The following is a 230,686-nucleotide window of genomic DNA, read 5'->3' as shown; positions in this document are numbered from 1 at the left end:
GTCGGTCGGTGTCCAGTCCCCAAGGATGTAGACCTCCGCGGCGATACCTCGGCTGGGCCTGCGAGTCAGGGAGCAGGAGGGTGACTCGCCTCCCTCCGGACCGTAGAACGAGAGCGTGTCGCCGCTGACGCTGAACCTGCCCGAGCCCTCCTCGCTCGTGTCGGCTCTGGTCAGGGTGATCGTCTCGCCGTCGATGCGGTAGCCGATATCGTGCGAGTCGCGGGCGACGGCATATTTCTCGACAGCGTGACCGTCCGGAAGGAACGCCATCACAACGTCGTTTCCGTTGCAGGTCCCAGCCCATTTACCGACGATGGCCGAGGCCGCGCTGTCCGGGGATTTCCGGCCTCCGGACTTGTCGCCCGGCGCCGCTTCGCCGCACGCGACGACGGTCATCATGATCGCCGTGATCAGGCAGGCCGAGGTGGACAATATCGGCAGCAGCTTGCGATTCTCTGATTCCATGGCCGCACCGCCGGGTGCATTAGACCGGTTCACAATGGAAAAATCAGCCTACGTGCGACCTTTCGACGACACAAGCGAAGTCCACCGTACGATGTACTTGCCAATTGCGGAAACCCGCGTGCCTCGTCCATATCGGATATACGAGGATGAGTGCGTGGATGAAGAACACCGCCTGCCCGGCGGGAATACCGGCGGAGCGGTCCGGATCGGCGACACTGTACGGCGCGCGCCCGGCGAATGGACACCATCCGTGCACGCGGTGCTCCGGCACCTCGAAGCTGTCGGCTTCGACCGCGCGCCTCGCGCGTTGGGATTCGACGACCGAGGCCGAGAGGTGCTTTCGTTCCTTCCAGGCGACGTGGTCGGGGTCACGCGACCATGGCCGGGCTGGGTTCACAGCGACGAGGCGCTTCGCCAGGTCGCCGGCTGGCTCCGCGACTTCCACGCCGCAATGGCGGGCTTCGTGCCCGCGCCTGAGGCGGTCTGGCGGGAAGGCGGAGCATGGCGACCTGGCCTGGTCATCGGCCACAATGACGCCGCACCCTACAACGCGGCCTGGGCCGACGGGCGCCTGGCCGGTTTTTTCGACTGGGACTTCGCTGCGCCGGTCACCACTGAATGGGACCTGGCCTTCACCGCCTTCGCCTGGGTGCCGCTCCATGCTCGACATGTCGTGGCTGCGGAAGGATTCACGGCGTTCGCGGACAGGCCACGCCGATTGCGGCTGTTCCTCGACGCCTACGGATGGACGGGACCTTCAGAAGTCTTCGTCGAGGTCGTGCGTCAACGCGTGAGCGCCTCAGCCCAAGGCATCCGACGCACGGCTGCGGCCGGCGATCCGGCCTACCTGCGGATGATCGAGTCTGGAATTGATCTGGCGCTGGAGGCGGCCGTGAATGAACTGGCGGACTTTCCGGCGGGATGACCGCCGCGCTTCGCCACCTGACCCATCGCAGCACTGATCGGCCGCGCCGCGGGCGCTCAAGAACCTCGACCTACACCCCAACTACGTCCTCGCCGCCTACATGGCTAGGGCGCCGGCATGTACAGCCCGTCAGCTGTCCTCTCGGATCTGCCTCGCCACCGTGGCGCGGAGTGTCGTGCCGAACTGGTCCGGCGCTTCCAGCCATGGATGGTGCCCCGCGCCATGCTGCCACCGTGCGTGAGCGGCGTGCAGGCCGACTCGGGCGTTGCGAGTCCAGTCGAGGGGTGGCGCCCAAACTCGCGAGCTTCGAGATTGGTGAGATTTCGCGGGTGCCGAAGTTCAAGGGCCGGCCGGCAGCCGGACCTCGACGCGCAGGCCCGGCGGCGGGGAGGCGCCGCGCAGTGCCACCGTCCCGCCGTGGCGGCGGACCAGTTCGCGGACTATCGCCAGGCCCAGTCCCGAGCCGCCCGCGTCGCGGGCCCGCGCGTCGTCCAGGCGGGTGAACCGGTCGAACACCCGCTCGCGGTCCGCCGCCGGGATGCCCGGCCCGTCGTCCGAGACCGCGATCATCTGGTACGCACCGTCCGCACCGACTGCCAGCCGCACCGACGAGTTCGCGTGCCGGACGGCGTTGTCCAGCAGGTTCGCCACCACCCGGCCGATCGCGTCGCGTTCGCCGACGGTGCGTAGCGGCACCGCCGGCCGCTCATACTCCACCGTCGGGTAGCGGCCGGCGACCTCCGCGAGCAGCTGGCCCAGCTCGACCTCCTCGGGCCGGCGCTGGAGCGCCCGGGTCGTCTCGTCGTCGGCGCGGGCCAGCAGCAGCAGGTCGTCGACCAGGCGGCTGAGCCGGTCCACGTCGGTGAGCAGGTCACCGGCGAGCGCCGGCCAGTCCGTGGTGTCCGGCAGGCGCTGCGCGACCTCCAGCTCGGTGCGCATGTTGGTGAGCGGGCTGCGCAGCTCGTGCGCCGCGTCGGCGACGAAGGCGCGCTGCCGGCCCCGGGCCGCGTCCAGCCGGTGCAGCATGCCGTTCAGGGTGACGGCCAGGCGGTGGATCTCGTCGCGCGAGTCCGGCACCGGCAGCCGGCCCGGGCGGGCCCCGCCGGTGATCTCCTCGGCGCCCGCCCGCAGCGCCTCCACCGGGCGCAGGGTCGCCCCGGTCACCCGCCAGGCCACCAGCGCCAGCAGCGCGACAAGCGGCGGGAACGTGATCAGCAGCGTGCCGCGCAGCAGGCGCAGGCCCTGGGTCAGGTCGGCGGTGGGGCGGGCGACCAGCACCCGCATCGGATCCTGCGCGGTACCCGCGTTCACCGCGACCACGCGGACCCGCCCGTCCAGCCCGATCCGGTTGCCGGGGATGAAACGGCCCTCGCGGTCGGCCAGGGCGTCCAGCTCCGCCGGATAGAGGATCGGCACGAGCCGGTCGGCGCCCGCGGACACCGCGCGCACCCGGTCCCGGGCGTCGACGACCTGCACGCGTACGCCCGGAGCGGCCGGCAGCGGATCGCTGACCGTGCCCGCGTCCACCAGGCCGGCCACGGCGTCGGCCGTGGCGAGGGCCTCGTTGTGCGCGGTGCGCAGCAGGGCGAAGTTCATCGTCGCGACCAGCACCACGCCGCCGGCGGCCAGGCCCGCGAAGAGCACCACCACGGAGACGATCAGCAGCCGGGCCCGCAGGCTGAGCCGGCGCAGCCAGGCCACGCTCACTCCCCGTCGACCGCGGCCAGCCGGTAGCCGGCGCCGCGGACGGTCTCCAGCCGGTCCCGGCCGAGCTTGCGGCGCAGGTAGCCGACGTAGACCTCGACCGCGTTGGCCGCCGTGTCGAGCGCCGCGTCCCAGACGTGGTCGAGCAGCTCGGTCTTCGAGACGACCTCGCCGGGGCGGCGCAGCAGGTACTCCAGCAGCGCGAACTCGCGGGCGGTGAGGACCACCGGGGCGCCGGCGACGGTGACCTTGCGCTGCGCCGGGTCCAGCTCCAGGTCGCCGTGGCGCAGCACCGCGGGCCGCTCCGGAGTGCCCCGGCGCAGCAGCGCCCGCAGCCGGGCCAGCAGCACCACGTACGAGAAGGGCTTGGTCAGGTAGTCGTCCGCGCCGCAGTCGAGGCCGTCGGCCTGGTCGTACTCGCCGTCCTTGGCCGAGAGCATCAGCACCGGCAGCCAGTGCTCCTCCGCCCGCAGCTGCCGCACCACCCGGTAACCGGACAGCCGCGGCAGCATGACGTCGAGGATCATCGCGTCGTAGTCGCCGTGCCGGGCCAGCTCCAGCCCGTCCTGGCCGTCGCCGGTCACGTCCACCGCGAAACCCTCGGCCTGAAGCCCCCGTTGCAGGGCGGCCGCCAGCCGCGCCTCGTCCTCCACCACCAGCACCCGCACACCACTACCTTGGCACGCCGGGGGCAACCCCTAGGGGTTCTTCTCAGCGGCGTCACAGGCCGCCCGGCGCACGATGGCAGCAGTCAAGGGGGAGGTACACATCGTGAGTGTGTTCAGGTCAAGGCCCGCGCTGCGCTGGCTGGTTCCGGCCGCCGCGGCCGCCGTGGTCATCGGCGGCGGCGCGGCAGCCGGCACGATCGTCGCCAACGCGGAGCCGTCGCTGCCCGAGCGCAGCGCCGCCCAGCTGCTGGTGGACGTGCAGAACGCGAAGGTCGACGGGCTGTCGGGCACGGTCGTGCAGACCGCCGACCTGGGCCTGCCGTCGCTGCCGGGCCTGTCCGGCGGGGCGGGCGGCACCGAGATCATGAAGCTCGTCGCGGGCAGCAACACCGCGCGGGTCTGGTACGCCGGCGAGGACAAGGCGCGCCTCGCCCTCATGGGCACGCTCGGCGAGACCGACGTGATCCGCAACGGCTCCGACGTCTGGCTCTGGCGCAGCGCCGACAGCTCGGCCACGCACTTCACGCTGCCGGCCGACGCCAAGGACGCCAAGCCGGCCCCGCTGCCGACGGGCGTGCCGTCGTCGCCGCAGGAGGCCGCCGACGCGGCGCTCGCCGCGATCGACCCCAGCACCGCGGTCTCCACCACCGGCGCCGCCAAGGTCGCCGGCCGCAACGCCTACGAGCTGGTGCTGACGCCGCGGGACACCGCCTCGCTGGTGGGTCAGGTGCGCCTGGCCATCGACGCGGAGCACCACGTCCCGCTGGGCGTCGACGTCTACGCCAAGGGCGCCAACGACCCGGCCTTCCGGGTGGCGTTCCAGCAGGTCACCTTCGAGGTGCCGGACGCCGAGCAGTTCACCTTCAACCCGCCGCCGGGCACCAAGGTCAACACGCCCAGCAAGGCCGACCTGGCGAAGAAGCGCGCGGAGGCCGAGCGCGGCGCGGCGCACAAGCCGGAGGCACCCGAGGGCACCAAGGTCGTCGGCGAGGGCTGGACGTCCGTGCTGGTGGCGAAGCTGCCGGCCGGCGGCGAGCGCAGCCAGCTCGACGCGGTCACCGGGGCACTGCCGAAGGTCAGCGGCACCTGGGGCAGCGGACACCTGCTCTCCAGCGCCCTGTTCAGCGCGCTGGTGACCGACGACGGCCGGGTCCTGGTCGGCGCGGTCGCACCGGAGAAGTTGTACGAGGCAGCCGGAAAGTGACCGACCTCGCGGTCGCCACACAGGGGCTGACCAAGCGGTTCGGCAGCCAGGTCGCGGTGGACACCGTCGACCTGGCTGTCCCCCGCGGCGCCGTGTACGGCTTCCTCGGCCCCAACGGCTCCGGCAAGACCACGACGATCCGGATGCTGCTCGGCCTGATCAGCCCCACCGCGGGCGGGCACGAGCTGCTCGGCGCGGCGATGCCGGACCACTCCGCCGACGTGCTGCCCCGCGTCGGCGCGCTCGTCGAGGGCCCCGGCTTCCACCCGTACCTGTCGGGGCGCGACAACCTGCGCCGCCTCGACGCCGCGGACCGCACCGCCGAGGCCCGGACCGCTCCCGCCAGGATCGCCGCGGCGCTGGACCGGGTCGGGCTGTCCGCCGCGGCGGCCAAGCGCTACCGCACCTACTCGCTCGGCATGAAGCAGCGGCTGGCCATCGCGGCCGCCCTGCTCCTGCCCCGCGACCTGCTGATCCTGGACGAACCGACGAACGGCCTCGACCCGCAGGGCACCCGCGAGGTACGCGCCCTGATCGGCACGCTCGCCGCCGAGGGCGCGACCGTGCTGCTCAGCACGCACCTGCTGGCCGAGGTCGAGCAGGTCTGCACCCACGTCGGCGTCATGCACCGGGGCCGGCTGGTCGCACAGCAGCCGCTGGCGCAGCTGCGCTCGGACGCGGCGCCGCGGGCCCGGGTGCTCACCGACCAGAGCGCGCAGGCGGCCCGGGTGCTGCGCACGCTGGGCCTGACCGAGATCGCCGAGACCGCGGCCGAGGCCTCCGGGCAGCTCGGCCCGGTCGCGCCCGAGAAGGTCGTCGCGGCCCTGGTGCACGACGGCGTCGCCGTACGCGGCTTCGCGGTCGAGGCGCCCAGCCTCGAGGACGTGTTCGTCTCCCTGACCGGAAGGGGCTTCGATGTCAGCGGCTGAGACGACCGCGGCACCGGTACGCCGCTTCTCGTCCCGCTTCCTGCGCTCCGAGCTGCGGCTGATCGTCGTGCGACGGCGCAACCAGGTCGGGCTCGCCGCGCTGGCGACCATCCCGATCGTGCTCGCTATCGCGATCAAGCTCGCTGCGCCGGACACCTCCGACGGCGCGCCGGACTTCGTCGCGCAGATCACCGGCAACGGCTTCTTCGTGGCGCTGGCCGCGCTCAGCGCCGAGCTGACGCTCTTCCTGCCGATAGCGATCGCGATGGTGTCCGGCGACGCCGTGGCCGGCGAGGCCGACCAGGGCACGCTGCGCTACCTGCTGACCGTGCCGGTCGGCCGGGTCCGGCTGCTCGCGGTCAAGTACGCCGGCATCGTGGCCGGCGCGTTCCTGGCCCCGCTGGTGGTGGCCGCCTCCGGCCTGACCATCGGCCTGATCCTTTTCGGCGGCGGCGAGGTCACCCTGCTCTCGGGCACCCAGGCCGGCTTCGGCGAGGCCCTGCTGCGGCTGCTCGGCGTCTGCCTCTACCTCGGCGTGTGCCTGTCCGCGCTGGGCGCCGTCGGGCTGTTCCTGTCGACGCTGACGGTGCAGCCGATGGGCGCGACGATCGCGCTGACCATGCTCAGCGTGGCGAGCGTCGTGCTGGGGCAGATACCGCAGCTCGACTGGCTGCACCCGTACCTGCTGACCCGGCACTGGCAGGACTTCGGCGAGCTGCTGCGCGATCCGGTGTCGTTCGACGCGCTGACGCCGGGGCTGCTGTCGGCGCTGGCCTACATCGTGGTCTTCTTGACGGCGGCGTGGGCACGCTTCGCCGGCCGCGACGTCACCACCTGAGCGGCCCGGTCATCGGGAGGGACAAACAGCAATGGCGTACGTAACCTGTGACATCGCCGTCTCCGTCGACGGTTTCGTTGCCGGACCCGACCAGACGCTCGAACAGCCGCTCGGTGGCCGTGGTGCCGAGCGGCTGCTGCACGGCTGGATGTTCGACACCCCCGAGGAGAACACGGCGGAGCTGGCGGCGATCACCGCCGCCGACGCGTTCATCATGGGGCGCAACATGTTCGGCCCGGGCCGCGGCGACTGGGATCCGGAGTGGACCGGCTGGTGGGGCGAGGACCCGCCGTACCACAAGCCGGTCTTCGTGCTGACACACCACCCGCGCGAGGACGTGCCGATGCTGGGCGGGACCACGTTCTCTTTCGTCACCGGCGGCGTGCACGAGGCGTTCAAGCGGGCACAGGAGGCGACCGGCGACGGCCGGATCGCGATCGCCGGCGGCGCCTCGACGGTCAACCAGTTCCTGACCGCCGGGCTCATCGACGAGCTGCGCCTGCACATCGCGCCGGTCACGCTCGGCGCCGGCGAGCGCCTGTTCGACGGGGTGCCGCCGCTGCGGCTCGAACAGGTCTCCGGACGCTCGGCCTCCCTGGTCACCCACGTCACCTACCGGGTCGGCCGGTAGTCCGAACGCGGTCGAGCCGCCCGGCGGATGCCGGGCGGCTCGTGGGGAAGTGCGATCGTGCGGGTTAGCCGATCTTGACGTTGAAGATCGGGTTGGCGGCGAGCTTCTTGAACGCGGCCAGGTTGTTCTTGGTCGAGTCGATGCTGATGTCGCGGTCGCCTTCGTCGTCGTTCTTGGTGTCGAAGTAGACGATGGCCTTGATCCCGGGCCGCTTGGCCAGCTCCGGCAGCACCGAGTTGTAGCCGGCGGTCTTGTCGACCGGCTTACCGATGCGGTGGTACACGCCCCACTCGGCGATCATCAGCGGCTTGCTCGCGTGCTTCTTGGTGGCCCAGTCGTAGAACGTCGGACCGTTGGGCGCCTTACGGTCGAGCAGGTCCGCGAACTGACCGTAGTGGTAGGCACCCTTCTCGGCCGAAACGTACGAGTCCAGGCCGATCCAGTCGACGACGTCGTCGCCGGGGTACAGGTCGGCCCACCAGGACTGGGCCATCCACTTCTCGTTACCCATGTACGCCATCACGTTGATCGCATTGTCCACACCCTTGGACTCCAGGCGCTTGATGGTGTGGCGGTACATCGCGGCGAAGTCCTTGGCCTCCCAGCCGGAGCCCTTCTTGGCGATCACATCGTTCTCCGGCTCGTGGTTGAGCACCAGGAAGAACTTCTTGTCGCCGTAGTCCTTCTTGATCCGGGCGGCGAACGCGTCGATGCGCTTGTCCTGCTCACCCTTGGCAACCTTCGCCCACGACGAGCCGTAAGCGATCTTCCAGTTCGTCAGCAGCACCCGCGGGTTCGCCGGATCCGACGTCATGTCGATCTCGGCCTGGGTCGGGAACGCCTCGTCACCCTTGTGGTAGGTGTGGAAAATACTCGCGGTCCGGCCGGAGGTCTTCTCCCACTTCTTCAGCTCGGCATCACGCGGGGCGGTGGTGAAACCACCCGCGGCGGCACCCCACAACACGCCACAGGACGGCACCAGGTTCTTGTCGGTGACACACGGCTTGGCCGGCGCGGCGGTCGCGGCGGTGGTACCCGCCATCGCGGTACCGGCGCCCAGGGCCATGGCAGTCAGAACGGTCAACGACTTCGCAAACTTGATACGCATTTCTTGGCTTCCCCCCGCATGTTCCGGCCGTTTATCGGCCGGGCATGGGGAGAACAATCCGGTCCGGCCGGTGCGCGGCCCGGTCCCGAACAGGTGCCGCACGGTTGCGACCGGCCCGATCGGTGTGACTTGAGGATTTCCGCGCTGGAAAACCTCGCCAGACGGGTAATACCGGACACAACACCGGGCCTCATCGAGAGGTCTGCGTCAGCACGTCGTCCATGACGGCGGCGAAGCGGTCGGGTCTTTCGAACATCACGCGGTGGCCGGCGTCCGCCACCACGGTCAGGCTCTTCGCGGGGGCCTGGAGCAGGGCGTACCACTGCTCGAACAGCACCGCGAGGCCGCGCATCTCGTGGCCGCCCTGCACGAAGTAGACCGGCACCCGCAGCCGCGGCGCGTCCCGCCGAAGGTCGACATCCTGCATCCGGGGGTAGAGCGCATTCCAGGTGTCCACCAGGGCGTTGATGGTGTGCGCCTTCTCCAGCAGCGTGAACTCCTCGACGTCCAGGTTCTCGAAGGCGTCGCCCTCGTCCAGGCCGCTGCGGTCGTAGTCGTACGCCTGGTTCTGATAGAGCATGAGCGGCTCGTACGAGTACACGTCGGGGTACGGCGGCGGCCCGAGCGCGGTGAGCCGGCGGGCGAGGTCGTCGCGGCCGGTGACCCCGGCCCAGGCCAGCACGTCGGCGTAGCCGATCCCGTCGCTGGCGCGCACGTCGACGCCCTGGCCGGTGCCGATGTATGCCCGGTACAGCTCGGGCCGGCGCACCGCGGCGAGCACCCCGAGGATCGAGCCGCCGGAGTGCCCGAGGAGGTAGATCTTCTCCTGGCCGAAGCGGCGGCGCAGGTGCTCGCTGACGCCGATGATGTCGTCGACCTCGCCGCCGGGCGTGACCGTCGCGGTCGGGTCCAGCGCCGGATAGGACGAGCCGCCGCCGCGCCGGTCCAGGGTGACCACCACGAAGCGGCGTTCGAGGGCCGCCAGGTGCCGGCGCACCCCACCGAACTCGGAGCCGCCGGGCGCGCCGGGGACGAAGAGCAGGACCGGCGCGGACACGTCGGCGCCGCGGATCATCAGGCCCAGCCGGTGGCCGCCCACCTCGACGTGGGTCAGTTCGGCAACGCTGTGCGCGCCCGGTATCGGCGCGGTCCGGGCGGGCACGGCCACCGCCACCGTCGCCGCCACGACCGCCGCCGCCACGACCGCGGTGAGCGCCCGGCGCACGTACCGGGAGATCCGGCCGCCCGGGGTGCCGCGCCGGGCCAGGCCCGCGCCGTACGCGGCGCCCAGCGCCATCGGCAGCGCCGTCAGCAGGGCCTGCACGCCCCGGCCCGCGACCAGCACGATGAAGCCGAACACGCTTGCGTGCGGCGCGTCCGCCGACGGGCCGTCCACCCGCAGCCGGAGCAGCTCGAGGGCGACCAGGAACACCGCCGGCGCGACGAGCATCGACCAGCGCGAGCGGCTCGCCCAGCCCGCCAGGCCGCCGACCGCCGCGCTCAGCGCGACCGACCACAGCGCCTCGGCGCCGGTCAGCGGGCCGCGCGGCATCCACGCGCCCGCGGCGATCCCCCAGAGCGCCGCCGGCGCCCACCACATTCTTCTCAGCATGGCCGGAGCATGGCCGCGGCCGCCGCCCGCGCGCATCGGCCCGCGGATCCGGTACGGGCACCTACTTCGGTATGGGGTCACGCCGACCTCCGGCGGTGCCCGCCCGCGCGCGCGGCCCGTAGGCTCGGCGGCATGTCCGCGTTGCTGTTCGCGCTGCTCGTGCCCGGGCCCGCCGGCGAACCCCGCGCGGCGGCGCGCAACCGGCTGGCCGACGGCATCGCCGTGACGCTCGCCTTCGGGTACGGCGCCCTGATGCTGCGGCTCGGCGACGCGTCCCGCGCGGGCGCGCCGCTGCCCTGGTACGCCGACGCCGCGCTCGGCACGCTCGGCTGCCTCGCCCTGCTCCGGCGCCGCCGCCGGCCGGTCGCGGTCGCCGCGGCGCTGCTGCCGCTGACGGCGGTCTCGGTCATGGCGACCGGCGCCATGCTCGTCGCGCTGTTCACCGTAGCGATCCGCCGCCGGGGCACGGTCGCCCTGCTGCTGGCCGCCGCCTACGTGGCGCTCGTCCCGGTGTACTACCTGCTGCACGACGACCCGGAGTTCCCGCTCTGGGTCGACCTCGTGGTGCGGGCCTGCACCGCGGCGGGCGCGCTCGGCTGGGGCATGTTCGTCGGCGCGTACCGCAGGCTGACGGAGTCGCTGCGCGAGCACGCCGCCCGGCTGGAGGCCGAGCAGCAGCTCCGCGTCGACCAGGCCCGGCTGACCGAGCGGGCGCGGATCGCGCGCGAGATGCACGACGTGCTCGCGCACCGGATGTCGATGGTCAGCCTGCACGCCGGCGCGCTGGAGGTGCGCACCGACGCCCGCCCGGAGGAGATCGCGATCGCGGCGGGCGCGATCCGGACCAGCGCGCACGAGGCGCTCCAGGAGCTGCGCGGGGTCATCGGGGTACTGCGTGACGGCGCCGCGGGCCGGCCCGAGCCGCCGCAGCCGGGGCTTGCCGACGTGCCGGACCTGGTGGCCGGCGCCCGGGCGATGGGCCTGACCGTCGGCTACCGGTGCGAGCCGGTGGCGGCCGGGCCGCCGGTCCTGCTGGGCCGCACGGCGTACCGGATCGTGCAGGAGGGTCTGACCAACGCGCGCAAGCACTCGCCGGGCGAGCGGGTCGACGTGCTGCTCGCCGGCGCGGCCGGCGACGGGCTGCGGATCCGCATCACCAACCCGTGCGGCCCGGCGGCGGGCCCGCCCGAGGTGCCGGGCGCGGGTGCGGGCCTGATCGGCGTCGGCGAGCGGGTGGCCCTGGCCGGCGGCCGCGTCGAGTACGGCCGGCGCGGCGACGCGTTCCGCCTGGAGGCCTGGCTGCCATGGCCGGCCTGACCGAGCGCCCCATCCGGCTGGCCATCGTGGACGACGACCCGCTGGTCCGGGCCGGGCTGCGGATCCTGCTCGGCGGCTCGCCCGACATCGAGGTCGTCGCCGAGGCCGGCGACGGCGCGGACGCCACCGCCATGGCCGACGCGCACTGGCCCGACGTCGTGCTGATGGACATCCGGATGCCGAAGGTCGACGGCCTGATCGCCACCCGGCGCCTCCGGTCGCGGCCGTCGCCGCCCCAGGTCATCGTGCTGACCACGTTCAACGCCGACGAGCACGTGCTGGACGCGCTGCGCGCCGGCGCCAGCGGCTTCCTGCTCAAGGACACCCCGCCGCGCGACATCATCGAGGCGGTCCGCACCGTGGCCGCCGGCGCCGCCACCCTGTCCCCCACCGTCATCCGCCAGCTCATCGACCACGTCGCGGACCCCGCCGCCGGCCCGCGCCGCGACCGCGCCCGGACCAGCCTGTCCCGGCTCACCGACCGCGAACGCGCGGTAGCCGTCACCCTGGGCCGGGGCTGGTCTAACGCGGAGATCGCCGCCGAGCTCACCATGAGCGTGCCGACGGTGAAGGGCCACGTATCCCGGCTGCTGTCCAAGCTCGGCCTGAACAACCGCGTCCAGGTCGCGCTCCTGGTGCACGACGCGGAACTGGTCTAAAAGCTCCTGACACGATCTGCTGCCCGTCACGCTCCTCTTGCAAATTTTGCGAAGGTTGAGCCGCCGCCACCGCTCGCTCGGTCTCCGGAGCCGGCAGGTCGCGAGACCGGCCACCCTTAAAGTTCTATAACTCTCGCCGTCGTTATGGCACACTGCCACAAGAGTTATAGAACTTTGGAGGCGAGACGATGACCGTTGTGATGGATCGGCCCGGGGTCGGCGGGCGGTTCGGGGAGTTCGGCGGCCGGTACGTACCGGAGTCCCTGATCCCGGCCTGCGCCGCCGTCGAGGAGGCGTTCAGGGCCGCCTGGGCCGACCCGGAGTTCCACCGCGAGCTGGACGGCTACCGGACCACCTACGCCGGGCGGCCCACACCGCTGACCCCGGCCCGCAACCTCTCCGCGGAGCTCGGCATCACCCTGCTGCTCAAGCGCGAGGACCTCGCACACACCGGCTCCCACAAGATCAATAACGTGCTGGGGCAGGCGCTGCTCGCCCGCCGGATGGGCCGTAGCCGGCTGATCGCGGAGACCGGCGCCGGCCAGCACGGCGTGGCGACCGCGACGGCCGCGGCGCTCTTCGGCCTGCGGGCCACCGTCTTCATGGGCGAACGCGACATCGAACGCCAGCGGCTCAACGTGTTCCGGATGTCCATGCTCGGCGCCGAGGTGGTGCCGGTGACCAGCGGCAGCCGCACCCTCAAGGACGCCACCAACGAGGCCATGCGGCACTGGGTCGCGGCCGTCGACGACGCGCACTTCTGCCTGGGGTCGGTCGCCGGCCCGCACCCGTACCCGTGGATGGTCCGGGAATTTCAGCGGGTGATCGGTGACGAGGCGCGCGGGCAGTGCCCGGACCCGGACGTGGTGGTCGCCTGCGTCGGCGGCGGCTCCAACGCGGCGGGCACGTTCGCGGGCTTCGTGGACACGCCCGCCCGCCTCGTCGGCGTGGAGGCCGCGGGCGGCGCGGCGATGTCGTCGGGCGAGCCGGGCGTGCTGCACGGCTCGCGGTCGCTGCTGCTCCAGGACGAGCACGGCCAGGTCGCGGAGGCGCAGTCGATCGCGGCGGGCCTGGACTACCCGGGCGTCGGCCCGGAGCACGCGCACCTCGGCGCGTCAGGCCGGGCCCGGTACGTGACCGTCACCGACGAGGAGGTGGTCCGCGCGGTGCGCCGGCTCGCCGAGCGGGAGGGAATCATCTGCGCGCTCGAATCCGCGCACGCCGTCGCGTGGGTGCTCCGCGCGGCCGGCACGCCGGAACTGCCGACCGGCTCGACGGTGCTGCTGACCCTGTCGGGCCGCGGCGACAAGGACGTCTCACAGCTGATGGAGGGCCCGCGATGAACAACGACCACCACCCGACGACAGACCAGACCGCGACGGACCGGACCGCGACGGACCGGACCGCGCCGGACCCGACCCACCGAGCCGCGGGCGACAAGACCGCAACCAGCCAGGCCGCGACCGACCCGACCCCGACCGACCCGACCCACCGAGCCGCGGGCGACAAGACCGCAACCAGCCAGGCCGCGACCGGCCGGACCGCGGCGGACCGGAGCGTGACCGGCGGGATCACGGCGGACCCGACCAGCCGAGGCGTGGGTGACAAGGCCGCGGCCGGCACCACCGTGGTCGGCGGGCGGCGTGGGCTCGGTGCGTCGTTGCGGGCGGCCGGGCGGCCGTTGCTCGTGCCCTACGTGACCGGTGGCATCACCGCGGACTGGACCGAATACCTGCTCGCCTACCAGGACGCCGGCGCCGACGCGATCGAGGTCGGGCTGCCGTTCTCCGACCCGATGCTCGACGGCGCGACCATTCAGCAGGCCTCCGACACCGCGCTCGCCCGCGGCGCCACCATGGACTCGATCCTCGCCGACCTGCGGGACACGCCGCTGCGCGTGCCGATCGTCGTCATGACGTACACGAATCTGATCCTGCGTGACGGAATCGCCCGGCTCGCCGCCGCCGGGGTCTCCGGGCTGATCGTGCCCGACCTGCCGCTGGAGGAGTCCGCGCCGTTCGAGGCCGCCGCGGCCGCCGCCGGCATCGACCTCGTCCTGCTGGCCGCGCCCGCCACCCCCGACGAGCGGCTGCGCGAGATCTGCGCACGCAGCCGCGGATTCGTGTACGCCATAAGCGTCATGGACACCACCGGCGAGCGCGGCACCCTGGCCGGCGGCGCGACGGCGCTGGCGGCCCGGGTCAAGGCGGCAACCGACCTGCCGGTACTCGTCGGCTTCGGGATCTCCACGCCCGCGCAGGCGGCCGAGGCGGGACGCGCCGGGGACGGTGCCGTCGTGGCGTCGGCGCTCATGCGTAGGGTTCTCGACGGAGCCACGCCCGCCGACCTCGCACACGCGGTCGCGGCCCTCCGCGCCGCACTCGACCTGGGGGTGTCTCCTGGAACGCCGCACGCCGAAATATCAGGTCATCGCGGCTGACCTCACCGCGAAGATCCGCGGCGGTGAGCTGCCGCCGGGCTCCGCGCTGCCGCCGCAGCGCGAGCTCAGCTCCGCGTACGGGGTGACGCTGGTGACGCTGCGCCAGGCCCTGCGGCAGCTGGAGGACGACGGCCTGCTCTCGCAGCAGCCGGGCCGCGGCACGTTCGTGGCCGAGCCGAAGGCGACCTACCGCCTGGACTCGCTGCGCGGGCTGGCCGAGGACCTGCGCGCGCAGGGCCGCACGGTCAGCACCGAGATCCTGGGCCAGACGCTGCGCCGCCCGCCCGCCTGGGTGGCGGCGTGGCTCGGCACCGACCGGGCGCTGCGGCTGGAGCGACTGCGCCTGCTGGCCGGCCGCCCCGCCGTGCATCAGCTCTCCTGGGTCCGCGCGCCCGCCGGCGCCGCCCTGCGCGACACGGACCTGAGCGCGACCTCCCTGTACGCGGCGCTCGCCGGTCACGGCGTGGTCGTGCACCGGGCCTCGGAGGTGCTGCGCCCGGAGCTGCTGTCCGCCCCGGTGGCGGACCTGCTGCGGCAGCAGGCGGGCACCCCGGTGTTCGTCTCGGACCGGATCACCTACGGCCTGGACGACCAGCCGATCGTCGTCGACCGGGCGACGATCCTGGGCACGGTCATGGAGGTACGCACCGAGCGCGCCGCTACCGGCCTGTCGATGCGGTGGACGTCGTCCTCCTGAACGCCACCAGGGTGTACACCGGGTCGGGGCGCCGCCGGTCCTGATCCGGCAGCGCGGCCAGGTCCAGCTCCCGCAGCCAGCCGGCCGGCGCCCCGCGCAGTTCACGCGGGGAGCGCCCCTGCCCGACGCCGACGAACGTCGTCTCCCCGGCGGGCACCAGCCCGGACGCGGCGGCCAGCGCCGTGACGCGCTCCCGGGCGTCGGCGGCCGCCGGGCCGTGCTCGCGCCGCGGCACCGCCGCCAGGTCGGCGAGATCGCTCGGGCTGACCAGGCGCGACTGTTCCTTGTCGACGGTGGTGATCAGTACCCCGCCCGGGCGCAGCACCCGCGCGGCCTCCGCTACGACCGGGGCGGCGTCGCTCAGCAGGTGCAGCAGCCAGACCGAGACGACCGCGTCGGCCCGGCCCGGCCGCAGCGGGAGCCGGGTGGCGTCGCCGCGCACGACGCGCCCGCCGAGGCGCCCGGCGGCGCGGGTGAGCATCCCGGACGACCGGTCGACCGCGACGACGACCCGCCCCGGTCGCCGCAGCCGGGTGCTGACGATCCCGGTACCGGCGCCGACGTCGATCACCGTGCCGGCGCCGGAGGGCAGCAGGCGCTCGACGGCCCGGGCCGCCTCGTCGGCCCGCGCCTCTCCCCCGCGCGAGTCGTCATAGCGGTCGGCTTCCCGGTCGTAGTCGAGCACGACACGAACCTACCGCCGCGCGCAGGTTCCCGACCGTCCGGCGCTGCGCGCGTACCGGCCGCCGATTCGAGGGTTCTCTACACAGGTGGCGCGACGCGACAATGCTTTCCGTGGAGGCGGTCGAGGTCGCGTGTGACGAGTCCGGATACGAGGGCGAGAAGCTCATCGACACCACCACCGACGTGTTCGCACATGCGGCCGTGCGCCTGTCCGCGGACACCGCGCGGGCCTGCCTCACGGAGCTGCGCGGCCGGATCCGCGCACCGGCGGCCCAGCACCGGGCCGGCCACCTGTTGGAGCTGCCCCGGTCGGTGCTGGTCTGGCTGCTCGGGCCGTCCAGCCCGCTGTTCCGGCGCGCGCACGTCTACGTCATCGACAAGGTCTACTTCGTCCTCGGCAAGCTCACCGACCTGCTGCTCGCCGACCCGACCACCGCCGGCCTGTCCGCCGACCGCCCGGCCCGGGCCCTGTCCGATCAGCTGTTCGCCGGCCGCCCCGGCCACGACTACCTGGTGGCCGCCAACCGCCTGCTGTGCGGCCGGCACCGCCAGGACGTCCGCGGCCCGGTCGAGACCTTCTACCGGCTGGCCGGCGAGCTCGGCGGCCGGGCGCGCGCCGAGGCGTTCCGGGTCCGGCTGCGCGACGAACCCTCGCTCTGCGTGCTCGATCCGCTGATCCCCGCGGTGGTACGCACGGTCGGGCGCTGGGGCGCCGACGGTACGCCGGTGTCGATCCTGCACGACAAGGTGATGATGCCGCCGGACGGGCGCTTCAGCCGCATCGGTCCGCTGCTGGCGCCGCCGCTGCGGCTGGCCGGGCTACGGCTCACGCCGGCGGAGGCCGAGCCCCGGATCCAGCTCGCCGACATCCTCGCCGGCACCGTCCGCAAGATCGCCCAGGCCGAGCTGCGCGGCGTCGGCGACGCGGAGCTGACCACTCTGGTCCGGCCCTACCTCGACCCGTACTCGATCTGGGGTGATCGCCGCAGCTGGGCGCTGCTCAGCGCCTGACGGGCTCGTACAGGTGAAACCGGCGCGGTGAACTTTACAATGAAAACCGTTCCCAACAAGATGGGTTTGTCGCCGGCGCGCCGCCGGCGACGTCCCCGTACCGGAAGGAACGTCATGTCCCTGAACGTCTCCCCCGACCTGCTCTCCGTCGCCGAGCGCGGCGAGGTCTCCGACGCCGAGTTCGTCGACTGCGTCCGCACCTCGCTGCCCTACGCGTGGGAGGTCGTCAGCTCGGTGATGAGCGACCTGAAGGACGGCACGGAGTTCGCCGACCACGAGATCCCGCCGCCGTCCGAGGTGGAGCGCGGCCAGCTCCTGCGCGCCCTGGCCAGCGACGCGATCCGGGGCGGCCTCGAGCGCCACTTCGGCGCGAAGCTCGCGTTCCAGAACTGCCACCGGGTCGCGGCCTTCCGCTTCAGCGCGGTCGGCGGCGAGCGCTACCAGGCGTTCGTCTCGGCGCGGGGCCAGCTGCTCAACCAGTCCCCCGAGCTGCGCAACTGCTGAGAACGCGGGCGGGCCGGTCGTGCCGGCCCGCCCCGCTCACACCGGAAAGGCCACCGGTTCGACCCCACCGCCAGGGCCACCGCAGGTCGATCAACCGATGAGCGCCTCCGCGACCTGCCGGGTGGTCTGTGCGGCCACCCGCGCATCGGTGGCGGCGTACGAGCGATAGGCATTCAGGCCGGTGGCGAGTGCCCATCCACGACTTCTGGCCCACGTTGCGTCGTCCACGCCGAGCTCGGAGCGGAAGACCGTACGCGTGGTGCGCGACAGGAGAGTGAACGCGATGGTCATGTCCCGTGCCGGATCACCCACGCCGAGCCCGCCGAAGTCGATCACGGCGCTGACCTGGCCGTTCATGGTCAGGACGTTGCCGGTATGAAAGTCGCCGTGGAACCATACCGGCGGGCGACTCCACCCCGGTGCTCTCAGCGCCGCCTCCCACACCGAGGTCAGGGCGACCGCGTCGAAGACCCCGGCAACCTGCGTGATCGCAGCACGTGTGACGCGATCGGTACCGGGATGGCCAGCGGCAGGTGTGGGGCCAGTCGTGGCAGCCACCGATGCTCCTTCTCGGCCTGACCGATGGCGCCGGCGTGCCGCGGCAACCGGACCGCGAGCTCGTCGCCGAGCCGATGAATGACGTGGTCCGATCCGCCCGGCACGGCCACTCGCAGCGGCAGACCGGCCCATTGCGGGAACTGCGTTTCGAGCAGTTTTCTCACAAGCGTGCCGTCGATTCGGGGTCGGGCATTCACCACGAGCCACTCGTACCCGCCCGCACCCGCTCGAGCAAGGTGGCGTGACGTAGTGCCTGGCGCGGCCGGGGATCTGTTCGCAGGCTTCGGCTCACATCGCTGATGTTCGACGGCCGAACCATGTGCAGCAACCTGTTTCTTGCAGGCCTCATGGTGAATCCCCGGGCTTTCGGGCTTCAGTTCAGTTCGCCCGGACCGGCCGGCCCGGCACCAGCCGCGGATCAGGCCGCCCGGGCGTTGACGTGCAGGCCGACCGCGTCGTGAGGTCCGACGGTGATGGTCGCCCGTCGTGCACCGTCGACCGTGACGGTGGGGCCCGTGCAGCCGCTCCCGGCGCGTTCGCCGTGCACCACGTCGCAGTAGACGCCGGGCGCCAGCCCGGTCTGGAAGGTACGCGTCAGCGAGCCGCCCTCGTGGTTGATGACCACGAAACCGCGGTCGCCCCGCCCGAAGGCGATCTGGTCGTTGCCGTTGCTCCACCAGTCGTTGACGCCGGTGCCCTTGACGGTGTTGTGGAACGCCACCATGTTGCCGATCTCGGGCCAGCGGTGCTCACACTTCCACTGGCCGTTGAAGCACGTCACGTCCTTGATGCGGCCGTCGGAGCCCTGCGGCGCACCTTGATCGTTGTTGCCGAACTCGAAACCGGACATCACCGACGGCGACCCGTACGGCCACGCGAGCATGAAGACGTTCGCCAGGGTGTAGGTGGCGCCGTCGCGGTAGGTCAGTGTCGAGCCGTTGCGCTGGGTGTCATGGTTGTCGACGAAGGGAACCGCGACGGTGCCGTTGAGGTGGCCCCAGGCCTCGCCGAAGTTCTGCAGGTAGGAGAGCCGCTCCTGCTGGAAGACCCGCTTGAGGTCGCGGCCGTACCGGAACTCGTGCACCTCGCCCGCCGATGTGTACTCCTGCGGCTGGATCACCTCGCCGTCGCCCTGGATCATCTCCTGCACGACGTACGCGGATCGGCTGAGTTTGCCCCGCACCGCCGCGATGTCGGCGGGCGTCATGTGCTTCGCCGCGTCGACGCGGAAGCCGTCCACGCCGAGGCTGAGCAGGTCGTTGAAGTAGCCGGCGAGCCGGTTGCGAACGGCGTCGCTCTCGGTCTTGAGGTCGGGCAGCCGGACGAGGTCGCAGTTGCGCACCCGCCACGCGTCCGTGCGGTAGTCGGCCTCGTTGATCAGGCAACCGTCGTGGAAGTCCCAGCTCGCGTAGGTGCCGGGAAAATCGCGGTTCGTGTACGAGCTACCCGCCCAGCCGGTACCCGAGCCCTCGGCCATGTGGTTGACGACCGCGTCGGCGATCACCTTCACCCCGGCGTTGTGACAGTCCCGCACCATGTCCGCGAACTGGCCGCGGGTGCCCTTGTTGGATTCGATCTTGTAGCTGACCGGCTGGTAGGCGACCCACCACTGGCCGCCGCGGCGGTGCTCCTGCGGCGGCGACACCTGCACGTAGCCGTAACCCTTGGGCCCGATGTAGTCGCGGCACTCGCGGGCCACCGAGTTCCAGTTCCACTCGAAGAGGGTGACGATGACATCCTTCGCTCCCGGCGCCGCCTGGGCGGGCGACTGCCCTCCCAGCGCGCCGGCGGCGGTCGCGACCAAGGCGGCCATCACTGTTCCAGCCGCCGTCCACCGTCTCCTGGCCATGACTGCTCCTCATCGTTGGCCGCGCACCGGCCGTAACCCCCATGAAACAATTCATGAAAGTTGATGCAAGAACTTACAGTTCCTGTAATCGCCCGTCAATGCTTCGCCGGACCACACTCCGGGCGTCAGACCGGCCTGAGCGCCGTTCTAACGGTCGTTTCAGGTTCGCTCGGTATGAATGGCCTCGCCGGCATGGCCGAACGCGCCGCGCTCTACGGCGGCACGGTCAGCGTCGGCCCCCACAGGACGGCGACCGGATCGTCCATCCGACCCTGAAAGGCGGCCATTCATGATCTCTGTGTTCGTGGTGGACGCCCAGCCGCTGCAACGCTTCGGGTTTCGCGTGCTGCTGGAGAGCACCCCCGACACCGAGATCGTCGGCGAGGCCGAGAACGGCGCCGAGGCCGTTCGGCGGATCACCGAGCTGCGTCCCGACGTGGTGCTGATGGACATCCGCATGCCGGGCGTCGACGGGATCGAGGCCACCCGGCGCGTCGTCGCGGCCGGTGGGCGTTCGCGGATCCTGGTGCTGACGACGTTCGACGTGGAGCGGTACGCGTTCGCCGCGCTGCGGGCCGGGGCGAGCGGTTTCCTGCTCAAGGACATCCGCCCGGAGGAGTTGCTCGCCGGCATCCGGGCCGTCGCCGCCGGGGACGCGGTGATCGCGCCGGCGCTGACCCGGCGGCTGCTCGACGCGTTCGCCGACCGGCTCGACGATGACCTCTGCGGGCCCGTGCGGGAGGATCCTCGGCTGAACTTCCTGACCGGCCGTGAGCGTCAGGTCCTCGTCGCCATCGGCCATGGCCTCACCAACGGCGAGATCGCGCAACGGTTCACGCTGTCGGAGTCGACGGTGAAGACCCACGTCGGGCGGGTCCTCGCCAAGATCGGCGCACGGGACCGGATCCAGGCCGTCATCCTCGCCTATGACCTGAGACTCGCCCGGCCGGTTTAGCACTTCATCTCGGGTCCGCCTGCACGCCCACAGCCCGTTCCGTGTCGACGTGTGTGAGCTCAAAGCTGAGCTCACACACGTTCGACGCTTCCTCAGGACTTGCGGAGGGAGACCGTCATGATGCCCGTACACATCTCGTCGCTGGTGCCGTCGCCCCACACCACGTAGCGGGGCGGCAGCTTCCTCAGCTGCGGCAGCAGTTTGCGCAGCCCTACGTCGTGCGTACACGTCACCCGCAGGGTGTCCCCCGGACCGACCTCCACCGGCGACGGCAGCTTCACCAGCCGCTGGTTGTCGAAGTTGAACTGCGGCACGTCCAGGACGACCTTGGCGTTCGGCGTGCCCGGGTTGAGTTCGACCTTCAAGGCCCGTCCGAGCATGTGCATGTGGCCGAAACCGGCGAACAGCGTCATCGGCGCCTCCACCTCGTGGTCGCAGGTCTGGGTGTCACCGGGCTTCGGCACGCCCCGGCCGCACTCCTCCACCTGACGGTCCGCCATTTCGCCGACGTCCGGCCCGAACCGCTTCGTCACGTCCGCGATCGAGGCCGCCCGGTTACAGAGCGGACCCGACTCGTCGGCGGCGCAGGGCAGGTCGGTCGGCGCGTCGACCGACCACGTTTCGAGTTCCCGGGTCTGCGGCGTGCCGTCCGTCAGCCGCAGCCGCACCGCCGAGCGGTCCGACCCGGTCGGCTTGCCGTCGGTCGCGAGCAGGTTGTAGTGGATCTGGAGGACGAGCAGGCTGCCTGGCTCCAGCTTGTAGCCGGCGTCCTGGTCGAGCAGCGTCTCCGTGGCGCCCGGCGCCCAGGTGTCCACCCACGCCGCGTCCCCCTCTTCGACCTCGGCGCCGGCCACGCCGGTCCCGCCGAAACACTGCCAGCCCAGACCAGGGGTCTTCGCGTCCTGTTCGCGCACCGCGGCGGCGCCGCCCGGCGGCACCGCGTACACGATGGCGTGGTGCGCGATGGCGACGTTCTCCGGTGCGAATTGGGTCCCGGTCAGGAACGCCGTCCTGGTCAGGCCCGGATCGATCGCCTGGCACCGGTACTCGTCCGAGCCGCCGCCCTCCGGCGGCGCGGGCGTGTAGGCCTCGGCCATCCTCAGGTCGACGAACCGCTCGCCGGCGCGCAGCGGCTTCGGTGGAGCTGACGACCCGCCCGCGTGCGCGCTGTGCGGGCCGGACGCGGCGGGCGCCGCTTTGTCGTCGGCGTCCGACCCGCAGGCGGCGACGACAGCGAACGCCGTCACCAGCGCCATGGTGCCCGCCCCGAATTTCCACAGTGGGCTATCAGGTTTCGTCATGGCTCGAAAGCTAGGCCCGATTCCGTCCCGTTTCGTCGTACCGCGGTCGTCACTCTCGGGAGATGGGCGGTACCGCGGTACTGCTCTCCGGAGCGCCGTTCTAACGGTCGTCTCAGATTCGCTCGGTACGAATTCGGCCTCAGATGAGCGACGTAACGCGAACGCAGGAGGCTATTGATGGCAGTCAACGCAGTGCCGTCCAGGGAGGCGCCGCCCGGTCGGCTGGCAGGCCGGTGGGTGCCGTGGCTGGTGATCGGCTTGTGGGTGGCGCTGGCGGCGGTCATGGTGCCGTTGAGCGGAAAGTTGAGTTCGGTCACCACCGACAGGGCCGTGGACACCCTGCCGGCCAGTGCCGAGTCGACCAAGGTGGCGGTGCTGGAGGACAGTCTCCCGGGCGGTGAGGACAACACGTTCGTCTTCGTGTACCACCGCGCCGGCGGCATGACCGACGCCGACCGCGCGACGGTCGAGCGCCACTACAACACCCTTACCAAGCGGTACCCGCCGAAGGCTGTGGCCGGCGAGGACGACGAGGGCCCGTCGACGAGGCTCTCCACCGACGGCAAGGCGATGATGTTCACCCTCGACGTGAGCACGACCTACGGCGGACCGGAGGCCGTCGTCGGCCCGTTGCGTGACGCCGCGAAGGACCGCCCCGCGGGCCTGCAACTCGACGTGACCGGTCCGGCCGCGGTCGACGGCGACATGGACGCCGTCTTCGACGGCATCGACCTGCAGGTCTTCCTCACCACTGTCGTCGTCGTCACGGTCCTGCTCATCCTCACCTACCGCAGCCCGGTGCTGTGGCTCATCCCGCTCATGGCCGTCGGCGCGGCGGCACTGACCGCGATGGCAACCGTCTACCTGCTCGTCAAGGGCTTCGGCATCGTGGTCAACGACCAGAACTCGGCGCTGCTGACGATCCTGGTGTTCGGCGTCGGCACGGACTACGCGCTGTTGCTCATCGCTCGATATCGGGAAACACTGCACCACCACGAGAACGTCCGGGTCGCGATGGTGCACGCGCTACGCGGCGCGGCGCCGGCCATCGTCGCGTCCGCGGCCACCGTGGTCGCCGGCCTGCTCTGCCTGCTGGCCGCGGACCTGAACAGCACCAGCGGACTGGGCCCGATCGGTGCGGCCGGCATCCTGTGCGCGCTGGTGGCCATGCTGACGCTGTTCCCGGCGGTGCTCGTGGTGCTCGGCAGGCGGATCTTCTGGCCGGCCATCCCGCGGTTCGGTACGGCCGTGGAGAAGAAGCCGGGGCTGTGGGGACGGCTTGGCACCACCATCAGCCGCCGCCGGTGGGTGGCGACGCTCGGCTCGTTCGGAATCCTCGGCGTGCTCGCCGTCGGGCTGGCGGGCAACACCGGCGCCCTGCGGGTGCAGGACCAGTTCCTGTCCGCGCCGGAGTCGGTCACCGGCTTCACCGTTCTCCGCCGGCACTTCCCGGAGCTCGGCGGCCAGCCGATGACGGTCTTCACCCGGCCGGCGTACCAGGAACGGGTACTCGACATCGTCAAGGGCACTCACGGCGTGGCCGTGGCCGTCCCGGGCCGGACCAGCGGTGGCTGGGCCGACATCTCCGTGTTCCCGACGGACGCGCCGGACACCGTCGCGGAGTACGACACGATCAAGCGGGTACGCGCCGCCGTGCACGCGGTGAGCGGGGCGGAGGCGATCGTCGGCGGGCCGAGCGCGGAGAACCTCGACACCGAGGTGACCACCAGCAGCGACGAGAAGTTGGTGATCCCGCTGGTGCTCGCCGTCGTCCTGATCGTCCTCGGGTTGCTGCTGCGCGCGATCGTGGCCCCGCTGGTCCTGATGGCCACCGTGATCGTCTCATTCGCCGCGGCCTTCGGCGGCAGCGTGTTCATCTTCGACACGATCCTCGGGTTCAAGGGCATCGACTATTCGGTGCCGCTGCTGGCATTCCTGTTCCTGGTGGCGCTCGGCGTCGACTACAACATCTTCCTGGCCAGCCGGGCCCGGGAGGAGACCGTGCGTCTCGGCACCAGCGAGGGCATGCTCAAAGCCCTCTCGGCCACCGGTGGCGTCATCACCTCGGCAGGCTTGGTCCTGGCGGCCACGTTCGCGGTCCTCACCACGCTTCCGCTGGTGATGCTGATCGAGGTCGGGTTCCTGGTCGCCTTCGGCGTGCTGCTCGACGCCCTGTTGGTGCGGTCGGTCCTGGTGCCCGCCCTGACCCTGCTGATCGGCCGGCGGATCTGGTGGCCGGGTCGGCTGTCCCGGCCGACGGCGGAGCCGCCGAACGGGCCACGGTCGCTCGCCGGCGAAGAGGAGCTCGCGCTGCAACGGTGAGCGCGGCGGCGACCGTCCCGGATCTTTCACGGGCCGGACGGTCGCCGCCCTTGTTCCTGCGCCGTGCGGCCGAGGTGGGTCAGCGCACCGCGGTGTCTCCCTCGGCGGTGAGCCGCGCGATCGGGGCGGTCGGGGCCGCCGCCGGAAGGACGACCCGAAGCAGCGCGCCACCGCGTGCGGAGCGGGCGACGGTGACCCGGCCGCCGTGGGCGTGGACGACCCGCTGCACGATCGACAGCCCAAGACCGGATCCCGGCAACGCCCGGGCGCTGTCGGCACGGTAGAACCGGTCGAACACCCGCGGTACGTCGGCGGCGTCGATGCCCGGCCCGGCGTCGTCGACCTCGAGCACCGCCGACGCGCCCTCCGCACGGAGCCGGACCTGGACCGGCTGGTCCGCGGGGGACCATTTGCCGGCGTTGTCGATGAGGTTGAGGACCGCTCGCCGGAGCGCGGCGGGACGCCCGCTCACCCACACGGAGGTCACGTCGAACGCGACCTCGAGGTCGGGCACCCGGGAACGGGCCTGGGTCGCGGCGGCCACCACCACGTCGGCGAGGTCGAGCAGTTCGGTGCTCTCGTCGCTGACGTCACCGCGCGCCAGGTCGGTCAGCTCGGCGGCAAGGGTGCTCAACTCGGCCACCTGGGCGCCGAGATCGTTGAGCAGCCGGGTCCGGCTCTCCGCCGAGAGGGCGGTGTCGAGGGTGCCGCGCCGGTCGAGCCGGACCAGCAGCTCGATATTGAGGCGCAGGCTGGTGAGCGGGGTCTTGAGTTCGTGGGCGGCGTCCTCGGCGAGCAGCCGCTGGGCCCGCCGGGAGTCCCGGAGCGCGGCGAGCATGTCGTTGATCGCCCGGATCAGCCGCCGGATCTCCCCACCACCCTCATCCGGGATGTCGGCGTCGAGATCCTGGGTGTGCGCGACACGTACCGCGGCGGCGGTCAGCCGGTCGATCGGTGCCAGCCCGGTCCGCGCAACGGTCCGCCCGACAAGGGCGCCGCCGACCACGCAGAGCAGCCCGATCAGCAGCATGCCCAACCCGAACTGGTTGATCGGGCTGTCGTCGGCGACGCCGGCCACCTGGACCGCGCCGTCACCCGCCCGCAGCGTGTAGACGTGGTAGCCGTCGTCGTCGCCGTCCTTCGACTCCATCAGGTCGGCTGACGCGCCCTGCGCCACGCGCCCGGCGTGCTCGCTGACGGGGGGCAGCGCGGGTTGGCCGGCCGGCGTCCGGGTCGAGCCGTCGGGCAGGATGACCCGCACCAGCCGACCTGATCCGGGATACGGCGGTAGCTGAACCTGCGCCAGACCGGCGCGCTCCGCGTTCGTCGCCAGGACGCGGGAGTCGGCGCGTAGCTGATTCTCGGCGGTGTCCCGCAGCTGCCAGTCCAGTAGCTCGCTGGCCACCTGGAAGGCCACGAACACGCTGACCGCGATGGCCGTCGCCGCGATCACCGTCATCCTGGTCCGCAGGGACCGCCGGCGCCACCATCGGGTCAGCCGGCGCGGTTCCCGGCGGGCGTGCATGCTCACGGAGGCGTCTCCCGCAGCGTGTATCCCAGGCCGCGCAGCGTGTAGATCAATCGCGGCTCGCCCTCGGCCTCCATCTTGCGGCGCAGGTAGCTCACGTATACCTGGAGGTTGTTGGCGGTGGTGCTCATGTCGAAGCCCCATATCGCCTCGAACAGCGCGTCGCGGGTCAAGACCCGGGTCGCGTTGCGCACGAGAACCTGCAGGAGGGAGAACTCGGTCCGGGTCAGGCGCAGCGGCCGCCCGCCACGCCACGCCTCGAACCTGTCGGGATCGAGGCGGACATCGGCGTACGACAGGATCTGCGACTCCTCGTCGGCCGGCGTGCGCCGGCGCAGCAGGGCTCGCACCCGGGCCAGCAACTCCTCGGTGGCGAACGGCTTCGGCAGGTAGTCGTCGGCGCCCGCGTCCAGCCCCGTGACCCGGTCGGAGACCTGGTCACGGGCGGTCAGCATCAGGACCGGCAGATCCCGACCCGCGGCCCGCAACCGTCGGCAGGTCTCCAACCCGCCGAGGCGCGGCATCATCACGTCGAGGATCAGCAGATCCAGCGTGTCACCGTCGGCCCCACCGACCCCGTCGAGCACGGCGAGACCGTTGGAGACGGTGCTGGTGTCGTAACCCTCGACCTGGAGCACCCGCTCCAGCGACTCACGGATGGCCGCGTCATCATCCGCGATCAGGATCCGCACTCCGGCCCGCCCCCTTCCAGTCGATGCTTTTGCCGCTCATTCTCCCCGGTCAACCTGAAGCCAGGATTAGAACCGTCGCCTCTGTGGCGCCGGTGGGCCGTGCTCTTGGGTGTGACAAGGCGCGCCAGCCCGAGCAAAGTTCGGTCGCCGCGTTGACCGGATGACCATCGGCACGAGCATGGCCCACCCCTTCGCGCCGCCAAGTCACGCAGCGTGACAGCGGGGTTCGAGTAGCTCATGACCTTGCCGCTGGGGCGCGGAAATCGCCGCGCGCCGAGCTGGCCGGCACCGCGTTCTCGATCAGCGACAGTGATCAGCGAGCGGGCCCGGCGGCTCAGCTCGGGGCGATCCCAGACGTCTCCGAACAGCATTTCGTCGGTCAGTTCGGCGAGCTTGGGTGCGATGTCGCATCGTTTACTCCAGACGGACGACTTCAGCGTTCGATCAGCTTCATCTGGTCGTCGGTGTGGTGGCCGCCCTCCGCCGGAGGTAGCGCGGTCAGCGCGGCGACCTGCTCGGCCGTGAGCCTGACGGCGTCGGCGGCGGTGTTCTCCTCGACGCGGCTGACCCGTTTGGTGCCGGGGATCGGGACGATGTCGTCGCCTTGAGCGAGGACCCAGGCCAGGGCCACTTGGGCCGGGGTCGCGCCGATCTGGTCGGCGATCTGCTGCACCTGGTCGGCGATGCGCAGGTTGCGCTGGAAGTTCTCGCCGGTGAAACGCGGGTGGTTCTTGCGGAAGTCGCTGTCGTCGAGCTTCTCCAGGTCGGCTGGTGTGCGCAGGGCGCCGGTGAGGAAGCCGCGGCCGAGCGGAGAGTACGGGACCAGGCCGATGCCCAGTTCGCGCAGCACGGGCAGAAGCTCGTCCTGGTCACGGGTCCAGATCGAGTATTCCGACTGCAGCGCGGTGACCGGGTGCACGGCGTGGGCGCGCCGGATGGTGCCGGCCCAGGCTTCGGACAGTCCGACGTAGCGGATCTTGCCTTGCTGGACGAGGTCGGCGAGGGCGCCCATGGTGTCCTCGATCGGGGTGTCTGGGTCGACGCGGTGCTGGTAGTAGAGGTCGATGTGGTCGGTGCCGAGCCGCTTGAGCGACCCCTCCACCGCGGTACGGATGCTGTCCGGGCTGCTGTCGGGCCGGCCCGCGCCCCGGCCGGTGTGCGAGATCAGACCGAACTTGGTGGCCAGCACGACCTGGTCGCGGCGGCCAGGCAGGGCGCGGCCGACCAGTTCCTCGTTGACGTACGGGCCGTAGACCTCGGCGGTGTCGATGAGCGTGACGCCGAGGTCGACGGCCCGGTGGATGGTACGGATGGACTCGTTGTCGTCGCTGCCGCCGCCGTAGCCGTGCGACATACCCATCGCGCCGAGGCCGATCCGGCCGACGTCGAGCTTGCCGAGTTTCGCGGTACGCATGGTGTGCTCCAGGTTGATCAGGCTTCGGGGATCGGACGGCCGAAGGTTTCCAGGGTGATGTCGGCGGGCTCGGGGCCGCCGCGCTTGCCGGTGTCCAGGCCGTCGATCGCGGCGAGCTGCTCGGCGGTGAGCTCGAAGTCGAACACGTCGGAGTTCTCGACGATCCGCGCCGGCTTGGTCGACTTCGGGATGGCCGAGCGACCCTGCTGCACGTGCCAGCGCAGCATCACCTGGGCCGGGCTCTTGCCGTGCGCCTGCGCGATCTCGCCGAGGACCGGGTCTTCGAGGGTGCTGTGGTGGCCGCTGTCGCGGTAGAAGGTGATGCCGCCGATGGGCGCCCACGCCTGGGCGAGGATGCCGTGCTGCGCGCCGAAAGCCCGCACCTCGCGCTGCTGGAAGTACGGGTGGACCTCGATCTGATTGACCGCGGGAACGACGGTGGCGGTGTCGAGCAGCCGGGTGAGGTGGTCGACCATGAAATTGCTGACGCCGATGGCGCGAACCTTGCCGTCGGCCAGCAGCGTCTGCAGGGCCCGGTAGGCGTCCAGGGTCCTGTCGAACTCCGTGGGCAGCGCCTGGTGCAGGATCAGCAGGTCGATCTGGTCGACACCGAGCTTCCTGGCGCTCTTCTCGAAACCGTGCAGCGTCTGGTCGTACCCGTAATCGCTGATCCAGATCTTGGTCTCGACGAAGACCTCGTTGCGGTCGATGCCGGACTTCGCGATGGCCTCGCCGACCTCGCGCTCGTTGCCGTACGCGGCAGCGGTGTCGATGTGCCGGTAACCGGCCGACAACGCGGCCTCGACGGCGGAGCGGGTCTCGTCCGGCGGGGTCTGGAAGACGCCGAAGCCGATGGCGGGCATCTGAACGCCGTTGTTGAGCGTCAAGTGCGGGATGGTGGGCATGACGGTCCTCTCAGGGCCGAGGGAGCAGGCGGATCGTGACCGCCGCCGCTTGCTTCCCCACGACGGCACCCACGATGGCGGGTCCGTACAGGGTGGCGCGCATGGCGGTTATGCCTTTCCGTGGTGATGGCCGCGCAGCGCGAGGCCGGCCTACCCATGGAAACCCACACCGGACCGGGGAGGGAGTCACCGCTCAAAGGGGTACCGGCAGGGACCCCCTCAAGCCGTCCAGGCTGCCTAACCTGAGGGCATGGACAACCGTAGCGAAGTCCGCGCGTTCCTCGGCTCCCGCCGGGCAAAGATCAGCCCGGAACAGGCGGGCATCCCCGCCCACGGCAGCCGCCGCGTCGCCGGACTGCGCCGAGGAGAGGTCGCCGCCCTCGCCGGAGTCAGCGTCGAGTACTACACCCGCCTCGAACGTGGCAACCTCGCCGGTGCCTCCGACAGCGTCCTCGACGCGCTCGCCCGCGCCCTGCAACTCGACGACACCGAGACCGCGCACCTGCACCACCTCGCCCGCGCGGCCGGCAGCACCCCGGCCCGCGCCCGCACGCGGACAAGTGCCCCCGAGATCCGGCCCGCCATCCGCCAAGTCCTGGACTCCATGGTCGGCGTGCCTGCCTTCCTGCGCACGCACCGCTTCGACATCCTGGCCGCCAACCCGATGGGCCAGGCGCTGTACGCGCCCCTGTTCCATTCCGCTGCCCGGCCGGTGAACTCGATGCGGTTCGCGTTCCTCGACCCGCACGCCCAGGCGTTCTACCCGGACTGGCAGAAGATCGCCCGCGAATCAGTCGGCGCGCTGCGCCTGGCCGCCGCCGCGAATCCGTACGACCAGCAACTGATGAGTCTGATCGGCGAGCTGTCCATGCACAGCGAGCCCTTCCGCGGCTGGTGGGCCGCCCAGGACGTCTACGTGCACCGCCACGGCGTCAAGCGATTCCGCCACCCCGCCATCGGCCTGCTGGAACTCGCCCACGAAGCCCTCGAACTGCCCGGCGACGACACACCGCTGACCATCGTCACCTACACCGCCATCCCTGGCACCCCATCCGGCGACGGCCTTGAACTGCTCGCGAGCTGGGCCGCCACCGACGAAAGCCATCTACGCGCCACCCAGCAGGCGTGACAGACACCCGTCAACGGAAGAGCAAGCCGATACGGCGCAGTCAGGCCGCGACATCGGCGCGGCGACGTCCTCACTGCGGACGGCGAAACCCGCCTCGGGCCGCGCACCCGGGGCACCAAGCGGCATAGTCCCGCCCGGGGGCACTACGGCTGAACACCGCACCGTTCGTTCTGGCGTGCCTCACGGTCAGCATCGCCGCAACGCGGGCAGGCCTCGCCGGTCGCTCCGGGATTGGCGGTCAGCGGCGCTGGCGCTGGATGACGATGAGTTCGTTGAGCCGCTCGACCTGATCGCTGATGCCCGCCGCCGCCGTACGGACGGTCTCGGCCGCCTGCGCGGACGCCTGCACCGAGTCCGCGACAGAGCGCACCCCACCGGACATCTGCGCGGTGGTGACGGTCTGCTCCTCCACCGCGCCGGCGATCAGAATCTGCTGCTCGGCCACCCGGTCGATCAGCTCCACGATCCCGGCGATCGCGCCGTCGACCTGTGAGCTCTCGCCCTGGATGGCTTCCGCCATCGCGATGATCTGCTGAGTCGCCTCGGCGGTGCGCGCCGCGAGGTCCTTGACCTCGCCGGCGACGACGGCGAAGCCCTTGCCGCTCTCCCCGGCCCGGGCCGCCTCGATGGTCGCGTTGAGCGCCAGCAGCTTGGTCTGGTCGGCGATGGAGGTGATCAGCTTGGTGACCTCGCTGATCTGCCGGCTGGACTCCTGCAGCCGGACCATCGTCTGCGCCGCGTCCCGGGCCGAGGCCACGGCCGCGCCGGTGTCCGCGGACGCGGCGACGACCCGGTCGGAGATCTCACTGATGCTCGCGGTCATCTCGGCCGAGCCCCGCGAGATCAGCTGGGCCTGGTCGGCGGCGTCGCTGGCGGTGCTCGCCAGCTCGTCGCCGAGGCCGTTGAGCGAGTGCACCGCCGAGTCGAGGTCCGCGGCCAGCTCACCCGCGACCTCCGTGGAGGCCACCCGGGCGGTCACATCCGCCCAGGTCGCGACGAACCCGCCGCCGGGGATGCGGTTGATGACGGTCTCGGCGTAGACCTCGTTGCCTCCCTCTCCGCCTTCGACCTTGCGGGCCAGGGTGTACGGGTACTCCGTGACGGTGGCAGCGATCTCCTTGAACGTGTCCCGCAGCGCCTGCAGCGCGGCCGGTCCCCGCTCGGCGACGACCCGAGCGACCATGGCAGTGCCGGCCTCGTTACGCCAGACGACATCGCCCTGGTCGTCCACCACGATGATCACGACCGGGAGAGCCGCCATCACGACCCGCAGCGCCTCGGCGGTGTCCACCAACGGGTGCACCGACTCGGCCTTGCCGAAAAATCCCAACCGTGCCACAGCGGCTCCCGTCTCGTATCAATCGAGTAAGTCGATCGACAGGGCCGGGTCACTGCTGAGGAATCCCGCCTGCTGAGTTCTCGTTCGCACCGGGCAGGTAGAGGTCGGTTACCGAGATTCGTCGGCGCGGACGCTACCGCCGGACGCCCGGCGGGCGGCGCGGCGGGTGGGCCGGGGTGTGCGCGGCCGGCTCGGCCACGCACAGTCGGTTTCGGCCCTGCTCCTTGGCGCGGTAAAGCGCTGCGTCCGCGGCCGCGATGAGGCCGTCCGCCGGCGCGCTGCCGGCCGGTACGTGTGTCGCGACGCCGACGCTGAGCGTGACTACCTTGGCCTCGGTGTGCTCGTGCGGCAGCGCGAGCGCCTCTACTGCGGCCCGGGCCCGTTCGGCGACGGCGGCGGCTCGGGTCTGGTCCGCGCCGGTGAAGACGATCGCGAACTCCTCGCCGCCGTAACGGCAGACGATGTCGGTGCCCTGACGGACGATTTCGGCGAGCTCCGCGGCGACCCGGCGCAGGCACTCGTCGCCGGCCTGGTGGCCGTAGGCGTCGTTGTACCCCTTGAAGTGGTCGATATCGATCATGGCAAGCGCGACCGTCGTGCCGGCCTGGCGTGCCCGCGTCCAGGTGGCCTCGAGGGCGTCGTCGAAGCGGCGTCGGTTGGCCAGCCCGGTCAGCGGGTCGGTCAGGCTCAGCGCCGCGAGCTGCTCGTTGGCGTCCTGCAGGGCGCTGGTGCGCTCGGCGACCCTGGCCTCCAGCCGCCGGTACAACAGGGCGTTGTCGAGGGAGACGGCGAGTTGCGCGGCGAGCAGCGTGACGGCATCGAGCCGGTCGGTGGTGAAGGCGTCGACGCTGAGCCGGTTCTCCAACACCAGCCCCGCCCGCAGCGCGCCCTGCTGCAGGACGGGTACGACGAGCAGCGAACGGCCCGGCACGTCCGCCAGGTACGGGTCATTGGCGAATCGGTCGTCGGCGGCGGTGTCGGCGACGAGGAGCGGCTCGTGGGTGCGCTCGACGTAGTGCAGCGCCCGCAGCGGCACCAGTCGTTCGGTTCCCGGCGTCGAGACGGGCACCGGGGGGTCCCCGGGCCGGTCCGGGTCGGGCAGCACCCAGCCGCCCGCGTCGGTGTCGAACAGGGCGAGCCGGATATCGGTGGCCCCGGCGAGGGCGCCCACCTGCTCCACGACGCTGGCCTGCAGCCGGTCGAGGTCGGTCTCCGAGCTCAGCGCCTGCGACGCACGCAGGACGGCCAGCAGATCGATGTCGTCGGCGCGGACGCTGCGGCCGGACGCCGGGCGGGCCGGCGCGGACGACGCGGCGGGTAGGCCGGGGTGGGCACGCTCGAGCTGGCGGACCTTGCCCGCTGCGCCCCAGCTCCGGTAGTGCTCGCGGGCCTCAGCCAGCAGGCCGCGGCCGGCGCGCGGCAGCCCGTGCTCCAGGTGGAACAGGCCGGCCCGCTCGGCGATCAACGCCCGGTGCCACGGCCGTTGACGCGGCTCGACGTCGCGCAGGGCAGCGTCGAACGCGGTTGCCGCGGCGCGGAAGTCGTCGACCGCCCAGGCCCGTTCGGCCGCTACCAGCCGCTCCAGGTGGCGGAAGTTCTCGGGCGCGTCCACGGCGCGTTCGGCCAGGAAGTCCCGGCAGTCGTCCAGGGCCGCCAGCAGGGCGGGTCGCTGCTCGGGTTCGGCGTCACGCAACCGCCGGGCCAGCGCCAGCGCCTGCAGCAGTTGCGTCAGGGCGTACGGGTAGCAGGCTTGCAGCATCGGGGCCAGTCGCACTGCCTGTTCGGTGTGGCGAACCAGGACCTCGACGTCGTCGAAGATGACGGCGGACAGCGCCCGGTAGGTGAAGTAGTGCAGCGCAACCCGCTTGTTGACCTCGAGGTGCCGGTGTTCGTCGAACGTGTCGTCGCTGAATCCGCCGGGCGTGCCGGTCTCGCCGCGCAGGGCGCGCACGAACTGCCGGTAGAGGATCTGGATGGCGGCGGCGTTGTCGTTGCCGGTGCGGGCGGCGAAGGTGAGGGCGGCGTTCGCCTCGGCGTCGAGGTGGTCGAGGGTCGGCCCGGTGTCGACCAGTGCGAACAGCGACGGCCAGTAGGCGAGGCACACCGAGTGCAGGTCGCCGCCGCGCAGCAGGCCCTCACGGGCCGAGCGGGCCTGCTGCACCTCGTCCTCGAGCGGCTGGAACCAGTGCAGGGCGCCGGCGGCGTGCACGTACCTGGCGTGGGCGGTCTCGGTCTCGTAGCCGCGCGCGGTGCCCACGGCGAGGGCGTGCTGGACGAGGCGTTCGGCGACGCCGTGCTTCCCGCCGGTCATGATGGTGGCGAAGCCGGCGCTGGCGACGGTGGGTACGAGTGCGGCGCAGGCGCCGTGCCGGGTCCACAGTCGGTGTGCCTCGGTGACCGCCCAGGGCAGGGCGGTCGGGTCGGCGAGGAAGCCGAAGAACGCCGCGGGGGTGAGTCGTTGCAGCACGCGCGCCGCGGCGAGCGCTCGGGGGTCGGTCGGCTCCGGGCGGGCCAGGTCGTCGGTCACCGAGGCGGTCTCGATCCACCGGTACATCGCGTCCATGCGGTGCCGCACCTCGGCCGCGGCGTCCTGGCCCGGATGGGGGTAGCCGAGCCGGTCGAGCAGGGCGAAGCCGAGGGCGATCGCGTCGGCGTGCCGGTACCGGTTACTCAGGCTGGAGATCTGGTTGCAGGCCGCCTCCACCAGCGCGAGTGGCTCGGGCGCGGTGCCCTCCAGCGAGTGATACACCTCGTCGGCGTCGCCCAGCCGGCCGAGGCTGTAGAGGGCGGCGTGCCGCTGCGTCTCCCACCCGATCGGCACGGGGTCGTCGTCGGCGGCGCCGAGGGTCGCCCAGAGCGCGAGTGCCGCGGTGAGATAGCGCTCGGCGGTGGCGTGGTTGCTGATCATCCGCGCGGCCGCGGCGGCCGCGCCGAACAGCTCCGCCGCGGTACGCCGTTCCGCCGGTTCGACGTCGCGCAACAGTGGCCCGGCGGCGAGGTACTGTTCGGCGGCCACGGCGCGGAAGGCGTCCTCCCTGGCCAGGCGGCGGGCGATCGCGAGGTGGGTGGCGGGCAGGTCGGCCGGGTCGAGGTCGAGGCGGGCCGCCTCGTGTACCCGGTCGTGACGGAAGCGCAGCGCGGACGTGCCGCCACCGCCGTCGTCCATGACCAGCAGCGCGTCCTCCAAGGCGGCGGCCAGGTGCTCGCGGGCGGTCTGCTCGCGGTACCCGCCGGCGCGGGCGAGCAGGTCGAGCCGCACCTCACCGCCGAGGCAGGCCATTACCCGCAACAGCTCGCGGTCGTCCTCGGCCAACCGGCCGATACGCTCGGTGAGCAGGTCGACGACGTCGCCCGATCCGACATGGCGACGGATCGCCGAGGAGTCCCAGCGCCACCCCGCCGCACCCAGTTCCAGGGTGCCGTCCGCGCGCAGCGCGTTGATCAGCTCCACCGTGTCGTAGGGGTTGCCGCCGGTCCGCTCGCTCAGCACGCCGGCGAGTTCGGTCGCGGGGGCGGCGGGCAGTCGCAGCATCTGTCCGACGAGGGCACCCAGGTCGGCCGGGCCGAGGTTGTCCAGGCGCAGCCGCCCGGGCGCGGTGCCCAGCCGCTGCCACCGGTCGAACAGCGCGGTGAGCGGGTGCGCCGCGTCGACCTCCCGCTCGCGGTACACCCCGACCAGTAGCAGCCCGGGGAGTTGACCGTTGGTCTGGATGGCATCGACGATGCCGAGCGCCGACGGGCTGGCCCACTGCAGGTCATCGAGGACGATCACCAGCGGCCGCTGCGGCGACGCGGTCACGCGCAGCAGGGCGAGCGCCGCCTGCCCGAGCCGCGCCTGCTGCTCCACCGGGTCGTCCGCCCCGACCACCTCGTGGTGACCCAGCAGCGAGGCGAACTCCGGCGCGGCCACGGCGATGAGGCCGGCGTTGGGTCCGAGCGCCGCGAGGATCCGCTCGCGCTGCTTCGCCAGTTCCTCCTCCGGTTCGGCCAGCAGCAGCCGGCCGATGCCCAGCAGCGCCTGCGTGACGACCCCCGACGCGGTGTCGTGGCGGTACGGGTCGGCCTTGCCGGTGGCGAACCAGCCCCCGTACGCGGTGACCATGGGCCGGAGCTGGGAGATCAGGGCCGACTTACCCACTCCGGGCGCGCCGGTGATCAGCAGGCCGGCCGCACGGCCGTGGACCGCCCGGTCGAACGCCGACCGCAGCGCGGCGGTCTCGGCGTCACGCCCCACCACCGTCGACGGCGGCGACAGCCGGCTCGGGAAGTCTTGTTCCCCCAGCCGCAGGGACGCCTGCGGCGCGGCGATCAGCCGGGTCAGATCGTGCACCAGCCCTTCGGCGCTCTGGTACCGCCGTGCCGGTTCCTTCTCCAGCAGCCGGGCCACGATGTCGGACAAGCCCCGGGACACGCCTGGCACGACCTCCGCCAGCGGCCGCGGCGGGCAGGCGAGGATGTCGCGAACCAGCTGCAGCGGGTCGCCGTCGCCGAACGGGGGCTGCCCGACGGCCAACTCGTACATGGTCGCCCCGAGCCCGTACAGGTCGGCGCGGGAGTCGACGGGCAGCCCGGTCCGCCCGGTCTGCTCCGGCGCCAGGTACGGCAGCCGGCCGACGATCTCGCGGTGGTGGGTGAAGGCAGGACGAACCTCGGCGAACGTGGTCGCCAGGTCGAAGTCGATCAAGACCGGCCGGCCTTCGTCGTCCAGCACAACGTTGCCGGGGTTGATGTCGCGGTGCACCACCGCGGCCCGGTGCACCGAGACGAGGATGCGCGCGAGCGCCAGCGCGAACGTCGGCAGGTCGGCGTTACCCATCCGCTCGGTCGGCGGCAACTCCGCCAGCGTCCGGCCAGGTACGTCGACGAGGGTCAACACGTGTCCGTCGGCGGACGCATCGTCGCCCGCGAGCTGGCGCACGCCATCAACGCCGGCCAGCCGAGACAGGATCGTCCGCTCGTGGCCCGCCCGCGCCGCCGCGTTCGCCCCGAGCGACTCCTTACGGACGACCGTACCGCCGTCCGGCGTCGGCGTTCTGGTGACCCGGGTTCGGTCGCTGTCGTACAGCACGCCGGCCGGGTACCGGCCCGCCCGGGGCGAACCCCCGAGGGGCGCTACCACTGACATGATGCTTCGCTCCCGTTTACCGACGCTCTCCGACACGTCCCGCCCCGCCGATGCCACTATCGGAATACACGGTCCTCCCGGTTCCGGTCGGTCGCGACCGGCCCAAACTGAGGGTTCCCCGGTCATCCGGGCCGATCTTCGGCCGACGGATTCCCCACCCGCCACCCTTGACGCCTTCCGCACGACGGGCGGCCGGCTGCTCGCCAAGCGCGGCGCGCAGTTCCAGGGAGTGACGATGTCCGCCTGCGCGCGAGTGGTCACCAGCGCGGCCTCCTCCCAGCCCCTCTGTCCAGCCGCCTCGCGGCAGCATGAGTCACTTCAGCGCCAGGAGTCACCGGTGGAGCGTTCGTCGCAGCGTGATACGCACAGTGGCTGATAAGCGATGGCAGATTTCGATGTGCAAGGGGCCTCAGCTCGACCGAGTGCCGCATAGGAGACTTCGAATGGTGGAGCTGCAGGCAGCGGCTGCCGTGTTCGACGAGCGGCGGCTGACCACGTGGAGAGCGGCGATCGAGGCGGCTACGGCGCGGGCGTTGCCTGACATGTTCGGTGTCACGGTGGTCGCCGAAAATCTCGACGATCTCCTGGACAAGTTACTGAACGCGGTGGCGTCGTTCGCCGACGACGGGGGCATCGCCGACCTTTGACGCGATTGGTGAGAGCATCGGTTCTCCGCCGAGGGCATCCTTCGCCGCCCCAACGAAGCCGAGAGAGCCGCCCACGAACACGCCCCCGGTCGTAGCATCTCCGGCCGGTAGGGTCGCGGGGTGACGACGAGCGCGGGTCCCGAGGCTGACCGTCCGCCGGGGCAGCGGCGGTGGACCTGGGAGCATCCGATCGGCCCGCGCTGGCTGCTCCTTGGCGACGTCGGCTTCGAGGGCTCCTACGAGGACGACATCCCGCTGGCGCTGTGCGCGGAGATCCAAGGACTGTTCGTCGACCTGCCGCCTCGGCTGCGGGAGCGGTTCACGCTTGTCGGCTGCACCCCGGACAGTGCGCTTGCCGACCTGCTCGATCGGCTGCCCGCCGAGGCACTCGGCACCGAACGGGCCTGGCTGGGTGACATCTCGATAATGGCGCCTCCGCCACACTCGCCGCCGTCCTGGTGGGGCGAGGACCTCGGCGACGTCGTCGTGCTCGCTCAACGGCCGAACACCACGATGCCGGAAGCCGTGGACATCGATCTCGACGGTTTCGTCCACGTCTACGACCGCACGGACGCGGTGGTACGTCCCGGCGACGTCAACGAGTTCGTCCTTCTGGGCCGAAACGAGGTGCGATACGGCACGTGCCGGAACGTCACCGGCGTGTTCCGTGAGCAGGCCGCACCGCCGGTGCCGCAGGTTCGGCTGCTCGGTTGCCGACCGGAAGCGCCATTGCTGACCGCGCTCGGCGCGGTCGGGCAGTCGACCAAGGCCGCCCAGCGTCGCCGCCGGATCCGCGCCGAGGTGTACGTGGTGGCCGCGGATGGTTCGGTCAGCCAGGTGATCGACGCCGTGGTGTCCGGAACGGTCGATGCGGGCGAGCCGTCGCGGCTCGGTGCCGGACTCCTCGACGTGACCATCGACAGCGACCCGCGGGAACCGCTGCCGCTGGGGATCGTCGGCATCCTGGAGCATTGGTACACCGGACGGCCCGGCGAGAAGAACTTGTGGGCCGGCTACGACCGAGAGCTGCGCCACCACTGGGCCGGAGTGGCGCTCGCCCATCGGTCCGATGCGCCCGACCGGCCGGCCGGCACCACGTACGACCTCGACGGCCTGTCCGTAACCGACATCGAAGGGTTCTACTGCGCGATCGGCGAAGCGATCAACGGCCCGGGAGGATACTTCGGCTGGAACCTCGACGCGCTCGACGACTGTCTCGCCGGGAGGTTCGGCGCGGTGGCACCGTTTCGGCTGGTGTGGCACGACTCGGCCGTCGCCCGCGAGCACCTCGTCGCCGGCTACGACCCGCGTCGGCTGGGTCCGGCGATCACCTTGGATTACCTGCTGGACATGCTCGAGGCGCACCATGTGAAGATCGACTTGCGCTGAGTCGTGAGCCGACTGCGACTACGTCAGCCGGTCGAACCCGACGAAGGACCGGAATCAGGCGGTGGAGCCGCCAGTCCACCGATCCTCCATGATCGGGGGCCCGCTCATAGCCGCTGACAGAGCTCGCGAGTCCGACGCTGGCGAAGATCCGATTCATGGCTTCAGCGCCCGTGAGCGGCACGTGCCGCCGCACGCCGCGCGGGCGGCACGCCGAGCGCTGCGGTCCGGCGCCGGTCACTCGCCTGTGTGTGCCGGCGGGCTGACCGGTTCGGCGTGGTCGTACGGCGGGTTCAGCGGCGCGTCGCCCGGCATGTCGGCGAAGTGCTCGTTGAGGTGGGCGTACGGGTTCCACTGTGGGTCGCGGGCGGCGCGAGCCAGGCGGCGCTCCTGCCGCCGCAGCGCCACGGCGAGTCGCAGGGCCGGCCACAGCCGCAGCCGGTGCGATGAGTCGAGGGCCGCCAGCACCTCGGCCAGAGCTTCCCGCTCCCGGTCGGGAACGCAGGTCAGCACGATGAGCAGGGGAAGGACGGCCGACACGATCTCGCTGATGAGGAACAGGAACACCAGCAGAGCGACGATCCCGGCCAGCACGGTGATGGTCATCGACGTTCTCCTGTCCGAAACGGGGATGAGGTTCCGCCCGGCTCGCGCCGGGCGGCTCGGAGAGGGCGACCCACTCAGGGGGCGCTGACCGCCGCGGCGACCACCAGAACGAGTGCGAGCACGACGGCCGCGGTGACCACAGCCGTCGCGGCGACCGCGTGGACCAGGGCCCAGAACGGCGGGAAGGCCCGGCGCAGATCACCCATCATCCGCAGGGCACTCAGCAGAGCCAGGGCGGCTAGCAGCAGATACACGGCGGTCGGAACGTCGCGCATCGCGTCGAGGGGGTTGTTCGCCGACGAGGTGGGAACGGAAGAGAACATGATCGACCTCCGAGTCAGGTCGCACGGCACCACCGAGGGCCAGACCTCATCGTCGGGAGAGTTCCGTCATCTCTTCGTGACCCTATCTATGAATATCCATGGCTATGCAGCATCTGGCAAGGACGATCCAAGGACATGAAAAAGTTCCCCACGCTTGAGGAGAGTCGCGCCCACTCGGCCTGCATCTGGTCTACATTTGTGTTTCGCGTGTTCTATGCACGCACCCGCATAGAGTCGTATAGTGCCGAGGTGACAAATCTACCTTTAACGGTCGTTCAGGACTCGGACGCGGCACCCCAGCTGAAGATCATCAAGCAGCTATGCACCGGGGGCAGCTGTCCAACGGTCTATCTGACCGACCGCGACACATATGTCGTTCAGGGATACACCGTTCCCGCCGAGACCGCCGGGCTCGACGTTCCCGCCGGTGAGCAGCTGGTGGAAATTCCCGCCGCGTTGCTCGCCGAGGCGCTCAAGGCGGTGGGCTGACCACGACGCACATCGAGGGGAGGCGAGTCTCGTGACCGACGGCGACTCGCCCGACCTGCCCGTCGGCAATGAACTGGCGCGCTGGCGCAAGCGGAAGAAGATCTCCGGTCAGCTGCTCGGCGACCGGGTGGGCATGAGTCAGGCGAAGATCAGCCGGCTTGAGAACGGCGTCTCCAACCCCGACCCGCAAGACGTCCGCAGCATCGCCGAGGCACTCGAGCTGCCGCCCCAGGAGGTCGAGCGTCTGGTCGCCTTGGCGGACCGGCCGTATGACCGGTTCGTCGACTGGCATTCCACTGAGCCAGGTCTGCCCGAGCGTCAGCAGTTCCTGCGACAGCTCGAGGGCTCGACTCGCGAGATCCGCACGTTTCAGCCCGCGGTCGTGGTCGGATTGCTGCAGACCAGTGAATATGCACGCGCGCTGCTGACCGGCTATCGAACCGAACTGGACGACGACAACACCGCCGCCTCGCCGCTCGCCGTCTCCGAGGCCGTAGCGGCCCGTATCCAGCGCAGTCAGGTGCTCTACGAACCACGCAGGAAGTTCTCTTTTCTGATGATCGAGGCGGCGCTGGCCAATCGGGTGTGCGGCCCGGCCGACATGCTCGCCCAGATCGGGCGGCTACGCGAGGTCTCCGCACTGCCCAATGTCGACGTCCGGATAATTCCGCAGGACGCTGATCTGCCCCTTCCACCCGCACACGGCTTCGAAATCATGGGCGACAAGGTGGTCTTCGTCGATCTCTTCAACACCAGCCTGTTGTCACGGGACCGCCGCACCGTCCGGCACTATCAGAAGGTCTTCGACACGCTCGCCTCGGTCGCGACCTCGCAGATCGGTGGGCTGCTTGACAAGTATCAGGCGCGATACGTGCGGATGCTTCCGGGCTCGGCGGCCTGACTAGTTGTTACCGACCGGTCTCCGTCCGTACCTTGGTTTCATGACGACCCACAAGGATCCCGTCACCACCACCGGGGCAGCCGCGGTCACCAGCCGCCCGCCTCTCGAATTTCTCGCCGGCCAGTGCACGGGCGGTACCTGCCCGGCCGTCTACCGGAGAGACGCGCACAGCGTCGTGGTCCAGGGCTATGCGCTCACCGGCAACGCCGCCGGCGTCGATCTGCCGGACGGCGAACACCTCGTTGAGATTCCCGTCGACGTGTTGCTCGCCGCCGCTGACAAGATCCGCAATCAGGGCTGACTACAGGCCACCGCGACGGTTCAGTCGAGGCCCGTGCGGCCCTCGGCCCAGTACGCCTTGCCCTTGATCTGGCGGGGTTTTCGCTCCCAGCCCCGGCTGTCTCGCCGGACGGCGTGTACCGTCGCCGCGTCGCCGGTGACGAGTAGGGTGTACGGCGCCCGCATGGCGCCGTGGCGGGCCTGGCGGAGCAGCTCGTCGCGGTCGGTGGACTTCGTGGCCACGGCGACTCGTTCGGTGATCCTCAACTGGGCCAGCACATCGGTGAGCCCGGCAGGGTCGCGGGCCTCGAAGACATACGCCACGTCACTGGCGACTGTACGCAGCGCGCAGGCGAGCGCCACGCTGGACTCGTCGCCGATGAAGAGCACCGGACCGGTGGCCTCGCGCAGGTCGATCGAGCGGCGTGGCCCGAACACCTCACATGTCCGGCCTGGCGTCACCCGCTCGAACCAGTGCGCCGCCGGGCCGGTTCCGTGCGTGTACGCGATCAGCTCGGTCACGCCCCGTGCGGCATCCCAGCTCGTCGGTGTGTAGGTGCGCAGGCTCATCGAGCCGCGCCGCGGCCGGAACTGAAGTTTCGCTCCCGGAACCCACGTCGCCTTCCGGAACTCCTGGGCGGTCAGCTCCACCCGGACGAACTCGGGCGAGAGGCGGCTGCACCCGGTGACGTAGGCGTTGTCCAGCATTGCGCCGCTGGCAAGGTCGGCCAGGCGTTCGGCGATTCCGGTCATCGTTGCGCACTCCAGGTTCTGTTTCGAGCGCCCGCACAGGCGAGGCGGACCGGCGGCGGATAGTCCTTCAGGGACAGATCCTGGACCATGGTTCCGAAGTCGGTGAAGTCGCCGGGGCCGGGCTGAGCGTCGTCGCTCCGGTTCTGATCGTTGAGGTTTCGCGCGGCCGCCTGGTTGCGCAGCACATACTCACGGAGTTCGTCCTCGTAGCGGGTGATGCCTGCCGCCAGGTCCGTACCCGAGGCTGCGATCTCGCCGGCCAGGACGTAGGCGCCGACCATCGCCATCGACGCACCTTGACCGGTGGTGAGCGACACCGCGTAGCCGGCATCGCCGACCAGTGCGACCCGTCCCCTCGTCCAGTGCTCCATGATCACCTGGATGCGGGCGTCGAAGTGGAACCCCGAAGCGTTGTCCCTCATATGGTCGAGGAGCTGCGGGACCACCCAGCCCAGCCCGGCGGACCGCTCGGCCAGCAGCTTCTTCTGGGCGTTCTCGTCGCGGTGGTCGTACTCGATCGGTTCCTCGCTCTCGAAGCCCAGGTACGCGCGGGCCGTGCCGCTGCCGCCCAGGCCGGATCCGCCATCACCTTCGACCCGGCGACCTGTCCGATCGCCTGGTCGCGGCCCACCGGCGTCTCCGGCGGGTCGCTGCTGCGTGAGCTGATCACGTATCTCTACCGGAGCGACCCGCGGGATCCGGACCGGTTTCACGCCGAGGCCCTCATGTTCAGCCAGCTCACCCCGCTGCGCCCGTACGACATTCACGTCACGATGCCGACCGACCCACGCATCCGGGTCATCGCCGAACGGCTCATCACCGACCCCGCGGACTCCCGCGAGCTCAGCGCGTGGGCCGACTACACACACGCCGGTCTGCGAACCCTGACTCGGCTCTTCCAGAACGAGACCGGTCTCAGCTTCGCCCGCTGGCGCACCCAGGTGCGAGTGCGCGCCGCCATCTCGATGCTGGCCGCGGGAGCGACCGTCGACTCGGTGGCCCGACGCGTCGGGTACCGGAAGACGGGCGCCTTCATCGCGGCTTTCCGCCGCGTCACCGGCCAGACCCCGGGCACCTACCTACGGGCCTGACGCGCCAGAACTCAGCGATTCTTCCGGACCGCTTGCCACACCGCGCCGAGCAACGCGAGTATCCGGTAGAGCGCGTATGCCGCCCACGCGGTGGCCAGAAGCACGCTGAGGAGGATCACCGCGCCGCCCAGGTAGCGGGTGCTCTCCAGCATCCAGCCGCCGGCCAGAAACACGGAGCCAACGACGACGGCCCAGGCCAGGACGCGGCCGGTCTTGGTCAGCGACATCCACAGGTGGGCGCTTCCGGCGCCGCCCGGCTCCGTCGCGTCGCCGGCCTGGGACTGCACGGCGAGGCTGTCGACGTCCCGCGCGGCGGCCCGGTCGGCCTCATGTGGTGACTCGCGCAGCACCGCCGACAGGGCGCGCAGGTGGTCGTGGTCGCGAAGCCGTCCGGTCCGCGGATCGCCGAGCAGCGCCACGGCCTGCGGGAAGCCGAGCAGCCACGCCTTGCCGTAGCCCCGTTTCGCCCCCGGCGGGTGCACGACGGCTTTGCCGTCGTGCATGTCGTCGCGGTTGGCGCGGTTGCCGATCGCCCACACCTCTGTGCCGGAGATCGCCAACTCGGCGACGACAAGGTCGGTGGCGCGGCTGAACAGCGTGACGAACCGGGCGTACGCGGAGACGACCGCCAGCAGGCCCAGCACCGCGACCGCGGCGCCGAGCAGCTCGTGCGACCGGGCCGCGAAGCCGGTGAGCAACAGTGCGGGGACGACGGCGAAGAGGTACCAGCCGACGAACAAAGGAAAGCGCCGCCGGTTCAGCCAGCGCTGCGTCCGCATGCCCGCCGCGCCGGGCGGGAACGCGGGGAGAGTTCTCCAGCCGTTCGGCCGTTCCCTGGCAACGTCGTTCAGCCGTTCCCGGGCATCCTCGCTCAGCAGCACCAGGCTGAGGCGGTAGACCCGGACCTCCAGGCGGTCACCGGCCAGGCTCGCGAGGTCGCGGACGAACTGCTTCTCCTCGATCTTCGGTTCTTCCAGGTCGAACAGCCGCACCGCCGGCCGTCCCTCCACGGTGGCCCGCAGGTCGCGCGGAGCGTCCAGGCTGACGCCCGGTTCGGGCACGAGGTAGAGCGCGGGAACCACCCGGCGGCCCCGCCCCTGGGTCACCCGGTTCTCGATCACCACCGCCGAGATCTCGGCCCATGGCAGGTCACGCCGGTACCGGCCGATCCGTACCGTCCAGCCGTCCCGGTCGACGCCGACCTGAAACCGCTCCGAGGCGTACCAGAGAAGGCCGGCCGCCATGAGCAGGAAGGCCAGCGAGACCGCCCCGATGTAGAGCCGCCCGGACACCGAGGCGATGGCGGTGAACTGCAAACTCATCAGATAAACGGCGGATCCAGCCATCAACGCCGCGAAAACCATCAAGAGCACCCGCGAGCTGAGCGGACGGCGCAGATTCACCCATTCATCATGATCCAACCGTGCAACGGCGCGTCGGTTGACAGCACGGCCACCGGCAGATCCGATGACTTTGTGAAAGCCATCGTCTACACCCGCTACGGAGGGCCGGACGTCCTGCATCTGGCGGATCTGCCGGAGCCGGCCGCGGGCGACCGGCAGGTTCTGATCAGGGTGCGGGCGGCCGAGGCGACCAAGTCCGACTGCGAGCTCAGGAGCTTCCGGTACGCCGTGAGGTGGTTCTGGCTGCCGCTGCGGATCGCGGTCGGCATCCGGCGGCCGAGGCGCCGCGTCCTGGGCGGCTACTTCGCCGGTGAGGTCGTGTCGGTGGGCGCTCGGGTCACCTCCTTCGCCCCGGGCGATCAGGTGTACGGGTCCGCCGGCCTGAGGCTGGGCGCCTACGGCGAGTATCTCGTCGTCGGCGAGGACGCCACCATCGCGCCGAAGCCACGGAACATGACATTCGCCGAGGCCGCCGCCGTCCCGCTCGGCGGGCTCAACGCCCTGCACTTCATGCGGCGCGCGAGCATCAAGCCCGGGGACCAGGTGCTGATCAACGGGGCCGGCGGCAGCATCGGCGCTCATGCCGTCCAGATCGCCCACTCGATGGGCGCGCGGGTCACCGCGGTCGACCAAGCGATCAAGGAGGAACTCGTCCGGCGCCTCGGGGCAGACGACTTCATCGACTACACCACGGAGGATGTCGCGACCACCGGCCGCACGTTCGACGTCATCCTCGACATGGTCCCCGGTAGCCCGTACCGCCGTCTCATCGGGATGCTGCACCCGGGCGGGCGCTATCTCAACGGGAACCCGCGTCTGTCGGTGCTGATCCGCTCGGCGCTGACCACCCGGCTCACCGACAAGACCGTCACCGTGGCCTTCGCCGCCGAGACGAAACAGGAACTGGCGGCGATCACCGAGATGATCGAAGCCCAGGAGATCCGATCGATCGTCGACCGGACCTACCCGATGTCACAGGCGGTCGCCGCCCACCGCCGGGTCGAGACCGAGCAGCGGCTGGGCGCGGTCGTGATCATCATCGGCGAGCCGGACGAGCCGGCCGGACGCTGACGGGTACGGGCGAAAGGGCCATCCGAGTACCTTCCGCCGCGCGCACAGGGCGAGGGGGCGGCGGATCCCCGCCACGTCGGTGGTCCGCCGCGCGAACCCGCGGCCGGGCAGGTCCGCGGCCTTAGGCTCTGCGGCTGTGAAGCGAGCGATCGTAGTGTTGGCGGGGCTGGCGATGCTGGCCCTGGGCGGATGCCGCAACGATGAGCCGGCCGCGGCCGGAGGACCCGAGGCAGCCGGTGCGGCCGAGGCGGCCGGTGGGACCGAGGCGACGCCGGAGGCGGCACCGAGCCCGGAGCTGACGGGTTCGGCCGAGTTGCGGTGCCTGATCGAGGGCAGCCCGTGGCACGTGTCCAAGCCGGACCTGGAGACCCAGATGCAGGGCCTGCTGCGCGGGATCGACGTGACCGGCGTGCACATGACCGGCGATCAGACCCTGACGGTGACGCCGGCGCTCAAGGCGACCTTCACCGACGGCATCACCACGACGGTCACGGCGGACCTGAGCGGCGGGTTGACCATGAGGGTCACTCAGAAGCACACCGGGGCCGCGTCCGGCGGGTGGCAGGTCGACGGGAACGCGCTCACCCCGCAGGGTGCGTGGACCGGCGGCATCAAGATTGACAACAAGGTCACGATCAACGGGCGTTCGGCGAACGCGCCGATCGCGATGCCGGCGGACTCGCTGGGTGACGTCCCGATGACGTACACCTGCGTGGACGGCGTCCTCAATCTGCGGGCGCAGGGATCACCCTTCATCTACATGTTCCGCTGACCAGGCCATGCCGAGCTCGAAGCGGGTGCCGACGTCGTAGTGGGCCATCGCCTCGGCGATCCTGCGCTCGACGGTGCGCTGCGAGGTGCACTGCGCGGTGGCGATCGCCCGGTCGGACATGCCGAGCGCGAGCAGTCGCAGCACGTCGTGGAACTCCGGCTTCGGCGTCCGGTACTGCGCGGCGGCCTGCCAGACCGTCTCGCAGTACGCGGCGGTGAGCGCCCGGATCGCCGGATCGTGGACGATCATGATGCTCGGCGGCGGGTGCTCGCCCCAGGTCAGCGGCAGCGCGCACAGCACCTCGGGGTCGGAGTAGAGCCAGCTCTCCACCCGGCGGGCCAGCCGGACGCGCAGGCCCGTCCGGATCAGCACGTCGATCACGGCCCGGTCGTCGTCGGTGACCACGGCCGCGGCGGGCAGCACGGCGCGGGCGTGCCGCATGCCCTCGGGGTACGGGCCGACGACGTCGGCGAGGCTGGGTGCGATGACGTCGCGCAGGATGTCGAGCGACGGGTAGAGGTTGATCGGGGCGCGCGGCGGGGTCAGCGCGGCGTGCCGGGCCCAGGCACGCCACTGCTCCTCGTGGCCGTGCACGAGCTCGACGCCGACGGTGGTGCGCGGGTGGTTCTGCCACTCCCGGGTCAGGTCGGGCAGCACCGCGATCAGGCCGGCGGTCGCGTGCGCCTGCCGGGCGAGCACCGCGGCTGGCTCGTCGTAGCTGAGCCGGTCGCCCGTCTGCGTGACGAACCCGGCCCGGATCAGCTCGTCGAGCGGGCCGTCGTCGAGGCCGAGGGCGGGCAGGTCGGCGCGGCGGGCGGGGCGGGCCTGGAGGAGGGACACCAGCAGGCGCAGGGCCGGTTCGGTCACAGCGTCGGTACTTTAGCCGTTCCCACCCCGGCGCGCGAGAGTCGCCGCACGCGGCCCACGCACCCGGATCACGCCTCCCGCGCACGAGCAGGTCACCGCATTATCGCGCCGAGGGCGACGAGAGAGGCGGGACGGCCTCCACGGGGAACGTCACCCCGGTGAGGGTTTCGGAGACGGTCCACAGCCGCTGCTGGACGGCTACCTCGTACGAATCCGGGCTGGAGGTCACCAGGCGGGGCGGCCCTTGATCTCGTTGCGCCCGCTGGGGCCGTAGTACTGGCCGCCGAGCGCGGCGGGGTCGGTGGCGGCGCGCAGGGTCGGCAGGGCGCCCATCGCCGGTGCCTGGGTGATCAGCGGCGCGAGCCAGGTGAGCGGGAGCCGCAGGGCCGCGGGGGTGCTGCGGGCGAGTTCGGTGTTGGACACGCCGGGGTGCGCGGCCACCGCGATGGTGCGCTGTCGGCGTACAGCACGCCCCCGCCCAGCCTGCGGGCGGCCGACCAGGCCGAACTGGAACTGGCCCGCTTCCACCTGGAGCTGAGGGATGCCTTGAGGCTGACCCTGACCACCGCCCTGCTGGGCGCACTCCCCCGCCCCTGACCAGCCAGCCTGGCGTCACCGCCGTCGCGGACACCGGCCTGGTGACCGGCACCACCTCTGACAACTACCAGTGCTGAGAGGTGCTCGTGGGTTCGGCGACCAGGATTTGATTGCGGCCGGCCCGCTTGGCCCGGTACAACGCCTCGTCGGCGAGGCGGAGCAGGTCGTCGGGGCTGCCGCCGGCGGTCAGTTGCGCGACGCCGGCGCTGAACGTGACGTGCAGCGTGCCGAGCGGCGTCTCGACCGAGGTGGCGGCGCACTGCCGGCGCCACAGGTCGGCGCGCTCGGCCGCGGCCTGCGCGGGAACACCCGGCAGGACGACCACGAACTCCTCGCCGCCGTAGCGGGCCACCATGTCGCACTCCCGGACCGAGCCGGTCAGCTGCCGGGCCAGGTGGACGAGTACCTGGTCGCCGATCGCGTGCCCGTACCGGTCGTTGACGGCCTTGAAGTGGTCCACGTCGATCATCACGATCGACAGCGGGTGGCCCTCGGCGGCGGCGTGGGCCTGTGCCTCCAGCACGGCGTCCAGCTGCCGCCGGTTGTACACCCCGGTAAGGCCGTCGCGCACGGCCTGCTCGGTCAGCTCGGCGCGGAGCCGCTCCAGCTCCGTGATGTCCCGGGCCACCACGACGGTGCCGGTGCTGCTGCCGTCGGCGGCCTCGATCTTGACGACCCGGAAGTCGTACACCTCGCCCGAGGGGCCGGAGATGGTGGTCTGGCCCGTGTCGGCGACCATGGCGGTGAAGTGCGGGTCGGCGACCTCCTGCCACCGCTTGCCGATCACGGCGCCGCCGGCCGGGTTCACGGCGGCGAGCAGTTTGGTTGCCGCCGGGTTGACGTCGAGGAACCGGCCGTGGGGGTCCAGCACCATCACCGCGTCGCTGAGCGCCGAGATGACCTGCGCATAGGTGACCGGCACCCGTTCGGAGGTCACCCCCGAGCGGTCGGACCACCACCAGACGACGCCGGTGACCAGGAACAGCACCGGCGTCAGGTCGAGACCGCGCATGTCCACGTCGAGGAACACCGTCACCAGGTTGCCCGCCGTCGGCGCGATCGCGCCGACCAGGAACCACCGGTAGGTCCGCCGCTGGCCGCGGACGGCCCGGCGCATCGCCCGGATCACCAGCACCGTGCCGACCGCCATCAGGACGTAGCCGTAAAGGACGTGCACCCAGTACCCCGGACCGGGCTGCGCGACGACCCCGAAGCTGCCCGCCTCCACCTTCCGGTAGAAGGTGTGGTGCCACGGATCGGTGGCGATGACGGCCACCAGGAGCAAAGGCTCGATCAGTATCAGCGCGGGCCGTGGCGGCCGGTGCCCCGAGGCGACCATGGTGTGCCAGAAGAAGCCCGCGACGACCATCGCCACGCCGGGGAAGATCGCGTAATGGAAGCCGAGCGCCGGCCCGAACGTCGGCGCCACGAGGGCGCAGGCGCTGGTCAGCGACCATCCCGCCGCGCCGGCCATGACGAGGCTGAGCGGAAGGGCCAGCGGTGTCCCGGACCGCCGCCGGTACGTCAATGCGGCGTACACCAGGGCAATCAGGCCGGCTCCCGCGTACAGAGCGACGATTGCCGTCCGCATTGTTACCCCTTCCCGGAGTTGACACCCGCACAAGTCGGCGCCGGGAAGGGCGAGTTGAGCAGACGCCTGGGACATCACGTCGCCGAGGCTGGTAGCGCTACGTACATACCGGCATGGACACACTGCGACGCCGCTGGTACTAGTTGGGCGTGCTGAGGGCCATCGAGTGGGCTGTGCTGGGAATCTGTAGCGCGGCCGCCATCGTCCACGGGGTCCGCCGTCACCGGCCTGCCCGGATCGGAGCCTGGCTGCTGCTCGCCGGCGCCATCGTGGCGAGCGCCGCCGGCGACGTGCTGACCGCGTTGAACCGGCCACGGGTGGCCGATGTCTGCTTCTACGCCATGTTCGTGCTGGTCGCAGGCGGCCTGTTGCAACTGACCCGCGGCGGCGCGATTCTCGTCGACCGGGCACGGCTCCTCGACCTGCTCGCACTCGCGTGCTCGACGCTGCTGGTGGTCTGGGTGTCCGTCATCGGCGACGCGGGCCAGATCGGAGACATCTCCGGGGCGTACGTCATCGGAGCCCTGCTGCTGCTCGCGGTCGTCACCCGCGTGCTGGTCGCCGTCGGCCGGAACCTCGCGGCAATGCTGCTGGTCATCGGTGCCGTGGGTGTGCTGGTCAGTGACATCGTGCAGCCGCTGTGGCCGGGCAGGCTGAGCGAGTCCGGGTTCGTGGTGCTCTATCTGGCCTGGGGCGCCGCCGCGCTGCACCCGTCGATGGTGCGGCTCACCGAGCCGGCGACGCCGCGCCCGAGCCCGTGGCGCAGGCGCTGGGCGGCGCTGCTGGGCATCTCCGTCGTCACCCCGCCGGTCGTTCTGCTGGTCGAGGCGGTCCACGGCACGGTCGGCGATGGTGTGGTGATCGCCGTGGCCGGAGCGATCACACTTCTCCTGACCATCACGCGGCTGACCGACTCGATGACCCTGAACCGCCGGGCCTTGACGCGGGAGCGCGGATTGCGGCAGGCGAGCGCCGCCCTGGTCGCCGCCGCCGACACGTCGGCCGTAGACGAGGCCGTCCGAGCCGCGATCGCCCAGCTCATGCCGCCGGACGCTGTCCGAGGCATCGACTTCGCCACCGACGACAGTCAGCTCACGCTCGAAGCGGTGCCCGGCCTCGATGCCGGCCCACCGCACCGCAGCTGGTGGATCGAGGACGCCGAGCGCGACTACGCCACGCTGGTCTGTCCGCTGTGGCTGGAGCCGCTCGCCGTCGCCCGGCCCAGCGGCGGCGCCCTGATCCTCGCGGGTCGCCGGGACACCCTTACCGCCACCCGCGACACCCTCGAGGTGCTGGCCGGTCAGGCGGCGCTCGCGCTGGATCGCATCTCCCTGGTGGAGGCGGTCGGCCGCCGCGACAGTGACCTCTACCTGCGCGCGGTGATCCGGAACAGCGCGGACATCATGGTGGTCATCGACGAGGACCAGCGCATCCGGTACGCCAGTCCCTCGCTGCGAGAGCTGCTCGGCGTCGACGACCTCCCGCCGCTGGCCACACTCGACGATCTGGTGCATCCGGACGACCGCCACCAGCTGCGTCAGGTGTTCCGCAGCTCCGGCGACGGCGTGGTGTACTGCTCGCTGTTACGAGCCGACGACAGCCAGGCGCTGGTCGAAGCCACCTACCGCGACCTGCGCGACGACCGCCTGGTCCAGGGCTTTGTGGTGACGATGCGAAATTTTCCCCAGGGCCGTGAGCCGAACGAGCAGCCGCCCCATGGCGACAACCTGGACGAGTTGCCGGCCCGGGTGAACCGGCGCAGCGCTCGACACAAATTCCGCTACTGAGCGCCGGATAGCGGGGGGCTCCTACGCTGGTGGAGTGACGTTCGTCGTTGCGATCACGGCCTGCGTCGGGGTGGGGCTGCTGATGCTGACCCCCGTCCTCGGCTGGCTCGCCGTGAAGAACCGGCGCGACGCCCGGTGGGTCCGGCGGCATCCCGTCTCCCCCGCCGCGGCCGTGCGGCCGGGCGTCCCGCTTCCGCAGCGGTACGCCGTGTTCGGGCTGACGGCGCCGGGGCCGGCCGGGACGGTGCACACCCTGCTCGCCGGTACGCCCGCGGTGTGGTGCCGCACCATGGTCTACACGCGGCGCAGCCTCGGTGAGGACCGGGGCGAGCTGCGCGTGCTGTTCGAGCAGACGTACGGGGAGCCGTTCGGCGTAGCGGACTCGACCGGCACGGCCGCGGTCTCCGGCAGCTTCCTCGAGGCGTTCCTGTTCAACGAACATCCACCGCTCTGGGGGCGTACGCGCATCCCGGAGGGCCGGCCGGGCGAGCAACTGGTCCGCCGCGCCGTCGACGAGCTGACCGCGAAGCGGGACGAGCCGGGGCCGTACCTGCGGGCGGCGATCGCACGCGGCCTGGTCAAGCCGGGCGCGCGCCGCCGAGTCGACGAGGTGGGCGTTCTCGAGGAGTACATCGTGGCCGGTCAGCCGCTGCACGTGATCGGGAAGCCGGCCGTGCTGGACGGCGGGGTGCCGGGGCTGACGATGCCCCGCCGGGGCCGCTACCTGGTCGTGAGCCGGGAGCCGGCCGAGACCGCGGCGGAGCTGGCCGGCGACGGGCGATTCAGCCTGGGCTGCGGACTGTGGGCGCTGCTCGCCGGCGCCGTTGCCGTGGCTGTCAGCTTCGCCGCGGCGTACAGCGCGGGCTTGCTGGGGTGAGGCGCACGACCGGTGACCTCTCTGTCAGAGGTAGGTGACGCCGGTCAGTTCCTCGGCCACCGCCCAGAGCCGTCTGCCGACGGCCGGATCGGCCGCCTCCCGGCTGATCCGGGCCTCGGTGACCCGGCCCCGCGTTTCCCACAGCCGGGACGGGCCGAAGAACTGGCCGCCCCGCACACCGGGCTCGGTCGCGGCGCACAACTGTGCCAACGCGCCCTGCTCCACCGGCTGGGTGGCCGCCAGGCCGGCCCGCGCGATCCACCGCCCGAGCCGGCCGCGGTGCTCCCAGGCACGGGGAGTCAGGTTGGTGCGGGTGAGGCCGGGGTGGGCCAGCGCGCTGACGATCGGCGAGCCGGCGGCGCGCAGGCGGCGGTCCAGTTCGATGCCGAAGACCGTGGTGGCGAGCTTGGACCGGCCGTAGGCGCGCGTCGCCCGGTAGCCACGCTCGAACATGAGGTCGTCGAAATCGAGATGCGCGTTCCTGTGGGTGATCGAACTGAGACTGACCACCCGGGACTCCCGCGCCGCGGCCAGGTTGGCCAGCAGCAGGCCGGTCAGCGCGAAATGGCCCAGCATGTTGGTGGCGAGTTGCAGCTCGAAACCGTCGGCGGAGACGCGGCGCGGGCCGAGCAGCACCACGCCGGCGTTGTTGACCAGCACGTCGATCGCCGGGTGGTCGACGGCCAGCTTCGCCACGAACCCGCGTACCGAATCGAGCGAGGCCAGGTCCAGCTCACGCACCTCGACGTCGCCGCCGATCCGGCGGGCGGCGTCCTCGCCGGCCGCGGTGTTGCGGACGGCGAGCACGACGCGGGCGCCGCGGCGGGCCAGTTCGGTGGCGGTGACCAGGCCGAGGCCCGAGTTCGCGCCGGTCACGACGGCGACCCGGCCCCGCTGGTCGGGGATGCGGTCGGCGGTCCATCCGGTCATCAGCTGCTCCTGGGAGTGTCGGTGCGGTAGACCGACGACGCTAGGAGCGACGCGAGCCGGTTCGGGCGTACCCGGTTGCCTAGGAATGTGGGACCTACCTCGGGTCCCCGGCCAGGCGGCACACTTGCGGCATGACCCACCCGTACGCCCGTGAGCTCGGTGACTTCCTGCGCGCCCGGCGCAGCCGGCTGCGCCCACACGACGTCGGCCTGGAGCCGGGCGGCCGGCGCAAGGTCACCGGCCTGCGACGTGAGGAACTGGCCCTGCTCGCCGGGCTGAGCACCGACTACTACCAGCGGATGGAGCAGGGCCGGGAGGTACGCCCGTCCGACAACGTCCTGGACGCGCTCGCCGCCGCGCTCGGCCTCGACGACGACGAACGCCGGCACCTGTTCACCCTGGCCCACGCCGCCCGACGGCCGATGCCCGCCCGGATGGGCCGCGAGCCGGAACAGGTCCCCGACAGCACGCGGCGACTGCTGCGGGTGATGGACACCCCGGCGGTCGTGCTCGGCCGGCACCTCGATCTGCTCGACTGGAACCCGATGGCGCAGGCGCTGCTCGGCGACCCGGGCGACCACCCACCCGAGCGGCTCAACATGCTGCTGCTGATGTTCGACGACACGCTGACCGGCGAGCGTAGCTGCCCGGACTGGGAGCGCCAGGCCCTGGACTACATCGGCATGATGCGCACCGCCGTCGCCACAGACCCGACCCATCCGCGCGCCACCGCGATCGTCGGTGAGCTGAGCATCCGCAGCGCCGAGTTCCGGCGGCTGTGGGCCCGGCACGACGTACGCGCGTCGGTCAGCGGCACCAAGACCTTCCGGGTGCGCGAGGTCGGCGACGTCGTCCTGGACTGGGACACCTATCCGTTGCCCGGCAATCCCGGCCCGGTCATGCTGGTCTTCACCGCCGAGCCGGGCAGCGCCGACGCGGACCGGCTGCGACTCCTGGCGTCGTTGCACGCGACCCGCTTGATCAGCTGACGTTGTTGCCGACATCGACGAAGCCCGCCCTCCGTTACGTGGGAGGGCGGGCTTCGTCGATGTTCGTGGGGCCAGGCTACTTGACTTTGCCGGTCGGCGCGCTGGTCGCCGTGCCGTCCGCGTACCCGGGCATGGTGACGGTCGCGATGACCAGGATCCGCCCGCCGCGCATGCTCTTGGTGACCTTCAGGGTCTTCTTGGTGGTGGGCTTGCCGATGGGGCCGCCGTACTGGCCGAAGCCCTCGCCCCACTGGTACGTCACCTTCGCGCCCTTGGGAAGACCGGAGATGTGTGCGGTCAGGGTCGCGCCGACCTTCGCCTTACCGGTGATGGTGGGCTTGTGGGGGACCTTGTATACCGGCTCCGTGACCGCGGACGTGGTCGCGGACGCCACATGACCAGAAGGCGCGTCCGGGGAAGAGGCCAGCGCGGGTGAGCTGACTGCCATCGCGGCGATGGTGGCGGCGACGACGCCGGCGGCGAGGCTGGTGCGAATCTTCAAGGCAGCTCTTTCGGGTATGGGGTCGGCAACAGCGAAGGCCGTTACGCGGAGAAGCCATGCCAGTACGTCCCGTTACATCGGCTGCCTGATCCCTCACTGAAGTGTTCGGTCGAAACGAATATGCGCTGAGCCGGCTGTCCGCGGGGTCATGGCCGTCGCGACCGGTCACCTCCGGAAGTGCCCTCTGCGCGCATACGACCCGAACTGGCGCAGCCGCGCCCAACCTTGGTTGGTGGCGACTACTACATCAGCCTGCAGTACCGCCAGGGCGACGCCGATCTCACCCAGCCGGACCGATATCGGCGCATTACCGAGACTCGGGTCCCAGATCCGCATCGTCTCGTCGTTGCCGCTGGTGACAAGGAGTGGGCGCCCCTCAGGGCCGGTGAAGGCGACCAATGCGGTCACCGAATCGGTGTGTCCGGTGAGTGGCTCCCCGGCGGCGGTCCCGATGCCCGGGTCCCATACCCGCACTGTCCGGTCGTAGCTGCCGGTCGCGATCAGGGGACGCCCGGCCGGACCGGTGAACGCGGCCATCGCGGCCACCCCAGCGGTGTGCCCGGTCAACGGCTCCCCCACAGCGGCGCCCGTGCCCGGGTCCCACACCCGCACCGTCCGGTCGTAGCTGCCAGTGGCGAGCAGGGGACGCCCATCCGGGCCCGTGAACGCGACCAGCGCGGTCACCGCAAGCGTGTGTCCGGCCAACGGCTCCCCCACAGCGGCGCCCGTGCCCGGGTCCCAGATCCGCACCGTCCGGTCGTGGCTGCCAGTGGCGAGCAAGGGACGCCCATCCGGACCGGTGAACGCGGCCAGCGCGGCCACCCCAGCGGTGTGTCCGATGAACGGCTCCCCGACAGCGGTGCCGGTGATCGGGTCCCACACCCGCACCGTCCGATCCTCGCCGCCGGTGGCGAGCAAGGGACGCCCGCCCGGGCCCGTGAACGCGACCAACGCGGTCACCGCAAGCGGGTGTCCGGTCAACGGCTCGCCGACAGCCGTGCCCGTGTCCGGGTCCCACACCCGCACCGTCCGGTCGTTGCTGCCGGTGGCGAGCAGGGGACGTCCGGCCGGACCGGTGAACGCGGCCATCGCGGCCACCCCAGCGGTGTGCCCGGTCGAGGGCTCCCCCACAGCAGTGCCCGTGTCCGGGTCCCACACCCGCACCGTCCGATCGTCTCCACCGGTGACGAGCAGGGTACGCCCATCCCGGCCCGTGAACGCGACCAACGCGGACACCACAAGGGTGTGGCCGATGAACGGCTCCCCGACGACGGTGCCCGTGTCCGGGTCCCAGATCCGCACCGTCCGGTCGTGGCTGCCGGTCGCGAGCAGAGCACGCCCATCCGGACCTGCAAACGTGACCACCGCGGTCACCGAACCGGTGTGTCCGGTGAGTGGATCCCCGACCTGGGCGCCGGTTTCCAGATCCCAGATCCGCACCGTCCGGTCGTGGCTACCGGTCGCGAGCAGAGCACGCCCATCCGGACCTGCAAACGTGACCACCGCGGTCACCCAACCGGTGTGTCCTGTAAGTGGATCCCCGACCTGGGCGCCGGTTTCCAGATCCCAGATCCGCACCGTCCGGTCGTGGCTACCGGTCGCGAGCAGAGCACGCCCATCCGGACCTGCGAACGCGATCACCGCGGTCACCCAACCGGTGTAGCCGGTGAACGGCGTCCCGACTGCGGTCCCGGTGATCGGGTCCCACACCCGCACCGTTCCGTCGTCGCTGCCGGTGGCGAGCAGGGGACGCTCGTCCGGGCCGGTGAACGCGACCACCCAGCCGGTACGGCGGGTGAGAAGGTCCCCGACGCGGGTGCCGGTGTCCAGGCCCCACACCCGCACCGTCCGGTCGTGGCTACCGGTCGCGAGCAGAGCACGCCCATCCGGGCCGGCGAACGCCACCAACGAAGTCACCGAACTGGTGTGCCCGGCGAGTGGATCCCCGACCTGGGCGCCGGTTTCCAGATCCCACACCCGCACCATCCGGTCGTGGCTACCGGTCGCGAGCAGAGCACGCCCATCCGGACCGGCAAACGCGACCATCGCGGTCACCGCACCGATGTGACCGGTGAGCGCGCGGTGGATGGTCTCCCGCCGCTGTACAGCGGCGACCAGGGTCGGCGTGCCATCGCCGGCGATGCCTTCAGACCGCAAGGGGTGACCGAGCTTGGCCATCGCGAGTTGGCGGGGAAGGGCGCGGTCGGCGGCGGAAACGGTCGTCAGGTAGTGGGCGGCCAACACAGTGCCCTGGATCTCGGCGGGGATCCGGAATCTGCCGAATCCGTGTCGGAAGACCGCGGTCGCGACGGTGTCGGGTTCGAGCCTGTCGAGCGTTTGCACGTTCGCGGCCAGATGCTCCCATCCGGGTTGGCCGATGTCGGCGATGTGGTCGGCCAGGTGCAGCACGAGGTAGGGGTTGAGGGTCTGATCCTCGAAATTGCTGACGGCGGAGTCGAGGAGGGACCGGGCGACTGTCCGGCCCCGCTCCGCGTGGTCCGGGAGGGTTTCGTAGTGCTCGGCGAAAGTGCGGTGTGCGAGCCGGTAGACGCTTTGATCATGTTCCGCGTCGAGCATGATGTACGGCGCGGCGCTGCGGACGGCCTCGGTGAGATCGGCGTCGGTGACGGGAGCGCCGGTGAGGGACTTGGCGACGGTGAGCCACAGCCGGTCGGCGCGGGGTAGTCCGCGGCCCCGGGCGAAGGCGAGCGCGTGCAGCAACACCGGGACGGCCGGTGTGTGGCGGCCGAGGCGGTCCAGTGCGGCCACGAAGAGTGTGCGGTGGGTGCCGTCCAGCAGTGCGTCGAGGTCGGCCCGCCGCGCCGGGCTGAGCAGGGCGGGGTCGGCGCGGAGTTCGTGTACGGCGAGGCGGGCGAACAGGAACTCCCGGGTGCCGGTGGTGTCGGAGGCGATCCGGTCGATCAGGTGGTCGAGTGTTGCGGTGTCGAGGTCGGCCAGTTGCCGGCGGAGGTATTCGGCGAGGGCCTGCGGGTCCCTTGCCAGGGTCATGACCTCGGTCTGCCCGGAGGCCGCGGCGAGGGCGTCGAGCAGGTCGTGGGTGGCGGGTGCGGGCTGGTCAGGGCCCTCGAGAGTGGACGCGCGCGTGCCGACGATCATGCGGACGCCGGGCAGCGCGGCGACGGTGCCCAGCAGGCGGGCCACATCGATCGGGTCGCGTGCTTCGTCGAGCCCGTCCGCGAGCACGGTCACCGGTTGCCCGTGGTCCCGGAGCGCGGTGGCGAGGGCGTCCACGTGTGGTGTGGCCTGGCCGCCGCTGCCGGGTGGCTGAGGGATCGCGGGGAGGCCGGCCGCGTCGGCGATGCCGGCGACTACGGCGGGGATGTCCATGCCGGTCAGGTGCAGGCAGACGTCGATCTGAGGGCTCGGCGGGCCGGTGGGCGACGGGTCGTGGGGTGGCAGGAATCCGGCCTGCCGCAGGAGCCGGTGGACGGCCGGCCGGTCGTGGAGCAGGAGGTTGCCGAGCAGGGCGGACTTGCCGGTGCCGGCGGTGCCGGTGACGACGAGCAGGTCGTTGTCCTGGCGGCGCAGCCACCGGTTGACGGCGCCGAGTTCCTGTCGGCGGCCGACGAAGTTCCAGGCGAGTTCGCCGAAGTCGGCGCCCATGCCTTTGCGGGCGTAGTGCGCGCGTTCGGCGGCGGGCAGGCCGGCGAGGGCGTGTTCGAGGGCGGCGTAGACGTCCAGGGGTGCGGTGATGGTGGGTCCGGGACGGTGCAGGGTGCAGCCGGCCAGGCGCAAGGGCTGGACGTGTCCGGCGGAGATGGCGGTGTCGAGCCGGTCGGCGAGGTCGCCGAGGCGGATCGCGGTGTCGTTGACGGTGTACTGGCCGAGTACGGCGGCGAGGGTGGCGCGGGCGTTGCCGAGAACGCCGTGGCCGTAGGGTTCGCCGACGCCGACGAGCAGGATGCCGTGGATGCCGCCGATGGCCAGGAGCCGGGCGGCGGTGAGTTCGACGAAGCGTCCGGCGCCGCAGGCCTCGATGAGCACGATGACGAAGTTGCCGGGCAGGTGGTGGCGGCGGCGGTATTCGCGTTCGATCTGTTCGGCGAGGCTGTCCGGGTTGAACAGGGCATCCTCGGCCGGATGGTCGTCGCCGGGTTCGGCTCGGGCGCCGGGGACGATGAGGTGTGCGGTGCCGGTTTCGGAGGTGCCGTGGCCGACCCAGGCCAGGACGGAGCCGGCGCGGTCGCCGGGCTGGGCCCACCGTTGCAGGCGGGCGTGGACGGCGCCGGTGTCGCGTTCGCCGGCGGGCACGTGCCACGGGTTGGTGTGGCCGTCGACGTGTTCGAGCAGGACGCCGGCCAGGGCCTCGGCTTCGCCGTCGGCGTCCAGGGGCGGGTGCAGGTCGGGTTGCCGGTAGGCGCCCAGCGCCACGGTGAAGATCTCCACCGACGGTGCCCGCGCCGCACTGGTCACTGGCCGCGACCTCGCTACTCGTCGCCGACCGGGTCGGCGCAGATGAGCAGCCGGGTGACCGGGTCGGCGCCGCCGGTCTTGACGGCGATCCGGAACAGTCCGGGTTCGGGCAGCCTGACGGTGGCGGTGAGTCCGTCGCGGCCGTCGCGGTGTGCGGCGAACCGGATGCGCTGGATCTGCCGCCCGGTGGCGGTGTCCCAGACGCCGCCGTCGACGGCGGCCGGGTCGAGGGGTCCGCCGCCGGCGGTGACCCCGACGGGGAAAGGTTCGCCGGGGACCGCGAGGCCGGGGATGTCGAGTCCCAGGTCTCCGGTGCCGAGGTAGATGCCCTGGGTGCCACGACCGGTGATGATCCCGCAGACCAGGCCGAGGGTGTCGCCGGTGGCCGCGAGCGCGCCGTGCTGCTGTACGACGTGCTGCGGGTCGGCGTAGCCGGCCGGGCTGGCCGCGTACCGGTAGACGGTCCCGTCGCCTTGCAGGTCGCATTCGGTGAGCCGGCCGTAGTCGTCGCGGATCAGTTCGCCGTCGTCGTGGCGCAGGTAGTAGTGCTGTTGCACCTTCACCACGCCGCCCTCCAGGGTGAGGCTCTGCGCGGTGGGCTGGCCGGTACCGACGACGGCACGGTGATGCGGCAGGTCCTGCTCCTGCAACTCGGCCAGGCGTTGCAACGACGATCGGGCCAGGTCGGCGTCGCCGCCCAGGTCGGCGATGTCGCCTGCGGTCAGCCGGCACAGGTCCGAGCCGCCGACGACTCGGCAGCGGTAGGTGGGCAGCAGGTCGTACACGCCGGGCAGCCCGGCGACGACCTCACGGAGCCGGCGCTGCGGCATCGGCACGGGTGCACCGCTGCCGGTGTTGAGCAGCGCGGTCGTCTTCACCGACCCGTAGAACGGGGTGCCGAGGGTGATCGTGGCCCGGATCGTCGAGGTCGCCCCGTCGATCAAGGACAGTCCCCGCGTGACAAGTCCACCCATCGAGTGAGCCACGATCACCACCCGGGGCGGGCGGCCCTGGTGCAGGGCGGACGCCGCCAGTTGCTTGGGGTGCTGCCGCCAGGCGCGCAGCCTTTCGCCGATGCGGGCGGCGAGGAGCCGGCTGTTGACGGTGACCGGGAGCCGCCAGTCGTAGGGAAACGTCACGATCGCGGCCGGGTCCGCCACGACCGTGCGCAGCCGTTTGAGCAGGTTGGTGTAGGGCTCCATGCCGTCGAGGAAGGGCAACGCGGCCGGGAACTCCAACAGGCCGGTGGCGGTGACCCGCGCGGTCTGCGGGTCGTAGCAACCGTCGGCGAGCCGGTCACGTTCGGCGTCGCTGAGCGCGAGCGCGTCCAGTCCACTCTTGCTGGACCAGGCCCGGCCGTACCAGCGGAGATCCTTCAGCCCCCACACGTCACGGCCGGCGTCCCGGTCGTGCAGGGCGCTGCCCATGATCCCCGGCACGACCACCACCAGGTCGTTGGTGACATCGGGGACCGCACCGTGCCGGGGCGGCAGCCCGTCGATTCCGAGCGGCATGATCACCATCTCCGTAGTCGGCCGATGACCCTGGGCACACCGTACCGGGTCCCGGCATCCGGTTATCCTGCACGCACGGACCGTTCCGGGCAGACGCCCCGGCCACACCCGCGGAGGGCTCGACGGCCACATTGGATCCCGACCGCAACCCCGAGACACCCGCGGGGCGGCGCCGCCTGTTCCTGATCGCCGTGCGCGACTATCCCGACGAGGGCGACGACTTCCGGGCCGGCATCGACGCCCAGATCACCGCCGCATCCACCTGGTGGGCCGACAAGGACGCCCTCGGCGACCGGGCGTTCAGCATCGACGCCGCCGCGAAGATCCACAGCCGGGAGGACCTGGACGACTTCATCCGCGACACCGGCCTGCGCCGCGCCGGCGCCGGTGACGTCCTCGTCGTGCACCTCACCGGACACGGCGAACGCGGGCAATCCGGTACCCACCGCCTGATCATGCCTGGCGGCGACCCGCGCCGCCCGGACCGCGACGCCTACCCCACCGGCGACCTGATCTCCGCGGCCCTGTCCAGCGACGCCGGCCAGGTCCTGATCATCGTCAACGCCTGCTACGCCAAGGCCGTCCAGGCCGACGTCCTGCGCGTCGCCCAGGACCTCCCGCGCCACCGCCGGGAACACGCGACCCTGGCGGTGATCGCGACCGTCGACGCCGACGACCGGCCCCGCGACCGCGAATTCGCCACCCTCCTTGACCGGGTACACGCCCAGCTGTGCACCACCGCCGGGATCGCCGCCGAACACCTCACCCTCGAGGAGTTCCTCACGGAACTGACCCGCGCCGCGCTCCAGGACCCCGGCCAGCCGCTGGCCGTGCCGCACCGGGTGTGGGAGACCTGGCGCACCCGGTATCCGATGCGGAGCCTGCCCAACCCCGGCTACCGCCCGCCGGCCGACCTCGCCGGCCCGCAACGCCGGCAGGTCGCCGCCGACGCCACCGAACTGGACTACTGGCTGGACCGGGCCAGCGGGCGTCCCGACCACGACCCCGGTTGGTACTTCACCGGCCGCGCCGACCTCAACCGGGCCACCGCACGGTTCCTGACCGGCGACGGCGGCGTCCTGATCGTCACCGGCAGCGCGGGCAGCGGAAAGTCCGCCGTCATCGCTCGCGCCGTCACCCTCAGCGACCCGGACGTGCTCGCCCGGCCCAGGTACGCCCGCGCCGCCCAGGCCGCGCCGCCCGGCACCCTGCCCCCGCCCGGAGCCGTCGACGTCGCACTGCTCGCCCGCAACACCGACAGCGTGGATCTGCTGACCAGGCTGGTCACCGCCCTCGGCGAACAGCCCCGCCCGGCCCCTGACCACGGCGATCCCGGCCAGCACCTCCGCGAACAGATCACCGAGATTATCTCGGCCCGCTTCGCCGGCACCGGCCGCCCGGTCACCGTCGTCGTCGACGGCCTCGACGAAGCGACGCGGCCCACCCGCCTCGTCGCCGACCTGCTCGGGCCGCTGGCCCGCCTGGCCACACCCGCCGGCGTCCACCTGGTACGGCTGCTCGTCGGCGTACGCAGCAGCACACCACACCATGCGCTGCCGGCGGCGGAGTTCGACACCCTGCTGGACCTGCTCCAGCGCGCCACCGCGGCCCCGCCCGGGAACGTGCTGCGCACCGACACCGACGGCGTGTACGACGACCTGGCGACCTACGCCGAGACGCTGCTTGCCGCCGGTGACGGCCCCTACGCCGGCGACGACGAGGCCGTCCGGGCAGCCAGGACCGAAACGGCCGCGGTCATCGCCGCCCGCGTCCAGCCGTCGTTCCTCGACACCCGCCTGGCCGCCGGCCACCTCCGTGGCCGGCTCACCCGCCAGCCTCTCGACGACCCCGCATGGCTGGCCTCCCTCACCGACGCGACCATCGGCCAACTCCGCCTCGACCTGCGCGACAACGCCACCGACGACTACCCTGTCGCACACCTCACCGGCGTACTCCGCGCCGCCGCGTTCGCGCTCGGCGCCGGTATTCCCTGGGCCGACATCTGGCCCGCCATGACCGAAGCCGTGCTGGACACCACCCTGCCCGACGCCGACGGGCTCATCGGCCACGTGCTGTCGGGACGGCTCGGCGGCTACCTCGTCAGCGACGTGGAGGACGGGCGCACCGTGTACCGGCTGGTCCACGAACGACTCGCCGAGGTCCTGCGTCAGGATCTCCTGCCACATCGACAGGTGGAAGGGGCATGACCGTGGCCGAGCCGACATCGTCCGGACCGCCGGATCCGGAACAGGCTGTCCATGCGCGGATCGCGCGGCGGCTGGCCGCGCTCCTCCCGCGGACCGCCGCGACGCCACCGCACCCATACCTGCGCAGACACCAGGTCGGCCATGCCGCACGCGGCGGCTGCCTCGACGACCACACCGTTACCGGCGCGTTCCTGCCCTGGGACACCAGCAACTCCGTCCGGGCGGGCCTCGGCCTGCCCGTCGCTCCCTCGTCCGGCCGCCACGGCCTCGCCGCGTGGGCGGCGATCGAACCCTACCTACGTGACGCGTCACCCTCATCGCGGGCGGCCAGCCTCGGGTTCGTACGCCACGCCGTCTCCGATCCCGGCGACGTGCCGCCGCAGGTCGGCGACGTCCCCGACCTGCTCGTCCGGCCGCGCAACGTCACCTGGATGTTGACCGCCAACACTCTCGCTGTTCTGGACAGTGCTGTCGCGGCGATCACCACAGTCCGCGGCCTTGATGGGCGCCCCCTGCTCGCCACCGGAAGCAAAGACGGCACGGTGCGGATATGGGACCCGGACACCGGCAGCCAGATCGGGGAACCACTGAACGGCCACAACGGTTCGGTGACCGCGATAGCCGTATACACCGGCCCGGATGGGCGTCCCTTACTCGCCACCGGAAGCAAAGACGGCACGGTGCGGATATGGGACCCGGACACCGGCAGCCAGATCGGGGAACCACTGAACGGCCACAACGGTTCGGTGACCGCGATAGCCCTATACACCCGCCCGGACGGGCGTCCTCTGCTCGCGATCGGCAGCTACGACGGGACAGCGCAAGTGTGGGACCCGGACACCGGCACCCCGGTCGGGGAACCCTTGAACGGCCACAACGGTTCGGTGACCGCGATAGCCCTATACACCCGCCCGGACGGGCGTCCTCTGCTCGCGATCGGCAGCTACGACGGGACAGCGCAAGTGTGGGACCCGGACACCGGCACCCCGGTCGGGGAACCACTGAACGGCCACAACGGTTCGGTGACCGCGATAGCCGTATACACCCGCCCCAATGGGCGGCCCCTACTCGCCACCGGAAGCTACGACGCGACGGTGCGAGTGTGGGACCCGGACACCGGCACTCCGGTCGGGGAACCACTCACCGGCCACACCAACTGGGTGGTCGCGATCGCCGTGTTCACCGGCCAAGGCGGGCGGCCTCTGCTCGCCACCGGCAGCCACGACCGGACGGTGCGAGTGTGGGACCCGGACACCGGCACCCAGATCGGGGAACCACTCACCGGCCACACCCGTTCGGTGACCGCGATAGCCGCGTTCACCGGCCCAGGCGGGCGGCCCCTACTCGCCACCGGCAGCAACGACGCGACGGTGCGGGTATGGGACCCGAATGCCGGCGCCGCGGTCTGGGAACCAGTCACCGGCCACACCCGTTCGTTGACCCCGATCGCCGCGTTCACCGACCCAGGCGGGCAGCCTCTACTCGCCACCGGCAGCAACGACGCGACGGTGCGGGTATGGGACCCCGACACCGGCACCCAGATCGGGGAACCACTCACCGGCCACACCAACAGGTTGACCGCGATAGTCGCGTTCACCGGCCCAGGCGGGCAGCCCCTTCTCGCCACCGGTAGCAACGACCGGATGGTGCGGATCTGGGACCCGGACACCGGCACCCAGATCGGGGAACCACTCACCGGCCACACCCGTTCGGTAACCGCCATGGTCGTATTCACCAGCCCCCACGAGCGGCCCCTGCTCGCCACCGGCAGCCATGACGCGACGGTGCGGATCTGGGACCCCGAGACCGGCACCCAGATCGGGAATCCACTCTACGGCCACACCGACTGGGTGACCGCCATGGTCGTATTCATCGGTCTGGACGGGCGGCCCCTGCTCGCCACCGGCAGCAACGACCGGACGGTGCGGGTATGGAACCCCGACACCGGCACCCAGATCGGCGAACCACTCACCGGCCACACCAACTCGGTGACCGCCATCGCCGCGTTCACCGGCCCGAACGGGCAGCCCCTGCTCGCCACCGGCAGCAACGACCGGACGGTGCGGGTATGGAACCCCGACACCGGCACCCAGATCGGCGAACCACTCACCGGCCACACCAACTCGGTGACCGCCATCGCCGCGTTCACCGGCCCGAACGGGCAGCCCCTGCTCGCCACCGGCAGCACGGACACGACCGTACGGATATGGGATCCGTCGGCTGAGGGTGAAGTGTTTCGCATCGTCACCGGAGGGCCGATCGACGAGGCCCGCCTCGGCGTATCGGAAGGGGAGGATGGCCGGCCGCTGACGTTCCTGGCGATAGTCAGCGGCAGCCACCGGCGCGCAACTCTCGATCTGCCCGGATCGACACTCGGTACCTTGGCTTGACCCCGTTCAAGGTCGAGCACGCGGGCCGAAATGGTGGTGCGGGGAATCGACGGTTGTGCGCAAGATCTACCGGTGACGAATCTGGACGATGAACTGATCGAGCTCCGCCGGGAGATTCACCGTCGCCCGGAGCTGGCCGGTGAGGAGCGGGAGACGGCCGGGTTGGTCGCGGAGCAGCTGCGCGCGGCCGGGCTCGAGGTCACGACCGGTGTCGGCGGGCACGGTGTCCTCGCGGTGCTCGACGGTTCCGCGGACGGCCCGACGGTGCTGTACCGGGCGGACATGGACGCCGTCGACGCGGAACACCACGTGCTGCCCTTCCCTCTGTCGGGCAAGGCTTTCGACGAGGGCTTCGCCTCGCGCGTCCCCGGCGTCGCGCACCTGTGCGGGCACGACCTGCACACCGCGATCGGCGTCGGCGTCGCCCGGGCACTGGCGCAGGGCCCCGATCCGGTACGCGGCCGGTTGGCGTTCGTCTTCCAGCCGGCCGAGGAGCCCCTGCGCGGCGCGCGGGCGATGCTCGATACCGGGCTGGTGCAACGGCTCGCGCCGCGCGAAAGCTATGCGCTGCACTGTGCCCCGTTCCCTGTCGGCACCATCGCGGTGTCTCCGGGATACGGTCTGCCCGGGCTGGACCATATCCGGATAGTGCTGCCGGGTGGCGACGACGCGGCAGTCGCCGCCATCGCATCCGAAGTGGCGGAGCTCGGCACCGTCGGGTACCCGCGGAGCGTCGCCGACTATCACGCGCGCTTTCACGCGGTGCTGGAGCCGGAGACCGCCGCCTCGATCCAGGAATCCGTGTGCGTCGCCCAGTGGACCGAGCACACGCCCGACGCGCGGCCCGTCGCCAACATCATGCTGCGGGTCTGGCCGCAGGAGCGGTTTCCCGAGCTACGCGCCCGGGTCGAGCGGCTCGCCGCGCAGGCAGGCGGGTACGTGGACTACCCCGGCGATCCGTTCCCCGCCATGGTGAACTCGGCGGAACTCAGCACGGCGGCCGGCCGGTACCTGAGCACGGCGCTGGGGCCGGAGTCCGTCCTGTGGGCCCGGGCGTCCTGGCCGTTCAACTGCGAGGATTTCGCCCTGTTCCTCAACGAGGCGCCGGGCGCGATGCTCTACCTCGGCGTCGCGGACGCCGAGTCGGGAATGAACGGCGCGCCGCACGCCCCCGACTTCGCCGCCGACGAGCGGGCGATCGGTCACGGCGTGCGCGCCATGACCGGCCTGCTGACCGAACGGCTGGCAGCCCGGGCGGTCGCGGCCGACGGCCTCAGGTCCCGGACCTGAGACGCGGCGCGGTGATACCCGACCTGCCGATCAGCTCATCGACCAGTCACATCGCGGGCCCATGAAGGATTCGGCCGCGGTTTCACACTCACGGTCGCTCCCACCTCCACGAGAACGGCACCGATCCGGTCGGCGCTCTCGCTTGTCAGGTCATCCCACACCGGTCGTGAGGGATCATCGGCCCGCATGGCAGCGTCACCGAAATCCAGACCACCGTGCTCCCTCAAATACGCAACCACCCGATGGCGATCCCGCCCAGGGTCGGTGACGAACAACGCGGTGGCGCCCCCATGCTCTACCCGCCACGACGCCGGTTTGCCGTGCTTTACATATCGCCACCACTCCCTGGACCCCATGGCAGCGAAGATCAGAACGAAGAAGAGCCACCGCAGTGCCCCAGCCACCGCGCCCGTCGTCACGGCTGACAAGAAGACACTCACAGCGCTCAGCAGAAAAACGACGATGACGCGCGGCGCGGCACGGCGAAGCATCCCTCCGGTCGCACGGCCTGGTCGGCCGGACGGCAAGTGCTCACGCTCACCAACCACCACAGACCTCAGTCCTTCTACCAGCGCTGTCGCGCGACATCGTACGAGGGAAAGTGGCCCGCGAAGTCATCCGATATGCCGGAATATCTCTAGCCGAACTGCCAGCCATTGCCGCAGGCTCCCAGTTCTCGTGGCCGCCATGAGCCCCGAACGCGGACCGTCACCGTTCCCGTGGCAGGACCTCCTGGCAGCGCGCAATCGAAATGCCTGCAAATGGGAACGTTCGGGGCGATAAACTCACGCGGACACTCGGTGCCGAGTGAAGGGACAACGGTTGTCGTTCTTCACGCTGCTGGTCATCGCGGTGGGTGTCTCCGCCGATGCCTTCGCCGTCGCCGTCGCCAAGGGCTTGCACATGCGCCGGATCACCGTGCGCGACGCCGGTGGGCTGGCGATCGGCTTCGGACTCTTCCAGGGACTGATGCCGATCGCGGGCTGGCTGCTGGGCCGCGGCTTCCACGACTACATCACCGAGATAGATCACTGGATCGCCTTCGGCCTGCTGGTCGTCATCGGCGCCAAGATGATCCACGAGGCCTTCTCCCCGCGAGACGACGAAGCCGACTTCCAAGGCATCAGCCTGCGGGAGCTACTGGCGCTCTCGGTGGCCACCAGCATCGACGCGCTGGCCGTCGGGATCAGCTTCGCCTTCCTCGATGTGGCCATCCTGCCCGCGGCGACCCTCATCGGGGTCCTCACCGCAGTCGTCACCCTGATCGGGGTGTTCATCGGCCACCGAGCCGGCGGACGCTTCGGCCGCCCGGCCGAGATCGCCGGTGGCGTCATCCTGATCCTGATCGGCACCCGGATCCTCCTGGACCACCTCGGCGTGTTCTGAGCCGGCCGGCGACGGACGGCCGGACAGAGCGAGCCGGGCGATGATCACGCCGACCATGGTGAGGAAGCCGTAGGCGCCGATGGTAAAGCGCGCGCGGCCGCTGCGACAACCGCGTTGAACGCGACGGCAGCGACCGCGGCGAGCGGTACTCCACCTCAGCGGTGGGACTTGAGCCAGCCTTGGATCTCGGTGATGACCTGCTTGTCAGGCTCGCCGAACTCCGGGTGGAACTTCGGGGTGATGTTCATGGTGTGCGCCATGCCCGGGTAGATGACGATCTTGTGGTCCCGATGGCCGGAGAGGGCGGCGTCGGCGACGATCGCGGCGCGAGCCGGAGTCTGTAGGTCGTTCTCACCGTTGAGCAGCAGCGTCGGGCCGGAGAACTTCGGCAGCGACTGCGACACGGTCGGGAAGCGGGCGATGTCCTTCAAATAGTTGATCGTGCCCTGATCCAGGCCCGGCAGGTTCGGGTAGTCGCCGATATGGGTGACCTCGCGCAGCACGACGCCGGCCTCGGCGTCGATCGCGATCTGACCATCGTGGTTCTTGTCGGTGCCGGCCAGCACCTTCTTGCCGTCGAGCAGGACGGAGCCGAACTGGTCGGCAACCTCCTTCGGCTGACCCAGCAGGCCGTCGGTCGCCTCGACGGCCGTCAGCTGGCCGTCACCGTCGACGTCGAACTCGTCGTGCATCTGCGCCAGCAGCCGACCGTAGATCTGGAAGGTCAGCAACTGCTTGACGGGCAGGCCGACGACCCCCATCTCGACCACGCCGGCCGGCTTCGGGATGCCGAACCTGTTCGAGTCGGCGGCGAGGTTGGCGGCCACATTGGTGCCCTCGCTGTGGCCGAGGAGGAATATCTTCGACGGGTCCACCCTCGGCGACTTGGCGGCGAACCGAACCACCGAAGCGGCATCCTGCTGGATCTGGTGGTATGGGTCCTTCGGCATCAGCTGGGCCGGGTCGGTGCTCTCCACCGGCCCAATGTCGGTCACTCCACGCTTGTTGAAGCGCAAGGTCGCGAAGCCTTCCCTGCCGGCCGCCTGGGCAAGCGGGACGAAGGTCGTGCCCTTGCCCTCCGGAAGCGTCTGATTCATGTCGTTGCGCCCGCTGCCGTGCAGGAAGATGACCAGCGGCAGGCGGCCCTTCGCACCGCTCGGATAGGTGAGCTCGGCCTTGGTGACCCAGCCCTTGCCGAAGTCGATCCGCACCTGCTCGCGGGTGACACCCGCCCAGCCGGGCTGCGTGGCAGCCCTTTCGGTGTCGTCGGCGTTGGCGACTCCCACGCCCGCAGCCAGAATGGCGCCGGTAGCGATGAGGCCGATCGTCAGGTTGCGGTACTTCTTTGTCGTCTTCGTCATGCCGATGACGCTATTTTCCGAAGTGGTCACGTTCGATCCCGACAGCTACCCACTCGGGGATACAGCAGGCTGTACCCCTCACTCCTTCGTTCCCATGTGCTCCAGGGGCGGGGTGCGCAGGAGGCGGCGTACCGGCAGGACGGTGGTGACGAGCGCGAGCAGCGTGGTCCCGCCGAGGACCGCCACCCAGCCCAGCGTCGGCACGTACGGGATCGCCGTGCCGGTCAGGGAATGGACCACCGCGGCCAAGGTCGCCGCCGCGATCGCGCCGCCGATGATGAGGGCGATGCCGAGCAGGCCGGCCTGCTCCGCGTTGACCATGCGGCGCAGCTGGCGGCGGGTGCCGCCGACCAGGCGCAGCAGGGAGAGCTCGCGGCCGCGGGCCAGGGCCGCCATGACCATGGTGTTGGCGGCGGCGAGGACGGCGTACCCGACCATCACGCCGATGAGCAGCTTGTTGAGCCAGGCGCTGAGCGCGAGGTTCCGGGACAGGCCGGAGGTGATGCCGTCGGAGCTGACCAGGCCGGGTGCCTTCACCGCGGCGCCGGGCTCGGTGCGGATCAGCACGTGGCTGTCCATGTCGGCGCGGGTGTGTCCGGCGGTGGTCTCCCTGGCCAGCGTCACGTCGCCGAAGCCGAGGCCGCGCTCGTAGAGCGCCACCAGGCGCAGCTTGACCGGAGTGCCGTCGCCGAGCCAGAACTCGACGTCGTCACCGAGCTTCCAGCCCGAGTTTGCCGCCTGCAGGGTGGACACCGCCACTGTCCCCTCGCCGAGGTCGCCGAGGTTGCCGGCGCTGACCTTCAGGTCCATCGTCTCGGCGGCACCCCCGGGGTCGATGCCCTGCGCCTGCACCGGTTCCACGCTGTCGAAAATCTTGATCAAAACCGAGGTCCGGCGTACGCCCGTAGCGGCGCGAACCCCAGGCAGCTTCCGGATGTCCGCGGCGGCGGAGGCGGGTATCCCCTCCGGCGAGGTCAGTGCGAGGTCGGCGAGCAGGCCCTCCTGGCTTTGCGTGACCGTGCCGCGCTCCAGGTTGTCCTGCAGGAACCACACCGACCCGCCGAACCCGACCGCCAGCACCAGGGAGGTGAGCACCGTGGCCGCGCCCCTCGCGTTCGCCCGCAGATTCGCCGCGGCCAGGTATCCGCTGGTGCCCCAGCCGAGGCGTAGCACCGGGGTCAGCATCCGAGCGGCGACGGCGTTGATCCCGGGTGCCAGCAGCGCCACCGCGAGCACGAACAGGTAGAGCATGCCGATCGCGCCTGCCTGCGCGGACTGTCCGCTCGACCCGACCGCGAAAATGGTGGCGGAGCCGGCCGCTACGAGCGCCAGCAGCCCGGAGGCCGCGCGGAACCTGCCCAGCCCGGTGGGTTCCACGGCGATCTCGCCCAGCGCCTCGGCGGGCCGGATCGCGGTCACCCGGCGGGCGGCCAGCAGGGCCGCGGCCGCGGCGACGACGACGGTCAGGACGGTCACGACCGGCGCTGACAGGACACCGGCGACCATCGGGAAGCCGTCCGGGACGAAGCCGCGGTCGACCAGCTGAGCCTGCACCCATCTCGTGGCGAGCATCCCGGCCGGGACACCGAGCGCCGAGGCCACGACGCCGAGCGTGACGGCCTCCGCGACGATCATCCGGCGAACCTGTCCGGGGGTGGCGGCGATGGCCCGCAGCAGCGCAAGGTCCCGGCGCCGGTGCCGCACCGAGAGCCCGACCGTGCCGGCGACGACGAAGACGACGAGCATGGCGACGTATCCGCCGAACGTGCCGCCGATCTGGATCAGCAGATCCCGGCCGGCCACCGCGCCGGGCTCTTCGAGCAGCCCGCGGCCGGCGCCCGAATAGGCCTTGGCGCCCGCGTCGGCGGCCGCCTTCTCCACCGCGGCGACCATCGAGTCACGGTCGGTGCCGGGCTCGGCGGTGACGGCGATGGTGGCCAGCCGGCCGGGATAGGCGCTGGGCTCGGCGACCGTGGACGCGACACCGGGAACCCGGCGGATCTTGTCCTCGAGGGCGGCCGGGACGGTGCCGCCCTCGGGCAGGGCGGTCGTGCTGGTGACGACTTCGCCGTCGAACTCCTTGCTGGTGAGGGTGATGTCCCGGTGCGCGACGACCACGTCGGCGGTCGCGTACCTACGGGGTTCCGGCCGGTAGCTCAATCCCGACTCGACCAGCACGCCCATGCTCATGAGGATCAGGACGCCGGCGGTGAGTGCGATGAGGGTGGCGAGCGCGCTGCCCGGGCGGCTGCGCAGCATCGCGAAGGCGAGAGTCCGCATGGTTCAGACCTCCTGGGTGACGCGGGGGCCGAGGTGCGCGAGCAGCTCGGCGATGCGGGCGGCTCCGGGCTGGTGCATGTCGTCGCGGATCCGGCCGTCGGCGAGGAGCACGACCCGGTCCGCGTACGAGGCGGCCACCGGATCGTGGGTCACCATGACGACCGTCTGCCCGTGTGCGTCCACCACCGATCGCAGCAACCGCAGCACCTCGGCCGCGGTCTGCGTGTCCAGGGCACCGGTCGGCTCGTCGCAGAAGATGACGTCGGGGCGGGCGGCGAGCGCGCGGGCGATGGCCACGCGCTGCTGCTGACCGCCGGAGAGCTCGGACGGCCGGTGCTTCAGCCGGGCGCCGAGGCCGACCCGGTGTACCACCTGGGTCAGCCAGTCGCGGTCCGGGCGCACGCCCGCCAGCCGCAGCGGCAGCACGATGTTCTCCTCGACGGTCAGCGCGCCGATCAGGTTGAACGCCTGGAAGATGAAGCCGATCCGGTCGCGGCGCAGCTTGGTCAGCTTGCTCTCGGAGAGCCGGGACAACTCTGTGTCACCGATCCACACCCGACCGGAGGTCGGCCGGTCCAGCCCTGCGGCGGTCTGCAACAGGGTGCTCTTACCGGAACCGGACGGTCCCATCACGGCGGTGAAAGTGCCGCGCGAGAATGTGATGTCGATGTCGTCCAGCGCGGTGACCGCCTGGTCGCCGCCGCCGTAGGTCCGGGTGAGTCGCTCGACGCGAACAGCTTCTGTTTTCACAGGTCAGAAGCTATTGGCGGTACCGACTCGAAGCTATGCAGCCTGCGGGCGCAACGGTGGTACAGCAGGCACTACCCGGCCCGGCGCTGAATGTCCTCGAGATAGCGCAGTACCGCGATGACCCGGCGGTCCGCCCGGTCGGTGGGCGCCAGGTCGAGCTTCGCGAAGATGCTGCGGATGTGCTTGTGCACGGCGCCCTCGGTGACGAACAGCCGCTCGGCGATGGCGGTGTTCCCGAGGCCCTCGGCCATCAGGGCCAACACGTCCCGCTCGCGGGCGCTGAGCCGGTCCAGCCCGCTGTCCGGCCGGCTGCGGGTCAGCAACTGCCCGACGACCTCCGGATCGATAGCCGTGCCGCCGTCGGCGACCCGGTGCAGGGCGCCGAGGAACTCCTCGACCCGGCCCACCCGCTCCTTCAGGAGATAACCCAGCTTGGCGGCGCCACCGGCCAGCAGATCGGTGGCGAAGGCCTGTTCCACGTACGCCGAGAGCACCAGCACCGCCAGGTCGGGGTGGCGCCGGCGGGCCTCGACCGCGGCCACGATCCCTTCGTCGGTGTGGGTCGGCGGCATCCGTACGTCGACGATGGCGACATCCGGTTTATGGAAGTCGACCGCCTCCAGGAAGGGCCCCGGGCCGTCGGCCGTGGCGGCCACGTCGAGGCCCTCCGCACGCAGCAACAACGCGAGCCCTTCGCGCAGCAGTGCGTCGTCCTCGGCGATCACGATCCGCATGGCAGCTCCACCTGCATCGATGTCGGCCCTCCGGGTGGGCTGATCAGGGTCAGGCGCCCGTCGCACGCCTCGATCCGCCGCCGGATGCCGCCGAGCCCCGAACCACGGCTCTCGTCGGCACCGCCTCGCCCGTCGTCGTCCACCCGCAGCAGCAGCCGGTCACCCTCGCGGCGGACCGTGACGGCGACGGCGGCGGCTCCGCTGTGTCTCACCGCGTTGGTCAGTGCCTCGGCTACGACAAAGTACGCGGTCGCCTCCACCGAGACCGCGCAGCGTCCCGGCACCTCCACGTCCACGGTGCAGGGAACGGCGCAGCTGCCGGCCAGGCCGGTGAGCGCGCCGGAGAGACCGCGGTCGGCCAGCACCGGGGGGAGGATGCCGCGGACGACGGTACGCAATTCGGCCAGGGCCTGTTCGGCGGCGTCCTGCGCACGCTCGAGGATCTCCCCGGCGGTGTCCGGATCTCTCGTCAACGCCCGCCGGGCGGCGCCGAGCAGCACGTTCACGGCGACGAGCCGGTTCTGGGTGCCGTCGTGCAGCGACCGCTCGATGCGCCGCAACTCGACGGCGTGCGCGTCGAGGGCGGCGGCGCGGGTGGCGGTCAGCTGGGCGACCCGCAGCGACAGGTCCGTGTCGGGATCAGCGGCGAGCAGGCCCCGGCCGGGCGCGGCCTGGAGGCGGGCCAGCACCGGAGGAAGACCGAGGGCCAGGGCCGCCCAGCCGATGCCGGTCAGCCCGACCACGAGCGCGCCGAGCTCGGTGCGCACCGGAAAGCTGATGAACCCGGGACCGCCCTGCTCGGCGTCCAGCCACCGCCACCACACCGGGAACGTGAGGTACTGCACCGCGTACAGGGGAAGGGAAAAGCCGACGATCCCTATGACGAAACCGAACGTCGCGTGGGTGACCACCCACCCGGCCTCGCGCCGGACCGTGCTGTCCCGCAGCGCGGGCAGCACGCCGTCCGGGAGCGGCTCCGGGTCGATGATCTCGGGACCCCAGCGCGACAATCGGGCCCGCTCCCGGTTCGCGACGGACCGGAACGCCTGCAGGATCGTCCGCGGTGGCTCTGCTGCCTAGCGTGAGCCCCATGACTGAATCCCGCCTCCGCCCGGTCCTCTGGCTCGTCCTGATCGTCAGCCTCGCCGCCAACGCAGTGACCTCCTCCATCGGCGCCACCGTCCCCGGCATCGTCTGCGGCGTGGTGGCGGTCGCCTGCGCCGTCACCCTCGGCGTGCACCACTACCGGTCACGACGAGGCAGCGATATCCAACGTTCCCGCTCGCGCTACGGCTCAGTTCGCTCTCGCTAGCGGCGATCCGGCTAAGGGAGTTGCGTCGGCTCCGTTGTGCCTACTTGTGCAGTTGCGAAATTCTTCAAGTCGAACAGCTCACGCTTCTACTATCTCCGGCTGTCGCCTGTGGGCACCGGACAGTGTGTGCGTTCCACTTTCGCTCACCGCGGCCATCCTCGAGGCATCACGACACGGACCCTGAGGAGTCGGACATGGCAGAGATGGATGTGGCACTCAAGGACACGATGCAGATCGACGGGGCGTTGGGAGCGGCGCTCGTCGATCAGACCAGCGGCATGGCGCTGGGTACCGCCGGCGGCAGCAGGGACCTCGACCTGACGGTTGCCGCGGCGGGCAACACCGACGTGGTGCGCGCGAAGCTACGCGCCATGGAGATGCTCGGCCTCACGGAGAAGATCGAGGACGTCCTCATCACCCTGGACACCCAGTATCACCTGGTCCGCCCCTTGACCAGCCGATCAGGCAAGGGCCTGTTCCTCTACCTGGTTCTGAACAAGGACCGGGCGAACCTGGCCATGGCTCGCCATCAACTGCGCGCGATCGAAAGCGCGCTCGATCTATGAGCATGGATACCGTCACAGGGTCAGGAGCGAGGCTCGACTCGATCCTTCAACTCGGCCAGCAGTCCCTTGCTGTCGGTCAAGACCTCACCGAGAATCCGCCGGCCGGCCGCCAGTAGATCCAGCACGGCCGGCGTACTGAGCACGTACATCACCGAGCCGCCATCACGGTACGAAACCACGATGCCGGAGCGACGCAGGACGGCAAGTTGCTGCGACAGACTCGACGGCTCGATGTCGATCTCCGCAAGAAGATCACGCACCGGACGTGGCCCAGGCTGGAGCAACTCCAGGACCCGAATACGGACGGGATGCCCCAGGGTTCGGAACAACTCCGCCTTCGCCTGGTACAGGGGCACCGACACGACCGCCCCCTGCCTGACCGCACCATGCTGCTTCTGGATCGCAGAAAGTCGCCTACAGGCTATACGGCCGGCGAGACGCCCCTCGGGCGTGGTGTGTGATTGCCTGACGGTCCCGACGTCCTACTTCCGGGGGCACTGTGCATCAGGGAGCGGTCTCGGTAGGTCCCGCACTGGCCGCCGTGCTGGGAGTGCTGGTGGTCCTCGCGGCTGCGGCTGCCTACGCCGGCCGGCTCGGCGTGAGCCGGGCGGTGGTCACCGCGTCGGTGCGGGCGGTGCTGCAGTTGGCCGCCGTCTCCCTGCTGATCGCCGCCGTGGTGCGTTCGTGGTGGGCGACCGCCGGGTTCATCCTTCTGATGGTGCTGGTCGCCGCGGCCACGTCCGCGCGCCGGCTCGGGTCGTGGCGCCTGAGCCGGCTGGTGATCGCGCCGATCGCGGCCGGGGCGTTGCCGGTCGGCGCCCTGATCGTGGGCGCCGGCACGATGCCGTTGCACCAGATCGCGGTGCTGCCGGTCGCGGGAATCCTCATCGGCGGCGCGATGACCGCCACCTCGCTGGCGGGCCGTCGCGCCCTGGACGAGCTGCGTGACCGGCACGGCGAGTACGAGGCCGCGCTCGCCCTCGGTTTCCTGCCTCGTGACGCCGCTCTCGAGGTCTGCCGCCCACCGCCGGGCAGGCGCTCGTACCGGCCCTGGACCAGACGCGGACGGTCGGCCTGGTGACGCTGCCGGGCGCGTTCGTCGGGGTGCTGCTCGGCGGGGGCACGGCCGTGGAGGCGGGCGCCACCCAGCTGCTGGTCCTGGTCGCCCTGCTGGCCGTCAAGGTGATCGCCGTCGCGGTCACCGTGGAGCTGGTCGCGGCGGGGCTGTTGTACCGACCGTCAACGAATCCGGCGGGGCGTTCCGGCCGGCCGTGAGGGCGTTCCTGGGCGGCCGCGCAATGTGCGGTGGGGTCGCCCGGGGACGGCGCGGGCGCGGGTGTCTATGTGGTCCGGTGACCACTGGGGCAGCGCCCTGCCCGCGTGGGTGGCGCTCCGGTCGTGATCGGGCAGGCCGCATTCATAGCCCAGGAGCACCGCCTGCACCCGGTCACGTGCTTACGGATCGCCCGGTACGCGACGGCACGCACCGGCAGGGCAGGACTGACGTCGCCTCCATACCCCGCACTCGTTCTGGTCGGTTGTCGGGCGCGCGCCGAGGCCCCCGCCAACGTGTCACGTCGCGCCCGTTCTGTGTCCGAAACCACCCGTATGGCGAGGTTTTCCAGCGCCGAAATCCTCAAGTTTCGCCGTTCGGGTCGGTCGCAACCGGGCGGCACCTGTCCGGGACCGGGTCGCGCACCTGCCGCACCGGAATCTCTAGTCATGCCCGGCCGAACCTGGCGCCGGAACATGCGGGGGGAAACCAAAAAGTGCGTATCAAGTTTGCGAAGTCGTTGACCGTCCTGGCCGCCATGGCCGTCGGCGCCGGAACCGCGATGGCCGGCACCACCGCCGCGACCGCCGCGCCGGCCAAGCCGTGTGTCACCGACAAGAACTTGGTGCCCTCCTGCGGCGTGTTGTGGGGTGCCGCCGCGGGTGGTTTCACCACCAAGCCGCGCGACGTCGAGCTGAAGAACTGGGAGAAGCTCTCGGGCCGCACCGCTTCGATCTTCCACACCTACCACAAGGGCGACGAAGCGTTCCCCACCGCCGCCGAGATCGCGATGACCTCCGACCCGGCCAACCCCCGCGTCCTGCTGACCAACTGGAAGATCGCCTACGGCTCGAACTGGGCCAAGGTCGCCAAGGGCGAGCAGGACAAGCGCATCGACGCGTTCGCCGCCCGGATCAAGAAGACCTACGGCGACAAGAAGTTCTTCCTCGTGCTCAACCACGAGCCGGAGAACGACGTCATCGCCAAGAAGGGCTCCGGCTGGGAGGCCAAGGACTTCGCCGCCATGTACCGCCACACCATCAAGCGCCTGGAGTCCAAGGGTGTGGACAACGCGATCAATGTGATGGCGTACATGGGTAACGAGAAGTGGATGGCCCAGTCCTGGTGGGCCGACCTGTACCCCGGCGACGACGTCGTCGACTGGATCGGCCTGGACTCCTACGTCAGCGCGGAGAAGGGCTACTACCACTACGGCAAGTTCGCCGACCTGCTCGACCGTAAGGCCACCGGTAACAAGGGTCTGGGCTGGTACGACTGGGCCACCACCAAGCACGCGTCCAAGCCCATCATGATCGCCGAGTGGGGTGTCTACCACCGCATCGGCAAGCCCACCGACAAGACCGCCGGCTACAACTCGGTGCTGCCGGAGCTGGCCAAGCGGCCCGGGATCAAGGCCATCGTCTACTTCGACACCAAGAACGACGACGAAGGCAACCGCGACATCAGCATCAACTCGACCAAGAACAACCTGGCCGCGTTCAAGAAGCTCGCCGCCAACCCGATCTTCAACGTCAAGATCGGCTAACCCGCACGATCGCACTTCCCCACGAGCCGCCCGGCATCCGCCGGGCGGCTCGACCGCTTTCCGGCACGGGCCAGCCTTGGGACGACGCTCATCAACAGGAAAAAGGACATCCCACGCCTTCTCGGCCGGTTTCACTCAAACGGGGGAATGTCTGCCCGCGCACCAAGTGCAACGATTGCCTAGGACTGCACCTCACGCCACCCAGTGAGTCAATTCTGCTGGAGCTGAAAGCGGGACATTGCAATGACGTCGATCATTCACCGAAGCCGTTCCGCCTTGAGCCGTCGCGTTACCCGCCGTAGGACTTTTGCGCTCGCGTTGCTTACAACTGTGAGTATCGTTATCGGAACGGGTGCATCTGGATCCGCCGCGCTGGCAAATGCCGAGAACGTGGCCACCTGGGGTTGGCTCTGCCTCGGAGGCAAATGTGTTCCAGAAGGTGCACTCTATCAAAATGTGAGCGGGAGTCGCCTCCGGGTCGACTATACGAAGAGCTACTTCCGAGCCTACAAGTCGGTCTGCTTTTGGCACATGGACCAGGACTTCTATAAGTGGTCGGACAATAAATTAGTCCGATTTACTCACGCGCAAGGTCCGGATCACAACAGGTGTAACACATCGGGCGGGGTCGACACAGGGTCAATCAGCTTTCCGACCTCGGGCGGGAAGATTTGCACCTCTCTCTATGAGGATCACGTCAAATTGAAGGCGCGGACATGCATTAACGTCTACGGCTGACCAGCAGATGCGTCGCGTTCGAAAACCTCGTCCCGCCCATTGTGGGAGCGGGGCCCCGCCGGTGCTCGCCGCGTCAAGACGGCCTTGACGCTAGGCAGCCACGCCGGCGGGCGCCGGCGGGGGTCTGCTCGGCTTGCCCGGGCCGAGGGTGACGGGGTGCGCCGGCCACCCTGGAGCCGGAGCGCCCCCGCCGGAGGCGCAGTAACCGCCACCACTTGCCAGGCCGCGGCGCGCACGACGGCCAGGCGCGGACAGCTCGGCACCCGGGCTAGTAGGCAGTCGCAAGATCTCGCCGGACCCGTTCCACGGGTCCGGCGATCTCGTTGTCGATCCGCTCCGCCTGCTGCTCCGTCAGCGTCACGGCGGCCGCATGCCGCGGCCGGCGTTCCAGCATCCGGGCCCGCAGACCGGTCGGCGGGTGCGACGCGAACAGCGAGACCTCGTCGCGCCGGCTCAGCTGCCGGAACGCCGGTACGCCGGTAGCCAGGTTCGCCCGGGCGACGTCGGCGGCCTCGCGCCAGGCGGCGCCGGCGCGTTTGGCCCGGGCCTCCCGGCAGATCACGGTGTCGATCGCGTCCTGGAGCAGCAGCGCGTCCAGTAGGCGCACGGCGGCGGCGCTGCCGGCGGCCCGCGCCGCGATCTCGTCAGCCAGGTATTCGGCCCGCTGCGCGTCGCGCTGACCGATCCACACGACCAGCAGGTGCAGGCCAAGGACCAGCCGGTACAGCAGCCACTGGACCAGCCACTGCATCGCCGCCGCGATCATGCCGATGATGCCGGTCCACCGGGAGTCGTCGGCGGGCCGGGTCAGCACGGCGAGCCGGCCCAGCGTGCTGAGCGCCACCTGGGTCAGCGGACCCCGGCGCAGGTCTCCGTTGACGAAGTGGCCCAGCTCATGGCCGACCAGGGCCACCCGTTCCTGCGGGTCGAGCACGGACCAGAGCGGCGCGCCGAGGCAGAGCACGCGGCGGCGGCGCAGGCCGACGGTCGTCGTGTACGCGCCGAACGAGCTGTCCAGCCCGACCAGGTGCGGCACGGGCGCACCAGACGCCACCGCGACCCGGTCGACCAGCGCCCAGAGTTCGGGGGCCTCGTCCCGGTCGAGCAGGTGCAGGTCGTCGCGGACGCGCCCGAGCCGCGGGCGCAACGCCACCGCCACGCCGAGCAGGGCGACACCAGGCAGGATCGTGATGCCGGGGAAGTGGTACCCGGTCAGCCACACGCCCAGCCCCGCCACGGCGACGACGAAAAGCAGCAGGAACACCGCCACCGCCATGGTGATGACCCGTGCCGCGCTCCAGGAGCGCCGCCGCAGCGGCCCGTCCGCGAGCCGGGTGAACTGCCCGGCGGTCAACCGCCAGGCCACCCGGTGGGTGGCGCGATCCGCCCAGACCCAGCCCAGCTCAGGCCGGCGCCGGCCGGGCTCGAAGTGGCCGAGGTTCCACTCGCACGACGGGCACCAGGGTGCGGCGTCGCGAGCCGCGGTGACGGCGACGGAGCACTGGGGGCAATTCACGAGCGGTGATCATGCCGCATCCAGCGCCGTCCTGCGGGACAGGGTGGCCTGGAGCAGGGCGTCAGGCTGCGCCGGAGTGCAGGGTCAGCAGGTAATCAGTGGATCGATACGGACTGTCACCGAGCGACTTTCCCAGGTGGTCTCGACCCGCTGCATCAGCGGATCTTAGGCTGGACACCTAAGCCCGCGGCCGTGCCCTTGGCCCTGCTGAGCAGGTCCTCGTCGCGCAACAGTTCCCCAGTCACGGTCCTTAACGGGGTAAAAATGGACGAGCACGGTACGTATCACTTCGCGGCCAGCACCGAACAGCCCGACTTTTTTGGCTCGCGGTTCCCGGCACCTGGCGTCCGCGTCCAGTTCGACCCGGCGGCGCTGGCCGCTTTGGGGCCGCGTCGGTACTGGCGGAGCCCCTACCAGTCCCCCTGGACCCGGCAAGGCTTGGCCGTATTCCGAGCCGCCACAGCGGTCACGATATGGCCGTGCCGACTCTGGCGCGTTCACCACCTCGACTCGCCCGATGAAGGACGAGAACTGCTCAGCGACCAGGACATCAAGACCTTGTCTGCCCGGTGGCTCGCAGCGAGAACCTGCTGACATCCACAACGTTTGCCGCCAGGCCGTTCTGGCGTAATTGTCGTCGCGCCATGACCGGCTCACAAAGGCAAGAGGATCCACGCGTTGGGCAGCCCGGAACAAGGTGGTTCGCCCGATCGCCTGACTCTCAGCGCGAGAGATTGACTCTCCGTAGTGGTAGGTAAACGATTATACCGAACCCAGTCCGCCGGATCAGCCAGGGCGACCATGTGGAGGCCGGGAACGTGGACGCGTCGCTGGCATGCGGGAGAGGCCACGCGAATCCACACGTCACAATCTTCTGCGGCACCGCCAACTGCGGCGAATGGATCCTGTTCCGGCGCTCGGGCGGATCGCGCCTGAACGGTGCCTGCATCGCGGTACTGATCGTCTGCGGCCTTGCCGCGCTGTTCCTCTTCCGTCGCACCGACGACGTCTGGGCCCTCGATGCGTTCCTGACGCTGTGCCTACTGAACGCGTTCCTGGTGGCGTTGTCTCGCGGCCGCGCCCTCGGCGCGGCCGCCGTGTCGACCGCGCTGGTGATGATCGCGTGGTTTGTCTGGTGGGCCGCGGGCCGTGCCGATCAGGCCGGGCCGTCCGCCGCCCCGTGGTGACCCTCGGTGCTGCTCGTCGCCGCTATCGGGTACGCCTTCTTTGCGGGGAGACAGACGGTTCTGGAGACCGTTCCATCAGCCCGGGGAACCTACCTGGCGGTGATGCTCGTCGCGGTGCCGGGCCTCTGGTGGGCCATAGCCCTCGGTCTGGACGATGGCCTCGGGTACACGACCCTTGTTGATGTGGCGATCGTCGTGGGCGCGGTCGTCCCGCTGGTCTTCGTCGTGGCCGCGATCGAGAAGGGCCCGGACCGCCTCGTCGCCCAGTTGACGGCGGTGTCCGGCTACCTCGTGGTCGTACAGGCGCTCGTCACGGGTTTGCTGCACCTGTTTCTCACCATGCTGCCCGACATGCTGCAGGTGCCTCGCCCGCAAGGCACGGCGGAGCCGGGGTGGCTGGTCGTCCTGCGCTGGAAGACGGCGATCAGCTCCATCGGGTTCCTCGTCGCGTTCGTGCTGGTGCTGGCGTTCAGCGTCAGCACGGTCGCCAAACGGTTCCGCGCGCCCGACTATCCCTTTCTGCAGGCGCAGATCACCATGTCCGTGGGACGACAGCGGCAGGCGACCGACCCCTTCGCGACACTGGTCGAGCAGAGCTACCTCACCACGATCAAGCTGGCTCGGGTCGTCTACATCGCGGCGGTCTTCAGCGCTCAATCCGCACAGGAGTTCGGCCGCCACGCCCGGCAGGTGGCACTGCGGATCTGGTCCGCCGTCGGGAGCGCGGTGCGGTTCTTCTGCATACCGCTGATCGCACTGAGCGCGGTCGGGATCATCCAGCTCGCCGTGGTGCGGGAGTTGGCGGCGTACGCCGGCGGCGTTGCGGCAACCTCCGGCGCGACGGCGTTCTGGGGTGGGGTGCTGTGCGCCGCCGCCGTGATACTCGGATTGTGCGGGGCCGCATTCGGGTTCGCCGCGCTGGCTCCGCGGACGCAGCGCTTCTCGTGCAACGGCGTCGGCGTGGTGGTGCTGCTCGCCGGAGCGTTCTGGGTGCTCATCTCGCTGAGCAACCTCGCGACCTGGCCGATCTGGAACGCTCTGCGCAGCGTGGGTCTCGACGTTGACGCCCTGGCGCTGGGCGACGTGCTTTGGACCAACAATGTCACCATGCTCGTGACGGTGTTCGTGCTCATCGTCGCCGCGCTGATATCTGGCGGTGTCCGTGCCAGAGGCGGCGTCGAACGGCCTCGATTCTTCATCATGAGCCTTGGTACCTCGGCGATCCTGTTCTGCGTCACCTACGCATGGCTGGGGCTGCCGCCGCTGAGCCGGTGGGTCACGCACGCCGCCCCGCCGGCCGCGGATCTGTTCTCGGTAGCCGTGGTCGGCCATGCGAGTGATGTGAAGGGTGTGGCCCTCGACTCCACCGGCAGGATCCTGGCCACGGCGAGCGCCGACCGGACGGCGAGACTGTGGAACATCGCCGATCCGCGCCGGCCGGCGCTGCTCGCGACGCTCAACGGACACTCCGATGACGTGAACGGCGTCGCGTTCAGCCCCGATGACCACACGCTGGCCACGGCGAGCGACGACGGCACGGTCAAGGTCTGGGACATCGCCGATCCGTCGAGATCCACACTTACCGCAACCCTCGGTCCTCTCGGCGGCATCGGCGACCAGCCCTGGATACATGCGGCCGTGTTCAGCCCGGACGGGCGCACGCTGGCCGCCGCGGTCGGCGACGGGACCGCGCGACTGTGGAGTCTTTCCGCGCCGTTGCGTACCCAGCCCATCGCGACGATCGCGGGGCACCTGAATTACGTCATCGCCGTGGCGTTCACCCCGGACAGCACCAAGTTGGCGACCGGCAGCGCCGACCTGACATCGAAGTTGTGGGACGTCCGTAGTCCGGATCGGCCGTCACTCATCACCACGCTCACCGGGCACGGCCGGGTGGTGGACGGCGTCGCCTTCAACGGTGACGGCACGATCCTGGCGACAGGCAGCCTGGACAACACCGTCAGGCTGTGGCAGACCGAGGGCGCCGGGTCGGGGGTGTGCACGGCCGTGATTCCCGGTGTCGGGGCGGGTTACGCCCTGGCGTTCAGCCCTGACGGCCGCATGCTCGTGACCGACAGCGATCGGTCGCCGATGATCTGGGACCTGACCGATACGAGTCATGCCAAACTGGCGAGCAGGCTCGAAGGGCACAGCGACATCGTCGTGGGGGTCGCGTACAGCCGCAACGGACGGCTGCTGGCCACGGCGAGCAACGACGACACCGCCAGGTTGTGGATGATCAGACAGCGGGCGCTGTGACGTTGTGCGCAGCGGTCGAATCGGGTTTACCGGGTGGGGCCGGCGGAGGTTCCGGCGGCCATGGTCGTCGCGTGCCTGAGTTCTTCTGGCGGTGATCAGCAGGATGGAGGGCCGGGCGAGTCCGGCCGGTCGGGGGCGATCAGGGTGGGGTCGGTCAGCACGGCACCGGTGAGGGCATGGCGGCACTCACAGTCGCCGGACGGATCCAGGGTGGCGACCGCCTCCTCCAGCACCTCCCGCGCCGCGCGGACGTTGCGGCGCATGGTCTGCGCCACCATGTCGGCGGTCACGGTCTCCTCGTTCTCGTGCCAGCAGTCGTAGTCGGTCACCAGCGCGAGCCCGGCGTAGCAGAGCTGGGCCTCCCTGGCCAGTGCCGCCTCCGGTACCGCCGTCATGCCGATGATGTCCAGGCCCCACGAGCGGTACAGGTGGGACTCGGCCCGGGTGGAGAACTGCGGGCCCTCGATGCAGCAGTACGTCGCGCCGTCGATCACGTCGGTGTGCCCGGCGGATTTCGCCGCGGCGATGAGGTGCTCGCGCTGCCGTTGGCAGAAGGGGTCGGCCATGGACACGTGCGCCACCACGCCGCCGCCGAAGAACGTGGCGGGGCGCAGGCCCTTGGTCCGGTCGACGATCTGGTCCGGCACGACCAGGGTGCCGGGTGCGTAGCGTTCGGCGAGACCGCCCACCGCGCTGATCGCGAACACCCGGCGGACGCCGAGCTCGCACAGGGCGTAGATGTTCGCCCGGGCGGGCACCTCGCTCGGGCTGAGCCGGTGCCCGAGGCCGTGCCGGGGCAGGAAAGCCAGCCGGGTGCCGCGCAGGGTGCCGATAGTGATGCTGCCGCTCGGGCTTCCGTACGGTGTGTCCAGTTCGATCGATTCGACGTCGTCGAGCATGTCGAGGTCGTACAGTCCGCTGCCGCCGATGACGCCGATCCGCGGCCGGACCCCTCGCGCGTTGATCATGTCTTGCCTCCCGTCGCCGGGAGGAAACTAACATCGCCGGCCGTCCGGTCGAGCTGACGAAAAGGGTAGTCGGCATTCGCCTTTGGTCGCGATTCTCGTACCGCTTTGTTCGCCGATTTATTCGTCTGTGCGGCTCTGCGGCCCGCCACTAGCTTGGAAATGCCCGCGCCGGTCACCGCCGGCCCCTTTCTGCCGGGAGAGCCCATGGCATTCACTGACTTCAAGGTTGCTGATCTTTCGCTCGCCGGGTTCGGGCGTAAGGAGATCGAGCTGGCCGAGCATGAGATGCCCGGCCTGATGTCGCTGCGTGAGGAGTACGGCCCGACTCAGCCGCTGCGTGGCGCGCGGGTGACCGGTTCGCTGCACATGACCATCCAGACCGCGGTCCTGATCGAGACACTGACCGCGCTCGGCGCGGAGGTCCGCTGGGCCTCGTGCAACATCTTCTCCACTCAGGACCACGCCGCGGCGGCGATCGTCGTCGGCCCGGGCGGCACCGCCGAGGCGCCCGCGGGCGTGCCGGTCTACGCCTGGAAGGGCGAGTCGCTGGAGGAGTACTGGTGGTGCACCGAGCGGGCGCTGCTGTGGCCCGACGGTGCGGGCCCCAACATGATCCTGGACGACGGTGGCGACGCCACGCTGCTGGTGCACAAGGGTGCGGAGTTCGAGAGGCTCGGCGCGGTCCCGGCCGCGGATGCCGCCGACTCCGAGGAGTACGCGGTCATCCTGTCGGTGTTGCGGCGCGGTCTCGGCGAGGATGCCGGGCGCTGGACCCGGCTCGCCTCGGGTATCCGGGGTGTCACCGAGGAGACCACCACCGGCGTGCACCGGCTGTACGAGATGCAGCAGCAGGGCAGGTTGCTCTTCCCGGCGATCAACGTCAACGACTCGGTCACCAAGAGCAAGTTCGACAACAGGTACGGCTGCCGGCACTCGCTGATCGACGGCATCAACCGCGCCACCGACGTCCTCATCGGCGGCAAGGTTGCCGTGGTGAACGGTTACGGCGACGTGGGCAAGGGCTGCGCCGAGTCGCTGCGTGGTCAGGGTGCCCGGGTCATCGTCGCCGAGGTCGACCCGATCTGCGCGTTGCAGGCCGCGATGGACGGCTACCAGGTCGCCACCATGGACGACGTCGTGGAGACCGCGGACATCTTCATCACCGCGACCGGCTGCCTCGGCGTGATCACCAACGAGCACATGGCCCGGATGAAGCACCAGGCCATCGTCGGCAACATCGGGCACTTCGACAACGAGATCGACATGGCCGGCCTGGCGAAGCGCCCGGACGTACGGCGGATCACGATCAAGCCGCAGGTCGACGAGTGGAGGTTCGACGACGGCCACGCGGTGATCGTGTTGTCGGAGGGCCGCCTGCTGAACCTGGGCAACGCGACCGGGCACCCGTCGTTCGTGATGAGCAACAGCTTCTCGAACCAGACGATCGCCCAGATCGAGCTCTTCACCAGGACCGACGAGTACCCGGTCGGCGTCTACGTGCTGCCCAAGCACCTGGACGAGAAGGTCGCCCGGCTGCACCTCGGAGCGCTCGGCGCCAGGCTCACCGACCTGACCAAGGAGCAGGCGGCCTACCTGGGCGTCGCGGTCGAGGGTCCGTACAAGCCGGACCACTACCGCTACTGATCGGCACCGCGACGGCCCTCAGCCTCGGTTGGGGGCCGTCTCCGCATCCCGGCAACCGACATGGAGGATCACTGTGAGCTATCGGCTCTTCACCTCGGAATCCGTGACCGAGGGCCATCCGGACAAGATCGCCGACCAGATCAGCGACGCGTTGCTCGACGCCTATCTCGACGGCGACCCGCACAGCCGGGTGGCCGTCGAGACCCTCGTGACCACCGGCCAGATCATCATCGCCGGCGAGGTCGGTTCCCGCGCCGTCGTCGACCTCGCGGCCGTCGCCCGCGCCCAGGTCAACGCCATCGGGTACGACTCGTCGGCCAAGGGGTTCGACGGGCGGACCTGCGCCGTGAGCGTGTCGATCGGGAGGCAGTCCCCCGACATCGCACAGGGGGTGAGCCGCTCGTACGAGGCACGGACCGAGGGTGGCGCCGCGGGCGCCGCCCGGCAGGGCGCCGGCGACCAGGGGCTGATGTTCGGCTACGCCTGCGCGGAGACACCGGAGCTGATGCCGCTGCCCATCGCCCTCGCCCATCGGCTGGCCCGCCGTCTGTCGACGGCCCGGCGTGACGGGACGCTCGGCTATCTGCGCCCGGACGGCAAGACGCAGGTCACGATCGCGTACGAGGGATCGCGTCCGGTGTCGCTGGACACGGTGGTGGTCTCCGCCCAGCACGCGCCCGACGCGGACACCCTGCTGCCCGAGGACATCCGCAAGCACGTGGTCGAGCCGGAGCTGCACCAGCTCGACCTGCGCGTCGACGACTACCGGCTGCTCGTCAACCCGACCGGCCGGTTCGAGATCGGCGGCCCGATGGGCGACACCGGCCTGACCGGCCGGAAGATCATCATGGACTCGTACGGCGGGTCGGCGCGGCACGGCGGTGGCGCGTTCTCCGGCAAGGACCCCTCGAAGGTGGACCGCTCCGCCGCGTACGCGATGCGATGGGTGGCCAAGAACGTGGTGGCGGCCGGGCTCGCGGAGCGCTGCGAGGTGCAGGTGGCGTACGCCATCGGCAAGGCGGAGCCGGTCGGCACCTTCCTGGAGTGTTTCGGCACCGAGACGGTGCCGATCGCGCGGATCGAGGCGGCCCTCGACAATGTCTTCGATCTGCGGCCGCAGTCGATCATCCGGGAGCTGGACCTGCTGCGCCCGATCTACCTGCCGACCGCGGCCTTCGGGCACTTCGGCCGCAGCGGTCCGACGTTCACCTGGGAGCGCCTCGACCGGGTGAACGAACTCCAGGCCGCGGTCCACGGGTGAGGCGCGACCCATGACCATCATCGTGACCGGGTCGATCGCGATCGACCAGCTCAGCACCTTCCCCGGCCGGTTCGTCGAGCAGTTGGTGCCCGGCGCGCTGGACCACCTGTCGCTGTCCTTCCTGGTCGACTCCCTGCAGGTCCGCCGGGGCGGGGTGGCGGCGAACATCGCGCTCGGCCTGGCCCGGCTGGGCCTGCGCCCCGCCGTGGTCGCCGCCGCGGGACAGGATTTCGCCGGCTACCGCTCCCTGCTGGAACTCGGCGGCGTCGACGTGGCCTCGATCCGGCAGTCGGAGGAGCTGCACACCGCCCGGTTCCAGTGCATCACCGATCACGACGGCAACCAGCTCGCCTCGTTCTACGCCGGGGCCATGTCCCTGGCCCGCGGGCTCGACCTGCGGGACACCGTCGACCGGCTGGCCGGCGTGGACCAGATCGTGATCGGGCCCAACGACCCCGAGGCGATGCTCCGGCACACCGACGAGTGCCGGGCCCGGGACTACCCGTTCACGGCCGATCCGTCCCAGCAGCTCGCGGTGATGGAGCCCAAGGACATCCGCCGGCTGATCGAGGGTGCCCAGTTCCTGTTCACCAACGCCTACGAACACGCGCTGGTGCTCCAGAAGACGGAATGGACCGAGCGCGAGGTGCTGGCCCGGGTCGCTACCTGGGTCACGACCCTCGGCCCGGGCGGGGCGCGCATCGACCGGGCCGGCCGCCCGGCGGTCCAGGTACCGGCCGTACCGGTCCCCGAGCCCGTCGACCCGACCGGCGTGGGCGACGCGTTCCGGGCCGGGTTCCTCGCCGCGGCGCACGCGGGGGCCGACTACGAGCTGGCCGCCCGGCTGGGATGCACGCTGGCCGCGCTGGTCCTGCGCACGGTGGGTCCCCAGGAGTACGAGGTGGACCGCGGCCGGTTCCTCGAGGAGCTGACGGCCGCGTACGGCCGGGCCGCCGCCTCGCGTACGGCCGCCGTTCTCGGCTGGTGAACGAGCCGGGACCGGGTGCCCGCAGACACCCGGTCCCGACCCCGCCGCCCACCGTGGTCAGGTGGCGGTGCCCGCGTGCTCGCCGCCCGCGGTGACGGCCTGCGGGACCTTCGGGTCCCGCGCTCTCTCGAGGTCGGCCTGCCGCAGTGCCGTGGCCCGCCGATCCAGCCATATCCCGGCGATCAGCGAGGTCAGGACGGACAGCACCACCATCGAGGTGTAGAAGGAGCGGTTGACCACCCCGGCGGCCAGGGTCGTCGTGGCCAGCACGATCCCGGGTCCGCCGCGGGCGTTCAGGGCGATCGAGAGGTCGATCGACCAGCGCAGCCGCTCACCGGCCAGGACCGCGCCCAGCAGCACGCTGGCCGCCTTCACCACGCAGCAGAGCGCGAAGAACCAGGCGAAGAAGAGCACGTCGAAGTCCTGCACGAGGTTCAGGCCGAGCCCTACCGTGAAGAAGTAGATCGGAATGAAGAAGGCGAGCGAGAAGCGCCGGATGGTGATCCACGAGTTGGTCTGCTCGGTCGCGGTCGCCGAGCCGTCCAGTTCCTGCTCCGGTTCGGCCCGGCGGGCGCAGACCCCGGTGAGCAGCGCCCCGAAGATCGGGTTGATGCCCAGCATCGTGCAGAGGAGCACGGTGATCAGCAGCAGCACCAGCCGGTACGCCGTCGCGTTGCGCCGGGCGAGGACCCCGGGCCGGCCGTACAGCAGGTAGCGGAAGACCTGTGGGCCCCACACCATGAAGGCGGTCAGGAACACCACGGTCACGGCCGTGTGGTAGCCCACCGTCCAGCCGGTGGTGTGTATGCCGATCAGGTCCCACAGGCCGAACTCCGTCGCCGGCGCGCTCGCCAGGCTCAGCACGATGGCGAGCACCACGTACAGCGCGATGTCCTCCAGCGCCGCCACCCCGAGCACGATGCGGGCGAACGAGCCGCCGAGCAGGCCGAGGTCGAGCATGATCCGGGAGATCACCGGAATGCTGGTGACCGCGACCGCGATCGCGAAGACCAGGATCGTGGTGGTCTGTGTCCCGGCCGGGCCGGCGAGATCGCGGTGGTCGATCGCCGAGACGACCGCGACCCCGATCGAGAACGGCAACACCAGGCCGGTGACGGTGACCAGGCTGATGGTCCTGCGATCCCGGGCGACGCCGGTCAGCCGCAGTTCGCCACCGGTGATGAACATCAGCAGCAGCAGGCCGAGCTGGGCCAGCCCGGCGAGGACCGCCGCGACCGGTCCGGTCTTCGGAAACAGCAGGTGCTGGATGTCGGGCGCCACCAGTCCGAGCAGGGTGGGTCCGAAGATCAGGCCCGCGAGGATCTCGCCGACCACGACGGGCTGGCGGAAGCGGGCGAAGAGGCCACCGACCGCGTGCGAGACCAGCACGACTATCGCGATCGTGGCTATCAGTGTGGCTACCTGGTAGGAGGAGAGGCTCACGACGTCCCCTTCGTGCGAGCGGTGGGCGGCGGCCCGGCGACGACCCCGGTCCGAGAGGAGGGCCGGCACGGACGAATCCGTGCCGGCCCTCGGGCGGAGTCAGGCCTTGGTCACGGCGACGGAGATGCCGGCCTTCAGGTTGTACGGGTACGCCAGCGGCGCCGCGTTGCGCGCGAGGGCGAGATAGCCGCGGCTGTTGATGTAGATGACCGGGTCACCGATCTTTCCGGCATCCGCGAAGGTCGGCACCAGCGGCAGGTCGAAGGTCAGCACACCGTCAAGCACGAGCTTGAGCTGCGTCTGGTAACCGATGCCGGCCTTCTCGAGATCGGTACGGTGGATGTTCGTCCAGAGGTTGCCGAACGGGTGGTCGACGTTGGTGATCGTGCCGCTGAGCACCCCGCCGGAGACGGTGCTGGCCTTCGGCCGTTCGAACCGGACGATCTCGTCGTCGGAGAGTTGCCGGCCGACCTCGTTGAGGGGGAAACCGGCGGCCAGGTGCGCCGACGGGATGGCCACCATCTCCCGGCTGTAGAAGGTCGGCTCCGGCTCGGCGGGAATCACCTTGGTGTTGCTGACCTCGTACGCCTCGATGTAGCCGTGCTCCTCGATGACCGTGGTGAGTAGGCCGTTGTTGGGCGCGATGTAGATGTACGAGCCCTCGGCGCGCTCCAGGCCGGCGCCCGAGCCCGCCCATTGGCCCCGCGCGCCGCCGAGTGCCGCCTGCTTGATGCGCAGCGCCACCGACCGTGTGCCGGTCCCGGTGGCCGGATATGTCGTCGTGGCGAAGACGGTGCCCTCCGGGAAGAACCGCGGCAGGTCGACGATGTACCGGGCACCCTCCACCACATCCCACGGCGTCATCGAATGGCATACGTCGACGATCGTGACGCTGGGACAGATACTCAGCATGAGGCCCTTGCACTGCGCCACGGAATCATCCGTGGTGCCCAGGTCACTCATGAAAGCGATAATGGGCTTGCCATTCGTGGACATGGATATCCCTTTCCGTCCTTGGCTGAGCGAGGATTTCGCAGGTGTGGCGCCATCGCGTCTCCCGTCACCCGCTTCTTCAAGCTAGTCACGAATACGAGCGCCCAACAAGGCGTATGCCGGTGTCGTTCCTGCCGCACGTTCCGGCCTATCCGAATACGACTTTGGTGGTATCCGCGGCGCCCGGTACGCGAGGGCGCCGAGCCTCGGCACCGCATTCGCCGGAACGCGCGCATCAACACTTGCCGCCCAACTCGGGCATTGTCCGCAACGATTTGTCCCGAAGGCCCGCCGCCGGCGGGCGCCGATCCCGGTCGACAGCGCGTGACGGCACGCATGAACGGTCTGTCACGACCGTGCGGACACGTGCCGTGCGACGCCGCCGCCGGATCAGGATGCCGTCAGCAGGGAGACGACCGGAACCGGCGCGAGCCGCGCGCGGGCACCGAGCGCCTCGATGTCCAGCACCACGCCGAACCCGGACACCGCCGCACCCGCCTCCTCGACCAGGCGCGCGGCGGCGGCCAGGGTGCCGCCGGTGGCCAGCACGTCGTCCACCACGAGGACCTTCGCGCCGGGCGGCACCGCCGCGTGCTGGATCGTGAGCACCGCGGAGCCGTATTCCAGGGCGTACTCCGTCCGGTGCAGCGGCCCCGGCAGCTTGCCCTGCTTGCGGGCCAGGACCAGGGGGCGACCGGCCGCCATGGCCACGGCCGTACCGATCACGAAGCCGCGCGCCTCCACCGCGAGGACGACCTCGTACCCCTGGGGGAAGGACCTGGCCAGCGCCTCGCCGAGCCGCCCGAGCAGACCCGGCGTCCCGTACAGCGGAGCCAGATCTTGAAATGCGATCCCGGGTGTCGGGAAGTCCGGATAGACCCGCACCGCGGATTTCAGATCAATGTTCACTCCGGTAAACATCATCCACCGTCCTCGACATGATCGATGCCGGGCCCGATACCCGGCCACAGTGATGAAAACGCACCGGCGCCGACCTGGAAAGACCCACGTCGACCGGCCGCCGTAACACCTACCGCTACGACGTTCGTCGCAATATGGGATCCGATATCCAAGCAATCGGAAGCCTCTTTACTTACGCCCGTACCGTGCGCAATATTGAACGGACGGTCGGAGCCGGGCAGCCGCATCGGGGCGGGATCAGTGCCGGCTTCCCAGCATGTTTCGCGGCGAGCGGACCGGCAAATCAAACGGGGGACGGACATGAGGCATGTGCAGAGGTGCTCCCTGATAGGCCCTGACGTCTATAGCCATCACGGCGCCGGCGGGCCTGACCCCCGCCCGGCGCGGCGATGAAGACGCGAATCGTTACCACAAACGTGAGTAGCTCCAACGCGGGCACGGACACGGAGTAGCGAAGCCATCTCTGGGGGCTGCGTGTGATCCACGACGACGCCAACACGACCCTTGACCACCACCAACACGCCGAGTCGACGCCGCCGCCTGAGCCGGCCCGGACCGGAAAGCCACCGCCGCAGCCACCGGCCTCGCCCGCCGACCGGATCCGCATCGCACTGATCGACAAGCCGGGGTTGTTCCGGGAGGGCCTGGTCGGGCTGCTGGAGCGGCAACCCGACATCCGCGTCGTCGGTGTCACCGGCTCCGGGCCCGAGGCGATCCAGGCGCTGCGCCATCAGCTGCCGGACGTCCTGCTGGTCGGCCTCGACGCGGGCGATCTGCACGCGCTCGACGAGCTGCACCTGCTGCGCCACGCCGTACCGGGTTCCAAGCTGGTCGTCCTCGCCACCCACGACGACCCTCGCCGGGTGGAGCATCTGCTGTCCTCCGGCGCGCACGCCTACATCATGAAGAACACGACCCTGGAGGAGCTGGTGACCACCATTCGGGTGGTGGACCAGCACGACGACCGCGTCGTGCTCTCGGTGTCCCGCGAGACGATGAACCGGCTGAGGGCCAACAGCGAGCCGATCCTCTCGACCCGTGAGGTGGAGGTTCTCACGCTGGTGGCCGAGGGCATGCGCAACTCGGACATCGCCGGGAAGCTGTTCATCGCCGAGGGCACGGTCAAACGGCACCTGACGAACATCTACGCGAAGCTCGGCGCGACGTCCCGTACCGATGCGGTCCGGCGCGCCGCCAAGGCCGGGCTCGCCTGACCCGGGTTAGGCCTGTCCTGCCGATCATGGCGACGCCGAGCCGAGGTCCAGGTTTCGCGTCGCAAGTGGGCCGGACGGTCGAATACCGGTGTTGTATTCGGCCGTTCGGACCGCGCCGCGAGGCGGAAGCTGGGCCCGGCGCAGGCCGTCATGATCGGCAGGACAGGCCTAGGCGGGCCGGCCCGCCGGGCGGCGGTCGCGGGACGCTCGCGGGGCCGTGGGCTCCGGCCGCAGCTCGGCCGGCCACCGGTCCAGTTCGGCGGTGCAGTGCAGGTAGGCCGAGAGGCCGTCGTCGGGACAGCGGACCTCGACCCGCACCGGCAGCCACCCGACGCCGTCGACCGACATCGGCCGGCCCTCGGGCACGGGCGGCAGGCCGGCGTGGCCCCGGACCAGGTCGATCGCCTCGAACAGGAATCGCCGCATCGCCTCGTCGCGGTCCGGGCGCGCCGCCACCCGCCGGACCGCCCGTCGCAGTGCGCCGGCCGCGGCCCGCTGCCCGGGGCGCCGGGCCGCGAGCGCCGCGTCACCCGCGTGCCGGGCAGCCAGCTCGAGCAGGCCGTCACGCAGCACCTCGTCCGCCTGCCGGCGCGGCACGGGTGCCGCCGTGTGCTCCAGCCACGGCACCGCGGTCAGCACGGCGGCCCGGCCGGCATCGCCGAGCCGGTCGTTGACCGCCCGGCACACGGTCGCCAGCATCGGATGGACGCGCCCGGGCCGGTCGGTCCACGGCCCGCCGGTAAGGGTGCTCACCAGCTCCATGAGGCAGGCGCCCCGGCGCGGATGGGAATGGTGGCCGCGACGCACCACGGGAACCTCGATCGTCTGTGCCGCGGGCATCGCCACCTCCGTTGTCACGGAACAACGCCTACCACCCATTGTTATCGGCAAGTGACGTTCAGGTAACGCGTCGGAGGTCGTATTCAGCTACGACGTTCGATACATCCCGGCCTGCACCAGGTCAGATGGCGGCGGGGTGCAGGGCCGCGGTGACTCCCACGTTCATGGCGGGATAGGTCATCACGAGGCTGGCCTCGGCCGGACCCTCCACGACCTCGTACCGGTGCGGCACGTCGGCCTGGAAGACCAGGAAGTCCCCCGCGTGCAACTCGCTCAGGCCCTCCGCCGGACCCGCGCGGAAGACGCCCCGGCTCACCAGCAGGTATTCCACGGTGCCCGCGGCGTGCGGCGGGCTCTCCACGAAGCCGCCGGCCTGCCGGATCCGGACCCGCCAGATCTCGGTCAGGACGCCGGGTCCGATGCGCTGCAACAGCTCCTGCCGGCTGTAGTCCGGCTCCGGGGTACCGCGGTGCAGGGTGGGTGTGTTCGGCGCCGACGTCGGAATGAGGTCGCCAAGGGTGAGTCGCAGTGCGACGGCGATGGCCGCGATCGTCTCGATCGTCGGATTGCCCAGGCCGGCCTCCAGCTTGGACAGCGTGCCCTTGCTCACGCCCGCCCGGCGGGCCAGCTCGGACACCGACATCTGGCGGGCCTCCCGGAAGCGGCGGACCTCCCGGCCGACCGCCGCTCCCATCCCGGCTGCGGGCGGCCCCAAACTCTCATTCGTCACGGCGTCCATTCAACGGTGAAGTGTCGGACAGGTGTCCCGACACTACCGGGTCGTAGGTTGCGGGCCCGATCGGTTCCCGGCCCGAGGTCAGGGCCATCGGGCGGGGCGCCCCCGCCGCCCGGCCGGAGGCCTCGGCCGCGCGGCCGACCAGCGCCGAGCCGACCATCAGCACGCCGCCGAGCGCCTGGATGAAGCCCAGCGACTCGCCGGCGACGGCGATCGCGAAGATCGTGGCGAAGACGGGCTCGGTGCAGAGGATCAGCCCCACCCGGGTGGAGCTCGACAGCCGGGCGGACCGCAGCTGCATGAAGAAGGCGAAGGCCGTTCCCAGCACGCCCAGGTAGGCGATCAGCAGCCACGAGCGGCCGTCGACCTGTCCCGCCGCGGACCACACCGGATCGCCGGTGAACACGGAGGTGAGCGAGGCGAGCACGATCACCACGACGAACTCGACGACGGTGAGGTTCTGGATCGACTGGCCGTGCACGTGCCGGCCGAAGAGGGTGATCTGGGTGGCCCTGATCGCCGCGGCGGCCAGGATGATCAAGTCACCCGATCGGGGGTGCAGGCCGCCGGAGAGCAACAGCAGCCCGCAGCCGAACAGGGCGACGACCGTGGCCGCGTACACGATGAAGGGTTGGGCCTTGCGGCTGAGGATCCGCTCCAGCACGGGGACGAACACCACCGAGACCGTGATGAGGAACCCGGCGTTGGCCGCCGACGTGTGCTGCACGCCGACCGTCTCCAGGATGAGGATGCCGTAGAGCATCACGCCGAACCCGGCGCCGGCCAGCACCTCCACCCGGTTGAGCCGGCGCAGCGACGGCGCGGCCAGCAGCAACACGACCGGGAGCGCGGTGAGGAATCGCAGGGCGAGGAACGCCGCGGCCGGCACCCTGTCACCCACGTCCTGCATCACGACGTAGCTGGAACCCCAGATGACGGCGACCAGCAGGATGGAGAGGTCGGAGCGGAGCAGCGACGCGCGGCCCACGACGGGGCGGACAGGCTGCCGGGGCAGTGGAATTCTGATATCAGTTGTCGGCCGCGATCGGTCCCCCGTGGACTTGTTCATGATCCGCTATTCACCTTTCTGTGGTGCCGCCGAACCCGTAAGGCGGAAGAGCCACCGTACAATATAATGGCCGAAATTGTGTACTATGCTGAACGGCGACAGTGGACACCATGAGAGGACGCCGAATGGAATACGCGGAAACCTACGACCGGCTGATCGACCTACTGGATCGGCACGAGGCGACATACCGGCTGATCGACCACGCGGAAGAGGGACGCACGGAGATCGTCAGCGGCTACCGCGGGCACGAGGTCGCGGCCGCCGCGAAGTGCATGATCGTCATGGTCAAGCTCGGCAAGAAGGTCACGAAGTACGTGCTGGCGGTCGTGCCGGGAGACGCGCGGGTCGACCTCCAGGCGATCAAGGGCCTGCTCGGTGGCACGTACATCTCCTTCGCCAACCCGGAGATCGCTGAGCGGCTCTCGGGCTGCGTCGCCGGGACGATCCTGCCCTTCACCTTCAGCGACGAGCTGGAACTCATCGCCGACCCCGGCATCAAGGCCTTCCCCGAGCTCTTCTTCAACGCCGCACGCCTGGATCGATCGATGGCGTTGCGCACCGAGGACTACCTGCGCATCGCGGATCCCCGGTTCGAGCCCATCGCCGCGGAGAACACGCCGGCACCCTGACGCCCGCGTCCGCCGGTGCGCCCCTCAGCGAGCGGCCGCGCCGGCGACGGCGCGGCCCAGCGGCAGCACCCGCCGCTCCGTCACGACCGCGGTGATCAGGTCCGCCGGCGTCACGTCGAAGCCGGGGTTCCTCGCCCGCGTACCGGGCGGGGCGACGCGGCGCGAACCCACGAACAGCACCTCGTCCTCGTGCCGCTCCTCGATGGGTATCTCGGCCCCGGTGTACGTCGTCGCCGCGAACGTCGCCTCGGGCGCGGCCACCACGAACGGGATGCCGGCCCGTGCCGCGGCGAGCGCGTGCGCCACCGTGCCGACCTTGTTGGCCGTGTCGCCGTTGGCCGCGATCCGGTCGGCACCGACCACCACGGCGTCGACCTCCCCCGCCAGGATCAGGCCGGCCGCGGCACCGTCCACCAGGATCCGATGGGGCAGCCCGGCTTTGCCCAGTTCCCAGGCGGTCAGCCGGGAACCTTGCAGCAGCGGCCGGGTCTCCGTCGCGTACACCATGGTCAGCGGCCGGCGCCGGTGCAGCTCGGCGATCACGCCCACCGCCGTGCCGATCTCGACGGCCGCCAGCGCTCCGGTGTTGCAATGGGTCAGCACCCGCCGGGCGCCGTCCAGCAGATCCGCGCCGCGCCGGCCGATGGCCCGGTTGGCCGCGATGTCGGCGTCGCGCAACGCCAGCGCGGCGGCGACCACCGCCGCGGCGCCGTCCGGCGCGGCGGCCAGCGCCCGCTGGGCGCCCCACGCCAGGTTGATCGCGGTCGGGCGCGCGCCGGCCAGCAGGGCGCACGCGTCGGTCGCCGCGGCGAGGACGTCGGCCCCGCGTTCCCGGGCGCGTACGGCACCGAGCGCTACGCCCATGGCCCCCGCCACGCCGAGCGCCATAGCACCGCGTATCGCCAGCCGCCTGATCTCCGTGACCAACTGTGCCGGTTCGCGGACCACGACCCGGGTCGTCCGCTCCGGCAGCAGGGTCTGATCGATGATGACGACCGCGTCGTCCCGCCAGTCGATCGCGCGCATGATGGTCACCTTCCGGTCGCCCATGGGCGTCCCATGATGGTTCACAGCGCGGTCGCCCGGCATCGGAGCTAAGTCGCACCACCGGATACATCAATGGTGCACTCTTCGTTCTTCGCTCGGGCGCCCACCTGTGCGATCCGATCGCCTCCCATAGATTCGCAGGCAATATCGGCGAACGCGGGAGATCACCCATGTCCTCAGCACAGCAACCCATGACGCTCGCCCGGATAAGCCGACTGATCGAACAGGAAGAAATCGAGTCGGCCGCCGTTCTCCACCTGACCGCCAACGAGACGCTGCCGTCACCGGCGGCGCAACGGGTGCTGTCCACCCCACTCGGAAACCGGTACCTGTTGGAACACCTGGAGATGCGCGAGGACTCGCCGTCGCGGCTGAACAATTTCCTCTACCGGGGAATGAACGGCGTCAACGCGATCGAGGCGTCCGCGACGGAGGTCTGCCGGCAACTCTTCGGCGCCGATTACGCCGAGTTCCGGTGCCTCTCCGGCATCCACGCGATGCAGACGACCTTCGCCGCGCTGTCCCAGCCCGGCGAGAAGATCATGCGCATTTCCACAAAGGACGGCGGCCATTTCCTCACCGAGCTGATCTGCCGCTCCTTCGGCCGGCGCAGCTGCACGTACGCCTACCGCGACCTCTCCGAGATCGACCTGGACCGCACCCGGGAGGTCTTCGAGGCCGAACGACCCACGCTGCTGTTCCTGGACGCGATGAACTACCTGTTCCCCTTCCCCGTGCGCGAGCTGAAGGAGATGTGCGGCGACGTGCCGCTGGTCTACGACGCCTCGCACACCCTCGGGCTGATCGCCGGCGGCCAGTTCCAGAACCCGCTCGCCGAGGGCGCCGACATCCTTCAGGCCAACACCCACAAGACGATGTTCGGACCGCAGAAGGGCATCATTCTCGGCAACAGCCGGGGGCTGATGGAACGGATCAGCTACACCCTGTCCAACGGCATGGTCAGCAGCCAGCACACCGCCTCGACGCTCGCGCTGTTCATCGCCCTGCACGAGATGTACTTCCACGGCCGCGAATACGCCAGCCGGGTCGTCGAGAGCTCCCGGTATCTGGCCGCAGCCCTGCACGACCGCGGGGTACCGATGATCGCCGCCGACCGCGGCTTCACCCGCAACCACATGTCCTTCATCGACAACCGGCCGCTCGGCGCCGGCCCGGCCCTGCTGGAACGGCTGCTGCGGGCCGGGATCGCGGTCAACCGCTCCGTGGCGTTCGAGCAGACCGACACGATGCGCCTCGGCGTACAGGAGGTCGTGCGGCGCGGGTTCACGAACGCGGACTTCGATCTCGTGGCGGACTGGCTGGCGCAACTGCTGCTGCACGACGCGGACCCGGGACCGATCTCGCTGGCCGTCGCCGACCTGGTCGGCTCCCGGAATCAGATCAAGTACTGCGAGCCCGAGCACGGGCTCGTGACGGAGGCGGTGCCCAGGATCGGCGGCACCGCGGCCATCGGCCGGCCGGCGGCACCCTCCACCCCTGTCGCCGCACCGCGCTGGGCCGACATCCAGCTGCGCCGCGAGCCCATCGAGATCGATCACCGGTCGTTCGACGGTGCCCGGTCACTCGGCCGGCTCGCCGGTGTCTTCGAGCACCAGACCGACTCGGCGGGAAACATCAGCTTCCAGCGCGACGGCAGCACCTTCGTCACCGCCACCGGCGCCTACATCCGGGACCTGGGACCGGCCGACTTCGTCGAGCTGGAGGCCCGCACCGGCACCACGCTGCGGTGCCGCGGCACCGGCACGCCGTCCGCCGAGTCGTACATGCACTACCTGATGCGTACCACGGTCGACGCCGCCTTCGTCGTGCACAACCACTACATCCCCGACGACCAGGAGCTCAGCCGGTTCGACGTGCTGGTCATCCCGCCCAAGGAGTACGGCAGCGTCCAGCTCGCCGAATCCGTCGCCGAGGCGGCCCGGAAGAGCCGGCTCATCTACGTCCGGCGGCACGGCCTGGTGCTCTGGAGCGCCTCGCTGGAGGAGGGGAGCGAACTGCTCGCCACCCTGGCCAAGGCGCTGCACGCGACCGCGAACGCCTGACTCAGTGTCCCCGGAACGCCTCCTCCAGCCACCACGCGGGGCGGCCCGCGGAGACCTTCAGGTCGACCACCATCGGCACGTGGCGCGGGCCGGCCACCCAGTCCGCGACCGGGGCCAGGTCGCCGTCCCGCCGGACGGTCGCCGCTTCGCAGCCGTAGCCACGGGCGATCGCGGCCAGGTCGGTCTCGGGGAAGACGACGGTGGAGAGCGGATGCCCGGCGGGGCCGAAGTGGTGCACCTCGGCGCCGTAGGCGTCGTCGTTGTACACCACCACGAGCATTCCCAGCCCGAGCCGCCGTACGGTGTCCAGCTCGGCGATGCCCATCAGGAAGCCGCCGTCGCCGCACGCGGCCACCGGCAGCCGGTCCGGTGCGGCCAGCGCCGCACCGAGCGCGCTGGCCAGTCCCAGCCCGATGGACTGGAACGCCTGGGTGAAGCAGAAGCCGCGGTGGTCCGGCACGGACAGGAACATCGACGGGTACCCCATGAAGTTGCCGGAGTCGACCGCGACCACCCGCTCGGCGGGAAGCAGGTCGTCGAGCGCGATGCTGGCCGTGCGCGGGTCGATGTGCGAGCCGTCGCCGTCATCGGTGTACGCGACGTCCCGCCACCGCCCCTCGGCGCCCAGCCGGGCCGACACCTCCGCGGTGCGGTAGCCGGCGCTCTCCCCCGGCAGGGCGGCGCGCACCGCGAGCGCGCTGGTGCGGGCGTCGCCGACGATGCCGGCGTCGACGCGGTGGTGGGCGCCCAGCGCGGCCGGGTCGAGGTCGACCTGGACCACCGTGGCGCCGGCACCGAGCAGCGCGCCGTGCCGGGTGGTCCACATGTTCAGCGACGCGCCCCAGGCCACGACCAGGTCGGCGGCGCCGATCAGCTCGGCGGCCAGCGGTGTGGCGAAGCCGCCGGACACGTCGAGGCTCCACGGGTTGCCGGCGAACAGTCCCTTGGCCACCGCCGAGGTGGCCAGCAGCGCTCCGCAGGCCGAGGCGAGCGTCTCGAGTTCCGCCCGCGCGTCGAGGGCGCCGCGGCCGGCGATGAAGACCGGGCGCCGCGCGCGGGTGAGCAGATCGGCCAGGTCCGTGACCGCCTCGTCGGACGCGCGCGGCTGCCGCACGTCGAGCTGATCCTGGGGTACGCCCGGTTCCGCGGGCGCGCCCTGGATGTCGAGCGGGAGGTTGAGCACGACGGTCCGGCGCTGCCCCACCGCGGTACGCCAGGCCCGCACGGTGTCGGCGACCGCCGTGTCCGGCCGGTGTACCCGGTCGCTCACCGCGCCGACCGCGTGGGCCAGGGCGTCCTGGTCGACCCGGAAGTTCGACCGCAGCGCGCTGGCCGCCGGCTCGGCGGCGAGGACCAGCATCGGCGTGCGGCTCTTCGCCGCCTCGGTGATGCCGGTCATCGCGTTGGTCAGCCCGCAACCCTGGTGCACGGTGACAACGCCGACGCGCCCGCTGACCCGGGCGTACGCGTCGGCCGCCGTCGCCGCGCCGCCCTCGTGGCGGGTGGCGACGAACCGCGCGCCGTGCCGCACCAGCGCGTTGGTGACGTGGAAGTTGCCGCTACCGACGACACCGAAGACGTGGTCGGCGCCGAGGCCGGCCAGCGTCGCGCCGACCACCTCGGCGACGGTCGCCGTCATCGCTCGGCCTCGGTCATCGCTCGGCCTCGGTCATCGCTCGATGAGGGCGAGGACCCGGGTGGGGCTGCCGGAACCGCCGACGATCGGCAGGGGTGCGGTGATCAGCACGGCGCCGGTAGGCGGCAGCTCGTTGAGATTCTGTAGCTGGGTCAGCCCGTACTTGCCGGCGCCGAGCACGAACGTGTGGCACGGGAACGGCGGGTCGAACGAGTGCGCGGCACCGGCGTCCGTGCCGACCGTCTCCACGCCGACGCCGATCACCGGCGCCTCCTCGGCCAGCCACTTCGCCGCCTCGACCGAGATGCCGGGGGTGTGCGGGCCGGTCTCGTCGGCGTTGAGGAACGCCTCCTGGTCGCCGGACCGGGCGTCCCATCCGGTACGCAGCAGCAGCCAGCCGCCCTCCGGCAACGGCCCGTGCGCCGCCTCCCACCGCCGTACGTCATCGACCTCCAGCAGGAAGTCGGGATCGGCCGCGACCCGGTCCGCCACGTCGATCACCGCGGCCGGCGCGACCAGCCGCCGCGGCAGGATCTGCGAGACGTCCTCGCCGTCCTTGGCGGTGACCCAGTGCACCGGGGCGTCCAGATGGGTGCCGGTGTGCTCGCCGGTGTGGATGTTGTTCCAGTACCAGGCCGGCCCGCGGTCGTCGTACCGGCTGATCTCCTCCAGGCTGAAGGTCGCCGTGTCGGCGAACGGCTCCGGCAGCCTGAGGATCGGGGTACGGCTGGACAGCGGCGCGGTGAGGTCGACGACGGCGATGGACCCACCGCTGATCCCGGCCACGAGTGCCTGCAGAATGCTCATCGAGCCCCCACTTTGCGACGATCATCGACGACAGTGCGAGCCTATGCCATTCACGGCCGCGGTCTTGTTCGGATTCGCGACGCTCGCCCAGGTCACCCCGGCAGGGCGAGCCGGGCGTCGAGCCGCAGGAATCGGCCGTACCGTTCGGCGGCCTGGCCGAGGGCGTCGATCTGTGCGGGCGCCAGGGGCCGGTAGGGCAACAGGTCGAAGCGCACGTGGTCGGGGGTGACGGTCCGCCGCATGGCGGCGACCAGTTGAGCGTCGACCAGAGCCATCCCGATCGCGGACTCCCGGGTGCGGGGCACGGCGCCGGCGGCGTCCAGCACCCAGCGGGAGTCCTGGTAGCCGCGGTAGGTCTCGTCGAGGACCTGGAGGAGATGGCCGGCGGGCTCCTCGGGACCGTCGGGCGGATCGGCCGGGGCGTGCCAGAAGGTGCGCCCGTCGTGGTGGAACGAGTCGAGCCGGTCGCGGACCTCGTGCAGGCCGGCCCGCACGTCGGTGAGGGTGAGGGTGGCCCAGTAGGCGAGGTCGCGTTCGGTCGCGGGGCCGTGTCCGGTGAAGTAGCGCAGGGCGAGCTCGGCCAGGGCCTCGCCGCGGTCGAGCCGCCGCGGCGCCGGCACCCGCTCGGCCATGAGGGCGTAGGTGTGCTCGCCGTCGACGACCGCTCCGCTACAGATCAGCCCGTCCAGCTCGGCGTGCGCGAGGAGGATCATCAGCATCTGCCCGCTCCCCCCGACGCCGCGCCCGCCCAGCTCGTCGGCCAGCCGGGCGCGGGTGAGCTGCCGGCCCGCCAGCGCCTCGGTGACGGCGACGACCGCCCGGTCGACGGCACGCTCGTCGAGGCCGTGTACGGCGCGCAGCTGCTGCCCGGTGACCCGCCGGACACGGGGACCGGTCAGGTCGAGCAGCCAGCCGAGATCCTCGGCGCGCACGAAATGCCAGGTCGGCCGCAGCACATGCGTCCGCAGAACGACGCCCTCGTCGAGCAGCGTCGCCAGGTCCGCCCGGTCCGGGTGCCGGGTGCGCGCCGCCACGGCCCACGCCGCCTGACCCGGATTCTCCGCCTGGACCGCCAGCAGCGAACCGACAGCCTCGCCGGCCGCGGCGGCGTGCGGCGCGGCCAGGTGCTGACTACGCAGCCGCCAGCGAGCAATATCGAGGTCCCGCACCATGCCGCGCCCTGTATCGGCTATCCCCATTCCCGGCGCACCATGGGCTGTCCCGGTTCCTCATGCGCGGGCTCCGCTTCCTCCGCCTCGACCAGGTCCTCCGGCCGAACCCGGGCAGGCAGCTGACCGAACCGCTTGTGCCGCAGGGACGCCAGCTCCTCATCCGTGCCGGGCTCGGCCGGTTCACGATGCTCACTCATCGCTGACCTCCTTCGTCGGCCTCGCAGACCGGCAGGTTCCCATCGTTCCTGCCCGCTCCATCAAGGCATCCAGCGAACCGTAACGCGATCTGCTTCGCCGCGACGAGGTCGCTCTGCTCCGTGCGCTCGATGTGCCGGCGGGTCGCGCGTCAAGATCTTGTCGCCTATCCTGCCGCGGTGGCCATGTTCCCCAGCCCGCCGATCCCGTCGAGCCATGAGAGCCGGCCCTCACGCTTCGCCGGGATGCGCGCCGGGCCGATCGGCAAGATACTCATCGGTGTCGTCGCTCTGACGGTGGCGGGCCTTGTGACTTGGGACATCGTGGACACCTCCACCCGCGAAAGGCTGACGTTCACCTACGTCTCCCAGCCGGGCGACGGCATGATGGATCAGCTGTTGCTGATCGACAACGATGACGCGACCGCGGTGACGCCGACTCTCTCGTTCACCGCGCTGGACGGGTCCGGGGAACCTCTACCGGGCGTCACGGTCACGACGGCCTACGGCAGCGACCGCGGTGGATTGGTGGTACCGCCTGGCGGCGGCTACGACGTGCTCATCTTCGGCGGACAACCCGCGGGGGAAGTAGCGGACGTCAGGGTCACCGTCGACGACGCGCCCACCGTGCGATTCCCGTCCCACAGCGACGAGGTGGACGTCACGGCCCTCGACGATCAAGGGCTGTCGACCACCGGGGACGGCCGCATCGCCGCCGTCGAGCTGACAAACACCAACGGCGTGCCCGTCACGGTCCGGCTCGTATATCTGGTGTGGAGCGACTCGGAGCCCGGACAGCCTCAGCAGGCCGAGACGGTGACGCCCATCGGCGACCTGATCGAGATCTCCGGCGACGGCCGCGTCACGGTTCCGGTGACCGGCCAGGCCGACGCCGCCAACCGCGCGGCCGTAGCCGCCAACCGCTCGGCCAGCGTGAAGGCCTACTTCGCGACCACTCCCTCCGGAGCGTGAGGGCGATCTGCTCGGCAGTCGAAGTCCGGCGCCCTGGTCTCGGGTGGATACTGGGTCAATGGCAGCGACCCGCCGTCGGTTCACCTCCACGGTGCAGGCCGCGCCTCGTGGTCATGTCCTGATCCCTGTCCCCTTCGACCCTGACACCGTGTGGGGGCGCAAGGATCGTCATCTGGTGGGCGGCACGGTCAACGGTGTGCGCGTGCGCGGCGCGGTCACCACGGCACCGGACGGCTACGCACTTACCCTCGGCCCTGCCTGGCTGCGTGATTGCGACCTGGCCCCCGGGCACAAAGTCACCGTCGAGATCATGCCGGAGGGTCCTCAGCGCGCCGACCTGCCCGACGATGTCGCCGCGGCCCTGGACGCCGACCCGAAGGCCGGGGCCTTCTTCGACTCCCTCGCTCAGTTCTACCGCCGCGCCTATCTGCGATGGATCGACGCCACCAGACGCCGGCCCGAGCAACGCCCCGAGCGCATCGCCGAGATGATCCGTCTGCTGGCGACCGAGCAGAAACAGCGTCCCCGGCCACAGCCGTGAGCGCGGCGGCTCAGCCGGCGGTCGCGGCGACCAGGGTGAGCACGAACGCGGCGACGATGACGGCCACCCGCGCGTAGTGCAGGCGGTCCCAGCGCTGCTGCTGCTCACGCCAGTCGTCTGGGTGGTCGTCGGCCGTCCACGTCGCGGAGCGGTTGTTGATGGGCACGAGCAGGGCGATCGACATGACGACGCTCACGGCGAGCAGGGCGGCGGCGGCGATGGCGGCGCCGGCCGCCGGCCCGCCCCAGCCGGCGGCGGCCAAACCGGCCGTGAGGATCAGCGACGCGATGTACCAGTACGGCATGACGCGGCCGAGGACGCGCGCACCGTCGGCGCGCGCCTCGAGTGACGGGCCCGCCGGCAGTCGCAGCAGGATCGGGTTGACGAAGACCGCGGCGAGCGGCCGAGCGCCGGCAGCAGATCCTCGACGCGGCCCGGGCCGTGTCCGAGGCCGACGGCTGGGCCGCCGTCACGTCGCGGCGGCTCGCCGACGTGATCGGCTACACGCAGCCCGTGCTCTACGCGCACTTCCCCGGCGGGAAGACCGATATCATGCGCACGGTGGCGCTCTCCGGATTCACCGAGCTGGCATCGGCGACGCGAGCCGCCGTGGGGCGCAAGACCGGCGCGCGGGCCGTCACGGCGGTGGCCGGCGCATACCTCGACTTCGCGGCGGTGCATCCGTCGCTCTACGAGGCCGAGCTCGCCGCCCGCTTCGGGACCGACCGCCGGTAGGAGGAGACCGGGTCAGCCCGCGAGGGCCGCCAGGGCGCTGCGGGTCTGGCCGAGCGGGTCGGGCCCGAGCGGGCGCAGCACGATCGTCGCGACACCGGCGTCGGTCAGGGCCTGGATCTTGGCCGGGATGTCGCGTGCCGGGCCGATCAGGGTGAACAGCTCGTCCTGAGGCACCCCCAGCCAGTCCGCCTGGGCGGCCACCAGCTCGCCGGTGACCTTCGCGGCGTCCGCCGGGTCGTCGTTGACGTGCAGGTACACGAAGGTGATCAGCTCGTGGCCGTCCCCGGCGCCGCCGCGGCGGATGTGCCCCAGCGCGGCGCCGACCTGTGCCGGGCCGTTGCCCTCGGCGAGGATCGTCCCGTCCGCGACCCGGCCGGACAGCTCCAGCGAGCGCGGCCTGACCACGCCGGTGACGATCGGCGGCACCACCGACGGCGGGTGCACCAGGCTGACCCCGTCGAGGTGCACCTCGGCGCCGTCCAGGGTCACGGTCTCGCCGCGGAGCAGGCCCCGGACCGCGGTGACGCTCTCCTCCAGCAGGGCGAGCTTGGCCTTGCGCTCCGCACCGACCTGGCGCATCCACTCCGTCACCCCGTGCCCGACGCCGGCGACGACCCGGCCCGGATGCACCCGGGCCAGCGTCGCGAGCTCCATGGCGAGCAGGGCCGGGTTGCGCAGCGGTACCGGCGCGATGCCGATGCCGACGCGGATCCGGGAGGTGGCGGCCAGGGCGAGCGCGGTGGAGCCGATCGACCCGGCCCAGCCCAGGTCCTCGACCAGCCACAGGTCGTCGACGCCGAGCTCCTCCACCGCGGCGGCGTACGCCGGCAGCTCCTCGGGGGCACGGTCACGGTCGAACATCACTCCGATGCGAGGCATCAGGTGATCATAATGAGCGCTGGCGCGACGACAAGGCGCCCCAATACCATGAGTGATGGTGATCAAACGGTGGCTGCTCGGAGCCGCCCTGGTGTCCGCCGTCCTCGTGGTCGCCGGATTCCAGATCTCGCCGCCCGCGCCCGGCGACGAACTGCCGCGGACGATCACCGTCGAGGGCGTCGTCCACGAGCGTGCCCACCTCGTCACCTTCAGGTCCTACCCCGGCGAGAAGCGGGTGTCGGTGTCGGTGCCCGCCACCTCGCGGCCGATCCTGGTGCGCGCCGCCTGCCGGCTCGCGTTCCTGCACCGCCGCCGGGCGCTGTCCGCGCTCTCGGTGCAGGTGTGGTGGATGCGTGACGGCGGAAACGTGGCGGACCTGCCGGACACCGGAGGCAACGAGTACCTCTGGTGCGATCCCGGCTCGGACAACCAGCGGCTGGCGCAGACCATCGACCCGAGCTGGCTGCCCGGCGAGGACGGCCGGCGGCACCTGATCTGGCATGAGATGCCCACCGTCGCCGACACCCCGTCGGACGCGCCCGCCTCGTGGGCGCTCGCCGTCTACACCGCGAGTTAGGCGGCCCCGACCGCGGCGGCGATCGGCTCGAGCCCCGCGATCAGCTCGTCGAGTTCGTCCACGCTGAGCACCTCGTACGCCGGGGCCGCCAGCTCGTCGGTGAGCGCCTCGATCCGCCGCCTGGTCTCCCGGCCGGCGTCGGTGAACCCGCCGGCGGCGTCCACGAGGCCGCGGGCGCGCAGCCCGTCGACGACGGCGGCGAGTTGTTCCCTGGGCAGGTGGTGCACCCGGCCGAACTCCGCCGCCCGCATGCCGAGGGAGAGGGCGAGCAGCACGTGTGCCTCGGTGCCGCCGATGCCGTGGGTGAGCAGGGCCGCGTTGTGGCCGTCTCCGCGGTGCTCCCGCAGCAGCGTCGCCGCGTGCCAGAGCCGGGCCACCGGTTCCTCGGGCACGTCGAGCGCCCGGAGCCCGGCGTACAGCGCGCGGCCCTCGGTCGGCGCGCTGACCGCCGCCCGGGTGGCGAGGTCGGTGACCCGCACCAGGCCGGGTGAGGCGGCGAGGTCGCCCATCATCGTCCGCAGCGCGGCGGCGCTCCCCCGCTCGCGCACGGCGACGGCCTCCCGCGGGGTGGTCTTCCCCCAGACCCACGGGATGTGGCGCGCCACCTCGCCGTCGGCGAAGTTGTAGAAGATCGCGTGCACCACCTCGGCCGGTGCCGTCCCCAGCGGCGCGGCGCGGCCCGCGAAGTATCCGTCCCAGTAGTTGCGCATGCCGAGGGCCAGGAACTCCTCGTTCGGTATCTCGGAGAAGGTGACGGTGGCGATCGGCTCCACGAGCTCGAACATGCGGTGGACCCGGGCCTGTGTGTGCGGCATGGTCGGCGACTCCTGTGATCGTGACGGCGCCCTCGTGGCGACCGCTCACCCCGGCTACGAACGATGCTGCCCGGATCCGACAACCCGGGTCGAGGTCAACACGGGTCTGTGAGATACCGACACACCGGAACACCGGGACAGACAGCGGGCGCATGGTCGGTCTAAGGTTCCGACCCGTGAAGGTCCTTTTCCTCATCAACAACGGTTTCGGCATCGGCGGCACGATCACCACGACCTTCAATCTCGGCGGCGCCCTCGCCGAGCGGGGACATCAGGTCGAGGTGCTCAGCACCATGCGCTGGCACGATGTGCCCCAGCTGCCGCTGCACCCGGACGTGCGCCTGATGGCGCTGGTCGAGGCGCGGAAGGGCCATCCCGACTACCTCAAGGACGATCCGCAGCGCGGCCTGCCGCCGAATGTCTACCCGAAGGCCGACTACCGGTCCAGCGACTACGACCTGATGGTCGAGGAGCGGTACGAGCGATACCTGAAGGGCAGCGACGCCGACGTGGTGATCGCCACCCGGGCCGGGCTGATCGCCTATGTCGCCCGGTTCGCACCGGCCCGGATGATCAGGATCGGCCAGGAGCACCTGACCCGGCTGCACCAGCGCAAGGCGATGCGCGCGGAGCTGCCGCTGCACCTGCGCAAGCTGGACGCGTTCGTGACCAACACCGCGCGCGACGCCGAGGACTACCGGGCGCACGTGAAGCTGACGAACACCGAGCTGACGTCCATCCCGAACAGCGTGCCGGCGCCGGCCGTGCCGCGCTCGCACGGCCGGGACAAGATCGTGGTGGCGGCCGGCCGGCTGGTCGGCACCAAGCGGTACGACCTGCTGATCCGGGCCTTCGCCGCGGTGGCGGCCGAGCGCCCGGACTGGCAGCTGCGGATCTACGGCCAGGGCCAGGAGGCCGGCGACCTGCGCGCCCTGGTCGCCGAGCTGGGGCTGCACGACAACGTGCTGATGATGGGCCCGTACACGCCGATCGAGACGGAGTGGGCCAAGGGCGCGATCGCGGCCGTGACCTCCGACCGGGAGTCGTTCGGCATGACCCTGGTCGAGGCGATGCGCGCCGGGGTGCCGGTGGTCAGCACGGCCGCGCCGCACGGTCCGGCCGAGATCCTCCAGGACGGGGTGGACGGCCTGCTCACGCCGGTCGGTGACGAGGCCGCCATGGCGGCCGCGCTGCTGCGGCTGATCAACGACGACGCGGAACGGGAGGCGATGGCCGACGCCGCGCTGAAGAACTCGGAACGCTACGACCCGGCGCTGATCGCCGAGCGCTACGAGCAGCTGTTCGAACGACTCGCGGCCCGCAAGGCCCGATGGCGCTGGTGGCACCGCCTACAGCCCCGGCCGGCTCCGCAGCCGGCACTCGGCCCGGCGCTGACGTCCGCCGTGCCGACCGTCGACGCGCAGGTCACCGCGGACGGCGAGCTGGTGCTGGCGGGCGGCGCGGGCCTGGTCTGGTGCCGCGGCGAGGACAAGGTGCCGGTCGGCGGCGACCTGACGGAGGGCAACTGGCGGCTGCGCACCCAGGACGGTGCGGCGGTCCGGGCCGGCCGGCTGGACACCCGGGCCCTGATCGCCGGCACGGCCACCCGCGTCGAGCTGCCGCACCGGCTCAACGACGGCTGCCTCGGCCTGCGGGTCTGGGACCGGCCGGCGTACGCCGAGATCGCCGCCGTGCGGATCGACGGGGACGGCCTGCGGATCGAGGGGCGCCTGGTCGGCGCCGAACCCGCCGGTCCGGTGCTGGAGCTGCGGGGCGACACCGACCGGGAGCTGCCGGCCTCCGTCACCGACTCCGGTTTCGCGGTACGGATCGGCGCGCTGCCGGCGGGAACGTGGCAGCTCTGGCTGCGCCCCGCGCCGGGGCTGCCCGCGCTACGGCTCGGCCGGATCCTGGACGACGTGATCCGCAAGGACCACGCGTACGTGCTGCCGCCGATCGTCACCGGCGGCGTCACGATGCAGCCGCTCTACGACACGAACAACCAGTTCTCGATCCGCGTGACGGGCTGAACCGGGCCGGTCACCTCGGCGTCGAGTCCGGGTTGTCGTCGTTCCAGGTCTCGCGGAGCTCGCGCTTGGAGTCGCGCCACCATTGGCCGAAGTCGGCGCGCCACTGCCGCAGGTCCTGGGCGACGTCCTTCAGCGCGTGCAGGTAGCCGGGGTCGTCCATCCGCGCGCCGACCAGCTCCGCCAGGCCGAAGCACCACAGCACCGGCACGGCCGCCAGGGCGAGCACCGGCAGCCACCACCGGCCCGTCACCGCGTACCCGATGAGGAGCGCTACCTGCGCGCACACGGTGACCACCCCGCCGTGCGCGGCGCGGCGCAGCAGGGCGGGCGCGAGGCGCAGGCAGCGCCAGGGCAGGCGGCCCGCCGGGACCAGCAGGCGCAGCGCGAAGCCGGCGACCACGGCGGCGAAGAGCCCGGCCGCGATCCGGGCGAGGGTCCCGGCCGGCGGCCAGCCCGCGCCGGCCAGGGCGCCGGCCGTGACCAGCGCGATCGCCACCGAGAACCAGATGCGCAGCGAGCCGAGCAGGCCCCGGATCGGCCAGGTCATCGAGACCACGTCGGGGCGGGCCGGGTTCGCGCTCGCGACGTCGCGCAGTGCCCGCATCGACCGGCCGACCCGCAGCCGCTCCCCGTCGATCATGGCGAGCAGCCAACGCCCGTATTCGTTGTCGGGGTCGATCGCCAGCGCGGCCCGGGCCGCCTGCTCGGCCGCGTCCCGCCTGCCGGCGACGCGGGACACATCGGCGACCGTGAGCAGGGCGTCGACCGACTGCGGCGCGAGCGACCGGCCCCGGTCGGCGGCGGCGCGGGCCTCGTCGAAGCGGCGGTCCGACGCCAGCGTGCGGGCCAGCACCAGGTGGCTCGCCGGATGTTGCGGCGCGAGCCGGACGGACTCGGTCGCCGCGGCGATCGCGTCGCGGTCGCGCAGCAGGCAGAGCAGCGCCTCGGCGCGCTCGCCGTGCGCGTCGGCGAGGCCGGGCCGGGACGCGATCGCCGCGTCGCAGGCGGCCAGCGCGGACACGTAGTCGAACTGCTTGCGCAGCACGAAGCCGAGCATGGTCAGCAGGCGGGCGTCGGCCGGGTCGGTGGCCAGGGCCGCGCGCAGCGTCGACTCGGCGTCGGCGTAGCGGCCGGCCTCGGCGAGGTGCCAGGCCCTGCGGTACGCGTCCTCCCCGCTCACAGCAGCTTGCGCTTCTTCAGGTACGCGGCCAGGTCGTCGTACTCGCCGCTCTCGTTGCCGAACATGGCGACGTTGCGGGCGGAGGCGAACCACGCGCCGGTGGACGGGCGCACCTCGCCGATGGCGGCGGTCATGTCCTGCTGGGAGATCATCCGGACCTGGCCGGTGGTGATCGCGTCGCGCATCGCGAACTCGGCCGCGGTCTCGCACACGTGTGCCAGGTCGGCGCCGGAGAAGTGCTCGGTGCCGGCCGCGAGGGCGCTCAGGTCGATGTCGGCGATGGGCCGGTCGCGCAGGTGGTATTCGAGGATGGCGGCGCGGGCGGCCGCGTCGGGCGGCAGGACCAGCACGGTCCGGTCGAGGCGGCCGGGGCGGCGCAGGGCGGCGTCCACGTCCCAGGGCGCGTTCGTCGCGGCCAGCACGAAGACGCCGTCGTTGTTGCCGTCGACGCCGTCCAGCTCGGCGAGCAGCTGGTTGACCAGGGTGCGCATGGCCGAGGAGCCGAGCTGGTTGCGCTTGTGCCCGAGCGCGTCGATCTCGTCGAGGAGCAGCACGCACGGGGCGTGGGTTCGGGCGGCCGCGAACAGGTCGTGCAGGTTGCGCTCGGAGCTGCCGACCCACATGTTGAGCACGTCGACGATCGAGAGCGAGATGAAGCCGGCGCCCATCTCCCCGGCGACCGCCCGGGCGAGGAAGGTCTTGCCGCAGCCGGGCGGGCCGTAGAGCAGCAGCCCGCCGCGCAGGCTCTTGCCGAACAGGGTGCGCAGCTCCGGGTTGCGCAGCGGACCGAGGAACGCGAGCTCGAGCCGCTTCTTCACCTCGTCCATGCCGCCGACGTCGGCGAGGGTGACGGTGGCCCGCTCGACGTCGTGCGCCCGGTCGTCCGGGCCCCGGACCGGCTCGGGCTCGTCGCCGGCGGGCACGAAGCGCGGCGGCACGACACCCTGGAACTGGTCCTCCATGGCGGCCCAGTCGACGCCCGGCCGCGCCGGCGGCGCCGCGGGTGAGACCGGTGCCGCCGGGGCCGGCGGCTCGCCGCCGAGCGCGGCGGCCATCAGCCGGCGGGCCGCGTCGTCGCCGGGGTCGCGGGCCAGGACCTGCGCGGCGTGCCCGACCGCCTCGCCGGGCCGCCCGGCGGCCAGCAGCAGCTCGGCCAGGTGCCGCCGCAGCGGCAGGTCGTCCGGCCGCGCGGCGACCGCCGCGAGCAGACTGTCGATCAGGCTGTCGCTCATGAGAGGCGATTATGCCCGGCGGCCGCGAGCGGTCAGGCGGCCCAGGTCCCGAGGGTGGCGAAGAACGCGATCACGTCGGCGGCGAGCTCCTCGGGCACCTCCAGGGCGGCGAAGTGCCCGCCGCGCGGCAGCTCGGTCCAGTGGCGGATGTCGTAGGTGCGCTCGGCCAGCGGGCGCACCGACAGCAGGATGTCGTGCGGCAGCACGGCGACGCCCATCGGCACCGGGCAGGGCACGCCGTAGCCGCTCTCCTTGCCCAGCCGGGCCGACGAGCCGGCCGTGCGGGTCAGCCAGTAGATCGACACGTCGGTGAGCAGGACGTCGTCGCTGATCTTCGACGCCGGGTCGGCCCACTCGGTGAACTTCTCGGCGACCCAGGCGAGCTGGCCGACGGGCGAGTCGGTGAGGGCGTACGAGATCGTCTGCGGGCGGGTCGCCTGCAGGACCTGGTAGCCGGGCCGGTTCGCGGCGAAGGCCGCGGTCCGCTCGGCGCGCTCGGTGTCGGACTCGGACAGCCCGGCGGTCGGCCCGGTCAGCGGCAGGTAGTTGACGTGGACGCCGACCACCCGCTCGGGCGCGACCGTGCCCAGCGCCCGGGCGATGCCGGAGCCCCAGTCGCCGCCCTGCGCGCCGAACCGCGGGTAGCCGAGCCGGGTCATCAGCTCGGCGAACGCCCGGGCGATCCGGTGCTGGTCCCAGCCGCGCTCCGCGGTCGGGCCGGAGAACCCGAAGCCCGGGATCGACGGGATCACCAGGTGGAAGTGGCCGGTCAGCGGCTCGATCATGTCGAGGAAGTCCAGCACCGAGCCGGGCCAGCCGTGCACGAGCAGGAGCGGCAGCGCGTCCGGGTTCGCGGACCGCACGTGCAGGAAGTGCACCCGCTGCCCGTCGATCCGGCTGACGAACTGCGGGTACGCGTTGAGCGCCGCCTCGTGCCCGCGCCAGTCGTAGCCGGTGCGCCAGTGCTCGGCCAGGTCGCGGACCCGGGACAGCGGGATGCCGTAGTCCCAGCCCGCGCCGGGCAGCTCGTCGGGCCAGCGGGTGCGGGCGAGGCGGTCGGCGAGGTCGTCGAGGTCGGACTGCGGTACGGCTACCCGGAAGGGCTGAATATCGTTCATGCGACTAACGTTAGGCCGACTAACGTTAGGATGGCAAATGTTAGCCTGCACACATGGACGACCTCCCGAGCCGGCTGCTGACCCGGACCGCGGCGCTGGCACACCGCCTCGTCACCGAGCGTTTCGCCGAGATCGGCGCGCGCGGCTACCACTACCGGCTGCTCACGACGCTCATCGACGACGGGCCGGCCAGCCAGGCGGACCTGGGACGGCGCACGGACATCCACTTCAGCGACATGGTCGCGGCGCTCAACGAGCTGTCCGACGGCGGCTATGTCGAGCGCCGGCCGGACCCGGCCGACCGGCGCCGCAACACCGTCACGGTGACCGCGGCGGGACGCCGGCGCGCGGCGGCCCTGGCGCGGCGGGCCGCGGAGATCCAGGACGAGCTGCTCGCGCCGCTGTCGGCCGCCGAGCGCGGGGAGTTCGTGCGGCTGCTGCGCCTGGTCAGCTCAGCCGCGGCTGAAGGCTGAGCGCCACGTCGCGTGCCTGGCCGGGCGACGCGGCCGCGTCACCGGCGGACCAGACCTCCGAGAGCACGGCCTGCACGAAACCCCAGGCGACCACCCGCTCGACCGGCATGGCGAGGCCGTCCGCGAACTGCTCGACGCGCGCCGGGAGCAGGTCGAGCACGGGCTCGTCGCCGTCGAACGGGTTGTAGAGCACCGCGCCGATCTCGTAGCCGGGATCGCCGAGCACGCCGTGCGGGTCGATGGCCAGCCACGGCTCCCGGGTCCCGGCCAGCACGTTCTCGTGGTGCAGGTCGCCGTGCAGGACGACGCGGCGCGGCGCGGAGGCGCACAGCTCGCCGAAGAGCCCGGCGGCCCGCTCGACGAGGCGACGCGGAATGGGGCCGTCGCCCGGGAAACGCCGCAGGTACGCGGCGAACTCGTCCCCGTAGGTGGCGAGTTCCCGGCACGGCAGCCCGGGCGGCGCGGGCCGGTGCAGGCGCCGCATCATGGCGACGAGCACGGCCGTGGCCTGCTCGTCGTGTTCGCGGACCAGGGTGCGCAGCGTGCGCCCGGGCTCCACCCGCTCCAGCAGCAGCGCGCCGCGGTCCCGGTCGTGGTTCAGCAGCGCGGCCGCGCCCGCGCCGGCGAAGAACGACAGCGCACCGGCCTCCGACGCCAGGTCGGGCGCCGTCGGCACGCCGAGCTTGAGCACCGCCGGCGAGCCGTCGGCGGTGCGCACGGGCGCCACCCAGTTGAAGCTCAGCGGGTACGGCGCGCCGACGGTCAGCCGCCAGTCCCGGGCCACGGCGTCGATGAGCGCCGGCAGGCCGGCCAGCCAGTCGCGGCCGGCGTCGCCCCAGGCCGTGGCGACGTTGCGGGTGAAGCCCTCCGGAAACATCGGATCATTGTGGTACAGAAAAAGCCGCCACGGGTGTGGCGGCTTTCTCCGTGTGCTGCGCTGCCCAGGTCAGGCCGGCCGTCGGATGCCGGTGATGGCACCGCCGCGGTCGATCGAGGCCATGCGTACGTGGTCACCGGTGTGTGGCGCGTGAACCATGGTGTTGCCGCCAACATAGATGCCCACGTGGTGCACGGGACTGCCGTAGAAGACCAGGTCGCCCGGCTGCAGATCACTGCGGCTGACCGATCTGCCCTCCCTGATCTGGTCACCTGTGTAGTGCTCCAGGTGCACCCCGACGGCCGCCCACGCCACCTTGGTCAGGCCGGAGCAGTCGTAACCGCTCGGGCCCTCGGCGCCGAAGACGTAAGGCTTGCCGATGAGGTCGCACGCCCTCTGCGCCGCCCGGCCGCCCTTGTCGTTGGCGTAGTCGACCGGACAGGGTCCCGTCTTGAACTGACCGTCGTCGCCGCCGTTCGCGCCGTAGGCCTTGATCCGCAGCTTCTGCAGCTCGTCGACCTTCTTCTGGATTTCCTTCTTCTGCTGTCCCAGCAGCTTGTCGCGCGCCGCGACAGCATTGGTCAGGGTGTCCAGATCACGCCTGTCGGCCGAGAGCTTGTCACGCAGCTTCGACACGTCCGCGACCGACTCGCGCTGGTGCCGGCCGAGCTGGTCGAGGAACGTGAGCTTCTCGGTCAGGCCGGTCGGCGAGCCACTGACGATCATGGCCTTCAATGCGTTGGGCGAACCCTGCATGTAGGCCTGCCCCGCCATGGCGCCCACCTGCGACATGGCGAGATTGACTTGCAGCTCCAGCGGAGCGAGCCGCTTGTCGATCTTCTTGAGCTGTGCCCGGTTCTTGAGCAGCTGATTGTGCACGTTGTTGTACTGCTCGATGACCGGTTCCAGCTTGTTCCACTGCTCGTCGATCTGCTTTTCGATGCTCGACGGTGACGGCACCGCGTGTGCCACCCCGGGCGCGAGAAGAATCCCGACCGCGGCGACGGCGCACGCGACGCTGCGCAGAATTGCGGCGTGGCGCGCCTCAATCCGTTTCACGTAGGTGCAGTGTCCTTTCTTCCCTCATCCGCCGACCGGGTTAGCTGACGGGTTCGGGCGGGAAGCACGCCCGGCCACGATGGAGCTGTGGCTTGACCCCGGTTTCCTGGGTCCCCGGCTCGTGAAACACGATTAGGCGGTGGCCCGTCAGTTCGCCCGGGGGTTCGGACGAGGGGGGACTGCCGAGCCGGCACCACCGTACTCCCGATCAATGGGTAAGAGAACCCGGCATTACCAGGGCACACACCGCATAACACCCAGTGACCCTCAGTAATTAATGGAGACTTAAAGGGGCCACGCGGAGAAGGCCCGGTCCAGCCAGGGCAGCACCACGATCACTGTCGGTAACACCAGCAACCCGGCCGCCGCGCCGGCCGCCGCGACGGTCAGGCCGGCCGACCGCGGGTCGGCGCCGGCCAGCCGGTCCATCCGGCGCCGGCGCTCCGCCTCGGCCCCGCCGGCCCCGGCCGGCGCGTCCGGGCTGACCGCGTCGCCGAGCAGCGCGAGGGCCGTGCGCAGCGCGGCCGCGCCGCCGCGCCGCCGGGCCGCGTCGTCCGCGACCATCTCCAACAGCAGGTGTACGGCCTCGAGCGGCGCGCGGCTGCGCAGCGGGCGCGGCACTGCCCGGTAGAACGCGGTGAACGACTCCATCACCACGTCGTGGCGGTGCCGCAGGTGTGCCTGCTCGTGCGCGATGACGACGCCCACCTGCGCGGCGTCCAGGACCCGCAGCGCGCCACTGCTGAGCACCACCCGCGACGAGCGCCCCGGCAGGCAGTACGCGACCGGCAAGGGCCCGTGCAGCACCCGCAGCCCGTCGGGCACCTCGGCCGGCAGCTCGCCGTGCCGCTCGGCGGTGTCGAGCAGGTCGACGAGCATCCGGTGCCGGGCCCGGCGGGCCCGCGCCCGGGTGGCGACCCGGAACAGCGAGACCAGCAGCCGCAGGATGATCAGCGCGGCGACGGCGAGGGCGCCGATCAGCGCGGCCGCGCCCACCATCCGCCCCGAGCCCAGCTCGCTGACCAGCTCCTGCGGGCCGGCCAGCACCACGCCGAGCGCGCAGAGCACCCCGGCGAGGGTGACGCTCTGCCAGAGCAGCACCGCGGCGGCCGGCGCCCGGTCGGGCCAGCGTGCCGTCGCGAGGATCCCCGGAACGGCGAGGGACAGGGTCAGCCCGAGCGCGCCGAGCAGCAGCGCGGTCACCGGGCGGCGCCCGGGTCCCTCCGCGCCGCCTCGATCGCGGCGGTGAGCGCGGACGGGTCGATCCGGCCGACGAAGTGCGCGAGCGCCGCGTCGCGGACGCCGTCGGGCGCGGCGCTGAGCGCGTCGAGCATCAGGGCGGCCGTCATCTCCTCGCGGCTCTGCGCGGGCGCGTAGCGGTAGGCGCGGTCGGCGCGCTGCTGGAGCACGACGCCCTTCTTGGCGAGCCGGTCCAGCACGGTCATCACCGTCGTGTACGCCAGGTCGCGGTCGCGGCTCAGCCCGTCGTGCACCTGTCGCACGGTCAGCGGCGCGCACGCGTCCCACAACTGCGCCATGACCTCGCGCTCCAGGTCCCCCAGTGCCATGCGGCCCACTCTACTGCACAGCGTCGTACTACGACCCGTAGTATCTACTACGCATCGTCGTAGAGGGGGATCACCCATGGATGTGCTCGACCTGACCCGGCTCCAGTTCGCGGTGGTGACGATCTACCACTACTTCTTCGTGCCGCTGTCGATCAGCCTCGCCTGCGCCGCCGCCGGCCTGGAGATCGCCTGGCTGCGCACCGGCCGGGAGAACTACCTGCGGCTCACCAAGTTCGTCGGCGGGCTGCTCATCGTCACGTTCGCCGTCGGCGTCGTCACCGGGCTCGTGCAGGAGTTCCAGTTCGGCATGGCGTGGAGCAACTTCGCCCGCTTCTACGGCGACGTGTTCGGCCCGACGCTCGCCGTCGAGGGCATGCTCGCGTTCTTCCTCGAGGCCACGTTCCTGGCCCTGTGGTACTTCGGCTGGGACCGGCTGCCGCGGCGGCTGCACGCCGCGACGATCGTGGTCGTCGCCGTCGGCACGGTGCTGTCCGCGTTCATCATCCTGGCCGCGAACTCGTTCATGCAGAACCCGGTCGCCTACTCGCTGGACCCGGTCACCGGGCGGGCCCGCCTCGACGACTTCGGCGCCCTGCTGCTCAACAAGGTCAACCTGGCCGCGTTCCCGCACACCCTCGCCGGGGCGATCATGGTGGGCGGGTCGCTGCTGCTGGCCGTCGCCGTGCGGCGCACGGCGTCCGACGCCGGGTTCCACCCCCTCGCCCGCCTCGGCGCCTGGATGACCGTCGCGGGCGGCGCGCTGACCGCCCTGACCGGCGACCACCTCGGCAAGGTGATCACCGAGGTGCAGCCGATGAAGATGGCCGCCGCCGAGTCGCTGTACGAGACCACGACCGGCGCGCCGTTCTCGATCTTCGCGGTCGGCGACATCAGCGGCGGCAAGCCGTTCTTCAGCATCGAGGTGCCCTGGCTGCTCTCGATCCTGGCCAAGGGCGGCCCCGGCGCCGAGGTACAGGGCATCGACGACCTGCAGGCCCAGTACGCCGCCCAGTTCGGGCCGGGCAGCTACGTGCCGATGATCCCCGTCGCGTTCTGGACCTTCCGGCTCATGATCGGCGTCGGCATGCTGGCCATGGCGGCCGCCGCGCTCTACCTGTGGTCGACCCGCGGCGGCCGCACCCCCGGCCGCGGCCGGGCGGGCCGGCTGCTCCTGCGCCTCCTGCCGCTGATCCCGCTGCTGCCGACCGCCGCCAACACCTTCGGCTGGCTCTTCACCGAGACCGCCCGCCAGCCGTGGCTCGCGTTCGGGATCTCCCGGGTCGCCGACGGCATCTCCCCCGGCCTGACCGCCGCCGAGGTCCTGGCCTCCCTGATCGGATTCACCGCCGTGTACGGCGCGCTCGCCGTCGTCTGGCTGCGCCTGGTCCGGCAGCTCACCCGGCGGCCACTCACCCCGGCACCGGACCCGGCACCGGCCGGCGCCGCGCTCGCCGAAGCACCGGTCTACTGAGGAGCGACGAAACGATGGTGACTGTCTGGTTCGGCCTGGTGGTCCTCTGCTGGGTGCTGTTCTTCGTCCTCGAGGGCTTCGACTTCGGCGTCGGCATGCTCGGCCCGGTCGCCGGCCGCGACGACCACGAGCGCGGCGCGATCGTCCGCACCGTCGGCCCGTTCTGGGACGGCAACGAGGTCTGGCTGGTCGCCGCGATCGGCGTGACGTTCGCGGCCTTCCCCGACTGGTACGCGGCCCTGCTCTCCGGCCTGTACCTGCCGATGGTCGCGCTGCTGCTGCTGCTCGCGGTCCGCGGCGTCGCGCTGGAGTTCCGCGGCAAGGGCGACGGCGAACGCTGGCGGCGGCGCTGCGACGCGGCCCTCGCCGCCAGCTCGGCCGGGATCGTGCTGCTCTGGGGCGCGGTGCTCGGCGTACTCACCCACGGACTCGCGCTCGGCGCCGACGGCCAGGTCACCGGCGCCGGCCTGCACCGCAGCACCGCGCCGCTGCTCAGCGTTCCCGCGCTCGCCGGTGCCGCTGCGGCCCTGTTCGCGACGCTGCTGATCGGCGCGATGTTCCTCGCCCTGCGCACCACCGGCCCGGTACGCGAGCGCGCGCGGCGCCTGAGCGTCGCCCTGTCCACCGGCGGGGCGCTGGCCCTCGGCGCGGCCGGCCTCGGCACCGGGTCGCGGCCGGCCCTCGCGGCGGCGGTGCTCTGCGCGGGCCTCGCGATGCTCGCCCGCAGCGGCGCGGAGGTCCCGGCCTTCGGCGGCGCCGCCCTGGGCATCGCGGGCGCGGTGGTCGCCGTGTTCACCGCGCACGGCGACGTGGTGCTGCGCAGCACGCTCGATCCGGCGTGGTCGCTGACCATGACCGGCGCCGCGGCGACCGACTCGGCCCTGCGGCTGCTCAGCGTCGCCGGCGTGATCGTGCTACCGGGCGTGCTGGTCTACCAGGCGTACTCGTACTGGGTGTTCCGGCGCCGGGTCGCCAGCGAGCGGGTGCCGTCTTGAGCCGGGGGCCGATCGACCCGCGGCTGCTGCGGCACGCGCGCTCCGGCCGTACCGGAATCGGGGTCCTGGCCCTGCTCGGCGCCGGGCAGGCGGCGGCGACGCTCGCCGTCGCCGTCGCCCTGGCCCGCATCGTCACCGGCCGCGACGCGCTCGCGCTGCTCGCCGGTGCGTTCGCGCTGCGGGCGGCGCTGACCTGGGCCGAGCAGGTCGTCGCGCGGCGCACCGCCGCCGCGGTGACCGACGAGCTGCGGCGCTCGGCCCTCGCCGCCGCCCTGCGCCGGGGCCCCGCCTGGGTGGCCGGCTACGGCGCCGGACGGCTCTCCGCGGTGCTCTCCGGCGGCCTGGACTCGCTGCGGCCGTGGTTCTCCGGCTACCTGCCGGCGCTCGTGCTGGGCGTGGCGCTGCCGCCGCTGGTCATCGTGGCGATGGCCGTCGCGGACCCGGCGTCGGCGCTGGTCGCGCTGGTGACGCTCCCGCTGATCCCGGTGCTGGGCGCGCTGATCGGCTGGGCCACCCAGCGCAAGGCGCAGGCGGCCTGGGAGTCCGACGCCCGGCTGGCAGGGCACTTCCTCGACGTCGTACACGGGCTGCCGACCCTGCGGGTCTTCGGGCGCGCCGAGCGCCAGACCGCGGTGGTCCGCGAGATGACCGGCCGGCACCGCCGCGCGACGGTACGGGTCCTGCGGGTGGCGTTCCTGTCCTCGACCGCGCTGGACCTGGTGGCGACGCTGTCGGTCGGCCTGATAGCGGTCGAGGCCGGCCTGCGGGTGGCCGCGGGGTCGATGCCGCTCGGCCCGGCGCTGCTGGTGATCCTGCTGGCGCCGGAGGTCTACCGGCCGCTGCGCGAGATGGCGGCGCGCTACCACGCCAGCGCCGACGCCTCGGCGGTGATCTCCGACGTGGACGAGATCCTGGCCGACGAGGCCGGCTTCGTGCCCGCGGACGCGGTCATCGCCGACGGCCGGTTCGGGTCCGGCGGCCCGCGGCCCGCGGTCCTCGCGTCCCGGCTGCGGGTGCGCTACCCCGGCGCCACCGCCGACGCGCTCGCCCTGGACTCCCTCGCCGTGCGCGAGGGCGAGCTGGTCGCGCTCCGCGGCGCCTCCGGCGCGGGCAAGACGACCGCGCTGCGGGTGCTGGCCGGCCTCCAGCCCGCTCTCGGCGGCCGGATCGAGCTCTCCGGTCCCGGCCTGCTGTACCTGCCGCAGCGACCCGCACTGCCGCACGCCCGCGCGGTCGCCGACGTGTTCCCCGGCGCCGGCGAGGAGGAGATCCGGGCGGAGCTGCGCGGCGTCGGGCTGGAGATCCCGCCCGGCACGGTCCTCGGCGAGCACGGCGGCGGGGTGTCGGCCGGGCAGCGCCAGCGAATCGCCCTGGCCGCGGTGCTGCGCGCGGCCCGCCGCCGACCGGCCGTGCTGCTGCTGGACGAGCCGACCGCGCACCTGGACGCGGCCGCCGAGGACCTCGTCATCGCCCGGCTGCGGGCGGCCGCGGCCGCCGGGTGCGCGGTCCTGGTCGTCGCGCACCGGCCGGCGCTGCTGGCCGCCGCCGACCGCGTCATCGACGTCCCGCCGCCCGCGCCGGTGCCGGCGGATCCACCGCACCCTCCGCCGGCGCCCACCGCCGGGCCGTCACCGCGGGCACCGGCGGACGGCTTCCTGCCACCGTGGTTCGCCCGACGGGTCTCGCGGCCCGGTACCGCCGTCGGGCTCGGCGCCGCGTCCTGGCTCGCCGGCACGGTCCTGACCGGCGCCGCCGCCTGGCTGCTGGTGCGCGCCGCCGGCCTGCCGCCGGTGCTGACCCTCTCGGCCGCCGTCGTGCTGGTGCGGGGCAGCGCCGTCGCCCGGCCGCTGCTGCGCTACCTGGAGCGGCTGGTCTCCCACGACGTGGCCTTCGCGCGGCTCGGCGAGTGGCGCGCCCGGGTCTTCGCCAACCTCGTGCCCCGGACGCCCGGACCGCGGCTCCACCGCCGCGGCGACCTGCTCACCCGGGTCGCCGACGACGTCGACGCCCGCGTCGACGGCCTGCTGCGCGGGATTCTGCCGGCCCTGGCAGCCGCGGCGACCCTGGCCGTCGGCGCGGCGACGGCCGCGCTGATGCTGCCCGCCGCCGCGGCGCCGCTCGCCGCCGGGCTTCTGGTCAGCGCCGTGCTCGCCCCGGCCCTCGCCGCCCGGCACGCCACCCGGATCGAGGCGGCCACCGGGCGGGCCCGGGCCGAGCTGCGCGACGCCGTCGTCGAGACCGTCGACGGCATCGAGGAGCTGGCCGGCCGCGACCGCGGCGACGCCCTGGCCGTGCCGGACCGCCGGAGCCGGCGCCTCGCCCGCCTCGAGGCGCGCGCGGCCCGCTCGGCCGGCGCCGCCGCGGCCCTGAGCCACCTCGGCTGGGGCCTCGCGGTCGCCGGGACCGCCGTCGTGGCCGCCCGCGGCGGCCTGTCGCACGAGTGGGCGACCGTCCTGCTGCTCGCCGTCGTCGCGCTCGGCGAACCCGTCGCGGCGCTGCCCGGCGCGGCCGTGGCGCGGCGGCGGGCGGCCGGCGCCCGGACCCGGCTGGCCGAGATCGCCGCCCGGCGGCCGGCCGCGGCACCACGGGCCGCCGGGCCTGGCGGCGACGTGACGCTCCGGGGGCTGGTCGCGGGCTGGGACCCGGACCGGGAACCGGCGCTGCGCGACGTCGACCTCGACCTGCCCGCCGGATCGCGGATCGCCGTCCTCGGGCCCTCCGGCGGCGGGAAGTCGACCCTGGCGGCGGTGCTCGCCGGGCTGCTCGACCCGTGGGCCGGGACGGTCACCGGCGTCGGCCGGGCCGTGCTCGTCGGCGACGGGACCGACCACGTCTTCGCCTCGACCGTGCGGGAGAACCTGCGGCTGGCCCGGCCCGGCGCCACCGACGATGAGCTGCGCGCTGCCCTGGCCCGGGTCCGGCTCGACGACTGGCTGGCGCGGCAGCCGGACGGGCTCGGCACCTGGCTCGGCACCGGCGGCGGCACGATCTCCGGCGGTCAGCGGCGCCGGCTCGCCACCGCCCGGGCCCTGCTCGCCCGGCCCGACCTGCTGATCCTCGACGAGCCGACCGAGGGCATCGACGAGGCCGGCGCCGCGGCGCTGATGGACGACCTGCTCGCGGCGTCGGCCGGGCACACGGTGCTGCTGCTCACCCACCGCACCGAGGGCCTTGACCGGGTCGACGCGAGCTTCGAGCTGCGCGACGGCCGGCTCGCCGAGGCCGTCGCCGCCCGGTGATCGCCCTCAGCTCCGGAACGCGGCGCCCTTGCGCTCGCGGTTCTCGCCCTGCGGCTGGGCCAGGCAGTGGATCAGGCGCGGGCCGGCGCCACCGACCTGGATCGGCCAGGCCTCGGACACCCACTCGGCGGTGGCGGACCGGTCCCGGCTGCGCGACGTCATGAGCGCGGGCAAGCAGGCGGCGGCGACGGCGCTGTTCTGGATCAGCTCGTCCTCGCGGGTGCGGGCCGCGGACGCGGGCAGCGGGATCGCCGCGAAGGTCTCCCAGACGTGGGTCTGCGCGCAGTCCGTGGGCCAGGGCGGTGCCGCCTTGCCGCTGCTCGCGGTGAGGCCGCCCCAGCAGAGCGGCTCGACGGGGCAGAGCACGGGGCCGCACGGTGCGAAGCCCGGCGTCTCGGCCGCGGTGCTGGCACGCGGGCCGGAGGCGTCGGCCGGGCCGGGGTTCGGCGCGGCCTTGCCGAAGATCTGCCAGACGGTGACGCCGCCGACCACGACGGTCACCAGCAGGAGGGCGACAACCACCAGGCGACGGGCCGGCCGCCGGCCCGGGGCCGCCGCCGGGCGGTCCACCGCAGGTTGGCCCACCGCCGGGCGGTCCACCGCCGGCGCAACCACCGCGGAACCGGACGCGGACGCCCCGAACCCGCCCGCCCCGGAACCTGGCGTCGCATATCCGGCCGCTCCGGAACCAGGCGTCGCATAGCCAGGCGCCCCAGAACCAGGCGTCGCGTAGCCAGGCGCCCCAGAACCGGGCGTCGCATATCCGGCCGCTCCGGAACCAGGCGTCGCGTAGCCGCGCGCCCCGGAGCCGGGCGCCCCGGAGCTGGGCGTCGCGTAGCCAGGTGCCACGGAGCCGGGCGCTGCGGCGGCGGGTGGCCAGGGCTGGTGGGCCGGTGGCGGGGTTCGGCTCCACGACTGCGGTTGCGGTGGCGGTGACCATCCGGCCGGCGGGGAGGGTTGACCGGCGGGTCCGTGCAGCGCGGCGCGCGCCGCGGCCGCGAACTCCGCCGCGGAACCCCAGCGATCGGCCGGCTCGATCGCCAGCGCCCGCTCGATCACCTGCGCCACCGGCCGCGGCACGTCCCCGCCCAGCGGCGGCGGCCCGGCCTGCAACCGCTGCAACGCCACCGCGTACGGGTTCTCCCCGCTGAACGGCCGCTGCCCGGCGAGGCACTCGTACGCGGCGAGCCCGAGTGAGTACACGTCGCTGAGCCCCGTCGCCGGCCGCCCGAGCACCTGCTCCGGCGACAGGTAGGTCGGCGTGCCGAGAATCGCGCCGGAGACGGTGAGATGCGTGCCGTCCTGGGTCCGCGAGATCCCGAAGTCCGTGATCAGCAGCGAGCCGTCCCGCCGCACCAGCAGGTTGGCCGGCTTGATGTCGCGGTGCACGATCCCCCGGTCGTGCACCGCCTGTAGCCCGTCGGCGGCCTGCGCGACGAGCCGCATGGTGTCCGCGGCACCGAGCCGGCCGGCGCGGCCGAGCGCCTGCGACAGCGACTCGCCGTCGATGAACTCCATCACCAGGAACGTGATGCCGTCGCTGCGCCCGAAGTCGTGGATGGAGGCGACCGCGGCGTGGTTCACGCTCGCCATCGACTTCGCCTCGACCAGGAACCGCCGGGCGAAGTCGGGCTGGTCGGCGACCTCGGGCAGCATGGCCTTGACGGCGACCACCCGGCCGAGCACCTCGTCGAAGGCCCGCCACACCTCGCCCATGCCCCCGGCGCCGATCCGGGCGTCGAGGCGGTATCGACCGCCGAGCTTCAGCCCCGAGTGCAGCACTGCCTCACCGTCCGTGCCCGGACCGCCCCACGCGGCCGACCGTCGGGCATCATGTCACGCGCGCGACCCCGGCCGTCCGGGCGCCGCCGCGCCTCCCGCGGTGCGGCCGCGGCCGCTAAAACGGATCTTCCTCGTCGTCGCGCAACTTCGCCGCCCAGCAGAGCGCGCCGCCCCCGGCGTTGGCGAGGACCGCCATCCCGAGGAAGACCCGCCGCTCGGCGCGCCGGTCCGTCAGATACCGCTGCTCGGAGACCGGGACGACCTCGCCGTTCTTGAGCCTGACCGCATAGCCGGTGCCGGTCCTCGCCGGCGTGCCGGACGGCATGCTCACCATGCCGGCCAGAAACAGCCCGGCCCCGGCGAGTGCCACGGCGGCCGCTCCGACCCGGATCGGGCGTGACAGCCGCCTTACCAGGCCGAGCAGCCGCAGGTAGTCCGGCTGATCGGGCCGCTTACCCTCGAAGACGGCGAAGCCTCCGCCGACGAGTGCCGGCAGCGCGGCGAGCAGGACCAGGAGCAGCAGGCCGAACGGCGCCCGGGGCCCCTCGGGCACCGAGGAGTCGAATACGAAGGGCAGGCAGGCGAGCAGCCCGAGGACGGCCCAGCCGGCGGCGTACGGCATTCCGGCAGCTTAGGACCGCAGCTCCACACCCGACAGATCCGCGCGTCAGGCGAATCTGGTCGCGATCCAGTCGGCGACCAGGGTGGTCGACGCGAAGACCGCGCCGTCGTGGGTCTCGCCCTCCAGGGGTACGAACCTGACGGGCTGGCTGTAGGCGCGGAGCTGGTCGAGCAACGGGCCGGCGGTGATCTCGTACGGCACGGCCGCGTCCGCGGTCCCCTGGACGATGAGAATGGGAGCGCTCGGGGCCGATTGCGCCGGGTTGTCATATTGCGCGAGTTTCCTGACAACGGGCGGGGGCAGCGCGCCGCCGTTCAGCAGTTGCCGGGCCGTCAACGGCGCGTAGGCGGCGAGGATTTCGTTGAGGCAACCGGTCCGCAGTACCGGGACCCTTTGCTGGGCCGGCTGGGCCAGGACGGTGGATGGATTGAAGCCGGGTTCCACCGCGTTCAGGCCATAAAGGGCCATCACCAGATAACCCTGTCCGGGCGTTCCGGGAATAACCGGGGCGAGCAGGTCCACGTTGGACACGGGCGCGATGGCGGCCACCCCGCGCAGCTCGAGCACTCCGTCGTAGGCGGGCGCGAGCTGGCCGGCGAACAGCGCACCCTGTCCGCCCTGCGAGTGGCCGTCGACGGCGTACTGGGTGGTCAGCGTGCTGTCGAGATTGCGGGCCGCCTTCACGCTGTCGATCATCGCGCGGGCGGTGGTGCCGCCGATCAGGTACGGGTGCGCCGCGGGCGTGCCGAGGCCGGGGTAGTCCGCGGCCGCGACCGTCCAGCCGCGTTTGAGCAGCTCAGCGACGGCCGCGCGGGCCTCGGGCCAGAACACGTCCTGGTGGTCCGAGGGCGCGCACTGGTCCGCGAGCCCCGTGGTGCCGTGCCCCCACGCCACCGTCCGCAGCGCCTTACGTCTCGGCGTGATCACCAGGCCGGTGACCGTGACGGCCGCGCCGGTGAGGTCGGTGGAGACGTACTCGATGCGCCTGGCGGTGCCGTGCGGCGCGAGCTCGGGCGGCAGGGTGGCCACTGTGGACGAGAGCACGGTGCCGGGCACGGGCGCGGCCGCGGCCGGACGGGCGCCGACGAGGACGCCGAATATACTCAGCAGAACGGCCAGGAATACTGCCGATGATCGGTGGACATACTGCCTAACGATCGTTTTCTGCGGAATCGCACTCATGTATTCCACTCCTTCTGATGCGGCGCGAAAAACCTCGCGTGAGTCGATCCCGGATTGCGTCCTACAGGCAACCCGCTAACCCAGGTGGAATACGCACATGCTGTGCGAAGGAACCGACAATCGCCCGTTCGAATTACTTGCGCACCAGGCGTCCGCAGAGGTCGTCGAGCACCGCGACCAGCCGGTCGTCGGAGACCGGCGGCGGCAGCGGCCGTTCCGCGAGCAGCCGGGCCGTCGCCGCCGCGTGCCCCGCCACGGCGGCCGCCAGCCCTCGCACGTCCCAGAGCGCGACCACCCGCCCCGCCCGCTCCTCGGAGCGCAGGTAGTCGACCTGGTGGTCGTTGACCATCTCGCCGCGGGCGCGCTCGCGGGCGACCACGATCGGCACCGCGCCGAGCCGCTGCACGAGCCGGACGGTGCTGCCGGCGTGGGTGATGACGACGTCGGCGGCGGCGAGCCGCTCCTGCAACTCGTCAAGGGCCAGGTACGGCGCGTGCGGGCACGGCGGCCGCACCGTCGAGGCGCCGGTCTGCGCGAACACCTCGTGCACCGCGCAGAGCGGCGCGAGGGCACCGATGAGCCGGTCGAAGGGCCACCGCCCCATCCCGACGGTGACCAGGATCCGGGCCATCAGTAGAGCTCGCCGATCAACACCGCGCGCGGCCGCGTCTTGAGCAGCGCCGGCCGCTGCACCAGCACGGCGGCCGCGAGCCGGGTGCAGATCCGCGCGGCGACGCCGGCCCGGCCGGTCATGTTCAGGGTCTCCAGCCACAGGCTGGGCACGCGCAGCAGCCGGGCGGCGAGGAAGAACCCGACCGCGACACCCGTGCCGGCGGAGACAATGACGTCCGGCCGCTCGGCGCGCAGCAGGCGCAGCGCACGCCAGGTCGCCGGGACCAGCCGCAGCCGGGTGGAGGCGAACACCTCGGGGCGCCAGTGCACGCGCCGGCCCGCGAGGGCGATCTCGGTGTCCGGTGCGCGGACCGCCACCCACACCACGTCATGGCCCGACCACCAGGGGCGCAGGGCGAGCAGATCCAACAGCACGCCCCCGCTGCTGGAGACCATGAGCACTCGATAGCGCCTGCTCATAACGCGTCACGCTAGCGCACCGCAGGTGCGACGCCATCCATTGTGGAGAGCCTGTTATCCGACAAACGCCGCCCGGGCCACCCCGGCCAGGCAGGCCGCCGTGCCCGTGAAGACGATCCCCCGGATGCCCAGCGCCGCCGCGGCGTCGACGTTGGCCGGGCGGTCGTCGACGAAGACGACGTCGCCGGGCGCGGCGCCGAGGGCCTCCAGCGCCGCCGCGAAGATGGCCGGGTCCGGCTTGACCAGGGCGAGGTCCGCGCTGAACAGCAGGTGCGCGAACGGCTTGAGGTCGGCGTGCCGGCCGAGCGCGCGGGCCAGTTCCCGGGGCGCGTTGGACAACAGCGACACCGGCGTGCCCGCCTCGTGCACGGCGTCGAGCAGGCGCAGCATCCCCGGGTCGAGGTGCAGCCAGCTCGCCACGTCCAACTCGACGAGCCGGCGCAGCCGCTCGCCGCCGGGCGCCGCACCGATGACCGCGGTCCAGTACGCGAGTGCGGTGCCGCCGGCGTCGTACGCCGGCCGGTGCGCCCAGTAACGCCGGGAGAACTCGCCCACCGGCAGCCCGGCCAGGGCGGCGAGGGCGGCGACCTCGCCGGCGGGCTGAGCGAGGCTGACGACCTCACCGAAGTCGATAAGCAGGTGCGTCCCGCCGACACGGGGAAACCCCATGGACGATTACTCCTCATGGTCGAGCGATAACGCATTGTGACATCAACGCTTACCCCGACCACGATCGGAACGCACCCTGTCCCCCGTGAGAAGTCAGCCGAGCTTCTTGTAGAAGAAGCTGCAGTCCTTGAGCGCGCCCTCCGGGCCCGCCGCGTAGTCCGGGACGATGCCGTAGCGCACCCAGCCCGCGCTCTCGTAGAGGCGCTCCGCGGCGCTGGCGGTCTCCGTGTCGAGCAGCAGCAGGGTGGCGCCCGACTCGGCGGCCGCCCGCTCCGCGGCCGCCAGCAGCCGCCGGCCCAGGCCGCGGCCGCGCGCGCCGCGATGGACCGCGAGTTTCAGGACCTCGGCGCGGTGCCGGGCGTTGGGCTTTTCCGCGTACGCGAGGCTGATCGTGCCGCAGGGGCCCGCCGGGCCGGCGGCGAGCCAGACGAGCAGGGTGCCGTCGGCGACGGCCGCGGCCCGGGACCGCCACCAGGCGACGGCGGCCGCGTGGTCGAAGCCGGCGAGGAAGCCGACCGAGGCGCCGCCGGCCACCGAGTCGACCAGCAGGTCGGCGAGCTCGGGCACGGCGGCCTCGAAGGCCTCAGCGGTGAGCCGGGTGATGGTCACGGCAGCGCCACGAAGATCGCGTAGCGGACCGGGCCGGTGCCGGGGTTGCGCAGGCGGGTGGAGCCCAGCAGGCGCAGTCGCAGGCAGTCGCCCGCGTCCAGGGTGTGCGGGGTGCCGTCGTCGGTGAACTCCAGGCGGCCGTCGAGGACCCAGACGTGCTGCTCCATGCCGGCCACCGGCGGCGCGTCGTAGGCGATGTCGGCGCCCGGCTCCAGCACGCCCTCGATCAGCTCGCCGCGCAGGCCGGCGTGCGGCGGGGAGACCGAGCGGCGGGTGAACCCGGACGCCTCGTCGCGCCAGACCCGCTGGTCGGCGGCGCGGACGAGGGCCGGTGGCTCGGCGCCGGCCTCCACCTCGGCCAGCAGGCGCGACATCGTCCACCCGTACGCGGCGCAGAGCCGTCCGAGCAGGGACGCCGTCGGGCTGATCTCGGCGCGTTCGAGGCGCGACAGCGTCGAGCGGCTCACGCCGGTGCGCCCGGCCAGGTCGTCCAGGGACCAGCCGCGGGCAACCCGCAGCTCGGCGACCCGGGCGGCCAGCCGCGAGTCCAGGGTGTCTCTCATAAACGAGACGATATCCCATATTTGGCCGAACGGTCGTCGCAGAGTATGAAATCGAATGAGTGCAATCGTATTCACACCCGAGTAGCGTGCCTGTTTACCCGGAGGTCCGAGGACCGTCCGGGTTCCCCTCAGGTAAGAGGAGGCATGCGATGAGTACCCGTTCCCGGCGGGCCGCCGCCATAGCCACCGCGACCTTGCTGCTGTTCGCCGGGGCGTGCAGCTCCGGCGATGACGAGGCGGCCGAGGAACCCGTGGTTCCCGCCACGACGTCCTGCGCCGGCACCGGCGACCTCACCATGTGGGAGCGCTCGGGCGGCAACAAGCAGATGGTGGACCTGCTGGTCGAGGCGTGGAACACGAAGAACCCCACCTGCAAGATCAACCTCACCTACATCCCGCACACCGAGATGGTCGGAAAGATCGCCCAGGGCATCGCGTCCGGCGAGGTGCCCGACCTGATGGGCATGGACCTCATCTACGCGCCGCAGTTCGAGAAGGCGCAGCAGCTCGTCGACCTCACGGACCGGACCCGCGACTGGCCGGAGCTCAAGACCGCGAGCAAGGGCCACATGACCGTGGCGACCTGGGAGGACCGACTCTACGGCGTGCCGCTCTACGCCGACGTCTCGGCCCTGTTCTACAACCAGGACCTCTTCAAGCGTGCCGGGCTCGACCCGGCCAAGCCGCCGGTCAGCCTCGCCGAGATGCGGGCGTACGCCGACAAGATCACCGCGCTCGGCGGCGACGTCAAGGGCTACTACCTGCCCGGCAACTGCGCCGGCTGCAACATCTTCACCGTCGGGCCGCTGATGTGGGCCTCCGGGGCGAAGATCGAGGCCACCGGCCCGGGCGACGAGCCGCTCACCGGCGACGGCGTCAAGCAGGTCCTCCAGTTCACCAGGGACATGGTGAAGGCCGGCAACGTGCACGAGGGCGACCGGGCCGAGAACGGCGAGACGTTCCACCTCCAGTTCGGCTCCGGCAAGGTCGGCATGATGGGCACCGGCAACTTCAACATCACCCTGGCACGCCAGCAGAACCCCAAGATGAAGTTCGGGATCGCCCTGCTGCCGGGTGCGGCGCCGAACTCGTCCGCCTCGTTCATCGGCGGGGACCTCGTCGTGGTGCCCAAGGGCAGCAAGCGGGTCGCCGACGCGGTGAACTTCATGAAGTTCCTGCTCTCCGACGAGGTGCAGGTCGAGGTCTACGCCAAGGCGCTCAACCTCACCACCCGCGAGGACATGGTGAAGAACAAGTACTTCGAGGCGGAACCGCTCGTGCAGGACGTGGCACAGGCACTCACCGTCGGGCGCACGCCGTACACGACGACGTTCTTCGAGCAGATCAACTCTCCGCAGGGGCCCTGGCTGCAGATGCTGCAACGGGCGTACTACACCGACGACAACCTCGACACCGTCATCGCCGACGCCAAGAAGTCGATGAAGGACATCGCGAGTCAGGGCTAGGACCCATCGCCGGTCCACGGGAGGAGGTTCGGCGTGTACCGCGGCTGGAGACGCAGGTGGCTCGGCCTGCTGTACCTGAGCCCGGCGCTGCTGTTCGTGCTCGCCTTCACGGTGCTGCCGCTGGCGCAGATGGGCTGGATGTCGCTGCACAACTGGTCACTGATCAGCCCGCCGACCTGGGTCGGCCTGGACAACTACACCCGAGCGTTCCACGACCGGCAGTTCTGGGTCTCGTTCCGGTTCACCCTCGAATACACGCTGCTCATCACGCCGATCCTCATCATCGGCGGCTACCTGCTCGCGCTGCTCACCTCCGGCGACACCATGATGCGCCGCTTCACCCGGACGGTGCTGTTCACCCCGGTCGTCATCGGGCTCGGCGTGTCGAGCCTGCTCTGGTACTGGCTGTTCAGCACCGACTTCGGGCCGATCAACGCGCTTCTGCGGGACGCCGGCGTCATCGGCGAGCCGGTCGTCTGGCTCGGCGTCGACGCCGACCGCTCGCTGATCGCGATCACCGCGTCGGTGGTCTGGAAGGTCATCGGCTTCGGCATGGTGCTGTTCATCGGCGCCATCCAGGCGATACCGACCGAGATCACCGAGGCGAGCGTCGTCGACGGCGCCGGGTTCCGGCAACGGGTGACCCGCATCATCCTGCCGCTGACGCTGCGCACCGTGCTGCTGGTGACGCTGCTCAGCGTGGTCGGCTCGCTGCTCGCGTTCGACCAGTTCTACATCATGACCGCGGGCCAGCCGCAGAACCAGACGTCGACCTCGGTGTTCTTCGTGTACCTGAACTCGTTCCCGTACCTCAAGCTCGGCTACGGCGCGGCGTTGTCGATGGTGCTGGCGCTGACGATCCTGGCCTTCACCGTGCTGCAACTCCTGCTCGCCCGCCGGAGCCACTCATGAGACGGCGGGGCTATCTGGTCGGTGCGGTGTGTGTCGCGCTGTGCACGGTCATGCTCATGCCGCTGCTCGCCTCCGTGCTCGCCTCGGTGAAGCCGACCGAGGAGGCCGCCGCGACGCCGCCGACCTACCTGCCGCACGCGCTGAGCCTGGACAGCTACGAACGGCTGTGGAACTACCAGCAGGGGCTGCCGACGTACCTGTTCAACAGCTTCGGCACGGCGGTGCTGACGATCGTCTTCACCCTGGCGCTGACCGTGCCGGCCGCGTACGCGCTGGCCCGGTTCCGGGTGCCGGCCAAGGAACTCGTCTTCGTCGTCCTGCTGCTCGCCCTGATCGTGCCCTACCAGGCCCTGCTGACCCCGATGTTCCTGACGTTCGCCAAGGTGGGCCTCACCAACTCGCTCGTGGGCCTGGCCATCGTGCACACCGCCATCCAGCTGCCGTTCAGCGTCTACGTGCTGCGCAACAGCTTCGCCGCGGTGCCGCGCGAGCTCGAGGAGGCGGCCGTCATGGACGGCGCCAACTCGCACCAGGCGCTGCGCAGGGTCTTCCTGCCCGCCGCGTTCCCGGCCGTCGTGACGGTCGCGTTGTTCGCCTTCATCATGTCGTGGAACGAGTTCCTCGGCGCCCTGGTGATGATGAGCAAGGGCTCGAAGTTCACCCTTCCGCTCGTCCTCGCGGCCGCCCGCACCGAGACCAGCCTCGGCGGCACCGACTGGGGCATGTTGCAGGCCGGCATCACGATCTCGATCGTTCCGTGCGTGGCCGTCTACCTCCTCCTACAGCGTTACTACGTCTCGGGCCTGATGAGCGGAGCAGTGAAATGAGCCTGGAAGAGGTCACCGGCGCCCGCTGTGTGCAGCCGTCGGCGGCGGCGAAGTCCGCGCTGCGGCCGATCTCGGCGACGCGGGTGGACGTCCTCGGCGGATTCTGGGGCGAGCGGCTGCGGGCCAACCGCGAGCGCACCATCCCGCACGGCTTCGCCCAGCTCGGCCGGGCCGGGACCCTGGACAACCTGCGGCTCGCCGCCGGCGCCGCGGGCACGTACCGGGCCGACGCCGACTCCGGCGGCGCCCTGCTGCCGTTCCTCGACTCGGACGTCTACAAGTGGCTCGAGGCGGTCGGCTGGGAGCTGGGCCGCGGCGACGACCCCGGCCTGCGGGCATCGGCGGACGAGGCGATCGGGGTCCTGGCCCGGGCACAGCGCCCGGACGGCTACCTCAACAGCTTCGTCGCGGCCACCCGGGGCGGCGAGCCCTACACCGACCTGCCGTGGGGGCACGAGTTCTACTGCGCCGGGCACCTCGCGCAGGCCGCCGTGGCGTGGCACCGGGCGCTCGGCGACGACCGTCTCCTGAGGATCGCGGTCGGTGTGGTCGACCACATCGACCGCGAGTTCGGCGCCGGCGGCCGCGACGGGATCGACGGGCACCCCTGCGTCGAGATGGCCCTCGCAGAGCTCGCCCGGACCACCGGCGAGGGGCGCTACCTCGCGCTGGCCGCCCGGATGCTCGACCTGCGCGGACACGGCTCACTCGGCGACGGACGGTTCGGCCCGGCCTACTGGCAGGACCACGAGCCGGTCCGGTACGCCGCGGAGGTCGCCGGGCACAGCGTGCGCCAGCTCTACCTCGACTGCGGCGCCGTCGACGTCGCGGTCGAGCTCGGCGACGAGGAGCTGCTCTCCGCGGTGCGGCGCCGCTGGCAGGACATGGTGCGCACGCGCCGCTACCTCACCGGCGGCCTGGGCAGCCGGCACCGCGACGAGGCGTTCGGCGACCCGTACGAGCTGCCGCCCGACCGCGCGTACACGGAGACCTGCGCGGCCATCGCGAGCGTCATGCTGTCCTGGCGCCTGCTGCTGGCGACCGGCGAGCCCCGCTACGCCGACGCCATCGAGCGGGCCGTCTACAACGGCGTGCTGTCCGGGCTGTCCCGCTCGGGCACCGAGTTCTTCTACGTCAACCCGTTGCAGCGGCGCACGCACCGCACCTTCGAGTCCGACGGGCACGGCCGGCGCATGCCGTGGCAGTCCTGCGCCTGCTGCCCGCCCAACCTGATGCGGCTGCTCAGCTCGTGGCCGCAGTACCTGGCCACCGCCGACGACACCGGCGTCCAGCTGCACCAGTACGCGCCGGCGGTCATCCGCACGCCCGTCGGCGGCGGCGAGGCGGAGCTCGAGGTCCGCACCGGGTACCCCTGGGACGGCCGCGTCGAGGTCCGCGTCGCGCGCACGCCCGGGCACCCGTGGACGCTGTCGTTGCGGGTACCGCACTGGTCCGGCGCGGCGACCCTCTCGGTCGCCGGCGACGCGCCGGCACCGGTGCCGGCCGGCGTCGCCGAGCGCACGCGCGCCTGGCGGCCCGGCGACGAGGTGGTCCTGGTCCTGGACACACCCGTACGCCGGACCGAGCCGGACCCGCGCGTCGACGCCGTACGCGGATGCGTCGCCTTCGAACGCGGCCCGCTGGTGTACTGCGTCGAGTCGGCCGACCTGCCGGACGGCGCCGTCCTGGAGGACCTGCGCTGCGACCCCGCCCGCGAGCCGCTCACCTCGCCCCGCTCCGACCTCGGCGACGGCGTGATCGGGGTGGAGGTGCCGGTCGCCGGCGGCGGCACGGTGCCCGCGGTCCCCTACCACGCCTGGGCCAACCGCGGCCCCGGCGGCATGCGGGTCTGGGTGCCGCGCTGAGGTCCCGCGGCCCGGGCTCAGCGCCGCCGGGCGGGCGGCGCGGTCGAGTCCCGGACGACGAGCTCGGGCGCGAAGATCTCGATGCCCGGCTCGGGCACGGCCTCGGGGTCGCGGGCCAGCCGGACCGCCAGGTTGATCGCGTAGGAGACGATCCTGGCGGTCGGCATCCGCGACGTCGTCAGCGCGGGCACGGTGTGCCCGGAGAGCTGGATGTCGTCGAAGCCGACGACCGACAGCCATTCCGGGACCGTGGCGCCGAGGCTGTGCGCCGCGTGCAGCACCCCGACGGCGATCAGGTCCGTCGAGGTCGCCACCGCGGTCGGTGGGTCGGGCAGGGCCAGCAGCCGGCGCACGGCCGCGTCGCCGCCGGCGAGGGTGTTGGGGCAGCGCTCCAGGTATCCGTCCGGCACGCCACCGAACCGCTCGCGCATGAACTCCGCGTACGCGGTCTCGCGCACCCGGAAGCCGCCGGGCAGCTCCGCGTCGACGAACGCGATGCGGCGGTGGCCCAGCGACGCGAGGTGGTCGAGGCCGGCCCGGATGCCGGCGCGGTCGTCGGTGTCCGCGGTCGGGAACTCGAGCGGGCTGGTGCCCTGCCAGAGCGCCACCACCGGCACCCGCGAGATGCGCAGGTCGTCCAGCAGCTGCGGATGGATCCGCACGTCACCGAGCAGCACGATGGCGTCGGTGTGGCGCGTCTCGAGGACCGACGTCAGCGGGATCGCCTCGTCGAGCCGGGGATGCACGTGGCCGAGGACGACGTTGTAGCCGTGCGCCATCGACTCGGTGACCAGGGCCTCGATCGCCTCGGCGAAGAACGGGTCGCTGAAGTCGCGCACCACCGCGCCGATCAGGTTCGTCGACGCGCCCCGCAGACCGCGGGCGAGCGGGTTGGGGCGGTAGGCGAGCCGGCGCGACGCCTCGATGACCCGCTCCCGGGTCTCCGGCGCGATCGGCACCCGCGTCTCGACGCCGCTGAGCACGCGCGAGACCGTGCTCTGCGACACCTCGGCCGCGGCGGCGATGTCCCGCATGGTCGCCGCCTTGCGGCCGGGTTTCGCCGGGGCGGCGTCCTCGGGCGGGCCGTCGGCGGCCGGGACGGCCGGTGTCTCGGGCTTCGGCCGGCGCCGCCGGGACTGCGACATGCCCTGAACACTACTACGACGGTTGCGGTCATACGTATGCATGCAAGGCCGCGATGCGGTCATGGCGCGATGGGCTGGAACGGCGCCATCAGGTCCGCACCCTTCTGGACGACGCCGTAGGTCGCCTCCGGCACGGGCTGCCAGGCGCCGACGAGCTCACCCAGCGGCTCCGAGACGACGATGCGGGTCTCCGCCGAGATGTGCCGCAGCGCCTCGACCTCCGGATGCAGCTGCCGCAGCGCGGTCATGTCGGTGCTGAAGAACAGCGACCGGCTCTCGCCCTCGCTGGAGTAGCGGAAGGCCCAGAACTTCTCGCCGTCGGTGGTGCCGACGCTCATCTGGATCGGATACTCCACGCCGTACCGCCGGCCGGTCGCCTCCACGAATCCCACCATCCGCTGCACGGCCTCGACCGGGTTCTCCCGCAGGCCGAAGGTCAGCGCGAGGTAGAACATCACCTCGGAGTCGGTGGAGCCGGCGATGCTGGTGTACAGCGCCGGGTCCACCGCGAGCACCAGGTCCCGCTTGACCTTCGGGAACTCGCGGATCGCGCCGTTGTGCACCCACATCCACCGCCCGTGGCGGAACGGATGCGAGTTGGTGTGCTGCACCGGCGTGCCGGTGCTCGCCCTGATGTGCGCCAGGAACAGCGGCGAGGAGATGTGCCCGGCGAGCTCGCGCAGGTTCGGGTCGCCCCACGCCGGACCGACCCCGCGGAACAGGGCCGCGTCGAGGGTGCGGTCGACGCCGTACCAGCCGACGCCGAAGCCGTCGCCGTTCGTCGGCTCCACGCCGAGGCGCGAGTGCAGGCTCTGGTTGATCAGCGAGTACTGCGGCTTGTAGAGCAGCTCCTCCAGCAGGATCGGCGATCCCGAGTACGCCAGCCAGCGACACATGGCTCTCTCCGTTCGGAAGACGGACCAAACCCACGCATCGTCGCCCAACCCGGCGCGGAAGGCCTCACCCCATGCGGATGGCGCCCGTGTCCCGGTCGGCGGCCGGACGTCACCCGTTGCGGAGGATCACGCGCCGGATCGCCGCGCCTAACGTCGATGCGAGGTTTGTCCGACGTTTTGCGACGAGGGGACCACACACATGGGAATCTCACCCCACGGCCGGCGGCCCGGCACGGCGGTCCTCGTGGCGGTCGCGCTCGGCCTGCTGTTCGGCCCGGTGGCGTGCGGCGACGGGGAGAACCGGCCGAACCCGCCGTCGGCCCGGCCCTCGGCGCAGGAGCCGACCGAGCGGCCGACGCCGACCCGGACCGAGCGCACCCGCACCCCCGAACCGGAGGAACCGACCGACGAGGCGACCGCCCAGGAGACACCGGAACCCACCAGCCGGCCGACCAGGACGGCGACGCCGGACCGGACCACGGCCGAGGCCACCACCGAGCCGGCCACGCCGACGAAGACGCAGACGACCACCAAGGCACCGGAAACGACGGAGCCGACGAAGGAGCCGACGACCGAGGCCCCGGCGCCGACCCCGGCCTCGGCCGCGCCGGTGACCTCGACGACCTCCGCCACCGCGAGCCTCGGCCCGGTCTTCTGGTTCCTGATGATCATGCTGCTCGCCGCCGTGGTCGGCGCCCTGATGGTCTGGCGGTCGCGGCGCAAGCAGGACTGGCAGACCGGCGCCGAGGTGCTGGCGGCGGACAGCCGCGCCGTCGTCGGCGTACGGCTGCCGTCGATCCTGACCACGACGACGGCGGCCGATCGCGCGCTGGCCTGGCCGCCGGTGCGGGCGGACCTCGCCGACCTCGCGGCCCGGTGGGGGCAGCACGCCGCGGCCGCTCCCAGCGAGGAGCAGCGGCAGCGCTCCGGTCAGGTGGGCGTGCTCCTCCAGGACCTGATCTCGGGCGTCGACGCCGAGAACGAGGCGCTGGCCACCGGGCGGGAGTGGCAGCTGCTGCGGCCCCGCGTCGAGGACATCGTGCGGACGCTCTCCGCGGCGCTCGGCGGTCAGCCCCAGCCGGGATACGGCCCGCAGAGCGGACCCGGATACGGCTCGCAAGGCGGACCCCCGCAAGGCGGACCCGGATACGGCCCGCAGGGCGGACCCCCGCAGAGCGGACCCGGATACGGATATGACGACGGCCAGGGTGGTCCGGGCCCGGTGTGAGCGGGTCGCGCCGCGTGCGTGAGTGAGTGAGTGAGGCCGGGGCGAACCCGCCCCGGCCTCATTCCAGCAACCGGGCCCTCGCTCGGCGGCCGGACAGGGCCGCGGCCAGCCCACGGTAGGTGGACACGCCACAGAGGACGCCGAGCGTGATCGCGACGATCGAGGCGAGCGGCTCGATCAGGGCGTCGACGCCGGCGGCGGCCGGGTTGCCGAGGACCTCGGTGACGCCGATGAGGCCGATCGCGCCCGGAACCAGCAGCCAGAACGCGGGCAGGAAGGTGACCTGCGAGGGCGGCCCGGTGCGCAGCCGGGCGGCCAGCCGCTCCTGTGTCTCGGTGACGGCGGTGCCCGCGAGGCTCAGCATCCGCCCGAGCTCGAGCAGGAACGCCTGCTGACCGTCGGCGGGATCCGGACTCCCCTCGTACATGATCAGGTCCCGGCCGCGAGCGGGCGGCGCACGGCGGCGGCGCCGATCAGCATGCCCGATGCCGATCGCGGCCAGCAGCGCGAGCATGTCGGCGAGGCTCGCGACGCCCCGCACGGGGTGGCCGCCGATCCAGCTCTCGATCCCCCGCAGTCCGTGCGAGCCCGGGGTGAGTACGTAGAACGCGCCCAGGTACAGCACGTACGGCGGCGGAAAGCGCCGTCGGCGCCCGAGCAGCAGCGCGGCGCTGGTCATCGCGGTCGCGCCGACGAACGTGCCCACCTCGTCGCCGGCGGCGGCGCCGGCGAGGGCGGTGACGGCGGCGGTACCGAGCACGAACGACAGTGCCCACCCGAAGTCGCCGGGCGCCATCGAGAAGGTCAGCAGCACGCCGAGGGCGAAGATCACCCAGCCGAGCGCCACCACCACGGGCCCGAGGTTGCCCGCGACCCTGACGTCGAACAGGGCACCCTGCGGCACGTCGACCAGCACGGTCGCGACCAGCGCGCCGAAGCCCAGCATCAGCAGCGAGGCGATGCTGGAGGTCAGCCGGGACGCGCCGGCGGTGACCCGGCCGCCGGCCAGCTCCAGCATCGCGGCGGAGAGCGCGTCGCCGGGTATGAAGTAGAACAGCGCCGGAACGATCAGCTGGATGGGCCCGCCGTCGATCCAGCCGGCGCGGTACGCCACGAGCACGAGCGCGGACACCGCGACGGACGCGGCGAACGGCGCGACGAGCGCGAGGCGCGGCCGGCCGTCGACGGCGACGACCAGGCAGCCGACGAGCAGGCCGAGCACGGCCGACGCGACGACCTCCTGCCAGGTCGCCTGTACGGAGATGCCGAACCCGACGCTGAACAGCGCCAGCCCGAGCACCCGCCAGCCGCGCCCGAAGCGCGTGGGCAGCAGTTGCAGATCGGCCAGCCGGCGGGTCGCCTGTTCCGCGGTCAGCCGCCCCTCGTCGATCGTGGCGAGCAGCCGCTTGAGCTCCGAGACCTGGTGCAGCGGCGGGACGACCGGCGCCGCGGAGCGGGCGATGGTGTGCTCCCCGACGGTGACGACCGCGGCGTCGGCCAGGAAGACCACGTCCACATCGTCCACGCCGTACCGCCGGGCGACACGCTTGATGATGAGCTCGGCGCCGCTGGTGCCCTCGTAGCTCCACCGCAGCAACAGGTCGGTCAGCGCGTCCAGCAGTTCGACGGTGTCGGTACGGGCGTCGGGCACCACCCTGCTCCCTCCGATTCGACGCGTGCCGCGACCGGGCCGGTCTCCCTCGGCCCGGGACCGGCGTCAACGACCGCCGGAGTACCGCTGCAGGAACAGCGCCTCCGCGAGGGCCATGTCGGCGATCTCGCGGGGGTCGACGCTCTCGTTCGGGGCGTGGATCAGCGCCTGCGGCTCCTCGACCCCCATCAGGATGATCTCCGCGTCCGGGTAGGTGTCGGCGAAGACGTTGCAGAGCGGGATCGAGCCGCCCTGCCCCAGCGTGGTCATCGGCCGGCCGAAGGCCTCGTCCATGGCCGAGGACAGCGCCCGGTACGCGGGGCCGCCGGTGCGCGCCTCGAACGGCTGGCCGACGGCCTCGCTCTCCACAGTGACGTGTACGCCCCACGGCGCCGCCGCCTGGAGGTGCGCGATGAGCGCGTCCTGCGCCTTGACGGCGTCCGTGCCCGGCGGCACCCGCAGGTTGAGCCGGGCCCGGGCGCGCGGCTGGATCGCCGCCGCCGAGCCGACCACGGGCGGGCAGTCGATGCCCAGGATGGTGAGCGCCGGCCGGGCCCAGATCATGTCCGACACCGTGCCGTCGCCCAGCAGCGCCACGCCGTCGCGCGGTCCCGCGTCGGCCCGGAACCGATCGGCGGGGTACGGCTCACCGGTCCACGTCTGAGTGTGGTCCAGGCCGGTGACGGTGGTGTTGCCGGCCTGATCGCGCAGCGTCGCCAGGATGTGCACCAGCGCCGCCAGGGCGTCCGGTGCGGCGCCGCCGAACATCCCGGAGTGCAGCTCACCGGCGAGCGCCTCGACGGTCACCACGACGTTGACCATGCCGCGCAGCGTCACGGTGGCGGCCGGCAGCCCGACCGCCGCGTTCCCGGTGTCGCACACCAGGATCGTGTCGGCGCGCAGCAGGTCGGGGTGGTGCACGACGAAGTCCTCCAGCCCGCCCGTGCCCTGCTCCTCCGAACCCTCCACGACGACCTTCAGGTTCACCGGCACCGGCCCGTCGAGCGCGCGCAGCGCCGTGAGGTGCATGACGATGTTGCCCTTGCAGTCGGCGGTGCCCCGGCCGTACCAGCGGCCGCCGGCCTCGGTCAGCTCGAACGGCGGGGTGCGCCAGGCCGCAGCGTCCAGCGGCGGTTGGACGTCGTAGTGCGCGTACAGCAGGACCGTCGGCGCGTCCCGGTCGGTGCCCGGGCGCTCGCCGTAGACGGCGGAGCTGCCGTCCGCGGTCTCGTGCAGGCCCATGCCCGTGAAGCCGACGGAGGTGAACGCGTCGGCCACCCACCGGGCCGCCCGCGCGCATTCCTCCGGCGGGAACTGCCGGGGGTCGGCGACCGACGGGATCGCGACCAGCTCGGCCAGGTCGCTGCGCGCCTGGCCCATCAGGTCGGCGACGCGGCGGCGCAGCTCCACGGCGGTCACCGGGCGGCCACGTCGTCGAACTCGAGATCGTCCACGACCTGCTGGAACTCCGCGACCTTGTCCGGGCAGTAGACCTTCATGATCAGCAACTGGCCCTGTACGACCTTGCTGTCGGCGATGACCGGCCGCTGGCCCGGTCCGGCGGCGCCGTTGGTGATCTGGCTGTAGAGCACGCCGCGGCTGAGCGCCTCGCCCGCGTTCGCGCAGACCGCGCCGCCGTCGTCGCCGAGCACGCGGGCGATCTGCTCCTGCGACGGTGCGCGCGCACCGGCCGCGGTGAGCTCGCTGATCAGCTGGTCGGCCTTCGCGTCGGCCTCGCGGCTCTCCTCCGCGCTGTGGAAGGTGAGCAGGGCGATGCCGGTCAGCAGCAGGAACGCGACGCCGAAGATGAGGTAGACCGTGCGATGACTCGTGTGCGCGACAGAGGGGTTCATGCCAGCGACTCCTCATCAGTGGGCGCCATCTTCCAGGACGGCTTGCGGAACTTGTAGAACAGGAACGGCACCAGCAGGCCGAGGCCCAGCGCGCCGCCGGCGACGACCGCCAGGTAGAAGCCGACGCTTCCGGAGCCGAACTGCGACGGCGGGATGAACCCGATCAGCAGCGCGGCCAGCGACGCGGCGAAGCCGATGCCGCAGAGCGCGGTCAGCATCGGCGCGCGGTAGCCGCGCGGGTGGTCGGGCTGGCTGCGCCGCAACCGCACGGCGGCCACGAACATCAGCAGGTACATGATCAGATAGACCTGGGTGGTGATCACCGAGAAGATCCAGTACGCGCTGGAGACGTCGGGGATGAACGCGTACGCGAGCGCGATTACTGTGGTGATCGCGCCCTGGGTCACCAGGATGTTCTGCTGCACGCCGTGCTTGTTGAGCCGCTGGAGGAAGGGCGGCAGGTAGCCCTCCTGCCGGGAGATCAGCAGCAGGCCCCGCGACGGGCCGGCCAGCCAGGTGAGCATGCCGCCCAGCGAGGCGGCCACCAGCATGATCCCGAGGATCGGGGTGAGCCACTGCGTGCCGAACTCGGCGAACACCGCGTCGAAGGCCTGCATGACCCCGGCCGTGAGCGAGAGCTGCTCGGCCGGCACGACCCAGCTGATGGCCAGCGCGGGCAGGATGAAGATCAGCAGAACCAGCCCCATCGCGAGGAACATCGCCCGGGGGAACTCTCGGCCCGGGTTGCGCAGCGAGGACACGTGCACCGCGTTCATCTCCATGCCGGAGTACGACAGGAAGTTGTTGACGATCAGCACCAGGCTGGACAGTCCGGCCCAGGCCGGCAGCAGGTTGCTCGCCGTCATCGGCGCCGCCGACTCGTTGCCCTGGCCGAGGAAGGCGACACCGAGGATCACCAGGAGCGTGCCCGGTACCAGCGTGCCGATGATCAGGCCGCCGCTGGCCAGGCCGGCCACCGAGCCGGTGCCCCGCGACGAGACCCAGACGCCGGTCCAGTAGCAGACCATGATCACGATCGCGGTCCACACGCCGCTCGTGGCCAGGTCCGGGTTGATCACGTACGCCAGGGTGCTGGCCACGAAGCCGAGCAGGCTCGGGTAGTAGAAGATGGTCATGGCGAACTGGCACCAGATGGCCAGGAAGCCCATAGGCTTGGAGATGCCCAGGCTGACCCAGTTGTAGACGCCGCCCGTCCAGCCGGAGGCGAGTTCCGCCGAGACCAGCGAGGTCGGCAGCAGGAACACCAGCGCCGGCACCACGTAGAGGAAGATGCTGGCCAGGCCGTACACCGCCATGGTCGGCGACGGCCGGAGGCTGGCTACGGAACTGGTGGTCATCAACGCCAGTGCGACCCAGGAGATGTAGGCCATCACCTTCTTGGGTGTCTTCGATCCGTCGTCTGCCGCCGACGCCGGCGTCGCCGCCGGCCGCGAGGCGGGTCCGTCCATCGCACTCATACTGCTGCCTCCTGAACAGAACACCGCGCCGCCGGACCGGCCACGGTGGCGGCCGCCCGGGCGTTGCGAACACTCCGGCGCCAGAGCCCCGGCAGCCGGTCCAGCGGTATCATCGGCGGCCGACATGGAACCCGCCTCATCCTCAGCGGGTTAGCTGGTCGACATCGATCCCCGGGCCGAGTATCACGCCGCCGGCGAACGGGCGCGGCATGATCCACGCGAAGGCAGCCATGCGGGTGATCTACGCACTCCGGGCCCGTTCCGGCCCGCCGGCGTGCCTCGCCAGGGCCGAGCCGGTAGCAAGCCCCGCGCTTGGGGCTCCCGCCGGCGCCGGAGCTGATATACAGGGGCTGAACAGTGAGCCTTTTTCAACGTGGCCGGGCGGCAACTCCTGGCAGGGAAACGGCACGGATGCGCCGGCACAGGCCAGGTTGAAAGGCTCACCGGAGACAGGCCGATTCCGCCCGGCGTTCCGCACGAGGCGCGGTCGGCCTGATGGGTCGGGTGGGCCCGCCGCCGATCCACGGCGCCCGGACGGCCGCTGGGGTCGAATCATCCGTTGCGGGCGATGCTGGTACTTCCGATCAGCCGTGAGGCTGCAAGGGCGCCGGTGTCCGGAATCCGGCCTGGCCGCCGGGCGCGAACGACCGGCCTTGAGTGCTCGGGCGGGGCCGCACGCGGCCGCGGCCGGGGCGAGGAGAACCCATGTCGGCGACAGAGTTTCGAGTGGCCGGCCGGGCGGCGCCGGGAGGACCGGCGACCGGATGCCGGCGGCGGCCCGGCATCCGCACGCGCAGTACCGGAGGTGTTCGCCGATGACGGCACGCCAGTTCACCCCGAAGGACTTCACCGAGCGGATGGAGCGCGCCGTGGCGCAGGCGGCGGACGCCGGCCTGACCGGCCTGCTCGTGACGCCGGGCCCCGACCTCGTCTACTTCACCGGCTACCAGCCGACCGCGATCACCGAGCGGATCACGCTGCTGGTGCTCGGTGCCGGGCGCGACCCGGCCATGATCGTCCCGGCCCTGGAACGCGGCGACGCCGAGCGCGCCGACGGCGTCTCGGCGGTGTCGCTGACCGACTGGGCCGACGGCACCGACCCGTACGCGCGGACCGCGCGCCTGCTCGACCCGGACGGCCGCTACGCCGTCTCCGACGCGGCGTGGGCGATGCACCTGCTCGCCCTCCAGGAGGTGCTGCCCGGGTCGGGATACACGTCGATGACCAGCACGCTGCCGATGCTGCGCGCCATCAAGGACGCCGAGGAGATCGACCGCCTCGCCGCCGCCGGCGCGGCGGCGGACGCGGCGTACGGGCAGATCGTCGGCGTGCGCTTCGCCGGGCGCCAGGAGCGCGAGATCGCCGCCGATCTGGCCGGTTTCCTGCGCGAGCACGGGCACGACACGGTGGACTTCACCATCGTCGGCTCCGGGCCCAACGGCGCCAACCCGCATCACGAGATGAGCGACCGCGTCGTGCGGGAGGGCGACATGGTCGTCCTCGACTTCGGCGGCCTCAAGGACGGCTACGGCTCGGACACCACCCGCACCGTGCACGTCGGGCCGCCGTCCGGCGAGGAGCGCGAGGTCTTCGAGATCGTGCGCCGCGCACAGCAGACCGCCTTCGAGGCGGTGCGCCCCGGCGTCGCCTGCCAGGAGATCGACCGCGCGGCCCGCAAGGTGATCGGCGACGCGGGCTACGGCGAGTACTTCATCCACCGGACCGGCCACGGGATCGGCCTGACCACCCACGAGCCGCCGTACATGGTCGAGGGCGAGACGCGCACGCTCGTTCCCGGCATGTGCTTCTCGATCGAGCCCGGCATCTACCTGCCGGGCCGCTTCGGCGTACGCATCGAGGACATCGTGACGGTGACCGCGGACGGCGGGCGCCGGCTGAACGGCACGAGCCACGAGATGCACATCGTCTCCTGACATTGGACGCCCGGAGGTGCTGGCGATGCTGTTCCTGCTGCTGCTCACGGCATTTGTGGCCTGTACATGCGCGTACACGATCTGGCTGATCGTCCAGGACACCTCCCCGGACCCGGAGGCCCGCCCGGCGCACGAGCGGATCGGGCCGGCCACGGCCGGGTCCCGGCCGGAGCCGGGCAGCCTCGAGGGCGTGCTGGTCGCCCAGCTGGTGGCCGCCGCGATCACCCGCCGGCAGTACGTGCGCGAGATGGAGCGGGTCGCCGCCCGCGACGACGAGCGTCACCCCCTCGCGATCCCGCCGGAGATCGGCTCCGACGGCGCCTGACCCCCTCACCAACCGCCGTTGAAGAACGCCAGCAACGCGGGCGCCGGATCCGCCGCGGTGCTCGCGTTCGCCGCGGCGACGACGACGAGGACCAGCGACGACAACGCCGACAGGACACCGAACGACCCCAGCACCCGCCCGGTCCGCCGGTCGGCGGCCGCGAACCGCCGCCACAGCACCGCGCTCACGCCGATGAGCACGGCCGCCACGACCGCGGCGACCACCGCGAGCACCACGTGGAAGCGGGCGAAGTCACCGATCATCACCGCGAGTGGAGGCGAGAACCGGCCGCCTCCGGTCGCGGCCGCGTCCAGCTCCCGCCGTACCTGATCGAGCGCGCCGGCGGGATCCCCGCCGGACGCCACCATCGGCAGCGCCGAGGCGAAGGGTGCCGCCGCACCCTGGATGTTGGCCATCAGCGCCACCGTGGCGAACAGCCCGAGCGCGACGACGACAACGCCGGCCGGCGCGAGCAGGGGTCCGCGGCCGCCTCTCCGGAACGCCCGCCAGAGCAGAACGCCGAGCGCCACCAGCACGATCAGCAGGAGCGCGGCGAACACGGCCTTGGCGACGTGGTAGCGGAACCAGTAGTCGACCGCCCGGTCCAGGCCCGGCGGGAGGTCGCGGCCGCCGGAGCGCCAGTAACCGGGGAACTCCGCGCCCAGGGCCGCCGACAGCTCGCGCTCGCTGTCGAAGCCGCCGCCCGGCCCGAGGGCCGCGAGCAGGCGCGGTCCGACCACGAAGGCCGCGACGAGGGTCGCGGTGAGGGCGGCGAGCAGTGCGGCTCGCAAGTGTTCGAGGTGACCACGCATCACCGCAGGTTAGGCGGGCGCGGCCGGCGGGGACCAGGGTGCTGGCCGGAGTCCTCGGGTAGGGCCAGCCATACCTCTTCTCCTATCTGGCCTATGGGCTTACCATGCTCGTTACCCGCCGCCGCGGGCACCGCGAGAGGGAGCGAAGCCGATGGACGAGATGCTGGACGAGGGCGCCTACGACCGGCGGCGGCTGCGTCAGTGGCTGGCCGGCGAGGCCGGCGGCTTCTCCCGCCGGGACATGCTCAGGCTGACCGCCGCGATCGGCGCCGGCCTGGCCGGCGCGACCGCCGCCGCAACCCCGGCACGGGCCGCCGCCGGACCGATCGTCAAGCCCCTGCCGCCCGAGCTGTTCACGGTCCTGGGCACCAACGCCGAGATGCGCTGGTCGGCCATGGCCGACCAGGGCTACCTGGTGCCGATCGACCGCTTCTCCGTCCGCAACCACACCAGCACCCCGATCATCGAGCCGGCGGACTGGCGGCTGCGGATCTTCGGCGCCGGCCTGCGGCACGGCCCGGTCGAATTCTCGTACGACGACCTGCGCCGCCTGCCGTCCGAGACCGTCACCTCCACGGTGGAGTGCGCGGGCAACGGCCGCAGCTACTTCACCAGCCAGCAGGGGCAGTCGGTGTCCGGCACCGCCTGGAAGCTCGGCGGCGTCGGCGTAGCCCGCTGGCGCGGCGTGCGCCTGTCCACGGTCCTGCGGCGCGCGGGCCTGGGCCGCAACGCGGTCGATGTGCTGCCGTCCGGCCTCGACCCGAACTTCGTCACCGGCGGCGTCGACCTCGGGCCGGTGCGCCGCCCGCTGCCCGTACGCAAGGCGCTGCACGACGTGCTCGTCGCGTACGAGATGAACGGCGAACCGCTGCCGGCCGACCACGGCCGGCCGGTGCGGCTGATCGTGCCGCACTGGATCGGCATCGCCTCGATCAAGTGGCTGGGTGCCATCGAGGTCTCCGACGCCCCGCTCTTCTCACCGTGGAACACCCAGTTCTACCGGCTCTTCGGCGCCGACTACCCCGCCGAGGGGCAGCCGTTCGACCGCCAGGTGGTCAAGAGCGCGTTCGAGCTGGACCAGGGCGCCCAGCTACCCGCCGGCGAGCACACCCGGCTGCGCGGCCGCTCCTGGTCGGCGGGCGGCGCCATCCGCCACGTCGAGGTCAGCACCGACGGCGGCGCACGCTGGCGCCGGGCCCGCAAGGTCGGCGGCAGCGAGGGCGCGGCCTGGCAGCGCTGGGAGATCGACTGGCGGCCGGCCGCGGGCGAGCACGAGCTGCTGGCCCGGGCAACGGACGTGCGCGGCAACACCCAGCCGGACACGACCATCCACAATTCACTTGGCTACCTCTTCGACGCCGTGGTCCGCCACCGGGTCGTCGCGGCCTGAGCTCACTCCCCCGCGAGCCGGCGCAGCAGGGCGAGGTCCGCCCGGTCGACGTCCCGGGGCTCGTAGCCACTGTGGAACAGCAGCTGCCGGCCGACCGAGATGCAGTCGACCCGGCGGCCGCCGATGACGCCGCTGGTGAAGTCGGCGCGCGGCCACCGGAAGACGGCGCCGTCGAGGCCGGCCTGGAGACCGTCGCCGGCCTCGTCGAACGTCAGCGGGTGCAGGTCCACCCGCCCCCGCGGCCCGGCGACCTCCACCCGCACCGGCCGCCAGTCGGTCTCGATGACGTAGCCGAGCCGGCCGAGCACGCCCAGCGCCGCACCCTCCCCCTCGGCGGCGATCGCGAGGTCCAGGTCGCGGTGCACCCGGGTCTGCCGGCCCACCAGCGCGTCGACGCCCCAGCCGCCGCTGATCCAGGCCCGGCACCCCGCGGACGCCAGGGCGTCCAGCACCGCGTGCACCTCACCGGCGGCCATACCCACAGAGTCGATCATGACACTCGTTCCGCTTCGCCTTGTTCGCGGGACGGGCCGGTGTCTACCATCGACAGATGGAACGCCAGCGCAAGGCGACCATGTCGCGGACAGCGTTCACCACCGGCGTCATCGGATTTCTTCTCGTCGGTGCCGCCTTCCTGATCGTTGCCGTCCTGGTCCTCTCCGGCACCGTCACCGTCGCGCAGCGCGTCGTGTTCGGCCTGGTGGCGATCGCCCTCGGCGGCGCGGCAGTGGCCGCCGCCGCCCTCCAGCTCAAGCAGGGCCGGACCGGCACCCGCCCGGCCCCGGCCGACACCCGGACCGAGAACGGACCCGGCGCGGCCGGCTTCGGCATCGGCGAACCCGACGACGCCCGGTTCCACGGCCCCGGCCAACATCCCGGAGTCGGCGAGTTCTAGCACCGCTCGCCGCGCCGCGCGGCTACCGCACGCCGGAACTTCACATCGGCTCGATCAGGCATCCGGTAGCCGCGAGGCGAGCGCTGCGGGCAGACATAGCCGACCGCCCATCTCCACCGTTACATCTGTTAGTGCTGCAACGGCATTTTCATCGGAGTGGGTAGCCTGCTGCGCCCACGAAGTCACTCGCGCAGGGCGGTTTCGCCGATGACATCAACATCCTGTCGGGCCCATCGAAGGACGAACCGGAGCACGTGATCCGGCACCCCTCGGGTACGCAACAACTCCTGGAGCTGCGGAATCGGCTGATGCCGTCGGCGGACGTCGTGGAGCAGGTTGCAAATGGCCGAGTACCCGCCGGAAGTAAGCCCGTACTCCAGGTAGGGCAGGAAGAGGACCAGCCACGTGGCGAGGTCGTCACCCCCCGCAGTCTCAGGCATCGGATCATTCTGGAGCCGGTGTACGGGGAAGGTCGGCAGACCCACTGGCAGGGTGGGGCTCTGCGCTCGCAACGGCGGCAGCCAGGGAGTTGGTCGACGCACTAGCAGTTCCCTTACGTCGTGCGCGACATCGGGCAACGAGCTGGGCTCGTCCGCAGGTTCGAGCACGTCTTGGACGAGAAGCTGTACCACCCACGGGTAGCCTGCACCGGAGAGGGCCAGGTCCGACACATAGAAAGGCAGCACACCGTGTCGGTTCATGACCTCGTCGGCGACGGCATCATCGCGGATCCGGGCCCATGGCCACGCACGGCGCCAGCGTTCGACAGCCTCCTTGTGCCGTTCCTCAAGCTCGGCAGCCAGGTTGGCCCAAACAGCCCGCCGGCTCTCGTCTTCGGTAACCACTGCGCGGCTGAGATTGGTGGCCAGTAAGAGTGCGATGGCGTTCCCGGCCTCAATGCTCTTGCTGAGGGCATCGGTCAAACATCGGAGGACGAATGGCAGATTGCCGGGGAGCGCCCGATACATCAAGTCGTACAGTGGCCCGTCGGCTGCCACCAGCTCCCCGAAGTCCTCGCTCAGCGGGGCTACCAGGAACCGGTCCTCCTCGCCGAACCTGCACGCCCGCTCCAGCGCCATGTCAACTAGGCGAGCCACCAGCACGGGCGACACGCACACGTCGCCAAGCGATCTGGAGCAGAATTGGGCCAACGCGGCCTGCTCATCAGAGGTCGCCTCGGCCATCTCTTCAAGCGCCAGATGCAGGACCGTGTCGCCACCATCGTCGACGTTGCGATCGATACGTTGCAGCGCGAGTTGCGCCACCACCTCCCAACGGTTCTCCCGCACAGGAGTCGAAAGCACGTTCCAGACCTGTTCCGGCGTTCTCGCCATGCGAACCAGATACTCGGCGGCGAAGAACTCGAGAAAGGTCCGATGGGCGAAACCGAAGATCGACTCGGTGGCGGTGGAACCAACCTCGGCGAGGATCCAAGCCCGCCCGGCGCAGTAGTCGAGGAACTCGGCGGCTACCGCGGCCGCCTCGTCGTCGTCGAAACCCTTGGTGGTCAGGTATCGCTCGAGGATTCGGAGAATCCGGCTTCTTGGCTGCTCAGGCGGCGAATATTCGGTGAACAGGACCCAGGCGAGCTCCTGTACCGCGCCGCGAACACGGCCGTCGAAGCCGAGCGTCCGGCTGATGCCCCGCATCCGATCCCACCGGTCGAACACCATCACAGCGCACCGCTCATACACCTCGCCGCGGTTGCTCGGAATGTAGTGCTCGGTCGCGAACATCGCACACAGCACGCTCAGCAGCAGTGGGCTGCTGCGAAGTTCTTCGATCGACGTGCTTTCGCGGAGAAACGCGTCCGCGAGCCGCGCCCGTTCCGCCGGTGAGGAGCCGCCGTCCAGGGCGAACCACCGCCGTGCGTAAAGGGCAACGCGTTCCGCGTCGAAGGATGCCAGCGCGCAGGTGCGAAAAAGAGCGGGATCAAGCGAGGCCTCGGCGTAACCGACCCGCCGTGACGTCGCGACCACCGGTACCAGCGGGTGCAACAGAACGAATCCCTTGACCAGTTCCGCCACGCGGCGGCGGAGTGCTACGTCGGTCAGTTCGTCGAGGCCGTCGAGAATGATCACGGCGCGGCCGTTGAGCAGCAGGTAGTCAACGGTTTCAGGGGTCAGGTCGACGTTGTACGGCGCCTTCCCCGCGACGGCAAGATGCTGTACGAGCGTGCGCTCGCCGGCCTGCAACGCGGACGAGAACTGCCGGAGGACGACCAGCAAGGGGACGACCGTGCCGTGCGGTTCGGCGGCGAGGTCGTGGGCCAACTTCTCAGCGAACGTGGACTTGCCGGCGCCAGGGTCGCCGAGGATGACGTGGCGTTGCCCCGGCTCGGCCAGCACCGCGGTGTCGACGATCAACTCCTCCTCGGGCTGTTGACGCAGCACCGGCGTGACGTACAAGTCGTCCCATGGCACGTTGCGTGCCGTGCCTGCGTGTGGCAACCGCAGTTCCGAGTGCAGGTGAGCGGTCTGCGATCGCAGGAGTTGCAGTTCCTCGTGTATCTCGCGGAGGCTGGCCAGCCGACTGAGCAGCGCGCCGGTGCGTGCCGCTGCGGCCGCGACGTGTCCTTGAGCGATGACGGCCTCGGGCACGCCGATCGGCTTCGTGCTCGCCTGGCCGGCCGCAGTCTGCGTAGCGTCGAGGACGACATCCGTGATGCCGAGCAGCTGCTCCGGTGGCAGGCCGACGGCAAGCCGCAGGCCTTGCCGGATCTGTTCGCGGACCGAGGACAGGTGCTCCTGCCGGTTCCTGGCCGACGGGTGCATCAGCGCGATCACGACCTGTAGACCGACCTGTTCGAAGTCCGGCGAGGCCAGATAGCGCGCGAGCGCGGCGGCCTCGGCCGGCGACAGCTCACCCAGCAGGTCATGGGCCGTTTCCTGGGCCATCGAAGGACGGGCTTCGTCCCGCAGCTGACGCACCTGGGCCCGGTGTCGCACCCCGCCGATCAGCTGGCCAACTACCCGGCCGACGACCTTGAAAAGTGTCGCTTCGATACCCGACGTCACGGCTAGGTGACGCTATCAGTCACGGTCCGCCGCGCCTAGTCCAGCTGGATCGTGAGGCGGCGCGAGCTTCCTCGATGGTTACGCCGACGATTTGCACGGCCGGCCGGGCGGGCCGGCCGGCTGCCTGTCTCATTGATCTACGACCGCAGTCCGGCCAGGCCTGGCCACCGAAGCATTATGGATCAGCGCGATCGCGTCGCGGCGCCGTGGCTGACGCCGCAACCAGCACCGCAGCGTCGCCCGCCGCGCTCGTCCGAACCCGCGGCCGCGACAGCGGGTTCGACCTTCGCGAGGCGATGCTCGACGATGAGCTCGTGGAGATCCTCAGGCTGTTGCAGCCGGGCGTGACAAAGCCTCACGTCGATCACGCCGCGGGTGCTTCCTGGCTCGCCGCCGTGCACGATGCGATGCGCAGCGTCGGCGGTGCTGTCCGCGCCGCTGCCGAGAAACCGGCTGCGGGCCGCAGCTACTACCGGGTGAGAGTGGAAGCCCGCGACGGCGTCGCAGGGGTCATCCTGTTCAACGCGGCCGCGCGGTTGGTCGCCGCGGCCGAAGCAGCCGACCCTCAGGAGATCGTCGTGGCGTTCGTAGCCGTGCCTGGGAGCGAGGTCTTCTCCGAGCGAGGATTCCAGGTGGCCGGCCCGGCGGAGCTCGATGAACCGCTCAGCGAGCGCCATCTGCACGCGCTCACGGCGGATGAGCGGCGTGATGTCGCCTACCACCGTCCGGCTCGACTCGGAGATCTGTTGTTCAACTGGTTCGACTGACGCGTCATGCGATAGTGCCGGTCGTGAACTTTCCTCTCGATGCGCTGGGGCCGGCCGTGTCGGCCCGGGCGGAGACCTGGGAACGGCTGGGGCTCGAGTGGCGGATCCGCCCGGTCGCGCCGAACCACGGCAAGCCGGTGGTCGTCAGTGAGTTCGAGTCGGCGACCTGGCTGGGCAGCGTGCTGATCTGGATCAGCGGCGAAGCGGAGCTCGATGCCGTCCGCGTCTCCGATGACAGGGCGATCAGTAAGCACTACGACCTGACCGGACTGGACGACCTTGAGGTGCTGCTCGGCGAACTGGGCGCTCTGCTGACCGCCAGCCGCGTTCCCGATGCCGCCTTTGTCCACTCTGCCCCGTGATGGCTGCTGGATGCGCTCCTCCCGCGGTCGCTACATCGGATTGCGCGACATCGCGCGGTGGTGGAGCGTGCGCATCTCCTGGTCGAAGGGGGGAACCGGACCGGTGGTAGGTATGCCGGGTGCGATGACCGTGATCGGCAGGACCGCGACCGGCGCGGCCGGCAGACCCCAGCCGGAACGCCAGTCGGCGAGTTGGGCACTCGACGCGGCGAAGACGATCCGGCCGAGTCCGACCCACGCGTGGGCGGCAGCGCACATCGGGCAGTGTTCGCCGGACGTGTAGACGGTCGCGGCGGCCCGCCGGTCGGTCGGCAGATGCTTGGCGGCCCACTGCGCCAGCGCCAGCTCCGGGTGCGCGGTCGGATCCGCCGAACTGTTCTCCCGGTTACGGTCCTCCGCCAGGACGTCGCCGTCCGGGCCCACCAGAACGGATCCGAACGGGTGGTCACCCGCCTCCAGGGCCTCGGCGGCGAGCGCCACGCACCGCCGCAGATGCACGAGATCATCCGGGTTTGTGCTCATGACCGCTCAGACTACCGACCTTGGGCGTCGTCGCACCGGACAGGATTCACGGAACCGCGACGACATCCTGGCTCCTGAGCGAAGCCTCTCCGTGGCGGGAGCGGACGTGCAGATGGCCTTCCAGCGGCCACGGCGGTCGAGGCGGGATGACCTCGAACCGGGAGAACTGTGCCTTCGCCGCGACCCGGCAGGACGCGCGGTTGTCGACCTGGTGGATCAGCTCAAGACGGGTCAGCCGATCGGGGGCGTACCGCTCGAAGGCCCAGCGGCACACCTCGCCGAGCGCCCGGGCGGCGATGTCGCGGCCGCGGGCGTACGCCGCCGTCCAGTAGCCGACCTCCCCCACGGGCTGACCGGCGTCGTGGCGAAGCTTGAGCACGACGTGGCCGGCCGGGACACCCCGCGGATCGACCTCCTGAACCGCAAAGCTGATCCGGTCACCGGCCTCCCGGCCGTCATGTTGCGCGGTGACCCAGCGCCGGATCTCCTCCGCGTCGCCGGCGGGGAAGGTGGTCCACCGGAGCAACGCGGGGTCGGCACCCATCCGGGCCAGCACCGCCACGTCCTCATTCCGCCACGGCCGCAGCACCAGGGACGGTGCCGATGCCGTCGCCGCCACCGTCAGAACGGCGACCATGAGCGTCTCCCCTCAGAAGCAGGACCGTTGGCGGCGAACCCTACGTCGTGATCAGAAGTCGCCGGTCGCGAGGCGGCTGAGTGCGGTCAGGCCCGGAACGAAGAGGTACTCGGCTCCCCTGGTCCGTACGAGGTCCGGCTGGGCCTCGATGAACACCGGCGGGCTGCCCGGGATTGTCATCTTTCCGGTTCCGTTGGTGTCGCCCAGCAGGTAGTCGCGGTCGGCGCCCAGGTTGAACGCGTCGCCGTCGTTGCACCAGGCCGCCTGGACGGTCTCGAACTGCCGCTCGATGTCCGCGTTGAAGCAGACGAAGACGAGTCCACGGTCGCCGTCGTCGGGATCCCACGCGGTGTCCTCGGGAAGCTCCCTGCCGTACGGCATGCCGCGGCGGATCAGGCGGTGCCGGGCGGAGAGGACGCCCTGCCGGAGGCCGTCGCGCGGGTTCGTGCGGCGGATGTGCGCACCGATCGGGCACTCGTAGCCCGCCGCGTCGTGCGGGAGGTAGCGGAAGTCGTTGCTCACGACGTCCGCGACCACGTCCCGGAGGTCCTTCACCTCGCGGTGCGGGTTGGCCCGCAGCGGCACCCCGTCGCGCCACCGTCCGACGATCTTGGCTGCGACGAGCTCCTCCGGCATTCCGGTACGCTCCGCGGCCTCGCACAGGCCCTGGCGGAACGCCGCCACGTCCTGCCGGAGTTTGCGGTAGACCATGTAGGTGCCGTTGCGGGCGAGCGCGGCCGTGGGCCGATCGTCCTGCTGGCCGTCCTCGTCGGGATAGCCGAGCAGGAACTCGCCGGCCTTGAGCGGACGCCATCCGGAGCCGTCGTCCAGCGGCACCCCGCCGCCGCGGTCGTCCATGCGGGTACGCCGCTCGACACCCTCGATGTCCGGCTGCGAGAAGCCGTCGGCGTACCCGAAATGCTCGCGTTTGGCCGGCAGGGCGTGCGCCTCCTGCTCGTGCACGACGCTGACGCCGCCGTCCACGGCGCCGATAAGGTCGAGCAGGCGCAGCCGCTCGTCCCGCAGCCGGTCCTCGGTGTCCGCGTTCAGGGTGAGCAGGAGATGGGCCTCACCCGTGCCGAGCCCGGCGTCCCAGTTGCCCGGGTCGCTCTCGCCGGTGTCGCCGAGCCGCTCGGCGCGCTCCCGCGTCGGCTGGCGGAAGGCGGCCGGAAAACGGTCGAGCGCCGCGCTGGGCAGGCCGAGTCGCCGGAACCCGGTGAACGTCACGGCGACGTTGAGCGCCGTCGGCGGTACGAGTCCCGGTGGGTGCCGCCGCGCGGTGGTCACGCGGCCGGCGAGCCGGGCCAGCAGCTCGCGCGCCGCCGGCTCGGTCCGCGCGTGCAGGAAGAGGTAGGCGACGTGGTCGAGGCGGTAGCCGTGGAGGATGTTTCCCTGTACGTCGTGCAGCTCGATCGACGGTGGCATCACGATATCCCGAAGTGCTCGATGAAGGCGGCCTGAAGATCTTCGTCGCGGAGGCTCTGTGCGCGAACCGCGAACGGGATGTGCGCGTCCCGCACCTCCAGCGCGGTCCGGACCTCGACGATGGTCGACTGATAGGCGGCGAAGCTGAGGGTGGTGGGCAGCCGGTTGTGCCGGAAGTAGCGGTGGAACGACGCGCGCCGGCGGCGGCCCGGATATCCGATGCAGTGGCCCCAGATGGCGTCGGTCTCCGCGCCGGCCCGTAGGCGTAGCTCTTCGAGGTGTTCGCCGAGCTCACCGTTGAACGTGCTGGTGAAGAGCAGGTATTGCATCCGCAGCGGGCGCGGCGTCGGCGGCGCGCCCGGGAAGTCCCGCTCGACCCGGTCGATGATGACCCAGCGGGCGAGATGGGTCCGGTCGAGCCGGCGGAACGGGCTCCGCGCGCCGGCCGGGATCGTCGCCAGGTACGCGCCGAGGGTCTCCCGCTCCGCGGAACGGATCGGGGTCAGCGCGGAGAAGTGCGTTATCGCGTTCGGGTCGCGGCTCATAGGTCGCCCTGCCGGCGTTCGAGGAATCCGCGGTACACCACCGCGAATTCCTCTGCCGTGGCGGTCCTGGCCGCGTCCACGAGGAATTCCTGCTCGCGTTGGATCCGCAGGGCGGACAGGACCATCCGTACGCTCGCCTCCGGGTACGCCGAGTACGCGTGCGCGGCCGGGTACGCCAGGTTCTCGATGTACTCCCGGACCTTGGTGACGGACCGCACGCCGGGGAAGCCGAAGGAGGTGCCCCAGGCGCGCTTTATCGACTTCTGAATGAGATAGACGAATGACTCTATGTAGGGCTCGGTGGCGCCGCTGAAGGCGGTCTCCCAGAACAGGTACGGATGGCCGAGACGTTCGCGTACCTGCGGCCGGCCATTGTAGGGAATCGACGTGACGATGCTCCACCTGGTGAAATACACGGCGTCCAGCGGACGGATGCCCATGATGCCGGGAAAGATCTCCCCGATCTTGAGCATCGACCGCAACCAGACGATCCGGTACGGCTTGACCGGCGAGTGCACGGTGAGGAACTTGACGCGGTCCGGCGACGTCATCGTGTCGCCCCCGCCATCGCGTCGAAACGCACCCGCAGACGGCTCGGGAAGTTCCCGTTCCAGCGCAGCCGGCCGGGCCTGCCGGGCGCCCGCCGCAGGGCCGGTGACCACAGCAGCGGCGCGAGCAACGCCGGAATCTGTACGCGGGAGACGTGCTCACCGAAGCACCGGTGCAGGCCGTCGCCGAAGATCAGGTACTGGGCGCCGGCCCGGGTCGGGTCGAAGCGGGACGGCTCGGGGATCGCGTCCTCGTCCCACATGGCCGAGTGGGTGCCGACGAAGACGGTGGCACCGGCGCGCAGCCGCCGGGCCCGCGCGGTGCCCTCGGCGAGGGTCACCGGGCGCACGCACTTGCGGAGCAGTCCGGCCTGGACGGCCCGGAAGCGGAGCGCCTCCCAGATGACCCGGCGCAGCCCGTCGATGTCGGCGTCGTGCGCCGTCTCCCGTACCCGCGCGTACGCGGCCGGGCGGCTCAGGATCTCGTCCACCGCCAGCATTGCCGCCTTCTCGGCGTGCCAGAGCCAGCCGACGGCGAGCATGATGAGGAAGTCCCGGATGTCCGCGTCGCTGAGCACGACCGCGACACCCGCCTTCTGCCGCGCGACGAGTCGCTCGAGAACGTTGGCCGGCTCCCGCGCCTCCGGCACGGCCGCCCGGGCGGCCGCCACCAGCGCGTCGACGTGGGCCCGCATCTGAGCCGTCGAACGCCGGGCCCGCTGCTGGATGGTGGACAGGTTCCCGGAGTTGAGGAAGATCTCCTGGAAGATGTCGTGCGCCCAGCCGGCCTGCACGCCCCGGCCCGGGCTGGGCAGGCCGAGGTACCGGCTCACCACCAGCTCGAGCACCGGCTGCACCAGGTCGGCGCGCACGTCGAACACCCCGTTGTGGCGGGCACCGCGTATCCGCCGGCGTGCCTCGTCGGCGACCAGGGTCTCGAGCATCGGCAGGTCGGACGCGTTCATCACCGCGCTGAGCTCGGCGTGGTCGACGCGGTGGCCGGCGCCGTCGAGCCCGAGGATGGAGCGCCCGGGCAGCCGGTCGCGGTACGGGGTGGTGAAGGCGTCGGTGTCGCGCAGTACCGCGAGGACGTCCTCCCGGCGGGTGACCACCGCCAGCTTCGCCGTCGACACGATCGGGTGACGGCGGCGGACCGGGCCGAGAATGCGTTCGGCGTGCGAGTCGAGCTGCCGCTGCAACCACGAGTTCATCGCCTCCCGGGCCGGCGCGAGGGCCCGCCCGAGCAGGGGCCGGCCCTGATCAATCTCTACCTCGACCACCGTTCCTCCACTGCATCGAGTTTGTTGAAGGCAGACGGCCGGCGCTTCCCGCGTGATACGGGATCCGTCGATGAAAACCGAGACTCCCACGGGACAGCGCTTGGTCGGAATGGCTTTTCCGGCCGCCGGGCCCAGGTCAGCCGAGCGCGAAGTCCCTGACGTCCTGTGACTCGAGATCCATCCGGAGACGCTGGAGAATGCGGGCGCGGGTCGGGCCGATGCTTCCGATCGGGATGCCGAGCCGATCGGAGATCTCCCCGTAGCTCAGGGGCGGCGACGCGAGCAGCATGGTCAACAGCTCGCGGTGCCGCTCCGGCAGCCGCCCGACGGCGCGGCGCACCAGGGTCACCCGCTCGCGCCGCAGCAACGACTCCTCGGGCCCCGCCTCCGAGCCGGCGGATCCGTACCGCAGGACCGTCCGGTCCTCGTACCCGTCCACCGGCAGCTCGTGGGCCGACTCCCGGATCATGTTGACGCAGATGCGGTACGCGGTGATCCGGAGCCAGCCGGCGAGGCTTCTCGGATCCCGGATCCGGTCGAGGTTCTGGATCAGCCGTAGCCAGGTCAGCTGGACGGCGTCGGCGGACCGGGCCTCGCCGAGCCGGAATCCGCGGACCACCGACCGCAGCAGGACGCTGTAGTCCTCGACGATCGTGTTCCATGCCGCCGCATCGCCGTCCGCCGCCCGGTCGAGCAGCTCCGCGACATCGTCTGGCGTCATCTCGCGCCCCGCTTCCTGATGTTCACCGCGTTGACTCGGCCGACGTTCCGGCACGGCCGCTAACGGCACGTCAGCGCAGGCGGCGCCGGCGCTAGCGGGGCGTTAGCGGGCGCGGCACCACGGGGTGCGGTCACGGGGTATCACCGGAGGTCGCGCCGGTGTCCTTCCCGGTAGCCGCCGCCCGGGGCGAGGCGGGCGGATCATCGGGAGGTATGCGGTGAACGAGTCCGGCGCGCACTGGTACGACGACGACCACCTGCTCGAACTCCTGGCCGTCGTACTGCGGGCGGGACCGCCGTCCTTACCGGAGGTTCGGCTCTCCGATGTCGTCGCGGCCGGCCGGGCGGCGTACCGGTGGAGAATGGCCGGCGCCCGGCCGGGCCGGGCGGCCGTGCTGTTGTTCGCGGAGTTGCTGAGCGAGCGCCTGGGTTCGCTGGTGCGGGTTGACCCCCAGCTCGCGCAGCATCGCGTGACAGCGGCGCAGCAGCGTCATCGCGTTCGCGAGGTCACCGGCGGACAGGTACGCGGCGATGAGCAACTGGTACGCGGTCTCGGACCACTCGGCGACGCCGAGGACCCGCTTGCCCAATACCAGCGCGGCATCGACGTCGCCGTGCGCCAGCAGCAGGTGCCCGGCCCGGATCGCGATCGTCACGAACTGGCCGCGGACCCGGTCCCGCTCGAGCTCCAGCGAGGCACCCTCGGTGACGTCGGCGAGGAAGTCGCCACCCCACAGGGCGATGGCCCGCCGGTACGCCGCCAGCGCCGCGGACGGCGCGCCCTGGCGCTCCAGCGCGCTCGCGGCCTCCACGATGCGGTCGAACTCGTCGGCGTCGACCAGCAGACACTCGTCGGTGATCAGCTCCAGCATCGAGCCGGTGCTGCGGACGAAGTACGGCGGCTCCTGTTCCGCCCGGTCCGGTTCCAGGAGATTCTGGAGGTAGGCGAGGGTCACCCGGAGGTTTCGCCCGGCGCTGCGCTCGTCGAGATCCGGCCAGAGCTCGGCGGTGATCGCCGCGCGGGTGGTGCGGCGGTGCACCAGGAGAAAGCCGAGCAGATGCCGGACGCGCATCCGGCCGAGCTCCGGCGCGACGACGGGTGAACCGTCACGCTCCAGCCGCAGCGGACCCAGGACCCGCAGCCGCAGCCGGTAGGCCGGCATGGCCGGAATGTTGCGGATCAGGCTGCGCGCGGTGCCGGCGATATCCGCGGCCGGCGACCCCGTCAGCCTGCGCAGCGTGGCGCGCGTGCGGGTGCCGAGTTCGTCCAACAGCTCGCGGCCGTCGGCCCGGCCCGCCGCGATCAGGGCGACGGCCAGCTCCGTGGCCCACGAGACGGGCAGCTGTGCGCCGGCGATCCGGCGGGTCGTCAGCGGCAGCGCGCGTACCCGGGCCGGCGTGCCGTTCTCTCGCACGTCGACCAGGGCCTGCACCACGCGCAGCGTGTCGGCGAAACATCCGGGTGGCGCCGCGGCGTCCCAATGTTCGCGCACCCGCGGCACCAGGACGTAGATCAACGGCAGCGCCGCCGGCGAGACCTGGAGCACGGCCGGGCTGCGGATCAGCCCGGACCCGGCGACCTCCCGCAGCACCGCGACGGCCCGGTCCTCGTCGCCGAGGGCGACCGCGTGGTACGCGTCCGCGAGAGCCCGGGCCAGCAGGGCCCACACGACCGGGGAGGCGCGCAGGGTGGGGCCGAGGGAGTGGATCAGCTCCGCCGCCTGCTGGTCGCGATTGGTCAGGCTCAGCATGACGACCGCGGTCGTGACCAACTCCGGTGAGCAGAGCACCGTCGAGCTGTTGAGGTCGGCCAGCAGGTCGGGCAGCAGGGCCTCCGCCTCGGCGGAACGGCCGAGCAGGCGCAGCGACTCCAGCAGTCCGCTGCGCGCCACCGGCCGCAGGGACGGCGGCGCCAGCGCCAGCGTCCGCCGGGCGAGCGGCTCGGCTCCCGCCGGGTCGCCCAGCTTGAGGAGCACGATGTGCATGAGAAGCCAGTTGGACACCGGGCTGAGCGGGGCGTTCGCGATCAGGCCGGCCGACGCGATCTCGGTGCGCACCACCTCCGGGTCGGTGGCGAGCAGCGATCGCAGGAGCGCGGCGAGGGCCAGCGCCTCCGCGTGGCCGGCCGCGGCGAGCTCGGCGAGCCACCCGGTCAGGGCGATCATCTGCTCGCGGTCACCGCGCCAGAAGGCGATCAGCAGCAGCGCGTTGACGCACGCGAACCGGACCGGCGGCTGCCCCTCGGCCGCCGAGAGTGCGCTCTTGAGCAGCTGCTCGGCCTTCGCCGGGTTCGACGGCTCGATCGCCATCGCGGCCAGCAGCAGCCCCTCCGGGGTCTGTTGCACCTCGGGCGGCATCCGCCGGATCCACCCGGCGAGGACGTCGACCGGCACCAGCGGCGTGAAGACCTCGCAGACGTCGACGACGAGTTCGCGGGCCTCGTCCCACGCCTGCGCGTCGAGCAGCAGCGCCATCGCCTCGTGGTACCGCCGGCGGCCGCGGAGCACGGCGGCCGCCGTCCGGCGGGCGGCGACGGCCCAGTCGTAGTCGACCTGGTCCTGCAGGGCCGACTGCCAGAGGCCGTGCGACGACCACCATCCGTTCTGCGAGCGCACCACGAGCGGCAGGCCGTCGAGCATCTTCTCCAGACTGAGCCGGCGGCCCAGAACCGCCGCGGCGATCTCGTCGTCGGCACCGCCGACGGTGACCAGCAGCTCCAGGGCCTGACGGCGATCGGAGGAGCTCGGGCCGAGTAGCTCCTCCCAGACATAGCCCGTGACCGCCTGGCGACCGGCCGTCGCGGTCAGCTCCGCCAGGGCGGGCCATCCGCCGACGGTGCTCAGGAGGTCGGTGCGCACCCCGCGCAGATCCGCGAACTCGGCGATCTCCTCGCTGCGGAACTGGAGGTCCGCCTCGTTGATGACCATCGCGTCCCCGTTGGCGACCAGGCGGTGCGTCAGCGGCGGAACGGGTGGGCGGGAGGCCAGGACGATGTGCCCGTTGCGGGGCAGCTCCGCGACCAGCTCGGCGAGCAGCTGCCCGCTGGCCGAGTCCGGGCCGATGTGGTGGATGTCGTCGATGATCAGTGCGACGTGCTCCGGCGCGGCACCCCAGATGGCCTCGGCGACGGCCAGCGCGGCCTCCCGCGGGCTCTCCGCGGGCGGGGTGTCGATGCCGACCGCGGCGAAGATCCCAGAACAGAAGTACGACAGCGCCAGGTCGTTCTTCTGGCAGGTCAACCACTTGTCGTCGCCGTGCGGGGACAACGCGTTCTCCACCACGGCCTGCGCGAGCAGCGTCGTCTTCCCGAAGCCGGGCGCCGCGACGATCGCCGTCAGGCGATAGTGGAACCGGTCCTGGAGCTGGGCCAGCAGGCGGGGCCGCAGGATCAGCGCGCGGTTCGAGATCGGCGGATCATATCGAAGCGGCTGACTCATGCTGCGCTCCTCTGTCGAGCCGATGCCGGACCGAGCAGGGCGCGGCGCGCTCTGCGCAATCCTAATCGAGCACGGTCGACCGGCCGAGACCGTCGGCAACCGGGATGTAGCGGGTTGTCGACACATCACCGTCGCGCCGGGCGCGGTGGCCGGAGGCTCGTCACGCGACGGGCCGGCCGTCTCACCCTCCGTTCCGGGACTCCGAGGTCGGACCGAGGCCGACGGCGGCGACGCCCGGCACGGTGGGTGCCCGCGGCTGCCCACGACGATCAGCTGGGCACGCCGCGAGGCCTCGACCAGGGCGGGACTTCCGGCCCGCCCGGACGGGACCTGGCGCTCTGCCCGGACCGGAGCGCCTGGCAGACGATCGAAGGAGATCGAAGACGGAGGCAGCCATGACCAGACGGCCCATCATCGTCGGCACCGACGGCACCGACTCCAGCCTCTCGGCCGTGCGGTGGGCCGCCGCCGAGGCCGAACGCCGGGAACTGCCGTTGCGCATCGTGTACGCCTACGACGGGGACTCGCAGGAGTGGATCGACGTGGCCCGGCTGACCGCCGACGCCGTCCTCGCCTTCGCCGACGACCGTGCCCGCGAGACCGCACCGAACGCCGCCATCTCCACCGAGGCGCTCGCCGGACCCGCGGTGCCGCGCCTGCTCGACCTGGCCCGCGGCGCCGAACTGCTCGTCCTGGGCAGCCGCGGCCGCGGCGGCGTCGCCGGCCTGCTGCTCGGCTCGGTCAGCCAGCGGATGGCCACGCGGGCCGCGTGCCCGGTCGTCGTCGTACGCGGCCGCGCGACACCCGACGGGCCGGTCGTCGCCGGAGTGGACGACACCCCCGCCGGCGACGATCGGCTCCTGGAGGCGGCGTTCGAGGCGGCGACCGGCCGCAACCGGCCGCTCATCGTCATGCACTCGCAGCTGCCGCCCGCCCCGCTGTGGCTCACCGACGTGCCGCCCGCCGCCGTGATCACCTACCCCGAGCAGGACGCCGCCGAGCGGGCCCGGCTCGACCAGCGGCTGGCGCCGTGGCGTGAGAAGTACCCCGGCCTGCCGGTCGAGGCCGTGCTGACCCACCAGAGCGCCGCATTCTGGCTGGGCGACGCCTCCCGCACCGCCGGGCTCGTCGTCGTCGGCGGTGGCCGCAGCGGCACGATGACCGGCGCCCTGCTCGGCTCCACCGTCACGGGCCTGCTGCAACACGCGGACTGCCCGGTCCTGATCGTCCATTCCGGTGCCGAGGACGAGGCGGCGCGATGACGGCGGCGTCCACACGCCGGCCGCGGGAACCACCACGTCGGCGCCGTCGCGCACCACCCGGCCGACCGGCCCGCGGGTGCGCCACTCGGGACCAATGGCCCTGACCCTCGCCGCGGCGCGGCGGCAAGCTGGGTGCGGCCCATCGGCGCTGCGCCGTGCCGACCACCCGCCGTGTCGGCTCGACGAACATCGCCGATGGGCCTTCATCTCGAAACGGGACAACGGAGAGGACCTCCGGCCCTGACCCCCGGACGACCTTCGGCAACGCTGGAGAAGCGTCGGCCGTGACGGCGGCTCGGCACGCGGCCCGAGCCGGCGTGCGGCATCCTGGGCATCTGACCAGATAAGGGGACCAATGGCCCTGTCACCGGCCCACGGTTGAGGACGATGCTTGCCGTGACGCCCACCGGATGCCCGTCCGACACGAGGCGGGGCACCCGGCAAGCGCCGAACCCGCCGCATCGCACCATGGGAGGCCGCCATGAACGCCGACATCGGTGACCGGCTCGCCCTCGAGGGTCCCGAAGCCCGAACATACGACCGTTCACCCGGTCCTGTGCTCGTGAGCGGCACAGCGACGAATCCGGCGGGTCCGGTCGTCGCGGCAGTCGACGACGACGCCAATCCGGGTCCGATCCTGCGCTACGCCGCGGCGCAGGCCCGCCACCTCGGGGTTCCGCTTCGGGTGGTCCACGTCTGGGCGGGTCGGGCCACGGCGGCGCCGGGCCTGCGGATGAGCCGCCACGACACGATCTCCGACGCCGACCGTCTGCTGTCGGCGGTGCTCTATGACCACCTGACGCCGGCCCAGGCCGCGGACGCCGAACGCGAAATCCTGCACGACCACGACGTGGTCCACGCTCTGACCGCGCTGAGCGCCGACGCCGCCCTGCTCGTGATCGCGGCCCGCGGCAGACCGGCGACCGACGCCGGTCCGCTCGGCAGCACCGTCCAGGCACTCCTCGGACGCACGGGTTGCCCGATCGCCGTGCTGCCGCCCCACGCCGAGGTGGTCACCACCGCAAGCGACTGGTGAGGACGAGCGGCCAGTTCCCACGGCGCCGGCCTGGGCAGCACCGTGGCGCTCGCGCGGGCGCTGGACACACTCGGCACGCCGCTCCCGCTCCGCTTCATCTCCGAGGTCTTGGTAGTCGCGTAACTGTCGGATAGGCGCGCTTTTCGAGACGGGCATTCCCGCCTCGCCAGGTGCACAATTCAGCCGTGGCGAGTCAGACGCTGGTCGGCAGGACAGGGACCGTGATCAACGGCATCCGCGGCGGCGGCCGCCCCGGAGAGGTACGGCTGGTAGTGGAGGGCATCGCGCACTATTACCTCGCGTACGCCGAGACGGCCGTTCCGGCCGGCGCGGAGGTACTCGTCATCAACAGCCGTGGCGCACGCCAGATCGACGTCGAGCCATGGCCGGCCGTGCCGGCGGACGGCAGCGCCCGCGGCGTCGAGGAAGGGCTGTGAAAAGTGTTCGGTTATCGGGTACCCGCCCCCAATGAAGCGCTTCTGATCAGTGGTCGCAAGCAGCGCGGGCACGACGCGCTGCCGTTCAAGATCGTCACTGGGCACGGCGTCTTCGTCATGCCCATCTTCTCCAAGGCCACCCGGCTTACCCTGGCCATGCAGGAGGCCGAGGTGATCGAGGACTGCTACACCCAGCAGGGCCTGACCCTCGCCGTACAGGCGGTCATAGCGTTCAAGGTCGGCGACGACCACGAGTCGATCGCCGCGGCCGCCCGCCGCTTCCAGGGTGACCAGAGCCAGATGTCCACCCTCGTCGGCCGGATCTTCAGCGGCCACCTGCGCAGCATCATCGGCAGCATGACCGTCGAGGCGATCATCCGGGAGCAGCAGACGCTCGCGGACGCCATCGTCGACGCCAGCAAGACCGAGATGGCCCGGATCGGCCTCGCCGTGGACTCCCTGCAGATCAGCAGCATCGACGACAAGGGCGTCGGCTACATCCGCGCCCTGGCCGCGCCGCACCAGGCCCGGGTCAACCAGGAGGCGAAGGTCGCGCAGGCCGCGGCAGACCAGGCGAGCGCGATGGCGCAGCAGGAAAGCATGCGCCACCAGGCCGAGTACGCCCGCCAGACCGCCATCGCCCAGGCCGAGTACCAGGCCGAGATCGACCAGGCCCAGCAGACGGCCGCGCAGGCCGGTCCGCTCGCCGCCGCCCGCGCTCAGCAGGACGTACTTGTGGAACGCTCGATCGTCGCCCAGAAGAACGCGGAGCTGCGCCAGGCCGAGCTGATCGCCGAGGTGGTACGCCCGGCGGAGGCCGAGGCGGAGCGGATCCGGACGCTGGCCCGCGCTCAGGCGGACGCGACAAAGCTGTCCGCCGAGGCGGCCGCGGCGCAGGACCGGATCGCCCTGGACCAACTGCTCATCCAGCAGTTGCCGGAGATGCTGCGTGCCGCGGCGCAGGGCCTACAGGGCGCCAACGTCACCGTGCTGGACGGCGCCGAGGGCCTGAACAGCGCGGTCGCCTCGCTGGCGGCGCAGGGCCTGACCATGCTGGAGACGATCCGGACCGGCCTGCGCACCGAACCGGACACGGTCGTCACCGCGCTCAACGGCAAGGCGAACGCGGCGCCTCCGGCCGCCTGACTCGAAAAGCGCCACGCCCCACGATGGTTCGTGAGTATGGTCGAGCGGTGGCCACCTCGCGCAGACGGGACGGATTCGCCGTCGTTCTCGCGGTCGTAGCTCCCTTCGCCGTCTCGGCGATGTTGGTGCCGCTGCGCGACCGCATCGAGAACACCGACGTCGCGCTCCTGCTCGTCGTGGTCGTGGTCGCCGTGGCAGCGTTCGGCAACCGCCCGGCCGGCTATCTGGCGGCGCTGTCCGCCGGCGTCTGGTTCGACTTCTTCTTCACCGCCCCCTATCAGCGCTTCACCATCGGGGACGGGTCCGACGTCGAGACGCTCGTGCTGCTGATGGCGGTGGGTATAGCGGTGACCGAACTGGCCGTGTGGGGTCGCCGGCAGCATGCCGTCGCCAACCGCGAGGCCGGCTACCTGGCAGGCATTCAGGCCGCCGCCGAGATCGGCGCGACCGGCGGGTCGTCCCAGGACCTGATCAAGCAGGTGTCCGGCCAACTGGTGGACACCCTGCACCTGCGGAGCGCCCGGTACCAGCCCGGTGTCGCCGGCCTCGGCAGCCCGCCCCGCCTCGGCCGCGACGGCCAGATCCTGTGGAAGGGCAGCGTGTGGGACGTCGAGCGCAAGGGTCTGCCGGCCGACACCGACATCGAGCTACTCGTCGAGAACGCCGGCCTCCTGCACGGCCGCTACCTGCTGAGCGCCGTACCCAAGACGTCCGCACCGCTGAGCGAACGCCGCGTCGCGGTGACCCTGGCCGACCAGGTAGGCGCGGCCCTGGGCTGAGCCCGACCTCAGGGACCGTCAGACCCGCTCCCCAAACAGGCGACGTTCCGTAGCCCTCGCTACGAGCAGCACGAGCGCAGGTATTTGCTTTCGGCGAGGCTCGTCGGTCGTCCGGTGGTTGCGGCGATGGTTGATCATTGACCAGCCTGTCGTTCTCCGAGCTCGGACTGATCGACCGGCAGTCGTGGGTGGCGGAGCACGTGGTGGCGGTGACGCCGGACTCGGCCAGCTCGGACTGGTACTTCCCGGAGGGCACACTCGCCCGGTGGCTGGCCGCCCACGATCTGCCCTCCACCGTGTACGCCTTTCCTCCGCTGGGCGTGCAGACGCTGCGGGAGGCCTACCGGTATCTGGTCGACGAGCTGGATGTCGACGCGGTGGTGCTGGTCGACGGCGGCACCGACATCCTGCTGCGCGGTGACGAGAACGCGCTCGGCACACCGGTGGAGGACATCACCAGCCTCGCCGCGGTGGCCGGCCTCGACCTGCCGATCAAGCTGGTGAGCTCGCTCGGCTTCGGCATCGACGCCAACGACGGCGTCAACCACGTGCAGGTGCTGGAGAACCTCGCCGCGCTCGACCGCGACGGCGGCTACCTCGGCGCGCTCTCGATTCCCGGAACGAGCCGGGAAGCGAGGCTCTACCGCGACGCCGTCGCCGACGCGCACGCCGCCACGCCGCAACGCCGCAACGCCGCAACGGCCGAGCATCGTCCACGGCCAGATCGCCGCGGCCACCAGCGGCGCGTTCGGGGACGTCCAGTTCGCCCGGCGCACCCGTGGCAGCACCCTGTTCGTCAACCCGCTGATGGCCATCTACTTCACCGTCGACCTCGACAAACTCGCCGCCCGCTGCCTGTATCTCGACCGCATCGACAACACCTACGGCAGGCGACAGGTGACCAGCCGCATCGAGGCATTCCGCAACGAGATCCCCACCACCCGCATCCCGCGGGCCTTTCCCCACTGAACGCGTGCGCCGGGGACCCAATCTGGTGCCGAAACGCGTTGCCGGTGACCTGGTCGGGGCTGCATGCCACACTCGTCCGGGCGTAGGGGCGGGCGGAACTTCAGTGGTTCCGCCCGCCGTTCTTGCTGGTCAGTGCGCGGTTAGCTGGGGCGGCCGTCGGCACCGCACTTGATGACCGGACGGATGCAGTCACGGACGCGCCGATCCATCTCGGCCACCGGCCACGCGTTGAAGAAGTCGCCGTGCATCGTGAAGCCACGGCCGGAGGACAGCCGGATGGCGGCGGGGTTGCCGGTGATCGGGTACCGCAGCACCTGGCGGAGCTTCGGCACCGGGACCGGGTGCGACGACGGGCAACCGTTGTTCACCGGGTACGCCATGTGGCTCTTGTGGTCGGCGGAGTCCAGGTCACGCCCGTTCCAGCACTGCGGGAAGTCCAGGTACGACTCCAGTTGGGTGCCGGCCGGGCAGCTGACGAAGTCTTTGCCGACCAGGTTGCTCGGTCCATGCAGGCAGGACCACCGGGAGATGGTGGTCGCGTCCGGTGCGGTGGCCCTCGCGTTGCCGGCGACGATCCGCATGCCGAGCGGCATGGACTGGATCGCCCCGGGGTTCGCGATGCCCTCACCGAGGTAGTAGAACGTCACGATGTTCGGTTCGACCGGCTGGTTGGCGGCGTTGTAGAGCGTGGGCACCCAGTACGACGACAGGTCGACGCTCGGGTTGCAATTGCTTCTGCCGTTTTGCAGGGAGTTGAGGTTGGTGTGCGCGTTCGTCGACGTGGCACCGAAGAAGCTGTGCATGTGCGACGCACCGGGCAGGCCGGGGAACACGATGGGGTCGTCGGGGAGGCGGTGGCTGAATGGGCAGTCGGCGAGGAACTCCGACACGCGGACGATCGCCTGCGCCTGGGTGGGTGCGACGAGGATGCCGGCCGTGAGGGCTAACACCGCGGTTCCTAGCAGCGAAAGCAGACGTCTCGGCCAACTGGACTGGGGATTCGTGCGGTTCATGGGGGACTCCTTCGGGCCGGGGAAGACCGAACGACCACGCCCTCTTAACAATCGAGAGAGCGCTTTCACAAATAATCCAGCCTGTATTGATAGGTGTCAATCATCAGACATTGAGGGTGATCTCAGCGATGAATAGCGCGGAAAGGGCGCGGGAGCTTGTCCGCTCCCGCGCCCTGACCGTCAGCGTGCCGCTCGGCCGGCCGTCACGCGGCCTTCACGAAGGACTGCGCGGCCGATCCGTTGCAGTCCCAGATCTGGAGTCGGGCGCCGTCCGCTGTCGAGCCTGACGGCGAGTCCAGGCACCTGCTGGAGTTCGGGTTGCGCAACCGGTTACCTTCCTGGACCCAGTTCTGTGCGCCGCTGCCGTTGCAGTCCCAGAGCTGCACCTTCGTGCCGTTGGCCGTACCCGCGCCGGTGACGTCGAGGCACCGGCCCAACGTCCGCAGGGTCTGGCCGTCCCAGCTCCACTGCTGGTCCTTCGACAGAGAAGGCCCCTGGCATGTCCACAGCTGCACGGCCGCGCCGTTGCCGCCCGTATCGTTTCCGGCCACGTCCACGCACTTGCCGCCCGGCCCGTTGATCTGCGTCGCGGGCCCGCCCGTGGGAGGCGGCGTCGTGCCCCCGCCGTCCTGGTAGTAGCGCACGTAGTCGATCGACGCGGTGAGCGGGAACTGGCCCTGCACGGGGTTCTGTCCGGGGTACGTGCCGCCCAGCGCCAGGTTGAAGATGAGGTGGAACGGCTTGCGGAACTCCTCCAACGTCGCCGGTGTCGTGTCGATCACGTGCGTCTGCACACCGTCGACGTACCAGCGGATCTGCGCGGCCGTCCACTCGATCGCATAGATGTGGAAGGCCGCGGCGTTGTTGACGGCGGGGTTCGCCACGTAGTTGGCGTTCTGACCCGCCGTCCACGGGAACACTCCGGTCCGGAGATCCCAGAAGATGTTGTTCGTCACGGTCGCGTTCGCGTTCGCGTGTTCCATGATGTCGACCTCGCCGCAACTGGCCCAGTTGGTGGGCAGGCGGTCGTAGTAGGTCTGCGCCGGGTTGTAGGCGCCCGTGGACGTCTCGTCGCACGAGTCACCGAGCATCCAGAAAGCCGGCCACGAGCCGGTGGCGGTCGGGAGCGCCATGCGCGCCTCGATGCGGCCGTACTGGAAGGACCTCTTCGTGTCCGTCGTCATGCGACACGACGTCTGGTAGAAGTTACGGCCGTTGACCGTGATGGGCGTCGTGAGCCAGTTGGCGCGCATCACGAGGTTGCCGCCGGACTGCGAGCAGTTCTCGGGCCGGTACCACTCCCACTCGCCGTTGCCCCAGCCGTCGAAGGCATTGAGGCCGGGGTTGAGGCCGTTGCCGACGTTGTAGTTCCAGTTGGCACTGCTGGGCGCGCCGGACCCGTTGAACTCGTCGGCCCACACGAGGTTCCACGCGGCGTGCGCGGGCTGCTGCTGGACGACCACGCTGCCGACGAGCGCGGTGACGGCCGCGGTGAGGATGACCATGAGGCGCCGGAGGCTGCGTGACAGCGCCCGGTCCGCGAAACCTGCATTCATTGTCACGGAGAACGTCCTCTCGTTCGGAGTTGGTCCGATCTACTGCGAGGGGCGATATGAGACGTCTCTGTAAACATTATTACGTAAATATTTCCAACTGTCGATGCGACGGGACCTACTCGCAGACCGAGTCTGAGGAAGTGCCGGGGCGGCTAGTTGCGGTTTGTCGCGTTTGCGCCGGGCGGGGCGGACGCCACGGCGTGTGACCGCTCCGCCGCTCGGGCCCGCCCGGGGAAAGCGGCGTCATGACCGGGTTCGTACTCTTCGGCGAACCAGACCGCCAGGATGTGCCGCCGGCCTCCTGGACCCTAACGACCACCCGGGTTCGATCAGGGCCGGAAGCGGTATCCCATGCCCGGTTCGGTGAGCAGGTGGCGGGGGTGGGCGGGATCGGCTTCGAGTTTGCGGCGCAGCCGGGCCATGTATTGCCGCAGGTAGTTGCTTTCGGTGAGGTGCCGTGGGCCCCACACGTCGCGCAGCAGCGCGCGCTGACTGATCAGCTTTCCGGGGTGGCGCAGCAGATGTTCCAGTAGTTGCCATTCGGTGGGGGTCAGTCGCACGTCGGCCTCGCCGCCGGTGATGCTGCGGGCACCGAGGTCGATGGTGTGCTCTCCGATGGTGACGGTGGGCGGCGTATCGCCGACCGGTTGGGCGCGGCGGGTGACCGCACGGATGCGGGCGAGGAGTTCGTCGATGCCGAACGGCTTGGTGACGTAGTCGTCGGCGCCGGCGTCCAGTGCGTCGACCTTGTCGTGGCTGCCGGCGCGGCCGGAGAGCACGATGATGGGGATCGCGGTCCAGCCGCGCAGGCCCCGGATGACGTCGGTGCCGTCCATGTCGGGCAGGCCGAGGTCGAGGACGACGAGGTCGGGGTTGTTGCGGGTGGCGGCGCGCAGGGCGGAGGTGCCGTCGGGGGCGGTGTCGACGTCGTACTGGCGGGCGCGCAGGTTGATGCTCAGCGCGCGGACGATCTGAGACTCGTCGTCGACGACGAGGATGCGGGTCATCGACCGGCCGCCGTCGGCAACGAAATGATCATGGTGAGGCCGCCTCCGGGGGTTTCTTCGGGGGTCAGCGTGCCACCCATCGCCTCGGTGAGACCGCGGGACAGGGCGAGGCCGAGGCCGACACCGGTGTGGTTGTCGCGGTCCCCGAGGCGTTGGAAGGGCAGGAAGACGTCGCCCCAGCGGTCTTCGGGGATTCCGGGGCCGTGGTCGATGACGCGGATCTCGACGGCGGGGCCCAGCGAACTCGCGGTGATGACCGGCGGCCGGTCGTGCGGGCTGTGGCGCAGGGCGTTGGCGGACAGGTTGACGACGATGCGTTCCAGCAGGCCGGGGTCGGCGTGTAGGTATGGCAGGTCCTCGGGGATGTGCAGCCGCACGGTCCGGCCGGCCGGACCGAGGTCGTCGAGCGCTCTCGGCACGATCTCCTCGGCGCCCACGTCGATGGGTGCGATGCCCAGGGCGCCTGCCTGCAGGCGGCTCATGTCGAGCAGGTTGGTGACCAGGCGGACCAGCCGGTCGATCGATTCGTCGGCGGTGGCGAGCAGCTCGGCGCGGTCGTCGTCGTCGAAGTGGACGTCGGTGCTTCGCAGGCTGGCGACCGCGGCCTTGGCGGAGGCGAGCGGGGTGCGCAGGTCGTGGCTGACGGCCGCCAGCAGCGCGGTTCGCATGCGGTCGGCTTCGGCGAGCGGTTTCGCGGTGGCGGCCTCCGCGGTCAGCCTCTCCTGCCGTAGCGCCACGGTGGCCTGGGCGGCGAACGCCTCGACGATGCGTCGATCGCTGGCCTGCAGGGCACGGCCCTTGAGCAGAATGACCAGGTTGCCGTCGCCGGTGACCTCGGCGTCCGCGTCGGCCGGCCGGGTGCAGATCGGATGACCTACCTCCGCGACGACGGCACCGTCGTCCAGCAACGTCACCGAGTCGAGGGTGAATGTCTCGCGGAGTCGCTCCAGCAGCGCCATCAGGGGCCGCTCGCCGCGCAGGACGCCGCCGGCAACGGTCGCCAGGGTTTGTGCTTCGGCGCCGGCCTGTGCGGCCTGGCGGGTCGTGCGGGCGGCGGTGTCGACGACCCAGCTGACGGCGATCGCGATCGTCACGAAGATGGCGAGGGCGAGCAGGTTCTCGCCCTCGGCGATGGTGAACCGGCCGACCGGCGGGGTGAAGTAGTAGTTCAGCAGCAGCGAGCCGGCCACGGCGGCGAGCAGGGCCGGCCACAGCCCGCCGACGAGGGCGACGCCGACGACGGCGGCGAGGAAGATCAGGATGTCGTTGGTCAGCGAGAGCCCGGCGCCGAGATGCAGCAGCCAGGTGAGCGCGGGCAGGCCGAGCAGCACCGTCAGAAAGCCGGCGATGCGCCTGCTACGGGACAGCGCCGCGGGCGCACGCCGGGCGCGTCGCCCCTGCCCCGCGCGTTCGTGGGTCACCAGGTGGACGTCGATGGATCCGGAGAGCGCGGTGGTGGTGACTCCGACCCCGGCGGTGAAGAGCTGGGCGAGCCGGCCGCGGCTGGAGGCTCCCAGGACGATCTGGGTGGCGTTGACCGCGCGGGCGAATTCCAGCAGGGCCCGGGGCACGTCAGCGCCGATCACCTGGTGGTAGGTGCCGCCCAGGCTTTCCACCAGGACCCGATGCCGGGCCAGCGTCGCCGGGTCGGCGCCGGCCAGGCCGTCGTTACGGGACACGTGTACGGCCATCAGGTCGGCGCCCTTGGTCCGGTCCGCGATCCGGGCGGCGCGCCGGATCAGGGTGTCGCCCTCGGGGCCGCCGGTGAGCGCCACGACGACACGTTCCCGGGTCTCCCAGGTGACGTTGATCCGATGGTCGGCGCGGTACTTGTCGAGCTGGTCGTCGACCTTGTCGGCCAGCCACAGCAGGGCCAGTTCGCGCAGGGCGGTGAGGTTGCCGGTGCGGAAGTAGTTGCCGAGGGCGGCGTCGATCTTCTCAGGTTTGTAGATGTTGCCGTGTGCCATCCGCCGGCGCAGGGCCTCGGGGGTCATGTCGATGAGCTCGACCTGTTCGGCGGCGCGGACCACGGCGTCGGGCACGGTCTCGCGCTGCTCGACGCCGGTGATCTGCGCGACGACGTCGTTGAGCGATTCGAGGTGCTGCACGTTGACCGTGGTCAGCACGTCGATGCCGGCGTCCAGCAGGTCCTGAACGTCCTGCCAGCGCTTGGGATGCCGGGAGCCGGGCACGTTGGTGTGTGCGAGCTCGTCGACGACGGCGACCTCGGGCCGGCGGGCCAGGACGGCGTCGAGGTCCATCTCGGTGAATTCGGCACCACGGTAGGTCAGCGTCGCGCGGGGCAGCACCTCGAGGTCGGCGAGCATGGCCTGGGTGTGTTTGCGGCCGTGGGTCTCGACGAACGCGACGACCACATCGGTGCCGCGCTCGGCGCGCCGGTGTGCCTCCTCGAGCATGGTGTAGGTCTTGCCGACGCCGGGGGCGGCGCCGAGGTAGATGCGTAGTTCTCCGCGTGCCATCTCGGCACCGCCCTCCCTTTCGGTTACTTGCCGTCGAGGGCGAGGTTGAGCCGCAGAACGTTGACGCCGGGTTCGCCGAGGAAACCGAGCGCGCGGTCGTCGGTGTTGTCCGTGATCAAAGCCTGCACCTTCTCCGGGCTGAGGCCGCGTTCACGGGCGATTCGTGGCACCTGCAGTTCGGCGTACGCGGGGCTGATGTCGGGGTCGAGGCCGCTGGCGCTGGCGGTGACCGCGTCGGCGGGTACTGCCGGCTTCGCGGGGGCGTCGCCGCGGATCGGGGTCATCACGCCGCCGAGAGCCTGGTAGTCCTCCCCCGGCTTGGCGGGTTCGACGGTGACGCCCTCGTAGGTGGCGACGAACGGCGTACCGGTCTGGTTGACCGAGACGACCCGGGTGACCGGGCCGGTGAGGCCGTCGCGGCGGAACACCGCGAGGACGGCGCCGACGCCGTCGGCGGTGCAGTAGGGCCGCCGGCCGTCGACGCCCTCGAGCTTGCCGATCGCGACGCTGCGGGCGCAGACCTGGGTGAGCAGGCTCTGCGACGCGTCGTCGGGGTTGTCGGCGAGGGTGTCGACGATGCTCTCCGGGCCGAGGTTGCTGGCGGAGGTGGAGGTGGGGTCGTAGCCGTCGCCGGCCGCGGACGGCCGGCTCTGGAAGTAGCGCGGATCGGGGTTGCCGTCCGCGTCGGTGAACGCCTGCCCGATCAGCCGGCTGCCCACTGTGGTCTCCCCGACCATGACCAGCGAGCCGTCGGTGCGATCGGACAGACCGGGGATCCGGCCGACCCCGACCATGACGAGGGGGTAGGCGATGCCGAGCAGGGCGGTGAAGACGAGCAGGGCGCGCAGCGCGGCGAGGTGCTGGGCGAGCCAGGACGGAAGTCGCATGTCAGATCCCGGGGATGAACTGGATGAGCAGGTCGATGAGCTTGATGCCGAGGAACGGGGCGATGACGCCGCCGAGGCCGTAGACGAGCAGGTTGCGGCGCAGCAGCGAACTGGCGCTCGATGGCGTGTAGCGCACGCCGCGCAGGGCGAGCGGGATCAGCGCGACGATGACCAGGGCGTTGAAGATGACCGCGGACAGGATCGCCGAGCCCGGCGAGTGCAGCCGCATGACGTTGAGCGTGTCCAGGCCCGGATACACGCCGGCGAACATGGCCGGGATGATCGCGAAGTACTTGGCGATGTCGTTGGTGATCGAGAAGGTGGTCAGCGCGCCGCGGGTGATGAGCAGCTGCTTGCCGATCTCCACGATCTCGATCAGCTTGGTCGGGTCCGAGTCGAGGTCGACCATGTTGCCGGCCTCCTTCGCGGCCGACGTGCCCGTGTTCATCGCGACGCCGACGTCCGCCTGGGCGAGGGCGGGCGCGTCGTTGGTGCCGTCGCCGGTCATCGCGACCAGCCGCCCGCCCTCCTGCTCCTTGCGGATGTAGGCGAGCTTGTCCTCCGGGGTGGCCTCGGCCAGGAAGTCGTCGACGCCGGCCTCGTCCGCGATCGCCTTGGCGGTGCGCGGGTTGTCGCCGGTGATCATCACCGTGCGGATGCCCATCCGGCGCATCTCGTCGAAGCGCTCCCGCATGCCCGGCTTGACCACGTCCTTGAGGTGGATCACCCCCAGCGCGCGGGCCGGTCGCCCGGCGACGTGTTCGGCGACGACCAGCGGCGTGCCGCCGGTGGTGCTGACCATGTCGACGATCTCGCCGACCTCTTCGGTGGGGTGCCCGCCGTTGCTCCGGACCCATTTCATCACCGCCGCGGCGGCCCCCTTGCGAATCTTCCGGTCGCCGAGGTCGACGCCGCTCATCCGGGTCTGCGCGGTGAACGGCACGAACGTCGCCTGCGGCATCAGCCCGGGTTCGCGTTCGCGCAGGCCGAACTCGGTCTTGGCCAGGACCACCACGGAGCGGCCCTCCGGGGTCTCGTCGGCGAGGCTGGACAGCTGCGCCGCGTCGGCGAGGGTCGCGGCGGTGACGCCGTCCACCGCGATGAACTCGGCGGCCTGGCGGTTGCCGAGGGTGATGGTGCCGGTCTTGTCGAGCAGCAGCGTGTTCACGTCGCCGGCCGCCTCGACCGCGCGGCCGCTCATGGCGAGCACGTTGCGCTGTACGAGCCGGTCCATGCCGGCGATGCCGATCGCGGACAGCAGCGCACCGATCGTCGTCGGGATCAGGCAGACGATGAGCGACACCATGACGATGCCGGTGACGCCGTGCGCATCGATCGCCGCGGTGTCCGGGGCCGCCGCCTGGAACGCCTTGGAGAAGATGGCGAGGGGCTGCAGCGTGACCACGGACAGCAGGAAGATCAGCGTGAGCGCCGCGAGCAGGATGTTCAGCGCGATCTCGTTCGGGGTCTTCTGCCGGTTCGCGCCCTCGACCAGGGCGATCATCCGGTCCACGAAGCTCTCCCCCGGTCGCTGGGTGATCCGCACGACGATCCGGTCGGAGAGGACCTTCGTGCCGCCGGTCACCGCGGAGCGGTCGCCGCCGGACTCGCGGATGACGGGTGCGGACTCGCCGGTGATCGCCGACTCGTCGACGCTGGCGATGCCCTCGATGACGTCGCCGTCACCGGGGATGGTCTCCCCGGCCTCGACCACGACGATGTCGCCCTGCTTGAGCTCGGGTGCCGGGATGCGGCGCTCGACGCCGTCGACGAGCCGGCGGGCCGTCATGTCCTGCTTCGACTGACGTAGCGCCGCCGCCTGTGCCTTGCCGCGGCCCTCGGCGACGGCCTCGGCCAGGTTCGCGAAGACGACGGTGAGCCACAGCCAGACGGTGATGGACCAGGCGAGCACGCTCGGGTCGGTGATCGCCAGGGCGGTCGTGAACACCGCGCCGACCTCGACGAGGAGCATGACCGGGTTGTGCCACAGCGTGCGCGGGTCCAGCTTGCGAACCGCGGCGGGCAGCGAACGCCACAGCTGGGCCGGATCGAGCAGCCCGCCACCGACGCGACGGTCACCGGACGCGGCAGCCTTTCCTTCGGTCGGAGGCTTCTCCAGGGTGGGGGTGGTCATGACAGGCCTTCCGCGATGGGTCCGAGAGCGAGAGCGGGCAGGAAGGTCAGCGCGACCAGCACGACGGTGACGCCGACGACCATTCCGACGAACAGGGGTTGGTGGGTGGGCAGGGTGCCCTCGGATTCCGGGGTGGCCTTCTGCCTGGCCAGCGAGCCGGCCAGGGCGAGGACGAGCACCATGGGCAGGAACCGGCCGAGCAGCATGGCCAGCCCCAGTGCGGTGTCCCACCAGGGTGTGTTGACGGTGATGCCGGCGAACGCGGAACCGTTGTTGTTGCCCGCCGAGGTGAAGGCGTACAGCACCTCGGACAGGCCGTGCGGGCCCACGTTCAGGGCGGTCGAGTTGTTGCCGGTGGCGAACGCCGCCGCCGTACCGGCCAGCACGATCGTGGGGGTGACCAGGAAGTACAGCGACGCCAGCTTGATCTCCCGGGCGCCGATCTTCTTGCCCAGGTACTCCGGGGTCCGGCCGACCATCAGCCCGGCCACGAAGACGGTGATGATCGCGAGGATCAGCAGGCCGTAGAGGCCGGAGCCGACGCCGCCGGGTGCGACCTCGCCGAGCATCATGTTGACGATCGGCATCATCCCGCCGAACGACGTGTAGGAGTCGTGGAACGAGTTCACCGACCCGGTCGAGGTCAGCGTCGTCGCCGCCGCATAGGTGGCCGAATTCGGGATGCCGAACCGGACCTCCTTGCCCTCCATCGCGGCGCCGACCGCCTGCGGCACCGTGCCGCCGCCGTGCGTCTCGAAGCCGACGGTCAGCGCGACGGAGGCGAGCGCCAGGATGCCCATGACCGCGACGATCGCGTACCCCTGGCGGTTCTGGCCGACCATGCGGCCGAAGACCCGCGGAAGGCTGAACGGGATCAGCAGGATCAGGAAGAGCTGCAGCCAGTTGGTCCAGGTGGTCGGGTTCTCGAACGGGTGCGCGGCGTTGACGTTGTAGAAGCCGCCGCCGTTGGTGCCCAGTTCCTTGATCGCCTCCTGTGAAGCGACCGGGCCGCCGGTGATGTGCTGCGTCGCACCGGTCAGCGTGGTGACATCGGTACCGCCGGAGAGGTTCTGCACCATGCCGGCGACCATGAACACGATCGTCGCCAGCACGCAGATCGGCAGCAGGATCCGCAGCGTGATCCGGGTCAGGTCGACCCAGAAGTTGCCGAGCGTGCCGTTCTTGCGGGCGGCGAAGCCGCGGATCAGCGCCACGGCCACCGCGATTCCGACGGACGCGGAGACGAAGTTCTGCACGGCGAGGCCGGCCATCTGCACCAGGTGACCCATTGTCGACTCACCGGAGTACGCCTGCCAGTTCGTGTTCGTCACGAAACTGACCGCCGTGTTCCAGGCGATGTGGGTGGTGACCGGGTCGAAGCCCAGCGACAGCCACAGTTTGTCCTGCACACGCAGGAACAGGTAGAGGAAGAGGATCGAGACCGCCGAGAACGCCAGGACGCTGCGGGCGTAGACACCCCAGGTCTGCTCGGCGGACGGGTTCACGCCGACGAGGCGGTAGACGCCGCGCTCGACGATGGTGCTGCGGGTTCCGGTGACGACCCGGTACATGTAGTCGCCGAACGGCCGGTAGACCGCCACCAGGGCGATCATCAGCGTGACGACGAAGAGCCAGCCGGCCATCAGAACTTCTCCGGGAAGAGCAGGGCGGCGACCATGAAGGCGCCGAGCAGGACGGCCACGATCAGGCCGATGAGGTTGACGGCGCTCACCAGCGTTCGACCGCCCGGATCAGCACGGTCAGCGCTGCGAACAGCACCACCGTGATACCGACGAACACGAGATCAGCCACAAGGAGCTCCTAGACGAGGGGTTGCGTTATTGCCAAGGTCAGCACAGCGCGGATCGGGCCCCTTGTCATCGGTGTTAATGCGATGACTACGCTCCCGGAGCGATTCTTGACGCCTTTTTAACGCCCCCGGGCGGATCCGCCGCCGAGCCGGCCATCGCGGCCGCCGGCGTCGTCAGCGCGTCAACGTTTGGCCGCTTCGCGCATCAAAGGTGTTAATGTCCGGGCACGGCCCTACGGCGGGGCGTATACCTGCGGTCATGACCCTGCACATCGAGGTACCGTCCGGCGACGGGGCCCGGCACGAGGCCATCGTCGGCCTGCGGCTCAAGACGACCGTGGCGGGCAGTCACCTGCTCGAGCACCTGCGCGCCCAGCGTTTCGTGGTGGCGGCCTGGTGGATCGCCGCCGACATCGACGCGGTGGTGCTGCTGGCCGCGCCGAGCATGCGCGAACTGCACCGGGCGGTCGACGACCTGAGCCTGCTGGGCGGTGCGATGGAAACCTCCACGCACATGGTGTTGCGCCAGATAGCCCTGCAGCCTCAGTGAGACGGCGATGGGGCCGCCCGAACCGGGCGGCCCCATCCTCACACCAGCGGCAGGTTCGTCAGGCGACGCTGCGCAGCACGTCCTCGACGGTGGCCCGGCGCCGCAGGGTACGAGTCCTGCCGTCGGCGACGCCCAGCACCGGCGCCGCACCGAGTGCCGCGTCATCGCCGTGGTGGTAGGCGCCCGTGCCGGCTACCACCAGCAGATCGCCGGCGGTGAGGTCGGCAGGCAGTCGCGTGGTGGAGACCGGCGCGGTGCGGGATCGTCCGAGCGATGCCACCACGCTCGCGGGTCGCATTCCCGCCTGCGACAACCGGCCGATCAGCCGCACCGCATGCCTGTCGGCGCACGGCGAGTACGCGGCGCAGCCCGTGACACCCTCCACCGTCGCCGCCCAGGTTCAGTGCGGGCACCACGACCAGGCACCGTGCGCGGACCACCGCGGCGAACGCCATGGCCTCGCGCAGGCACGCCTCGAACACCTGGAATCGGATGAGCTGATGCCCGAGGGAGCAGTCGAGACCCGCCAGCACCACATTCGGTGAGGCGGCGATCGTCTCGATCGCTGTCAGCGCCGGTCCGGCGCCCAGGCGCAGCCCGTACCGGATCCGTGCCCGCGCGCCCGGGGCCGGCACGACCCGCAGCAGGACCCGCTGGCCCTGCGGAGCCCGGGCGGCGACGCGCTCGAGTTCGGCGATGGAGCCCGCCACGATGGCGGCGCCGCAGGCGTAGGCGGCATCGAGATCCATGACGGACTTCGCGCTGCCGTGCAGCACGAGCCGCTCGGGTGGGAAGCCGGCCAGCAACGCGGTACGCAGCTGCGCCGCGCAGGACACGTAGCAGCCGAGGCCGATACCGGCGATCCACCGCCCGGCCTCGACGGTCAGGCCCGCCTTCGCGCTGTAGGCGACCGTGCCCGCACCGAAGGCCCGCACGTACTCGTCGCACCGTGCCCGCACGTCGTGTTCGTCGAGCACGTGCGCGGGCGTGCCGTGGGTTCTGCCGAGCGCGGACATCCGCACCCCGCCGACCAGAAGATCCCCCTGGGCGCCCCAGCGGGCCGTCGACGGCCACACCTCGGCATCGAGTCGAGCGGGCAGCGAGGTCCGCAACGACGGCAACAGATCGGTCAGCGTCATCGCACCCACCCCGACGAAACGGAAAATGAGTTCATGTCTTGACGATGCTCGCCGTCGGTGACTCGCGGGAAGACGTTGATACGCGCCGTTGACGCGGGGATCACCGATGTTGACGCCGCGGATACGCCGGCACGTACCGGCGGGATCCGGGCGGCGGTGTAGTCCCACCCCAGCAGGCGTGCGGTCGCGGACCACAACCGCCTCGCCGCCGTGTCGTCACGGGCCTGCGGCGCCGGGTCGGCCGCCAGGATGCCCTCGTAGTAGCCGCCGTCGACCACGTCGGTGTCGGGGTCGGCGGCGCGCAGCACATGCGCGGCGCCGTCGGCCACCGGCAGGCCACCGGCGCCGTGCACGGCCGTGAAAGAGCCGGTGTCCACGATGCCCGGATGCACCGCGACCGCGGTGACACGCCGCTCTGCGGTCCGCGCGAGCATCCGGGTGAACAACACCAGCGCCAGCTGGGCCCCGGCGTAGGCCTCGACCGGCCGGCCCGCGCCGCGGCCCGGCTCGTCGAGGTCGAGCCGCCCGTCGCGGTGTACGGCATCGGCGAGCGTCACGATCCGCCCGGCGGCGGTGTTCAGCGCCGGGGCCAGCAGCCGGGTCAACGCGTACGGGGCGACGTAGTTGATCTGGAGGTTGGCGTCGATGCCGTCACCGGTCAGACCGGCGGGCACGAGGGTCCCGGCGTTGTTGACCAGCAGGTCGATCCGGCCATGCCGGCGTTCGAGGTGACCGGCCAACGAGAACACGTCGTCGAGCCGGCGAAAGTCCGCGCTCGCGGCCCGGAGCAGTCCGGGGTCGGCGCCGTCGCGGATGAGCCCGGCGACGGCGGCGTGCGCCTCGTCGGGCGCCGGCGCGTGCACGATGACGTAGGTGCCCCGGCGGGCAAGTTCCCGGCAGACCTGGCGGCCGATGCCACGGGATCCGCCGGTGACCACGGCGATACGCGGGTGCGGCATTGCGAGAATCACTCCTTGTCGGACAGGACGATGTCGTCATGCCGACCAGGCTTCCCGGCGCACCACCGCCAGCGTCCCCCGCGCCCGTCGCCGCGGGCAAGGATGTTGACGAGTTGTGCACGCCCCACCGGCCGACGTTCACCCCGTGTTGACGCCGCTCAGTCGCCCAGATGCACGACCGGGCGACGGCAGCGGTCCGGCTCGGCCCGGCGCAGCAGCGCCCGGACCTCCGCCGCGGTGCCGCCGACGCCGAACACGGCCGCCAGGGCCCGGGGCAGCCCGGGCGGCCAGGCGAACCCGCAGCGGATCCTGCGGCCGGTCGCCTCACCCAGCGCGAGCAGCACGGCGCTGATCGCGTACGGCACCGGCCGGTAGTGCGCGCGCAGGACTCCGCCCGGCTCCCCGAAGACCATCAGCACCGGCCCGGCGGGCGCCGTGGGAGTCACGTGCAGGCACAACCCGGCCGCCCGCGGGGCCGGTCCGGCGTACAGGTCGAGCACGCCGTCGCCCGGCCGGGCCGCGAGCAGGCGCCGCGCGGCGTCGTCGAAGTCGACGCCGCGGATCGGGGGTGGGGCGAACAACGTGGTGTCGATCACCGGGGCGCCCCGATCGGAAACCGCGGCTGGCAGGCGACCGAGAGCCTGTCCCCGCCGCCGTTCACGGTTCGTACTTCTGCATTGCTCACGTCGGTCCCTTCACCGCGTCCTGGTCGGCCACCGGCCATGCAAACGCGGCGCGGCCGGCCCCCACCACAGGATTCACGCGATCAATACGCCGGCGGCGGCGATATTCACGCCGCGTTGACGGATGCCGCCGACGGCGCGTGAACAACACGTCAACATCGACGGACAGGGCGTACCGAACGCGTCAACACCTCTGGCCGCCCATCTGCGCGCGCGTTGCGATTGCGGCACGGGATGCCGGCCCGCCCCCGCGGGCCATGGGTCAGAAGGAGTCAGGAATGCGTACTCGATCGGACAAGGACTCGACGACGGCGGCGGCGTTCGATCTCGCCAGAGGATGCGTGGTGGTTGTCGCGGCGGCTTTGGTCGCGGCCGCGGTCTTCGCACCGGCGGACCTGGGCGCGCGCCTGATGGTCATGGCCGGTACAGCCGGAGTCCTGGCACGGCTGCTCGCCGACTGGCGAGCCTGCGTCGCCGTGACCGTCTTCGCGACTCTGGTGTTCGTCGGGTTCATGGCTCACCAGTACGGTGAGCTCGCCGGCGACCCCTCGCCGTGGTCGCATACGATCGCCATCGGCTTCGCCGCCCTGATCGGCCGTGGCCAACGCTGGATTCACGCCGTCAACGCCCACGAGGCCGGCACACCGATGGCCGGTCCGCCGTGCCGGTGACAGCCAAGACCTCGCGACGACTGACCGCGCTGCTCGCCGACGGTCCGGTCACCGTGTTCCTCATGGACCTCAACGACTTCAAACCCGTCAACGACACATACGGGGCACGCCGCCGGCGACCGGCTGCGCACGAGGCGAACCGATATTGACGCGATTTTAACGTCCGCCACCGGCCGCGCCGCAGGCCTGCGATGAATACTTCTCAGGAACCCCTGCCACCATCCCTTGGGAGATTTCGCGTGACCGTTGCCACCCGTCCGCCAACCGAGCGCAACGGGCTGCGTGACTGGCTGCTGAGGGGCCTCAACGACCGCGCGCAGCACCACCAGGGCCCGCACGCCCAGCCCGAGCACGAAAAGCCGCATTCCTGGTGGCGGGTGATGTGCCTGACGGGCGTGGACTACTTCTCCACGCTGGGCTACCAGCCCGGCATCGCCGCGCTCGCCGCCGGGGTGCTCTCCCCGATCGCCACCCTGATCCTGGTCCTGGTCACGCTGCTGGGTGCGCTGCCGGTCTACCGCCGGGTCGCGGCGGACAGCCCGCACGGCGAGGGCTCGATCGCGATGCTCGTGCGGCTGCTCTCCTTCTGGAAGGGCAAGCTGTTCGTCCTGGTCCTGCTCGGCTTCGCCGCCACCGACTTCATCATCACCATCACCCTGTCCGCGGCCGACGCCACCGCCCACGTCGACGAGAACCCGTTCTGGCCTTCCTCGTTGAAGGGCCACGAGGTGATCGTCACGCTCGTGCTCGTCGCGCTCCTGGGTGCCGTCTTCCTGAAGGGCTTCACCGAGGCCATCGGCATCGCCGTCGGCCTCGTCGGCATCTACCTGGCGCTCAACGTCGCCGTCATCGGCGACGGCCTGTTCCGTGTGGTCACGCACCCCGACCAGGTCGGTGACTGGACCACCGCGCTGACCACGCAGCACGGCAATCCCCTGGTGATGGTCGGCATAGCCCTGCTCGTCTTCCCGAAACTCGCGCTGGGCCTGTCCGGCTTCGAGACCGGCGTCGCCGTCATGCCGCACGTCAAGGGCGACCCCGGCGAAACCCCACAGAACCCCGTCGGGCGGATCCGCGGCGCCAAGCGGCTGCTCAGCACCGCCGCCGGCATCATGAGCGTCTTCCTGATCACCAGCAGCATCGTGACCACCGTGCTGATCCCGCAGCAGGCCTTCGAGCCCGGCGGTGAGGCCAACGGCCGCGCCCTGGCATACCTGGCCCACGAGAACCTGGGCAACGTCTTCGGCACCGTCTACGACCTGTCGACCATCGCGATCCTCTGGTTCGCCGGCGCGTCGGCGATGGCCGGGCTGCTCAACCTGGTCCCCCGCTACCTGCCGAAGTTCGGCATGGCACCGTCCTGGTCCCGGGCGGTACGCCCGATGGTGCTGGTCTTCACCGGCACCGCGTTCCTGATCACGATCATCTTCGACGCGGACGTCGACGCACAGGGCGGCGCCTACGCCACTGGCGTCCTGGTACTCATCACCTCCGCGGCCACGGCGGTCACTCTCTCCGCACGCCGCAGGCGCCAGCACGGCCGGACGGTCGCATTCGCGGTGATCGCGCTGATCTTCACCTACACGACGATCGCGAACGTCGCGGAACGTCCCGACGGCGTCAAGATCGCCGGGTGTTTCATCGCCGGCATCCTGCTCGTCTCGCTGCTCTCGCGCCTGTACCGGGCCTTCGAGTTGCGCGTCACCCACTTCGAGGCGGACTCCGTCGCGCAGACCTTCCTGCGTGAGTGCGGCCGGCGCAAGATCAGGCTCATCGCCAACGAGCCGGACAGCCGCGACGCCCGCGAGTACAGCGCCAAGATCGCCCAGATCCTCGCCGACAACGACATGGCCGACGACCGGGACGTCATCTTCGTCGAGGTCACCGTCACCGACGCCTCGGACTTCGAGACGGAGCTGCACCTCAAGGGCGAGGTGCTGCACCACCGCTACCGCATCCTCTCCGTGCAGAGTTCCTCGGTGCCCAGCGCCATCGCCGCCCTGCTGCTCTACATCCGCGACACGACCGGCCGCCGCCCGCACATCTACTTCGAGTGGACCGAGGGCAACCCGGCCGCCAACTTCCTGCGCTATCTGATCTTCGGTCAGGGCGAGGTCGCCCCCGTCACCCGCGAGATGCTGCGCCAGGCCGAACCCGACCGCAACCGCCGGCCCCACATCCACGTCGGCTGATCGGCCGAAGGCCACCGCGGCAATCTCACGGAGCTGCGTATTCCGGCCGCGAGCAGGGTCTTCACCCACATATCGTCGGTATCGACGGATTCATTGGCAGCGCCGCGGCGAGGTCCGCCCGGTCAGAAGAGAGGAAAGCCGGTGCGCGCGGAGCCCTCGACCACGCCGACGGTGCGCCCGGCCGGTGGCCGCGAGACGGTACGAGCCGCCGCGGTGTTCGGCGCGCTGGGCGTCGTGTTCGGCGATATCGGCACGAGCCCGATCTACACGATCCAGACCGTCTTCAACCCCGCCGACCCTCATCCGGTCCCGGTGACCACGGCCAACGTGTACGGCGTCGTGTCACTGATCTTCTGGTCGGTAATGATCATCGTGTCGTTGACCTACGTGACGCTGGTGATGCGGGTGAACAACGACGGTGAGGGCGGCATCATGGCGCTGATCGCCATGCTGCGGCGCTGGGGCGGCACCGGGGGCCGCCGAGGCGCCGGGATCCTGGCCGCGGCCGGGGTCTTCGGTGCGGCGCTGTTCTTCGGCGACAGCATGATCACCCCGGCCATCTCGGTGTTGTCCGCGGTGGAAGGCGTCAAGGTCGTCCAACCGGGCCTGGAAGACCTGATCGTTCCCGCCACCGCGATAATCATCGTGGTGCTGTTCGCCTTCCAACGCCGCGGCACGGCCGCCGTCGGCAGGCTGTTCGGCCCGGTGATGATCGCCTGGTTCCTCGCCATCGGCGCCTGCGGCATCACGGGCATCGCCGGCAACCCCGCCATCCTGAAGGCGCTGTCGCCCACGTACGCGGTCACCTTCCTGGCCGGCCACTTCGGGGTGGCCTTCTTCGCGCTCGCCGCGGTCGTGCTCGCGGTCACCGGCGCCGAAGCGCTGTACGCCGACATGGGCCACTTCGGCCGCCGCGCGATCACCCGCGGCTGGTTCCTGCTGGTCCTGCCCGCCTGCGTGCTGAGCTACCTCGGGCAGGGCGCGCTGATCCTCGACGACCCGCAGCACATCAGCAGCCCGTTCTTCCTGCTCGCACCCGGCTGGGCACGCCTGCCGATGGTCCTGCTGGCGACCGCGGCGACGGTCATCGCCTCCCAGGCGGTGATCACCGGCGCCTACTCGGTGGCGTCGCAGGCCGCCCAACTCGGCTACCTGCCGCGACTACGGATCGCGCACACCTCGGAGTCGACCATCGGCCAGATCTACGTGCCGTGGATCAACTGGCTGCTGATGGTCTCGGTCCTCACCCTCGTCTTCGCCTTCCGCAGCTCAGCCGCGCTGGCGTACGCGTTCGGCATGGCCGTGATCGCGACCATCACCATCACCACCCTGCTGTTCTTCTACCTCGCCAGGGTCCACTGGCACACCCCACGATGGCTGGTCGGCATCGGCGGAGGCGCACTGCTCGCGATCGACCTGCTCTTCCTGGCCGCGAACCTGACCAAGCTCGTGCACGGCGCATGGTTGCCCCTGCTCATCGGCCTGACCGCCTTCACCGTGATGACCACCTGGCAGAAGGGCCGGCAGGTCGTCACCCGTGAACGCGAACGGGCTGAGGGTCCCCTGAGCGCGTTCATCGAACGGCTACGCGACAACAAGCCGCCACTGGCACGCATCCCGGGAACCGCGGTCTTCCTCAACCGCGGCAAACAGACCGCACCGCTGGCGCTGCGCGCCAACGTCGAACACAACCAGATCCTGCACAGCCAGATCCTCATCGTCTCGATCCAGACCCTGCCCATGCCCCACGTACCCGACACGCAACGGATCCAGGTCGACAACCTGGGCCACGCCGGCGACGGGATCATCCACGTCAGCGCCCAATTCGGCTACATGGACACCCCGGACGTCCCCGCGGCGCTGCGGCTGCTCGACCCCGAAGAGACCGAGGGACCGATCTCGCTCGACGACGCGTCCTACTTCCTGTCGAAGATCGAGCTCGCCAAGGGCCCCACGCACACCATGGCGGCCTGGCGTAAGCGGCTGTTCATCGCCACCTCCCACATCACGGCCGACGCGGCCGAGTTCCTCGGCCTGCCCCGCGAACGGACGGTGATCATGGGATCCCGGATCGACGTATAGACACCGCCACATCACGGTCCGCCGCAGGACATGCGAGAGTCCAGGGGTTGCATTCGGTACCCAGGTACAGGCTTACCGTCGAGTGGACGGCGCCGGTGCGGCGCCGGACCCGCTGCTCAAGGAGCCTGTGATGCCGTTCGCTGTCCCCGACGCCTGCACGCTGCCCACGGCCGAACAGCCGTTGCGGCTGGCCGAGTTCGACGACCTGTTCGCCACGGCGGTCCGCCGGATCGAGCCGATCACCGACACCCACGCCCGGATGCGCCTGACCGGCCCGCACGGGCTGACGGCCACGGTGCGCGACCTGACCGCGCGGGAGACCGAATGCTGCTCGTTCTTCACCTTCACCGTGACCACCGAACCCGCAGCCGACGGCGAGGCGCTGACCCTCGACGTCGAGGTCCCGGCGCAGCACGCCGACGTACTCGCGGCCCTCACCCAGCGGGCCGGCACGGTCTCGGCCCGGACGATGCCATGAGCACCGCGATGCCGGACCTGACCGAGCTTGCCGCCACCGCGCCCGCCGGGCCGGAGCACCTCCCGGGCGCGGTGAACCTGCCCGGCCGGCTGTCAGCGGAGCTCGCCGCCCGGCTCGCCCCGGACCGGGCGCGGACCGTGATCACCTACTGCTCCGGCCCGTCGTGCGGCCGATCCAAGGTCGCCGCCGCGGGGTTCATCCGGCTCGGCTATGCCGACGTGCGCGTCTACCACGGCGGCAAGGCCGACCGGGCTGCGGCAGGACTCCCGTTCGCTCACATCGGCCGCCCAGACGGAGAACCCACATGAGCCTGCCCGCCCCGCCACACCAGCACACGCGGCCGACGGTCGACAACACCCCACCGAAACGCAGCAAGGTCACCGGCGGTCTCGCCGCCCTCGCCTGCGCCGCGTGCTGCGCGATCCCGCCGCTCATCGCCGCCGGCCTACTCACCGGCGCCGGCGCCGCGATCCTGGAGCGGACGCTCCTCGCGGTCGCCGCCGCTCTGGTCGTCCTCGCGCTGGGCATGTGGTGGCTGCGCCGCAGCCGCACCGCCCGGCGTGCCGCCGTGGCCGGCAGCGGGTGCGGCGGCGGAGGTTGCGGCTGCTGAACCTGGCTGTGGCGCGGCTACCCCGCCGGTGCCGCCTACGGCGGCGTGTTCGTCGCCGGATCCCTCGGTTGGGCCATGGCCTTCGACAGGTTCCGCCCCGACCGCTACGACATCATCGGAGCCGCGTACGCACCACGCAGCACCACGTAGCGCTTTCAGCGGTGCTCCAACGTTCCGAATCGGCCGGCAGCTCGCAGGACATAGCCTTGGCGAATCGCACGCTGACCGACGCTGACGACATCACCATCGACCGCTGCGGTCGCCGGCACCGAGCACCAACCCACGAGCACGTCCCGCGTCGACGGCTCCGCGACCGCCGCCCGCTCGACCAGCCGCTCGACGTTGGTATGTCGCTTCGGTCCGCCTCGTCCCGTCGAGGTTGACGGTCTTCTCCGTCGGGACCAATGGCCCTGCCCGACCTTGAGACATCGAGCGATGATTGAACTAGAAGCCCACCGGTACCGGGGTGAAAGCCTCGGGTGGTGGACACGACGCGGCAAGCCGCTACGGCTGCTGTGGTGTGTCGCCACGGGTTGCCAGAAGTGCCCCGCCGGCGGGCTTTACGCCGCCGGAAATGCCCTGCGATGAGGGTCTCTCCTCCGGACTTACGGAATTCCCGCGCTAAGCGTAGTGGTGCCGAATGACCCTACTGGGCAGCAACCCGCAGGGTTGATCATATATGTGTGCCCGGAACGAACGGGCCGGGTGTGGCTGCAAGGAGGCGTCATGACGCGCATCGATCAACTCATCAGCCCGCAGGTGCACATCCACGGCGAAGTGGTGCCGGAGGCCGCTGAGTACGCGGTCGAGAAGTTCGTAGCCGCGTTGCACCACGCCCCTGGCCCGGTGCTTCGGGCGTCGTTGAATCTCGACGCGGCGGCTCCCGGCGATCGCGTGGACGCCCACGTGGACATCAACGGGGCCGGCGTTCACGTTCACGGCATCGGTTCGACAATGCAGGAGGCAACCGACGTGATGCAGGAACGGCTTCGTACGCGTCTGCATCGCTTGCGCCGTCGCCCGCGTCAGGGCCCGGCTGCCCCGCCGGTCACGATCTGCCGGGCAGTGGCGAGCGCTGGGTGAGAGCCCCTCGGGGGCGTGCGTGATCGTGTTCGCGAGACAGCCCACGTCCGTCGCGGGGATGAGGTTGCCGGCCACTTCCGGGTCGGCAGCGGCAAGGGCGTGGCGGACGGCCCTTGCCGCTGAAGGAGGCCTCTAGTCGATCCCGTGGAGGAGAGCCCTGAGGCGTCTGCGGAGCGGATCGCCCTTTCGGGCAACGCTGTCGCGGCCGGGCATTCTCGCGGGCTCGCCTTCGTTCGCTTTGCAGGAGCTGTCGGTCGGCGACCGTCCGGTCGAGGTCGCCCTCGCGATGTGGCCCGCGGCCGTTGCCGGTTCCGGCTGGTCGAGGAGTTGGCGCCACCGTGACCGGCGAGTTCGGACATGACACAGAGCGTGCGGTAGCCACGGTGCTCGCCTGACCGTGCCCCGTGAGGCACCGGTGGGCGGGCACGGTGACAGCGCGCCAGGTCATGCCCCGACGCTCTCGTGGACGACCGCAACGGTGCAGGCGGACTGGCGTAGGACGTGCTGGCTCACCGAGCCGAGCAGCATCCCTCTCAGGGCACCACGGCCGCGGGTGCCGACGACGAGGAGCTGGTCAGGAGCTGTCCGCGGCGCGGAGCCGGCGCAGCGTCGGGTCCGGCTCGGTGCCGACCGGCGCGAGCCGCAGTTTGGCGTCCACCGCGATGACACCTCCAGGGCCGGCGAGTACCGGGTTGAGGTCCAGCTCGGCGATCTCGGGCAGGTCTTCGGCGAGGCGGCCGAGCCGTAGCAGCAGGTCCTCGAGTGCTGCCGTGTCCACCGGCGGGGCGCCGCGGAAGCCGGTGAGCAGGGGCGCCGAGCGCAGGTCACGCCACATTCGCCCGGCGTCGAGGTCGGTGAGCGGGACCAGCCGCAGGCTGCGGTCACTGAGCAGGTCGGTGCGGACGCCGCCGAGGCCGAGCACGATCACGGAGCCGAACAGCGGGTCGTGGACGACGCCGGTGTACAGCTCGAGGGGCTCGTCGATCTGTTTCTGCACCAGGATGCCGGCGCCGGGCCGGCCGGCGGCGGCGACGGCCGGGAACGCGGCCCGCACCGCGGCCGGGTCGGTCAGCCCGGTTCGCACGCCGCCGGTGTCGGTCTTGTGGACGAGGTCGGGGTCCGCGGATTTGAGCACCACGGGGTAGCCGGCCTGATCCGCGGCGTCGACCGCGGCGTCGGCGTTCGCGACGGTCACTGCGGGCAGGATGGGGATTCCGTAGGCCGTGAGGATCCGCGCTGTCCGGCTGTAGGGCAGCCATCCGGCGCCTTCCTGCAGGGCCTGGTCGACCTCGGTACGCGCTGACGCGGCGTCGATGCCGGCGAGGTCCGGGCGGCGGCCGAGCGGTTGGCGGCGCCAGTGCGCGTACGTCGCGGCGTGGCCGAGCGCCCGCACCGCCCGTTCCGGGACGTCGTAGACCGGAGCTCCGCGTACGCCGAACCTGGCCGGGGTTTCCGCGCAGCCGGCGAGGGTCACCGCGACGGTCAGGTCGGGATGCGCGTCCACGACGGGTGCGAGCGCGGACAGGATCTCGTCGGGTCGGTTGGCCCGTGTTCCGATGATGACCAGGAGCACCGCGTCGGCCTCGCCGCTGTCCGCGACGGTGGCGGTCACCGCAGCGAACGCTGCCGGTGACGCGCCGGCGCCGAGGTCGATCGGATTGTCGAGGCTCGCGGCACCCGGTGCGGCCTGGTCGAGGAGCAGGCGGGTCGCGGGGCTCAGCGCGGGCACGGTGAGCCCGGCGGTCTCCGCGGCGTCGGCGGCGAGCACGTTGAGGCCGCCCGCGTTGCCGATGACGGCAAGGCGCCGTCCGGTGGGCAAGGGCTGATCGGTGAGGATCCGCGCCGCGTCCATCAGGTCGCCGAGGTTCGCCGGGCGGACGACACCGGCCTGGGCGAACAGCGCGTCGACGGTCGCGGCCGGCGCGGCCGCGGCCGCGGTGTGCGAGGCGCCGGCCCGCTGTCCCGCGTCGGAGCGTCCGCTCTTGATCGCCAGGACCGGCTTGCGGCGGGCGAGGGCCCGGACGGTACGGGCGAACTTGCGGGGGTTGCCGAATGACTCGAGGTAGAGCGCGACGGCCGTGGTGGCGGGGTCGTCGTACCAGTAGGCGATGAGGTCGTTGCCGCTGACGTCGGCCTTGTTGCCCAGCGAGACGAAGGTGGAGATACCCGGCCCGGTGCGGATGGCGTTCTCCAGCAGGGCAATGCCGACAGCGCCGGACTGCGACGCGACCGCGAGCCCGCCCGGCGGTGGAGGCGCGGGGGCGAAGCTGGCGTCGAGCCGCACGCCCGGATCGGTGTTGATCACGCCGAGGCAGTTGGGTCCGACCAAGCGGATGCCGTGGGCGCGAGCCAGCCGGAGCACCTCCTGCTGGCGGCGAACGCCGTCCGGTCCGGCTTCACCGAGCCCGGAGCTAAGAATGACGGCGCCCCGGACGCCGACGGCGCCCGCGTCGGCGAGGACGCCCGGCACCTCGTCAGCGGGCACCGCGATGACCAGCAGGTCGACCGGCCCGGGCAGCTCCTTGACCGAGCGGTAGCCGGCGACATCGTCCACGTCGGAACCGGTGCGGTTGACGGCGTACAGGTTGCCGGCGAAGTGGTAGTCGCGCAGTGCGAGCAGGGTCTCCCGGCCGACGCCGCCTGGGCGGTGGCCGGCGCCGACCACCGCGACCGAGGCGGGCGAGAGCAGGGCGCGCAGCGAGGCGCGTTCTGCGGTGCGGTCCCGGCTGTCGATGGTGAGCTGTGTCGCGTCGTCGATGTCGATGTCGAATCCGACGTCGACGACGCCGTAGTCGAACCGGGACCAGGCGTGGGAGGTCAGGCCTCGGGCGACGCGCAGCATCCGGGTATTGCCCGGCAGTACTTCGCCGACCAGTTCTTTGATGCCGCACCGGTGGGCCCGATAGGCCAGGTGTTCCAGCAGGAGGGTGCCGATGCCGCGGTCCCGTTGTGGCTCGGCGACGAAGAGTGCGAACTCGGCGCGGCGGCCGGTTCGCTCGCAGGAGGCGACGCCGACGAGGTCGTCGCCCTCGAATGCGAGGACCGCGAGGTGCTTGTCGGTTTCCGGTAGGCACAACCGGTCCACCTCGGCGGCCAGGGCAGTGGACCCGGGCTGGGCGAAGAACCGCAGGCGTAGGTCGTCCGGCGAGGCCGTGTCGTACAGCGTGGCGAGTGCGCTGCGGTCGGTGGGGCGGACGGGCCGGAGGGTGACGATCCCGCCGTCGGCGGTGAGCGCGTCCACGCCGTGGCCGTCCGTCTCGACGATGGCGGTCACGGCTGCCGGGCCAGGTAGACGGGGCAGGACGCGTGGTGCAGCAGGTGCAGGCCGACGGAGCCGCGCAGGGCACCGGCGACGACGCCGCACCGGCGGCTGCCCACGACGACCAGTTGCGCGGTACGGGAGGCAGCGACCAGCGCGTCGGCGGCGCCGTCGCGGGTCAGCACGGTCCCGACCGGTACGTCGGGGTATTTGACTCGCCACGGCTCAACCCGTTCGTCGAGCCGAGCCTGTTCGGCGACGTCCGGGCCGCGGGTGTCGACGTCCGCCATGATGGTGGACGGCCAGAGCGGGATCACCGGCAGGTGCGACCGGACGACGATCAGGCCGACGCCGCGGTCGGCCGCCGCCTCGAAGGCCGTCTTGAGGACGTCGTCGGCGGCCGGTGAGTCGTCCACGCCGGCAACCACCGGGCCGTCGGGCCTGGCGTCGCCGTCACGGACGATAACCACGGAGCACGGGGCGTGCGTGGCCACCCGCCGGCTGACGGAGCCCAGCAGCAGGCCGGCGAGCCCGCCACGACCGCGGCTGCCCAGCACCAGCAGGTCTGCCCGCTCCGCGATCTCCAGCAGCCGTTCGGTGGCGGGCCCGATGACGATGTCCGTCCGGACGTCGACGTCCGGAGCTGTCTCCAGGGCCTGCCCGCGGGCCTCGGACGTGACCGCTCGAGCGAGTTCGCGCGCAACGTCGATGTCTTCGCTGCAGATGTCGACGCGGGATTCCTGTCGGATCCAGTCATAGGCGTGCACGATCTGCAGGGGCAGATGCCGTCGCTGTGCCTCACGCACCGCCCACTGCACGGCCGCCTTGCTCGCGGTGCCGTCGGTGCCGACGACGATGGCGGTGGTCCTCATGGCTCCCCCTCGAGTGCTCGATTCCATCGTCAGCCCGGGACGGCCCTTCGCGGCAGTGCGTCAGGTCACCCGCGAACGGGCCGAAGGTCCCGCTGTGCACGCCGGTGGACGAGGCGCAGCGCAAGCCCCGGGAGCACGGCGACGACCGCACACGCCAGGAGCTCCGGGGCGGTCAGCGCCTCGGTTCCCAGCAGCGCCCGCAAGGGAGCCAGCAGCACGCCGGCGACCTGTAGTACCGCGGAGATCGCCACCGCGGCGAGCAGCGACCAGTTGCGTCCGGCGCCGGGCACGCCCCTGGCCCGTACGGCGAGGGCGACACCGAGCTGGGCGAGTCCGAGGACCATGAACATGACGGACTGCCACGGCCGGTCGAGCCGGTGTGCGGTGACGCCGGCCGCCAGCACCACGGTGGCCAGGCACAGGCCGCCGGCGAGGACGCTGCGGAGCAGGCCGTCGCCGAGGACGGACTCCTGCGGCGACCGCGGCCGGCGGTCCAGCACGTCGGCCTCGGCCGGCTCGGCGCCGAGGGCGACACCGGGCACGCCGTGGGTGAGCAGGTTGATCCAGAGCAGCTGGCCGGGCAGCAACGCCAGCGGCATGCCGAGCAGCGGGCCGCCCAGCATGACGAGCAGTTCGGCGATGCCACCGGAGAGCGCGTAGCGCAGGAAGCGGCGGATGTTGTCGTAGATCCGGCGCCCCTCGCCGATGGCGTCGGCCACGGTCGCCAGGTTGTCGTCGACCAGGACCAGTTCGGCGGCCTGCCGGGCGACCTCGGTGCCGCCGCCCATGGCCACGCCGATGTCGGCGCGGCGCAGCGCGGGCGCGTCGTTCACCCCGTCGCCGGTCATCGCCACCACCTCGCCGCGCTGCCGCAGCCCCGCGATGATGTCCAGCTTCTGCTCGGGCTGGGTGCGGGCGTAGACCCTGGCGTGATCGAGGTCGTCGGCGCCGAGCGAGCCCTCGTCGCCGCGGACGACGGTGTCGTCCGGCCCCATCAGGCCGAGGTCGGTGCCGATCGCCGCGGCGGTCGCGGGGTGGTCGCCGGTGATCAGCACCAGGCGTACGCCGGAGCGCGCGAACGCCGCGGCGGTGTCCCGGGCTGTGGCCCGCAGCGGGTCGCCGATGCCCAGCAGCCCTGCGGTGCGCAACGGCGGCGGATCGGCCGGATCCGGCCTGGCGGTGGTGACCGCGGTCGCCACGGCCAGCACCCGCAACCCGCCGGTGGCGAGTTCGGCCGCCGCGTCGAGAAGTGCGGCGTCGGCTCGGGGGGCAAGCAGCGACTCCGGAGCGCCCTTGCGCACCACCAGATAGCCGCCGGTCTCCTGGCGGTGCACCGTCGTCATGGACCGCGTGGCCTGGTCGAAGGGTTGCTCGCCGACGCGCGGCGCGGCGGCTCGTTCGGCGGCGGTGTCCAGACCGCAGCGCGCGGCGAAGGCCACCAGCGCGGCTTCCATGGGATCACCCGCTGCCGCCCACTCGGTTCGGCCGGGTTCCGGCGCCATCAGCTCGGCGTCGTTGCACAACAGGCCGGCCCGGGCGAGACTGCGTAGCTCGCCGGGTATCGGCGTGATCTGGCCGTGCTGCCGGATCTCACCGGCCGGGCGGTATCCGGTGCCGGTGACGGTGTAGTCGAGGCCGTCGGCGGTGACGGCCTGCTGCACGCTCATCCGGTTCTCGGTGAGTGTGCCGGTCTTGTCCGAGGCGATGACGGTGACCGAGCCGAGTGTCTCGACGGCGTGCAGCCTGCGTGGGATGGCCTGGGTCTGTGCCATCCGGCGTGCCCCGAGGGCGAGGGTGAGCGTGACGACGGCCGGCAGGCTCTCCGGGACGGCGGCGACGACGAGGCTGACCGCCGCGACGGCCATCCGCGCGATCGGCTGGCCGGCGAGCACGCCGAGCGCGAAGACGACTCCGGAGACGGCGACGGCGGTGACGCCGAGCGCCCGGCCGAGGCCGGAGATGCGGCGCTGCAACGGTGTCGGTCCCGGCTTGGTGTGCGCGACAAGCTCGGTGATCGCTCCGAGCGAGCTGGCCGCGCCGGTGCGCACGACGACTCCCGCCGCGCGCCCGGTGGTCAGGACGGTACCGGCGGCCGCCTCGGCGCCGGGGTCGTGGTGGACCGGCACCGATTCTCCGGTCAGCGACGACTCGTCGAAGGTCGCGCGCATCGCCTCGGCGAGCCGCAGGTCGGCCGGGACGATGTCGCCGGCCTCGAGGCGAACCAGATCGCCGCGGACCAGGTCGGCGGCCGCCAGGATCTGGTCGTGGCCGTCGCGGACGACGCGCGCGGTGGGTGCGGCGAGCTGGTCGAGGGCGGCGATGGCCGCGTCGGCGCGGGTCTCCTGCACGACGCCGATGAGCGTGTTGATGGTGACCACCAGGACGATGACCGCCGTGTCCGGCAGATCACCGAGGAGGGTGGTCACCACGGCGGCGGCGATCAGGAGGGCGACGAGCGGGTCCGCCAGTTGCCGGCCGATCCGGCCGAGGAGGTGTCGAGGCGCCGGTGCGGCTACGAGGTTCGGGCCGTCCGCGGTGAGCCGAGCACCAGCCTCCACGGTGGTGAGACCGCGCGCCGGGGCGGGAGCGGTGGTGTGCACGGGCGTCCTCTCGTCGGTTCTGCCCTCAGATTCCGCCGCCGGGTCCTCCGGGCAGGGCCGATGAATGCGATCAGCGGCGTTCCGCGCGCAGTGCTCGTAGACGCTGGGCGTACTCGTCGGCGTCGATCTCACCGTGCGCAAGGCGGTCCGCCAGGATCCGCTCCGCGCCCGGCAGCGGATCGGACGCGGCGGGCACATCGGGACTGCGCTGGAGCTGCGTGATGAACAGCCACAGAGCGGCCAGTAGGGTCGGTACGACGACGGCGAAGACGATCAGAGCCCAGCCCATTCCCATGCCGTATCCGTGGTACATCATGATCGAGCTCCCTTCCGGGTGACACCTCCATCGTCCGGCCTTCCGTGCGCTCAGACACGGGTCAAACGACCCGTCATGCCGGGACCCGGACACCCCACCGACCCGGCCTGCCGGGTCAGCACACGGTGAGGCCGTGCTCGCGGAATTGGCCTCGCACGCGATCGAGCAGGAGTTCCCCGGGCGGCGCGGTGCCGGCCAGCGGGAAGGGCAGGCCGAGCGCGGCGTACTTGGCGGCGCCGAGCCGGTGGAACGGCAGGACCTCGACGCGCTCGACGGTCGGCACCGCGGCGGCGATCGCGGCGACCTCCTCGACGTTGGTGGGGTCGTCGGTGAGGCCGGGCACCAGCACGAAGCGGACCCAGATCGGTATGCCGCGGTCGCCCAGGCGGTGCGCGAATCTCACGGTGGGTGCCAGGCGCCCGGTCCGGGTCACCTTCCGGTACGTGCCGGGGTCGCCGGACTTGATGTCGAGCAGCGCCAGGTCGACGGCGTCGAGCAGGGCGTCGTCGGCGCGGTCGCCGAGGTAGCCGCTGGTGTCCAGGGCGGTGTGCAGCCGCATCTCCTGGCAGCGGCGCAGCACCTCGCGGGTGAAGGCAGGCTGTTGCAGGGGCTCTCCGCCGCTGATCGTGACGCCGCCGCCGGCGACCTTCAGGAAGCGTTCGTAGCGGCGGATCTCGGTGACCAGCTCGTCGACGGTCGTCGGCATTCCGCTGCGCCGGTACCAGGTGTCGGGGCTGTGGCAATACTGGCAGCGCAGCGGGCAGCCGGCCAGGAAGGCGACGAACCTGGTGCCGGGCCCGTCCACCCCTGTCGAGATGTCGAAGGAGTGTACGGAGCCGGTCAGCGCCCGGGTCGCGGTCGGAGCGGTCATAGCGAGCCGTGGAAGGTGCGGGAGATGACGTCGCGCTGCTGTTCGGTGGTGAGCTTGACGAAGTTCACCGCGTATCCGGAGACCCGGATGGTGAGCTGCGGGTAGTTCTCCGGGTGGGCCATCGCGTCCTCGAGCGTCGCGCGGTCCAGCACGTTGACGTTGAGGTGGAAGCCGCCCGCGTCGGTGTAGCCGTCGAGCACGCCGGCCAGGTTGCCGATCCGTTCTTCGCGGGTGTGGCCCAGGCCGTCCGGGGTGACCGTGGCGGTCAGCGAGATCCCGTCGCGGGCGCACCGGTACGGCAACTTCGCCACCGACAGCGCCGCCGCGACCAGCCCGTGCCGGTCCCGGCCGTTCATCGGGTTGGCGCCGGGCGCGAACGGCTCGCCCGAGCGCCGGCCATCGGGGGTGTTGCCGGTGTTCTTGCCGTAGACCACGTTCGAGGTGATCGTCAGCACCGACAGGCTCGGCTCGGCGCCGCGGTACGCGGGCTGCCGCCGGATCTTGTCAATGAACCGCTCGACCAGGTCGACCGCGATCGCGTCCGCCCGGTCGTCATTGTTGCCGTATGCGGGAAAGTCCCCGTCGACCGCGTAGTCGACGACCAGCCCGGTCTCGTCGCGCAGCGCCTTCACCTGGGCGTACCGGATCGCGCTGAGGCTGTCGGCGGCGACCGAGAGACCGGCGATGCCGGTAGCGAGGAAGCGGTGCACGGGATAGTCGTGCAGGGCCATCTCCAGGCGTTCGTAGGCGTACTTGTCGTGCATGTAGTGGATGACGTTCAGCGCGTCCACATACGTCTCGGCGAGCCAGTCCAGGGTGCGGTCGAAGGCGGCGAGGACCTCGTCGTAGTCGAGCACGTCCTCGGCGAGCGGCGCGCAGGCGGGCGCCATCTGCTCGCCGGTCAGCTCGTCACGGCCGCCGTTGATCGCGTACAGCAGGGCCTTGGCCAGGTTGGCGCGGGCGCCGAAGAACTGCATGTCCTTGCCGACGCGCATGGCCGAGACGCAGCAGGCGATGGCGGTGTCGTCGCTGTAGGCCGAGCGGATCAGGTCGTCGTTCTCGTACTGGATCGCGCTGGTGTCGAGCGACACCTGGGCGCAGAACCGTTTGAAGCCCTCGGGCAGCCGCGGCGACCACAGCACCGTCAGGTTGGGCTCGGGCGCGGGTCCGAGGTTGTACAGGGTCTGCAGGTAGCGGAAGCTGCTGCGGGTGACCAGCGGGCGCCCGTCCGTGGCGATCCCGCCGATCGCCTCGGTCACCCAGGTCGGGTCGCCGGAGAACAGTTGGTCGTAGTCCGGGGTGCGCAGGAACCGGATGATCCGCAGCTTGATCACGAAGTCGTCGATCAGCTCCTGGGCGCCCTGCTCGGTCAGCGTGCCCTCGGCCATGTCCCGCCGCAGATAGATGTCCACAAAGGATGACGTGCGGCCGAGCGACATGGCGGCACCGTTCTGCTCCTTGGTCGCGGCCAGGTAGGCGAAGTACAGCCACTGGATCGCCTCGCGACCGGTGGTCGCCGGGCCGGAGATGTCGTAGCCGTACCGCTCCGCCATGCGGCGCAGGTCCTCCAGCGCACGGATCTGCTCGGCCAGTTCCTCGCGGTCGCGGATGACGTCCTCGGCGGAGAGCCGGGCGTCGAGCGCGGACTTGCACTCTCGTCGCTCCTCGATCAGCCGGTCCACCCCGTAGAGCGCGACCCGCCGGTAGTCGCCGATGATCCGGCCGCGGCCGTACGCGTCGGGCAACCCGGTGATGATGTGCGAGCGCCGTGCCGCCTTCACGTCCGCGGGGTACGCGTCGAACACGCCGTCGTTGTGCGTCTTGCGGTACCGGGAGAAGATGGCGCGCACCGCCGGGTCCAGCGCGTACCCGTAGGCCTTGAGCCCCGCCTCGACCATCCGCAGGCCGCCGGCGGGCATGATGGCGCGGCGCAGCGGCGCGCTTGTCTGCAGCCCGACGATCAGCTCGTGGTCGCGGTCGATGTAGCCGGGCGCGTGCGAGGTGATGGTCGACGGGGTGTGCGTGTCGACGTCGTAGATCCCGCGCCGCCGCTCCTCGGGGAACATCCGGGTCAGTTGCTGCCAGATTCGCTCGGTGCGCGGAGTCGGCCCGGTCAGGAACTCCTGCCCGCCGGTGTACGGCTCGATGTTGTCGTGGATGAACGCGCCGACGTCGATCGTCTCGCGCCACCCGCTGCCGGTGAATCCGCGCCACGCCGTCCTGTGTTCCATGAAATCTCCTCGGGTTCACTCTCAGCCTGGCGAAGGACAGCCCGGGCGGTCAGGGCCGAAGGTCACGCCCGCCCGGGCCGAGGGTCAGGGCAGCAGCGCGGGTGCCGACGATCGAACCGATCACCCGGATGCCCTCGAGCACGGTCCGGAAGACCGGCGGCGACATCGTGTCCCCGCAGGAAAGTCAGCGCCGCACGACCAGCCGGTGGGCGTGTATTACGCGTGCCCACCAGGGCCGCGGCTCGGCGGTGGGACGCAGCGGTGGGACGGCTGCCCGTTTGAGGCTGAGCCAGCCTCCGGGGCCCATCGTCACGGTGCCGATGGCAGGTGGCCTACGTCGGGCGATGCCGATCGCGAGCGTCACGGCGGTCACCGCCGCGACGGCCATCGAGCCGAGCGCGAGGGCGGTCACGTCTACCGCGGGGACGAAGGTGGTCCGGTCCGAACCTACGGCGAACACGCCGATCTCACGCTCGCCGCGGCGTACCGAAATCAGATCGGGCCGGTGGTCGAGGGCGGTGGTCATGGTCTTGCTCCTATCGGCTGTCCGAGGCGGCGGTGCCCGCGACGGAGGCGCGGCCGGCTTCGAGGCGGGCGATCGGGACGCGGAACGGCGAGCAGGACACGTAGTCCAGGCCGGCGGTGTGGAAGAACCGCACCGAGGCGGGGTCGCCGCCGTGTTCGCCGCAGACGCCGACGGTCAGGTTCGGGCGGGTGGCGCGGCCGCGTTCGACGGCGATGCGGACCAGTTCGCCGACCCCGTCGATGTCGATGGTTTCGAACGGAGACGCCGCGAAGATGCCGAGGCTCAGGTAGCGGCCGAAGAACGCGCCCTCCACGTCGTCGCGGGAGAAGCCCCAGGTCATCTGGGTCAGGTCGTTGGTGCCGAAGGAGAAGAACTCGGCCGACCCGGCGATCTGCCCGGCGGTGAGCGCGGCCCTGGGCACCTCGATCATCGTGCCGATCCGGATCGGGGGCGCCCCGGCGACGCCGGCCAGCACGGACTCGGCTTCCGTCCGTACCGTATCGAGCTCCTGGACCGCGCCGACCAGCGGGACCATGATCTCCGGGCGCGGGTCGCCGCCTGCGGCGACCCGGGCGGCCGCGGCCTGCGCGATGGCCCGGACCTGCATGGCGAACAGGCCGGGGATCACAAGCCCGAGGCGTACGCCGCGCAGGCCCAGCATCGGGTTCTGCTCGTGCATCCGGCGCACCGCGGTCAGCAGCGTTCCCTCGTGGCCCGGGTCCTCGCCGAGCGCCTCGGCGCGGGCGACCCGGGCGGTCAGCTCCTCCAGCGGCGGAAGGAACTCGTGCAGCGGCGGGTCGATCAGCCGCACCGTCACCGGCAGGCCGTCCATCGCGGCGAACAGCCGCTCGAAGTCGGCGCGCTGCAACGGCAGCAGGTCGCTAAGTGCGTCCTGGTCGCCGAGGATCAGCCGCTCGATCAGCACGCGGCGCTCGCCGAGGAACATGTGCTCGGTGCGGCACAGGCCGACTCCGGTGGCACCGAAGCGCCGGGCCCGGGCCGCGTCGGCGGCGGTGTCGGCGTTGGCGTGCACGCCGAGCCGGGCGACGTGCCCGGCGTGGATCATGAGTCGTTCGACGGCGGCGAGCAGCGGGTCGCCGTGCGCGGTCAGCTCGCCCTCGAAGTACCGCACGACCGCGGACGGGTGGACCGGGACGGCTCCGGCGTAGACCCGGCCGGTGGTGCCGTCGACCGAGATGACGTCGCCGGCCCGCAGGACACGGCCGTTCACGGTCACCGAGTCCGCGGCGATCTCGAGCTGTTCCGCGCCGCAGACGCAGGTCTTGCCCATCCCCCGGGCCACGACGGCGGCGTGTGAGGTCTTGCCGCCCCGGCTGGTCAGGATGCCCTGGGCGGCGATCATGCCGGGCAGATCGTCCGGGTTGGTCTCCCGGCGGACCAGGATGACCGGCCCGGTCGCCGCGACGGCCGCCGCGGAGTCGAACACGACCGCGCCGACCGCCGCGCCCGGTGACGCCGCCACGCCGGTGGTGAGCGGCTCGGGCGCCGCGGCCTGGTCGAAGCTGGGGAACATCAGCTGGGCGAGCTGCTCGCCGGTGACCCGCCGCAACGCCTCGTCGAGGGTGATGGTGCCTTCGTCGACGAGCTGGGCGGCGATCACGAACGCGGCGGCCGGGGTGCGCTTGCCGACCCGGGTCTGCAGCATCCACAGCTTGCCGTTCTCGATGGTGAACTCGATGTCGCACAGGTCCCGGTAGCGCCCCTCCAGCCGTTCCATGATCGACAGCAGCCGCCGGTAGCTCGCCGGGTCGATCGTGGCCAGCTCGCCCAGGCCGACCGTGTTGCGGATGCCGGCCACCACGTCCTCGCCCTGAGCGTTGGACAGGTAGTCGCCGTAGACGCCGCGCCGGCCGGTCGCCGGATCGCGGGTGAACGCCACCCCGGTGCCGGAGTCGGTGCCGCGGTTGCCGAAGACCATCGCCATCACGTTGACCGCGGTGCCAAGGTCCTGGGGGATGCGTTCCTGCCGCCGGTAGAGCACGGCCCGCTCGGCGTTCCACGACTTGAACACCGCCGTGACGGCGAGGAACAACTGCTCGTGCGGTGCCTGCGGGAAGTCGCGGCCGGTGTGCGCCTGGAAGACCTTCTTGTACGCGTGCACCAGGTCCCGCAACTGCGCGGCGGTGAGGTCCGCGTCGGTTGCGGCGCCGGCCGCGTCGCGGGCATTCGCCAACTCGGTCTCGAAGTCCTCGCCCGGAATGTCGAACGCCGTCTTTCCGAACATCTGGATCAGCCGCCGGTAGGAGTCCCAGGCGAACCGCTCGTCGGCGCTCTGCCGGGCGAGCCCGGCCACGCTGGCGTCGTTGAGGCCGATGTCGAGGATCGTCTCCATCATGCCGGGCATGGAGAACCTGCCACCGGAACGCACCGACAGCAGCAACGGATCGTCCGGGTCTCCGAGCGACTTGCCGGTCCGCGTCTGTACCGCCCGCAGGTGGAGTTCGACCTCGGCGAACAGACCGGCCGGGGTCGATCCGGTGCGCAGGTACTCGCGGCACGCCTCGGTGGTGATGGTGAATCCGGGCGGTACCGGCAGGCCCATCCGGGTCATCTCCGCCAGGTTCGCGCCCTTGCCGCCGAGCAGGTCCTTGAGGTCCTTGTCGCCCTCGACGAAGTCGTACACGTATCTGGACATCAGTCCCTCGCCTCACTCGCTCGCCGATAGGTCTCACCTCGTTGGTAGCCCCGCGCCGGTCCCGCCTAGTAGGGCCGGAGGTCCCTTACTGAACGGGCCTCGGCAGGGCCAGCGTGGAGGTGAAGGCAATCGAGAGGAGAGCTGCCATGAAGGCACTCGTGTACGGCGGGCCCGGATCGCGTTCGTGGACGGAGATTGCGGACCCGGGGATCCAGGACCCCAGGGACGCGATCATCCGGGTGGACGCCGTCACCATCTGCGGCACCGACCTGCACATCCTCGGCGGCGACGTGCCCGAGGTCGCCGCCGGCCGTGTGCTCGGCCACGAGGCCGTCGGCACGGTCGTCGAGACCGGCGACGGCGTCGCCGGGCTGGTCAAGGGCGACCGGGTGCTCGCCTCGTGCATCTCCGCGTGCGGGATCTGCCGGTACTGCCGCGAGGGCGTCTACGGCCAGTGCCGCGGCGGAGGCGGCTGGATCCTCGGCCACCTCGTCGACGGGGTGCAGTCCGAGTACGCCCGGATACCGTTCGCCGACCTGTCCACGTACAAGCTGCCGGAGCAGGTCGGCGACGAGTCGGCCGTGCTGCTCGCCGACATCCTGCCGACCTCCTACGAGGTCGGTGTGCTCAACGGCCGGGTGCGTCCCGGCGACACCGTCGTGATCGTCGGGGCCGGCCCGATCGGGCTCGCCGCCGTGGTCACCGCGCGCCTCTTCTCCCCCGCACACATCGTCGTGATCGACAAGGCCGAGAGCCGCCTGCAGGCGGCCAAGATGTTCGGCGCGGACACCACCGTCCTGGCCGGCACCGACGACCCGCTCGCCGCGGTGCAGGCCCTGACCGGCGGCCTCGGCGCCGACGTGGTGATGGAGGCGGTCGGCACCCCGCAGACCTTCGAGCTGTGCACCACCCTGGTCCGGCCCGGCGGACGCGTCGCCAACATCGGCGTGCACGGCAAACCGGCCGTCCTGCACCTGGAAGACCTCTGGATCCGCGACGTCACCATCACCACCGGCCTGGTGGACACGTACTCCACGCCGAAGCTGCTCGACATGCTCGTCGCCGGACAGCTCGACCTCGGCAACATGGTCACCCACCGGTTCGCCCTCGACGAGTTCGCCGAGGCGTACGACGTCTTCGCCGACCCGGCGCGCACCGGCGCGCTGAAGGTCGTGCTCTCGCGATGACGTTCCCGCTGCCCGTCGGCGCCAGGACGGCGCCGACGGGCGGCCGGCCTCCTGGTCACCACGCAACACCTACCGCGAGGAGCGACGCCATGCCGTCGTTGAGCGTGTTCGATCTGCTCACCCTGCACGACTTCGTCGCCGGCCTGCCCGCCGACCGGGTGCAACGGCTGGCGGCGGCCGGCCGGCCGGTCTTCCGCGGCACCGGCCACCGGCTGTTCCACCAGGACGCCCCGGCGGACCGGTTCTGGCTGGTGCAATCCGGGACTGTCGCCGTCGACTTCCACGTCCCCGGACGAGGACACATCGTCGTCGAACCCGCCGGCGCCGGCACGGTCGTCGGCTGGTCCTGGGCGCGGCCACCGTACCGTTGGCGATTCGGCGCCGTCGTCGCCGAAGACGTCCGCGCGGTCGAGATGGACGCCGTCCGGGTCCGGGCGATGATCGCCGAAGACGCCGAGCTGGGCCGGGAGCTCACCGCCCGGCTCCTCGACACGGTGTCCGACCGGCTACAGGCCGCCCGGCACCGCCTCGTCGAGCTGTACGCCTACCCGGGCGCCACGCCATGACCACCGTCGACAGCGGCGTTCTCACCCGATGCGTCGAGGCGGCGACGCTGGCACCCTCGCTGCACAACAGCCAGCCGTGGCGCTTCCGGATCACCGGCCGGGCGGTCGAGGTGTACGCCGACCCCAGCCGCCGTCTCGACGCGCTCGACGCCTCCGGCCGCGAACTCCTGCTCAGCGTCGGTGCGGCCCTGTTCACGCTGCGGCTGGCACTACGCGCGCAGGGCTGGACGCCGGAGCACGTCCTCTTCCCGGAGCCGGGTACGCCTAACCTGGTGGCCCGGGTGGAGCCGGCGCGGGAGGCCACACCGTCCGAGACCGTGACGGCGCTGGCCGCCGCGATCCCGCGACGACACACCAACCGGTGGCCGTTCGCCGCCGCCGTGGTCCCCGCCGATGCCATCGAGGAACTGACCCGGGCCGCCGGCGACGAGGGCGCGACACTCACCATCGCCGGCGCGGTCAGCCGCGACGCGATCCTCGGGCTCGGACAGGCGGCCGAACGACGGCTCCGCGCAGACGGCGGCTACCGCGCCGAACTGGGCCGGTGGACCCGGCCGGCGCGCGGCCGGCACGACGGCGTGCCACCGACCGCGGTCGGACCCTGGGACGCGCTGGAACGGCTACCGCTGCGCGACTTCGGGCTGATGCACGCCCAACCCTGGCGCACGAGCGAACGGTTCGAGGCACACCCGACCATCGCCGTCCTCGCGACCCACGGCGACGGCCCGCCGCAATGGGTCCTCGCCGGCCAGGCACTGCAACACGTCCTTCTCGTCGCCACCCGCCTGGGTCTGGCCACCACACCCATCAGCCAGCCCGTGGAGATCCCCGAGATCCGGGAACTCCTGACGAAGACGGCCACCGGCCGATGGGCACAGATGATCATACGGATCGGCTACGGTCCACCCGCCGCGACGACACCACGCAGGCCGCTCACCGAAACCCTGCGGGACGAGAGTCGATGATCGTTCCGCTCTCATGGCGCAGGTGGCTGGGAAAGGAGACCGCCATGAAGGCTTTGATCGTCTACGAATCCATGTTCGGCAACACCGAGAAGATCGCGCGTGCCGTCGCCGACGGGCTCGGCGACGCGTTCGACGTCGTTGTCGCGGACGTGGGCGGCAGGCCGGCCCTGGCGGACGTGGACCTCCTCGTTGCCGGCGCGCCGACACACGCATTCGGAATGAGCCGGCCCGGTACCCGCGCGGACGCCGCCCGCCAGGACGGTGCGCGGCCCGGGGCCGCCGCCGTCGGCCTCAGGGAGTATCTGGACGACGCGCCGATGCTCCCGGGGATCGCCGCGGCGGCCTTCGACACGAAGATCGACAAGCCGTTCCTACCCGGCTCCGCGGCCCGCCGGGCGCACCGCCGGATGCGCCGGCTCGGCTGCCGGATGATGCTGGCCCCGGAGAGCTTCCGGGTCAGCGGCACCCCCGGCCCGCTCGCCGCCGGCGAGCTGGAACGAGCCCGGCGCTGGGCCGGCTCTCTGGCTTCCGCCGTCGCGGAGCGACACGGGGTCTGAACCGGATCGCGCATCCGGCACCGCTGACCACCACCGCTTCCCGGGACTTCCGGCCCCGCTCGGACGGGACCAGGCGCACTGTCCGAAGACATCGACCGTCCTGACACTTGAGGAAGGAACCCTGAGGGGAGCGGTCATGAGCACCCGAGCCATCATCGTCGGCACCGACGGCACCGAGTCGAGCAAGGCAGCCGTGGACTGGGCGGCCCGCGAGGCCCGGCTTCGGCACCTGCCACTGCGCATCATGCACGTCTTCGAGTGGGTCTGGGTCGACGCACACTACGACATCGGCGGTGAGTCGCTCGACTTCGCCCGCGGTTTCGCCGAAGCCGTCTCGGCCGCCGCCCTCGACCGGGCGCGGGCCGTCGCGCCGGAGATCGAGTGCACCCGTGACACGGTCGTCGGCCACGCGACCCCCGAGCTGATCGCCGCGTCGCAGGGCGCGGAGCTCATGGTGCTGGGCCATCGGGGCCGCGGCGGCTTCGCCGGGCTGGGGCTCGGCTCGGTGAGTCAGCGGGTGGCGACCCACGCCAAGTGTCCGGTGGTCGTCGTGCGCGGCGACGGTGACTTCGTCGAAGGGCCCGTGGTGGTCGGCGTCGACGACTCCCCTGCGGCCGACCACGTCCTGGAGACCGCCTTCGAGGTGGCGGCCGGCCGCGACTGTGTCCTGACCGTCGTCCGGGCGTACCTGCCGGCGGTCCCGTCCTGGCTGGCCAGGGTCCGCGCCACCGAGGTCGAGACGCCGGAACAGGACGCCGCCGAGCGAGCGCGGTTGGAGGAGGAAGTGGCGCCGTGGCGCGACAAGTTCCCGGATGTGCCGGTCGAGATCGTGCTGACCCACGACAGCGCGGCCTCCGCGCTGGTCGGCCTCTCCTCGCGTGCGTGCCTGGTCATCGTCGGCAGCCACGGTCACGGTGTGCTCGCCGGAGCACTCCTCGGCTCGGCCGGCCTGCAACTGCTGCACCACGCGAGTTGCCCCGTCTACGTCGTCCGGCACGGTAGCCGCAGGATCGGCGGAACCCCGCGGCCCCGGGTGTAGGCGAGCATCATTTGCCCGGCAGCGGCGGTCCGCGATTCGGCGGTACCGCCGCTGCCGGGCAATGTCGTTGCGTCCGTCAGGACGATGTCATCTCGCCGATGCGGGCTGCGGCGATTCCCGGCACGGTCCGTGCCATCACCGTGACGACCGTGCGCTCGGTCTCGTCGTCGAACTCCCCGGTCACCGTGGCGACGCCGTCCTCGACGGTGGCCGTCCAGCGGGACCGCCCGTCGGCGTACTCGTCGAGTCGGTGCTGCACCTCCGCGGCCAGAACGTCGTCGCCGCGCACCATCGCGCGCAGGATGTCCCGGCGGCTGATGATCCCGACCAGCCGTTCGTCGTCGTCCACGACGGGCATGCTGCGCACGTCGTTCCGCAGCATCTGGTCGGCGACCTCGGCCACATCGGCCCCCGGCCGGGTGACCAGTCGTCTGCTGGGTCGGCGCTGCCTATGCCTTCAGCCTTTCGCCGCGAGCCCGGGCCGGACAGGGTCTATGGTCCCCTCCGGCCGGGACGTCACGCCCGGCGCCAGCGTCCTTCCTCGCCAGGGAGTGCCTCAGGCAGGCTCCGCTATCCGGGCCGTCGCACGGCGTCGCGGCGCCCTCGGCGCTGCCCTCATCCGCGGCGAGGCCGTCGGGCGTAGCTTCGCCACCTCGTCAACGACGGCCGCGGCGAATTCGTCCGCCTCGGGAACCGCGGCGAAGTCGGCGGTGATCCCGAAGGCAGCCTGGCCCGCATACGTGAGCACGGAGACGCCGATCCGCATTCGCTCGGCGATCGGGACGTACGGCAGGATCTCGCGGACCGGGCAGCCCAGGATGTAGAGCCGCACCGAGGGACCGGGCACGTTGGTGGTCACCGTGGCGAGAGCTCGCTGCGGTAGGCGCAGCGCGGTGCGGATCAGGAACGACACCGCCGCGAACGGTTCCTGCTCTGCCAGCGAGATCAGCGCGGCGCCGGCCTCCACCTCGTGGTCGGCGCGCAGTTCGGCGACTCGACGGTGCACCGCACGCAGCCGCTCCGCCGGCGCCTCGATCTCGACCGGGAGTTGAAGGAGCATCGACGCCAGCCGGTTGTCGAGCAGGTGTCGCTCGTCGTTGGCGCGCATGCTCACCGGGATGAGCGTTCGGATCGCGCCCGGGTCCGGTTCCTCGCCTCGGGACAGCAGCAGGCGGCGGAAGGCACCGGCGACGGCGGCCAGGTAGACGTCGTTGACGGTCACCTGGTGGGCGTCGGCGACAAGTGTGATGTCGGCCAGCGGCATGCGGGCCACCGCGTAACGCCGGGCCAGGCCCAGCGGCCCGGACACCGAGGTCGGCTTGGCCCGCAGGAGGCCCTGCGCCAGTGCGGCAAGACCTCGGGCCGTCTCACGCAGCCGCACCACGGCTTCGCCTGGCCGGCGCGCGGCCAGAGCGAGCAGCCGGGTCTGTTCGAAGGGAATCCGGAGAAGTCGACCGCAGGCGTCGAGGGCCAGATCGAGGTCGCCACCGACCGGACGCGGTCGCCAGTTGTCGGCGACCGGACGGCGCGGTTTCGGGCCGGTGTCGCAGATCAGGCGGTACAGCTCGTTGCCGGAGACACCGTCGATCATGCAATGGTGCACCTTGGACAGGACCGCCCAGCGCCCGCCGGGCAGGCCCTCGATCAGCCAGTCCTCCCACAGGGGGCGCTCACGGTCGAGGCGCTGCGCCATGATCCGGCCGACGAGGCGTTGCAGCGCCGCATCGTCGCCGGGTGCCACCAGGGCGGTTCGCCGAAGGTGGAAGTCGAGGTCGAAGTCCGGGTCGTCGGCCCAGACGGGCCGGCCGAGGTTGAACGGGACCCGGCGTACCTTCTGCCGGTAGCGCGGCACCAGCGGCAGGCGGGCCCGGATCGCCTCGGCGAACTCGGCCTGGCTCGGCGCGGGGCCGTCGAGCACGGCGATCGAGGCGATGGCCAGCGAGGCGTGCGGATCCTCGTCCTCCACATCAAGAAAGGACGCGTCCAGGGGACTGAGATACTCCACAGGATCCTCCTCGGGCGGTGCGGTGCTCCTCCCACACGATTTCGTGGCCTCGCGCGGCGCCGCCAGAGCCAGAGGTCCCGCATCCCGGGCCTCTGGCCCGGTTCCGAACAAAACCCGGCAGGCGCAGGCTTGAAACCATGACCACCGGAACGGCGCGGCACGGCGACATCCAGATCGCGTACGAGGTGGAGGGCACCGGCGGCGGTGAGCCACTCCTACTGATCATGGGTCTCGGACTGCCGATGTCGTTCTGGCCCGATGCCTTCCGCCGCCTGCTCGTCGACCGCGGCTTCCAGGTCGCCCGGTTCGACAACCGCGACGTCGGCGCCTCCAGCCACCTGACCGGCCTGGGCAGGCCGTCGCCGCTGGCGTTCGCCGCGCGCCGCTGGTCCGGCTACCGCCTGACCGACATGGCCGACGACGCGGTCGCCGTGCTGGACGCGCTCGGCTGGGCGAGCGCCCACGTCGTCGGCGTCTCCCTCGGTGGGATGATCGCGCAGACTCTGGCCGGACGCCGCCCCGACCGGGTACGCACGCTGACGTCCATCTCGTCCACCCCCGCGGCGCACGTCGGCCGCCCGCACCCCCGGGTCCTGCCCGCTCTGCTGACCGCGCCGGCACGCACCCGCGAGGCGGCCGCACGCCGACTGCTGCACATCTTCCGGGTGATCGGCTCTCCGGGGTACGCGCTCGACGAGAACGCGATCCGGGAGGCCGCCGAACGCGGCTTCGACGTGGCACACGACCCGGACGGCGTCCTGCGGCAGCTCGCCGCGATCGTGTCCGCGCCGGACCGGCGGACCCTGTTGCGCCGCCTGCGCCTGCCCGCGCTTGTCGTGCACGGCGACGCCGATCCGCTGGTACGCCTGTCCGGCGGGCTGGCGACCGCCCGCGCGATCCCCGGCGCGAAGCTGGTCGTCTTCCCCGGAATGGGCCACGACCTGCCGGCCGCACTGCTGCCGGCCGTCGCCGACGAGATCACCGCGCTGGCCCGGCAGCGTGCGTCGGCGCCGTGGTCACGGATCACCCGTGACCAGCGCCCCGCCGACGAGGAACCGAACCCGCGATAGTCGGGACTTTGGACCCACCATGACGGGCGGGCAGGCCCGGGTGCCGCGACGACGTACAGGGCAGCCTCATAGGTGCAGACATCGACAGAGGAGAAAACGATGACCACCACCGGCCACGGCACCACCACCCACCTCGAAAAGGTCGAGGCGCCCGGCTCCATGCTCACCCACGCCGCCGCCAAGGCGCTGGCCGTGCTGCGCGTCTCCACTGGCTTCGTGTTCCTGTGGGCATTCTTCGACAAGACCTTCGGCTGGGGCTACGCCACCCCGGCGGCCAAGGCCTGGATCAACGGCGGCTCCCCCACCAAAGGCTTCCTGTCCAGCGTCGAGGTCGGCCCGTTCCAGAGCTTCTTCCACAGCATCGCCGGCGACACCTGGACCAACTGGGCGTTCATGCTCGGCCTGCTCGGCATCGGCGTCGCCCTGACCGCCGGCATCGGCCTGCGCATCGCCGCCGGCGCCCTCGCCCTGATGATGGCCATGATGTGGGCAGCGGAATGGCCGCTCGCCTCCGGCTCCAGCAACCCCGTCACCGACTACCACTTCATCTACGCGGTCGTCGGGATCGTCCTGGCACTCACCTACGCCGGACACACCTGGGGCCTCGGACGCCAGTGGGCCAGGCTACCCATCGTCCAGAAGAACCGCTGGCTCATCTGAACCACCCCGCCCGCTGCCCGGCCCACCCGGCCGGGCAGCCGGCTGCTCCATCGGCGAGGTCCTGATCGCTGTGGTCCACCTACCTGACGACGATGATGGCGTCGCCTGCCGGGCGACGAGGTGACGCAGGCAGGGGATCCCGCGACGTGACGTAGCCGAGACGGACCACGAGGTAGGGCTGGCCGATGTCGGCGAGCAGGCTGCGCAGCAGGTGTCGGGGCCATTCGACCTCAACGACATCGCTGATCGGCGCCGTAGCCAAGCCGTCGGCGGTCGCCGCCAACAGCAGGGCGGACAGCGCCTCGCCGCCACGGAGCAGGCTCACCGGCTGGTCGTCGCCGCCGAACACGATGACGTACGCCGCGCCCTGATCGCGCGCGGCGCCGGCGGCGAGCCCGGCGGTGCCGTCGGGGGTGAAGTCGCGCACCGGCACCCGGCGCAGCTCGGGTCGCACCGCGGTCTCCGGCGGCACACCGTCGCCGGTGGAACCCGGACGGTGGGTCCACCGCCGCAGTTCAGCGCGGTACGCGGGGTCGTCGAGCTCGGCACCACCGGCGAGCTCGGCCGCAATCGCCAGCATCGTGACCTGGTCGGGCCGCACCACATGCAGGTAGGCGCCCTCGGACTCGACCAAGCGGCGCAACCTGGCGAGCTCGGAGTCGGTCACCTCCCGATCGCCGAACGCACGCCGGTCGGTACGGCGAAGCGGGATCGCGGCGGCCGCCCGCTGCGCCTCCGGGTCCGGCGGCCTCTCTTCTCCGAGCCTGATCCGGGCCAGCGGCTCGGGTGGTGAGCCCTCCGGCAGCCGTTCGACGGTCACGGACCAGCCGGTGGCGGCCAGCGCCGTCCGGGCATGGTGCAACGCGACGCCGCAGCTGATCAGCAGCAGCCGCCCCTCTGGGTCGGTGGTGTCCAGCTTGCGGCCCGGGTCCGGGTACAGCTCGAGAGTCTCACCGGCAATCCGCCAGGTCCACGGCTGGGTGTTGAAGACCGACGGCGCGTCCAGCGACGCGCGGGCGGCCTGCTCGAGCACGGTCATCGTGGCAACCTCCGGTCTTTCCGCCCTTCATCAGACTGCCGGGCAGCGGTCGGGTGCGTGCAGGGCCGAAGGTCCCGGCGTCACCCGGCGAACGGCACCCGCCGCCTGATCGTCCTGCTCACGGTCGCACACCGACTCGCGATACGCCCGGCATCCGGGCAGGTCAGCCTGAATGCTCGCCGAGCAGCCGGGTGGCCAGCACCGCTGCCTGGGTGCGCCGCTCCAGGCCGAGCTTGGCGAGCAGGCTGGAGACGTAGTTCTTGACGGTCTTCTCCGCCAGGAACATCCGGCCGGCGATCTCGCGGTTGGTGAGCCCTTCGGCGACGTACTCGAGGATCTTGCGTTCCTGGTCGGTGAGCGAGGCCAGCTCGCGGGGCTGTTCGACGCCGTTGCGGATGCGTTCCAGCACCCGCTGGGTGACGGCCGGGTCGAGCAGCGACTGCCCGGCGGCGACCCGGCGGACGGCGTCGACCAGGTCGGTGCCGCGGATCTGCTTCAGCACGTACCCCGAGGCGCCGGCCATGATCGCCGCGAAGAGCGCCTCGTCGTCCTCGTACGAGGTCAGGATCAGGCCCTTGATCGTGGAGTCGACGGCCCGGATGTCGCGGCAGACGTCGATGCCGTTGCCGTCGGGCAGCCGGGCGTCGAGCACGGCAACGTCGGGACGCAGCGCGGGGATGCGGCGGGTCGCCTCCTGAGCCGAGCCGGACTCGCCGACCACCTCGATGTCGCCGTCGGCCTGCAGCAGATCGAGCAGGCCGCGGCGGACCACCTCGTGGTCGTCGAGGAGAAAGACTCGGATCATGTCTCCTTCCTACCTCCGAATGCCCTACACACCAAGGGCCGAAGGTCCCGCGCCCTCGGGCCCACCTAGTTCCGCCGGCAGAACGGTGGGACCTTCGGTGCGAGGTTCTTCAACACCCCCAGATGCTCTCAGGCCGGCGCCCAACGCCGCGTGATCAGGGCCGAAAGGCCTGCCGCGGATCCGCAATGGGGGCGGTGGTCAGGCCATATGACCCTGACGACGTCGCGGCTTCCCGGCGATGCTTGTCCTGAGCCCACCGGATGCCGAACGGCGCAACGACCGCAGAAGAGGCGGACGGCCGATGAGCCGCCAGACCCACCGTCGTCAAGACGGTCAAACGGTCGACCACCGCCAGGCAGCCGGTGGGCACATCAACCCACGGGAGGCGCACCATGATCGCTGAGATTGGTGATCGAATCATCCTCGAGGCGGCCCATCTCGGCGATCTCCGCCGGATCGGCGTCATCACCGCAATCACCCATGCCGACGGCGGACCACCGTACGAGGTGCGGTGGCTCGACGACGGCCGCACCACGCTGATTTTTCCCGGTCCGGAGGCACGGGTCGAACACCCCGCCGTGCCGGCCCGCGGCAGGTGAGTCATGACCGGCGCGACGAATACCGGACGGGCACCGCCCTTACAGACCCCGGCGCCCTGACGAACCCTTGGCATGCCGCCGCGTCCGCGCTCGCGTTCAGCTCGGCGACGTCAGGCTGGATCGGCCGCGACCGGGCCACCGTAGGCCGGCACCGGAACTCCGGCCTGCCACCCCCCGGGCACCAGCACCACCGGGCACGCCACCACCCGCACGGCTGTGCGACTCGGACCGGCCGAACCGTACAACCATTCCGCGAAGCGTCCGTGCCGGCCGATGCCCGCGACCAACAGCCGCCCACGCTGTGAGGCGCGTTCGATCGTGTAACCCATGTCGAGGTCGGGCACGGCAAGGCGGTCGATCGGAACGTGCGGGTACGGCGCGGCCCAGCCGGCCAGCGCCTCGGCCAGCGCCCGCTCGGCCTCGCGGCGCTCCACCGAATAGCCGCCCGCCACCACGGCAGGCCTCGGACCGTCCTCGCTGCCCCGGCGCGTCCACATGTGCACCGCCACGAGCGAGCTCCCCCGCATCGCGGCCTCGGCGAAGGCGTAGCCGAGCGTCGTGGCTCCCGTCGGACGCGCGGACGCCGCCACTACGACAGGCCCCGCGCTCGGCGCTGCTCCGCGATGCACGAGCACCGGGCAGGCGCCGTAGTGTGCGAGGTACGCCGCGGTTGAACCCCAGCTGACACGGGTCAGAGCGTCATCACGGTGCGCCACGACGATCAGCTGGGCCCGCCCCGACAGTCTCGTGAGCATGTCCGCGGCGCCACCGTCCAGCAGCTCGGTGCTGACGGGCAGGTCCGGCGAGCCCAGTTGCGCCCGCTGCGCCGAAACGTCGAGCAGGCGCCGGCCGTCTGCCGGCGAGGCCACCGCGCCGCGGCTGCGGAAGACGCCGGTGTACCTGCCCGGCCAGACGTGGGCGATCAACAGCGGAGCCCGATGGCGTACCGCCTCCGCGGCGGCGAGATCGACCGTCGCCGGAGTGGTACGCGAGCCGTCCACGCAAGCCACTACCGGCCGAACCTCTGTAACCGCGTCGATTCCAGGCATATTCGCAGGCTAAGCACGACGCGCCGGGTCCGGCACGGCCGGTGGACACGACCGGCCGGGCCGGAGGTCCCGGATCGGGCCTCGCCGGTTCGGGACCTTCGCCGCTGTGACGGCACGTGGGACGGGGTGCAGGCTCGGTACATGGCCACCATCGCGGTACACGACCTCGTCCGGGCCTACGGGTCGGTGCGGGCGGTCGACGGCATCACCTTCACGGTGGACGAGGGCGAGATCTTCGCACTCCTCGGGCCCAACGGTGCCGGCAAGACGACCACGGTGGAGATACTGGAGGGCTACCGCACACGGGACTCCGGCACGGTCGAGGTGCTGGGCTACGACCCGGCGACCGGCGGCGCGGCCTACCGGGCGCGGATCGGCGTCGTTCTGCAGTCTGCCGGGTTCGAAGAGGAATTCACCGTCCGGGAGCTGGTACGCCTGCAGGCCGCCCTGTACCCGCGCCGGCACGAACCCGACGAGCTGATCGATGTCGTCGGGCTCGGCGAAAAGCGGACCACCCGGGTCAAGGGCCTCTCCGGTGGGCAGCGGCGGCGTCTCGATCTCGCGCTCGGCCTGGCCGGCGCGCCGGACCTGCTCTTTCTCGACGAGCCGACCACCGGTTTCGACCCGGCCGCCCGGCACCACGCCTGGGACCTCATCGCGGACCTGCGCGAGCTCGGCACCACGATCCTGCTGACCACGCATTACCTGGAAGAGGCGCAACGGCTCGCCGACCGGGTCGCGGTGTTGCGCGGGGGCCGGCTGCTGACCGAGGGCACTCCACAAGAGCTACGGGACGCGAGTGACCTGCCGACCGTGATCAGCTGCCGGATACCCGCGGTCATAGCGGACCTACCCGAGCTGAGTGCCCGGCCCCGACTCCGCGACGGCCGGCTGCGACTCGTCACCCGCGCACCGGTGCCGGACACCTCGCGCCTGACCGGCTGGGCGACCGCCCACGGGATCGTCCTGTCCGACTTCGCTGTCACCCCGCCCGCGCTGGAGGACGTGTACCTCGCACTGACCGAGGAGCACGACGATGACCGTTGAGCAGGTGCCCACGCGGGTCGGGCTGCCGGTCCGGCACACCCGGCCGGCCGGGGTACCGGCGCTGACCGTCCATGCCGTACGCGCGTTCCTGCGCAACCCGATCGCCGTGTTCTTCACCCTCGCGTTCCCGTTGGCGTTCCTGGTCATCGTCTCGTCGATCATCGGGCGCCAGGTCACCGGCGACGGCATTGCCGTGACACAGTTCCTGGTCGCGCCGTTCGCCGTCTTCGGCGTCGCCCAGGCGTCCTTCACCATGCTCGCCGTGGACACCGCCGTCATGCGGGAGAGCGGCGTGCTCCTTCGCCTGCGCGCCGCGCCCGTGCCCGCGTGGACCGTCCTGGCCGCCCGGATCGGCGCCTCGATGATCGTCTCCGGGGCGGTGGTGGCCCTGCTCGCCACCGTCGGAGTACTCGCTTACGAGGTCGAAATCCCCTGGCGCAAGGTGCCGGCGATGCTGGTCACGCTGCTGCTCGGAGTCGCCTGCTGTGCGGCGCTCGGCCTGGCGCTGGCCTCCGCGACCCGGACCGTCGGGGCGGCACAGACCCTTGCCCAGGGCTTGTTGATCCCGCTGGCGTTCATCTCGGACGTTTTCATCGTCGGTGCCGACCTCCCCCGCTGGCTGGCGGCAACCGGCTCGGTCCTGCCCCTCAAGCACTTCGCTCAGGCCCTGGCCGAGACCTTCCGCCCCGGCGAGGGGTACGGCTTCACACCGCACCATCTCGCCGTCCTCGCCGGCTGGGCGGCGGCCGGCGCGGTGATCGCCCGCCGCAGCTTCGGCTGGCAGCCGCGGGTCTCGTCGCGTCCACCGACGGTCACCCCCACGCGGAGGCCCGGACCCGCGCGGCTGACGATGCCCCGCGAACGCCGGCGCTGGGCGCCCGGTGCGCTGCTTCGGGGCCAGATCGGGTACGCGCTGCTCGGCCTGCGCCGCGACCCGCTCTCGGTCTTCTTCGCCGTCGTCTTCCCGGCGCTGCTGCTGATGCTCCTGCCGACGGTCTTCGGCAACGCCCGCGTACATGGCCTTCCGATGGCCCGGTACCTGTTCGCCGGGATGGCGGCCTACACCGCCGCGGTGGTCGGCTATGTGGACCTGACCGAGGCTGTGGTGGGTGCCCGCTCCGCGGGTGTCCTCAAACGGCTGCGCGGCACTCCCCTGCCGTTCCGCTGGTACGTCGCGGGCCGGGTGTGCGCGACCCTGATCACCGTGCTGCTCGCCTGCGCCGTGCTCGCCGCGGTCGGCATCGGCTTCCTCGGCGTCAGCGTCGCCGCCGGCGGTGTACCGGCGCTGCTGCTCGCGCTCGGCGCCGGGTCTCTGTGCTTCTCCGCGCTCGGCCTGGCGCTCGCCGCTCTCATGCCGTCGGCACGTTCGCTGATCGCCGTCACTCTCGGCACGCTGCTGCCGCTCTGCTTCATCTCGGAGGTCTTCGTCGTCGGCGATCAGCCGCTGCCCGGCCCGCTCACCGCCGTGGCCGACGTGTTTCCGCTCCGCCACCTCCTGCAGGCGTTGCTCGCCGCGACCGGATCCGGCGACACCGGCGCGGGTATCGCCTGGAATCATCTGTCCATCGTCGCCGGATGGACGGTGCTCGCCCTACTGGTGGCCCGATGGCGACGCGGCGCCCTCGCCGGACCCTGACGACCGTCCGGTGGCCTGACAGGTCAGGGGCCTGACTTCCCGATCCTTGGAGACTTCCGGCACTGCCCCGGCCCGCCCGGCCGCGATGTGCTGAGGGAAACCCTCGGGAGGTGTCATGAAACGCTACCCCGTGCGGGTCGAGGCGCGCCGCGACGAGGATCTGAGCCGCTGGCTCTGGCTCGTCAAGTGGCTTCTGCTCGCCCCGCACTACCTCGCCCTGTTCGTCCTCTGGACCGGTCTCGTGGTGGTCACCGCGGTGGCCTACCTGGCCCTGTTGTTCACCGGCCGGTATCCGGCCTCGATCCGGGCCTACAACACCGGAGTCCTCCGCTGGACCTGACGGTGGCTGCCGCTGCTCGCCTGGCGCTCGCCGGCACGGCCACCTGGTCCTTCGGCGGCGGCGACACGCGCACGGCGGTACCCGTCAGCGTGATCGGCGCCGCGCTCCTTATCGCCGGCGCGGCCCTGCTGTTCACCGGACGCTACCCGCCCGGTCTGCATGACCTGCTGGTCGGCATCGCGCGGTGGAACCTGCGGGTGGCCGCGTACCTGACGCTGCTGACACCGCGTTACCCGCCGCTACGCCTCGACCAGGGCGGCGCCGAGCCGGAAGCGGAGTCGGGCGGACCGCCGGCGACAGCCCGGGACGAGGCGATGAGAACCTCGGCGGCCGGTCCGATCACCGCGCTGATGGCAGGCGTTCTGTTGCTGGCGCCCGCGGCCGGCCTCGGGATCGGCGGCGGCGCGCTACTGGCCCTGGGGGCGAGCCGCGATCACGCGGGTTACGTGACCAGCCCGACACTTCAGCTGGCCAGCGCCACGGCCGCGGTCACCGTGGAGAACCTCACGATCGTCGACGCCGATCTCTGGGCGCGCAACCTCACCGACGCCGGCGGGCTGCGTATCACCGCGACCGCGCCGGACGGGCGTGCCGTCTTCGTCGGCATCGCTCCGCAGCAGGCAGTCGACGCATGGTTGGCCGGGACCGCGCACGACAAGGTGGTCGGCCTCACCGCGGGCATCCCGGACTACCGCCGGGCGGTCGGCGCCGTGCGGGCCGTCGACGATCCGGCGATCCAGCCGTTCTGGCTGGCCGCGGGGACCGGATCGGGCAGGACCACGCTGCAGTGGGAGGTCGTGGACGGTGAATTCGCCGTGGTGGTAGCGAACGCCGACGGTGCTCCGGGGGTGTCGGCGGATGTCCGCGGGGCCCTCCAGGTACCCGACCTGTCGGCCCTCGGCGGCGGATTGCTCGCCGCGGGTCTCGTTCTCGGCCTCGTGGCGCTGGGCCTCATCGTGCTCGGTGGCGTGGGACTGGGGCGCCGGCACAGCGGGCCGCCGCCCGGCGCCGGCCCGGTGGGTCCGGCTCCCACTCCGCTGCCACCGGTCGCGGTCGGCTCATAGCCCGGTACGACGATGGCCCGGCACCCGGGCCATCGTCAGCCGTCCGGCGGGCGCCTCCCGCTCGGGACGGCCAGGTTAGTCGTCGACCTGGATGGTGTCGTGTGCCTCGCGCCGCGGCGATACCGGCAGCACCTCGTCGGAGTCGACGTAGCCGAGCCGCACGATCAGGAAGGGTTCGCCGACGTCGGGCAGCAGCCGCCGCAGAAGCTGGCGCGGCCAGGCCACCTCGACGGCCTCGCTGATCGGCGCGGTCGCGACGCCCTCGGCAGTCGCACCCAGCAGCAGCGCCGACATCGCCTCCCCGCCGCACAGCAGGTCAAGCGGGCGGTCACCGGCACCGAAGAGAATCACGTACGCCGCGCCCTCGTCGCCACCCGCGCCGGCGAGCAGGCCCGGTGAGCCGGACGGGAGGAAGTTGCGCGACGGCACCCTGCGCAGGCTGGTCTGCACGGCGGTGGCGGGTGGCACCCCGTCGCCCGTCCACGCCGGCCGATGCGTCCAGCGGGTGAGCTCGCTGCGGTGGGCCGGGTCGAAGTACTCCACGTCGGCGGCCTGGTCCACCACCACGGAGAGCACCGGGACGCGCTCGTCCGGCACCTGGTGCAGGCGTGCACCCTCCGCTTCCACCAGCCGGCTCAGCCGCGCCAGCGTCTCGTCCGACAGGCGGCGTTCGCCGAAGGCCCGGCGATCGGTGCGCCGGCGGCTGATCGCGTCTGCCAGGCTCCCGGCTTCAGAGTCCGGCGCGGTACGGCCGGTCACCCGGATCCGGGCCAGCAGGTCCGGGCTCCGATCGTCCGGCAGGCGGTCGACCTGCGCGCACCAGCCCTGTGCGGCCAGGGCGACCCGCGCGTGATGCAGCGCGCCACCGCAGCTGAGCAGCAGCAGGCGCCCCTCCGCGTCGGTCACACCGAGCCGGCGCTCCGGATCAGAAGAGAGCTCGGCGATATCGCCGGTGATGCGCCACTTCCACGGCTGGGTGTTGAACACCGACGGCGCGCGCAGAGACGCCCGCGCGGCCGACTCGAGGGCCACGCGGGCTTCGGCGCGCGTGACAAGGTTGGCGTTGGCGTTCATGGCGGGGCTTCCCTACTTCCGCGTGCGGGCCGGCGGACGGGTGACGTACACCGGGCACTCGCCGTGGTGCAGCAACTGCAGGCCGGCCGAACCCAGCAGGGTCCCGGTGATTCCGCCGTGCCCATGACTACCCACCACCACGAGCTGAGCCCCGGCCGACGCCTTGACCAGAGCGGCGGCGGCACCCTCATGGGTGAGCAACACCTCGACCGGTACCTCAGGATGCTTAGCCCGCCACGGGGCCAACTGCTCGTCCAGCCGCGCGCGTTCTTCCGCGTCGGTCTCCGGCATGTCAACGTCGGCCGGACGGACGTCGGCGGCCAGCCAGAGCGGGATGACGGGCAGATACGACCGCACCACGGACAGCCCGCTACCGCGCCGGGCGGCCGCGTCGAAAGCGGTTTCCAGGACGCCGTCGGCAGCCGGGGAATCGTCCACGCCTGCGACGACCGGCCCCTCGGCGGCGTCGCCGCGGCCGCGGACCACGACCACCGGGCACGCGGCATGGGTGGCCACCCGCTGACTCACCGAGCCCAGAAGCATGCTGGCGAATCCCCCACGGCCCCGGTTACCGAGCACCATCAGCTCGGCGGTCTCGGACTCGGCGAGCAGCCGCGCGGTAGCGTGGCCGAGTAGCTGCTCCCCTTCCACGTCGAGCCGGTCCGCCACCAGCCGCGCATCGTGAACGGCGGCGGCGGTGATGTTCTCGGCGACCTTGCGAGCCAGGCCCAGATATTCGTGGCTCATGTCGTACCGAGCCTCGCGCCACTCCCAGTCGAAGACGTGCGCGACTTTGAGTGGCAGGTTGCGCAGGTGTGCCTCGCGCGCCGCCCATCGCACCGCGGATCTGCTGGAGTCGGTGCCGTCGGCACCGACGACGACGGGATAGGTTCTCATCGACCGCTCCTCTCACGCTTCTTTGTCTCGAGCATGGAGCCGTTCGAGGCCGGTCGACAGTGCGACACGTCCCGTCCGGACCGGACGAAGGTCCCACCCGGATCACTACGTCCCTCGCCCTCCCGGCCCGGTAGCCAAGGGACGACCGGGTCGACTCCGGCATCGCGCGGGCCGCCGGCCGGGAGACCTCCGTCCATCCAATCTCGACCCCGGAGACCCGGTCAGAGGCGAAAGACCATCGTCAGGCCATGTACGCCACGGCCCAGCGCACTACTCGGCCGGGCCCTTCGGCTCGGGCCCACCGGCCGGGGAGGAATCTCACGGCAGCAGAACGGCGGCCCGTTCACCCGGCCGGCGGCGAGGTCGGCCGGGGCGTCGGCCTCAGTGCCTCTTGCGAGGCGACTATACGAGCGTATAGTCAAATGTACTTGAGTGTAGTTCATCACTCGGCTGTATAAGGGGGTAGCGGACAGTGGGACGCCCAACAGGTGATCCGGCGTTCGAGGACCTCACCGCCCGGGCCCGGATCAGGGACGCCGCGGTCCGCCTGTTCGCGGAAGGCGGCGTCGACGGCACGACGGTCCGCGACATCGCACAGGCTGCCGGGGTGTCACCGGGCCTGTTGCGGCACCACTTCGGGTCCAAGGAGTCGCTGCGGGAGGTGTGCGACCTCTACGTGCTGGACCGGCTCGTGAGGATCAAGGAGGAACTCCTCCTCGACGGCAAGATGGCCAGCCCGGGCTTCCTCCCGTCGGTCCATCCGACGATCCTGCTGTTCTATCGGTACGTCACCCGGGCCCTGCTCGACGGCTCACCCCGAGCCGCGGCGATGTTCGATGACATGGTGCTGCTGACCGAGCAGTGGATCAGCAAGAACACGCCGGACGTCACCGAGGACTACCGGGGATACGCGGCGGTGCTCGTCGGCATGCAGTCCGGGATCCTCGCGATGCACGACCACGTGTCCCGCGCGCTGGGCGTCGACATCTTCACCGCCGACGGACACCTGCGCATGGCCGGCGCCCTGGCCGACTTCTACTCACACCCGCTGCTCGATCCCAAGTTCGTCGCACAGGCCCGCCAGGCGATGGAGTCGCTGCGGGCCACCAATCCGCCTACCGCCGCGGGGACCGACCCCAGGGACGAAGGAGCATGAGAATCATGACCGAGGCGATCCGCGCGGACGCGCTGGTCAAGACGTTCGGGCGCACGCGTGCGCTCGACGGGCTCGATCTCGTTGTGCAGACCGGGGAGGTGCACGGCTTCCTCGGCCCCAACGGCGCCGGCAAGTCCACCACCATCCGGATCCTGCTCGGGCTGCTCCGCGCCGACGCCGGCGCGGTCCGCCTGCTCGGCGGCGACCCATGGCGGGACACCGCCGAACTGCACCGCCGCCTGGCGTACGTGCCCGGCGACGTCACGCTGTGGCCCAACCTTTCGGGCGGCGAGGTCATCGACCTGCTGGGCCGGCTCCGCGGCGGCCTCGACCTGAAACGCCGCGCCGAGCTGCTCGAGCGCTTCGATCTCGACCCGAGCAAGAAGGGCAGGACCTACTCGAAGGGCAACCGGCAGAAGGTCGCGCTCATCGCCGCCCTCGCCTCCGACGTCGACCTGCTCCTGCTCGACGAGCCGACCTCCGGCCTCGACCCGCTGATGGAGGAGGTCTTCCGTCAGGTGATCCGCGAGGAGCAGCGGCGTGACGGCCGTACCGTCCTGCTGTCCAGCCACATCCTCGCCGAGGTCGAGGCGCTCTGCGAACGGGTGACCATCATCCGCGAGGGCCGCGCGGTCGAGACCGGCACGCTCGCCGGCATGCGGCACCTGACCCGTACCTCGATCCAGGTCGACCTCGCCGGGCCCGCGAACGGTCTCGCCGAGCTTCCCGGCGTGCACGACGTGCAGACCTACAACGGCACCGTGCGCTTCGATGTGGACACCACCGCGCTCGACGCCGTGCTGCGGCAGCTCACCACGGTGGGCATCCGGAGCCTGACCAGTCAGCCACCGACCCTGGAGGAGCTGTTCCTGCGCCACTACGACCGGACGGAGGCGGCCCGGTGAACTCGCTGACCGGCACGCTTGCGCTGGCGCGGCTGGCGCTGCGGCTCGACCGGGTCCGGCTGACCGTGTGGGTGCTCGGGCTCGCGGTGATGCCGATGGGGACCGCCGCCAACTACCTCAAGCTGTACCCGACCGAGGCGGACCTGCGTGCGGTGAGCGACGTTCTCGCCAACCCGTCGCTGGTCGCGCTGAGCGGCCCGCTGTTCGGCGTGTCGATCGGTGGGCTCACCGCGTGGAAGATCGGCGTGACCGAATTCATCCTGGTCGCGCTGATGAGCCTGCTGACGGTCGTGCGGCACACCCGGACCGAGGAGGAGACCGGCCGGTTGGAGCTTCTCCGCGCCACGGTGATCGGGCGCCATGCGCCGCTCACCGCCGCCCTGCTCGTCACCGCGCTGGCGAATCTGGCCATCACGGTGCTCATCGCACTCGGCCTGATGGCCACCGGGCTGCCCGCCGCCGGTTCGGCGGCGTTCGGCCTCGCGACCGGCCTCGTCGGGATGCTGTTCGCCACGGTCGCGGCGGCGGCCGTGCAGCTCACCGCGAGCGCCCGGGCGGCGACCGGCATCGCCGGCGCCGTCCTCGGCGGCACCTATCTGCTGCGCGCGGTCGGCGACACGGGGCCGACCTGGTTGAGCTGGCTGTCGCCGACCGGGTGGGGCCTGCACATGCGCCCGTACGGCGGTGAACGGTGGTGGGTTGCCCTACTGTTCGTCGTGGTCTCGGCTGTCTTCGCCACGGCCGGGTACGCGCTCGTGGATCGCCGCGACCTGGGCGCCGGCCTGCTGGCGGAGCGGCCCGGGCCCGCCGTTGCGTCGCCTGGACTGCGTAGCCCGCTCGCGCTCGCCTGGCGGTTGCACCGCGGCCTGCTCCTGGGCTGGACCGTGGCACTGGCGCTGACCGGGGCGGTCATGGGTGGCGCCGCCGCCGGCATCGGGGACCTGAAGTCGCCGAACCAGCAGCTCACCGACGTACTGACCCGGATGGGCGGCAGCAGCGGCCTCACCGACGCGTTCCTTGCCGCGATCTTCGGCATCACCGGCATCGTCGCCGCCGCCTACACCGTGCAGGCGACGCTGCGCATGCGCCAGGAGGAGAGCAGCGGGCGGGTCGAGGTGCTGCTGGCCACGCGCGTCAGCCGGCTGGGCTGGGCGGCCAGCCACCTGGTGTTCGCGCTGCTGGGCACTGCGCTGCTACTGGCCGTGGCGGGCGTCGCCGGCGGTCTCGCGTACGGCGCGCAGGTCCACGACATCGGCGGGCAGGTAGGGCGACTGCTCGGCGCCGCACTGGTGCAGCTGCCGGCCACGTGGGTGCTGGCCGGGCTCGGCACTGCCCTGATCGGCTTTGCGCCGAGGCGCGCCTCGCTGACCTGGGCCGCGCTCATCCTGTCGGTCCTGCTCTTCGAGCTCGGTGCGCTGTTCGGGCTGAACCAGCGAGTCCTGGACCTCACACCGTTCGCGCACGTGCCGAAGCTGCCCGGCTCCGCGTTCACCCTGACGCCGGTGCTGTGGCTCACCGTCATCGCCGCCGTCCTCGGCGCGGCCGGCCTCGCCGGGCTCCGCCGCAGGGACATGCCAGTGACGTGAACACCTCCGAGTCGAGGGCCGCGCGCATCGACGCGCGCGGCCTCGGGTCCCGTCATCCAGGGCGTCCTATCAGCCTCGCTGCGCGCGATCGCCGAGGGACCAGTCACGGACCTCGGGCATGTCCTCGAGATGCTCGACGATGTACGCGTCGTGCTTCGCCAGCTGCTGCTCACACCACTGTTTGAGGACGGTGGCGCCGCGCGGCAGCCGCTTGGCGTTGTTGATGGCGTCCATGACCAGGTGGTAGCGGGAAGCCTGGTTGCGCACGGTCATGTCGAACGGCGTCGTGGTGGTGCCCTTCTCGATGAAGCCGCGGACCCGGAACCGGTCGGCGTCGGGCCGGCCGTGCACCAGCTGGTGGATGGCGCCTGGATATCCGTGGAAGGAGAACACGACGTCGACGGTGTCGGTGAACAGTTCCGTGAACTGGGTCTCGCTCATGCCGTGCGGGTGGTCCTTGGGCCGGGGCAGCGTCATCAGGTCGACAACGTTGACCACCCGGACCTTGAAGCCGGGCAGCCGCTCCTTGAGGATCTGCGCGGCCGCGACGGTCTCCATGGTGACCACGTCGCCGGCGCAGGCCAGCACGATGTCCGGGTCGCTGGTGCCGTCGTCGGTGCCGGCCCATTCCCAGACGCCGGCGCCGCGAGTGCAGTGCTCGATCGCCTCGTCCATCGTCAGGTACTGCAGCTGCGGCTGCTTGTCGATGACGATCAGGTTGACGTACGAGCGGGACCGGAAGCAGTGGTCGGCCACCGACAGCAGGCAGTTCGCGTCCGGCGGCAGGTAGACCCGGGCGATATCGCCGCGCTGGGTCAGCACCACCTGGATCAGGCCGGGCCCCTGGTGCGAGAAGCCATTGTGGTCGTTGCGCCACGCCGTCGAGGTCAGCAGCACGTTCAGGCTCGGCACCTCGGCCCGCCACGGCAGATTCCTGGCCTCCTGCAGCCATTTGCCGTGCTGGACGGTCTGCGAGGCGCTGACCATCGCGAACGCCTCGTAGGTGGCGAACATGCCGTGCCGCCCGGTGAGGTTGTAGCCCTCCAGCCAGCCGTGGCAGCTGTGCTCGGACAGTACCTCCATGACGCGCCCGTCCCGGCCGATTGCCACGTCGCCGGGTGACACCCGTTCCATGAAGGCCCGGTCGGAGACCTCGAAGACAGCGCCGAGGCGGTTGCTGTTGGTCTCGTCCGGGCAGAAGAGCCGGAAGTTGTCGGGGTTGCGGGTGTAGACGTCGCGCATCAGCTCGCCGAGCTTGCGGGTCGACTCGGCGCGGCTCGCGCCCGGCCGCTCCACGTCGACGGCGTAGTCGCGGAAGTCCGGGATCTCCAGGTCGCGGGTGAGCAGCCCGCCGTTGGCGTGCGGGCTGGCGCCCATCCGCAAGTCGCCCCTCGGCGGCAAGGCGAGCACGCCGGCGGTGGGCGCGCCGGCGTCGTCGAAGAGTTCCTCCGGACGGTACGACCGGAGCCAGCGCTCCAGGATCGCCAGGTGCTCGGGGTTGTCCCGCACCCCGGACAGCGGAACCTGGTGCGAGCGCCACGTGCCGGTGACCGTGATGCCGTCGACCTCGTCCGGCCCGGTCCAGCCCTTCGGCGACCGCAGAATGATCAGCGGCCAGCGCGGGCGGCTGCCGTCCCAGTCGCCCTCGCGGGCCGCGGTCTGGATTGCGCGGATCTTGCCCCAGGCCTCGGCCAGGACGGCAGCGAACCGGTAATGCATGCCGGGCAGGTCGGAACCCTCGACCTCGATCACGTCGTAGCCGTGACCGTGCAACAGGGCACGGACCTCGGCCGGGTCCTTGCGGCCCAGCACCGTCGGCCCGGAGATCTTCGCGTCGTTGAGGTGCAGGATCGGCAGGACAGCACCGTCGCGGGCCGGGTTGAGGAACGAGACGCCCTTCCAGGAGCCCTCCAAGGGGCCGGTCTCGGCCTCGCCGTCGCCGACCACCGCGATCGCGAGCAGGTCCGGGTTGTCCATGACCGCGCCGAACGCGTGTACCAGCACGTAGCCGAGCTCGCCGCCCTCGTGAATGGAGCCGGGCGTGGTGACCGACACGTGGCTGGGTATTCCGCCGGGGCTGGAGAACTGCCGGAACAGCCGCAGCATGCCGGCCTCGTCCTGGCTGATCTTCGGGTAGATCTCGGTGTAGGCGCCCTCCAGGTAGCCGGCGGCGACCAGCGCCGGGCCGCCGTGTCCGGGTCCGGCCAGGTAGATGGCCTGCTGACCGGTGTGCCGGATCAGCCGGGACACGTGCGCGTAGATCAGCGCGAGGCCGGGGCTGGTGCCCCAGTGGCCGAGCAGCCGCGGCTTGATGTGCGCGGGCGTCAGCGGCTCGCGCAACAGAGGATTGCCCTGCAGGTAGATCTGCCCGATCGTCAGGTAATTGGCGGCCCGCCACCAGGCATCCAGCTGAGCAATCTCTGTCTCGTTCGGGGCAGCGAGCTCTCGGGCCGTCTCATCGTCGGCGCGGGTGGCGAGCTGGTTGTCCGATATGGCGGTCACGGTAGTTCCTTTCGGGAGGGCAGAGCTCCGACTGTTCCGTCTCACCGTAGGTCCGCCGTGATCACACGGTCAGGGGCCAAGGGCGCCCACGGCGGGCCGTCCGGCCCTCGCGGGCGGGACCTTCGCCCGGGCCGTTCGGCTCTGGCGCGAATCGGGGTCGGTGCCGCAACCAGGTGCTCGTTGCTGTGGGGCGGGACGTTCGGCCCGGCGCTTCGTTGCGTTCGCCGCTGCCGTTCGCGCTCCCGGTGCCACATGCTCGATATGGCGGGCCCGGCAGCGCGGGCCGAAGGAGGTTCACCATGAGCACGCAAGGTATTCAGATCCGCGACGCGTCCACCGGAGACCTGGCCGGTGTCTGCCGCGGGCCGGCCCCCTCCGGGAGATGCCGCAGGCCGAGGCCTGCCGTGCGGAGTGGGACGCCGGCGCGGCCCACGAGACCAGGCGAGTCTTCGCCAGGGCCGCCGCCGGAGATCGCCGCTACAACAAGATGACAACCCGTCAACTGAAGAAGACCGGTCTGTGGCGCTGGCGCCTGTCCACCTCCGCCATCCAGCTGACGAAGTCCGAGCAGAAGCAGCGGGAACGGGCACGCATCTACCTGAGGTTCGCCGAGTTCCGGCGCCTGTCCACCCTCCAACTTCGACGCCGTTGACCACGGCCACGTCCACCGTCGCCGATTCCTCGAGAGGAAGGTACGCAGGACGTCGGTCTCGACGACGGCGAGGATCTCCTGGTCCGGACGCAGGTGCACCTTGAGCAGGTCGGCGCGGGAGACGATGCCGGCGAGTGCCGGGGACCGTTTGGCAATCTCTGGCGACTGCCCAATGCGAAGGGCGTCGCTGACTATCGTCGAGGTACCTGATCCTCGAGGAGACTCGCCATGTCCGCCGACCCCTCCCGATCCGCGCCGCGCCCGGCCTCCCGCTTGGTGCTCGACCTCGCCGACATAGACGCCACCATGCTCGGCGAGGTCGGCGGCAAGGCGGCCAACCTCGGGGAACTCACCCGCGCCGGCCTGCCGGTGCCGCCCGGCGTCTGCGTCACGACCGCCGCCTACCACGAGGTCACCCACGCCCTTCCCGGGCTCGCCGAGATGATCGATGATCTGGTCGCCACCGCACCCGGCGACCCGCGGCGGCTGACCGACCTCGCCGGCCGGGTGCGGGACGCACTGCGCGCGGCGCCCGTCCCGGCAGCGATCGGGGCCGCCATCGCCGATGGGTACCGTGGCATGGACGCGGTCGCCGTGCGCTCCTCGGCCACCGCCGAGGATCTACCGTTCGCCAGCTTCGCGGGCCAACAGGACACCTATCTCAACGTCGTAGGTGAGACGGCGGTGCTCGACGCGGTACACGGCTGCTGGGCCTCGCTGTGGACCGATCGGGCCGTCACGTACCGGGCCGCGAACGGCATCGACCACCGCGCCGTCCGCCTCGCCGTGGTGATCCAGGCCATGGTCCCCTCCTCCGTCGCCGGCGTGTTGTTCACCGCCAACCCGGTCACCGGCCGCCGCCACGAGGCGGTCATCGATGCCAGTCCGGGGCTGGGTGAGTCGGTCGTGTCCGGCGCGGTCAACCCCGACCATTTCGTGGTCGACACCGCGACAGGCGAGATCCGCCAACGCCGTCTCGGCGACAAGAAGACGCTTGTCCGAGGGATACCGGGCGGCGGCGTCGAACACGTCGTCAATGCCGGCGACGCCGGCAGCGCATGCCTGACCGAGGCACAGGTACAGGCCGTCGCGGCACTGGGCGCTCGCGTCGAGGCGCACTACGACGGTCCGCAGGACATCGAATGGGCCATCGACGCGGGCGGCACGCTGTGGCTGACCCAGGCCCGGCCGGTCACCACGGTCTACCCTTTGCCGGCCGCCCGGGACGGACTGCGCGCCTACTTCTGCTTCACCCTCGCGCAGGGTCTGACCCGGCCCTTGACGCCCCTCGGCCTGGCCGTGTTCCGGCTGCTCAGCAGCGGTGTCGCTGAGCTGCTCGGCCGCCCGGTCGCCGACCCGGTCACCGGGGCCGGCCCATTGTCACAAGCCGGGCTGCGCTTGTTCGTCGACCTGACCGGCGTGCTGCGGAGCCGGGTCGGCCGGGCGGTCGTGCCGCGAGTGTTCGACGTGATGGAGGCCCGCGCCGCCGTGGTGATGCGCTCGCTGTTCGACCGGCCCGAGTTCGCGCTCACCCACCGTTCCGTACTGCCCGCCGCGGCCCGTGCCGTGCGGATCGCCACCCGCCATCGGCTCCCGCTGCGTGTCGTGCGAGCGATGCGAGATCCGCAGCGGGTCCGCCGTGACCTCGACGGCCTGGCCGACGCCGCCCACCGACGGCTCGACCTGCCCGCCACCACCACCGCCGGCGACCGGCTCGACCTGGTCGAACAGGTCCTCGCCCATGAGGTCGTCGGCGTCGTCATGCCGGTCGCCGCGCCGGCCGCGGCCGCCGGCTTCGCCATGCTCGGCCTGGCCGGCCGGATGCTGCGCCCCGACCTGGCGCCTGGCGAGCTGCAAACCGTGCTGCGCGGCCTACCGAACAATGTCACCACCGAGATGGACCTGGCGTTGTGGCAACTGGCCAGCCGGATCCGCACCGCCGGCGAGACCCTGGACGCGGATCCCGGCTCACTGGCCCACCGGTACCGTGCCGGCACCCTGCCGCCGGTCGCTCAGCAGGGCCTGGCGGCCTTCCTCGACCGATACGGTCACCGTGCTGTCGCCGAGATCGACCTCGGCCTGCCGCGTTGGTCGGAGGACCCTCGGCACGTGCTCGGCGTGCTCCTGAACTACCAGCGCCTCGACAACTCCGCCGCTGCCCCGGACGCCGTGTTCGCCGCCGGCGCCCGGCAGGCCGAGGAGATGACCGCGACCCTGATCGGCCGCGCCCGCGGCGGGCTGCGCCGCCGCGCGGTCCGGTTCGCTCTCGGCAGGGCTCGAGCCCTGGCCGGGCTGCGGGAATTTCCGAAGTACTACCTCATCGTCGTGCTGGCCGCGGTACGCCGGCAACTGTCCGTTGTCGGTACCGAACTGGCCACCGCCGGCCGGATCGGCACCGCCGACGATGTGTTCTTCCTCGACCCGCCCGAGATCCGCGCGGCGCTCGCCGGCAGCGACCAGCATGCCCTGATCGCCGCTCGCCGCGAGGAGTACGACCGGGAAATGCGCCGCCGGCATGTGCCCCGGGTGCTGCTCTCCGACGGCACCGAGCCGGAGCGTGACCTGCACGGCCCGGCCGCCCCGGACGGCGCGCTGGTCGGCACACCGGCCTCGGCGGGCACGGTCACCGGCCCGGCCCGGGTGATCCTGGACCCGGTCGGCGCCCACCTGGAACCCGGTGAGATCCTGGTCGCCCCGTCCACCGACCCGGGTTGGACCCCGCTCTTCCTGACCGCCGGCGGCCTCGTCATGGAGATGGGCGGCGCCAACTCGCACGGCGCCGTGGTGGCTCGTGAATACGGCATCCCCGCCGTCGTCGGCGTCGCCGGCGCCACCACGCACGTGCGTACCGGTCAGCGGATCACCGTCGACGGCACCACCGGTCTGATCACCTGAGCCTGGTGCGGCACCATCGTGGTGCGTCAAGACCTGTGCCGGCAGAGTGACACCTCAACCCGCAACGACGCGGTGGCGCCGCCTGGAGATCCAGCGGGCGATCTCGTCGGCGCCCCACACGATCAACGGGAACGGGGCGATGAGGGCCAGGTGCGACCAGCCGAGCGCGGCGGTGCCGAACACGTGCTGCAACGGCGGGGCATAGACGACCGCGGCCGTGAAGAGCAGTTCGAAAGCGATGCCCCACAGCAACAGCGGATTGGTGAACAGCCCGATGCTGAACAGCGACGCCCGGTCGGTGCGGGCGGCGAACGCGGTGCCGATCTGGCAGGCGACGATGCCTGCGAAGGTGACCGTGGTGGCCTGCAGGTAGGCCTGGTGCAGGGCGGTGCCGGGCCCGGTCGGGTCGCCGGGATGCCAGCCCGAACGCCACAGGGTGAACAGGTAGGCGCCCATGACGAGCACCGCGGAGACCCCGCCCAGCAGCAGCCAGGCACGCAACAGCAGCTTGCGGTCGATGACGCCGGCGGTCCGTGGCCGGGGCCGGCGAGCCATCAGCCCCGGCTCGGCGGGTTCGCGGCCCAGCGCCAGCGCGGGCAGAGTCTCCGTGCCGAGGTCGATCGCGAGGATCTGCAACACCGTCAGCGGCAGCGGAACCGCACCTCCGGATAGCGCGAAGATCAGGAAGGGCACGACCTCCGGCACGGCGTGCGCGAAGATGTACAGCACGAACTTGCGGACGTTGTCGAACACCTCCCGGCCCGCACCGACCGCCGTGACGATCGTGGCGAAGTTGTCGTCGGTCAGCACCATCGTGGCGGCCTCTCGGGCCACGTCGGTACCGGAGCGGCCCATGGCGACGCCGATGTCGGCGTGGCGCAGCGCGGGGGCGTCGTTGACCCCGTCACCGGTCATCGCCACCACCTCACCGCAGGCCCGCAGCGCCTCACAGATTCGCAGCTTCGCCTCCGGCGCGGAGCGCGCGAAGACCATCTCCTCCTGGCCCTCCAGGAGGCGGTCGAGCTCGGCCTCATCGAGCCCGTCCAGCTCGTCGCCACCGACGATCCGGCTACCGGCGTCTCCGATGCCGACCTGGCGCGCGATGGCGGCCGCGGTGGGTCCGTAGTCGCCGGTGATGACGTGGATGCGTATGCCGGCCCGGTGCGCCTGCTCGACCGCCTCGGCGACGCCGGGTCGCGGCGGGTCGACCATGGCCACCAGGCCGAGCAGGGTCAGGTCCGCCTCCGCGGCGCCGCGGTCGGCCGGCACGCTCGGGCCGGGTCCGAGGGCGCGGTGTGCGACCGCGAGCACGCGCAGGCCGTCGACGGCGTACCGGTCCAAGGTGTACTGGATTTCTGTGCGTCTGCGATCGGTCAGCGGCTCGGTGCCGCCGTCGGCCGCGAGCAGGCCGGTGCAACAGGCGAGTACCGATTCCGGGGCGCCCTTGGTGTGCACCCACAGCGCCCCCGCGGTCTCGTCGACGCTGGTCATGCGCTTGAGGTGACCGTCGAAGTGGTACAGAGCCCGGCGCGCCGGGTCCCGCGTCGCCGGCGTGACCCCCGCCCCGAGATCGGCCGCGAGGCGCAGCAGGGCGAGTTCGGTGGGATCGCCGCCGCTCTGCGCCGCGTCCGTCGTGGCTCGGGCGGTCGTGCAGGCCGCGGCCGCGGCCGCGAGGAGACGTCCTTGCGCGTCGTCTCCCATCGTCGCGGCGGCGACATCCCGACCGGACAGCCACAGGCGGGTGACAAGCATGCGATTCTCGGTCAGGGTGCCGGTCTTGTCGGTGCAGATGACCGTCGTCGAACCGAGGGTCTCCACGGCCGAGAGGCGTTTGACCACCGCGCCCTTACGGGCGAGCCGGCGGACTCCGACCGCAAGCGCCAGGGTGATGATGGGTAGCAGGCCTTCGGGGACGTTCGCGACGATCAGGCCGATGGAGAAGCTGATCGCGGCGCTCCAGCCGAGCCCGGCCCACACGCCGATGGGAAGGAACGCCACGCCCGCGGTGACCGCGACCACCGCGATGATCCACGTCGCCCGGCGGACCTGGATCTCCAACGGGCTGGGCTGACCCGGGCCTCGCTGTGCCAGCGCGGCGATGCGGCCGAGTTCGGTGTGCATACCGGTACGGACCACAA

206 protein-coding genes, 3 pseudogenes and 1 riboswitch (2 of these 210 cut by a window edge) are annotated in these 230,686 nt (G+C 71.5%); of the genes and pseudogenes, 97 read left to right on the top strand and 112 right to left on the bottom strand.

Annotation, left to right across the window (positions count from 1 at the left end):
- On the bottom strand, positions 1–465 hold the 5' portion of the coding sequence (locus tag BJ971_RS18370; protein ID WP_184999372.1) for a hypothetical protein. 246 nt of this gene lie to the left of the window's left edge; the window shows 465 of its 711 coding nt (coding positions 1–465); it begins with the start codon at positions 463–465; the stop codon falls past the left edge of the window.
- A gap of 154 nt (positions 466–619) precedes the next feature.
- On the opposite strand from BJ971_RS18370, the gene BJ971_RS18365 reads away from it, so the two are divergent.
- Positions 620–1,390: an aminoglycoside phosphotransferase/kinase family protein gene (locus BJ971_RS18365; RefSeq protein WP_239087228.1), complete on the top strand. Its 771-nt coding sequence runs from the start codon at positions 620–622 to the stop codon at positions 1,388–1,390.
- Positions 1,391–1,729: 339 nt separating this feature from the next.
- Here BJ971_RS18365 and BJ971_RS18360 read toward each other — a convergent pair whose 3' ends face one another.
- Positions 1,730–3,052: a sensor histidine kinase gene (locus BJ971_RS18360; RefSeq protein WP_184998945.1), complete on the bottom strand. Its 1,323-nt coding sequence runs from the start codon at positions 3,050–3,052 to the stop codon at positions 1,730–1,732.
- A 41-nt stretch (positions 3,053–3,093) separates the two neighbouring features.
- Positions 3,094–3,762 carry a response regulator transcription factor gene (locus tag BJ971_RS18355; protein WP_184994472.1) on the bottom strand — a complete coding sequence of 223 codons (669 nt, stop codon included), beginning with the start codon at positions 3,760–3,762 and terminating at the stop codon, positions 3,094–3,096.
- Positions 3,763–3,865: 103 nt separating this feature from the next.
- On the opposite strand from BJ971_RS18355, the gene BJ971_RS18350 reads away from it, so the two are divergent.
- From BJ971_RS18350 to BJ971_RS18335, 4 genes are read left to right on the top strand one after another with little or no spacing between them, the layout of a single operon-like run.
- Complete coding sequence (locus BJ971_RS18350) at positions 3,866–4,966, top strand: LolA family protein (protein ID WP_184994471.1); 1,101 nt, start codon at positions 3,866–3,868, stop codon at positions 4,964–4,966.
- Positions 4,963–5,895, top strand: coding sequence for an ABC transporter ATP-binding protein (locus tag BJ971_RS18345; protein WP_184994470.1), 933 nt, complete (start codon positions 4,963–4,965; stop codon positions 5,893–5,895). The genes BJ971_RS18350 and BJ971_RS18345 overlap by 4 nt, the downstream gene beginning before the upstream one ends.
- Positions 5,882–6,733 (top strand): ABC transporter permease, encoded by an 852-nt coding sequence (locus BJ971_RS18340; RefSeq protein WP_184994469.1) that lies wholly within the window; start codon positions 5,882–5,884, stop codon positions 6,731–6,733. Before BJ971_RS18345 ends, BJ971_RS18340 begins: the two co-directional genes overlap by 14 nt.
- A gap of 31 nt (positions 6,734–6,764) precedes the next feature.
- Positions 6,765–7,364 (top strand): dihydrofolate reductase family protein, encoded by a 600-nt coding sequence (locus tag BJ971_RS18335; protein ID WP_184994468.1) that lies wholly within the window; start codon positions 6,765–6,767, stop codon positions 7,362–7,364.
- Positions 7,365–7,428: 64 nt separating this feature from the next.
- Here the strand turns inward: BJ971_RS18335 and BJ971_RS18330 are convergent, their stop codons facing one another.
- Positions 7,429–8,472 (bottom strand): glycoside hydrolase family 26 protein, encoded by a 1,044-nt coding sequence (locus tag BJ971_RS18330; protein WP_184994467.1) that lies wholly within the window; start codon positions 8,470–8,472, stop codon positions 7,429–7,431.
- Between the two features lie 190 nt (positions 8,473–8,662).
- On the bottom strand, positions 8,663–10,084 hold the full coding sequence (locus BJ971_RS18325) for an alpha/beta fold hydrolase (RefSeq protein WP_184994466.1): 1,422 nt from the start codon (positions 10,082–10,084) through the stop codon (positions 8,663–8,665).
- Between the two features lie 132 nt (positions 10,085–10,216).
- On the opposite strand from BJ971_RS18325, the gene BJ971_RS42190 reads away from it, so the two are divergent.
- The 5 genes from BJ971_RS42190 (at position 10,217) to BJ971_RS18300 (ending at position 15,197) form a co-directional block, all read left to right on the top strand.
- On the top strand, positions 10,217–11,401 hold the full coding sequence (locus BJ971_RS42190; RefSeq protein WP_275411396.1) for a sensor histidine kinase: 1,185 nt from the start codon (positions 10,217–10,219) through the stop codon (positions 11,399–11,401).
- Complete coding sequence (locus BJ971_RS18315; RefSeq protein ID WP_184994465.1) at positions 11,389–12,060, top strand: response regulator; 672 nt, start codon at positions 11,389–11,391, stop codon at positions 12,058–12,060. The genes BJ971_RS42190 and BJ971_RS18315 overlap by 13 nt, the downstream gene beginning before the upstream one ends.
- Before the next feature lie 188 nt (positions 12,061–12,248).
- Positions 12,249–13,403 (top strand): tryptophan synthase subunit beta, encoded by a 1,155-nt coding sequence (gene trpB, locus BJ971_RS18310; RefSeq protein ID WP_184994464.1) that lies wholly within the window; start codon positions 12,249–12,251, stop codon positions 13,401–13,403.
- Positions 13,400–14,500 (top strand): tryptophan synthase subunit alpha, encoded by a 1,101-nt coding sequence (trpA, locus tag BJ971_RS18305; RefSeq protein WP_203709574.1) that lies wholly within the window; start codon positions 13,400–13,402, stop codon positions 14,498–14,500. The genes trpB and trpA overlap by 4 nt, the downstream gene beginning before the upstream one ends.
- Entirely contained in the window at positions 14,460–15,197 is a 738-nt protein-coding gene (locus BJ971_RS18300) for a GntR family transcriptional regulator (RefSeq protein WP_184998942.1), read from the top strand. The genes trpA and BJ971_RS18300 overlap by 41 nt, the downstream gene beginning before the upstream one ends.
- On the opposite strand, the gene BJ971_RS18295 is transcribed toward BJ971_RS18300, so the two are convergent.
- Positions 15,160–15,882 (bottom strand): class I SAM-dependent methyltransferase, encoded by a 723-nt coding sequence (locus BJ971_RS18295; protein WP_184994463.1) that lies wholly within the window; start codon positions 15,880–15,882, stop codon positions 15,160–15,162. The genes BJ971_RS18300 and BJ971_RS18295 overlap by 38 nt on opposite strands.
- Before the next feature lie 110 nt (positions 15,883–15,992).
- On the opposite strand from BJ971_RS18295, the gene BJ971_RS18290 reads away from it, so the two are divergent.
- Both BJ971_RS18290 and BJ971_RS18285 read left to right on the top strand, forming a co-directional pair.
- Positions 15,993–16,892 carry a hypothetical protein gene (locus BJ971_RS18290; RefSeq protein WP_203709575.1) on the top strand — a complete coding sequence of 300 codons (900 nt, stop codon included), beginning with the start codon at positions 15,993–15,995 and terminating at the stop codon, positions 16,890–16,892.
- Positions 16,893–17,006: 114 nt separating this feature from the next.
- A complete protein-coding gene (locus BJ971_RS18285) occupies positions 17,007–17,396 on the top strand; it encodes an SCO5389 family protein (RefSeq protein WP_184994461.1) in 390 nt (129 codons plus the stop codon).
- Between the two features lie 90 nt (positions 17,397–17,486).
- On the opposite strand, the gene BJ971_RS18280 is transcribed toward BJ971_RS18285, so the two are convergent.
- Positions 17,487–17,954, bottom strand: coding sequence for a phosphotransferase (locus BJ971_RS18280; protein ID WP_221478802.1), 468 nt, complete (start codon positions 17,952–17,954; stop codon positions 17,487–17,489).
- Positions 17,955–17,956: 2 nt separating this feature from the next.
- Here BJ971_RS18280 and BJ971_RS40635 point away from each other — a divergent pair, with 2 nt between their 5' ends.
- Positions 17,957–18,199, top strand: a complete 243-nt coding sequence (locus BJ971_RS40635; protein ID WP_221478801.1) for a hypothetical protein — start codon at positions 17,957–17,959, stop codon at positions 18,197–18,199.
- Between the two features lie 173 nt (positions 18,200–18,372).
- Here BJ971_RS40635 and BJ971_RS18275 read toward each other — a convergent pair whose 3' ends face one another.
- On the bottom strand, positions 18,373–19,767 hold the full coding sequence (locus BJ971_RS18275) for an alpha-amylase (protein ID WP_239087739.1): 1,395 nt from the start codon (positions 19,765–19,767) through the stop codon (positions 18,373–18,375).
- Positions 19,768–20,092: 325 nt separating this feature from the next.
- On the opposite strand from BJ971_RS18275, the gene BJ971_RS18270 reads away from it, so the two are divergent.
- Positions 20,093–20,758: a response regulator gene (locus tag BJ971_RS18270; protein WP_184994459.1), complete on the top strand. Its 666-nt coding sequence runs from the start codon at positions 20,093–20,095 to the stop codon at positions 20,756–20,758.
- Between the two features lie 92 nt (positions 20,759–20,850).
- On the opposite strand, the gene BJ971_RS18265 is transcribed toward BJ971_RS18270, so the two are convergent.
- On the bottom strand, positions 20,851–22,014 hold the full coding sequence (locus BJ971_RS18265) for a monooxygenase (RefSeq protein WP_184998941.1): 1,164 nt from the start codon (positions 22,012–22,014) through the stop codon (positions 20,851–20,853).
- 222 nt (positions 22,015–22,236) lie between these two features.
- Here BJ971_RS18265 and BJ971_RS18260 point away from each other — a divergent pair, with 222 nt between their 5' ends.
- Complete coding sequence (locus tag BJ971_RS18260; RefSeq protein WP_184994458.1) at positions 22,237–24,381, top strand: MMPL family transporter; 2,145 nt, start codon at positions 22,237–22,239, stop codon at positions 24,379–24,381.
- A gap of 79 nt (positions 24,382–24,460) precedes the next feature.
- Here BJ971_RS18260 and BJ971_RS18255 read toward each other — a convergent pair whose 3' ends face one another.
- The 4 genes from BJ971_RS18255 to BJ971_RS18240 all read right to left on the bottom strand — a co-directional run bounded on the left by BJ971_RS18255 (position 24,461) and on the right by BJ971_RS18240 (position 28,902).
- Entirely contained in the window at positions 24,461–25,906 is a 1,446-nt protein-coding gene (locus BJ971_RS18255) for a HAMP domain-containing sensor histidine kinase (RefSeq protein ID WP_203709581.1), read from the bottom strand.
- Between the two features lie 2 nt (positions 25,907–25,908).
- Entirely contained in the window at positions 25,909–26,601 is a 693-nt protein-coding gene (locus tag BJ971_RS18250; protein ID WP_184994456.1) for a response regulator transcription factor, read from the bottom strand.
- A 433-nt stretch (positions 26,602–27,034) separates the two neighbouring features.
- On the bottom strand, positions 27,035–28,015 hold the full coding sequence (locus BJ971_RS18245) for an aldo/keto reductase (protein WP_184994455.1): 981 nt from the start codon (positions 28,013–28,015) through the stop codon (positions 27,035–27,037).
- A 17-nt stretch (positions 28,016–28,032) separates the two neighbouring features.
- Positions 28,033–28,902 carry an aldo/keto reductase gene (locus BJ971_RS18240; RefSeq protein WP_239087740.1) on the bottom strand — a complete coding sequence of 290 codons (870 nt, stop codon included), beginning with the start codon at positions 28,900–28,902 and terminating at the stop codon, positions 28,033–28,035.
- A gap of 268 nt (positions 28,903–29,170) precedes the next feature.
- Between BJ971_RS18240 and BJ971_RS18235 the strand changes: the two genes are divergently transcribed.
- Positions 29,171–30,049 (top strand): helix-turn-helix transcriptional regulator, encoded by an 879-nt coding sequence (locus BJ971_RS18235; RefSeq protein ID WP_184994453.1) that lies wholly within the window; start codon positions 29,171–29,173, stop codon positions 30,047–30,049.
- A gap of 238 nt (positions 30,050–30,287) precedes the next feature.
- Here the strand turns inward: BJ971_RS18235 and BJ971_RS18230 are convergent, their stop codons facing one another.
- Together BJ971_RS18230 and BJ971_RS18225 are read right to left on the bottom strand one after the other, a co-directional pair.
- Complete coding sequence (locus BJ971_RS18230; protein WP_203709576.1) at positions 30,288–31,388, bottom strand: methyl-accepting chemotaxis protein; 1,101 nt, start codon at positions 31,386–31,388, stop codon at positions 30,288–30,290.
- A 133-nt stretch (positions 31,389–31,521) separates the two neighbouring features.
- Positions 31,522–36,513, bottom strand: coding sequence for a diguanylate cyclase domain-containing protein (locus tag BJ971_RS18225; protein WP_184994452.1), 4,992 nt, complete (start codon positions 36,511–36,513; stop codon positions 31,522–31,524).
- 443 nt (positions 36,514–36,956) lie between these two features.
- Here BJ971_RS18225 and BJ971_RS18220 point away from each other — a divergent pair, with 443 nt between their 5' ends.
- The gene (locus BJ971_RS18220) at positions 36,957–37,160 is read left to right on the top strand and encodes a hypothetical protein (RefSeq protein ID WP_184994451.1); all 204 of its coding nucleotides are present in this window, start codon (positions 36,957–36,959) and stop codon (positions 37,158–37,160) included.
- Positions 37,161–37,280: 120 nt separating this feature from the next.
- Complete coding sequence (locus BJ971_RS18215) at positions 37,281–38,549, top strand: barstar family protein (RefSeq protein ID WP_239087741.1); 1,269 nt, start codon at positions 37,281–37,283, stop codon at positions 38,547–38,549.
- Between the two features lie 234 nt (positions 38,550–38,783).
- On the opposite strand, the gene BJ971_RS18210 is transcribed toward BJ971_RS18215, so the two are convergent.
- Complete coding sequence (locus BJ971_RS18210; RefSeq protein ID WP_184994450.1) at positions 38,784–39,152, bottom strand: hypothetical protein; 369 nt, start codon at positions 39,150–39,152, stop codon at positions 38,784–38,786.
- A 74-nt stretch (positions 39,153–39,226) separates the two neighbouring features.
- The gene (locus BJ971_RS18205) at positions 39,227–39,475 is read right to left on the bottom strand and encodes a hypothetical protein (protein ID WP_184994449.1); all 249 of its coding nucleotides are present in this window, start codon (positions 39,473–39,475) and stop codon (positions 39,227–39,229) included.
- Between the two features lie 135 nt (positions 39,476–39,610).
- Here BJ971_RS18205 and BJ971_RS41395 point away from each other — a divergent pair, with 135 nt between their 5' ends.
- The 3 genes from BJ971_RS41395 to BJ971_RS18190 are packed head-to-tail and all read left to right on the top strand — an operon-like array spanning position 39,611 to position 41,166.
- Positions 39,611–39,964, top strand: coding sequence for a hypothetical protein (locus tag BJ971_RS41395; protein ID WP_239087742.1), 354 nt, complete (start codon positions 39,611–39,613; stop codon positions 39,962–39,964).
- 31 nt (positions 39,965–39,995) lie between these two features.
- Positions 39,996–40,865, top strand: a complete 870-nt coding sequence (locus BJ971_RS18195; protein WP_184994448.1) for a helix-turn-helix domain-containing protein — start codon at positions 39,996–39,998, stop codon at positions 40,863–40,865.
- 40 nt (positions 40,866–40,905) lie between these two features.
- Entirely contained in the window at positions 40,906–41,166 is a 261-nt protein-coding gene (locus BJ971_RS18190) for a hypothetical protein (protein ID WP_203709577.1), read from the top strand.
- A gap of 20 nt (positions 41,167–41,186) precedes the next feature.
- On the opposite strand, the gene BJ971_RS18185 is transcribed toward BJ971_RS18190, so the two are convergent.
- Both BJ971_RS18185 and BJ971_RS18180 read right to left on the bottom strand, forming a co-directional pair.
- Positions 41,187–41,897, bottom strand: coding sequence for a siderophore-interacting protein (locus tag BJ971_RS18185; protein ID WP_184994447.1), 711 nt, complete (start codon positions 41,895–41,897; stop codon positions 41,187–41,189).
- A complete protein-coding gene (locus BJ971_RS18180) occupies positions 41,894–42,343 on the bottom strand; it encodes an FAD-dependent monooxygenase (RefSeq protein WP_311772769.1) in 450 nt (149 codons plus the stop codon). Before BJ971_RS18180 ends, BJ971_RS18185 begins: the two co-directional genes overlap by 4 nt.
- Between BJ971_RS18180 and BJ971_RS41390 the strand changes: the two genes are divergently transcribed.
- Complete coding sequence (locus tag BJ971_RS41390) at positions 42,320–42,988, top strand: helix-turn-helix domain-containing protein (protein WP_260415066.1); 669 nt, start codon at positions 42,320–42,322, stop codon at positions 42,986–42,988. The two genes, BJ971_RS18180 and BJ971_RS41390, sit on opposite strands and share 24 nt — an antisense overlap.
- An 11-nt stretch (positions 42,989–42,999) precedes the next feature.
- Here the strand turns inward: BJ971_RS41390 and BJ971_RS18170 are convergent, their stop codons facing one another.
- Positions 43,000–44,310 carry a hypothetical protein gene (locus tag BJ971_RS18170; protein WP_239087744.1) on the bottom strand — a complete coding sequence of 437 codons (1,311 nt, stop codon included), beginning with the start codon at positions 44,308–44,310 and terminating at the stop codon, positions 43,000–43,002.
- A 153-nt stretch (positions 44,311–44,463) separates the two neighbouring features.
- Between BJ971_RS18170 and BJ971_RS18165 the strand changes: the two genes are divergently transcribed.
- Positions 44,464–45,462, top strand: a complete 999-nt coding sequence (locus tag BJ971_RS18165) for an NAD(P)-dependent alcohol dehydrogenase (protein WP_184994446.1) — start codon at positions 44,464–44,466, stop codon at positions 45,460–45,462.
- Positions 45,463–45,598: 136 nt separating this feature from the next.
- On the top strand, positions 45,599–46,234 hold the full coding sequence (locus BJ971_RS18160; protein ID WP_184994445.1) for a hypothetical protein: 636 nt from the start codon (positions 45,599–45,601) through the stop codon (positions 46,232–46,234).
- On the opposite strand, the gene BJ971_RS18155 is transcribed toward BJ971_RS18160, so the two are convergent.
- The 3 genes from BJ971_RS18155 to BJ971_RS18145 form a co-directional block, all read right to left on the bottom strand.
- Positions 46,208–47,101 (bottom strand): helix-turn-helix transcriptional regulator, encoded by an 894-nt coding sequence (locus BJ971_RS18155; protein WP_184994444.1) that lies wholly within the window; start codon positions 47,099–47,101, stop codon positions 46,208–46,210. The genes BJ971_RS18160 and BJ971_RS18155 overlap by 27 nt on opposite strands.
- Before the next feature lie 225 nt (positions 47,102–47,326).
- Positions 47,327–47,629, bottom strand: a complete 303-nt coding sequence (locus tag BJ971_RS41385) for an SDR family NAD(P)-dependent oxidoreductase (RefSeq protein ID WP_239087745.1) — start codon at positions 47,627–47,629, stop codon at positions 47,327–47,329.
- 133 nt (positions 47,630–47,762) lie between these two features.
- Positions 47,763–49,289, bottom strand: coding sequence for a histidine kinase N-terminal 7TM domain-containing diguanylate cyclase (locus tag BJ971_RS18145; RefSeq protein WP_184994443.1), 1,527 nt, complete (start codon positions 49,287–49,289; stop codon positions 47,763–47,765).
- A gap of 149 nt (positions 49,290–49,438) precedes the next feature.
- Between BJ971_RS18145 and BJ971_RS18140 the strand changes: the two genes are divergently transcribed.
- The gene (locus tag BJ971_RS18140; protein ID WP_239087746.1) at positions 49,439–51,076 is read left to right on the top strand and encodes a PAS domain-containing protein; all 1,638 of its coding nucleotides are present in this window, start codon (positions 49,439–49,441) and stop codon (positions 51,074–51,076) included.
- A 34-nt stretch (positions 51,077–51,110) separates the two neighbouring features.
- On the top strand, positions 51,111–51,953 hold the full coding sequence (locus BJ971_RS18135; protein WP_184994442.1) for a hypothetical protein: 843 nt from the start codon (positions 51,111–51,113) through the stop codon (positions 51,951–51,953).
- A 24-nt stretch (positions 51,954–51,977) separates the two neighbouring features.
- On the opposite strand, the gene BJ971_RS18130 is transcribed toward BJ971_RS18135, so the two are convergent.
- Positions 51,978–52,883, bottom strand: a complete 906-nt coding sequence (locus BJ971_RS18130; RefSeq protein WP_184994441.1) for an oxidoreductase — start codon at positions 52,881–52,883, stop codon at positions 51,978–51,980.
- Between the two features lie 131 nt (positions 52,884–53,014).
- Here BJ971_RS18130 and BJ971_RS18125 point away from each other — a divergent pair, with 131 nt between their 5' ends.
- Positions 53,015–53,872 (top strand): helix-turn-helix transcriptional regulator, encoded by an 858-nt coding sequence (locus BJ971_RS18125; protein WP_184994440.1) that lies wholly within the window; start codon positions 53,015–53,017, stop codon positions 53,870–53,872.
- A gap of 76 nt (positions 53,873–53,948) precedes the next feature.
- On the opposite strand, the gene BJ971_RS18120 is transcribed toward BJ971_RS18125, so the two are convergent.
- The 3 genes from BJ971_RS18120 to BJ971_RS18110 form a co-directional block, all read right to left on the bottom strand.
- On the bottom strand, positions 53,949–54,374 hold the full coding sequence (locus tag BJ971_RS18120; RefSeq protein ID WP_184994439.1) for a hypothetical protein: 426 nt from the start codon (positions 54,372–54,374) through the stop codon (positions 53,949–53,951).
- A 165-nt stretch (positions 54,375–54,539) separates the two neighbouring features.
- Positions 54,540–58,808: a hypothetical protein gene (locus tag BJ971_RS42185; RefSeq protein WP_184994438.1), complete on the bottom strand. Its 4,269-nt coding sequence runs from the start codon at positions 58,806–58,808 to the stop codon at positions 54,540–54,542.
- A gap of 14 nt (positions 58,809–58,822) precedes the next feature.
- Positions 58,823–60,322, bottom strand: a complete 1,500-nt coding sequence (locus BJ971_RS18110) for a lipase/acyltransferase domain-containing protein (protein ID WP_184994437.1) — start codon at positions 60,320–60,322, stop codon at positions 58,823–58,825.
- A 131-nt stretch (positions 60,323–60,453) separates the two neighbouring features.
- Here BJ971_RS18110 and BJ971_RS18105 point away from each other — a divergent pair, with 131 nt between their 5' ends.
- From BJ971_RS18105 to BJ971_RS18090, 4 genes are all read left to right on the top strand, one after another.
- On the top strand, positions 60,454–62,529 hold the full coding sequence (locus BJ971_RS18105) for an AAA family ATPase (protein WP_184994436.1): 2,076 nt from the start codon (positions 60,454–60,456) through the stop codon (positions 62,527–62,529).
- Positions 62,526–64,919: a WD40 repeat domain-containing protein gene (locus tag BJ971_RS18100; RefSeq protein WP_184994435.1), complete on the top strand. Its 2,394-nt coding sequence runs from the start codon at positions 62,526–62,528 to the stop codon at positions 64,917–64,919. The genes BJ971_RS18105 and BJ971_RS18100 overlap by 4 nt, the downstream gene beginning before the upstream one ends.
- A 72-nt stretch (positions 64,920–64,991) precedes the next feature.
- Positions 64,992–66,209, top strand: coding sequence for a M20 metallopeptidase family protein (locus tag BJ971_RS18095; protein ID WP_203709591.1), 1,218 nt, complete (start codon positions 64,992–64,994; stop codon positions 66,207–66,209).
- A gap of 822 nt (positions 66,210–67,031) precedes the next feature.
- Positions 67,032–67,595 (top strand): manganese efflux pump MntP, encoded by a 564-nt coding sequence (locus BJ971_RS18090; protein WP_184994433.1) that lies wholly within the window; start codon positions 67,032–67,034, stop codon positions 67,593–67,595.
- 155 nt (positions 67,596–67,750) lie between these two features.
- Here the strand turns inward: BJ971_RS18090 and BJ971_RS42180 are convergent, their stop codons facing one another.
- From BJ971_RS42180 to BJ971_RS18065, 5 genes are all read right to left on the bottom strand, one after another.
- On the bottom strand, positions 67,751–68,986 hold the full coding sequence (locus tag BJ971_RS42180) for an alpha/beta hydrolase (RefSeq protein ID WP_184994432.1): 1,236 nt from the start codon (positions 68,984–68,986) through the stop codon (positions 67,751–67,753).
- 48 nt (positions 68,987–69,034) lie between these two features.
- Positions 69,035–71,236, bottom strand: a complete 2,202-nt coding sequence (locus tag BJ971_RS18080) for an FtsX-like permease family protein (protein ID WP_184994431.1) — start codon at positions 71,234–71,236, stop codon at positions 69,035–69,037.
- A gap of 3 nt (positions 71,237–71,239) precedes the next feature.
- On the bottom strand, positions 71,240–71,986 hold the full coding sequence (locus BJ971_RS18075) for an ABC transporter ATP-binding protein (RefSeq protein ID WP_184994430.1): 747 nt from the start codon (positions 71,984–71,986) through the stop codon (positions 71,240–71,242).
- A gap of 71 nt (positions 71,987–72,057) precedes the next feature.
- Complete coding sequence (locus tag BJ971_RS18070) at positions 72,058–72,720, bottom strand: response regulator (RefSeq protein ID WP_184994429.1); 663 nt, start codon at positions 72,718–72,720, stop codon at positions 72,058–72,060.
- Entirely contained in the window at positions 72,708–73,730 is a 1,023-nt protein-coding gene (locus BJ971_RS18065) for a sensor histidine kinase (RefSeq protein WP_239087748.1), read from the bottom strand. Before BJ971_RS18065 ends, BJ971_RS18070 begins: the two co-directional genes overlap by 13 nt.
- A gap of 80 nt (positions 73,731–73,810) precedes the next feature.
- On the opposite strand from BJ971_RS18065, the gene BJ971_RS18060 reads away from it, so the two are divergent.
- Both BJ971_RS18060 and BJ971_RS18055 read left to right on the top strand, forming a co-directional pair.
- Entirely contained in the window at positions 73,811–74,032 is a 222-nt protein-coding gene (locus BJ971_RS18060; RefSeq protein WP_184994428.1) for a hypothetical protein, read from the top strand.
- A gap of 194 nt (positions 74,033–74,226) precedes the next feature.
- Positions 74,227–74,598 (top strand): hypothetical protein, encoded by a 372-nt coding sequence (locus tag BJ971_RS18055; RefSeq protein ID WP_184994427.1) that lies wholly within the window; start codon positions 74,227–74,229, stop codon positions 74,596–74,598.
- A gap of 20 nt (positions 74,599–74,618) precedes the next feature.
- Here BJ971_RS18055 and BJ971_RS18050 read toward each other — a convergent pair whose 3' ends face one another.
- Positions 74,619–74,960 (bottom strand): ArsR/SmtB family transcription factor, encoded by a 342-nt coding sequence (locus BJ971_RS18050; protein ID WP_184994426.1) that lies wholly within the window; start codon positions 74,958–74,960, stop codon positions 74,619–74,621.
- A 194-nt stretch (positions 74,961–75,154) separates the two neighbouring features.
- Between BJ971_RS18050 and BJ971_RS18045 the strand changes: the two genes are divergently transcribed.
- From BJ971_RS18045 to BJ971_RS18040, 3 genes are all read left to right on the top strand, one after another.
- Positions 75,155–75,679, top strand: a complete 525-nt coding sequence (locus BJ971_RS18045) for an ABC transporter permease (protein ID WP_275411397.1) — start codon at positions 75,155–75,157, stop codon at positions 75,677–75,679.
- Positions 75,676–75,873 carry an ABC transporter permease gene (locus tag BJ971_RS41370; protein ID WP_275411398.1) on the top strand — a complete coding sequence of 66 codons (198 nt, stop codon included), beginning with the start codon at positions 75,676–75,678 and terminating at the stop codon, positions 75,871–75,873. The genes BJ971_RS18045 and BJ971_RS41370 overlap by 4 nt, the downstream gene beginning before the upstream one ends.
- A gap of 494 nt (positions 75,874–76,367) precedes the next feature.
- Positions 76,368–77,417, top strand: coding sequence for a glycoside hydrolase family 26 protein (locus BJ971_RS18040; protein ID WP_311772766.1), 1,050 nt, complete (start codon positions 76,368–76,370; stop codon positions 77,415–77,417).
- A gap of 1,006 nt (positions 77,418–78,423) precedes the next feature.
- On the opposite strand, the gene BJ971_RS18035 is transcribed toward BJ971_RS18040, so the two are convergent.
- Positions 78,424–79,671, bottom strand: a complete 1,248-nt coding sequence (locus BJ971_RS18035) for a M48 family metalloprotease (protein WP_184994425.1) — start codon at positions 79,669–79,671, stop codon at positions 78,424–78,426.
- 818 nt (positions 79,672–80,489) lie between these two features.
- On the opposite strand from BJ971_RS18035, the gene BJ971_RS18030 reads away from it, so the two are divergent.
- Positions 80,490–80,858: a hypothetical protein gene (locus BJ971_RS18030; protein ID WP_184994424.1), complete on the top strand. Its 369-nt coding sequence runs from the start codon at positions 80,490–80,492 to the stop codon at positions 80,856–80,858.
- Between the two features lie 6 nt (positions 80,859–80,864).
- On the top strand, positions 80,865–83,117 hold the full coding sequence (locus tag BJ971_RS18025) for a WD40 repeat domain-containing protein (protein ID WP_184994423.1): 2,253 nt from the start codon (positions 80,865–80,867) through the stop codon (positions 83,115–83,117).
- Positions 83,118–83,212: 95 nt separating this feature from the next.
- On the opposite strand, the gene mtnP is transcribed toward BJ971_RS18025, so the two are convergent.
- Positions 83,213–84,085 carry an S-methyl-5'-thioadenosine phosphorylase gene (mtnP, locus tag BJ971_RS18020; RefSeq protein WP_184994422.1) on the bottom strand — a complete coding sequence of 291 codons (873 nt, stop codon included), beginning with the start codon at positions 84,083–84,085 and terminating at the stop codon, positions 83,213–83,215.
- Between the two features lie 159 nt (positions 84,086–84,244).
- Here mtnP and ahcY point away from each other — a divergent pair, with 159 nt between their 5' ends.
- The 3 genes from ahcY (at position 84,245) to BJ971_RS18005 (ending at position 87,978) form a co-directional block, all read left to right on the top strand.
- Positions 84,245–85,729, top strand: a complete 1,485-nt coding sequence (gene ahcY, locus BJ971_RS18015) for an adenosylhomocysteinase (RefSeq protein WP_239087588.1) — start codon at positions 84,245–84,247, stop codon at positions 85,727–85,729.
- Between the two features lie 73 nt (positions 85,730–85,802).
- Positions 85,803–86,990 carry a methionine adenosyltransferase gene (gene metK, locus BJ971_RS18010; RefSeq protein ID WP_184994420.1) on the top strand — a complete coding sequence of 396 codons (1,188 nt, stop codon included), beginning with the start codon at positions 85,803–85,805 and terminating at the stop codon, positions 86,988–86,990.
- 10 nt (positions 86,991–87,000) lie between these two features.
- Entirely contained in the window at positions 87,001–87,978 is a 978-nt protein-coding gene (locus BJ971_RS18005; protein ID WP_184994419.1) for a carbohydrate kinase family protein, read from the top strand.
- 57 nt (positions 87,979–88,035) lie between these two features.
- Here the strand turns inward: BJ971_RS18005 and BJ971_RS18000 are convergent, their stop codons facing one another.
- From BJ971_RS18000 to BJ971_RS17990, 3 genes are all read right to left on the bottom strand, one after another.
- On the bottom strand, positions 88,036–89,421 hold the full coding sequence (locus BJ971_RS18000; RefSeq protein WP_184994418.1) for a cation:proton antiporter: 1,386 nt from the start codon (positions 89,419–89,421) through the stop codon (positions 88,036–88,038).
- 99 nt (positions 89,422–89,520) lie between these two features.
- Positions 89,521–90,384 carry an adenosyl-fluoride synthase gene (locus tag BJ971_RS17995; protein ID WP_184994417.1) on the bottom strand — a complete coding sequence of 288 codons (864 nt, stop codon included), beginning with the start codon at positions 90,382–90,384 and terminating at the stop codon, positions 89,521–89,523.
- Positions 90,385–90,804: 420 nt separating this feature from the next.
- The gene (locus tag BJ971_RS17990; protein WP_239087589.1) at positions 90,805–91,323 is read right to left on the bottom strand and encodes an adenine phosphoribosyltransferase; all 519 of its coding nucleotides are present in this window, start codon (positions 91,321–91,323) and stop codon (positions 90,805–90,807) included.
- A 488-nt stretch (positions 91,324–91,811) separates the two neighbouring features.
- On the opposite strand from BJ971_RS17990, the gene BJ971_RS17985 reads away from it, so the two are divergent.
- On the top strand, positions 91,812–92,549 hold the full coding sequence (locus tag BJ971_RS17985; protein WP_184994416.1) for a response regulator transcription factor: 738 nt from the start codon (positions 91,812–91,814) through the stop codon (positions 92,547–92,549).
- A 168-nt stretch (positions 92,550–92,717) separates the two neighbouring features.
- Here BJ971_RS17985 and BJ971_RS17980 read toward each other — a convergent pair whose 3' ends face one another.
- From BJ971_RS17980 to BJ971_RS17970, 3 genes are all read right to left on the bottom strand, one after another.
- On the bottom strand, positions 92,718–93,407 hold the full coding sequence (locus BJ971_RS17980) for a hypothetical protein (RefSeq protein WP_184994415.1): 690 nt from the start codon (positions 93,405–93,407) through the stop codon (positions 92,718–92,720).
- Positions 93,408–93,510: 103 nt separating this feature from the next.
- Complete coding sequence (locus tag BJ971_RS17975) at positions 93,511–94,119, bottom strand: helix-turn-helix domain-containing protein (RefSeq protein WP_239087590.1); 609 nt, start codon at positions 94,117–94,119, stop codon at positions 93,511–93,513.
- Complete coding sequence (locus BJ971_RS17970; protein WP_239087591.1) at positions 94,109–95,113, bottom strand: DMT family transporter; 1,005 nt, start codon at positions 95,111–95,113, stop codon at positions 94,109–94,111. Before BJ971_RS17970 ends, BJ971_RS17975 begins: the two co-directional genes overlap by 11 nt.
- Before the next feature lie 206 nt (positions 95,114–95,319).
- Here BJ971_RS17970 and BJ971_RS17965 point away from each other — a divergent pair, with 206 nt between their 5' ends.
- Positions 95,320–95,823: a YbaK/EbsC family protein gene (locus BJ971_RS17965; protein WP_184994413.1), complete on the top strand. Its 504-nt coding sequence runs from the start codon at positions 95,320–95,322 to the stop codon at positions 95,821–95,823.
- Between the two features lie 24 nt (positions 95,824–95,847).
- Here the strand turns inward: BJ971_RS17965 and mtnA are convergent, their stop codons facing one another.
- The gene (gene mtnA, locus BJ971_RS17960) at positions 95,848–96,849 is read right to left on the bottom strand and encodes an S-methyl-5-thioribose-1-phosphate isomerase (protein WP_184994412.1); all 1,002 of its coding nucleotides are present in this window, start codon (positions 96,847–96,849) and stop codon (positions 95,848–95,850) included.
- Between the two features lie 191 nt (positions 96,850–97,040).
- Between mtnA and BJ971_RS17955 the strand changes: the two genes are divergently transcribed.
- Positions 97,041–98,933, top strand: coding sequence for a fluorothreonine transaldolase (locus BJ971_RS17955; RefSeq protein ID WP_184994411.1), 1,893 nt, complete (start codon positions 97,041–97,043; stop codon positions 98,931–98,933).
- A gap of 1 nt (position 98,934) precedes the next feature.
- On the opposite strand, the gene BJ971_RS17950 is transcribed toward BJ971_RS17955, so the two are convergent.
- The 4 genes from BJ971_RS17950 to BJ971_RS17935 all read right to left on the bottom strand — a co-directional run bounded on the left by BJ971_RS17950 (position 98,935) and on the right by BJ971_RS17935 (position 102,745).
- On the bottom strand, positions 98,935–100,572 hold the full coding sequence (locus tag BJ971_RS17950) for a thiamine pyrophosphate-binding protein (RefSeq protein ID WP_184994410.1): 1,638 nt from the start codon (positions 100,570–100,572) through the stop codon (positions 98,935–98,937).
- Between the two features lie 30 nt (positions 100,573–100,602).
- Entirely contained in the window at positions 100,603–101,376 is a 774-nt protein-coding gene (locus BJ971_RS17945) for a cyclase family protein (protein ID WP_184994409.1), read from the bottom strand.
- A 92-nt stretch (positions 101,377–101,468) separates the two neighbouring features.
- On the bottom strand, positions 101,469–102,548 hold the full coding sequence (locus tag BJ971_RS17940) for a winged helix DNA-binding domain-containing protein (protein ID WP_184994408.1): 1,080 nt from the start codon (positions 102,546–102,548) through the stop codon (positions 101,469–101,471).
- A gap of 17 nt (positions 102,549–102,565) precedes the next feature.
- Positions 102,566–102,745 (bottom strand): hypothetical protein, encoded by a 180-nt coding sequence (locus tag BJ971_RS17935; protein WP_184994407.1) that lies wholly within the window; start codon positions 102,743–102,745, stop codon positions 102,566–102,568.
- 177 nt (positions 102,746–102,922) lie between these two features.
- Between BJ971_RS17935 and BJ971_RS17930 the strand changes: the two genes are divergently transcribed.
- Positions 102,923–103,714: a hypothetical protein gene (locus tag BJ971_RS17930; protein WP_184994406.1), complete on the top strand. Its 792-nt coding sequence runs from the start codon at positions 102,923–102,925 to the stop codon at positions 103,712–103,714.
- A gap of 58 nt (positions 103,715–103,772) precedes the next feature.
- The gene (locus BJ971_RS17925; protein WP_184994405.1) at positions 103,773–104,255 is read left to right on the top strand and encodes a YdeI/OmpD-associated family protein; all 483 of its coding nucleotides are present in this window, start codon (positions 103,773–103,775) and stop codon (positions 104,253–104,255) included.
- 10 nt (positions 104,256–104,265) lie between these two features.
- Here the strand turns inward: BJ971_RS17925 and BJ971_RS17920 are convergent, their stop codons facing one another.
- Positions 104,266–104,559: an anthrone oxygenase family protein gene (locus BJ971_RS17920; RefSeq protein WP_307837401.1), complete on the bottom strand. Its 294-nt coding sequence runs from the start codon at positions 104,557–104,559 to the stop codon at positions 104,266–104,268.
- A gap of 116 nt (positions 104,560–104,675) precedes the next feature.
- Here BJ971_RS17920 and BJ971_RS17915 point away from each other — a divergent pair, with 116 nt between their 5' ends.
- Positions 104,676–104,990, top strand: coding sequence for a TetR/AcrR family transcriptional regulator (locus BJ971_RS17915; protein WP_184998930.1), 315 nt, complete (start codon positions 104,676–104,678; stop codon positions 104,988–104,990).
- A gap of 12 nt (positions 104,991–105,002) precedes the next feature.
- On the opposite strand, the gene BJ971_RS17910 is transcribed toward BJ971_RS17915, so the two are convergent.
- A complete protein-coding gene (locus BJ971_RS17910; RefSeq protein ID WP_184994404.1) occupies positions 105,003–105,869 on the bottom strand; it encodes an LLM class flavin-dependent oxidoreductase in 867 nt (288 codons plus the stop codon).
- Positions 105,870–105,924: 55 nt separating this feature from the next.
- Here BJ971_RS17910 and BJ971_RS17905 point away from each other — a divergent pair, with 55 nt between their 5' ends.
- On the top strand, positions 105,925–106,446 hold the full coding sequence (locus BJ971_RS17905; RefSeq protein ID WP_184994403.1) for a hypothetical protein: 522 nt from the start codon (positions 105,925–105,927) through the stop codon (positions 106,444–106,446).
- Here the strand turns inward: BJ971_RS17905 and BJ971_RS17900 are convergent.
- The gene (locus BJ971_RS17900; RefSeq protein ID WP_184994402.1) at positions 106,443–107,261 is read right to left on the bottom strand and encodes an SCO6745 family protein; all 819 of its coding nucleotides are present in this window, start codon (positions 107,259–107,261) and stop codon (positions 106,443–106,445) included. The two genes, BJ971_RS17905 and BJ971_RS17900, sit on opposite strands and share 4 nt — an antisense overlap.
- A gap of 176 nt (positions 107,262–107,437) precedes the next feature.
- On the opposite strand from BJ971_RS17900, the gene BJ971_RS17895 reads away from it, so the two are divergent.
- Positions 107,438–109,291, top strand: a complete 1,854-nt coding sequence (locus BJ971_RS17895; protein ID WP_184994401.1) for a glycosyltransferase — start codon at positions 107,438–107,440, stop codon at positions 109,289–109,291.
- Between the two features lie 10 nt (positions 109,292–109,301).
- Here the strand turns inward: BJ971_RS17895 and BJ971_RS17890 are convergent, their stop codons facing one another.
- Genes BJ971_RS17890 through BJ971_RS17880 form a run of 3 tightly spaced genes read right to left on the bottom strand, consistent with a single transcriptional unit; the run spans position 109,302 to position 112,812 of the window.
- Complete coding sequence (locus BJ971_RS17890; protein WP_184994400.1) at positions 109,302–110,471, bottom strand: tetratricopeptide repeat protein; 1,170 nt, start codon at positions 110,469–110,471, stop codon at positions 109,302–109,304.
- Entirely contained in the window at positions 110,468–111,703 is a 1,236-nt protein-coding gene (locus BJ971_RS17885) for an AAA family ATPase (RefSeq protein ID WP_184994399.1), read from the bottom strand. The genes BJ971_RS17890 and BJ971_RS17885 overlap by 4 nt, the downstream gene beginning before the upstream one ends.
- A 32-nt stretch (positions 111,704–111,735) precedes the next feature.
- Positions 111,736–112,812, bottom strand: coding sequence for an epoxide hydrolase family protein (locus BJ971_RS17880; RefSeq protein ID WP_203709450.1), 1,077 nt, complete (start codon positions 112,810–112,812; stop codon positions 111,736–111,738).
- Positions 112,813–112,874: 62 nt separating this feature from the next.
- Here BJ971_RS17880 and BJ971_RS17875 point away from each other — a divergent pair, with 62 nt between their 5' ends.
- Positions 112,875–113,294, top strand: a complete 420-nt coding sequence (locus BJ971_RS17875; RefSeq protein ID WP_184994397.1) for a MarR family winged helix-turn-helix transcriptional regulator — start codon at positions 112,875–112,877, stop codon at positions 113,292–113,294.
- Here BJ971_RS17875 and BJ971_RS17870 read toward each other — a convergent pair.
- From BJ971_RS17870 to BJ971_RS17855, 4 genes are all read right to left on the bottom strand, one after another.
- Positions 113,269–114,171 (bottom strand): aminoglycoside phosphotransferase family protein, encoded by a 903-nt coding sequence (locus BJ971_RS17870; RefSeq protein ID WP_184994396.1) that lies wholly within the window; start codon positions 114,169–114,171, stop codon positions 113,269–113,271. The two genes, BJ971_RS17875 and BJ971_RS17870, sit on opposite strands and share 26 nt — an antisense overlap.
- A 69-nt stretch (positions 114,172–114,240) precedes the next feature.
- The gene (locus tag BJ971_RS17865; protein ID WP_239087592.1) at positions 114,241–115,143 is read right to left on the bottom strand and encodes a C40 family peptidase; all 903 of its coding nucleotides are present in this window, start codon (positions 115,141–115,143) and stop codon (positions 114,241–114,243) included.
- A 101-nt stretch (positions 115,144–115,244) separates the two neighbouring features.
- A riboswitch (cyclic di-AMP (ydaO/yuaA leader) is annotated at positions 115,245–115,379 on the bottom strand.
- Between the two features lie 136 nt (positions 115,380–115,515).
- Complete coding sequence (locus tag BJ971_RS17860; RefSeq protein WP_184994394.1) at positions 115,516–116,433, bottom strand: M56 family metallopeptidase; 918 nt, start codon at positions 116,431–116,433, stop codon at positions 115,516–115,518.
- Positions 116,430–116,798 carry a BlaI/MecI/CopY family transcriptional regulator gene (locus BJ971_RS17855; RefSeq protein WP_184994393.1) on the bottom strand — a complete coding sequence of 123 codons (369 nt, stop codon included), beginning with the start codon at positions 116,796–116,798 and terminating at the stop codon, positions 116,430–116,432. The genes BJ971_RS17860 and BJ971_RS17855 overlap by 4 nt, the downstream gene beginning before the upstream one ends.
- A gap of 76 nt (positions 116,799–116,874) precedes the next feature.
- Between BJ971_RS17855 and BJ971_RS17850 the strand changes: the two genes are divergently transcribed.
- From BJ971_RS17850 to cydC, 3 genes are read left to right on the top strand one after another with little or no spacing between them, the layout of a single operon-like run.
- The gene (locus BJ971_RS17850) at positions 116,875–118,269 is read left to right on the top strand and encodes a cytochrome ubiquinol oxidase subunit I (RefSeq protein ID WP_184994392.1); all 1,395 of its coding nucleotides are present in this window, start codon (positions 116,875–116,877) and stop codon (positions 118,267–118,269) included.
- A gap of 14 nt (positions 118,270–118,283) precedes the next feature.
- Entirely contained in the window at positions 118,284–119,264 is a 981-nt protein-coding gene (cydB, locus tag BJ971_RS17845; RefSeq protein WP_184994391.1) for a cytochrome d ubiquinol oxidase subunit II, read from the top strand.
- Entirely contained in the window at positions 119,261–122,503 is a 3,243-nt protein-coding gene (gene cydC, locus BJ971_RS17840) for a thiol reductant ABC exporter subunit CydC (protein WP_184994390.1), read from the top strand. Before cydB ends, cydC begins: the two co-directional genes overlap by 4 nt.
- On the opposite strand, the gene BJ971_RS42530 is transcribed toward cydC, so the two are convergent.
- The 9 genes and pseudogenes from BJ971_RS42530 to BJ971_RS17800 form a co-directional block, all read right to left on the bottom strand.
- Positions 122,415–123,443, bottom strand: coding sequence for a pentapeptide repeat-containing protein (locus BJ971_RS42530; protein WP_369076806.1), 1,029 nt, complete (start codon positions 123,441–123,443; stop codon positions 122,415–122,417). The two genes, cydC and BJ971_RS42530, sit on opposite strands and share 89 nt — an antisense overlap.
- A gap of 86 nt (positions 123,444–123,529) precedes the next feature.
- Positions 123,530–124,285, bottom strand: a pseudogene (locus BJ971_RS42525) (serine/threonine-protein kinase); the annotation flags it as partial.
- Between the two features lie 115 nt (positions 124,286–124,400).
- On the bottom strand, positions 124,401–124,907 hold the full coding sequence (locus tag BJ971_RS17830; protein WP_184994389.1) for a hypothetical protein: 507 nt from the start codon (positions 124,905–124,907) through the stop codon (positions 124,401–124,403).
- A 45-nt stretch (positions 124,908–124,952) separates the two neighbouring features.
- A complete protein-coding gene (locus BJ971_RS17825; protein ID WP_184994388.1) occupies positions 124,953–126,089 on the bottom strand; it encodes a lipase family protein in 1,137 nt (378 codons plus the stop codon).
- A gap of 133 nt (positions 126,090–126,222) precedes the next feature.
- The gene (locus BJ971_RS17820; RefSeq protein ID WP_184994387.1) at positions 126,223–126,720 is read right to left on the bottom strand and encodes a hypothetical protein; all 498 of its coding nucleotides are present in this window, start codon (positions 126,718–126,720) and stop codon (positions 126,223–126,225) included.
- Positions 126,720–127,181 carry a glycosyltransferase gene (locus tag BJ971_RS17815; RefSeq protein WP_184994386.1) on the bottom strand — a complete coding sequence of 154 codons (462 nt, stop codon included), beginning with the start codon at positions 127,179–127,181 and terminating at the stop codon, positions 126,720–126,722. The genes BJ971_RS17820 and BJ971_RS17815 overlap by 1 nt, the downstream gene beginning before the upstream one ends.
- A 54-nt stretch (positions 127,182–127,235) precedes the next feature.
- Positions 127,236–127,850 (bottom strand): HAD-IA family hydrolase, encoded by a 615-nt coding sequence (locus tag BJ971_RS17810; RefSeq protein ID WP_184994385.1) that lies wholly within the window; start codon positions 127,848–127,850, stop codon positions 127,236–127,238.
- A gap of 93 nt (positions 127,851–127,943) precedes the next feature.
- Complete coding sequence (locus BJ971_RS17805) at positions 127,944–128,459, bottom strand: GNAT family N-acetyltransferase (RefSeq protein ID WP_184994384.1); 516 nt, start codon at positions 128,457–128,459, stop codon at positions 127,944–127,946.
- The gene (locus BJ971_RS17800; RefSeq protein WP_184994383.1) at positions 128,456–129,022 is read right to left on the bottom strand and encodes a helix-turn-helix domain-containing protein; all 567 of its coding nucleotides are present in this window, start codon (positions 129,020–129,022) and stop codon (positions 128,456–128,458) included. Before BJ971_RS17800 ends, BJ971_RS17805 begins: the two co-directional genes overlap by 4 nt.
- Positions 129,023–129,171: 149 nt before the next feature.
- Here BJ971_RS17800 and BJ971_RS17795 point away from each other — a divergent pair, with 149 nt between their 5' ends.
- The 4 genes from BJ971_RS17795 to BJ971_RS17780 are packed head-to-tail and all read left to right on the top strand — an operon-like array spanning position 129,172 to position 134,092.
- On the top strand, positions 129,172–130,488 hold the full coding sequence (locus tag BJ971_RS17795) for an ABC transporter substrate-binding protein (RefSeq protein ID WP_184994382.1): 1,317 nt from the start codon (positions 129,172–129,174) through the stop codon (positions 130,486–130,488).
- A 33-nt stretch (positions 130,489–130,521) separates the two neighbouring features.
- Entirely contained in the window at positions 130,522–131,400 is an 879-nt protein-coding gene (locus BJ971_RS17790; protein WP_184994381.1) for a carbohydrate ABC transporter permease, read from the top strand.
- Positions 131,397–132,227 carry a carbohydrate ABC transporter permease gene (locus tag BJ971_RS17785; RefSeq protein ID WP_184994380.1) on the top strand — a complete coding sequence of 277 codons (831 nt, stop codon included), beginning with the start codon at positions 131,397–131,399 and terminating at the stop codon, positions 132,225–132,227. The genes BJ971_RS17790 and BJ971_RS17785 overlap by 4 nt, the downstream gene beginning before the upstream one ends.
- On the top strand, positions 132,224–134,092 hold the full coding sequence (locus tag BJ971_RS17780) for a glycoside hydrolase family 127 protein (protein WP_184994379.1): 1,869 nt from the start codon (positions 132,224–132,226) through the stop codon (positions 134,090–134,092). Before BJ971_RS17785 ends, BJ971_RS17780 begins: the two co-directional genes overlap by 4 nt.
- Before the next feature lie 17 nt (positions 134,093–134,109).
- Here the strand turns inward: BJ971_RS17780 and BJ971_RS17775 are convergent, their stop codons facing one another.
- Together BJ971_RS17775 and BJ971_RS17770 are read right to left on the bottom strand one after the other, a co-directional pair.
- Complete coding sequence (locus BJ971_RS17775; protein WP_184994378.1) at positions 134,110–135,237, bottom strand: LacI family DNA-binding transcriptional regulator; 1,128 nt, start codon at positions 135,235–135,237, stop codon at positions 134,110–134,112.
- A 59-nt stretch (positions 135,238–135,296) separates the two neighbouring features.
- A complete protein-coding gene (locus BJ971_RS17770) occupies positions 135,297–136,133 on the bottom strand; it encodes a class II glutamine amidotransferase (RefSeq protein WP_184994377.1) in 837 nt (278 codons plus the stop codon).
- Between the two features lie 199 nt (positions 136,134–136,332).
- Between BJ971_RS17770 and BJ971_RS17765 the strand changes: the two genes are divergently transcribed.
- Positions 136,333–137,361 (top strand): hypothetical protein, encoded by a 1,029-nt coding sequence (locus BJ971_RS17765; protein ID WP_184994376.1) that lies wholly within the window; start codon positions 136,333–136,335, stop codon positions 137,359–137,361.
- A 58-nt stretch (positions 137,362–137,419) separates the two neighbouring features.
- On the opposite strand, the gene BJ971_RS17760 is transcribed toward BJ971_RS17765, so the two are convergent.
- From BJ971_RS17760 to gadC, 4 genes are all read right to left on the bottom strand, one after another.
- Positions 137,420–139,012, bottom strand: coding sequence for a threonine/serine exporter family protein (locus tag BJ971_RS17760; protein WP_184994375.1), 1,593 nt, complete (start codon positions 139,010–139,012; stop codon positions 137,420–137,422).
- Between the two features lie 66 nt (positions 139,013–139,078).
- Positions 139,079–140,431: a dipeptidase gene (locus tag BJ971_RS17755; protein ID WP_239087593.1), complete on the bottom strand. Its 1,353-nt coding sequence runs from the start codon at positions 140,429–140,431 to the stop codon at positions 139,079–139,081.
- The gene (locus tag BJ971_RS17750) at positions 140,428–140,865 is read right to left on the bottom strand and encodes a hypothetical protein (RefSeq protein WP_184994374.1); all 438 of its coding nucleotides are present in this window, start codon (positions 140,863–140,865) and stop codon (positions 140,428–140,430) included. Before BJ971_RS17750 ends, BJ971_RS17755 begins: the two co-directional genes overlap by 4 nt.
- A complete protein-coding gene (gene gadC / locus BJ971_RS17745) occupies positions 140,862–142,334 on the bottom strand; it encodes a glutamate/gamma-aminobutyrate antiporter GadC (protein WP_203709442.1) in 1,473 nt (490 codons plus the stop codon). Before gadC ends, BJ971_RS17750 begins: the two co-directional genes overlap by 4 nt.
- A gap of 824 nt (positions 142,335–143,158) precedes the next feature.
- Here gadC and BJ971_RS17740 point away from each other — a divergent pair.
- Together BJ971_RS17740 and BJ971_RS17735 are read left to right on the top strand one after the other, a co-directional pair.
- Positions 143,159–144,277, top strand: a complete 1,119-nt coding sequence (locus BJ971_RS17740; protein ID WP_184994372.1) for an aminopeptidase P family protein — start codon at positions 143,159–143,161, stop codon at positions 144,275–144,277.
- A gap of 25 nt (positions 144,278–144,302) precedes the next feature.
- Positions 144,303–144,602 carry a hypothetical protein gene (locus tag BJ971_RS17735; RefSeq protein ID WP_184994371.1) on the top strand — a complete coding sequence of 100 codons (300 nt, stop codon included), beginning with the start codon at positions 144,303–144,305 and terminating at the stop codon, positions 144,600–144,602.
- A 5-nt stretch (positions 144,603–144,607) separates the two neighbouring features.
- Here the strand turns inward: BJ971_RS17735 and BJ971_RS17730 are convergent, their stop codons facing one another.
- Complete coding sequence (locus BJ971_RS17730) at positions 144,608–145,414, bottom strand: hypothetical protein (protein WP_184994370.1); 807 nt, start codon at positions 145,412–145,414, stop codon at positions 144,608–144,610.
- A gap of 151 nt (positions 145,415–145,565) precedes the next feature.
- On the opposite strand from BJ971_RS17730, the gene BJ971_RS17725 reads away from it, so the two are divergent.
- Entirely contained in the window at positions 145,566–146,804 is a 1,239-nt protein-coding gene (locus BJ971_RS17725) for a sulfite oxidase (RefSeq protein WP_184994369.1), read from the top strand.
- A gap of 2 nt (positions 146,805–146,806) precedes the next feature.
- Here BJ971_RS17725 and BJ971_RS17720 read toward each other — a convergent pair whose 3' ends face one another.
- The gene (locus BJ971_RS17720) at positions 146,807–147,298 is read right to left on the bottom strand and encodes a nucleotidyltransferase domain-containing protein (protein ID WP_203709443.1); all 492 of its coding nucleotides are present in this window, start codon (positions 147,296–147,298) and stop codon (positions 146,807–146,809) included.
- A gap of 56 nt (positions 147,299–147,354) precedes the next feature.
- Between BJ971_RS17720 and BJ971_RS17715 the strand changes: the two genes are divergently transcribed.
- Positions 147,355–147,699 carry a hypothetical protein gene (locus BJ971_RS17715; RefSeq protein WP_184994368.1) on the top strand — a complete coding sequence of 115 codons (345 nt, stop codon included), beginning with the start codon at positions 147,355–147,357 and terminating at the stop codon, positions 147,697–147,699.
- A 182-nt stretch (positions 147,700–147,881) separates the two neighbouring features.
- Here the strand turns inward: BJ971_RS17715 and BJ971_RS17710 are convergent, their stop codons facing one another.
- On the bottom strand, positions 147,882–150,716 hold the full coding sequence (locus tag BJ971_RS17710; protein ID WP_184994367.1) for an NACHT domain-containing protein: 2,835 nt from the start codon (positions 150,714–150,716) through the stop codon (positions 147,882–147,884).
- Positions 150,717–150,922: 206 nt separating this feature from the next.
- Here BJ971_RS17710 and BJ971_RS17705 point away from each other — a divergent pair, with 206 nt between their 5' ends.
- The gene (locus BJ971_RS17705; protein WP_239087594.1) at positions 150,923–151,483 is read left to right on the top strand and encodes a hypothetical protein; all 561 of its coding nucleotides are present in this window, start codon (positions 150,923–150,925) and stop codon (positions 151,481–151,483) included.
- A 23-nt stretch (positions 151,484–151,506) separates the two neighbouring features.
- Positions 151,507–151,845, top strand: a complete 339-nt coding sequence (locus BJ971_RS17700) for an immunity protein TriTu family protein (RefSeq protein ID WP_184994366.1) — start codon at positions 151,507–151,509, stop codon at positions 151,843–151,845.
- 30 nt (positions 151,846–151,875) lie between these two features.
- On the opposite strand, the gene BJ971_RS17695 is transcribed toward BJ971_RS17700, so the two are convergent.
- The 8 genes from BJ971_RS17695 to BJ971_RS17660 all read right to left on the bottom strand — a co-directional run bounded on the left by BJ971_RS17695 (position 151,876) and on the right by BJ971_RS17660 (position 160,959).
- On the bottom strand, positions 151,876–152,367 hold the full coding sequence (locus BJ971_RS17695) for a nucleoside deaminase (protein ID WP_184994365.1): 492 nt from the start codon (positions 152,365–152,367) through the stop codon (positions 151,876–151,878).
- A 46-nt stretch (positions 152,368–152,413) separates the two neighbouring features.
- Positions 152,414–153,004 carry a GNAT family N-acetyltransferase gene (locus tag BJ971_RS17690; protein WP_184994364.1) on the bottom strand — a complete coding sequence of 197 codons (591 nt, stop codon included), beginning with the start codon at positions 153,002–153,004 and terminating at the stop codon, positions 152,414–152,416.
- A 51-nt stretch (positions 153,005–153,055) separates the two neighbouring features.
- Positions 153,056–154,429 carry a Dyp-type peroxidase gene (locus BJ971_RS17685; protein WP_184994363.1) on the bottom strand — a complete coding sequence of 458 codons (1,374 nt, stop codon included), beginning with the start codon at positions 154,427–154,429 and terminating at the stop codon, positions 153,056–153,058.
- On the bottom strand, positions 154,429–154,974 hold the full coding sequence (locus tag BJ971_RS17680) for a hypothetical protein (RefSeq protein ID WP_184994362.1): 546 nt from the start codon (positions 154,972–154,974) through the stop codon (positions 154,429–154,431). The genes BJ971_RS17685 and BJ971_RS17680 overlap by 1 nt, the downstream gene beginning before the upstream one ends.
- Complete coding sequence (locus tag BJ971_RS17675; protein WP_184994361.1) at positions 154,971–155,525, bottom strand: hypothetical protein; 555 nt, start codon at positions 155,523–155,525, stop codon at positions 154,971–154,973. The genes BJ971_RS17680 and BJ971_RS17675 overlap by 4 nt, the downstream gene beginning before the upstream one ends.
- Positions 155,522–156,802, bottom strand: coding sequence for a cytochrome P450 (locus BJ971_RS42175; RefSeq protein ID WP_184994360.1), 1,281 nt, complete (start codon positions 156,800–156,802; stop codon positions 155,522–155,524). The genes BJ971_RS17675 and BJ971_RS42175 overlap by 4 nt, the downstream gene beginning before the upstream one ends.
- 136 nt (positions 156,803–156,938) lie before the next feature.
- Positions 156,939–157,523, bottom strand: a complete 585-nt coding sequence (locus tag BJ971_RS17665) for an RNA polymerase sigma factor (protein ID WP_184994359.1) — start codon at positions 157,521–157,523, stop codon at positions 156,939–156,941.
- A gap of 301 nt (positions 157,524–157,824) precedes the next feature.
- Entirely contained in the window at positions 157,825–160,959 is a 3,135-nt protein-coding gene (locus tag BJ971_RS17660) for an AfsR/SARP family transcriptional regulator (RefSeq protein ID WP_184994358.1), read from the bottom strand.
- Between the two features lie 395 nt (positions 160,960–161,354).
- Here BJ971_RS17660 and BJ971_RS17655 point away from each other — a divergent pair, with 395 nt between their 5' ends.
- From BJ971_RS17655 to BJ971_RS17630, 6 genes are all read left to right on the top strand, one after another.
- Positions 161,355–162,221, top strand: coding sequence for a universal stress protein (locus BJ971_RS17655; RefSeq protein WP_184994357.1), 867 nt, complete (start codon positions 161,355–161,357; stop codon positions 162,219–162,221).
- A 481-nt stretch (positions 162,222–162,702) separates the two neighbouring features.
- A complete protein-coding gene (locus tag BJ971_RS17650; protein WP_184994356.1) occupies positions 162,703–163,257 on the top strand; it encodes a universal stress protein in 555 nt (184 codons plus the stop codon).
- Positions 163,258–163,442: 185 nt separating this feature from the next.
- Positions 163,443–163,694, top strand: coding sequence for an NfeD C-terminal domain-containing protein (locus BJ971_RS17645; RefSeq protein WP_184994355.1), 252 nt, complete (start codon positions 163,443–163,445; stop codon positions 163,692–163,694).
- Positions 163,695–163,697: 3 nt separating this feature from the next.
- Complete coding sequence (locus tag BJ971_RS17640) at positions 163,698–164,840, top strand: SPFH domain-containing protein (RefSeq protein WP_184994354.1); 1,143 nt, start codon at positions 163,698–163,700, stop codon at positions 164,838–164,840.
- 47 nt (positions 164,841–164,887) lie between these two features.
- The gene (locus BJ971_RS17635; protein WP_203709444.1) at positions 164,888–165,619 is read left to right on the top strand and encodes a DUF4118 domain-containing protein; all 732 of its coding nucleotides are present in this window, start codon (positions 164,888–164,890) and stop codon (positions 165,617–165,619) included.
- A 137-nt stretch (positions 165,620–165,756) separates the two neighbouring features.
- The gene (locus BJ971_RS17630) at positions 165,757–166,674 is read left to right on the top strand and encodes a DUF1152 domain-containing protein (protein WP_239087595.1); all 918 of its coding nucleotides are present in this window, start codon (positions 165,757–165,759) and stop codon (positions 166,672–166,674) included.
- 54 nt (positions 166,675–166,728) lie between these two features.
- Here the strand turns inward: BJ971_RS17630 and BJ971_RS17625 are convergent, their stop codons facing one another.
- The 8 genes from BJ971_RS17625 to kdpF form a co-directional block, all read right to left on the bottom strand.
- Positions 166,729–167,538, bottom strand: coding sequence for a DUF1996 domain-containing protein (locus BJ971_RS17625; RefSeq protein ID WP_239087596.1), 810 nt, complete (start codon positions 167,536–167,538; stop codon positions 166,729–166,731).
- Positions 167,539–167,804: 266 nt separating this feature from the next.
- Positions 167,805–169,157 (bottom strand): ricin-type beta-trefoil lectin domain protein, encoded by a 1,353-nt coding sequence (locus BJ971_RS41355; RefSeq protein WP_239087599.1) that lies wholly within the window; start codon positions 169,155–169,157, stop codon positions 167,805–167,807.
- A 329-nt stretch (positions 169,158–169,486) separates the two neighbouring features.
- Positions 169,487–170,164 carry a response regulator gene (locus BJ971_RS17615; protein ID WP_184994350.1) on the bottom strand — a complete coding sequence of 226 codons (678 nt, stop codon included), beginning with the start codon at positions 170,162–170,164 and terminating at the stop codon, positions 169,487–169,489.
- Complete coding sequence (locus BJ971_RS17610; RefSeq protein ID WP_184994349.1) at positions 170,161–172,644, bottom strand: DUF4118 domain-containing protein; 2,484 nt, start codon at positions 172,642–172,644, stop codon at positions 170,161–170,163. The genes BJ971_RS17615 and BJ971_RS17610 overlap by 4 nt, the downstream gene beginning before the upstream one ends.
- 23 nt (positions 172,645–172,667) lie before the next feature.
- Positions 172,668–173,531, bottom strand: coding sequence for a potassium-transporting ATPase subunit C (locus BJ971_RS17605; protein ID WP_184994348.1), 864 nt, complete (start codon positions 173,529–173,531; stop codon positions 172,668–172,670).
- A 1-nt stretch (position 173,532) separates the two neighbouring features.
- On the bottom strand, positions 173,533–175,665 hold the full coding sequence (gene kdpB, locus BJ971_RS17600; RefSeq protein ID WP_184994347.1) for a potassium-transporting ATPase subunit KdpB: 2,133 nt from the start codon (positions 175,663–175,665) through the stop codon (positions 173,533–173,535).
- Positions 175,662–177,308, bottom strand: coding sequence for a potassium-transporting ATPase subunit KdpA (gene kdpA, locus BJ971_RS17595; protein ID WP_184994346.1), 1,647 nt, complete (start codon positions 177,306–177,308; stop codon positions 175,662–175,664). The genes kdpB and kdpA overlap by 4 nt, the downstream gene beginning before the upstream one ends.
- Positions 177,308–177,397 carry a K(+)-transporting ATPase subunit F gene (gene kdpF / locus BJ971_RS42170; RefSeq protein ID WP_041840852.1) on the bottom strand — a complete coding sequence of 30 codons (90 nt, stop codon included), beginning with the start codon at positions 177,395–177,397 and terminating at the stop codon, positions 177,308–177,310. Before kdpF ends, kdpA begins: the two co-directional genes overlap by 1 nt.
- A 337-nt stretch (positions 177,398–177,734) precedes the next feature.
- Between kdpF and BJ971_RS17585 the strand changes: the two genes are divergently transcribed.
- The gene (locus BJ971_RS17585; RefSeq protein ID WP_184994345.1) at positions 177,735–178,025 is read left to right on the top strand and encodes an Lrp/AsnC ligand binding domain-containing protein; all 291 of its coding nucleotides are present in this window, start codon (positions 177,735–177,737) and stop codon (positions 178,023–178,025) included.
- Positions 178,026–178,083: 58 nt separating this feature from the next.
- Here the strand turns inward: BJ971_RS17585 and BJ971_RS17580 are convergent, their stop codons facing one another.
- The 4 genes from BJ971_RS17580 to BJ971_RS17565 form a co-directional block, all read right to left on the bottom strand.
- The gene (locus BJ971_RS17580) at positions 178,084–178,224 is read right to left on the bottom strand and encodes a hypothetical protein (protein ID WP_184994344.1); all 141 of its coding nucleotides are present in this window, start codon (positions 178,222–178,224) and stop codon (positions 178,084–178,086) included.
- Positions 178,187–179,164 (bottom strand): type III PLP-dependent enzyme domain-containing protein, encoded by a 978-nt coding sequence (locus BJ971_RS17575; protein ID WP_184994343.1) that lies wholly within the window; start codon positions 179,162–179,164, stop codon positions 178,187–178,189. Before BJ971_RS17575 ends, BJ971_RS17580 begins: the two co-directional genes overlap by 38 nt.
- On the bottom strand, positions 179,161–180,123 hold the full coding sequence (locus BJ971_RS17570) for an SDR family NAD(P)-dependent oxidoreductase (protein ID WP_184994342.1): 963 nt from the start codon (positions 180,121–180,123) through the stop codon (positions 179,161–179,163). The genes BJ971_RS17575 and BJ971_RS17570 overlap by 4 nt, the downstream gene beginning before the upstream one ends.
- Positions 180,124–180,281: 158 nt before the next feature.
- Positions 180,282–180,719 carry a hypothetical protein gene (locus tag BJ971_RS17565; RefSeq protein ID WP_184994341.1) on the bottom strand — a complete coding sequence of 146 codons (438 nt, stop codon included), beginning with the start codon at positions 180,717–180,719 and terminating at the stop codon, positions 180,282–180,284.
- 365 nt (positions 180,720–181,084) lie between these two features.
- Between BJ971_RS17565 and BJ971_RS17560 the strand changes: the two genes are divergently transcribed.
- The 9 genes and pseudogenes from BJ971_RS17560 (at position 181,085) to BJ971_RS17520 (ending at position 187,922) form a co-directional block, all read left to right on the top strand.
- A complete protein-coding gene (locus tag BJ971_RS17560; protein WP_184994340.1) occupies positions 181,085–181,477 on the top strand; it encodes a hypothetical protein in 393 nt (130 codons plus the stop codon).
- Positions 181,474–181,626: a hypothetical protein gene (locus tag BJ971_RS17555; protein ID WP_184994339.1), complete on the top strand. Its 153-nt coding sequence runs from the start codon at positions 181,474–181,476 to the stop codon at positions 181,624–181,626. The genes BJ971_RS17560 and BJ971_RS17555 overlap by 4 nt, the downstream gene beginning before the upstream one ends.
- 42 nt (positions 181,627–181,668) lie before the next feature.
- Positions 181,669–183,669, top strand: coding sequence for an APC family permease (locus BJ971_RS17550; RefSeq protein WP_377885392.1), 2,001 nt, complete (start codon positions 181,669–181,671; stop codon positions 183,667–183,669).
- A gap of 141 nt (positions 183,670–183,810) precedes the next feature.
- Positions 183,811–185,751 (top strand): potassium transporter Kup, encoded by a 1,941-nt coding sequence (locus tag BJ971_RS17545; RefSeq protein ID WP_239087597.1) that lies wholly within the window; start codon positions 183,811–183,813, stop codon positions 185,749–185,751.
- 130 nt (positions 185,752–185,881) lie between these two features.
- Complete coding sequence (locus BJ971_RS17540; protein ID WP_184994337.1) at positions 185,882–186,229, top strand: hypothetical protein; 348 nt, start codon at positions 185,882–185,884, stop codon at positions 186,227–186,229.
- Positions 186,226–186,537, top strand: coding sequence for a rhodanese-like domain-containing protein (locus tag BJ971_RS17535; RefSeq protein WP_184994336.1), 312 nt, complete (start codon positions 186,226–186,228; stop codon positions 186,535–186,537). The genes BJ971_RS17540 and BJ971_RS17535 overlap by 4 nt, the downstream gene beginning before the upstream one ends.
- Positions 186,534–186,839, top strand: a complete 306-nt coding sequence (merT, locus tag BJ971_RS17530; protein WP_184994335.1) for a mercuric ion transporter MerT — start codon at positions 186,534–186,536, stop codon at positions 186,837–186,839. The genes BJ971_RS17535 and merT overlap by 4 nt, the downstream gene beginning before the upstream one ends.
- 30 nt (positions 186,840–186,869) lie before the next feature.
- Positions 186,870–186,989: pseudogene (locus tag BJ971_RS17525) on the top strand (YnfA family protein); the annotation flags it as partial.
- 576 nt (positions 186,990–187,565) lie between these two features.
- Positions 187,566–187,922, top strand: coding sequence for a hypothetical protein (locus BJ971_RS17520; RefSeq protein ID WP_184994334.1), 357 nt, complete (start codon positions 187,566–187,568; stop codon positions 187,920–187,922).
- A 444-nt stretch (positions 187,923–188,366) separates the two neighbouring features.
- Here the strand turns inward: BJ971_RS17520 and BJ971_RS17515 are convergent.
- The 9 genes and pseudogenes from BJ971_RS17515 to ppdK form a co-directional block, all read right to left on the bottom strand.
- Positions 188,367–188,519, bottom strand: a pseudogene (locus BJ971_RS17515) (universal stress protein); the annotation flags it as partial.
- Positions 188,497–191,196 (bottom strand): GNAT family N-acetyltransferase, encoded by a 2,700-nt coding sequence (locus BJ971_RS17510; RefSeq protein WP_311772765.1) that lies wholly within the window; start codon positions 191,194–191,196, stop codon positions 188,497–188,499. The pseudogene BJ971_RS17515 and the gene BJ971_RS17510, both read right to left, overlap by 23 nt.
- Positions 191,193–192,053, bottom strand: coding sequence for a universal stress protein (locus BJ971_RS17505; protein WP_184994333.1), 861 nt, complete (start codon positions 192,051–192,053; stop codon positions 191,193–191,195). Before BJ971_RS17505 ends, BJ971_RS17510 begins: the two co-directional genes overlap by 4 nt.
- A gap of 65 nt (positions 192,054–192,118) precedes the next feature.
- Complete coding sequence (locus tag BJ971_RS17500; RefSeq protein ID WP_239087183.1) at positions 192,119–194,653, bottom strand: cation-translocating P-type ATPase; 2,535 nt, start codon at positions 194,651–194,653, stop codon at positions 192,119–192,121.
- Positions 194,654–194,723: 70 nt separating this feature from the next.
- On the bottom strand, positions 194,724–194,969 hold the full coding sequence (locus tag BJ971_RS41345) for an SHOCT domain-containing protein (protein ID WP_239087184.1): 246 nt from the start codon (positions 194,967–194,969) through the stop codon (positions 194,724–194,726).
- A 115-nt stretch (positions 194,970–195,084) separates the two neighbouring features.
- Positions 195,085–195,840 (bottom strand): pyruvate formate-lyase-activating protein, encoded by a 756-nt coding sequence (pflA, locus tag BJ971_RS17495; RefSeq protein ID WP_184994331.1) that lies wholly within the window; start codon positions 195,838–195,840, stop codon positions 195,085–195,087.
- On the bottom strand, positions 195,837–198,071 hold the full coding sequence (pflB, locus tag BJ971_RS17490) for a formate C-acetyltransferase (RefSeq protein WP_184994330.1): 2,235 nt from the start codon (positions 198,069–198,071) through the stop codon (positions 195,837–195,839). The genes pflA and pflB overlap by 4 nt, the downstream gene beginning before the upstream one ends.
- Positions 198,072–198,255: 184 nt before the next feature.
- On the bottom strand, positions 198,256–198,597 hold the full coding sequence (locus tag BJ971_RS17485) for a hypothetical protein (RefSeq protein WP_184994329.1): 342 nt from the start codon (positions 198,595–198,597) through the stop codon (positions 198,256–198,258).
- Between the two features lie 10 nt (positions 198,598–198,607).
- Positions 198,608–201,253, bottom strand: coding sequence for a pyruvate, phosphate dikinase (gene ppdK, locus BJ971_RS17480; RefSeq protein ID WP_184994328.1), 2,646 nt, complete (start codon positions 201,251–201,253; stop codon positions 198,608–198,610).
- Positions 201,254–201,399: 146 nt separating this feature from the next.
- On the opposite strand from ppdK, the gene BJ971_RS17475 reads away from it, so the two are divergent.
- The 5 genes from BJ971_RS17475 to BJ971_RS17455 all read left to right on the top strand — a co-directional run bounded on the left by BJ971_RS17475 (position 201,400) and on the right by BJ971_RS17455 (position 205,567).
- Positions 201,400–202,440, top strand: a complete 1,041-nt coding sequence (locus BJ971_RS17475) for a zinc-dependent alcohol dehydrogenase family protein (protein WP_184994327.1) — start codon at positions 201,400–201,402, stop codon at positions 202,438–202,440.
- Between the two features lie 89 nt (positions 202,441–202,529).
- Complete coding sequence (locus BJ971_RS17470) at positions 202,530–203,006, top strand: Crp/Fnr family transcriptional regulator (protein ID WP_184994326.1); 477 nt, start codon at positions 202,530–202,532, stop codon at positions 203,004–203,006.
- On the top strand, positions 203,003–203,971 hold the full coding sequence (locus BJ971_RS17465) for an Acg family FMN-binding oxidoreductase (protein WP_184994325.1): 969 nt from the start codon (positions 203,003–203,005) through the stop codon (positions 203,969–203,971). Before BJ971_RS17470 ends, BJ971_RS17465 begins: the two co-directional genes overlap by 4 nt.
- Positions 203,972–204,015: 44 nt before the next feature.
- Positions 204,016–204,528 (top strand): flavodoxin family protein, encoded by a 513-nt coding sequence (locus tag BJ971_RS17460; RefSeq protein WP_184994324.1) that lies wholly within the window; start codon positions 204,016–204,018, stop codon positions 204,526–204,528.
- A gap of 136 nt (positions 204,529–204,664) precedes the next feature.
- Positions 204,665–205,567: a universal stress protein gene (locus tag BJ971_RS17455; RefSeq protein ID WP_184994323.1), complete on the top strand. Its 903-nt coding sequence runs from the start codon at positions 204,665–204,667 to the stop codon at positions 205,565–205,567.
- A gap of 76 nt (positions 205,568–205,643) precedes the next feature.
- Here BJ971_RS17455 and BJ971_RS17450 read toward each other — a convergent pair whose 3' ends face one another.
- The gene (locus tag BJ971_RS17450; protein ID WP_239087185.1) at positions 205,644–205,970 is read right to left on the bottom strand and encodes a CBS domain-containing protein; all 327 of its coding nucleotides are present in this window, start codon (positions 205,968–205,970) and stop codon (positions 205,644–205,646) included.
- Between the two features lie 153 nt (positions 205,971–206,123).
- On the bottom strand, positions 206,124–207,572 hold the full coding sequence (locus BJ971_RS17445) for a WS/DGAT/MGAT family O-acyltransferase (protein WP_184994322.1): 1,449 nt from the start codon (positions 207,570–207,572) through the stop codon (positions 206,124–206,126).
- 137 nt (positions 207,573–207,709) lie between these two features.
- Between BJ971_RS17445 and BJ971_RS17440 the strand changes: the two genes are divergently transcribed.
- Both BJ971_RS17440 and BJ971_RS17435 read left to right on the top strand, forming a co-directional pair.
- A complete protein-coding gene (locus tag BJ971_RS17440) occupies positions 207,710–208,642 on the top strand; it encodes an alpha/beta fold hydrolase (RefSeq protein ID WP_184994321.1) in 933 nt (310 codons plus the stop codon).
- Positions 208,643–208,741: 99 nt separating this feature from the next.
- The gene (locus BJ971_RS17435) at positions 208,742–209,302 is read left to right on the top strand and encodes a DoxX family membrane protein (RefSeq protein ID WP_184994320.1); all 561 of its coding nucleotides are present in this window, start codon (positions 208,742–208,744) and stop codon (positions 209,300–209,302) included.
- A 79-nt stretch (positions 209,303–209,381) separates the two neighbouring features.
- On the opposite strand, the gene BJ971_RS17430 is transcribed toward BJ971_RS17435, so the two are convergent.
- Both BJ971_RS17430 and BJ971_RS17425 read right to left on the bottom strand, forming a co-directional pair.
- Complete coding sequence (locus BJ971_RS17430; RefSeq protein WP_184994319.1) at positions 209,382–210,341, bottom strand: Acg family FMN-binding oxidoreductase; 960 nt, start codon at positions 210,339–210,341, stop codon at positions 209,382–209,384.
- A gap of 163 nt (positions 210,342–210,504) precedes the next feature.
- A complete protein-coding gene (locus BJ971_RS17425; protein ID WP_184994318.1) occupies positions 210,505–211,146 on the bottom strand; it encodes a response regulator in 642 nt (213 codons plus the stop codon).
- A gap of 392 nt (positions 211,147–211,538) precedes the next feature.
- On the opposite strand from BJ971_RS17425, the gene BJ971_RS17420 reads away from it, so the two are divergent.
- Positions 211,539–211,745: a DUF1918 domain-containing protein gene (locus BJ971_RS17420; RefSeq protein WP_184994317.1), complete on the top strand. Its 207-nt coding sequence runs from the start codon at positions 211,539–211,541 to the stop codon at positions 211,743–211,745.
- 110 nt (positions 211,746–211,855) lie between these two features.
- On the opposite strand, the gene BJ971_RS17415 is transcribed toward BJ971_RS17420, so the two are convergent.
- A complete protein-coding gene (locus tag BJ971_RS17415) occupies positions 211,856–212,794 on the bottom strand; it encodes a universal stress protein (RefSeq protein ID WP_260415033.1) in 939 nt (312 codons plus the stop codon).
- A 141-nt stretch (positions 212,795–212,935) separates the two neighbouring features.
- Here BJ971_RS17415 and BJ971_RS17410 point away from each other — a divergent pair, with 141 nt between their 5' ends.
- The 4 genes from BJ971_RS17410 (at position 212,936) to BJ971_RS17400 (ending at position 216,881) form a co-directional block, all read left to right on the top strand.
- Positions 212,936–213,841, top strand: coding sequence for an ABC transporter ATP-binding protein (locus tag BJ971_RS17410; protein ID WP_184994315.1), 906 nt, complete (start codon positions 212,936–212,938; stop codon positions 213,839–213,841).
- Positions 213,831–215,477, top strand: a complete 1,647-nt coding sequence (locus BJ971_RS17405; RefSeq protein ID WP_184994314.1) for an ABC transporter permease — start codon at positions 213,831–213,833, stop codon at positions 215,475–215,477. The genes BJ971_RS17410 and BJ971_RS17405 overlap by 11 nt, the downstream gene beginning before the upstream one ends.
- Before the next feature lie 115 nt (positions 215,478–215,592).
- Entirely contained in the window at positions 215,593–215,817 is a 225-nt protein-coding gene (locus tag BJ971_RS41340; RefSeq protein ID WP_239087186.1) for a DUF4389 domain-containing protein, read from the top strand.
- A 2-nt stretch (positions 215,818–215,819) separates the two neighbouring features.
- A complete protein-coding gene (locus BJ971_RS17400) occupies positions 215,820–216,881 on the top strand; it encodes a DUF4389 domain-containing protein (RefSeq protein ID WP_239087187.1) in 1,062 nt (353 codons plus the stop codon).
- Positions 216,882–216,956: 75 nt separating this feature from the next.
- Here the strand turns inward: BJ971_RS17400 and BJ971_RS17395 are convergent, their stop codons facing one another.
- Both BJ971_RS17395 and BJ971_RS17390 read right to left on the bottom strand, forming a co-directional pair.
- Positions 216,957–217,955, bottom strand: coding sequence for an Acg family FMN-binding oxidoreductase (locus tag BJ971_RS17395; protein ID WP_184994313.1), 999 nt, complete (start codon positions 217,953–217,955; stop codon positions 216,957–216,959).
- A gap of 12 nt (positions 217,956–217,967) precedes the next feature.
- A complete protein-coding gene (locus tag BJ971_RS17390; RefSeq protein WP_184994312.1) occupies positions 217,968–218,852 on the bottom strand; it encodes a universal stress protein in 885 nt (294 codons plus the stop codon).
- A gap of 472 nt (positions 218,853–219,324) precedes the next feature.
- Between BJ971_RS17390 and BJ971_RS17385 the strand changes: the two genes are divergently transcribed.
- The 3 genes from BJ971_RS17385 to BJ971_RS17375 are packed head-to-tail and all read left to right on the top strand — an operon-like array spanning position 219,325 to position 222,499.
- A complete protein-coding gene (locus BJ971_RS17385) occupies positions 219,325–220,008 on the top strand; it encodes a TetR/AcrR family transcriptional regulator (RefSeq protein WP_184994311.1) in 684 nt (227 codons plus the stop codon).
- Between the two features lie 5 nt (positions 220,009–220,013).
- On the top strand, positions 220,014–220,913 hold the full coding sequence (locus BJ971_RS17380) for an ABC transporter ATP-binding protein (protein WP_184994310.1): 900 nt from the start codon (positions 220,014–220,016) through the stop codon (positions 220,911–220,913).
- Complete coding sequence (locus tag BJ971_RS17375; RefSeq protein WP_184994309.1) at positions 220,910–222,499, top strand: ABC transporter permease; 1,590 nt, start codon at positions 220,910–220,912, stop codon at positions 222,497–222,499. The genes BJ971_RS17380 and BJ971_RS17375 overlap by 4 nt, the downstream gene beginning before the upstream one ends.
- A 69-nt stretch (positions 222,500–222,568) precedes the next feature.
- Here the strand turns inward: BJ971_RS17375 and BJ971_RS17370 are convergent, their stop codons facing one another.
- Positions 222,569–225,001, bottom strand: coding sequence for a phosphoketolase family protein (locus tag BJ971_RS17370; protein WP_275411346.1), 2,433 nt, complete (start codon positions 224,999–225,001; stop codon positions 222,569–222,571).
- A gap of 382 nt (positions 225,002–225,383) precedes the next feature.
- On the opposite strand from BJ971_RS17370, the gene BJ971_RS17365 reads away from it, so the two are divergent.
- Complete coding sequence (locus BJ971_RS17365; RefSeq protein WP_184994308.1) at positions 225,384–225,653, top strand: hypothetical protein; 270 nt, start codon at positions 225,384–225,386, stop codon at positions 225,651–225,653.
- A 228-nt stretch (positions 225,654–225,881) separates the two neighbouring features.
- Positions 225,882–228,548 carry a PEP/pyruvate-binding domain-containing protein gene (locus BJ971_RS17360; RefSeq protein ID WP_184994307.1) on the top strand — a complete coding sequence of 889 codons (2,667 nt, stop codon included), beginning with the start codon at positions 225,882–225,884 and terminating at the stop codon, positions 228,546–228,548.
- A 54-nt stretch (positions 228,549–228,602) separates the two neighbouring features.
- Here the strand turns inward: BJ971_RS17360 and BJ971_RS17355 are convergent, their stop codons facing one another.
- Positions 228,603–230,686, bottom strand: partial view of a cation-translocating P-type ATPase gene (locus BJ971_RS17355; RefSeq protein WP_184994306.1) — the 3' portion only. It continues 670 nt past the right edge of the window; only the last 2,084 of its 2,754 coding nucleotides appear in the window; the start codon falls outside the window, past its right edge — the gene reads right to left on this strand; its stop codon occupies positions 228,603–228,605.

Origin of the sequence: Amorphoplanes digitatis, from assembly GCF_014205335.1 — a bacterium.
GTDB lineage: Bacteria > Actinomycetota > Actinomycetes > Mycobacteriales > Micromonosporaceae > Actinoplanes > Actinoplanes digitatus.
This window is presented reverse-complemented; position numbering and strand designations above follow the sequence as displayed.

Bases quoted from the DNA above. Each gene is read 5' to 3' on its own strand.
- BJ971_RS18340 (WP_184994469.1), top strand. From the start codon at position 5,882: ATGTCAGCGGCTGAGACGACCGCGGCACCGGTACGCCGCTTCTCGTCC.
- BJ971_RS18335 (WP_184994468.1), top strand. From the start codon at position 6,765: ATGGCGTACGTAACCTGTGACATCGCCGTCTCCGTCGACGGTTTCGTT.
- BJ971_RS18330 (WP_184994467.1), bottom strand. From the start codon at position 8,472: ATGCGTATCAAGTTTGCGAAGTCGTTGACCGTTCTGACTGCCATGGCC.
- BJ971_RS18325 (WP_184994466.1), bottom strand. From the start codon at position 10,084: ATGCTGAGAAGAATGTGGTGGGCGCCGGCGGCGCTCTGGGGGATCGCC.
- BJ971_RS42190 (WP_275411396.1), top strand. From the start codon at position 10,217: ATGTCCGCGTTGCTGTTCGCGCTGCTCGTGCCCGGGCCCGCCGGCGAA.
- BJ971_RS18315 (WP_184994465.1), top strand. From the start codon at position 11,389: ATGGCCGGCCTGACCGAGCGCCCCATCCGGCTGGCCATCGTGGACGAC.
- trpB (WP_184994464.1), top strand. From the start codon at position 12,249: ATGACCGTTGTGATGGATCGGCCCGGGGTCGGCGGGCGGTTCGGGGAG.
- trpA (WP_203709574.1), top strand. From the start codon at position 13,400: ATGAACAACGACCACCACCCGACGACAGACCAGACCGCGACGGACCGG.
- BJ971_RS18285 (WP_184994461.1), top strand. From the start codon at position 17,007: ATGTCCCTGAACGTCTCCCCCGACCTGCTCTCCGTCGCCGAGCGCGGC.
- BJ971_RS40635 (WP_221478801.1), top strand. From the start codon at position 17,957: ATGCTCCTTCTCGGCCTGACCGATGGCGCCGGCGTGCCGCGGCAACCG.
- BJ971_RS18275 (WP_239087739.1), bottom strand. From the start codon at position 19,767: ATGGCCGCCTTGGTCGCGACCGCCGCCGGCGCGCTGGGAGGGCAGTCG.
- BJ971_RS18270 (WP_184994459.1), top strand. From the start codon at position 20,093: ATGATCTCTGTGTTCGTGGTGGACGCCCAGCCGCTGCAACGCTTCGGG.
- BJ971_RS18265 (WP_184998941.1), bottom strand. From the start codon at position 22,014: ATGGCGCTGGTGACGGCGTTCGCTGTCGTCGCCGCCTGCGGGTCGGAC.
- BJ971_RS18260 (WP_184994458.1), top strand. From the start codon at position 22,237: ATGGCAGTCAACGCAGTGCCGTCCAGGGAGGCGCCGCCCGGTCGGCTG.
- BJ971_RS18255 (WP_203709581.1), bottom strand. From the start codon at position 25,906: ATGCACGCCCGCCGGGAACCGCGCCGGCTGACCCGATGGTGGCGCCGG.
- BJ971_RS18245 (WP_184994455.1), bottom strand. From the start codon at position 28,015: ATGCGTACCGCGAAACTCGGCAAGCTCGACGTCGGCCGGATCGGCCTC.
- BJ971_RS18235 (WP_184994453.1), top strand. From the start codon at position 29,171: ATGGACAACCGTAGCGAAGTCCGCGCGTTCCTCGGCTCCCGCCGGGCA.
- BJ971_RS18225 (WP_184994452.1), bottom strand. From the start codon at position 36,513: ATGTCAGTGGTAGCGCCCCTCGGGGGTTCGCCCCGGGCGGGCCGGTAC.
- BJ971_RS18220 (WP_184994451.1), top strand. From the start codon at position 36,957: ATGGTGGAGCTGCAGGCAGCGGCTGCCGTGTTCGACGAGCGGCGGCTG.
- BJ971_RS18210 (WP_184994450.1), bottom strand. From the start codon at position 39,152: ATGACCATCACCGTGCTGGCCGGGATCGTCGCTCTGCTGGTGTTCCTG.
- BJ971_RS18205 (WP_184994449.1), bottom strand. From the start codon at position 39,475: ATGTTCTCTTCCGTTCCCACCTCGTCGGCGAACAACCCCCTCGACGCG.
- BJ971_RS41395 (WP_239087742.1), top strand. From the start codon at position 39,611: ATGAAAAAGTTCCCCACGCTTGAGGAGAGTCGCGCCCACTCGGCCTGC.
- BJ971_RS18190 (WP_203709577.1), top strand. From the start codon at position 40,906: ATGACGACCCACAAGGATCCCGTCACCACCACCGGGGCAGCCGCGGTC.
- BJ971_RS18185 (WP_184994447.1), bottom strand. From the start codon at position 41,897: ATGACCGGAATCGCCGAACGCCTGGCCGACCTTGCCAGCGGCGCAATG.
- BJ971_RS41390 (WP_260415066.1), top strand. From the start codon at position 42,320: ATGGTCGAGGAGCTGCGGGACCACCCAGCCCAGCCCGGCGGACCGCTC.
- BJ971_RS18170 (WP_239087744.1), bottom strand. From the start codon at position 44,310: ATGAGTTTGCAGTTCACCGCCATCGCCTCGGTGTCCGGGCGGCTCTAC.
- BJ971_RS18145 (WP_184994443.1), bottom strand. From the start codon at position 49,289: ATGCGGACGGCAATCGTCGCTCTGTACGCGGGAGCCGGCCTGATTGCC.
- BJ971_RS18130 (WP_184994441.1), bottom strand. From the start codon at position 52,883: ATGACCGGATGGACCGCCGACCGCATCCCCGACCAGCGGGGCCGGGTC.
- BJ971_RS18125 (WP_184994440.1), top strand. From the start codon at position 53,015: ATGACCCACCCGTACGCCCGTGAGCTCGGTGACTTCCTGCGCGCCCGG.
- BJ971_RS18110 (WP_184994437.1), bottom strand. From the start codon at position 60,322: ATGCCGCTCGGAATCGACGGGCTGCCGCCCCGGCACGGTGCGGTCCCC.
- BJ971_RS18100 (WP_184994435.1), top strand. From the start codon at position 62,526: ATGACCGTGGCCGAGCCGACATCGTCCGGACCGCCGGATCCGGAACAG.
- BJ971_RS18080 (WP_184994431.1), bottom strand. From the start codon at position 71,236: ATGCGGACTCTCGCCTTCGCGATGCTGCGCAGCCGCCCGGGCAGCGCG.
- BJ971_RS18070 (WP_184994429.1), bottom strand. From the start codon at position 72,720: ATGCGGATCGTGATCGCCGAGGACGACGCACTGCTGCGCGAAGGGCTC.
- BJ971_RS18060 (WP_184994428.1), top strand. From the start codon at position 73,811: ATGACTGAATCCCGCCTCCGCCCGGTCCTCTGGCTCGTCCTGATCGTC.
- BJ971_RS18055 (WP_184994427.1), top strand. From the start codon at position 74,227: ATGGCAGAGATGGATGTGGCACTCAAGGACACGATGCAGATCGACGGG.
- mtnP (WP_184994422.1), bottom strand. From the start codon at position 84,085: ATGATCAACGCGCGAGGGGTCCGGCCGCGGATCGGCGTCATCGGCGGC.
- ahcY (WP_239087588.1), top strand. From the start codon at position 84,245: ATGCCCGCGCCGGTCACCGCCGGCCCCTTTCTGCCGGGAGAGCCCATG.
- BJ971_RS18005 (WP_184994419.1), top strand. From the start codon at position 87,001: ATGACCATCATCGTGACCGGGTCGATCGCGATCGACCAGCTCAGCACC.
- BJ971_RS17995 (WP_184994417.1), bottom strand. From the start codon at position 90,384: ATGAGTGACCTGGGCACCACGGATGATTCCGTGGCGCAGTGCAAGGGC.
- BJ971_RS17965 (WP_184994413.1), top strand. From the start codon at position 95,320: ATGGAATACGCGGAAACCTACGACCGGCTGATCGACCTACTGGATCGG.
- mtnA (WP_184994412.1), bottom strand. From the start codon at position 96,849: ATGCGCGCGATCGACTGGCGGGACGACGCGGTCGTCATCATCGATCAG.
- BJ971_RS17955 (WP_184994411.1), top strand. From the start codon at position 97,041: ATGTCCTCAGCACAGCAACCCATGACGCTCGCCCGGATAAGCCGACTG.
- BJ971_RS17950 (WP_184994410.1), bottom strand. From the start codon at position 100,572: ATGACGGCGACCGTCGCCGAGGTGGTCGGCGCGACGCTGGCCGGCCTC.
- BJ971_RS17945 (WP_184994409.1), bottom strand. From the start codon at position 101,376: ATGAGCATTCTGCAGGCACTCGTGGCCGGGATCAGCGGTGGGTCCATC.
- BJ971_RS17940 (WP_184994408.1), bottom strand. From the start codon at position 102,548: ATGGTGCGGGACCTCGATATTGCTCGCTGGCGGCTGCGTAGTCAGCAC.
- BJ971_RS17935 (WP_184994407.1), bottom strand. From the start codon at position 102,745: ATGAGTGAGCATCGTGAACCGGCCGAGCCCGGCACGGATGAGGAGCTG.
- BJ971_RS17925 (WP_184994405.1), top strand. From the start codon at position 103,773: ATGGCAGCGACCCGCCGTCGGTTCACCTCCACGGTGCAGGCCGCGCCT.
- BJ971_RS17920 (WP_307837401.1), bottom strand. From the start codon at position 104,559: ATGCCGTACTGGTACATCGCGTCGCTGATCCTCACGGCCGGTTTGGCC.
- BJ971_RS17910 (WP_184994404.1), bottom strand. From the start codon at position 105,869: ATGCCTCGCATCGGAGTGATGTTCGACCGTGACCGTGCCCCCGAGGAG.
- BJ971_RS17905 (WP_184994403.1), top strand. From the start codon at position 105,925: ATGGTGATCAAACGGTGGCTGCTCGGAGCCGCCCTGGTGTCCGCCGTC.
- BJ971_RS17900 (WP_184994402.1), bottom strand. From the start codon at position 107,261: ATGCCGCACACACAGGCCCGGGTCCACCGCATGTTCGAGCTCGTGGAG.
- BJ971_RS17885 (WP_184994399.1), bottom strand. From the start codon at position 111,703: ATGAGCGACAGCCTGATCGACAGTCTGCTCGCGGCGGTCGCCGCGCGG.
- BJ971_RS17875 (WP_184994397.1), top strand. From the start codon at position 112,875: ATGGACGACCTCCCGAGCCGGCTGCTGACCCGGACCGCGGCGCTGGCA.
- BJ971_RS17870 (WP_184994396.1), bottom strand. From the start codon at position 114,171: ATGTTTCCGGAGGGCTTCACCCGCAACGTCGCCACGGCCTGGGGCGAC.
- BJ971_RS17855 (WP_184994393.1), bottom strand. From the start codon at position 116,798: ATGGCACTGGGGGACCTGGAGCGCGAGGTCATGGCGCAGTTGTGGGAC.
- BJ971_RS17850 (WP_184994392.1), top strand. From the start codon at position 116,875: ATGGATGTGCTCGACCTGACCCGGCTCCAGTTCGCGGTGGTGACGATC.
- cydB (WP_184994391.1), top strand. From the start codon at position 118,284: ATGGTGACTGTCTGGTTCGGCCTGGTGGTCCTCTGCTGGGTGCTGTTC.
- BJ971_RS42530 (WP_369076806.1), bottom strand. From the start codon at position 123,443: ATGGTCACCGCCACCGCAACCGCAGTCGTGGAGCCGAACCCCGCCACC.
- BJ971_RS17830 (WP_184994389.1), bottom strand. From the start codon at position 124,907: ATGCCGTACGCCGCCGGCTGGGCCGTCCTCGGGCTGCTCGCCTGCCTG.
- BJ971_RS17825 (WP_184994388.1), bottom strand. From the start codon at position 126,089: ATGAGTGCGATTCCGCAGAAAACGATCGTTAGGCAGTATGTCCACCGA.
- BJ971_RS17820 (WP_184994387.1), bottom strand. From the start codon at position 126,720: ATGGCCCGGATCCTGGTCACCGTCGGGATGGGGCGGTGGCCCTTCGAC.
- BJ971_RS17815 (WP_184994386.1), bottom strand. From the start codon at position 127,181: ATGAGCAGGCGCTATCGAGTGCTCATGGTCTCCAGCAGCGGGGGCGTG.
- BJ971_RS17810 (WP_184994385.1), bottom strand. From the start codon at position 127,850: ATGGGGTTTCCCCGTGTCGGCGGGACGCACCTGCTTATCGACTTCGGT.
- BJ971_RS17800 (WP_184994383.1), bottom strand. From the start codon at position 129,022: ATGAGAGACACCCTGGACTCGCGGCTGGCCGCCCGGGTCGCCGAGCTG.
- BJ971_RS17795 (WP_184994382.1), top strand. From the start codon at position 129,172: ATGAGTACCCGTTCCCGGCGGGCCGCCGCCATAGCCACCGCGACCTTG.
- BJ971_RS17785 (WP_184994380.1), top strand. From the start codon at position 131,397: ATGAGACGGCGGGGCTATCTGGTCGGTGCGGTGTGTGTCGCGCTGTGC.
- BJ971_RS17780 (WP_184994379.1), top strand. From the start codon at position 132,224: ATGAGCCTGGAAGAGGTCACCGGCGCCCGCTGTGTGCAGCCGTCGGCG.
- BJ971_RS17775 (WP_184994378.1), bottom strand. From the start codon at position 135,237: ATGTCGCAGTCCCGGCGGCGCCGGCCGAAGCCCGAGACACCGGCCGTC.
- BJ971_RS17770 (WP_184994377.1), bottom strand. From the start codon at position 136,133: ATGTGTCGCTGGCTGGCGTACTCGGGATCGCCGATCCTGCTGGAGGAG.
- BJ971_RS17765 (WP_184994376.1), top strand. From the start codon at position 136,333: ATGGGAATCTCACCCCACGGCCGGCGGCCCGGCACGGCGGTCCTCGTG.
- BJ971_RS17750 (WP_184994374.1), bottom strand. From the start codon at position 140,865: ATGAACCCCTCTGTCGCGCACACGAGTCATCGCACGGTCTACCTCATC.
- gadC (WP_203709442.1), bottom strand. From the start codon at position 142,334: ATGGACGGACCCGCCTCGCGGCCGGCGGCGACGCCGGCGTCGGCGGCA.
- BJ971_RS17740 (WP_184994372.1), top strand. From the start codon at position 143,159: ATGACGGCACGCCAGTTCACCCCGAAGGACTTCACCGAGCGGATGGAG.
- BJ971_RS17735 (WP_184994371.1), top strand. From the start codon at position 144,303: ATGCTGTTCCTGCTGCTGCTCACGGCATTTGTGGCCTGTACATGCGCG.
- BJ971_RS17730 (WP_184994370.1), bottom strand. From the start codon at position 145,414: ATGCGTGGTCACCTCGAACACTTGCGAGCCGCACTGCTCGCCGCCCTC.
- BJ971_RS17725 (WP_184994369.1), top strand. From the start codon at position 145,566: ATGGACGAGATGCTGGACGAGGGCGCCTACGACCGGCGGCGGCTGCGT.
- BJ971_RS17720 (WP_203709443.1), bottom strand. From the start codon at position 147,298: ATGATCGACTCTGTGGGTATGGCCGCCGGTGAGGTGCACGCGGTGCTG.
- BJ971_RS17715 (WP_184994368.1), top strand. From the start codon at position 147,355: ATGGAACGCCAGCGCAAGGCGACCATGTCGCGGACAGCGTTCACCACC.
- BJ971_RS17695 (WP_184994365.1), bottom strand. From the start codon at position 152,367: ATGAGCACAAACCCGGATGATCTCGTGCATCTGCGGCGGTGCGTGGCG.
- BJ971_RS17690 (WP_184994364.1), bottom strand. From the start codon at position 153,004: ATGGTCGCCGTTCTGACGGTGGCGGCGACGGCATCGGCACCGTCCCTG.
- BJ971_RS17685 (WP_184994363.1), bottom strand. From the start codon at position 154,429: ATGCCACCGTCGATCGAGCTGCACGACGTACAGGGAAACATCCTCCAC.
- BJ971_RS17680 (WP_184994362.1), bottom strand. From the start codon at position 154,974: ATGAGCCGCGACCCGAACGCGATAACGCACTTCTCCGCGCTGACCCCG.
- BJ971_RS17675 (WP_184994361.1), bottom strand. From the start codon at position 155,525: ATGACGTCGCCGGACCGCGTCAAGTTCCTCACCGTGCACTCGCCGGTC.
- BJ971_RS17665 (WP_184994359.1), bottom strand. From the start codon at position 157,523: ATGACGCCAGACGATGTCGCGGAGCTGCTCGACCGGGCGGCGGACGGC.
- BJ971_RS17660 (WP_184994358.1), bottom strand. From the start codon at position 160,959: ATGAGTCAGCCGCTTCGATATGATCCGCCGATCTCGAACCGCGCGCTG.
- BJ971_RS17655 (WP_184994357.1), top strand. From the start codon at position 161,355: ATGACCAGACGGCCCATCATCGTCGGCACCGACGGCACCGACTCCAGC.
- BJ971_RS17650 (WP_184994356.1), top strand. From the start codon at position 162,703: ATGAACGCCGACATCGGTGACCGGCTCGCCCTCGAGGGTCCCGAAGCC.
- BJ971_RS41355 (WP_239087599.1), bottom strand. From the start codon at position 169,157: ATGAATGCAGGTTTCGCGGACCGGGCGCTGTCACGCAGCCTCCGGCGC.
- BJ971_RS17615 (WP_184994350.1), bottom strand. From the start codon at position 170,164: ATGACCCGCATCCTCGTCGTCGACGACGAGTCTCAGATCGTCCGCGCG.
- BJ971_RS17610 (WP_184994349.1), bottom strand. From the start codon at position 172,644: ATGGCACGCGGAGAACTACGCATCTACCTCGGCGCCGCCCCCGGCGTC.
- BJ971_RS17605 (WP_184994348.1), bottom strand. From the start codon at position 173,531: ATGCGACTTCCGTCCTGGCTCGCCCAGCACCTCGCCGCGCTGCGCGCC.
- kdpB (WP_184994347.1), bottom strand. From the start codon at position 175,665: ATGACCACCCCCACCCTGGAGAAGCCTCCGACCGAAGGAAAGGCTGCC.
- kdpA (WP_184994346.1), bottom strand. From the start codon at position 177,308: ATGGCCGGCTGGCTCTTCGTCGTCACGCTGATGATCGCCCTGGTGGCG.
- BJ971_RS17585 (WP_184994345.1), top strand. From the start codon at position 177,735: ATGACCCTGCACATCGAGGTACCGTCCGGCGACGGGGCCCGGCACGAG.
- BJ971_RS17575 (WP_184994343.1), bottom strand. From the start codon at position 179,164: ATGACGCTGACCGATCTGTTGCCGTCGTTGCGGACCTCGCTGCCCGCT.
- BJ971_RS17570 (WP_184994342.1), bottom strand. From the start codon at position 180,123: ATGCCGCACCCGCGTATCGCCGTGGTCACCGGCGGATCCCGTGGCATC.
- BJ971_RS17560 (WP_184994340.1), top strand. From the start codon at position 181,085: ATGCGTACTCGATCGGACAAGGACTCGACGACGGCGGCGGCGTTCGAT.
- BJ971_RS17550 (WP_377885392.1), top strand. From the start codon at position 181,669: ATGAATACTTCTCAGGAACCCCTGCCACCATCCCTTGGGAGATTTCGC.
- BJ971_RS17540 (WP_184994337.1), top strand. From the start codon at position 185,882: ATGCCGTTCGCTGTCCCCGACGCCTGCACGCTGCCCACGGCCGAACAG.
- BJ971_RS17535 (WP_184994336.1), top strand. From the start codon at position 186,226: ATGAGCACCGCGATGCCGGACCTGACCGAGCTTGCCGCCACCGCGCCC.
- merT (WP_184994335.1), top strand. From the start codon at position 186,534: ATGAGCCTGCCCGCCCCGCCACACCAGCACACGCGGCCGACGGTCGAC.
- BJ971_RS17520 (WP_184994334.1), top strand. From the start codon at position 187,566: ATGACGCGCATCGATCAACTCATCAGCCCGCAGGTGCACATCCACGGC.
- BJ971_RS17505 (WP_184994333.1), bottom strand. From the start codon at position 192,053: ATGAGGACCACCGCCATCGTCGTCGGCACCGACGGCACCGCGAGCAAG.
- BJ971_RS41345 (WP_239087184.1), bottom strand. From the start codon at position 194,969: ATGATGTACCACGGATACGGCATGGGAATGGGCTGGGCTCTGATCGTC.
- pflA (WP_184994331.1), bottom strand. From the start codon at position 195,840: ATGACCGCTCCGACCGCGACCCGGGCGCTGACCGGCTCCGTACACTCC.
- pflB (WP_184994330.1), bottom strand. From the start codon at position 198,071: ATGGAACACAGGACGGCGTGGCGCGGATTCACCGGCAGCGGGTGGCGC.
- BJ971_RS17485 (WP_184994329.1), bottom strand. From the start codon at position 198,597: ATGACCACCGCCCTCGACCACCGGCCCGATCTGATTTCGGTACGCCGC.
- ppdK (WP_184994328.1), bottom strand. From the start codon at position 201,253: ATGTCCAGATACGTGTACGACTTCGTCGAGGGCGACAAGGACCTCAAG.
- BJ971_RS17475 (WP_184994327.1), top strand. From the start codon at position 201,400: ATGAAGGCACTCGTGTACGGCGGGCCCGGATCGCGTTCGTGGACGGAG.
- BJ971_RS17470 (WP_184994326.1), top strand. From the start codon at position 202,530: ATGCCGTCGTTGAGCGTGTTCGATCTGCTCACCCTGCACGACTTCGTC.
- BJ971_RS17465 (WP_184994325.1), top strand. From the start codon at position 203,003: ATGACCACCGTCGACAGCGGCGTTCTCACCCGATGCGTCGAGGCGGCG.
- BJ971_RS17460 (WP_184994324.1), top strand. From the start codon at position 204,016: ATGAAGGCTTTGATCGTCTACGAATCCATGTTCGGCAACACCGAGAAG.
- BJ971_RS17455 (WP_184994323.1), top strand. From the start codon at position 204,665: ATGAGCACCCGAGCCATCATCGTCGGCACCGACGGCACCGAGTCGAGC.
- BJ971_RS17440 (WP_184994321.1), top strand. From the start codon at position 207,710: ATGACCACCGGAACGGCGCGGCACGGCGACATCCAGATCGCGTACGAG.
- BJ971_RS17435 (WP_184994320.1), top strand. From the start codon at position 208,742: ATGACCACCACCGGCCACGGCACCACCACCCACCTCGAAAAGGTCGAG.
- BJ971_RS17430 (WP_184994319.1), bottom strand. From the start codon at position 210,341: ATGACCGTGCTCGAGCAGGCCGCCCGCGCGTCGCTGGACGCGCCGTCG.
- BJ971_RS17425 (WP_184994318.1), bottom strand. From the start codon at position 211,146: ATGATCCGAGTCTTTCTCCTCGACGACCACGAGGTGGTCCGCCGCGGC.
- BJ971_RS17420 (WP_184994317.1), top strand. From the start codon at position 211,539: ATGATCGCTGAGATTGGTGATCGAATCATCCTCGAGGCGGCCCATCTC.
- BJ971_RS17415 (WP_260415033.1), bottom strand. From the start codon at position 212,794: ATGCCTGGAATCGACGCGGTTACAGAGGTTCGGCCGGTAGTGGCTTGC.
- BJ971_RS17410 (WP_184994315.1), top strand. From the start codon at position 212,936: ATGGCCACCATCGCGGTACACGACCTCGTCCGGGCCTACGGGTCGGTG.
- BJ971_RS17405 (WP_184994314.1), top strand. From the start codon at position 213,831: ATGACCGTTGAGCAGGTGCCCACGCGGGTCGGGCTGCCGGTCCGGCAC.
- BJ971_RS41340 (WP_239087186.1), top strand. From the start codon at position 215,593: ATGAAACGCTACCCCGTGCGGGTCGAGGCGCGCCGCGACGAGGATCTG.
- BJ971_RS17395 (WP_184994313.1), bottom strand. From the start codon at position 217,955: ATGAACGCCAACGCCAACCTTGTCACGCGCGCCGAAGCCCGCGTGGCC.
- BJ971_RS17390 (WP_184994312.1), bottom strand. From the start codon at position 218,852: ATGAGAACCTATCCCGTCGTCGTCGGTGCCGACGGCACCGACTCCAGC.
- BJ971_RS17380 (WP_184994310.1), top strand. From the start codon at position 220,014: ATGACCGAGGCGATCCGCGCGGACGCGCTGGTCAAGACGTTCGGGCGC.
- BJ971_RS17365 (WP_184994308.1), top strand. From the start codon at position 225,384: ATGCCGCAGGCCGAGGCCTGCCGTGCGGAGTGGGACGCCGGCGCGGCC.
- BJ971_RS17360 (WP_184994307.1), top strand. From the start codon at position 225,882: ATGTCCGCCGACCCCTCCCGATCCGCGCCGCGCCCGGCCTCCCGCTTG.